Below are 230,686 nucleotides of genomic sequence, written 5' to 3' on the forward strand. Positions count from 1 at the left end.
CCTTCGGCAACCACGACGAGGACTCGACCCCGGACACCGGGATGGACGAGCCGGACATGCTCGCGTTCTACCGCTCCTATGATCACAATCTCAACAAGCCGAGCCCGGCCGACATCACCGGCACCGGCAACATGAACCTGATCATCAAGGGATCGAGCGGGCAGCGGCCGGCGTTCAACCTGTTCCTGCTGGACAGCGGTCGGTATGCGCCGGCCAAGATCGCCGGGCAGGACTTCGAGGGCTACCCGACCTGGGACTGGATCCGGATGAACCAGGTGCAGTGGTACACCGAGACCTCCCGCCGGGTCGAATCGCAGGCCCGCAAGGTGGTGCCGGCGCTGATGTTCATCCACATCCCGCTCTGGGAGTACCGGTTCATGTGGTTCGCCAGCGTGGACAGCCGGACGGCCGCCGATCATGGCCGGGCCGTGGCCAAGCACAAGATCGTCGGCGAACGGAACGAGGACGAGTGCCCCGGCCCGGTCAACAGCGGCATGTTCTCGGCGATCTTGGACCGCGGCGACGTCAGGGGCGTGTTCTGTGGTCATGATCACGTCAACACCTACGTCGGCGACTACTACGGCGTCCTGCTCGGCTATGCCGGCAACACCGGCTTCGGCACCTACGGGCTGTCGGGCGCCGAGCGCAACCGGCTCCGCGGAGCCCGGGTGTTCACCCTGACCGAGGACGGCGACGACGTGCAGGTCGACACCGAGATGGTCTGGGCCAAGGACTTCGGCATCGACCTGACCGCCAACGACCAGCCGATCCCGCCCGCCCCGCTGGAGCGGTCCCAGCGGGGCTGAACCGGTCGGGTCGTTATGGGCGTGTGGCCCAGCGGTGTTCGTTCCCTGAGCCTGTCGAAGGGCAAGCCTGATGCCCTCTTGGTTGGGCCTGTGGGCCGGAAAGGCACCTGGCTTTGCCCTTCGACAGGCTCAGGGAACGGACGTGTCGGGCTTGCCCTTCGACAGGCTCAGGGAACGAGCGTCAGACCGCCGCGGCGAGCAGCTGCAGGGCCGCCTCGGACGGCGAACCGGGTGCGGCGGTGTAGAGCAGCAGCCGCTGACCCGGATCGTCGGGCAGGTCCAGCGACTCCTCGTCCACCGTCATCACGCCGACCTGGGAATGCCGCAGGTCCAGGGTGGCGTGAGCGCAGCTCTGCACCCGGTGCCGCGACCACAGGGCCGCGAACTCGTCGCTGCGCAGGGACAGCTCGCCGATCAGCTCGGTCAGCTCCGGATCGTCGCCGTGCCGACCGGCCAGAAAGCGCAGGCAGGCCACGGTCTCCCGGGCCTGCCGCGGCCAGTCGACGAAGAGGTCGCGGACCGGCGGATCGAGGAAGGTGATCCGGGCCAGATTCGGCAAGGCGCCCGGTCCGGCCGCGAAGGTCGAGTCGAACAAGGCCTGGCCGGCCCGGTTCCACGCCAGCACGTCCATCCGGCGGCCGATCACCAGGGCCGGCACGTTCAGCGTGGAGACCAGCTGCACCAGCCCGGGCCGGAGCCGTTCGGGCCGAGCCCGACGGCGGACCGGGGGAGTGGGCCGCGCCAGCGCGTGCAGGTGCGCCCGTTCATGATCATCGAGCCGCAGCGCTCGGGCGAGGGCATCCAGCACGACATCGGACGCGTTCCGGCTCTGCCCCTGCTCCAGCCGGGTGTAGTAGGCCGGGCTGACTCCGGCGAGCTGGGCCAACTCCTCCCGTCGCAGGCCGGGGACGCGGCGGCGGCCGTACTCACCGAGGCCGACGTCCGCCGGCCGCAACTGCGCGCGCCGCGACCGGAGGAAATCGCCGAGCCCGATGCTGTTCTGCATCGGTCCAGTATTGCCAAGGATTCGGCCGCGACCCTGACCCTGCCAGGCCTACGTTCAGCAGACGCTGGTTGCCCGGCCGCCGGCCGGGCAGCCTGGGCGGCATGGATCTCCAGCTCAGCGGACAGACCGCCCTGATCACCGGATCGACCGCGGGCATCGGCTTCGCCGTCGCGACCGGCCTCGCCCGCGAGGGCGTCACGATCGTCCTCAACGGCCGCGACCAGACCCGCCTGACCGGCGCCCGGGACCGGCTGCTCGCCGCCGTGCCCGGCGCGGAGGTACGCACCGTCGCCGCGGACGTCACCACCGCGGCGGGCGGCCGCCGGCTGCTGGACGCCGAGCCCGACGTCGACATCTTGATCAACAATGTGGCGATCTCCGACTTCGCGACGTTCGCTGAGGTCGCCGACGAGGAGTGGCTGCGCTACTTCGAGACCAACGTGCTCAGTTCGATCCGGCTGTCCCGGCACCACCTGCCCCGGATGCTGGCCCGCGGCACCGGCCGGATGATCTTCGTCTCCGCCGACTCCGCGGTCACCGGTGATGCGGACATGCTGCCGTACGCGATGACCAAGAGTGCCCTGCTCACCGTCGCCCGCGGCCTCGCCGAACTCACCCGCGGCACCGCCGTCACGGTCAACTCCGTGCTGGCCGGGCCGGTCGCGACCGAGGGCGCGATCGACTTCATCGCCAAGGCCGCGGCGGAGCAGGGCCGGTCGGCCGCCGAGGTCGAGGCCGCCTACTTCGCCGAGTATCGCCCGACCTCGCTGCTCCGCCGGCCGGCGACACCGGAGGAGTTGGCCAGCCAGGTGGTCTACCTGAGCAGCCCGCTCGCGGTCTCCACCAACGGCGCCGCCGTCCGCGCCGAGGGCGGCACCATCCGGACCATCGGCTGAGTCATTTCAGTCCGCTGTGCGCCAGGGCGGCGATGAAGTTCCGTTGGAAGATCAGGAACACGACCATGATCGGCAGCACCGACGAGACCGACGCCGCCATCGCCAGCCCCGCGGAGAGGCCGCCGTCGGAGTCGACGAACTGGGTCAGGCCGAGCGGCACGGTGTAGCTGGTCTTGTCCGACAGCATGATCAACGGGGTCTCGTAGTCGTTCCAGGAACCGACGAAGCTGATGATGCCGAGCGCGGCCAGCACCGGCCGGGCCAGCGGTAGGTAGATCCGCCAGAACACCTGCCACTCGTTCGCCCCGTCGATCCGTGCCGCCTCGCCCAGCTCGGGCGGCGCGGCGACGAAGAACTGGCGGATCAGGAAGGTGCCGAAGACGGTGAAGATGCCCGGCAGGATCAAGGCCCACAAGGTGTTGTAGAGGCCGAGCTGCTGGAAGTACATGAACCGCGGGATCAGCAGCAGCTGGGTCGGCACGATCGCCGTCGCCAGGTAGAGCAGAAAGATCTTGTCCCGGCCGACGAAGGAGAGCCGGGCGAACGCGTACCCGGCCATCGAGGAGGTGAACAGATCACCGGCGACGCCGACCAGCGAGACCAGCAGCGAGTTGGCGAAGTAGCGGGCGATCGAGGCGTCGCCGAGCCAGACGTCGGCGTAGTTGGCCCACTGCACCGGGTCGGGGATCCAGCGCACCGGGATGGAGAAGACGTCGAGGTTGCGCTTGAGCGAGGACGAGATCATCCAGACGAACGGAAGCAGGAAGCCGATCGCCAGCGTCCAGAGCACGATCGCCTTGACGTAGCGGCGGAGCCGGGCGGCCGGCCGGTTGCGGGCCGGGGTCCGACGCTGCGGTGTCCGCTCGAGCGGACGGGACAGGGTGCTCGTCGCGGTCATGTGTACAACCCCTGGTTCCGTTGCAGCCGCCAGAAGAAGACGCTGAGCAGCAGCACGCCGAGGAAGCTGGTGACGCCGATCGCCGCCGCGTAGCCGAACCGGTAGTACTGGAACCCGTTCTGATACATCAGGTACGACATCGTCGTGGTCGACTCGCCCGGCCCGCCCTGGGTCAGGAACGCGATCAGCCCGAAGCCCTGCGACTGGCTGATCATGGAGGTGATCAACAGGAACGTGGTGGTCGGCATCAACGACCGCCAGGTCACGGTGGCGAACCGGCGCAGCGGCCCTGCTCCGTCGATCGCCGCGGCCTCGTGTAGATCCGCCGGCATGCTCTGCAGCGCCGACAGGTAGATCACCGCGTGGAAGCCGACCCCGGACCAGACCGCGATCATGATCAGCGACGGCAGGCTCCACTCCTGCGACACCAGCCAGGTCGGCGGTTCGGCGATGCCGATCGTCCGCAGCCCGAGATTGATCAGGCCGCTGGACGGATTGAGCAGCAGCAGCCAGACGAAGCCGATCGCGATCGAGGAGACGATGTGCGGGATGAAGAAGATCACCCGCAGCGCGGCCCGGCCGGGCACCTCGCCGTTCAGGGCCAGGGCGAGCGCCATTCCGCCCGCCATGGTCAGCGGGACGCCGAACCCGGCGTAGGTGATCGTCCGTCGCACCGCGTCCCAGAACGCCGGGTCGGCCGCCAGCTCGGTGAAGTTGGCCAGGCCGACGAAGCTGAGCCCCTCCAGCCCGGACACCACATCCCAGTCGGTGAAGGCGATCGCCAGACCGGACAGCAGCGGGATCACGGTGAAGGTGGCGAAGCCGAGCAGATTCGGCAGGATGAACAGCCAGCCCACCCGGGTCGACATGCCGCCCGGGCCGCGGGCGGTGCGACGGCGGCTCAGCGGGAGGGACGGCTCGATCCGCGCCCCGCCGATCGTCGTGAGGTCGGTCATCGGACCGCTCTCAGGGTGCCGTCGCGATCGCGGCGTCGGACTGTTTGACCGCCTCGGCCACCCAACTCTCGACGGTCCGGTCGCCGAGCAGCACCTCGTCGGTGAGCTTGAGCAGGATCTGTTGGATCTGGGTCGCGCCGGCGAACTTCGTGTCCACGGCGACCTGGAACTGGTCGGAGAACAGGAACCGCTCGAACGAGGCCGGATCATAGATGGTGTCGCGGTCGGGCCCGAGCAGCTGCGCGATCATGTCGGCCGGCTTCGCGTCGCCGACCAGCGATGGCAGTCGGCCGCCCTTGATCATGTACTTCCCGGCGTTGCGGACCCAGAAGGCGAGGAAGGTCCAGGCGGCGTCGGGATTCTTCGACTTCGCACTGATCGACATCAGGTCGCCGATCTGGCCCTCGTTCCAGTACGGCTTGCCCTTGACCGGTGCCGGCGGCGGCAGGCAGATGGTCCTGAAGTCGTGCGGATACTCCTTGGTGTCGCCGATGTAGCGGACCAGGTGACCGGCCTGGATCACCATCGCCACCCGGCCGGCCAGGAACGGGGTGTGCGGGAAGGTCTGCAGCTTCTCAGCCAGGATCTGCGACCGCGGCATCGCGGTGCCCTCCCGCTGCAGCTCGAGCGCGAGTTCCAGTTGCTGGGCGAACAGCGGGTGGGCGAAGTTGGCCTTGCCGTCGGCGGTGTAGCTCGAGTTGGGGCCGAGCGTGGCCCGGGCCAGGGTTGGAGCGGTGAGCGTACCGAAGGCCTTGTCCTTGACCGTCAGCTTGCGGGCGATCTCGCAGTACTCGTCGACGTCCCAGTCCTCCGGCAGCGTGATGCCGGCCTCGTTGATCATGGTCTCGTTGACGTAGGTGTTCAGCGGCGCCAGCGCCGCCGGGACGGCGAACAGCTTGCCCTCGAACGGATAGTTGTTCACCGGATCCGCATCGACGGTGAACTTCGCGAAGTCGGCTTCGCCGTTGATCCGGTCGGTCAGCTCCAGCGCCAGGGTGCTGCGCTTCTTCAGGTTGGCCGGGCTGTAGGAGAAGAAGATGTCGATCGGTACGCCGCCCTGCAGCGAGGTGTCGAGCTTCAGGTTGCCGGGCTCGTCGTTGACGTAGCGGGTGTATTCGACCTTGATCTCCGGGTGTTCCTCGCCGAAGGCCTTGATCAGATCGTCCGGCCCGGACTCCGCCGGCACCCCGCCCCAGACGCGGAGCACGCCTCCGCCGCCTCCGCCGCCACCGGCACCACCGCCGCAGCCGGCCAGGGCACCGGTGGCGGCGACTCCGGCCAGTCCGGACAGGATTGTTCGCCGTGGCAGGGCGCGCGGGATCGCGGCGCCGGACATCGTCTTGGTCATGATCATCTCCCCGTTGAGGTGTGTGGTTGATGCGGGTCAGGTCAGAGTGGCCTCGACCCGTCGTCGGGCGTCGTGCAGCCAGAGCCGCAGCGTGGCGTGGTCGACCTTGTCGTTCGATCCGGTGATGGCCAGGGCCACCGGCAGGTTCTCGCCCGTCTGCAACGGGATCGCGCCGCCGAGGCCGCCGACGTCGTACCACTCGTCCAAGATCAGCACGTCGTGCTCGAGCAGCTTCCGGGCGGCGCGCAACGCCGCCGTGGCGGTGGCCGGGACGCGGTCGGTCGGTTGCTCCCAGCCCAGCCGCTTCTTGGAGGCGGCCAGAATGGCGAGGGCCTGCCGCTGCGGCAGTTCGAGCAGCAGCCGGAGTGCGGGGGAGGAGACGTGCAGCGGGAAGGCCGGCCCCCAGAAGGTGATGGTCTCGTTGCCCATCGCGGTGCGCAGCAGATAGATCATCTCGGTCCGCCAGAGCAGGCACAGGTGGACGGTGAAGCCGGGGTGCTCCGCGGCGATCTGTTCGATGGTGGCCCGCGGCTTGACCACCAGCGGGAACTGCGCGATCGCCGGGGCGAAGGTGAGGATGCCGTAGTCCGGGACGAACCGGCCGTTGGCGGCCTTGCGGACGTAGCCGAGATCGGTCAGGGTCGCCAGCACCCGGGAGATCGAGCTCTGATGCAGGCCGAACCGGCGGGCGATCTCGGTGCCGGTGAGCGGCGCGCCCTCGTCGATCAGAGTCCGCAGGATCTGCAACCCGCGGGCCAGCGACTGTACTCCGCCCGATGGGGCTTGGATGTCGGTCATGGTGGGCATTGTGTCGAACGATCAATCCGGGACCGGGGACCGCTGGATCCGCGGGTCGGGGTCGGCGTAGCAGCGGACGGAGAAGATCGCGGCCGGGGCGTTGCCGTGGCCGGCCAGCACCTCGACGCTGAGCCGGTCGGTGGTCACCGGCGGATCCATGATCAACTCGCGCCGGGACTGGTGGTTGTCGGTGATCTCTGCCAGCACCTCGGACCCGGCCAGCACCCGGAAGTCGCGGACGCAGAACGGCATCTCCGACTCCGGATGGCCGTAGAGGGCCGACTCCATCGGATGATCGAAATCGGTGTCGAAGGACAGCTCCACCCGGCCGATCGGCTGCGCCTCGGGCCAGGACAGCTCGAGCCGCGGCGCCGGGTCGTCGACCGCCGCGACCCAGGCGTTGCTGCCGCTGGTCGGCCGGTCGGCGCCGACGCCCACGTTGGTCGCCGGGTACGCGGGCGGTGCCGGGTCGAGCCGGAGCGCGAGATTGCGTCCCGTCGGTCGCCGCTCGGGGGTCCAGAACTCGATCCGCGGCCGGCCGATCGCGGCGTCCTCCTCCTGGGTCGCCTTGTGCCGCAGGCCGACGGTGCCGGTGATCAGTTGATCACTGACGTGGACGGCGACGCCGTCGCTGGCGAGCAGGCTCAGCTGGACGTAGCCCGGCTCGGCCAGCTCGGCGTCGAAGTCGATCTTCACCGGCTGGTCCGATCCCGGTCGCAGCTCGAGGTCGGCGGCGGCCAGCACGATGTCGCAGGTGTAGTCGTCCGGACGCAACCCGACCCGCAGCTCGGCTCGGACCGTGGCCGGGTGATCGGCGTCGAAGATCAGGCCGAACTGCGGCACCGGCCCGGCCGCCAGCGGCAACAGTTGGCCCCGCGACCGGTCCAGCGGGACGGCCTGGCCGCTGTCCGGCAGCTCGGTGAGACGGGCCTCGGACGACGCGGTGATCATGGCCGTCCGGGTCAGATCGTCCGGGTCGTCGAGCAGCACGCCCGGCAGGTGCTGGCCGCGGCGCAGCAGCTCGCGGCGCAGCCCGCCGGTCCGCTCCGGGGTGGCCAGCTCGGCCGGGCTGAGCCGGTCCCGCAGGCACAACGCGGCCGCGACGCCGACGGCTTGGCCCATGTGCGCTCCGGTGCCCATCACCCGGGTGGAGCCGAACGCGACGTGGCTGGCGCTGATCAACCGGCCGGCGAGGAACAGGTTGGCGACGTCGGCGCTGACCAGACAGCGGTACGGGATCTGGTAGGTGCCCCGGGCATGCAGATGGTTGCTGCCCGGATGCTCGGAGAAGACGCCGTCGGCCGGATGCAGGTCGATCGACCAGCCGCCGAAGGCGACGCCGTCGTGATGCAGCCGCTGCTCCAGGATGTCGCTCTGCCGCAGCATGTAGAGCCCCTCGAAGCGGCGGGACTCGCGCTTGCCGGGGACGTGGCCGACCCATTCCAGGGTCAGGTTCTCGGCGTCGGGGAACTCACCGGAGTTCTTCAGGTGGTTCCAGACGCCGTAGATCACCTTCCACAGCTCCCACTTGATCAACTCGGTGTCGTGCACCGTGTCCAGCCGGCCGCCCCACTCGATCCACCAGAGCCGGCAGCCGTCCTCCTTCGTGTTGAAGCTCCGGGCCCGCGGAATGGTGGACAGGTCGTCCAGCGCGTACGACGGCGGCACGAACCGGACCGGATGGCCCACATCCTTGCTGTAGAAGTACATCGAGTGGCCGAGCAGCGGCCCGTACTCCTCGGTCGGCGCGAACGGTTCGCCGAACTCGGCCGACGCCTCCGCTCCCATCCGGAACGCCGCGCCGGCGGAGAAGGCCAGGGCGCCATCTCCGGTCGAATCCAGGAACAGGGGAGCGGTGAGCTCGTACCGGGTGGAGTTCTGGCTGCAGAACGCCGACACCGAGCGGATCGTGCCGTCGGCGACGTCGGCGCCGACCATCGCCGTGTTCAGCAGCAGCGTGATCAACGGCTCCTGGGTCACCTTCTCCAACAGGATCGTGTCGAAGATGATCGAGTTGCCGTCCCGGTTGCGGTACGTGTTCTCGACGATGATCTCGTCGACCACGCCACCCTCGCGGGCCCAGCGGTTGTTGTTGCCCATGTGCGCGGTGGCACCGAGCACCCAGAGCCGCACCTCACTGGAGGCGTTGCCGCCCAGCACTGGCCGGTCCTGGACCAAGATCACCCGGACCCCGGCCCGGGCCGCGGTGATCGCGGCGCAGGTGCCCGCCATGCCGCCGCCGACCACCACCAGGTCGGCCTCGAGCGAATCGGTCCGGAAGTCCCGCCGGGCCTCGGCGGGAGCGACATGGAGCTGACCGGTTCGGGTGCTGGACGACGTCGGCGGCGTATGCATGACCCCACCTTAGGTATGCGAATAGCGCATGCACAGAGCTCGGGTATGAGGATCTCAGATGTCGACGGAACTGAACCGGTGATCGCCGTCCGCGACGGTGAACCGGGCCAACGTGCGGACCTCGTCCCGGACGCTGACCCGGTCGGAGCCGCGGACCTCGATGATCATCCGGTCGGCGTCGAGATCACAGATCCCGTAGCCGCAGTGCAGGTCGGCCCAGGCCAGCAGCGGATTCATGGTGCGTCGGATCTGCGCCCGTTCGTTGGCCTCCGGGTCGAAGTCGAGCGCGCTCGTCACCGACGGGCTGGTCACCTCGACCCCGATCGTCGGGCCCTCCGGGTCGAGCGTGTCGCGCGGCACGTTGGACGCGTAGCACCGGTGCACGTCGCCGCCGAGCGCGACGAAGTTGCGCATCCGGCCGCTGTCGAGGGCGTCACCGACGCAGGAGAAGACGCGCTGCTGGGTGGCCTGATAGCCGTCCCAAGTGCCGCCCGAGAACTGGGTCGGCCGGTCCGGACCGGACGCCGTGTTGAGCCTGGCCAGCAGCAGTTGCTGCGGCACCAGGTTCCAGCGCACCGGCCGGGCGCCGAGCCCGTCCAGCAGCCATTGCTCCTGCTCCGCGCCGAGCATCTTCAACCCGGGGTTGCGTCGGTCGCCCTCGTCGGGGACCGTTGCGCCGACCATCGGGTCGCGGTACTGCCGGGTGTCCAGCACGTCGAGCTGGGCCATCGTCCCGTAGTGCAGCCGGCGATACATCCGGGCGTCGGAGCCGCGCGGCTGCTGCGGCCGGCGCAGCGGCATGTTCTCCCAGAACGCCCGGTAGGCGGCCGCCCGACGATCGAGATCGAGCGGGCCGGACTCGTAGTCGTTGGCGAGTTCATGATCATCCCAGGTGGAGATGAACGGCGTGTTCCGGCTGACGGCCTGCAGGTCGTCCTCACTGCGATAGAGGCCGTAGCGGAACCGGTAGTCGGCGAGATCGGTCGCCGTGACCTGAGCTTCGGACGGGATGCCGCTGACCGGCCGGCCGCCGTTGATCTGGACGATGCCGTACTCGTAGATGAAGTCGCCGAGGAAGAGCATGGCGTCGAGGTCGGCCACGGCGGCGTCGCGCATCGCGTTGAAGTAGCCGGCCCGATAGTTCTGACAGGAGGCGAAGCCGAACCGCAGCGGCCGGGACTCGTTCGGCGCGGGTGCGGTCAGCGTGCTGGCCGGTTCGGAGACGTGATCACCGATCCGGAAGCGATACCAGTAGCGCCGGGACGGCTGGAGCCCGCCCGCCTCGACGTGGACGGCGTAGCTGTTCTCGGCGAAGGCGGTGACCGTCCCGCTGCGGGCGATCTTGCGGAATCCCTCGTCGGCGGCCACCTGCCAGTCCAGCCGGTAGCGGGCGGTGGTGGGCATGCCGCCGGTGTAGTCGAGCGGGTCGGTGATCAGTCGGGTCCAGAGCACCACCGAGTCGGGCCGCGGGTCGCCGGAGGCCACCCCGGCCCGGAACGGATAGGAGTTGATCTTGGTGGTCGTCGCGGCCCGGGCCGGGTCCGGCCGGCGCAGGGCGAACGCGAGGCCGGCGGCGCCGCCACCGGCGAGAGCAAGGAAGCGCCGGCGACTTTCGCTGTCGAGCCGGCGGAACGAGGTGCGAGCGGTGAACTTCGGTGATTCCCCCATGGCGGAGAAGGTAAGCCCGGCACACAGGCCTTGGCAATGCGTGATGCGCATGATGGACTGAACACATGCGTAACAGCCGACGGTTCTTCGACTGCGATGAGGAGATCAAGGGCTACACTGGTAGTTAGCTAACTACCAGGAGGTCGCGATGAGCACTATGTCGTCCCAGGAGTTCAATCGGAACCCCACCTCGGCCAAGCGTCAGGCTGATGAGGGGCCGGTATATGTCACCGAGCACGGAAAGCCCGCCTATGTCGTCATCAACATCGACGAGTACCGGAGACTGAAAGGCGAGCTGAAGGCTGATCTGGTCACACGTCTGCAGATGGACGAGTACCACGATGTTGAGCTTCCTCCGGTTGAGATGGACATCAAAGGCGCCACGTTCTGATGTTTGTGCTCGACACCAACATCATCTCTGAGATCCGGAAGAAGGATGCTGCCAACCCCGCGGTCATCGAGTGGATGAGAAGTCAGGATGACGAGATTCTGTACACGACCTCACTGACGATCTATGAGCTCAAACTTGGCATCTTGAATCTACCGAGACAGGATCCAAGGCAGGTCGCAGCCTTCGACCAGTGGTTCGACGAGGTCGTGAGTGAATTCCGCGACAAGGTGCTCCCTCTGGACCTCAGGTCTGCGATCGGCGCCGCCGAAGCCAACAAGCGAACCAACATCGAGATGAAGGACTGCATGATCGGCGCCATCGCCGATCATCACAAGATGACCGTCGTGACCCGGAACGAGAAACACCTGGCCCGGGTCACGCGGCGGGTGATCAATCCCTGGGAGTCATAGGCTCAACTGCAACGCGCCGTCGATCAGATCTGGCCGGACTCGATCAAGCCCGGCAGGTCGGCCGCCACCTGATCCGGGGACGGCCTCGCGGCGATCTCGGCCACCAGCACCGTCGCGTCGGCGGTGGCCAGCCCATCGACCGCCTGCCGTAGGACCTCGACCGAACCCATCGCGATGCCCAGGCTGGAGAAGAGAATCCGCACCTGATGATGGTGTCACTCGGTCGCGTGGAGGACCCCGGGGCTATTGGTGCTGGTCCGGGTTGTCCCAGAAGTAGCATTCCGGGTCGTAGACAGCCGGGGTCGGATGGATCCAGGTGTTGACGAAGCCGCCGAGGGTCAGGTTCTCCTTGCGGGGCACGTTGCGGAGATCGGTCTTGATCACCGTGATCTGCGGGAAGTTGGCCACGCAGCCCATGAAGAACGGGCCGTCGGAGATGTGGAGCTTGATCATCTCCCAGACCAGTTGGTGCCGCTTCAACTCGTCCGGCTCGACCTTGCTGGCGTTGTAGAGCTCCCAGATCTTCTGGATCGGGCCCTCCCGGTCCGGCTCCAACCGCGGCGGGTGCCGCTCCCACGGATCGAGCTCCAGCTCCGTGCCGGCCGTCTTGGTGCCCAGCTGCTGATACCACTGGCCTTCCAGCGGAGCCCAGCGGGACGGCTCGATCGGCACCAGCCAGGTGGGGTTGACCAGCAGGTTGGGCCCGTCGCTCGCCTCCCAGTTGCTGCGCGACATCAGTTTGCCGGTCTTCCACTGATCATCGAAGCTCTGCGGCGGGATCGGGTTGATCTTCATCGCCAGCCCGACGGCCTTCAGGTCGGACACCAGCTGGTTGTCCTTGGTGGAGTGCTCGGGCGAGGAATCGGCCTGGCTGTCGATCCGCAGGGACAGCTTCTTGCCACCGGGGAGCTCGCGTACGCCGTCGCCGTCGGAGTCGATCACGCCGAGCTCGTCCAGGAGTTGCTCGGCGCGCTTCGGGTCGTAGCTGACGTAGGAGTCGCGCCAGTCGGCGTAGGTCTGCTTGCCGGTGTCGTTGACGAGATACTCGATCGCCTTGGGGCTCAGGGTTCCGGTGGTCGGTTCACCGGTGTTGAAGTAGACCGACTTGCGGACCGCCTCGCGGTTGAACGCGTGCGAGATCGCCTGCCGGAACTTCGGGTTCCGGATCAGTTCGCGGACCTCATCGTCGATGTAGTCGTAGTTGAAGAAGAAGATCGAGCCGGTGCCGGAGCCGCTGTCCCACAGGATGATCTCGGTGCCGGATTTGGCGGCGTTGTCCTTCAGGCCCTGCACGTCGTTGAGTGAGACCCGGTTGAACGGGCCGTGGCAGTAGTCGACGGTTCCCTGCTGGAGCTGGAGTTTGCCGACCTGGTCGTCGGTGACGACGCTGATCTGGATCTCGTCGATGTAGGGAAGTTGATCACCGTTCGGCATCACGCACCAGTAGTACGGGTTGCGCTCCAGCACCACTCCCTTGGCGTTGTCGAAGGACTTGCACCGGTAGCCGGTCAGGGTCGGACACTCGGGATTGCGGTGCCAGTCGGAGCGGGTCACCATCAGCCCACCGACCGCGTCCCAGTCGTCCCCGACCTCCTTGTTGTACTTGGGATGGAACTGCTTCAGGTACCGGCTCGGCATGGACCAGAACGGGCCGACGCGGGGGCCGTTCACCCACATCGCGATCCGGTCCGGCGTCAACGGGGCCGGCGCGTCGAAGGCGATCATCAGCGTGGTCTCGTCGACGGCGGTGAACGTGGCGAGCGTGCCCTTGCCGGACCGGGCCTCGTCCGGCGGGGTGATCGCCATCTTCTGCTCCAGGACGAACTCCTCCCACCAGAACATCACGTCCGCCGTCGTCCACGGCGCGCCGTCGGACCACTTCAGCCCCTTGCGGAAGTGGAAGGTCCACTCCGAGGCATCGTCGTTGGCCTCCCAGGTCTCGATCAGTCCGGGCCCGACATCCTTGCCGTCGTTGAGATAGCGCAGCGGCGAGTTGCCGTAGAAGAACTCGAAGTCGGAGACCGCGCCGGCCGCGCCGGTGGTGGTGAAGACGTTCATGTTGAGCCTGCCGCCGTACTTGCCGGGCGTCACCCAGCGGTGCGGGATCACGTACGGGACCTCGGGCAGCCGCTCCTCGACAGGTGGCAGGTCCTGGCCGTCCAGTGCCGGCGCCTGCTGGTATGTGCCCGGCGGCGTCAACGGTTCGGACGCCGACCCCTGGGCCTCGGAGCGGGGACCGTCCGGGTTGTCGCCGTCCGGGGTGTCGCCGCCGGAGCAGCCGGCCAGCGCGGCGGCACCGGCGACCAGGGCGGAGCCGTACAGGAAACTGCGGCGGGAAAGCTGGGAAGCGTGCATCGGGGCCCCTTCCAACATCACTGTTGTCCGCGCCGGCGGGCGTGCGGCAGTCGCTCGTCCCGACCCCCGAGGCACAGGAACGAAACACGCCGTCAGGCGCTATCTAAGCGCTTAACCTAGGCGAGTTCCGGGCACCACCGACAGCCCCCGCGCCGGATGGTGAGACCCGGTGCGGGGGCGGCGAACGGGTTCAGAGCCGGGCGAACGCCGCCTCGGCCACGTCCAGCGTCTCGGCGACCTGGGCCTCGGTGTGGGCGGTGGAGAGGAACCACAGGCCGCGCGGCACGATGTTGACGCCGCCGGCGTAGAGCAGCTCGTGCAGCCGGGCCATCGCGGACCGGTCGCAGCCGGCGAAGTCGCGGTAGTCGCGAACCTCGGACCGATCGGTGATGTAGGTCTGGAAGACCGGGCCGGGGCCGTCGACGAGCAGCGGAACGCCGTGCCGACCGGCAATCTGCCGCAGCCCGTCCATCAGCGATCGGCCGGTCTGCCGCAGCGCCGGATAGAGCCGGTCGGCCTGATCATGAAGCTCGGTCAGGACGGCGTTCGCGGCCGCCATCGCCACCGGGTGGGAGTTGAAGGTGCCCGCGTGGGCGACGGTCCCGTTGCTGATCGTGTCCATCACATCGCGGCGGCCGACCAGCGCCGACACCTGCATCCCGCCGGCCATCGCCTTGCCGAAGGTGGCCAGGTCGGGCGTCACGCCGATCACCTCCTGGCCGCCGCCGGGGGCGACCCGGAAGCCGGTGATGATCTCGTCGAAGATCAACAGCGCGCCGTGCTCGGTGGTCAGACTGCGGGCGCCGGCGGCGAACTCGGGATCCGGCGTGATGCAGCCGGTGTTGCAGAGGATCGGTTCCATGATCACCGCGGCGATGGTGTCGCCCCGGTCGGCGAAGATTTCGGCCAGGGCGTCCAGATCGTTGTACGGCAGCACGATCAGGTCGGCCGCGCCGTTCGGCGGCAGTCCGGCCGAGCCGCCGACCGCGGCCGGATGCCGGGCGTCGCCGGCCGCGGCGAGATCCGGATGCACGCTGTAGAGCACCGGGTCGAGCCAACCGTGGTAGTTGCCCTCGAACTTGATGATCACGGTCCGGCCGGTGTGCCCGCGGGCCAGCCGGATCGCGCCGTGCACCGCCTCGGAGCCGACGCTGTTGAAGCGCACCAGTTCGGCGCACGGCACCATCGCGCAGAGTCGTTCGGCGACCTCGGCCTCGAGCTCGTGCTGGGCCGCGTACGCCACCCCGCGGCGGGCCTGGGCCGCGACCGCGTCGGCGACGAGCGGGGAGGCGTGGCCGAGCAGGCCCGGACCCTGGCCCAGGACGTAATCGAGGAAGCGGCGGCCATCCACGTCCCACAACTCGGCCCCGGCGGCATGATCGACGAACAGTGGCACCCCGGCGCTGCGCCGGGCGTCGCTGGACACGCCGCCGGCGATCACCTTCCGGGCGCGTTCGTACGCCTCGGCGGCTTTCGGTCCGGACGTCGGGTGGTCCATGATCACTCCAATTTCTCGGTCAGCAGACGGAACAACTGGCGGGGCCGGCCACCGCCGGCCGAGGGAGCCGAGGGCAGCGGCCAGGCCAGGCCGGCCGACACCAGGTCCTTGAGCATTCGGCGCCCGGTCCGCGGCGTCACGGCCATCGCCGCCGCCACCGCCTCCACGTCGGCGATCACCGGCTGGTCGGCGTCGGCGTGTTCGACCAGCCGGACCATGATCGTCCGCAGCCGCTCGTCCATCGTCGCCTCGTCGTCCGACGCCGCCTCGATCCTCAGCGTCTCCGGCGACCCGGGCGGCAACTCGATCGTGTCGCCGCCGGAATCGCGGTAGACGGCGAAGGATCCCTTGCCGGCCAGGGATTCCTCGACCGCGCCGAGGGCGTTCGCCTCGGCGCCGCGGGCGGTCGGTCCGACCCCGATGCCGACCGCCACCGGCACCCCCAGCGACGCCGTGATCATGGTCATGAACGGCGCGGTTTGGAGCCGTTCGGTGAGCAGGTCCAGCCCCTCGTGGGTGGTGGTGACCAGGAACAGCGTGTCCGAGCGCCGGGTCACGGTGGCCCCGGCCCGCCGGCCGTGGGTGAGCAGCCGCTGCTGCGCGGCGAGGGCCAGTTCCTGTTGCCAGTAGTCGGTGTCCTGGGTCGACGAACGCGGCGCGGTGATCAACCGGACCGCGATCATGGCGATCCGGTTGGCGCCGAGCCGGCTGCCCTGGCCGAGCAGCACGGCGGTCTCGATCGCGTCCCGGACCGTGGCCCGGGTGGGGGAGAGACGCAGGGTCGGCAGCCCGGCCGCGCGCAGCTCGCGTTCCACCGACAGGATCGTGGTCAGCGCCAGGCTGGACTCGCCCGAGCGCAGCGACTTGGCGTGGAACTCGGCGAAGGCACCGACCGATTCCGGTCCGGTGTAGGCCAGGCAACGGACCCGGTCGGCCGGCAGGCCCAGCTCGTCGTAGGCCTCGACGACGTCGGAGCGCCGCAGCGAGTCGATGGTCAACCGGGTCAGGTCCACCGCCGGATCGGCCAGCCGGGCCCGGAGCAGCGCGGAATAGAGCGCCGATCCGCTGAGCGCGACGTGGGTGGCCGGGACGGTGAGCCAGCCGGTGCGCCGGATCCGGTCGTACTGCCACGGTCCGGGGAACACGGCGGCGTCGATCCGGTCGGCGATCCGGGCGATCGCCTCCTCCTCGGCGCCGTCGTCGGTCGGCGCAGTGACGAAGCGGAGCCGCTGCGGAGCGTACCGCTCGGTCAGCTGTTGGGCGCAGGCCTGCATCTCGCGCAGCAGCCGGCGCTGGCCGACGAGGCCGACCGAGACGTCCGGCCCGTTGGCGCGGGTCTGGGCACGCGGTTCGGTGGTTTCGTCCTCGATCATCGGACTCCTCCCGCAGTCGTCGGCCGAGAGGTTTCGGTCGGGTTCGGCAGCTGCCGCCATTGGAACACCTGCCGGGCCGAGCCGCCGAGCACGGCCCCCTTCGCGTCGGCCGAGAGCCCCGCTCCGAGCACACGGCCGAGCGACAGCCGGTGATCGATGAACGGGAAGTCCGAGCCGAACAGCACCCGGTCCGGCCCCAGGGCCTCGACCATGTCCATGATCAACTCGCCGACCAGCAGGGATCCGCACAGTTCCAGGTACGTCCGCGGATGCCGCCGGGCCAGCGTGATCGCCTCGTCGATGCCGGCCGGCGTGATCCCGGAGTGGCCCAGGATGATCTTGGCATCGGGATGCTCGGCGCAGATCGGGTCGAACAGCCGCGGCGCGTCCCACGGTGAGCCCTGGGCGGTGTGGCTGAGCACCGGGCAGCCGGTCCGCTGGGCGAACTCCCAGACGGCGGCATAGCGCGGCCCGGTCACCGGATAGTTGTGCAGGCTGGGATGCAGCTTGATCCCGACGAACCGCGGATCCTGCTCGACCCGGGCCAGCTGGTCGGCCGGATCCTGCCACGGGTTGATCACCGCGTAGCCGGCCAGCCGGTCCGGATGGGCGTCGACCGCGGCCAGGGTCGCGTCGTTACCGCGCTCGGCGTCGAGCTGGATGGCCAGGTTGGACGAGAGCACGGTCACCGCCGTGCCGACCCGGTCCATCACCGCGACCATGGTGTCCGCGTCGGGCTCCGGAATGAAGAACCGCGAGTACGGCCCCAAGTGCGCATGCGCGTCCACCACATCGATCGGCTCACCGTCGGTCGACGTCTCGGCGATCGTTCCCTGAGCCTGTCGAAGGGCAGGCCAGAGTCCCTCTGCGTTGCCGCGACCGACCGCCGTGATCATCGCCGGGTCGAGACCAGATCCGTGCAGCCGAAAGATTGCCTCCGCCGGATCCCGCACCCCGAAGCCGCTGCCGAAGATCAACCGCTCGGCGTAGCCGTAGCGCTGCAACCACTCCAGCCCCTGATGCGTGGCCAGGTTGACCAGATCGAGGTGCAGGCCCGGATGCCGGTCCAGCAACGGGATGACGTAGCGCAGCTCCCGGTAGCCGACCTGGCTGATCACCGCGATGAGCTCGGGATGGCGGCCGAGCAGGGAGTCGATCATGGACCAGCCGGCTTCGGCCAGATCGAGCCACAGCGGCAGGCCGTGCCGGATCAGGGCGGCGAAGAAGCCGTCCAGCCCGGGATCGGTCGGCGCGAACCGGTGGGTGTCGGGAAACAGCCGGAAGGCGGCGACCCCCTCGGCCGCCGCACGATCGACCAGACCCGCGGGATCGGCCAGCTCGCCGGGCGTCGCGGGCACGGCCGTCCAGCAGGGCCGGGCGCCGAGGTCGGCCAGTTCGGCGGCGACCGCGCTCGCCTCGGCGTTGCCGGTCAACGGATCGTGCAGCCACGACGCCGTCGCGCCGACCAGCGCGCCGTTGAATCCGTAGCGGGTCAGGTGCGCCCGGATCGCAGCGGCGTCACCCCGGCCCAACGGCAGCTCCGGGTGCCGGCCCGTCCGGACGTGGGCGTCGAACCAGCCGGTCGCGCGGGGCAGCTCGGGCGTGGTCATCAGAGTGCCAGGCCGGTGATCGTCCAGCGGCCGGCCATCGGCAACCCGACCATGATCACGTCGTCCTCCGACTCGGCCGCGATCGGGATGTCGTTCAGCCGGAGCTCGGGCTCGGCGCGCAGCCCGTTGAGCCGGAGGTCCGCCCGGCCGTTGCTGACGATGTCGATGATCACCCCATCGTTCCCTGAGCTTGTCGAAGGGCAGACCACATCACCTTGGCCCCCTTCGACAGGCTCAGGACGACGCTTCGACAGGCTCAGGGAGCGAACGGCCTGGATCGTGGACAGCGTCGCTGCGTGCGGATCGCGTTGTTGGACAGCGAACTCGGGCACGACCAGGTCAGTGCCGTTCCACGCGGTCGCCCAATGCAGGGCGCCGTCGGAGCCGCGGCGGATCCAGCTGGACGGGCCGACGGTGTCGATCACTCCGGCGGTCCGCACCACGATCCCGTCCGGCCCTTGGGCGGCGGCCAGGTCGAGCGCGGCGGCGTCAGGGCCGGTCCTGATCACAGTCGTGAACCGGCCGTGGGCGCGCTCCAGGGTGAGCCCGTACAGCGGGGCGTGTTCGGCGGTCCGGGTGGCCGGGTCCGGCCGCCGGGCCAGGTCCTCGGACAGCTGCTCCGGTTGATCACCGGGCTCGGCCAGGACGGTCAGCAGCAGGCCGGGCTCGCCGGCGGAACCGGACCGGAAGGCCGCATCGACCGGTTGCCAGGGCTCGACCGCGTGCCAATGACAGCTGAAGCGATGCGTCGCCTCGTCGTCCTCGGCTCGGTCCCGGACCATGATCACGGTCGGCTCCTGCCGCGTCATGATCACGTCGCGCTGCTGGACCGGCCCGTAGCCGCAGTGCTCGGCGCTCAGCGCCACCACCGGGCCGGCGTCCCAGCTGCCGATCAGCCGGGCGCCGCGGTCGACGCCGAGCTCGAGGTCGTCGACGGTGACCGTGTTGTGCCCCCGGCCGGCCTGATACCAGGTGAGGTAGTCCGGCACGTCATAGCTCGTCGGCCCGCCGGCCTCCGACAGCAGCGGCCGGCTCCGCCCGTCGAGCACCAGGTCGAGGACGGCCCGGTGCGAGTGCGACTCCAGTTCGTGCTCGATGTGCGGCCCGACATTGACCACGATCCGTTGATCATCCGCGCCGCGGAGGACGACGTAGCCCGAATCGGGCAGCACCTCCACCGGCGGCCGGCCGGACCCGTGGGGATCGTCGGCGGCGGCAGCCAGGTCGGGCGCCGCGAGCAGTTCGGCGCCCCGGCGCAGCAGGTCGGCCGGCCAGATCACGCCGCTGTCCTGCAGGTGGGGGATCCAGCCGCCGGAGCCGGTCAGGGTGACCAGCCAGTCGTGCATCGCCCGGACCCGCGGCTGCCGAGCGAGCTCACCGTCGCCGTAGAGGAGGTCGACGGTGGCCGCGAGCTGGACCGCCTCCAGACACATCACGTGGTAGCCGGGCGAGCGTTCGTAGTGGCCGCCGTCGGGGTAGACGTCCAGCTCCAGGTGCTCCAGCAGCCGGTCCCGGCCGCGCCGAGCCCAGCTCGGCGCCTCGACCAGGTCCGGCAGCACCGCGGCGAGCTGGATCAGTTGGGTGGCCGAGACCAGCTGCCAGTTGCCGTGCCGAAAACGATCATGCTCGTCGTACGCCCAGCGCGCCCCGCCGATCAGGGTCGCGACCAGTTCCCGCCAGGCCCGGTCGGAGAGCTCGGTCGGGGTCAGCGCCTCCAGCGCCGGCAGCAGGTTGTGGCAGCGGGCCCAGGTGCCGAGGGAATACCAGATCACGTCCAGGCCGGGCCATTCGCCGATGACCGAATCCCGGGTCTCGGCCCAACGCACCAGGTGCCGCTCGACGGCCCGGAGTCGATCTTGGTCGCCGGTCAGCAGCCAGGCCTTGATCCCGCCGGACAGCCAGCCGAGATAGTGCCAGCCGTAGCGCTGGGACCGGCCCAGCTCCGCACCGGTGACGTCGAAGTCGTCCTCGAGCAACGCGTCGGCCGCGCCGATGATCGCCTCCGCCGCCGTGGTTCCGCGGACCGACTCGGCCCACTCCGGCAGCGGCCGGGCGACCCGGCGCTGCCGACCGGCCAGCCACGCCCGGAGCGCGGCCACGTCGCCGACGCCGTCCGGCCGGCCGAACGCGGCGATCAGGTCGTCGTCGGACAACCGGGTGATCCGGTCGTCGATGTGCCGGGGCTTCTCCGGCCCGGTCGTGATCACGGTCATCGGCTCGGCTCCGTCCGCGCCGGCAGGTCGACCGGCTGCCGGGTCCGCAGCGATTCGTGGGCCGCGGCGAGCACGGCGGTCACGTCCCGGCTGCTCTCCAAAGTGATCAACGGCTCGGCCCCGGTCCGGCAGCAGTCGATCCAGTGCACGATCGCGTCCCGGTACGCCCCGGCCGGCACCCCGTGGGTGACCCGCTGCAGCAGCGTCCGGGGATAGGTCAGGCCTTCGGGCCGGGACACCACCAGATTCTCGGCCTGCCGGTCGAGCTGGATCACCCCGCCGTCGGCGACGATCCCGATGTAGGAGTCGACCATGGTCGGAAAGCTCGCGGGCGAGATCCAGGCGGACTCGAAGGTGGCGACCGTGCCGCGCTCGTACTCGGCCTGGATCTGGATCGCATCCGGGGTGTCGATCCCGCGGCCTTGCAGCACCCCCCAACGCGCAGTCGCGTAGACCCGGACCACCCGGTCGCGGATCAGCCAGGACACCAGATCGATGTCGTGGCTGGACAGGAACCAGGCACAGGTCGTGTCCGCGGCCCAGTTGATCAGGTCGGTGGAGACGGTGATCGTGTCGTTCTTCCTGGCGTACGCGACCGCGGCGTCGCCCATGCTGGCCAGCTCGGTGAAGGCCTGGGCATAGGCCGGCACCCAGCGGTGGTTGAACAGGCACATCCCGATCACGCCGGCGGCCCGGACCGCGGCCAGGGCCCGGTCGGCGTCGGCGACCGAGGTGGCGAACGGCTTCTCCACCAGGACATGCCGGCCGGCCTCGGCGGCGGCCACGACCAGGTCGGCGTGCTGGTGATCGGGCGTGGTGATCACCACGGCGTCCACCGCGCCGTCGGCCAGCAACTCGGCCGGATGATCATGCACCCGCGGCCGGGTGCCGCCGTGCTCGGTGACGACGTCGGCCAGCTTCTCGGCACTGGACCGGGTCCGGGACACGCAGGCGGTGATCGACACCGCCGACTCGCGGGACAGGGCGACGGCGTTGCCGTGGCCCATAATCCCGGCGCCGATGATGCCGATCCGCAGCCCTTCGACAGGCTCAGGGGACGAAGGACTCACCGGGGCTTGGCCAGTTCCGTGTTCCAGGACTTCTCGGCGTCGGCCAGGGCCTGGTCGGCGGGCTTCTTCCCGGTCAAGAAGGCGACGATCTCGTTGTCGAAGATCAGCCGCAGCTGCTCGTCGTTGCCGGAGCCGAGCGAGGCGTCGGTGCTGTTCGGGAAGGTCTTGATCAAGGTCGCGATCGCGGCATCGGCCGGCGTCCTGGCGTCGGCCGTCTTGGCGGTGAAGAACGGATCTTCCAGGGCCGCGGGGGCCGACGGATAGATCGCCACCAGCTTGCAGAAGGCGACCTGGTTGGCCGCCGAGGTGACGAACTTCAGCCACTCCGCCCCGGCCGCCGGATTGTCGGCGGCCTTGGGGATGCCGAAGATCTGCTGCCCGGGCATCATGAACTTCCCGGACGGCCCGGTGACCGGCGGAGTGACGGCGATCTTCTCGTACACCTGCGGGGCGTTCTTCTGGATGTTGAGCAGGTTCGACGAGACCGTGATCGGGGAGATCGCGATCAGCCGGTTCTCCAGGTTCTGGGGCAGGTTCCGGACGTCGGAGCTGATCGCTCCCGGCGCGATCGCGCCGGAGTCGAACAACGGCTTGAACTTCGAGATGAACTCGCGGGTTTCGTCGGTGTTGAACGCCGCGGTCTTCTTGTCCTCGCTGAGCAGCGGAAGATCATTCTGCTGGATGACGGCGCTGGTCGGGATCAGGTTCATCGCCGACTTGCCGGTCGCCTGGTGGTAGGCGACGGCGAGCGCGAGCGCGTCCTCGAAGGTCTTCGGCGGCTGCGCCGGGTCGAAGTCGGTCGGTTCCAGCAGTTCGGTGTTGTAGAAGGCGAGCGAGGTGCCGCCGTTGTACCAGGGGATCGCGATCTGCTGGCCGTCGGCGTTCTTCAGCGTCTCGGTCAGGCCGGGCGCGTAGACGGCCAGCTCCTCGGCGCTGAAGAACTCGCCGAGATCACGCATCTGGCCGCCGAACAGGCCGGTGGTGGCCGAGGTGAAGTTGACCGCGTCGGGCACCCTGCCGGAGGCGATCGAGGCCAGCAGCTTGGTGGTGATGTCCTGGCCGGGCACGTCGACCCAGTTGATCTTCACGTCACCGTGCTCGCCGGTGTAGCTGTTGATCATGCCGGTCAGGTAGTCGGAGTAGTTCTTCTGCAGGTTGATCGTCCACCACTCGACCTCGCCGGAGAACTTGTCGCCGGCCGGGGCCTGCGGTTGGCCGGCCGGGTTGCCGGAGATGCAGCCGGCCGCACCGAGCAGCGGCAGCAGAGCGGCGGCGCCGAGGGTGAACCGGCGACGGGAAAAAGCGGTGGGCGCGGTCACGGCGTCCCTCCTGACGAGTAGTGTCCTGAAGGCAGGTTACGGACATCAGTTTCGGATCGCTGTCCGGAAGAAGTCAAGAGGAAGTCGGGCGTAAATGTTGAGGTATTGACATGAAACGCCGACGTTCCCTAGTTTCAGTGTGATTCCCGAACCGTATGTTTCGGGCAGATTACGAAGTGGAGGGTCCGCCATGGCGATGCCTGCCGCCGGGCTGGCCCGGCGCGGTTCCGGCGGGCCCGGTCGGGTGGTCGGGCAGCGCTGGTGGACGCCGTACCTGTTCCTGTCCATCGGGCTGGTGCTGTACGCGGCGATGTTCGCCTGGCCGGCGGTGATCGCGATCCAACTCGCCTTCTCCCGCTACACCATCGTCAGCCCGATCAGCTTCGTCGGCCTGGCCAACTTCCAGACCATGTCGGTCGATCCGCGGTTCTGGCACGCGCTGACCAACTCGCTGCTGTTCCTGATCATGTTCCTGCCGCTGTCGGTGGTCGTCCCGCTGTTCCTGGCGCTGTTGGTCAACATCCCGTTGCGTGGCATCCAGGGCTTCCGGATGGCCTACTACCTGCCGGTGATCACCTCGATGGTCGCGGTCGCCGTCGGCTGGCGCTACGTCTTCAACCGCGAGGGCGTGATCAACTGGCTGCTCAGCCTGGTCGGCATCGGACCGATCGACTTCCTGCTGAACACCTCGTGGGCGTTGCCGACGGTGGTGCTGCTGGAGGCGTGGAAGAGTGCCGGGCTGTTCATGATGATCTATCTGGCCGGGCTGCAGGCGGTGCCCAAGGAACTGACCGAGGCGGCCCGGGTGGACGGGGCGTCGGCGATCCGCCGGCTCTGGCACGTGATCATTCCCGGGCTGCTGCCGACCTTCGCGGTGACGCTGACGCTGAGCATGCTGGAGGGGATGCGGGCGTTCGAGTCGGTGTACGTGCTGACCCGCGGCGGGCCGCTCGACTCGACCCTGACCCTCGGCTACTACATCTGGTCCAAGGCCTTCCAGGACTACGACATGGGCTACGCCAGCGCGATCGGCCTGGTGCTCTGGGCGATCATGATCGTGTTCGCGGTGGCCAACCTGTTCGTCACCCGGAGGCGGGACCGATGAGCGCGCCCACGATGAAGCGCGGCGACGGGCCCCGCCGACTCTCGCCGCGGGCCCGGGATGCCGGCTGGTACGTCCGCCGGGTGCTGCTCTATCTGGCGCTGATCGTGCTGGCCGCCGTGTTCATCGGGCCGTTCCTGATCCTGCTCTCGGCGGCGACCAAGCCCGGCACCCAGGATGTGTTCTCGTTCCCGCCCGACCTGATCCCGAGACCGCCGGTGGGGGACTACTTCGTCGAGGCCTGGACGACGATCCCGTACGGCCAGTTCCTGCTCAACTCGGTGCTCTACGTGATCATCATCGTCCCGCTCTATCTGGTGGTGAGCGCGCTGGTCGCCTATCCGCTGGCCCGGATCGCCTTCCGGGGCAGGGGATTCTTCTTCCTGCTGTTCCTGTCGATCATGTTCCTGCCCGGCGAGCTGATGTTGATCCCGCGATTCCTGGTGATGAGCCAGCTCGGCCTGACCGACAGCTACACCGCGGTGATCCTGCCCGCGCTGCTGTCCTCGCTCGGCATCTTCCTGCTCCGGCAGGCGTTCCTGCAGATCCCCGACGAGGTGATCGAGGCGGCCCGGGTGGACGGCGCGAACGAGCTGATGATCTTCGCCCGGATCGCGGTGCCGATCGTCGCGCCGACCCTGGCGGTGCTGGCCATCCTCGGCTTCATCTCGGTCTGGAACAGCTTCATCTGGCCGCTGGTCGTGCTGACCAGCCAGTCGAAGTTCCCGATCGCGCTCGGCATCGCCTACCTGACCGGCGTCAGCGGCACCGATGTCCGCGGGCTGGCCGCCGGCACGGTGATCTCGCTGGTCCCGGTGATCATCGTCTTCCTGATCTTGCAACGGCACATCCTCTCCAGCATGGGTGGCGCCGTGAAGGGATAGTCCCGCAACCCCCCCCGAAAGGACAACATCATCATGAACAGCGAGCCACGGCCGATCGGCCGGCGGGCGGTGCTGGCCGGAGCGGCCGGCCTGACCGTTGCCGCCGGACTCCCGTACGGGACCGCAGTTGCCGCCCCGGAATCCGGCTATGACCAGCCTCCCGCCTTCGCCCAGGCGCAGCAGGCCTATCTGGCGATCGGCTTCGAACACAACGAGGCCGGCGGCTACGCCTGGGGCGAGTCGTACTTCCTGCTCGGTCTGCTCCGGATGTATCAGGCCTACGGCGATCCGGCCTACCTGGACACCTTCGTCGACCGGGCCGAGCACCTGGCCGCGACCACCGACCGGGCCCGCGGGGTGACCGACTACCGCGGCCGTTCCGGCCCGGTCTGGCGGACCTCCAACGCCTACACGGCCGCGCACGGTGTGATCACCGACGGCACCGGGGCGGCGGCGATCCAGGTGCGCTGGGCCGGCGCGCGGGCCGCCGAGTCGACCGCGGAGATCTCGGAGGTCGCCGCGGACACCTTCACGCTGACCCTGCGCAACCCGGCGAGCGCGACGGTGATCACCCGGACCGGCGTCTCACTCGATCCGGCCTCGCCGAACTACGCCGTCACGGTGATCAACGCCGGCTACGGCCCGGGCCTGCGCTGGACCGCGATCGACCTCCGTGATCAACCGGCCGTCGCGCCCGCCCCGGCCGCCGGCACGATCACCTTCACGTCCCAGTTCTACGTCTACGCCGTGCACACCGGCATGGTCGCCTACCCGCTGGCGCTGTTCGCCCGGATCGTCGCCGAGACCCCGAAACTGCGGCACCGCTACGGCGGCGCGGCCAAGCGGGCCGGTGCCGCCGCGGCGGCCGCGATCGCCTTCCACGACGAGGAATTCCGGATCGTCGACGGGGTGGGCGACTACGTCTGGCCGAAGGGGGCGCCGATCCCGTTCGACGGCCTGATCCAGCCGTACAACCAGAGCCACGGACCGGGCCAGGCGATGGCCGAGCTGTATCGGCTGACCCGCGCGAAGTCGTACCGGCAGAAGATTACGGCGATGCTGGAAGGCTTCGCCCGCGGCGTCACCAGCACCGCCGACGGCGCCTACGTCTGGAACTACTGGCCGCCGCACAGCGAGCTGTACAACGGTTATGCGGCCGCCGATCAGCTGTCCACCTACACGCCGTTCTACTCGGCGGTCCGCTCGATCGAGGACATCAGCCACGCGGCGATCACGATCGAGTTCCTGGCCGCGGCCCACGCCGCCGGGATCCGGCACGATGATCTTGACCTGCCGGCTGTGGCCAAGACCTTCGTCGACAACGTGATCAGGTCCGAGACCGAGGTCTGGTTCCGGATCGACGGGTCGGCCGACGCGGTGCCGGGCAACGCCGTCCAGGCGGCGCGCTGGATGCTCTATGCCCGCTACGACACCGAGATCTACGCCCAGTGCCTGCGGGTCTACGACGCCGCCGCGCTGGTGCCGAGCCAGGGCTCCCATGCCCTCGGCATCGGCTACCTCAACTGGGCCCGGAAGGAGGCTTGGCGGCGGGCCTAGGCCGATCGGTCAGGGTCGCGGAGTCGGCGTCCTGGTAAGCTGACGGTAACACAGACATTTCACCGTCAGCATCGGAGATGATCAACCCGTGGCCACGCAGTCCGCCGACGAGGAGTCGCTGCCGTTGCTGGGGGAGGCGTTCGCGGTCGAGCTGGCCAACAGCCGGTATCGGAGCGACCGAGATGATCTTGACTTCCTGGACGATCCGACGGCCGTTCGGAGGTGGTTCGACGCGGCGCCGGACGCGGCCGGCCTCGAGGTGCCGGCCGGGCTCGGCACGGTGGCGGCGGGGCGGCTGCGCGAGGTCCGCGACGCCGCCCGAACGCTGCTGACCGAGCTGGCCGACCGGAGTCCGGAGCTGTCCGCGGTGGCGGTCGAGCGGCTCCACGCCGCGTCGCGACAGGCACCGGCGCACCTGGCGCTCACCGCGCCGGCCGGTGAACCACCGGGCTGGGAGCTGCACTACGACGGCCCGCCGGAGGCCGTCTTCCTCGCCTCGGTCGCCGCCCACTGCATCCTCTTCGTCGCCGGCGACGACGCCGGGCGGGTGCGGCACTGCGCCCGGCCGGCCTGTCCGATGATCTTCGTCCAGCAGCACAGCGCCCGCCGGTTCTGCCACGAGAGCTGCGCCCACAGCGTCCGCCAGGCCCGCTACTACCGGACGACCAAGCACGCCCGCCGGGGCGCGGAGTCGTGACGCCCCCGACCGCCGGCCCGTTCCGGACCCGGGCCGAGCTGACCGGCGACCTGCTCCGGCTCGGCCTGGGACCCGGCGACGCGGTGCTGGCCCATGGCGCCCTGAGCCGGGTCGGCCGGATGATCAACGGTCCGGACACCCTGATCGGGGCGCTGCTGGACGTCGTCTCACCCGGTGGCACCGTCCTCGGCTACACCGACTGGGCCGCCGATTACGACGAGCTGCTGACGCCCGACGGGCGGGTCCCGGACCAGTGGCGGGCGCAGCTCGCACCGTTCGATCCCGAGCGCTCGCGCGCGGCCCGCGCCAACGGCGCGCTGCCCGAGTGGCTGCGCTGCTGGCCCGGAGCCCGCCGCAGCGGCAATCCGGGCGCCTCGGTGGCGGCGATCGGCGCCGGGGCCGACTGGTTCACCGCCGATCATCCGCTCGACTACGGGTACGGTCCCGGATCGCCGCTGGCCCGGCTGGTCGAGTCCGGCGGCAAGGTGGCCATGATCGGCGCGCCGTGGGACACGATGACCCTGCTGCACCACGCCGAACACCTGGCCGACCTGCCGGCCAAGCGGGTGATCAACTACGAGGTCCCGTTGATCATCGACGGCAAGCTCAACTGGCGGTTGGTGCGGGAGTACGACACCAGCGACCCGGTGGTGGCCGGCCTGCCCGATGACTACTTCGGCACCATCGTCGGCGAGTTCGTGGCCGCCGGGCACGGGATCCGGGGCAGCGTCGGTGCCGCCGACACACTCGTGGTCGACGCGGCCGCGGCCTGCGCCTTCGCCGTGCGCTGGCTGGAGCGCACCTGCGGCCACCGGCCGAATCCCGCGGCCTGACCGTGCTGGAGCATTCGGCACCGAGCAGCGCCGCGAGGTAGACCACGCCACTAGGTCACGCGGGTGGCGGTCAGGGCGTACGGAGCCGGATCTGGTCCCGGAGCTCGCCGCGGGAGGCGATGCCGAGCTTCGTATAGACGTGCCGGAGGTGATACTCCACCGTCTTCGGGCTGAGGAACAGGGCGGCGGCCGCCTCCCGGGTGGTCCGCCCGTCGGCCAGCAGCAGGGCGATCTGCAACTCGCGGGCGGTCAGCTCCAGCACCGGGCCGAGGTCGCGGCGATGGACGGTGACGCCGGTGGCGTTGAGTTCGGCGAGGGCGACGTCGGCCCACAGCGGCGCGCCCAGCCGTTCGAACGTCTGCAGCGCGACCCGCAGTTGATCACGGGCCGCGGCCCGGCGGCGGTTCCGGCGCAGCAGCTGGCCGACGACGAGTCGGGTCCGCGCCTCCTCGTACCGGTCCAGGGTGCGGCCGTGCAGCTCCAGGGCGCGCGCCAGCAGGCCGGTCAGCTCGGCCGGCGCGGCGAGCAGGGCCCGGACCCGGACGGCGCGGGCCAGCGACCAGGGCTGGCCCTTCCGCTCGGCACCGGCCAGGTAGTCCGGGGCGATCGCCGCGGCCTCCGCCGGCCGGCCGGTCCGGCACAACGCCTCGACCAGCTCCGGAACGGGGGACAGGTCGACGTCCAGCACGCCGCGCTCCCGGAGCCAGGAGTCGAGGGCCCGGAAGGAGGCGATCGCGGTCTCGGTCCGGCCCTGGGACAGCTCGAGCTCGGCCCGGCCGAACCGGGTCCAGGCGGTCGCCATGTGCAGGTCGTGGGTCGCGGCCAGCTGCCGGGCCTCCGCGCCGTGCCGGTCGCTCTCCTCGCTCCGGCCCATCCGCGCGGCGAGCCAGCTGAGGCCGGCCAGCGCGGCCCCGAGTTCGGTCGCCTGACCGAACTCGCGGGCCAGGGCGACCGCCTCGCCGTAGCCGGCCTCGGCCCGGGTCCAGCGGTCGGTGGTCGCGTCGTCGCGGGCCAGATGCCAGAGCAGGTGCGGCAGCGCGCCGATCGCCGAGGCCCGCCGGCGCCGGTCGACCGCGTGCGCGACGAGGTCCCGGCCGGCGTCGCTCTCCCGCAGGAACAGCGGGCCGAGCACGTCCCAGGCCAGCAGCGCGTCGTTCGCGTCGCCGAGCGCGGCCAGTCGGTCCACCCCGGACCTGAGCATCGCGGCGCCGGGCCGGCCGGCCACGATCCGGGCCATCCCGAGGGCGATCCAGGCCACCGCCGCCGCCCGCTCGGCGACCAGGTCTTGGTCCGCCTGCTGGTCCGGGCCGCCGTCCCGGGCGGCCAGCAGCCGTTCGATCCGGTCGGCCGCGGCTCCGGCCCCGGCGATGTCCAGCAGCATGAACGACACTTCGACCGCGTCGGCGTACAGCACCAGGGCCTCATCGGGAGCCCGGTCCCGGGCGGCGTCCGCGGCGCCGACCAGCAGAGCGTGGGCCGCGCGCAGCGAGCCGCCGCGCGCGGTCGCCAGCCCGGCCAGGCCCTCGGCCCAGGCGACCAGGGAGGCCGATCGGTCGTGCCGGACCGCCCGCCCGGCCAGCTCCACCGTCAGCCGGTCGTCGCCGGCCGACCAGGCCGCTTCCGCCCCGCGCAGATAGCGCTCACCCCGGTCCTGATGTCCCGGCGACAGGGACGCGGCCCGGGCGTAGGCACCGGCGGCGACGGCGTACGCCCCTCGGTCCGCGGCCCGGCGCCCGACGGCGGCCATCGCCCGGGCCACCGGCTCCGCGGTGCCCAGGGTCGACGCGCTCAGCTGCCAGGCCCGAAGATCATGATCGCCGGCGGGCAGTGCCGCGGCGACCAGTCGGTGGGTTCGGCGCCGTTCGGCACCGGTGGCCGCGGCGTAGACCGCCGATCGCATCAGGGAGTGCTGGAAGACGATCCGGGTCCCGGTGGTGCTGACCAGGCCGGCTGCCTCCGCGCGTTCGATCGCGCCCAGGTCCTGGCCCGTACCGGCGCAGACCCGGGCAATCAGGTCCAGGTCGCCGTCGGTGACGGCGGCCAGCAGCAGCACCGAACGGTCGTCCGGCGAGAGGTCGGACAGTCGGCGGCCGAAGGTCTCGGCGATCACGGCCGGCACCGGCAGTGGCAGCGGGAAGTCGCCCGGCTGGTCGTCGATCCCGGCCGGGTCCCGGGCCAACTCCCGGATCGCCAGCGGATTGCCGCCGGCGATCCTGATCACCCGGTCCCGCCGGGCCCCGGTCAACGGTGCCGGTGCCGTCGCCTCGGCCAGGTCCGCCGCGGCCGCGGCGTCGAGCCCGGACAGCGGCAGCCGCGGCAGGTCGTCGGGCGACCAAGGAGGCTGGTCCTCGGTCCGGCTCGCCGCCAGGACGAAGACCGGATCGGCGAGCAGCCGTCGCCCGGTGAAGGCGACCGCCTCGGCGGAGGCCCGGTCGACCAGGTGCAGGTCGTCGACGACGAGACCGATCGGGCCCTCCTCGGCTGCCTGGGTGACCAGGGTCAGCACGCCCGCGCAGACGGCGAACCGGTCGATGCTGCCGCCCCGGCGCAGCGCCAGCGCGATGCCGAGAGCCTCCGCCTGCGGCTCCGGCAGCCGGTCGAGGCGATCAAGGACCGGCCGCAGCAGCCCGGCCAGCCCGGCGAAGGGGAGGTCCCGTTCGAGCTCGGTGCCGGTCACCCGGAGCAGCCGGAAGGCGGTCGCCCGCTCCGTCGCGTACTCCAGCAATCGGGTCTTGCCGATGCCCGCCTCACCGGTCAGCAGCAGCGCGCCGCCGCGACTCACCGTCGCGTCCGCGAGCAGCGTGTCGACCGCTCGCTGTTCGGCCCCCCGACCTATCAGCATGTACGTCGAGTGTAGGGAGCGCCGCTGCCCGGCGGAGCAAGATCGAGATTCCCGTCGAGCAAGATCGAGATTCCTAGGGGGCCGCCCTGATGCGCGTCGGGCCCGGGGCGGCGGATTCTCGAGCAGGGCCCGGACGATCCGGGTGCCGCCTTCACAGGAGAAGATGATCATGACAGCAACCACCGACAAGCCCGCGCTCGACGAGCAGAAGCTGATGGGCTTCGTCTTCCGGGCCGTCGACGAGGTGGGCGCCACGCTGAACTGCGCCCTCGTCGTGATGGGTGATCGCCTCGGTTACTACCGGGCGCTTGCCGATCACGGCCCGCTGGCCGCGCCCGACCTGGCCCGGCTGACCGGGACCGGCGAGAAGTACGCCCGGGAGTGGCTGAACGCCCAGGCCGCCGGCGGCTTCGTCAGCTACGATCCCGCGGCCGGCCGCTACACGCTGCCGCCCGAGCACGCGGTCGCCCTCACCGACGAATCCTCGCCGGCGTTCCTGCCCGGCTTCTTCCAGATCGCCTTCGGCACCGTCCGGGACGCCGACCGCATCTTCGAGCTCGCCCGGGACGGCGACGGGCTCGGCTGGGGTGACCACAACGGCGACGTCCACGACGGCTGCGAGCGGTTCTTCCGGCCCGGCTACGCCGCCAACCTGATCAACGGCTGGCTGCCCGCCCTGGACGGGGTGACGGCCAAGCTGGAGGCCGGCGCCAAGGTGGCCGACCTCGGCTGCGGCCACGGGTCCTCGACGATCTTGATGGCGCAGGCCTATCCGCGCTCGACGTTCGTCGGGATCGACGCGCACGCCGGCTCCATCGCCACCGCCCGCCGCCGCGCGGAGGACGCCGGGGTGGCCGACCGGATCACCTTCGAAGCCGCGTCGGCGACCGGCTTCACCGGCTCCGGCTACGACCTGGTGACGACCTTCGACGCCCTGCACGACATGGGCGATCCGGTCGGCGCCGCCCGCCAGGTGGCCGCCGCGCTCGCCGCGGACGGGACCTGGATGGTGGTCGAACCGGCCGCCGGTGATCGGGTCGAGGACAACTTCAACCCGGTCGGCCGGGCCTACTACGGCTTCTCCACCCTGCTCTGCACGCCGGCCTCGCTGGCCCAGGAGGTCGGTCTCGCGATCGGCACCCAGGCCGGCCCGGCCAAGATCAACGACATCGTGTCCGCCGCCGGCTTCGGCCGGTTCCGGATCGCGGCACAGACGCCGTTCAACAACGTGCTGGAGATCCGCCGGTAGGCGTCCGGAGAACGACCAGGTGTGAATTCCGGCCGGCTGCTCTCGGCCGGAATTCACACCGTGAGCTGGTGCGGCGGGGAGGTCAGACCCAGATCGCCGCGGCGGGACCAGGATCGAACTGCTCGGGCACTGGCGGATAGGAGACAGCCAGGTTCGCGGCGAACCGAGCGGCGGTCCAGGACGCGGCCGCGGCGTCGAGCACATCGTCGACGGCGGCCGATGCTCCGGCGAGCCCCAGCTCCGAGGGAAGGTCGATCCCGACGTCCGCGAGAAGGCGTCGGCGCTCCTCGGCACCCGCCCAGGTCGACTTCGCGAAGTCCAGCGGACGTCCGGCCATCGTGGCGAAACAGACCTCTGGATGCACTTCGATCACAACCCGGTCCATGGTCCTGATCCAGGCGTCGACCTCGAGGATCTTGGCCCCGAGCGCGTAGGCCTGCCGGCTGAGCCCTTTGCCCGTGGCCGATCGGTTGAGGGCCGTCGCTTCCGCGTGAGTGGCCGCGAGGAGTGCCGCCCGGACCGGCGTGACGAAGACGGAGGAGGCGCGCTTGCCGACCCGGCCGCGAGCGAGCACATCCGCCTGTCGTGCACCGGTGAGCGGCAAGCCGATGGGGATGTCGATCGCGACGACCTCGATCGGCCCCTCTGCCTCGGCCGTCGCCACGAGTCGGTCGATCGTTTCGCCGAAATATCCTCGCGGGTCGTTGCTGACACCCACCCAGCCCTTCTTGCAGGCGTCGACTCCGATCACGCGCGGCACGGGTTCACGCTACCCGTAGGGGCTCTGGAGGGAACGCGCTGCGCGTCGCGAGCGGTCGGTTATTCGCCGGGTCGGCCGCCGTAGTCCCAGCGGTGGACCTCGAGCTCGGCGTACCGGCCGGGGGTGAGGACGAGGCGGGCTGCTTCGGCGTCGGGTGCTTCGGTCAGCGCGATGGTCCCGAGCTGGGTGGTGCCGTCGTCGGCCAGGAGGGGACCGTGGGCGATCAGGGCGTCGCGGCGATCCGGCGGGATGGGCTCCGACTCGGGGTCCGGGCCGAGGCCGAGGACGAGATAGCGGTTGTGGTCGGTGTAGCCGGCGGGGAATTCCCACATGGTGCGGCCCAGAGTGTTGTGCCAGCGGCGCAGCATGACGTCGCGATAGACGCCGGCTCGGTAGTTGGGTTCGTCGAAGACGAAGTCGCGGGCGGTGGCCGGGTCGGGCAGATCGAGGAGGTGCACGCTGCCGATGGCGGTCTCGTTGTCGTCGGCCAGGACCGGGCCGCGGGCGATCATGGCGGCGGAGTAGCGATCCAGGTAGGACCAGTGATCCTCCAGGAGTTGAGCGCGCAGGACGGCCGAACCGGCCCGGTCCCGGTGGTAGCAGAAGAATTCCATGGACCCTCCAGTCGAGCATGTTGATCTGATCCTAAACTATATGCCGTATAGGTCAGGTCAAGGAATGCAGGGAGGTGCCATCGGCCCGACAACTACCGGGGTTGGGCGGCCACGGAGCGGATGCCGCCGATGATCAGGTCGATCCCGAGCCGGTAGTACTCGTCGACGTCCTGTGGGGTGGTCAGTGGTTCGAGGGCGCCGTAGACATTCGGGAAGCGGTCGGGGTCGACCGCTGTCCGGAATGCCGCCAGGTGATCGCCGGCGTCGGCGGTCGCGGCGGGGTCGTGCCGGGGTTCGTACTCGGCCAGGACCGCGACGGCCTGCACGGCCTGTTGGGCCAGGTACGCACTGAGCCGGAGGTCGAGGCCGGCCAGTCGGCCGCAGTCGAGCATGATCTCGAGCGCCGCGAGATAGTTGGGCAACGGCACGATCCGTTCGATCACCATGCGGCCCATCCACGGATGGGCCCGGAGCAGCCGCACCAGTGCGGTCAGGGCGCCCCGGTAGCGCTCCTCCCAGGCCTGGCCGGGAGAGTCGGCGAATTCGGCCTCGACCACCACCTGCTCGGCCATCGCCTCGAGCAGTTGATCTTTGTCGTCGAAGTGCCAGTACAGGGCCATCGGCGTCACCGACAGCTCCCGGGCGAGCCGGCGCATCGACACCGCGTCGATCCCTTCCCGATCGGCGATGATCACCGCGCGGGAGAGGATTTCCCGCGCGGACAAACCGGGCCGGGTCGCCGCTCGCGGGGAGGACTTCTTCACGCTCGCACCGTACGACAGTTGGCGGCGTGAATCCCCTGGAACACGACGTGGGCGCCGATGGTGAACGCAGGAAAGGCCTCCCGCGAGGGGAGGCCTTCCGGTGGAGCTGTGTCCGAGAGGGGACTTGAACCCCTACGCCCCGTTGGGGGCACTAGCACCTCAAGCTAGCGCGTCTACCAATTCCGCCACCCGGACCGGGTCGCCTTGAACAGCGCCTGAACTATAGCAACGAGGGGGCGTCGAACGACAATCCGATACTCCGCCGGGCCTGTCGGTGAGCCAGGCCAACCTTTCTGGAATCGTTCAAGAAAAGCCGTTACGGTGCTGCCATGACCGATTCCAGCGCAACCGAGGCGGTCCCGCAGCACGAGGAGCCGCACGGCGAAGGCCTGCAGCAGAAGCTCAACTGGCTCCGCGCCGGCGTCCTCGGCGCGAATGACGGCATCGTGTCGACGGCCGGCATCGTGGTCGGCGTCGCCGCCGCGACGGCCGATCGCGGCGCGATCGGGCTGGCCGGGGCGGCCGGCCTGGTCGCGGGCGCGGTCTCGATGGCCGCCGGTGAGTACGTGTCGGTCAGCACCCAACGCGACTCCGAGCGGGCGCTGATCGCCAAGGAGCGGCAGGAACTCCGCGAGATGCCGGAGGAGGAGCTGGCCGAACTGACCCAGCTCTACCGGGACAAGGGTCTGCCGGACGAGCTGGCCCACGAGGTCGCCACCGAGTTGACCAAGAAGGATGCCCTCAAGGCCCACCTCGACGTCGAGCTCAACCTCGACGCCGACGACCTGACCAACCCGTGGACCGCCGCCTTCGCCTCGGCGATCTCGTTCACCGTCGGCGCCCTGCTCCCGCTGCTGGCCATCCTGCTGCTGCCGGAGGCGATCCGGGTCCCGCTGACCTTCGCCGCCGTGATCCTAGCCCTGGCGCTGACCGGCATGATCAGCTCCCGCCTCGGCGGCTCACCCACCCTCCGCGCCGTCCTCCGCAACATCATCGGCGGCGCCCTGGCCATGATCATCACCTACGTCGTCGGCCACCTCATCGGCGGCACCTTCTGACCCCGCCCCAATCCCGCCGACGGCAGAATTTCGGCGAGCCGTCAGATCCGCGGGCGTTGTTGCGGCGTGTCGGAGCGGATCTGACGGGTCGATCGGGCGGCGAGCGGGGATGGGAGGATGGCCGGCATGAGCTACCGGGCGGATGAGGAGGTCGTGGGGATCTGCCGCGACCTGATCAGGATCGATTCGACCAACTTCGGTCCGCAACCGGGGCCGGGGGAGCGGGCGGCCGCCGAGCATGTCGCGGCGCTGCTGGACGAGGTCGGCATCTCCTCGGAGATCTACGAATCCGAGCCGAAGCGGGCCTCGCTGATCGCCGACTGGGCGCCCGAAGGGGTCGACCCGTCGGCGCCGCCGCTGCTGATCCACGGCCACCTGGACGTCGTACCGGCGAATGCCGACGACTGGACCTACGACCCGTTCGCCGGCGAGATCGCCGATGGCTGCGTCTGGGGCCGCGGAGCGGTCGACATGAAGGACTTCGACGCGATGCTGCTCAGCGTCGTCCGGGCCCGGGCCCGGGCCGGGGTGGCGCCGCGGCGGCCGATCAAGCTGGTGTTCACCGCCGACGAGGAGGCCGGCGGGATCTACGGGGCGCACTGGCTGGTTGATCATCACCGGGACTTCTTCGAGGGCTGCACCGAGGCGATCGGCGAGGTCGGCGGCTTCTCGCTGACCATCCGCGATGATCTTCGGCTGTACCTGATCCAGACCGCCGAGAAGGGGATCGCCTGGCTCAGGTTGATCGCCGAAGGCCGGGCCGGCCACGGCTCGATGCGCAACGACGACAACGCGGTCACCGAGCTCGCGGCGGCCGTCGCCCGGATCGGCCAGTACGACTGGCCGCACAAGATCACCGACGCGCAGCGGGCGTTCCTGGACGCGGTGTCCGAGGCGTTCGGGATCGAGCTGGATCCGGACCGGGCCGAGGAGACGCTGGCCAAGCTGGGCAGCATCTCCCGGATGATCGGCGCCACGATGTCCAACACGGCCAACCCGACGATGCTGACCGCCGGCTACAAGCACAACGTGATCCCGGGCAGCGCCGAGGCGTCGATCGACGGCCGGTTCGTGCCGGGCGGCAAGGACGAGTTCCTGGCCACCATCGACGAGCTGGTCGGGGACAAGATCCGGATCGAGATGGACACGCTGCAACCGTCGGTGGAGACCGAGTTCTCCGGCGCCCTGGTCGAGGCGATGCAGCAGTGCCTGCTGGCCGAGGATCCGGGGGCGCGGGCGGTGCCGTTCCTGATGAGCGGCGGTACGGACGCCAAGGCCTGGGACCGGCTCGGGATCCGCTGCTTCGGCTTCGCCCCGCTCCGGCTGCCCCCGGATCTGGACTTCGTCGGCATGTTCCACGGCGTCGACGAGCGGGTGCCGACCGAGTCGCTGGAGTTCGGTGCCCGGGTGCTGGACCGGTTCCTGGCCACCGCTTGAGCCCTGGCCGGGGTCGCGGTCGGGTGTCCGTACCGCGAGCCGGTTGATCATTTTGTCGTCACCGGCGATTAGCCTGGTTGTCGATGAGTGAGCGACGGGTGGAGTATCAGGAACAGCGGGTGCGGCTGGACCGGACGGTGTCCCGCAACGCGGTCCGCAGGCTGCTCACCGACCAGGCCGAGTACGGCGGCTGGGAGCTGACCCGGCTGCGCCGCTACTGGGACGGCAGCCGGGAGATCTGGATCCGGCGCAAGATCATCCGGGCCATCCCGACCCTTGATCCCGACCCGGTGCGACTGATCTGAACCGTCCTAGCTGACGGCGGCCGGCTCGGCCCGGGAGGACATCGGGCCGCCCGACACGTCGTCCAACGCCGCCGCGATCTGCCGCGGCAGCTGATGATCTTCGATCCGCAGGGCCGGCGTGAGCTGGCCGGAGGTACGGGCGCCGAGCAGGGGAGCGGTCACCCCGGGCGCGTCGCGGACCCAGAGCAGCGCCACCTGCAGCGGGGTCAGGCCGAGGCCGTCCGCGGCCCGGGCGACCGCCTCGACGACGGCCCGGGATCGCTGCTCCAGATACGGTTCGACGAACCAGGAGAAATGATCACTGGCCGCCCGCGAACCGCGCGGCGTGCTGCTGCGGTACTGGCCGGTGAGCACGCCGCGGCCGAGCGGTGACCAGGGGAAGAAGCCGATCCCGAGTGCCCGGACCGCGGGCAGCACCTCGACCTCGGCCCGCCGGGCCAGCAGCGAATACTCCACCTGGGCGCTGGCGATCGGGGTCCGGCCGGGCAGGGCCCGCTGCCAGGTCGCGGCCTGCGCGGTCTGCCAGCCGACGAAGTTGGACACCCCGACGTAGCGCACCTTGCCCTGCAGCACGGCCTGGTCCAGCGCCGACAGGGACTCCTCCAGCGGCGCGTCACCCCAGGTGTGCAGCTGCCACAGGTCGACGTAATCGGTGCCGAGCCGGCGCAGCGATCCCTCCAGATCGCGCAGCAGTGCGCCCCGGGAGGTGTCGACGACCCGCTGCCCGGACCGGATCGCGAACCCGGCCTTGGTCGCGATGACCAGATCCTCCCGCCGGACCACCTGCTCACCGATCAGCTTGCCGATCAGCCGTTCGGTCTCGCCCGACCCGTAGGCGGCCGCGGTGTCCAGCAGGTTGCCGCCCGCCTCGCAGTAGGTCTCCAGCAGCGATCGGGCCTGTTCGGCCGTCGTGTCCCGCCCCCAGGTCAGCGTGCCGAGACCCAGCCGCGACACCCGCAGTCCGGTGCTGCCGACCTGGCGCGTCTCCATAGCGGGTCACTCTAATGGCGGCCCCACCACCGACAGCGGCAACCCGAGCGGCGCGGATCCATTACGGTGACCGGCATGCGCCTTGGCCTGAATCTGGGATACCTCGTCGGCTCGGACGATCCGGGCGACCAGTTGCGGCTGGTCCAGCATGCCGAGCAGTTGGGGTTCGACGCGGTCTGGGCGGCCGAGGCGTACGGTTCGGACGCCGTGTCCGTGCTGGCCTGGCTGGCGGGCCGGACCGAGAAGATCGCGATCGGGTCGGCGGTGCTGCAGATCCCGGGCCGGACTCCGGCGATGACCGCGATGACCGCCGCGTCACTGGATCTGCTGACCGCGGGCCGGTTCCGGCTCGGGTTGGGGGTCTCCGGACCGCAGGTGTCGGAGGGCTGGCACGGGGTCCGATTCGATCATCCGCTGGCCCGGACCCGGGAGTACGTGGCGATCGTCCGGTCGGCGCTGGCCCGGGAGACGGTCAGCTTCGACGGTGATCATTACCGGCTGCCGCTGCCGGATGGTCCGGGCAAGGCGCTGAAGCTGACCATCGTCCCGCCGAGCGAGCGGATCCCGATCTTGGTCGCCGCGGTCGGGCCGCGCAATCTGGAGCTGGCCGGCGAGATCGCGGACGGCTGGCTGGCGGTCTTCTACTCGCCGGAGTTCGCCGCCGAGCCGTTGGCGGCGATCCGGCGCGGCCGGGAGCGGGCCGGGCTCGACCTGGACGGATTCGCCGTGGTGCCGACGATCCCGGTGGTGATCGGTGACGATCCGCGCCGCTGCGCCGACGCGATCCGCCCCTACGCCGCGCTGTACGTCGGCGGGATGGGCAGCCGGAAGCAGAACTTCTACAACGCCCTGGCCGTGCGGATGGGCTTCGCCGACGCGGCCGCCGAGGTGCAGGAGTTGTTCCTGGCCGGCCGCCCGCGCGATGCCGCGGCGGCGCTCCCGTACGAGTTCATCGACGCGACCTCCCTGCTCGGCCCGCCGCAGCGGATCGCCGAACGGCTGGCCGCCTTCGCCGAGTCCGGCGTGACCGACGCCGCCCTGCTCCCCTTCGGCCGCACCGTCGACGACAAGATCACCATTCTGTCCGCCGTCGCCGCCGCCTACACCCCTGCCTGAAGCCGGGGAATCAGACGGGTTGGAGGATGCCGGCGGCGAGGAGGACGGCGAGGACGGCGGCCAGGGCGAGGCGATAGACCACGAAGCCCTTGAAGTCGTGGGTGCTGATGTATTTGAGCAGCCAGTGGATCACGGCCAGCCCGACGCCGAACGCGATCACCGTGGCCAGCATGATCGGGCCGATGTCGTCCGGGACGCCCTCGTCCTTGATCAATCCGAACAGCTTGTAGAGGCCCGAGCCCAGCACCGCGGGAATGGCCAGCAGGAACGCATACCGGGCCGCGGCCTCGCGCTTGTAGCCCATGGCCAGGCCGGCGGTGATCGTCGCGCCGGAGCGGGAGACTCCGGGGATCAGCGCCAGCGACTGGGCCAGGCCGAACAGGATGCCGTGCTTCCAGGTGATCGACTCCAGCGGTCGTGCGTTCTTGGCGAAGTGATCGACCACGCCGATGATCAAGCCGAACCCGGCCAGCATGGCCACGGTCACCCACAGGTTGCGGAACACCGACTCGATCTGATCTTCGAACAACAGCCCGAGGAGCACGATCGGGATCGAGCCGATGATCACCAGCCAACCCATCCGCACGTCGGGATCGTCCTTGGGGTGGCGGCCGACCAAGGCGAGGCACCAGCGCGAGATGATCCGGCCGATGTCCTTGGCGAAATACAAGATCACCGCGAGCTCGGTGCCGATCTGGGTGATCGCGGTGAACGCCGCGCCCGGATCATTGCCGCTGATCAGCCGGCCGACGATCGAAATATGCGCACTGGAGGAGATCGGCAGGAACTCGGTCAGTCCCTGCACCAGGCCCAAGATCAGCGCTTCTAGCCATCCCACGTTGCTCGTCGTCTCCCGTTCGTTTCGTCGGTCCCGCCTCCGGGCCCCGCAAGACACTAGACCCCCGGTCCCCGAGCCCTCGTCCACCCCCAGTCCCACCCACCCCCACCCGCCGCCCAACCTCCGGCCCCCGCCTCCGCCCCGACCCGGACACAAACGCGGCAGTTCCTGCAATCCGCGGCCGTTGCAACGGCCGCGGATGCGTGCAACTGCCGCGTTTGTGTCCGGTACAACTGGACCGTGACCATCCACTCCGAGCACCCCTTCCTGCCGCCGGAAGGCGAGCGCTCGCCGGTGCGCCGGTTCCGCGGCCGGCTGCCGGCCCCGGTGACGGTCTGGACCAGCGGCACCGGCGACGCGAAGCCGGCCGGCCTCACCGTCTCCTCGCTGCTGATCTCCGACGGCGACCCGTCCGAGCTGATCGGCCTGATCGACCCCGACTCCGACCTCGCCGACGCCATCGCCCGGCACGGCACCATCGCCGTCAGCCTGCTCAACCGCTCCGACCACGCCCTGGCCGAAGCCTTCGCGGGCACCGCCCCGGCCCCGGGCGGCCCCTTCCGCCTCGCCTCCTGGACCGCGACCGACTGGGGCCCCGTACTCACCGCCACCTCCGCCTGGCTCGGCGCGCGCGTGCAGGACCAACCCGCACCGGCAGGCTGGGCCCTCCTGGTGCGAGCCGTCATCGAGCGGGTGGAGCTCTCACAACCGAGCGAGGATCCCTTGGCTCATCTGCGCGGCCGGTACGGGTCAGTCAGCTAACCCGCCCCTTCAGCCGAGTTGTCAGAACTGAGTTGTGCCATGACACAACTCAGTTCTGACAACTCGGGAGGGGTTGTTACGGTGGTGGAGAAATGACCACCCTTTTGCTCATCCGGCATGGCCGGACCTCGGCCAACACGACCGGCATCCTGGCCGGGCGATCCCCGGGCGTCGAACTGGACGAGGTCGGCCGCCAACAGGCCGCTGCCGTGGGCGAACGGCTCGCCGGGGTTCCGCTGGCGGCGATGATCACCTCCCCGCTGCGCCGCTGCCGGCAGACCGCTCAGGCGATCCTCGCCGTCCGGGACGGGCAGCAGGCGACGGTCGAGAATGGGCTGACCGAGTGCGGGTACGGGGACTGGACCGGGAAGCCGCTGCGGGAGCTGGCGAAGGACAAGCTGTGGTCGACGGTGCAGCAGCAGCCGTCGGCGGTGCGGTTCCCGAACGGTGAGTCGATGACCGAGATGGCGGCCCGGGCGGTCGGCACGGTTCGCGACTGGGACGCGCGGCTGACCGCGGAGCGGGGCGATGCGGTGTGGGCGGCGGTGTCGCACGGCGACGTGATCAAGGCGATCCTGGCCGACGCGCTCGGCCTGCACCTGGACCAGTTCCAGCGGTTGCTGGTGGATCCGGCATCGGTGTCGATCATCCGCTACACGCCGACGAGGCCGTACCTGGTCACCATGAACTCGACCACCACCGACTTCGGGGCGATGCTGAATCCGCCGCCGGCGAAGAAGAAGCGCGCCCGCCGGTCCGCCCCCGACGCACCCGTCGGCGGCGGTCTCGGGTCCGCCGACTGAACGCTCTCGAACACACACCACTAGGCTGGAACGCATGGCGATATTGGTACACCGCTACGACTCGCCGGACAGGTTCGTCGCCGGTACGGTCGGACAACCGGGGGAGCGGACCTTCTTCCTGCAGGCGCGAGAAGGCAACCGGATCACCAGCGTGGTCTGCGAGAAGCAACAGGTCTCCGTCCTGGCCGAGCATCTGGACAAGATCCTCAACGAGGTGGTCCGGCGCAGCGAGGGCGACGCTCCCGTGCCGCCGGCCGCGGCCGGCCCGCAGGACACCCAACCGCTGGACGCGCCGATCACCGAGGAGTTCCGGGTCGGCACGATGACGATCGCCTGGGATCCCAACATCGACCGGATCGTGATCGAGATGTTCTCCAACGTCGAGACGACGGAGGAGGAGGCCGAGGCCCCGGAGCCCGAACCGGAGCAGGAGGTCTCGCCCGAGGACGAGGCGGACGAGGTGTTCGTGGTCCGGATCACCGCCGCGTACGCCCGGGAGTTCGTCGCCCGGTCCCAGGCACTGATCGCCGCCGGTCGGCCGGCGTGCCCGTTCTGTTTGCAGCCGATCGATCCGGAGGGTCACATCTGTCCCCGGGCCAACGGCTACCGTCGCCCGCTGTTCACCTGACGGCGTTGCACCCGGCGCTGGACGCCCGCCTGGATTCGGGCGAGCTGGAGATCACCGGACGCCTGCTCCAGGCTTCCAACGTCACGCTGCTGACCACCCTGACCGCGCCCGGCGCGGAGCAGGGGATCGAGTGTGTCTACAAGCCGATCAAGGGGGAGCGGCCGCTCTGGGACTTCCCGGACGGCACGCTGGCGCTGCGTGAGGTCGCGGCCTACGAGGTGTCCCGGGCGGGTGGGTTCGACCTGGTCCCGGTCACCGTGCTGGTCGACGGCCCGGTCGGCCCCGGCTCGCTGCAGGCCTGGGTCGATGTCGACGAGGACGAGGACGCGTTGATCGATCTGGTGCCGCTCGAGTCGCTGCCGCGGGACGGCTGGTTCACCTGCGTCGAGGGGTACGGGATGGACGAGACCCCGGTCGCGGTGATCCATGCCGATCATGATCAACTCCGGCTGATGGCCGTCCTCGACGTCCTGCTCAACAACGCCGATCGGAAGGGTGGCCACATCCTGGCCAGTCGGGGCGGGGTGTTCGGGGTCGATCACGGCATCTGCTTCCACACCGAGCCGAAGCTGCGCACCCTGCTCTGGGGCTGGGCCGGTGCCGAGCTGCGGCCGGCCGAGCTGGCCTGCGTCGAACGCGCCGCCGCCGAGGCCCCGCCGGTCCTGCGCAAGCTCCTCGCCGAGGACGAGGTCGAGGCCTTCCTCGACCGCGCCGCTCGGCTCATCCGCAACCGCCGCTTCCCGCACCCCCGCTCCGACGACCACCGCACCGTCCCCTGGCCCCCCTTCTGACCCGGCCCGACCTCGAGGGGGTCAGGCCCAGGAACTGGGCTTGGGTCGTTTCTCTACCTGTGGCGAGAAATGCGGCCGGATCGGCCCGAGCAACGCACATTTCTCGCCACAGGTAGAGAAACGAACGGTCCAGCGGGCACGGCGGTCAGGTGAAGAGGGATTCGCCGAGGTAGGAGGACTCGGCCGCGGCGCCGGGCGGCACGGCGAACAGGGCCGAGCCGGTGTGCTGGAGGTATTCCATCAGGCCGTCCTGAGCGGAGAGCCGGGTCTGCATCGGGATGTAGTGGCTGCGCGGGTCGCGGACGAAGGCGATGAAGAACAGCCCGGCGTCGAGCCGGCCCAGGCCGGTGGTGCCGTCGACGAAGTTGAAGCCGCGGCGCAGCATCCGTACCCCGTCGTTCTGATCGGGATGGGCCAGCCGGACGTGGGCGTCGGTGCCGATCAGGGGCACGCCGCCGCGACCGGACAGGCCGAAGTCGGGCTGGCTGAACTCCGTGCCACCGGACAGCGGCGCCCCGGCGTCCTTGGTCCGGCCGATCAGATTCTCCTGCTCCCGCAGGGAAGTACGGTCCCAGGGTTCGATCGCCATGCTGATCCGGCGGGTGATCAGATACGTCCCGCCGGCCAGCCAGCCGGCCGCCCGGTCGGCGCCCGGCGGCACCCAGACATGATCATCGAGCAGCGCCGGATCCTCGGCCTTGAGGTTCGCGGTGCCGTCCTTGAAGCCGAACAGGTTGCGCGGTGTCGCCTGCCCGGTCGAGGTCGACGAGGTCCGGCCGAAGCCCAGCTCGGACCAGCGGATCGCCGCGGTGCCGAACGCGATCCGGGCCAGGTTGCGGATCGCGTGCACGGCGACCTGCGGATCGTCGGCGCAGGCCTGGACGCAGAGATCACCGTCGCTCCGGGCGGGGTCGAGCTTGTCGGCCGGGAAGTGCGGCAGCCGGCGCAGCGCGGCCGGTTGCCGGTCGGCCAGCCCGAACCGGTCCCGGCGATGATCATCACGGAACAGGGTCGGCCCGAAGCCGAAGGTCAGGGTCAGTCCGGACGGCGGCAGCCCGACCGCCTCGCCGGTGTCGTCCGGCGGCGCGTCGTACGGGCCCGAGGTGGGGCCGAATTCCCCGGCGCCGAGGCCCTGGGTCAGCCGGGCCGCGGCGGCGGTCCACTTCCGCAGCAGGTCGATCAGCGCGGCCCGGTCCTCGGTCGTGACGTCGAACGCGGCGAAGTGCAGTCGATCTTGGACCGGTGTCGCGATGCCGGCCTGATGCGTGCCGTGGAAGGGATAACGGCGTTCGGCCGGCGGGGCGGCGCCCACCCCCGCGGCCGACGGACCGGCGAGCCAGCGGTCGCCGGCGACCCCGGCCGCGATGCCGGCGCCGAGCACCGCCGCCCCGGCCCCGGCCGCCCCGAACAACCCGCGCCGGGACAGCCCGGTCCGCCCCGACCCTGCCGATGCCCGGTCGGCATCCGACTCGGACCCGGCCGGCTCCCGAGGGGAGTCGGCCTCCGGCGGCTGGTCCGCTCCGGCCATGATCAGACGACCGCGGCGGTCATCTTGGACAACGGCTCGGACAGGGCGTTGACCGCGTCGGACAGCTGCTTGATCTGATCAGTGGTCAGCTCGTCGTAGAGCACGAATCCCTCGCCGTCGCGGTGTTGATCAAGCAGCTTCTGCAGCTCGGTGAACCGCTGTCCGATCTGCTGCTCCAGCTCCGGATTCCGCTTCTGCAGCAGGGGTTTCAGCCCCTCGTAGCCGATCCTGGCGCCGTCGACGTTGGCCTGGAAATCCCACAGGTCGGTGCGCGACCAGTACTCCTCCTCACCGGTCACCTTCCCGGTCGCGACCTCGTCCAACAGTCCCTTGGCGCCGTTGCCGATCTGGTCGGCGGTGAAGGTCAGATCCCGGGTCCGGTCGTACAGTTCCTGCGTATTGGCGACAAGATCATCGGCGTACTTCTTCCGGCCGGCGGCGTCGAGCGCCTGGTAACCCTTGGCCCGGGCCGGCCACAGATCCTTCTCGATCCGGTGCCAGCCGGTCCATTCGTCGCCCTCGGCCAGGTCGGCCTCGCGCAGGTCCATCTTCGGATCAAGATCACCGAACGACTCGGCGACGGTCTCGATCCGTTCCCAGTGCTCCCGGGCCTCGGGATAGAGCGCCCGCGCCTCCTCGTCGGAGCCGCCGGTGTACAGGTCGGCGAACTTCTGCGTCGCTGCGAGCAACTGCTCGGTCTGATCCTTGACGTAGGCCCGGTAGAGCTGGTTGGCCTGCTCGACCAGTGCCGCCTCGTCACCGGACGGCGAAAGGTCGGCGCCGGAGTCGGTCACGGTGAACGCTGCCCGGATCCCGTCGCCGACCATGCCCGGCTTGCAGGCGGTGAAGTAACCGCCGGGTGGCGCGGTCAGCACCAGGTCGCGGGACAGCCCGGGCCCGATGTTCTCCACCTCGCCGATGATCCGCAGCCCATCGGCGCCGAGCAGATAGAACTCGGTCACCTGGCTGCCGCCGTTGGTCACGGTGAAGGTGAGATTGCCCGACGGTGCCTCGGCGGCCGAGACGGCGCACGCGGAGTCGCTGGCCTGGACGGTCAGCGCCTTCGGGTCGCCGGACGGGCCGGCCGCGCCGGGAGTCGCGTTGTCGGTGCAGCCGGTGAGCGCGAGCAGCAGCGCGGCCGGCACCAGGGCGGCGGGCAGGGCCCGGGTGGTGCGGATCATGACGTTCCTTCGGTACGGGCCGCGACGCCGACGATCGTCCGCTGCCGGCTGCGGCGTTGAATCAGGGTGAGGAAGATGATCAAGGTCGGGACGGCGTAGCCGAGCCAGGCGACCAGCTCCAGCCAGGTGGTCGCGGGGGAGAAGTTGAACACGCCCTTGAGCAGGGTGCCGTACCAGGAGGTCGGCGGGATCGCCGCGGAGACGTCGAACGCGAGATCGTTCAAGCCGGGCAGGAATCTGGCCTCCTGCAGGTCGTGCACGCCATAGGACAGCACGCCGGCGGCGACGATGATCAGGAAGGCGCCGGTCCAGGTGAAGAACCGGGTCAGATTGATCTTGATCGCGCCGCGATAGAACAGATAGCCGAGCAGCACCGCGACCAGGATCCCGAGCAGCGCACCGGTCAGCGGCACGACAGTGCTCGACCCGGCCCGCAGCGCCGTCTGGGTCGCGGCCCAGAGGAACAATGCGGTCTCCAAACCCTCCCGGCCGACGGCCAGCAGCGCGACAACGACCAGCGACCACGGCCGCGCCTCCACCGCGGAGTCGATCTTGGTCCGCAGTTGACCGGACAGGCCCTTCGCCGCCCTGGCCATCCAGAAGATCATCCAGGTGACGAAGCCGACCGCGATGATCGACAACGACCCGCCGATCAGCTCCTGCGCCTCGAAGGTCAGCCCCTTCGGGCCGAAGGTCAGCAGCGCCCCGAACAGCAGCGACACCACGATCGCCAGGCCCACCCCGAGCCGGATCCGCGGCAGCAGCTGCCGTCGGTCGGACTTGACCAGATAGGCGACCAGGATGCTGACCACCAGCGCGGCCTCGAGGCCCTCGCGCAGGCCGATCAGGAAGTTCGCGACCATCGTGTCCCCTCCAACTGCCCCGACGCTCGACCTGACACCGGCGTGAATGAGGCTTGCCTAAGCTAACGCCGCAGTCCCACCCTGGCAAGCCTCCGAGTTGTCAGAACTGAGTTGTGCCCCGACACAACTCAGTTCTGACAACTCGGCGTACCGCGGCTTGGACCGGGCGAGGGGCGCGAGCGGCGCTGGTTAGGGTTGGTCCATGCAGGCATGGCGCGTACCGGACATGTCCCGCCTGGCGGGATCGGGGGGCACGGTTTCGGTGCACGACACGGCCGGCGGTGCCGTCGTTGCGGTCGGCCCGCCCAGCGGGACGGCGCGGATGTACGTCTGCGGCATCACGCCCTACGACGCGACGCACATCGGCCACGCCAACACCTATGTGGCGTTCGACCTGCTCAATCGCGCCTGGCGGGACGCCGGGCTTGCCGTCGACTACGTGCAGAACGTGACCGACGTCGACGACCCGCTGCTGGAGCGGGCGACGGAGACCGGGGTCGACTGGCGCGACCTGGCCAAGGACCAGATCGAGCTGTTCCGGGCCGACATGGCCACGCTGAACGTGCTGCCGCCCGACCACCTGGTCGGTGCGGTCGAGTCGATGGACCTGGTGACCGCGCTGATCGAGCGGCTGCGCGGAGTCGACGGCGCGATCTATCCGGTCGATGACCATGATCATCCCGACCTCTATTTCGCCCGCGCCGCCGACGGCCGGTTCGGCACCCTGTCCAAGCTCGGCGCCGAGGCGGTGGAGATTTTCGCCGACCGCGGTGGTGATCCGGATCGGGCCGGCAAGAAGGATCCGCTGGACTGTCTGGTCTGGCGGCTGGAACGAGACGGCGAGCCGAGCTGGCCGTCGCCGTTCGGCCCGGGCCGGCCGGGCTGGCACATCGAGTGCACCGCGATCGCGCTGGAGCTGCTCGGCCCCGAGTTCGACGTGCAGGGCGGCGGCAGCGATCTGATCTTCCCGCACCACGAGATGTGCGCGGCCGAGGGCCGGGTGGCGACCGGGCGCGAGTTCGCCCAGGCATACGTGCACAGCGGCATGGTCGCCCTGGACGGGGAGAAGATGTCGAAGTCCAAGGGCAACCTCGAACTGGTCTCCCGGCTCCGGGCCCAGGGCGCCGATCCGATGGCGATCAGGCTGGCCCTACTCTTCCAGCACTATCGCGACGACTGGTCCTGGACCCCCGACCTGCTCACCGACGCCGAGGCGCGACTCGACCGCTGGCGCGAGGCCGTCCGGCGCGACGCGGGCGTCGGCTCGGCCGAGACGCTGGCCGAGGTCCGCGCGGCCCTCCGGAATGATCTTGACGCCCCGGCCGCGCTGGCCGCGATCGACGCCTGGGCCGGCGCCACCCTGACCATCGACAGCGACGACACCGAGGCCCCGACCCTGATCGCGGCCGCCGCGGACGCCCTGCTCGGCGTCCGGCTCCAGGACGACGACCGGTCCTGATCCCGCCGGCGCCCACCGGCCGAGCAGGCGTGGAATCCAAGATCACCACTGAGTCTTGACGCGGCCGGTCGGCGCCGCGACACTCAAGCCAATCGAATCTGCGTGGTTCGCGTGCTCCCGGTGCGCTCCCGACGACTCGGGCTGTCGTTCTCACCGCTGAGAGCAAGGTGCTTCCTGACCTCGAAAGGTCCCTCAGATGAGCCGTCGCGCGTTCCGCCGTCCGCCCCGGACGTCTCGATCACTGATCATCGGCCTCTCCGTGACGCTGCTGGCCGGCTTCGGCGTGACCCCGGCGCTGGCCGAGACCGGTGACCGCCCGGCGGTGCCGGCGGACGACCCGGCCGCCGCGTCCCGGCCGGCCGCCGTTCCGGAACCGGTCCGGGACCCGGCGCCGCCCGTCGCCACCGAGCCGGCCGCACCGGGACTGAACGGCGACCCGCGGGACGTCGGCGACCAGCTCAGCCTGACCTATTTCGGCTGCAAGGACAGCACGCCGCAGACGTACCAGGTCCCGAAGAACACCCACAGCGTCTACGTCGAGGTCGTCGGCGGCGAAGGCATGACCCCGGATCCGTCGCGGACCGGCTGGGGCGGCAGCGCGGGTCAGCTGACCGGCGTGCTGCGGGTCAATCCCGGCGATCTGCTGACGGTCGCCGTCGGTTGCAAGGGCAGCGCCGACGGTGGCAAGTCTCCGTACGCGAAGGGCGGCGCCCGCGGCGAGGGTCACGACCGGGTCGCCTTCGGCATCGACTCCTACGGGATCAGCGGCGGTGGCGGCGGCGGCGCGTCCGCAGTGCTGCGCAAGGACGGCGACGAGACCACCACGATGGCGGTGGCCGGCGGCGGTGGTGGGGCGGCCGGCGGCGGCGTCGACTGCACGAAGTACGCGATCGAGGCCGAGGTCGGCGAGCACGGCAAAGAGGGCGACGCCTTCTGGTATTCCTGCTATCCGCCGGTGCAATCACCGGGCGGTGACGGCGGCGACGGCGGCCTCGAGCCGGGCGCCGGCACGGTCGGTAAGTTCAACGAGGAAGAAGCAGCGCCGGGCGGCGACGAGTGCGAGGAGGCCGACCGCGCCGGGTTGCCGGGCGGCGACTTCGACGAGCTCGGCGGCGGTGGGGGCGGCGGCGGAGGCGGCGGTGGCTACCACGGAGGTTGCGGCGGCAGCGCGGCACAGGAGTCCGCGATTCCGGAACCGCCGCCGGGCTCGGTGACCGGCATCGGCGGCAACGGCGGCGGTGGTGGCAGCTCCTACGCCAACCAGGACGTGTTGAGTCAGGCCCGGTTCGCCGCGGCCGACAACGCCGGCGACGGCTACGTGCTGTTCCTGACCGGCGCCGACGACCTGCGGACGACCAACTTCGGCCTCACCAAGAAGGTCGAGGAGCTGTGCGTTCCGGCCGGCACCGACGAGATCTTCGTCAACGCCGTCGGCGGCGCCGGCGCGGGCGCCGGCCCGAACTTCCCGGGTGTCGGCACGGGTGGCAGCGCCGGAGTGGTGCAGGCGGTGGTCCCGGTGACCCCGGGCAAGAAGGTGCTGGTCGCGGTCGGTGAGCGCGGCCGGGGCAGCGGCGGCTGGGGCGACGGCCAGGGCGGATCGGCCGGCACCGGCGGGGTGTCGGACAACCTCAAGGACGGTGGCCCGGGCGGCGGCTCGTCGGCGGTGCAGAGCACCACCACCGACTGCAAGGCCGCCGGCGCGGCGGGCAAGACCTACCTCGTGGTCGCGGCCGGCGGCGGAGGTGGTGGCGGCGACGCGAATCTCTACGACGGCGGCGACGGCGGCGACGGGGGCCTGCCGCCCAAGGCCGGCAAGGCCGGCGACAGCTTCGACTCCGGTCCCGGCGGCGCCGGCGGCGACAACCCCGCCCAGGGCAACGGGTCCCGCGACGGCGGCGACGGCACCGGGGCCGGCGACGGCGGCGGGGGCGGCGGTGGTGGCGGCGGCTACTGGGGCGGCGGCAAGGGCCACGGCCCGTCCGGCGGCCAGACCGGGGCCGGCGGTGGTGGCGGCGGCGGGCGGTCGTACGCCAAGGCGGTCAACCCGAAGCAGGTCCGCTTCGCGACCGGCGCCAAGGGCGACAAGGAATTCGACGGCTCGGTCCAACTGGTCGTGCCGTTCCCGTCCCGACGGGCCGAGGTCGACGTGACCGGCGGCAGCCAGCAGTCGGCGACCAGCGGCCAGCGGTACGCGGAGCCGCTGACCGGCCAGGCCCTCGACGACGACGGCTTCCCGATCGCCGGCGCCAAGGTGACCTTCACCGCCCCGGCCGGCTACGTCACGTTCCCCAACGGCTCCCAGACCAGCTACCGGGTCACGGCCGACGGGGCCGGGAAGGTCTCGGTCCCGGTGCAGGCGTTGCAGCCGCCGTGGACCACCGGCGCCTTCACCGTCACGGCCAGCATCGACGACCAGCCGACCTACAAGGCCGGCAGTTTCGGCCTGTTCAACAGCGGCGTCGCCACCGACGTCGTGGTGTCGTCGGCCACCCAGGACACGGTGATCAACGCCGACGCGCCGGTGGCCCTGACTGCGACCGTCACCAAGAAGGCGCCCCGGCCGAGCCCGGATCCGTACGGCGTGCCGATCGGTCGGCTGCAGTTCCTCGTCGACGGCGTCGCGGCCGGCGAGCCGGTGACGTTGGACGCGAACGGCGTCGCCCGCACGTCGGTGTCCGGGCTGAGCCAGGGCACCCGGCAGTTCGCCGCGCGCTATCTCGGCGACGACGCCGAGGTGTTCTCACCGGCGGAGGGCCGGACGGTGCAGGCGGTCGAGGTCGACTTCGCCACCCTGGCGTTGCAGGTCACGCCGGGCGCGGAGGCGCCGGCCGGTGAGCCGGTGACGTTCTCGCTGGCGGTGACGGCCCCGGAAGGGGTCACGGTCGAGCCGACCGGCACGGTCCGCTACTCGGTGGACGGCGTCGAGGTGGGCAGCGCGGCGGTGACCGACGGCCGGGCGACCTCCGCTCCGATCAAGGATCTAGCGCCGGGCGAGCACTACGTCGTCGCCCAGTATTCCGGCGACAACGGCTTCCTGCCCGACCGGGCGACCACCTTCGTCTACGTCCAGCAGGCGACGAAACTGACCCTGACCCCGTCGCGGCTCTCGGTCGGCCCGGGGCAGACGCTGACCCTGAGCGCGACCGTCGCCGCCGTCGCGGCGGCCGGCCGGGCCGGAGGGTCGCGCGTCGCGGCCGCCGATCCACCGCGGGGCACGGTCGAGTTCCGCTCCGACGGCGAGACCCTGGTGTCCATACCGCTGCGGGACGGTAAGGCAGCGACACCGCCGCTGACGCTCGGCCGCGGCACTCATTGGGTCACCGCGACCTATTCGGGTGAGGACCGGTTCGCCAGCAGCACCGCCGGCGCCTACGTCTACGACGGCCGGCAGCAGCTCACCGGACCGGGGGCGGAGCCGCCGATCGTGAAGACCTTCAGCTGCGCCGGCAGCAACAGCCAGCCGTTCGAGATCCCGCAGGACCATGCGGGCTACTGGATGGACATCGTCGCCGCGGGCGCGGCCGGCGCGAACCTGACGTACTCCTCGGGAGGCCGCGGCGGGACCGCCGCGGGCCGGATCGACGTCCAGCGCGGGCAGAAGTTCCTGATCGATGTCGGCTGCAACTCGACCGGCCAGGAGCCGGGCCGATCCGGTTACGCTCCCGGCGGCCGCGGCGGCGACCCGCATGAGGTGCTCAACCTGCTCGCCGAACCCGGCGGGGGCGGCGGCGGTGCCTCCGCGGTCCGGCTCGGCAACCAGACCCTGCTGGTCGCGGCCGGCGGTGGCGGCGCCAGTGGCGCCGGACACCTGCACGGTGCAGCGTCGGCCAAGAACGGCGGCAACGGCGGAGCCCCGGCCCAGCCGGGTCAGTCCTGCGGACCGAAGGACGGCAAGGGCAAGTGCGTCGGCGGTACGGCCGGCTCCGGCGGCACGGTCCATCCGGGCCGTGGCGCGAACGGCGCCAAGCTGCCGTGCCTCAACCACGACGAGGGCCAGGGCGGCTCCGGCGCCGGCGGTGGCGGCTACACCGGTGGCGGCGGCGGGACCTGGCGCGGCTGCGACGCGAAGGACTACGCGGCCGGCGGCGGCGGTGGGCTCTCCTACCTCGCCCCCGGAGTCGACCAGCCGCACTTCGGGACCAGCACCTCGCGCGGCGCCGGCTCGGTGACGGTGACGCTGACCCCGTTCCCGGCCGTACGGCTGGACGTCAGCAGTGCACCGGTGGCGCCGAAGCTCGGCGACCGGCTCGAGTTCGGCGCTCAGTTGCTGCGCACGGCCGCGGACACCCCGAGGCCGACCGGCAAGATGACCTTCTTCAGCGGCGCCACCCCATTGGGCACGGCCACGCTCGACCAGGGTGGATACGCGGCCAGCACGCCGACCGATCGGCTCCCGGCCGGCCCGTTCCCGGTCACCATCAGCTACTCCGGCGATCAGCACTACGACGCGCTGCAGGAGACCGTGGTGATCAACGTCGTGCCCGGATCGACGGCCGGGACACTGGCCGCCGATCCCGGGCAACAGGCCGAGGGCGATCCGGTGGTCGGCACGATCACCCTGCCGCCGGCCTTCGATTCGGGCCCGGTGCCGACCGGCACCGTGCAGTTCCTGCTCGATGGCACGCCGCTCGACGTACCGGTGCTGGTGGACCGGGACGGGATCGCCAGCAGCGCCCGGAGCGAGCCGTTGGACTTCGGCCCGGGAGTCCTCTCGGCCGTCTATTCCGGCGACGCCAACTACGAGGCGAGCACGATCACCACGAACGTGTTCGGCCGCGGGTCGGTCTTGATCACCGGGAGCGCCACCCCGGACCCGATTCCGAACGGACGGGGTGGCCCGCCGGTCACCCTGGGCGCCGCGCTGGAGCCAGTCGGCGACGCGACCGGAACCCCCGGCGGGACGGTCCGGTTCACGATCGACGGAGCCGCCGTGATCGGCCCGGACGGCTCGGAGATCGGGGCCGTGCCCGTGGTCGACGGTCGGGCCACCACTCCGCCGATCGACGTCAGTGGACTGGCGCCGGGACCACACCAACTCACGGTCAGCTACTCCGGCGACACGGCCTTCCAGCCGGCGACGCGGACCCAATCGGTGCAAGTGGCCGGATCGGTGACCGAACCCGGCCCCGGTCCGGCTCCGGGCGAGCCGCCGACCGTTGTGCCGACGCCGCCAGGTGTCGAAGATCCGAGCCCGGCGCCGCCCGGTCCGGACGAACTCCCCGGCACCGGGGCGCCGGCGGCACCGTTCGCCTTGCTCGGTCCCCTGATGCTGCTGGCCGGGGCGCTCGTCCTGGCCGCCGGTCATCGGCGACGGAGGTCGAACCTGAAGGAGTGACAGAAGCGCGCGGACTCTGCCGACGCTGCGCGCCATGGTGACGACGGTGCTAGCATTGCTGTCAGTGACAGCGACAGATCCGGGGTGATCAGCATGACGACCATGACCATTCGCGGTCTCGATGAGGAAACTCGACGTCGTCTTCGGGTCCGTGCGTCCAGCAAGGGCCGCTCGATGGAGGCGGAGGTTCGCGCGATTCTGCGCCAGGCCGTGCAGGCCGAGGGGAGCGGGCCCGGCCTCGGATCTCGCATCCACGCGATGTTCGCCGACGTGGACACCAGCGAGTTCGAGGTGCCGGAGCGGAAGGACGAGGCTCGGGCCGTCGACTTCGACGCATGATCGTGCTCGACACGAATGTGCTGTCCGAGTTGATCAAGCCGCAGCCGTCAGCCGCGGTGCTCGCGTGGGTCGATCGGCAGGACCCGGCCGAGCTGTGGATCACCGTCATCACCGTGGCCGAGTTGCTGGCCGGTGTCGCGCGAATGCCCGGCGGTCGACGGCAGGACCTGCTACGGGTCGCTGTATCGCAGCTGATCGACGATGAGTTCGGAGAGCGGATCTGCGACTTCGATCGGGCCGCGGCTGTTGAGTACGCCTACGTCGTTTCCGCCCGCAAGGCCGCCGGTCGCCCGATCGGCCTGGCGGATGCGCAGATCGCCGCCACCTGCCGAGCGCGGTCCGCCGTTCTGTCGACCAGGAACACACCGGACTTCATCGGCACGGGAATCGAGCTGTTCGACCCGTGGTCGAAGGACTGACGTCGTCCCGCGTGACGAAACCGCACGGCGGACCGCGGATCGGGCTCGGGAATAGCGGTGCGACAATGGCGGTTGACGAGTTCGAACAAGCTCGCGCGTGTTCCGGGGTCGGTGTAATTCCGAGCCGGCGGTGATAGTCCGCGACCCGGCCGAAAGGCCGGTTGATGTGGTGAAACTCCACGACCGACGGTGAAAGTCCGGATGGGAGGAACCGCGAGGGACGACGTACGTCCGCGTTCGCCCGGCTCCGGGTGAGCGATCAGGCGACGCCGTACCTCCACACCCCGGTGCCCGCACATCGGAGGAGTGGAGAGGTTCGTGGATTTCTCGGCATTGCTGCTCGGCTTTCTGAACGCCAAGCTCGACATCGGCCCCGGCATCCTGTGGCGCGAGATCATCGGCAACGGGTTCGGGCTGGCCAGCGCCGTCCTCGGGATGAACCGCCGGGTCTCGGCCTGGCCGATCGGCATCATCGGCAACATCCTGCTGTTCACTGTCTTCCTCGGCGGGGTGTTCCACACGCCGCAGGACCTGGACCTGTGGGGCCAGGCGGGCCGGCAGATCTTCTTCTTCGCGGTCAGCGTGTACGGCTGGATCCGCTGGTACCAGTTCCGCAAGGCGAGCGTCGACGGCAAGGCCGGCGTGCAACCGCGCTGGGCAGGCTGGCGCGGCCGGTTGCAACTGATCATCGGCGCGGTGATCTTGTGGACGGTCTTCTACTTCGTGCTCAGCGCGCTCGGCTCCTGGGGCCCGGCGGCCGACGCGTGGATCCTCACCGGCTCGATCCTCGCGACCTACGGGATGGCCCGCGGCTGGGTCGAGTTCTGGCTGATCTGGATCGCCGTCGACGCGGTCGGGGTGCCGCTGCTGCTGACCGCCGGTTACTACCCGTCGGCGATCATGTATCTGATCTACGGCGGCTTCTGCCTGGCCGGCTTCCTCACCTGGTGGCGGCTGGAGCGCCTCGGCCAGGTGGCCGTCGAGCCGCAACCGGCCGCACCGGCTCCGGCGACGGCCGACCAGATCCAACGGCATTAGACCAATCCGCCAGATCCGACGTGGCCGGCCGGGTCGCGTGACGGCCGGTTGGTCCGGGAATTCCACCGTAGTCAAGGATCTCCGGTCGACAGCCGTCGAGGCGGGCCGATCGGCCGAGATCGGCGAATGCGTGCAGCAGGTCTAATCGTCCTCGATTTCGGCGGCTCCTCGGCCGCTCCGGCGCGGCTAGCGTCAGCGCATCGACTGATGATCAGCATCAGCCCGATCGGTCGAGGAGAAAGCCATGTCCGGATCGGTCCCGCGTCGTCTGTCCCGGCGCACCGTGCTCGGTGGTTCGATGGTGGCCCTGATGGGCGCCGGCGGTTGTGCGATGGGTGGTGGCGCCGGCAGCGGTGCTCCGGTCAGCCCGCGCCCGACCACCGCCGACAACCCGTTCGGCGTCGTCGTCGACCAGCCGGTCGAGTTCTTCAACTTCGAGGGCGGCTACGGCCACGACTGGTTCGACGTGCCGGTCAGGCTCTACAACGAGCGGTTCCCGAACTCGAAGCTGGCCTACAAGAGCAGCCAGGATCTCCCCAAGGAGTTGCAACCCCGCTTCGTCGACGGGACGCCGCCGGACCTGATCGGCAACGTCGGGCTGGACACCGCCGGCCTGGTCAAGCAGGGCCGGCTGGTCGATCTTGGCCCGGTGCTGGACGCGCCGGCGTACGACACCGAGGGCAAGACCGTGGCCGAGACCCTGCTGCCGGGTGTCGCCGGGGTGGGCGTCTACGACGGCAAGCGCTACTCGGTGCCGTCGGGCTACGGCCTGAACGGCGTCTGGTACTCCAACAAGCTGATGACCGAGCACGGCTGGACCTATCCGGAGACCTTCGACGCGATGCTCGCGTTGTGCGCGGAGATCAAGCAGGCCGGGCTGGCGCCGTGGACGTACCAGGGCAAGTATCCGGGCTACATGTGGGGCCCGATCATGGGCACCGCGGAGAAGGCGGCCGGACCGCAGCTCGGCGTCGCGGTCGACAACCTGGAGCCGGGCGCCTGGCAGCAGGAGGCGCTGGTCGAGTCGGCGGCCAAGTACGGCGAGTTGTTCGCCCGCGGCTACATCCTGGACGGGACGGCAGGACTGACCCACACCCAGGCGCAGACGTACTGGGCGCAGGGCAAGGCCGTCTTCATCCCGTGCGGCGCCTGGCTGGAGAACGAGCTCGGCGACATCGCCCCGAAGGATCTTCAGATGTCGGCCAAGCCGGCCCCCGGCCTGGGCGCCGGCGACGCGCTGCCGTTCGCCGCCTGCAACGGCGGGCCCGGCGGTGATCTGCTGGTCGCCGCCGATGCGCCCAATCCGGGCGGCGGGATGGAACTGTTGCGGGCGATGCTGTCGGTCGAGGCCTCGCGTCGCCGGATCGAGGTGACCCGATCGCTCGGCATCGTCAAGGGCGCCGGCGACGGGGCCGACGTGTCGTACGCGATGACGTCGATGAACGACATGATCGCCGCCGCCGGGGACGACGTCGGCAGCTACTGGATGTTCGGCACCTGGTATCAGGCGCTGCAGAAGGAGGTCGACAACGCCACCGGCGCGCTGCTCACGGGCTCCGTCGACGCGGCGGGCTGGGCGGCCCGGATCCAGAAGAAGGCGGACGCGATCGCGGCGGACTCGTCGGTGACCAAATATCGCCGAGAGGCCAAGTGATCACCGGGCCTCGCGAAGTGACCTGAGATGCATCACCACAAGTGGAGATTCATCCTCTCCGCCTTGATCATCCCGGTGGCGCTCTACTTCGTCTTCGTGATCTCACCGTACGGCCAGGCGGTGTGGATCGCGATGACCGACTGGGGCGGCTATTCGGCCGACTGGAACTTCGTCGGCCTGGACAACTTCGTCCGGGTGTTCCGCGACACCGACTTCCTGCGTGCCCTGGGGCACAACGTGATCTTGCTGGTGGTCTGCCCGGCGCTGATCATCCTGCTCGGCCTGTTCCTGGCCACCATGATCACCTTCGGCGGGTCCGGCCAGCGCGGCAGCCGGGCGGTGACCGGCGTCCGCGGCGCCGGGTTCTATCGGATCGTTTACTTCTTCCCCAGCGTGCTCTCGATCGCGGTGATCGCGGTGATGTGGCAGGCGGTCTTCGAGCCGCGGAACGGCCTGCTGAACGGGTTCCTGACGGCGGTCGGGCTGGACGGGCTGCGGCAGGTCTGGCTGGGTGATCCGCGCACGTCGCTGGCCAGCGTGATCGCGGTGATGGTCTGGGTCTCGGCCGGCTTCTACGTCGTGCTGTTCACCGCGGCGATGGCGTCGATCCCGACCGAGATCATCGAGGCGGCCCTGATCGACGGTGCCAACCGGTGGGCGACCTTCTGGCGGATCGTGCTGCCGCTGGTCTGGTCGCCGGTGCAGACCGCGATCATCTTCTTGATCATCGGCGCGCTGGACGCCTTCGCGGTGGTGCAGATCCTGACCAACGGGGGACCGGACAACTCGAGCACGGTGATGGCCCTCTACATGTACGAGACCGCGTTCAAGTCCAGCAACTTCGGCTACGCCTCGGCGATCGGCGTCACCCTGCTGGTGATCACGCTGGTCCTGACCACCGTCACCCTGCGGATCACCAGGAGGGAGGTCTGATGAGCCGGACCGGAACCCTGGACCGGGTCGCCCCGCCCGCCCCGGCCGCCGCGCCGAGCGGGCTCGGGCCGCTGACCCGGCTCGGCCGGGTGGTGCTCGGCACACCCGCCCAACTGGTGCTGATCTGCTGGGCGATCATCGTCTGCGTACCGATGCTGTGGTCGTTCGTCAGCTCGTTCAAGTCCGACGCGGAGATCTTCGAGAGCCCGTGGTCGCTGCCGGAGGTCTGGCACTGGGACAACTTCGTCCGCGCCTGGAACCAGTCCAACATCGGCTCGTACTTCCTCAACACGATCATCGTGGTCTCGCTCGGGTTGATCTTGACCCTGGTGCTCTCGTCGGTGGTCGCCTACGTGTTGGCCCAGTTCCGGTTCTTCGGCCGCACCTTCCTCTACTACCTGTTCGTCGGCGGCATGGCCTTCCCAGGCTTCCTGGCGCTGGTGCCGTTGTTCTTCGTGGTCAAGAACCTCGGGCTGCTGAACAGCTACGGCGGGCTGATCATCGTCTATGCGACCCAGTCGCTGTCCTTCTCGGTGTTCTTCCTGACCGCCTTCTTCCGGTCGCTGCCGATGGAGCTGGCCGAGGCCGCGCTGCTCGACGGCGCCGGGCACTGGCGGGTCTTCTGGTCGGTGATGCTGCCGCTGGCCCGGCCGGGCCTGATCAGCATCGGCATCTTCGACTTCCTCGGCATGTGGAACCAGTACGTGCTGCCGATCGTGCTGATCACCGACCCGTCGAAGTTCGTGATCGGCCAGGGCCTGGCCAACCTGGCCGTCAACCAGGGCTATGCCAGCGACTTCTCCGGGCTGTTCGCCGGCCTGACCATCGCCACCGTCCCGGTGTTGCTCGTCTATCTGATCTTCCAGCGCAAGATCACCGCGGGCATGACCGTCGGCGCCCTGCGCTGACCCGGCCCCGCGCCGCCCACCTCCCGAAGCCGGGTTCGGTGTCGTCGCGGGTCACCGGACGGGCGGCGGCATCGGCTCCAGGATCTCCTCCCGCCGCCGGGCCGCGCCGATCACCGCCCAGAGTCCGGTCAGCAGCAAGCCGGTGCCGAGCAGGTCCGAACCGACCAGGGCGAAGCGTTCCAGATCGACCGCGAAGGTCACGGCGAGCTGATCGAACGCCGTGATCACCATCGCGATGGTGAAGTAGCCGACCAGCGCCAGCGCCCGGGCCGGCCGGGGAAACCGGGGCGAGTCCTGGTTGGCCTCGGCGCCGCCGGTGAGCAGACCCCAGACCAGACCGATGATCATCAACGCCCCGCCGGTGCTGCCGAGCAGCCAGCCGAGCGGGTCGGCGACCAGCTCCCGGAGGGCGACCGCGAGCCCGAGCACCAGGGCCAGCGCCACCGCCTCCTGCCGGACCGGGGTGAGCCGCCGCCGCACCGCCCAGCCGATGGTCGCGACCACGGTGACCACGACCACCACCGCGGCCAGGTCGTCCAGCGAGACGGCCACGAACGGGACCTCGAGCAGGGTCAGCAGCCGGACCAGGCAGAGCAGGGTGGCGACGATCGCCAGCTCGGCCAGGCCGCGCCGGCGTCGGCGTACCGCCACCGCGGTGATCACCAGCCCGGCCGCGACGGTCACCGCGAAACCGGCGGTCAGCGGGTCGACCGACCAGCCGAGGCGTTCGGTCAGGGCGCCCGGCCGGTAGTTCACGCCGACGGCGCGGAACACCGGCCAGAGGCCCCACTCGGTCCGGCTCCAGACCCAGTTGATCATGAACGGCGCGACCAGGGCTACGCCGAGCCCCAGGCTGAGGGCGCGGAACGGCAAGGGCAGCTGCGCCAGCCGGGTGTCGCCGGCGACGCGGCCGATCGCCCGCTCCCGGCGATCGATCAACGAGTCCACGACGAGCCAGCCGAACCAGGTCAGGCCGACCACCGCCCCGCCGAGCGACAGCCCGATCAGCTTCGGCAGCGGCGGCACGATCGACGTCCACCACCGGGCCCCGATGATCAGCAACGACAGCGGTGCGAGCAGGCCGACCAGCACGGCCAGGGCCCGCAGTGAGATCCGCCGGCTGATCAACTCCACCAGCCAGCTCGCGCTGGACAGCGCCACCTCGGCCAGGGCGGCCCCGGACACGACGGTGAACGGCAGCGCGAAGACGCCGACCGCCATCAGCGCGACCACCGTCTCCAGGCTGACGTCGAGGGAGCCGCGGTTCAGCGCAGGCCGGACCACCAGCCAGAGCAGGCCGAGCGTCCCGGCGCCGTGCAGCACCAGCAGCGCGGGGAATTCCCACCAGGCATAGCGTCGGGTCCAGCGCCAGCCGGAGAAGCCGATCATGGCGAGCAGGGCCACGGCCGGCCAGATCAACGGCTCCGGTCGATCGGCGAACCGGGCGAAGCCGAGGAAGAAGACGGTGGGGGCGAGCAGCCCGACCACCCGCAGATACCACGGCCCGTGCAGTGCGGCGGCGCCGATCAGCGCCAGCAGCACCAGCGTCACCATGATCATGATCGGGAACAGCTGCGGCGAGATGCCGAACGCCGCGTCGCCCGGTGGCAGCGCCCGCCGGACCGGAACCGCGACCAGGGCCAGCACCACGGCGAGGAGATAGACGCCGAGCCCGATGCCGATCGCCGGCCGGAGCCCGTTCGGCCAACCGCGGGCCCGCAACCGGCCGGACCGGACCGGAGCCACCAGGACCCGGACGAACAGCTCGCGGATCACCTGAAAGCTGACGACAACGGGGGAGGGGCGCCGGTACGCGCCGGCCGGTTGATCACCGTACGCGCCGCTCATCGGTATTCCCACCAGACGTCGCCGCCGGGGCCGCGCTGGACGGCGACCAGGCCGGACGGCGTGACCACCAGGGCGGGGTCGGGTTCGGCGAACCCGTCCGGGTACGGCCACCGGGTGCTGGAGCCGTTCGGCCGGCGGACCTCGATCCCGTCCGGCATCGTCAGCGCGACGGCCGGGCCGACCCGCCGGGCGGACGAGGCGGCGCCGGTCGTCCACCGTTCCCGGCCGGTCAGGTCGAGCGCCCGGGTGCTCTCCTCGCCGAAGATCAGGATCTCGTCGACCCCGCCGGCGAGCAGCGCACCGGCGGCGACCTCGCTGGTCCAGACGGTCCGGCCGTCGGCGGCGGACCGGGCGATCAGCCAGTTGCCGACCTTGATCACCACCAGGTCGTCGGCCAGGGCCAGCTCGGCCGAGTCCTCGTCCACCGCGGCGGTCCAGGATTCTCGGCCGGATCCGGCGTCGAGCACGTGCACGGTGTCGCCGTCCAGGTACGCGATCGTCCGCCCCGCCGGGCCGACCACCGGGGACCAGGGCAGGTCGCCCCCGTCGACGGTCCACCGCACGGCACCGGTCCGGCCGTCGAGCAGTCGCAGTTCGCCGGAGGCGTCGGTGGTCAGCACCCGGTCACCGACGGCGGCGACGTCGACGACCGCGTCCTCGAGCGACCGCTGCCACAGTCGCCAGCCGTCGCTCGCGTACCCGCTGACCGTGCGGGCCGTGGTGCCGACCACCGTGACGTCGCCGATCGTGGCCAGACCGCGGACGGAGCCGCCCGGCCGGACCCGCCAGCGCAGGCCGTAGTAGGACTCCTCGGCGGTGGCGTCGCCGGTCGGCGTCCAGCCGCTGACGGTGCCGTCGACATCGGCGACGACCAGCGTCGAACCGGCGCTGGCCAGCCGCGACGCCGTCCGCGCCGGCTGCTCCTGCCAGCGTCCGGCGAGCCGGCCGAGGAGCCGGACCCGCGCGAACCGGGCCGCGTCGAGCCGGGGTGGCTTGGCCGGGTCGAGGGTGAGCTCGGGCCGGTGCTCCGGCGCCGCGCCCGGCGACCGCTCCAGGGCATGGCTGGGCGCCAGCGCGCCGGCCCACCCGGCGTCGGCGCCGGTGCACCAGGTCGCGCCGAGCATCGCGGGCGTCCGGTCCAGGGTCAGCTCGGCCGACACGGTGAGGCAGGAAGGCAGCGTCTCGCTCGGCCGGGCGCTGATCACCGCTGCCGCCGGTCGCGGTGCCGGATCGTCGGCCGAGCCGGCTCCGGTTGCCGACCTGGCGGTCACGGTGCCGTCCCAGCGCAGCGTCCCGCCGTCGATCAGCTCGGCGGAGAGCAGCGGCAGGCCCGGCCTGAACACGGCCCAGCCGGCAGAGTCCTCGGCGGCGCGCAGCACGATCCGGTCGGTGAGCTGATAGCCGAGCCGGAGCACCCGGCCGTCCTGGTCGGGCCGGATCGCGTCGACCATCAGCCAGGAGCCGTCGGCCTCGGTCGTCGTCCCGATCGCGCGGCGCAGTGGTGCCGACAGCTCGGCCGCTCCGGCCAGCGGCTCGCGCAGTCCCTGGTTCGCCTGCCAGGGCCGACCGTCGCTGGTGTCGATCATGATCGACACCGGGTCACCGGCGGGCAGGTAGCGAGCGATCCCGGGATCGGGCTCGGGCAATCGAGCCGCCGGCAGGGTTGCGGCCAGCACCACGACCAGCAGGACCAACGGCACCAGCAACCGGACCACCCCGCCCGCCGCCGACCGGCGGGGCGGTGGGCCTGGCGGCTGCGGTGACCCGGGTGGCTGCGGCGGTCCGGGCCAAGGGCCGGGCGGCTGCGGTCCCGGCGGTTGCCAGCCGGGTGGCGGGGGTGGGCCGGGAACCGGCCCGGATCCGGGCGTCGGGGCGTACGGGTTCGGCTCGTCGGGCGGCGGTCCGGGGATCGGCGAATACCAGGCCACGGTCAGCGACCCGCGGCGCGGCCGGCCGCACCGATCGGGGGGACGCCGCAGGCCATGGCCGGGATTATGGCAGATCCTGCTCCGCGAAACCGGGGCTTCGACCACTACGCTGGCGCAGTGATCACGCCCGGAGCGAACCCACCGAAGACCTTCGAGTCGCTGTTCGCCGAGCTCAGCGCGAAGGCGGCGACCCAGGACCCGGCCTCCGGCACGGTGGCCCGGCTGAACGCCGGCGTGCACGAGATCGGCAAGAAGATCGTCGAGGAGGCGGCCGAGGTGTGGATGGCGGCCGAACACGAATCCCGCGAGGCGGCCGCCGAGGAGATCAGCCAACTGCTGTATCACCTGCAGGTGCTGATGCTGGCGCTCGACCTCGATCTCGAGGACGTATATACCCATCTGTAGGTCGGAGCGACCCGACTACGATGAGCGCCGTGACTGACCCACGCCCGACCGAGCCCCGCAACGGCACGCTGCGGATCGCCGTCCCCAACAAGGGCGCGCTGTCCGCGGCCGCGGCCGAGATGCTCCGGGAGGCCGGGTACGCGCAGCGTCATGACAGCAAGGACCTGGTGCTGTACGACGAGGCCAACGGCGTCGAGTTCTTCTATCTGCGACCGAAGGACGTGGCCGTCTACGTCGGCGAGGGTGTGCTCGACCTCGGCATCACCGGCCGGGACATCATGCTCGAATCGGGCGCCGCGGCGACCGAGGTGATGCAACTGGGGTTCGGCGCCAGCCGGTTCCGGTTCGCCGGTCCGGCCGGCAGCGGCCTCGATGTGGCCGGGCTGGACGGGCTGCGGCTGGCGACGTCGTACCCGGGGCTGGTCGGCCGCTATCTGGCCGAACGCAACGTGACCGCCCGGCTGATCGAGCTGGACGGCGCGGTGGAGTCGTCGATCCGGCTCGGCGTGGCCGACGCGATCGCCGACGTGGTGGAGACCGGGACCACCTTGCGGCAGGCCGGTCTGGAGCTGTTCGGCGATCCGATCCTCACCTCCGAGGCGGTGTTGATCACCCGGGCCGACAACCCGGCCCCGCTCGGTCTTGATCAACTCAAGCGCCGCCTGAACGGCGTGCTGGTCGCGCGCAACTACGTGATGATGGATTACGACGTTTCCGGCGAGGGCCTGGACAAGGCCTGCGCGATCACCCCCGGCCTCGAGTCGCCGACGGTGTCACCGCTGGCCCGGGAGAACTGGTTCGCGGTCCGCTCGATGGTGCCGCGCCGCGACGCCCAGCGGCTGATGGACGAGCTGTGGGAGGTCGGCGCCCGCGCCATCCTCGTCACCGACATCGCCGCCTGCCGGCTGTAGCGGGATGGAGACAACCGACCGGGTCGTGCTGCGACCCTTCTGGCTGCGAATCATCGGCTGGGCGCTGGCCGCCGCCTTCGTGATCTTCGTCGTGGTCGGCTGGTTCGCCTTCCCGGCCTCGATCCGGGCGCTCGTGACACCGTTCCAGCTCGGCACCTTGATCACGATCCTGGCGGCCTTGATCGTGATGATCATTCTGGCCACGATCTGCTCGGTGACGGCCGACGGCGAGGGGCTGCGGATCCGCAACGGCGTCCGGGTGCACAACGTCGGCTGGGACCGGGTGCACAAGATCATCCTGCGTCGGGGTGACCCATGGGCGATGGCCCTGCTCCGGCCGGTCGACGGCAGCCCGTTCGATGATGATCTCGATGCCGAGCGGGTCCAGCTGATGGGGGTCCAGGGCCACGACGGTGACCGGGCCCGGCAGGCCGTGACCGAGCTCCGCCGGCTGCAGGCCGTCCACCAGAACGTTTCCTGAGCCGGCCCGAGAGCGTACCGCTCGTTATTCGATGCCGCGCTTCTTCAACAGGGCTTCGATCTCGGCCATGTCGTCATCCACCGGTGCCGCTGCCTGCTTCGGCTGCTGCTTGGGCTGAGCGGCCGGCTTCCCGGCGGTGACGGCGGCGGTCCGGCTCTGACCGGCGACCTGCTTCGGCGCGGCCGGTTCGGCCGACTTCTCCTTGCCCCCCGTGCGCTTGGCGACGATGCCGCCGACCACCCAGAGCACCAGGCAGACGCCGAGCATCGTGATGCCGAGCCAGACCAGCGGCGTGAAGACGATCCGGGCGGCCCAGCCGACCACGGCGACGACCGCGTTCCAGACCAGGGTCAGCAAGCCGGCGAAGTAGAGCGCGATCGGGGCGAGCACCACACCGATGCCCTGGACCACCCGGCCCTTGTTTCCGCGGCGCCAGGCCACGGCGGTGACGATCACGCCGAGCAGCGCGATTCCGGCGCAGAGTGGAAGGAGTACGGCATCGGCAGCAGGCATGGCTCAACCCTGCCACAGCGGACCCAGGGCCGGGGATGGGTGACGGCCCGCAATGTGCCCCCATCCGCCCGTACGTCCCGGGGACTACGCCATCCTCCGAGGTCCGTAGGGTGTGGCGATGCACCACGGCCCCGACGATCACGAGCGACGGCTGGCTCCGTCGCCCTTCCCCGGCGACGACGGCCGGGCCACCCCGGAGACCCGGGCCGCGCTGGCCGCCGTGGACGGGGGAGACCCGGTGACGTACCTGCGCGCGGTCGCGGTGCTGTGCGGCGACCGGATCCTGGTGCCGGTGGTGGCCACGGCGACCTCGACCGGCACCGGCGCGACCGGCCTGGTCTCGGACAAGGAGGCCGAGATGTCGGTGGTGCTGCTCCAGGCGGCCGATGGGCGGCGGGCGATGCTCGGCTTCACCGGCACGGATGCGCTGACTGCCTGGGATCCGGCGGCCCGGCCGGTGCCGATCACCCTGGACCAGGCGGCCGAGGCCGCCGTCGCCGATCACGCCGACGCGTTGCTGATCGACCACGCCGGCCCGGCGCCGTTCGTGATCGACGGTGAGGTGCTGCGGCAGTTGGCCGGCGGACACCGTTTGGTGGACCTCGGCGACGGCGAGTTCGGCTGGGCCACGGCCGTCGGCGGTTGACCGCCGCAGCTCATGGTAAAGTGGCGCCCGACCGGTTCAGCATGCCCGTTGAACCCGCAAGCGGAGACCTGATCTCCCACCCGTACGAGAGCTTCAGTCGTCGGGTCGGTCCGCGAATCGGCCTAGGCCGGATCGCCCGATCAGGGTCTTCGTTTGATGCGAGGGCCCTTTTTGTTTGGGTCGTCGGATCGGGCGGAACGACGGGCCCACCGGACCGGTCGGAACAGTATCCACTGAGGGAGGACCCACATCAGCACTGAACCGCGAATCAACGATCGCATTCGCGTTCCGGAGGTCCGGCTGGTCGGACCGGCCGGGGAGCAGGCCGGCATCGTCAAGATCGACGATGCGCTGCGATTGGCCCGGGACGCCGAGCTCGACCTCGTCGAGGTCGCGCCGATGGCGCGCCCGCCCGTGGTCAAGATGATGGACTACGGCAAGTACAAGTACGAGAACGCGCAGAAGGCTCGCGAGAACCGGCGCAACCAGACCAACACCGTGATCAAGGAAATGAAGCTCCGGCCGAAGATCGACAACCACGACTACGAGACCAAGAAGGGTCACGTGGTCCGGTTTCTCAAGGCCGGCGACAAGGTCAAGATCACGATCATGTTCCGCGGTCGGGAGCAGTCCCGGCCGGAGCTCGGCTTCAACCTGTTGAAGCGGCTGGCCAGCGACGTCGACGAGTTCGGCTTCGTCGAGTCCTCGCCGAAGCAGGACGGGCGCAACATGTTGATGGTGTTGGGCCCGCACAAGAAGAAGACCGAGGCGAAGGCCGACGTCCAGGCCGAGCGGGATCGCCGGGCTGCCGAGCGGCAGGCCGACGCGGAGGCCGAGCAGGCCGCCCTGGCCGATCGACGCGCCGAGGCGGCGGCGGAGCCGCAGCACAAGAAGAAGCGTGGTCCGGCCGACAACCTCGACCCGGACATCGACCTCGGCTGACGACGCCGCAGCCGGCTAGACCCCAGTTCGACTGACGAATGAGATGAGGAGCGGCACGACCATGCCGAAAATGAAGACGCACACCGGTGCCAAGAGGCGGTTCAGGGTTACCGGTACGGGCAAGGTGGTCCGCCGCCAGGCCGGCAAGGCGCACCTGAACGAGCACAAGCCGACCAAGCAGAAGCGGCGTCTCACGGGCATGGTGGTCATGCCGAAGTCCGACGCGTCCAAGATCAAGAAGCTGCTCGGCAAGTAGGCCGCGGCCCCAACGAACGTCAAGGAGTACTGGAATGGCACGCGTCAAGCGTTCCGTGAACGCACAGAAGAAGCGCCGCGAGGTCCTGGAGCAGGCGTCCGGCTACCGGGGTCAGCGGTCGCGCCTCTACCGCAAGGCGAAGGAGCAGATCACCCACTCGCTCGTCTACGCCTACCGCGATCGCCGCGCCCGCAAGGGTGACTTCCGCAAGCTGTGGATCCAGCGGATCAACGCCGCGGCCCGGGCGGAGGGCGTGACCTACAACCGCTTCATCTCCGGGCTGAAGTCCGCGGGCGTCGAGGTGGACCGCAAGATCCTGGCCGAGCTGGCCGTCTCCGACCCGAAGGCCTTCGTGGCCCTGGTCGAGGTCTCCAAGGCCGCGCGGGTCACCGAGTCCGCTGCCTGAATCGCGCCGACCCGGCCTGAGTTCGAACGAGCCGATCGGGACGGTCCCCACCTTGCCGCAGGAGGCATCGCGGGGCCGGATCCGGTCGGCTCTTCGGCTGCTCCGGCGCAAGGAGCGCTATGCGGCCGGGGCGTTCCTGGCCGAAGGTCCCCAGGCCGTACGCGAAGCCCTGGCCGAGCCGGGCCGGGTCACCGAGCTGTTCCTCACCACCGCCGCGGCCGAGCGGCATCCCGACCTGGCCGCGGCGCGTCCGGAGCCGTTGTTGATCTCCGATGATGATCTTCGTTCGCTGACCGACGCCGTCACCCCGCAGGGTGTGGTCGCGGTCTGCCGGATGATGCACCGGCCGCTGCCGGAGTTGATCACCGACCGGGCCCGGCTGCTGGTCTGTTGTGCCCGGGTCGGCGATCCGGGCAACGCCGGCACGGTGATCCGCTGCGCCGACGCCTTCGGCGCCGACGGTGTCGTGTTGTCGGCGGAGTCGGTCGATCCGTACAACCCGAAGACCGTACGGGCGACCGTCGGCAGCCTGTTTCACCTGCCGATCAGCATCGGCGCCGAGGTGCCCGAGGTGGTCGCCGCCGCCCATGCCGCCGGGTTCCAGGTGCTCGCCGCCGACGGCGCCGGCGAAAACCTGACCCGCCTCGCCGCCGCCGGCGAACTGGCCCGGCCCACCCTCTGGCTGTTCGGCAACGAGGCCCACGGCCTCCCGGCCGACCTCACCGCCCTGGCCGACCGCACCGTAGCCGTCCCGATCCTCGGCGCCGCCGAAAGCCTCAACCTCTCCACCGCCGCCGCCGTCTGCCTCTACACCAGCTCCACCACCCTGCAGTAACGCCGACCCGTCAGAAATGCACGCTTTTTTGCGGCGTGTCGGGGCACAAGTGACGTCTCGGCGCAGAGCGTTGCGGCGGCAGCATCGAGGGCCGAAGCCCGTCAGCGGTCCCGGCGGGGTGCTCCGGCACACCGGCGGACCCAGCGACTGACCGGCTACTGCGCCCGACCGCGGAGCAGCCAACGGTCGACGGTCACCTCGAGCAGCACCCGCGGCCCGTACGGCGGAATCTCGACGGTCGAGTCCCAGCCGTCGTACTTGGCCGTGATGTCGCGCAGCACGTCCGCCCGCAGCCGGTCGCGATGAACGACGACCCGGCCCTCCGCGACGTACGGCGCGTCGCCGTCCTCCAGCGCCAGGCTGACCCGCGGATCGGCCACGACGTTGCGCACCTTCACGTTCCGCTCGCCGCTGCTGATCCAGAACCGGTCGTCGCGATGGACGAACCAGACCGGTGTCAGGTGCGGCGAGCCGTTGGCGCGCAGCGTGCACAACCAGGCGGTACGGTCTCGCCGCAGCCGGTCGGTCAGCTCAGGGTCGATCGCGTCCATGAAAGCGAAGCCTGCCCGACCCGGCCGGGTCGATCGACCGGAGTCCCCCATCCGGGGAGTGCGAAAGTCGACACAGGTAGAGAAATGCCGCCGTCCGGTGCGGGCGGGGCACGAAGAAGTCGACACAGGTAGAGAAACGCGCGTTCGGCCGGGCCGGGCAGTGGAGCGGTCGATCCCCGAGCCGGTCGCTCCAACCGTCCGGTCAGGCCGGCACGGTCCAGCGCAGCGCGGGCACGGTGAGCAGCCCCGAGGACACCCCGTCCAGCGCGAGCTCGAGATCCTGTTGATGGAACCGGATGCCGTACAGCCGTCGACTCTCCTCGATGATTCCGACCGCCTCCGGATCGGTTGCCGCGGCCCCGGCGGCGGTGTTGTAGACCTCGATCCGGAGCGTGTTGTCACCTTCGCGCAGCCGACCGGTCAGGTCCAACCGGTACGGCGCGTCCCACAGCACCCCGACCTGCTCGCCGTTCAGTGACACCACGGCGACCTCGCGGACCGGCGGCTCGAGCCGGGCCCGATAGGAGTTGCCGCGGATCTCGGTCACGCCGTCGTCCGGGTCCTCGATCGACTCGGCCGGACCGAAGTCCAGCGCGATCTCGGCGCCGGGGTCGAGCCAGGCGGGCAGCGCGGGCAGCTCCAGTTCATACCAGGCGGCGCCGGAATAACCGGGCCGGGCGTCCTCCCACCGATGCGGCAGCAGCACCTCCGCGGTCCCGGCCGAGTCGGCGAACCCGGTCCGCCACGGGCCGAGCAGCGCCAGCTCGGCGCCGGTCCCCGAGTTGGCCACGCTGTCCGGCACCTCGCCGTCGTCGTCGGTCGCGACCACGACCGTCGCCTGGTACGGATGCAGCGTCAGCGTCACCGTGTTCGTGCCGGCCAGCGATTCGGCCGCGCCGGTCGCCGGATCCCACTGCTCGAACCGCGACCGACCGGTCCGCGGCGTCAGCTCGAAGGTCCGCACCGAGCTGCCGGTGTTCGCCACGAAATAGACGTCGGTGCTGCCGCAACCGCGATGCACGACGCCGATCTCGTCGCTCGAGCCGGAGAACCAGACATCGGGCGGCAACACCCGGAGCAGCACCGACTCGAAGGAGTCCCGGGTCGCCGGCACGCCACCGGCATAGCCGGGCGAATCGACCGCGATGACGGAGCCGCCGGCCCGCCGGACCGCGTCCAGCCAGGCCCGGGTCGCGGCCGGCAGGGTCCGTACCGAAGGCAGCACGACGACCGGCACCGACGCCGGATCCGTGACCTCCAGCGCGTCGTCGTCGATCAGGTCGTAGTCGTAACCGGCGCAACGGATCGCCCGGGTCAGCTCGGGCCCGATGTGCCGGCGGGTCTCCTTCCACAGATCCAGCCCGTCGCCGAGCTTCGGATAGACGTCGCCGGCCGGCAGATACAGCTTCACGTCGGCCACCGGCTTTCCCTGCCGGAGCAGCCAGCTCAGCCGGGTCAGGTACGCGCTCAGCCGTGGCATCGCCGGCCACCACGGGTTGCGGTCGTCCAGCGCGCCGGAGGCGTAGAAATACCAGCCGAGCCCGGGCGCATCCGGCGCCGAGTACGGCCAGCCGTGCCCGACGAACTGGTTGATGCCGAGCAGGAAATGCTCGTGCGCCTCGCCCTTCAGATCGAGCGGCGTGGCCCGGAACGACGGTGAGTGGACCCAGGTCCAGATCTCCGAGGAGATGACGTCGCGGCCGTGCAGATGACCGGCCGAAGACGCCCATCGGGTCTGGGTCAGCTCGGTCCAGCCCCAACCCTCACCCTCGATCAGGTCGGCGTGCCGGTTGCTGCTGACCGTCACCGGTGGCACCCCGTACCCCTGGATCCGGAACGGCACGCCGTGGCCGGCCGCCCAGTCGCGGCAGACCGCGACGAAGTTCTCTTCGGCCAACTCGGTCAGCGTCCGGTAGAAGTCGGTCCGGAACTCGGCCGATCCGGGCTCGTCCACGGTCAGACGGTGTAGTTGAGGGAGAGGGTCGTAGCCGCGGCGCCGCTCGAACTCGGCCGGCAGCTCGGGGGTCCAGTCGGCCGCGTACACCTCGAGGCTGTCGCAGAAGACCGACCCGATCAGTTCGGCCGGTACGGCGCCGAGCAGCCGGTCGCCGACCGCCGCCAAGTGCCGCCGGGTCGCCTCGGCCGAGTAGTGATCGAGCACCGGCCCCTCGGCACCGGCGGCGGCCCGCTTGACGTTCTGCCCGGTCGGTTGCGACCAGGCCAGCAGCACGGTCCGCGGCCCCCGACCATCCGGTACGGCGATCGCGGCCTCGACCACCGGCAGCGACGACCAACCGGTCGGCGCATCCCGCGGCGAGCCGTCGGCGAGAAAGGCGGCGATCAGTTCCTCGCCGGGCCAGGGCGCCACCACCGGCAGGTCGAAGCCGACGGCCGAGATCTCGCGGCGCTCCCAGTGGATCCGGCGGGAGGCGTGCTCGGGCCCGACGTGCGGTCCGCCGTACGACCAGCCGCTGCCGATCGTCAGGTCGAACCGCAGCCCGAGCGAGCGGGCGAACTCGGCGGCGTGCCGGAGCCGGCCGAGGAACTCGTCGGAGCCGAAGTCGTGGCTGACCTGGCGCAGCGGATAGACGAACGCGACCTCGACCCCGCCGAGGCCGGCGTCGGCCATCGCGGTCAGCTCCCGTTCCAGTTCGACATTTTCGACGTCGGGGCCGAACCACCACCACCGCATCATCGGTCGCGCGGCCGGATCCGGCTCGGCGAATCCCTGCCGCAACCGTGCGACCGTGTTGGGTGCTCCACCCGCCTCGGGTTCCTCGGTGCGTGCCTGGGCGTCGTCGCTGGACATGTCGCTCGCTTCCTCGGCTGCCGATCGGGCCGGAGATGGGGGTGAAACGATTTTACTGATCCGGGCGGATGGGCGCGATCCTGGGGGCGGGTGAGGCGATTGGCAGCCGTACGGGCGCGGTTCCTAGACTGTCCGGGCACTCACCGCCCCAACGCCAGAAATCCGAGGAGCCCAAGAGATGACCGGGCCAACACAGACCGACGCCGCAACCGCCCTGGAAGCCGGGCAGATCGATGCCCTGGTGACCGCGGCCGTCGAGGCCTTCGCCGCGGCCGCGACCGTCGCCGAGCTGAAGCAGGCGCGGCTGGCGCACACCGGCGACCGGTCACCGTTGGCCCTGGCCAACCGGCAGATCGGCGGGCTGCCGCCGGAGCAGCGGAAGGAGTTCGGCGGCCGGGTCGGGCAGGCGCGCGGCCGGGTCAAGCAGGCGCTGGAGGCTCGCGATGCCGAGATCTCGGCGGCCGAGCTGGACCGGCGGCTGGTCGAGGAGCGGATCGACGTGACGTTGCCGGTCGCGCTGGCTCCGGCCGGCGCCCCGCACCCGGTGACCGCGCTGATGGATCAAATGAGCGACGTGTTCCTGGCGATGGGCTGGGAGATCGCCGAGGGGCCCGAGCTCGAGGCCGAGTGGCTCAACTTCGACGCGCTCAACTTCATCCCCGACCATCCGGCCCGGACGATGCAGGACACCCTGTTCATCGCGCCGCCGGAGCACAACCTGCTGCTGCGGACGCACACCTCGCCGGTGCAGGTGCGCAGCCTGCTCGATCGTGAGCTGCCGGTGTATGTGGTCTGCCCGGGCAAGGTGTACCGCGCCGACGAGTACGACGCGACCCACCTGCCGGTGTTCCACCAGATCGAGGGGCTGGCGGTCGACAAGGGGATCAGCTTCGGTCATCTCAAGGGCACCCTGGAGCACTTCGCGAAGGCGATGTTCGGCCCGGACACCCGGTTCCGCTGGCGGCCGTCCTACTTTCCGTTCACCGAGCCGTCGGCCGAGGTCGACCTGCTCTGCTTCGTCTGCCAGGGCAGCTCGGTCGGTGATCTTGAAAATCCTTGCCGGACCTGCCGCAGCGAGGGCTGGATCGAGTGGGGCGGCTGCGGGGTGGTGAATCCGCGGGTGCTGGAGGCCGCCGGGGTCGACTCCTCGGAATACTCCGGTTTCGCCTTCGGGATGGGCATCGACCGGACGCTGATGTTCCGCAATTCGGCGGAGGACATGCGGGACATGATCGAGGGCGACGTGCGGTTCAGCCGTTCGCTGGTGGGAGGAGCACGATGAGGGCGCCCTTGTCCTGGCTGCGGGAGTACGCGCCGTTGCCGGCAGGCACGACCGGCCGTGACGTCTCGGAGGCGTTGATCAAGATCGGCTTCGAGGTCGAATCCGTCGACCGGTCCGGCGGCGACATCACCGGTCCGCTGGTGATCGGCCGGGTGCTCGAGTTCACCGAGCAGGAGCAGAAGAACGGCAAGATCATCCGCTGGTGCCGGGTCGATGTCGGCGAGCACAACAACGGTTCCTGGGCCAAGGATTCGGGCGGCGACGACACGACCTCGCGCGGGATCATCTGCGGCGCCCGCAACTTCGCCGTCGATGATCTGGTCGTGGTCGCGCTGCCCGGGGCCGTGCTGCCCGGCGGTTTCGAGATCGCGGCCCGGAAGACGTACGGGCACATCTCCGACGGCATGATCTGCGCCGCCGACGAGCTGGAGCTCGGCGATGATCACTCCGGGATCATGGTGCTGACCGGCGATGATCTTGTCCTCGGCGCCGATGCCCGGCCGGTCCTCGGCCTCGGCGAAGAGGTGCTGGACATCGCCGTGACGCCGGACCGCGGCTACGCCTGGTCGGTCCGCGGCCTGGCCCGGGAGACGGCGCACGCCTTCGCCGTCGGCTACACCGATCCGGTCGATCGGCCGGTGCCGGCCAGCGCCGCCGACGGCTATCCGGTGCGGCTGGAGAGCCCGGCCTGTCCGCTGTTCGTGGCGATCACGGTGACCGGGGTCGACCCGGCCGCGCCGAGCCCGCGCTGGCTGAAGCAACGGCTGCAACAGGCCGGGATGCGGCCGATCTCGCTGGCCGTCGACGTGACCAACTACGTGATGTTGGAGACCGGTCAGCCGCTGCACGCCTACGACGCCGACTTGCTGGCCGGGCCGATCGTGGTCCGGCAGGCCAGGGCGGGCGAGTCGATCAAGACGCTGGACGACGTCGACCGGTTGCTTGATCAGGACGATCTGGTGATCACCGACGACTCGGGCCCGATCGGCATCGCCGGGGTGATGGGCGGCGAGACGACCGAGGTCGGGCCGGAGACGGCGACCCTGGTGATCGAGGCGGCGCACTTCGAGGCGATCTCGATCGCCCGCACCTCGCGCCGGCACAAGCTGTCCTCCGAGGCGTCGCGCCGGTTCGAGCGCGGCGTCGATCCGGGCGCGAGCTATGCCGCCGCCCAGCGGGTCGCCGCTCTGCTGGTCGAGCACGGCGGCGGTCAGGTGTCGGCGGCGGAGACGATCGCCGGCGCCGTGCCGGAGGTGCCGACTCTGCGGCTGGATCCGGCGCTGCCCGGCAAGATCATGGGCGACGCGATCGACGTCGAGACGGTGCTCGATCACCTGCGCCAGGTCGGCGTGGCCGTCACCGCCGGTGATCAACTCGAGGTCACGCCGCCCACCTGGCGGCCGGACCTGCGCGATCCGTACGACTTCGTCGAGGAGGTCGGCCGGCTGTACGGCTACGACCGGGTGCCGTCGGTGTTGCCGCCGGCCCCGAGCGGCCGCGGGCTGACCCGCTCCCAGCGCTCCCGCCGGTTGATCAACGCGGCGCTGGCCCAGGCCGGTTACGTCGAGGTGTTGTCGTTCCCGTTCCTCGGTGCCGGTGATCTTGACCTGCTGGAGCTCGGCGCCGACGACGAGCGGCGCCGGACCATGGAGATCGCGAACCCGCTGTCGGAGACCCAGCCGCTGCTGCGCACCACGATCCTGCCCGGGTTGATCGCCGCCGCGCACCGCAACACCAGCCGCGGTCTCGATGATCTTGCCCTCTACGAGACCGGCTCGGTCTTCTTCGCCCCCGAACAGCCGACCGCCGCCCCGCGGCCCGCCGTCGAGGGCCGACCGTCGGTGGCAGACCTGGCCGCGATGGACGCCGCGATCGGGCATCAGCCCCGGCACGCGGCCGCCCTGATCGCCGGCAACTGGCGCCCGGCCGGCTGGTCCGGCCCGGCCGAACCGGCCGACTGGCGGCACGCGGTCGCCTTCGCCGAAACCGCGGCCCGGGCCGTCGGCGCCACGATCACCGTCAAGGCCGCAGCCCGGACGCCGTGGCATCCCGGCCGCTGCGCCGAGCTCAGCGTCGCCGGCCGAGTGATCGGCCACGCCGGTGAACTGCACCCGAGGGTGGTCGAAGCCGCCGGCCTGCCGGCCCGCGCCTGCGCCGTCGAGTTCGACTGCGACGCCCTGATCACGGCTGCTCCGGATCGCGGCACGGTGGCGCCGATCTCGGCCCACCCCGTCGCCAAGGAAGACGTAGCCCTGATCGTCGACGCGGAGGTCGCGGCCGCCGACGTCGAGGCCGCTCTGGTCACCGGCGCCGGCGCCCTGCTGGAGTCGGTCCGCCTGTTCGACATCTACACCGGCCCCCAGATCGGCGAAGGCAAGAAGTCCCTCGCCTACGCCCTCCGCTTCCGCGCCCCAGACCGTACCCTCACCGACGCCGAATCCGCCCAAGCCCGCGACGCCGCCGTAACCCAAGCCGCCACCACCCTCAACGCCCACCAACGCACCCTCTAAAAACCGCCGACCCGCCAGAAGTGCACGCGTTTCTGCGGCGTGTCGGTGCACAAGTGGCGTCTCGGCATGCCGGGTGATCCGGCGGCCTGTGGATAACTCTGCGGACCGTCGGGGAGTTGTCGGACACTCTCGGCATGAACGTTCCCGAGATCGTGCCGATCATCGCCGATCGTCGCTTGCCGACCGATCGCCCCTTCACCCGTCATCGGGCCGCCCAGGCCGGGGTGGGCCGGCGGGTGCTCGATCGGCTGGTAGCCGAAGGCGCGCTGCGAAAGTTGCTTCGCGGTGTCTATCTCGACGCCTCGGCCCGCGAGACCGTGGCGATCAGGGCCGAGGCCGTGGCCCTGGTCGTTCATCCGGAGGCGGTGATCACCGACCGGACAGCGGCCTGGCTGCACGGCGCCAGCATCAACCCGGCCGGCGACTACCTGCCGCCGGTGTCGGTGTTCCAGTTGCCCGACAACTCCCGGATCAGGGCTGCGGCGACCACCAGCGGGACCCGGACCCTGGAGCCCGACGACATCGAGATCGTCAACGGCATCCGGGTCACCACGCCGCTGCGCACCGCCCTGGACCTCGGCCGACTGCTCAAGCGGGACGCGGCGTTGGCCGCCCTCGACGGCCTGCTCCGCCTCGGTCGGTTTCACCAGGCTGACCTGCGGTCGGAGACCCGCCGGTTCCGCGGATACCGAGGGGTCGTGCAACTCCGGTGCCTGATCCCACTCAGCGACGCCCGATCCGAGTCACCTCAGGAATCGGTCCTGCGCCTGCGTTGGCTCGACGCGATGCTTCCCGAACCGCATCCGCAGTACGTCGTCGTCGATGACAACGGCTTCCCGATCTATCGGCTCGATCTTGCGGATCCGACGGTGCGCTTTGCTGCCGAGTACGACGGGCAGGACCATCACTTCACCGCCGAACAGCGCGAGCGTGACGACCGCCGTCGGGCTTGGCTGCGACGTCGGGGATGGCTCATCGACGTCTTCGATCGAAAGGCCCTGGCCTCCCGCACCGTTCGATCTCGGTTGGTGGACGGGCATCGGCGAGCCATGACGCGCCACCACGCTGCGGCCTGAGTCCGGATCCACCGATCAGCGCCAAAGCGAGCGGCGCGGAGGGTGCGCCGGCAAGGCGTCGACGCGGATGGCGGTCTGCTTGGCCGTTGAGCGAACGAGCTCGCGGCAAGCGTGCACCGCTGGGTCCGCGCAGTAGGCGCCCTCAGTGGATCCAAGCTGATCCGTCGGGTCCGGCCGAGCCGCGGCCCGTCGACTCCACCAGGAACCTGATCTGATTCCGGGCCCATCCGCGCCTCGTCTCCGGCCCGACCCTCAGCCGAAACGTCACTTGTGCACCGACACGCCGCAGAAACGCGTGCACTACTGGCGGGTCGGCGGGTTTTGGGGTTGGCATTGCTATTCGTTGTTTGGCATAGTTATGCCTATGGTGAGAGTGGCGGTGGCTGGGGCTACCGGGTACGCGGGCGGGGAGTTGCTTCGGTTGCTGCTCGGGCATCCGGACGTTGAGATCGGGGCGGTGACGGCTGGGGGGAGTGCTGGGTCGCGGCTGGGGGATCATCAGCCGCATCTGGTGCCGCTCGCCGATCGGGTGGTCGGGGCGACCGATGCCGAGACGTTGGCCGGGCATGACGTGGTCTTCCTGGCGTTGCCGCACGGCACATCGGCGGCGATCGCTGCGCAGCTCGGCGCGGACACCGTGGTGATCGACTGCGGCGCCGACTTCCGGCTCACCGACCCGGCGGACTGGCAGCAGTTCTACGGCAGCGCGCATGCGGGGAGCTGGCCGTACGGGTTGCCGGAGCTGCCCGGTCAGCGGGGCAAGCTCGCCAGGGCGCAGCGGATCGCCGTGCCCGGCTGCTATCCGACGACGGGCACACTGGCGCTGCTGCCGGCGATCACCCACCAGTTGATCACCGCCCGGGACGTGGTGATCGTCGCGGCCAGTGGGCCGTCCGGCGCGGGCCGGTCGCTGAAGCCGCACCTGCTCGGCTCGGAGTTGATCGGCTCGGCCAGCGCGTACGGGGTCGGCGGCGGGCACCGGCACACCCCCGAGTTGCTGCAGAACTTCACGGCCTGCGGAGCCGAGGATCCGACCGTCTCCTTCACCCCGGTGCTGGTGCCGATGTCCCGGGGCATCCTGGCCACCTGCACCGCGCCGCTGGCCGATCCCAAGATCAACTCGGCTCGGGCCCATGCCGCCTACGCCGAGACGTACGCCGACGAACCGTTCGTCCACCTGCTGCCGGAGGGGCAGTGGCCGCAGACCCAGGCCGTGCTCGGCAGCAACGCGGCCCACGTGCAGGTCACCGTCGATCAAGCCGCCGGCCGGCTGGTTGCGGTCGCGGCCATCGACAACCTGACCAAGGGCACCGCCGGTGGCGCGATCCAGTCGATGAACCTCGCTCTCGGCCTGGCCGAGACCACCGGCCTCAGCACCGTAGGAGTTGCACCGTAATGAGCGTGACCACGCCCAAGGGATTCGTCGCGGCCGGGGCCGCGGCCGGGCTCAAGGTCTCCGGCAAGCCCGACCTGGCGCTGGTGATCAACAACGGCCCCGAGTACGCGGCCGCCGGCGTCTTCACCAGCAACCGGGTGAAGGCCGCTCCGGTGGTCTGGTCGCAACAGGTGCTCGCCGACGGCAAGCTCCGGGCGGTGATCCTGAACTCCGGCGGCGCCAACGCCTGCACCGGTCCGGAAGGCTTCGGCGACACCCACCGGACGGCGGAGCACACCGCCTCGGCGCTCGGGGTCGGCGCGATCGACGTCGCCGTCTGCTCCACAGGCCTGATCGGCGTCCGGCTCGAGCTGGACAAGATCATCGAGACGCTGCCGAGCCTGGTCGAGCAGGCCTCGGCCGAGGGGGGCCGGGCGGCGGCCGAGGCGATCATGACCACCGACACGGTGTCCAAGCAGGCCGAGCACCGGGGGAGCGGGTGGAGCATCGGCGGGATGGCCAAGGGCGCCGGGATGTTGGCGCCCGGGCTGGCCACGATGCTGGTGGTGATCACCACCGATGCCGTCGTACCGCCGGCCCAGCTCCATGATCAGCTCGCCGACGCCTGCCGGATTACCTTCGACCGGGCGGACAGCGACGGCTGCATGTCGACCAACGACACGGTGATCGTCATGGCCAACGGCGCCTCCGGCACGACTCCGGACCCGACCGAGTTCGGCGCCGCGCTGACCGCGGTCTGCGCCGACCTGGCCCAGCAGCTGATCGCCGATGCCGAGGGTGCGGCTCACGAGATCGAGATCGTCGTGGCCGGCGCCGCGACCGAGGCCGAGGCGGTCGACGTCGGCCGTACGGTGGCCCGGAGCAACCTGTTCAAGTGCGCGATCTTCGGCAACGATCCCAACTGGGGCCGGGTGCTGGCCGCGATCGGCACCACCACCGCCACCTTCGAGCCGGACCAGCTCGACGTCGCGTTCAACCAGATCCAGGTCTGCCGGGCCGGCGGCATCGGCGAGCCGCGTGAGCTGGTCGATCTGTCCGCCCGCAAGGTCCGGGTCGACATCGACCTGCACGCCGGCACCGAGACCGCCACCATCCTGACCAACGACCTCACGTACGACTACGTGAAAGAGAACGCGGAGTACTCCTCATGACGGCCACTCCGGATGAGCACCGGCTGACCTTGATCGAGAAGGCGTCGATCCTGACCGAGGCTCTGCCCTGGTTGGAGACCTACGCCGGCAAGACCGTCGTGATCAAATACGGCGGCAACGCCATGATCGACGAGGACCTGAAGCGGGCGTTCGCCTCCGACATCGTGTTCATGAAGCGGTGCGGCGTGCATCCGGTCGTCGTGCACGGCGGCGGTCCGCAGATCTCCGGCATGCTGAAGCGGCTGGGGATCGCCAGCGAATTCAAGAACGGTCTCCGGGTGACCAGTCCGGAGGTGATGGAGGTCGTCCGGATGGTGCTGGTCGGGCAGGTCGGCCGGGACCTGGTCGGCTTGATCAACCAGCAGAGCACCCTCGCGGTCGGCATGTCCGGCGAGGACGGCGGCCTGTTCACCGCCGAGCGTAAGAGCCTCACGGTCGACGGCGAGGAGATCGATCTCGGCCTGGTCGGGGACGTCACCGCCGTGCACACCGAGGCGATCGAGGGCCTGATCGGCGCCGGCCGGATCCCGGTCGTCGCCAGCATCGCGCCCGACGTGAACGGGGTCGTGCACAACGTCAACGCCGACACGGCCGCCGCGGCGCTGGCCGTTGCGCTCAAGGCCGACCGGCTGGTTGTGCTCACCGATGTCGAGGGCCTCTACGCCGACTGGCCGAACAGCACCGAGGTCGTCACCAACATCTCCGCCTCGCAGTTGCGGCAGCTGATGCCGTCGCTGGAGTCGGGCATGGTGCCGAAGATGGAGGCCTGCCTGCGCGCGGTCGAGGGCGGGTTGACCCGGGCCACGGTCACCGACGGCCGGGTGCCGCACTCGCTGCTGCTGGAGATCTTCACCAACGAGGGCCTCGGCACCATGATCATCCAGGACGGTCTGGTCCGCCTCGGCAGCCGGGTCTTCCCGGCCGGTGAGCCGATCCCGGACCACGAACTGCACAAGGGCGAATTCATGATCACCAAGGGGACCACGGCATGAGCAACGAGCTCGAGGTGGGTCAGGATCTGACCAGGCTGCAGGGCAACGGCCGGACCAGCGCCGACGTCCTGGCCGGTTACGGCTCGGCGATCATGCCGACGTTCGGCACCCCGAAGCGGGTCTTCGTCCGCGGCGAGGGCTGCTACGTCTGGGACGCGGAGGGCCGGCGGCACCTCGACCTGCTGGGCGGGCTCGCGGTCAATGCACTGGGCCACGCGCACCCGACCGTGCTGGCGGCGATCACCAGCCAGCTGTCGACGCTCGGCCACGTGTCCAACTTCTTCGCCACCCCGGCCCAGGTCGCGCTCGCCGAACGGCTGACCGCGCTGGTCGGCGGCGCCGACGTCGACGCCCGGGTCTTCTTCGCCAACTCCGGCACGGAGGCCAACGAGGCCGCGTTCAAGATCACCCGGCAGACCGGCCGGACCAAGATCATCTCCACCGAGGGCGCGTTCCACGGCCGGTCCCTCGGCTCGCTGGCTCTGACCCACAGCCCGAAATATCGGGAGCCGTTCGAGCCGCTGCCGGGGGACGTCACCTTCGTCCCGTACGGCGACGCCGCTGCCCTGGCCGAGGTGCTGGACGAGACCGTGGCCGCCGTGGTGCTGGAGCCGATCCAGGGCGAGAACGGCGTGGTGGTGCCGCCGCCGGGCTACCTGGCCAAGGCCCGGGAGCTGTGCGACGCCGCCGGCGCCCTGCTCTGGATCGACGAGATCCAGACCGGGATGGGCCGGACCGGTTCGTGGCTGGTGCACACCGACCAGGGGGTCCGGGCCGACATCGTGACGCTGGCCAAGGGGCTCGGCAACGGCTTCCCGATCGGCGCCTGCCTGGCCACCGGCCGGGCCGCGACGCTGCTCGGCCCGGGCAGCCACGGCACGACGTTCGGCGGCAATCCGGTCGCCGCGATCGCCGGTCTCGCCGTGATGGCGGTGATCGAGCGGGACGGGCTGCTGGCCAACGCCACCGCGATGGGTGAGCGACTCGCCTCGATGATCCACCTGGTCGGCAACTGGCACATCGCCGGCGTGCGCGGCCGCGGCCTGCTGCAGGCGATCGTGCTGAACAAGCCGATCGCCGCGGCCGCCGTCGATCTTGCCCTCGATGCCGGGTTCGTGATCAACGCGCCGCGGCCGGACGTGATCCGGATCGCCCCGCCGTTGATCATCACCGGCGAGCAGCTCGACAGCTTCGTCCACGCCCTGCCCGGCATCCTCGACGCCGCCGCAGAGGTGCCGGCATGAACGCCACCAGCCCCGCGATCCGGCACTTCCTGGCCGACGACGACCTGAGTCCGGCCGATCAGGCCACGGTGCTCGAGTTGGCCGCCCGGCTGAAGTCCGAGCCGTACGCCGAGCGTCCGCTGGCCGGCCCGCGGAGCGTCGCGGTGCTGTTCGACAAGCCGACCCTGCGCACCCAGTCCTCGTTCAGCGCGGGCATCGCCGAGCTCGGCGGCCATTCCATGATCGTGGACGGCCGGCTGGCCGGGATCGGCACCCGGGAGTCGGTCGCCGACGTGGCCCGGGTGCTGGGCCGGCAGTGCGCGGCGATCGTCTGGCGCACCTTCGCCCAGGACGATCTGGCCGCGATGGCCGAATACGCCGGCGTCCCGGTGATCAACGCGCTCACCGACGACTACCACCCGTGTCAGATCCTGGCCGACCTGCAGACGATCATGGAGCACCGGGGGACCCTGGCCGGCCGATCGCTGGCCTACCTGGGCGACGGCGCCAACAACATGGCCCACTCCTACGCCCTCGGCGGCGCGACCGCCGGGCTCAAGATCACGATCGCCGCCCCGGAGGGCTTCCAGCCCCGGCCCGACATCATCGAGCGGGCCCAAGGCATCGCGGCCGGCACCGGCGGCGAGGTGATCATCACCGACGACCCGGCGGCCGCGGTGGCCGGGGCCGACGTGATCGCCACCGACACCTGGGTCTCGATGGGGCAGGAGAACGACGGCCACGACCGGTCGGCGATCTTCAGCCCGTACCGGGTGACCGCCGACCTGCTCGGCAAGGCCGCCCCGGACGCGATCGTGCTGCATTGCCTGCCGGCCTACCGGGGCAAGGAGATCGACGCCGACGTGATCGACGGGCCGCAGTCGGTGGTCTGGGATCAGGCGGAGAACCGGCGGCACGCTCAGAAGGCCCTGCTGGCCTTCCTGCTCGATCCCGACCGGCACCGGGCCGGATCATGATCTCCGCCCCACCGAGCAAGGCGGCCCGGCAGGCCAAGATCATCGAGCTGCTGGGCCAACACCAGGTCCGCTCCCAGACCGAGCTGGCCGAGCTGCTGGCCAATGACAACGTCAGCGTCACCCAGGGCACGCTGTCCAAGGACCTGGTCGAGGTCGGCGCGCTGCGGATCCGCGGCGAGGGCGGCCACCTGATCTACGCGGTCCCGTCCGACGGCGGCGACCGCACCCCGCATGCCGGCGAATACGCCACCTTCGAGGTCCGGCTGGCCCGGCTCTGCAACGAGGTGTTGACCACGGCGGAGGCGTCGGCCAACCTGGCCGTGTTGCGCACCCCGCCGGGAGCGGCGCAGTATTTCGCTTCGGCGATCGACCGCGTCGGCTGGCCGGCGATCCTCGGCACCATCGCGGGCGACGACACCGTCGTGGTGATCACCCGCGACCCGACCGGCGGCGCCGCGATCGCCGAACAGTTCTTGATCATGGCCCGGACCGGCAAGCCGATCGGCCCAGCAGATTCTGACGAAGGAGCATCCATCCCGTGAGCAAGGTCCTGACCTCCCTCCCCAAGGGCGAGCGCATCGGCATCGCCTTCTCCGGCGGCCTCGACACCTCCGTGGCGGTCGCCTGGATGCGCGACAAGGGCGGGATCCCGTGCACCTACACCGCCGATCTCGGACAGTACGACGAGACGGACATCTCCGGCGTCCCCACGCGCGCGAAGGAGTACGGCGCCGAGATCGCCCGCGTGGTCGACATCAAGCCGCAGCTGGTCCAGGAGGGCCTGGCGGCGCTGGCCTGCGGAGCGTTCCACATCCGGTCCGGCGGCCGGACGTATTTCAACACCACGCCACTCGGTCGGGCGGTGACCGGCACGCTGCTGGTGCGCACGATGCATTCCGACGACGTCAACATCTGGGGCGACGGCTCGACCTTCAAGGGCAACGACATCGAGCGGTTCTACCGCTACGGGCTGCTGGCCAACCCCGAGCTGCGGATCTACAAGCCGTGGCTCGACGCCGACTTCGTGCACGAGCTGGGCGGGCGGGAGGAGATGAGCAAGTGGCTCACCGCGCACGGGCTGCCCTACCGGGACGCGGCCGAGAAGGCGTACTCCACCGACGCCAACATCTGGGGTGCGACCCACGAGGCGAAGACGCTGGAGCACCTCGACGTGTCGCTGGAGACCATCGATCCGATCATGGGGGTGAAGTTCTGGGATCCGTCGGTCGCGATCGAGGCCGAGGACGTCACGATCACCTTCGAGGCCGGCTTTCCGGTGGCGATCAACGGCGAACGGTTCGCCGACCAGGTCGCCCTGGTGATGGCGGCCAACAAGATCGGCGGCCGGCACGGCCTGGGCATGTCCGACCAGATCGAGAACCGGATCATCGAGGCCAAGTCACGCGGCATCTACGAAGCGCCCGGGATGGCGTTGCTGTTCGCCGCCTACGAGCGGTTGATCAACGCGATCCACAACGAGGACACCGTCGCCAACTACCACGCCGAGGGCCGCAAGCTCGGCCGGCTGCTGTACGAGGGCCGCTGGCTCGATCCGCAGGCGCTGATGATCCGCGAGTCGATCCAGCGCTGGATCGCCTCCCTGGTCACCGGCACCGTCACGCTCCGGCTGCGGCGCGGCGACGACTACACGATCATCGACACCCAGGGCAGCGGCTTCTCCTACCATCCGGACCGGCTGTCGATGGAGCGGGTGGAGAACGCCGCGTTCGGGCCCACCGACCGGATCGGCCAGCTCACCATGCGCAACCTCGACATCGCCGACTCGCGGGCCAAGCTGGAGGCCTACGCCGAGCAGCCGCTGCAGCAGGGGACGCTGCTGGTCGAGCACGGCACCCTCTTCGGGGAGTTGCCGTCCGGCGGGTTCGACCGGATCGCGGCGGCGAACGGGTCCGGCGAAGGCGATCTCGGCGACGCCCTCGACGAGGCCGCGCTGGAAGCGGGCACCGACTGATGACCGGCACCCAGGCACCCGCCGCCGGTTCGGGCCAGCTGTGGGGCGGCCGGTTCACCGGCGGTGCCGCGGCGGCCATGTTCGCGCTGAGCAAGTCGACCCAGTTCGACTGGCGACTGGCCCGGTACGACCTCGCCGGGTCCCGCGCGCACGCCGCGGCACTGCGCGCGGCCGGGCTGTTGACCGACGACGAGCACGCCGGCCTCACCGACGCCCTGGATCGACTCGACCAACAGGTCGCGGCCGGCGAGTTCCTGCCGGCGCCGTCCGACGAGGACGTGCACGGCGCGCTGGAACGCGGCCTGATCGAGCTCGCCGGACCCGAGCTGGGCGGCCGGCTCCGGGCCGGCCGGTCCCGCAACGATCAGATCGCCACCCTGCTCCGGCTGTATCTGCGCGACGCGATGCGCGAGGTCGCGGCGGCGATCCAGCAACTGGTCGAGGCGCTGCACGATCAGGCCCGGACCCACCTCGGCGCGATCATGCCCGGCCGGACCCATCTGCAGTCGGCCCAGCCGGTGCTGCTCTCGCACCATCTGTTGGCCCATGCCTGGCCGCTGCTCCGCGACGCCGACCGGATCCGGGACCTGGACCGGCGGCTCGACGTCAGCCCGTACGGCTCCGCCGCCCTGGCCGGCACCTCGCTCGGCCTCGACCCGGAGGCGGTGGCCCACGACCTCGGCTTCGGCTCCTCGGTGCCGAATTCGATCGACGGCACCGCGGCGCGTGATCTTGCCGCGGAGGCGGCCTACGTCTGTGCCCAGCTCGGGGTCGATCTGTCCCGGCTGAGTGAGGACGTGATCATCTGGTGCACCCACGAGTTCGGCTTCGCGATCTTGGACGACGCCTGGTCCACCGGTTCGTCGATCATGCCGCAGAAGAAGAATCCGGACGTCGCGGAACTGGCCCGAGGCAAGGCCGGCCGGCTGATCGGCAACCTGTCCGGCCTGTTGGCCACCTGCAAGGGATTGCCGCTGGCGTACAACCGGGACCTGCAGGAGGACAAGGAGCCGATCTTCGACTCGATCGACCAGTTGTTGATCTTGCTCCCGGCGATGGCCGGGCTGGTCGGCACGCTGCGCTTCGACACCGAGCGGATGGCCGCGCTGGCCCCCAAGGGCTTCTCCCTGGCGACCGACGTGGCCGACTGGCTGGTCCGGCAGCGGGTGCCGTTCGCCGAGGCGCACGAGATCTCCGGCGCCGCCGTCCGGTTCTGCGAGCAGCAGGGGATCGAGCTGTCCGACCTGACCCCGGACCAGCTGACCGAGATCTCACCCCGGCTTACCCCTGAGGTGCTGGAGGTGCTCACCGCCGAGGGTTCGGTGAACAGCCGGAACGGCCGCGGCGGTACGGCAACGGAGCAGGTCCGAAGCCAACTGACCGAGGTGCTCGACTCCTTCGACGCGATCAGTCGATTCGTCACCCGGTGACCGAACAGGATTCGAGCGCCCGTAACGAGGTCATGACACCCTGAGTGGATGGATCACGGCTACGACTACGATCTCGCGGTCATCGGCTCCGGGCCAGGGGGCCAGAAGGCCGCCATCATGGCCGCCAAGCTCGGCCGCCGGGTCTGTGTGATCGACCGGCCGCAGATGGTCGGCGGCGTCTGCGTCAACACCGGCACGATCCCGTCCAAGACGTTGCGGGAGGCGGTCGTCTACCTGACCGGGATGCAGCTGCGGGATCTGTACGGCGCCAGTTACCGGGTCAAGAGCGACATCACCATCGGCGACCTGCTGGCCCGGTTGCAGCACGTCGTCGGTCGGGAGACCGAGGTCGTCCGGTCGCAGCTGCTGCGCAACCACATCGAGCTGATCGGCGGCACGGCGTCGTTCGTCGATCCGCACACCCTGTCGATCGAGGGCGAGGGGACGGCGCAGCACCTGACCGTGACGGCGGCCAAGATCGTGATCGCCACCGGCACCACGCCGGCCCGCCCGCCACAGATCCAGTTCGACGGCGCCCGCATCCTCGACTCCGACCAGATCCTCACCCTGGAAGAGGTCCCGGACTCCCTGGTCGTCGTCGGCGCCGGGGTGATCGGCGTCGAGTACGCCTCGATCTTCGCCGCCCTGGGCACCCGGGTGACCCTGGTCGAGAAGAGGCCGCGGATGCTCGAGTTCTGCGACCCGGAGCTGATCGAGTCGCTCAAGTTCCATCTCCGCGACCAGTCGATGTCGTTCCGGTTCGGCGAGGAGGTGTCGTCGGTGGAGAGCTCCGGCCGCGGCACCATCACCACGCTCGCCTCGGGCAAGAAGATCGCCGCCGAGGTGGTGATGTATTCGGCCGGCCGACAGGGCGCCACCGGTCGGCTCCGGCTCGATCAGGCCGGCCTGACCGCCGACCCGCGTGGCAGGCTGGTGGTTGACGAGAACTACCGGACCGAGGTCGATCACCTGTATGCCGTCGGCGACGTGATCGGCTTCCCGGCGCTGGCCGCGACCTCGATGGATCAGGGCCGGCTGGCCGCCGCGCACGCGTTCGACGAGCCGGCGCACGAGCTGCGCGAGTTGCAGCCGATCGGCATCTACACCATTCCCGAACTCTCCTACTGCGGCCGGACGGAGGAGGAGCTGACGGCGGAGGCGGTGCCGTTCGAGGTCGGCATCTCCCGCTACCGCGAGTTGGCCCGCGGCCAGATCGTCGGCGATCCGTACGGGATGCTGAAGCTGATCGTGCACAGCGAGACCCGACACATCCTCGGCGTCCACGTCTTCGGCACCTCGGCGACCGAACTGGTGCACATCGGCCAGGCGATCATGGGCTGCGGCGGCACCGTCGACTACCTGGTGGACACGGTGCTCAACTATCCGACCCTGTCCGAGGCGTACAAGGTGGCGGCTCTGGACGTGACCAACAAGATGCGCGCCGTCGACCGCCTGATGAATGCCATGCAGCAGAGCGAATCCCGGCCAGCTCCCGGATGAGAGTCCGAGTGGTGCGCTGGGGCGGGACGTCGTTCGCCGGTTCGCTAGATTCACCAGCGTGACCGACATCCTCGACGAACTCAGCTGGCGTGGCCTGGTGGCCGAATCGACCGACCGGGACGCGCTGCGCGAGCACCTCGCGGCCGGGCCCATCACCTTCTACGTGGGCTTCGACCCGACGGCGCCTAGCCTGCACTTCGGCAACCTGGTGCAGCTGATCGTCGCCGGCCATCTGCAACGGGCTGGGCATCGGCCGCTGATCCTGGTCGGCGGTTCGACCGGCCTGATCGGCGACCCCAAGGACTCCGGCGAGCGGACGCTGAACTCGAAGGAGGTCGTCGCCGGCTGGGTGGGCCGGATCCGTGACCAGGTGTCGAAGTACGTCGACTTCACCGGGCCGGCCGCGGCCACGGTGGTCAACAACCTGGACTGGACCGGGACGGTGCCGGTGCTGGACTTCCTCCGCGACATCGGCAAGCACTTCCCGGTGAACCGGATGCTGGCCCGGGATGTGGTGCGGAACCGGCTGGAGGCGGGGATCTCGTACACGGAGTTCTCCTACGTCCTGCTGCAGTCCTTCGACTACCTCGAGTTGTACCGCCGGCACGGCTGCACGCTGCAGTTCGGCGGCTCCGATCAGTGGGGCAACATCACCGCCGGCGTCGAGCTGGTCCGGCGGTCGGCGGGGGAACGGGTGCATGCGCTGGCGACACCGCTGCTGACCAAGGCGGACGGGACCAAGTTCGGTAAGACCGAGTCCGGCACGGTCTGGCTCGATCCGCAGATGACCAGCCCGTACGCATTCCACCAGTTCTTCCTCAACGCCGAGGACGCCAAGGTGATCGAATACCTGAAGGTGTTCTCGGCCCGCTCGGCCGAGGAGATCGCGGAGCTGGAGCGGGCCACCGAGGAGCGGCCGCACGAACGCCGGGCCCAACGCGCGCTGGCCGACGACGTCACCGACTTCGTCCATTCCCGGTCGGCCCGGGAGGGCGCCGAGGCTGCCGCCGCGGCGCTGTTCGGCCGGGCGGATCTGGCGGACCTGGACGAGGACACCCTGGCCGGCGTGGTGGCCGAGGTCGGTGGTGCCGAGGTGACGACCTCCGACGGAGGGCTGCCGTCGGTGGTCGCGGTGTTGGAGGCCAGTGGGGTGGTGGCCAGCAAGTCGGCGGCCCGGCGCACGATCGCCGAGGGCGGCGCCTACCTGAACAACGAGAAGGTGACCGATCCGGACGCCCGGGTGGCCGACACCGCTCTGCTGCACGGTCGCTTCGTGATCACGCGCCGGGGTCGGAAGACGGTCGGCGCCGTTACCATCCGACGCTGATCCGCGGCCACTCCACGTGGGCGTGTCACGCTGTGAGGACTGCCACGGCCGCTCGATTTGACCCTGTCCGGACGAGCCTCGTAATGTTCTACCTGTCGAGCCGGGGGGGCGGAACGCAGAGGGAAACCGAAGCGAGCCACCGGCCGAACTCCACCGAGATGAAGATCCGGTTGATGTGCGCCCTTGAGCGGGTCCATCGCGAAGACCGGGTCAGGAACCCTCGGAGGAGCGGGATGCCAGACACGCTTGACTCGCAAGAGTCGGACGAGTAAAGTAGCCCAAGCCTCCAGCAGGAGGCACACCAACCCACGATGATCCAACCGGGATCGTTGCGCGCTCGATCAGAGCAGCAAGGAGTCCGGAGCAGCAACGTGGGCGAAGACAAATCAATAGTGGGGAATCGGGACCGGATTTGACACCCGAAACCGAGAATCACTAAGGTTGGTCGGGTTGCCTCAAAGAAGATCGAGGCAACACAAGACACCGAAGTGGAGCTCAGAAAGCGGATTTGACACCGCAAACTGAGAATCACTAAGGTTAGTCGGGTTTGCCTCAGCGAAACGAAAGTGACCTGAGGAAGCCAAACACACCACAGTGAATCTCGGAAACACGGATTTGACACCGGAAACCGAACCTCACTAAAGTAAGTCGAGTTGCCCCAAACGGAAACGAAAGTGACCGAGCGGTGTGCACCCGAAGCTTGAGAACTCAACAGCGTGCTAAAAGTCAATGCCAAATATGCACAACAACCCCGTGCTCTTGACATTGAAGAAGACTGGGCCTCTAACGATGCTCATGCTTCGACAATATCATGAGTTCGGAATTCCTTTGATTGATTGATGAACCCAGCAATGGGTCTTGTCAGCGATCGAATTTGAGTTGAACGGAACCGGCCTAATAAAGCCGCAACCGATAGATTTCAACGGAGAGTTTGATCCTGGCTCAGGACGAACGCTGGCGGCGTGCTTAACACATGCAAGTCGAACGGTAAGGCCCCTTCGGGGGTACACGAGTGGCGAACGGGTGAGTAACACGTGAGCAACCTACCCTTGACATCGGAATAAGCCCGAGAAATCGGGTCTAATACCGAATGATCACTCTTGTGGACATCCACGAGAGTGCAAAGCTCCGGCGGTCAGGGATGGGCTCGCGGCCTATCAGCTAGTTGGTGAGGTAACGGCTCACCAAGGCTTCTACGGGTAGCCGGCCTGAGAGGGCGACCGGCCACACTGGGACTGAGATACGGCCCAGACTCCTACGGGAGGCAGCAGTGGGGAATATTGCACAATGGACGAAAGTCTGATGCAGCAACGCCGCGTGCGGGATGACGGCCTTCGGGTTGTAAACCGCTTTCAGTACCGACGAAGCGAAAGTGACGGTAGGTGCAGAAGAAGGACCGGCCAACTACGTGCCAGCAGCCGCGGTGATACGTAGGGTCCGAGCGTTGTCCGGAATTATTGGGCGTAAAGGGCTTGTAGGCGGTCTGCTGCGTCGGGAGTGAAAACTCAGGGCTTAACCCTGAGCCTGCTTCCGATACGGGCAGACTAGAGGAATGCAGGGGAGAATGGAATACCTGGTGGAGCGGTGGAATGCGCAGATATCAGGTGGAACACCAGTGGCGAAGGCGGTTCTCTGGGCATTTCCTGACGCTGAGAAGCGAAAGCGTGGGGAGCAAACAGGCTTAGATACCCTGGTAGTCCACGCCGTAAACGGTGGGCACTAGGTGTGGGACTCATTCCACGAGTTCCGTGCCGTAGCTAACGCATTAAGTGCCCCGCCTGGGGAGTACGGCCGCAAGGCTAAAACTCAAAGGAATTGACGGGGGCCCGCACAAGCGGCGGAGCATGCGGATTAATTCGATGCAACGCGAAGAACCTTACCTGGGTTTGACATATACCGGAAAGCTGCAGAGATGTAGCCCCCGCAAGGTCGGTATACAGGTGGTGCATGGCTGTCGTCAGCTCGTGTCGTGAGATGTTGGGTTAAGTCCCGCAACGAGCGCAACCCTCGTCCTATGTTGCCAGCGGATAATGCCGGGGACTCATAGGAGACTGCCGGGGTCAACTCGGAGGAAGGTGGGGATGACGTCAAGTCATCATGCCCCTTATGTCCAGGGCTTCACGCATGCTACAATGGCTGGTACAAAGAGCTGCGAGACCGCAAGGTTAAGCGAATCTCAAAAAGCCAGTCTCAGTTCGGATTGGGGTCTGCAACTCGACCCCATGAAGTCGGAGTCGCTAGTAATCGCAGATCAGCAACGCTGCGGTGAATACGTTCCCGGGCCTTGTACACACCGCCCGTCAAGTCATGAAAGTCGGTAACACCCGAAGCCGGTGGCCCAACCCTTGTGGAGGGAGCCGTCGAAGGTGGGACCGGCGATTAGGACTAAGTCGTAACAAGGTAGCCGTACCGGAAGGTGCGGCTGGATCACCTCCTTTCTAAGGAGCCATATGGCGGACTCGTCCGTCCATGCACTCAGATCTGAGTCGTTCGTACCCAGCTGAGTAGGCACCGGAATGTGGAACATTGACCATTAAGCCGTAGCCGGCGAGCAACGTCAGTACAACCTACGCAAGTAGGAGTGGAAACTCGAAGCTCATCGGATACGGCCTGAGGCACGCTGTTGAGCCCTGAGGTTTCGGTTGCATCTGCAACCACCTCCAGCGGACATCGATCCCTCTCGACCAAAATCGAGAGGGACTATGTTTCCGCCCGTATGTTGAGAACTTCACAGTGGACGCGAGCATCTTTGTAGTAACAACAAGCTACTAAGGGCAATCGGTGGATGCCTAGGCACCAAGAGCCGATGAAGGACGTTGTAACCTGCGATAAGCCCCGGGGAGCTGGTAAACGAGCTTCGATCCGGGGATCTCCGAATAGGGAAACCTCGAAAGAAACCGGAGTAATGTCCGGCGACCTCTGCCTGAACACATAGGGCAGTTGGAGGGAACGTGGGGAAGTGAATCATCTCAGTACCCACAGGAAGAGAAAACAACAGTGATTCCGTAAGTAGACGTGAGCGAAAGCGGAAGAGGCCAAACCACAGATGTGTGATAGCTGACAGGCGTTGCATCTGCGGTGTTGTGGGGCCATTCAGACCGGGCTGTCATCCGGTCAGAGAGTCACAAATGATCAATGAAGTCGAAGTGCGCTGGGAAGGCACGGCACAGAAGGTAATACCCCTGTAGACGTAAGTTGATCACTCTCGAGTGTCACCCCAAGTAGGACGGAGGTCCTGAATCCTCCGTGCGAATCTGGCAGGACCACCTGCTAAGCCTAAATACTCCTTGGTGACCGATAGCGGACCAGTACCGTGAGGGAAAGGTGAAAAGTACCCCGGGAGGGGAGTGAAAGAGTACCTGAAACCGATTGCCTACAATCCGTCGGAGCTGATCTTCGGATCTGTGACGGCGTGCCTTTTGAAGAATGAGCCTGCGAGTTAGTGGTACGTGGCGAGGTTAACCCGTGTGGGGTAGCCGTAGCGAAAGCGAGTCTGAATAGGGCGATTCAGTCGCGTGCTCTAGACCCGAAGCGGAGTGATCTATCCATGGCCAGGGTGAAGCGACGGTAAGACGTCGTGGAGGCCCGAACCCACCAGGGTTACAAACCTGGGGGATGAGCTGTGGATAGGGGTGAAAGGCCAATCAAACTCCGTAATAGCTGGTTCTCCCCGAAATGCATATAGGTGCAGCGTCGCGTGTTTCTTACCGGAGGTAGAGCACTGGATAGTCTAGGGGGCCCACAAGCTTACCGAAATTAGCCAAACTCCGAATGCCGGTAAGTGAGAGCGCGGCAGTGAGACTGCGGGCGATAAGGTTCGTAGTCGAGAGGGAAACAGCCCAGAACACCAGCTAAGGCCCCTAAGCGATTGCTAAGTGGAAAAGGATGTGGAGTTGCGGAGACAACCAGGAGGTTGGCTTGGAAGCAGCCACCCTTGAAAGAGTGCGTAATAGCTCACTGGTCAAGTGATTCTGCGCCGACAATTTAGCGGGGCTCAAGCAATCCGCCGAAGCTGTGTCATTCACGCAAGTGCCCGGCTTGAACTCTTCGGAGTCCAGGTCCAAGCGCGTGGATGGGTAGGGGAGCGTCGTGTGTGCAGAGAAGCGGCAGGGTGACCTAGCCGTGGAGCGCACACGAGTGAGAATGCAGGCATGAGTAGCGAAAGACGGGTGAGAAACCCGTCCGCCGAATGACCAAGGGTTCCAGGGTCAAGCTAATCTGCCCTGGGTAAGTCGGGACCTAAGGCGAGGCCGACAGGCGTAGTCGATGGACAACGGGTTGATATTCCCGTACCGGCGTATGAACGCCCCTGCCGAGGCGAATAATGCTAAGCACGCGAGCGCTGAGGACGTCTTCGGACTGATTCAGCATGAGTCTGCGACCCAAGTTCGTATTAGGCAAGCTGAGGAGTGACGCAGGAAGGTAGCCCATCCCGGGCGATGGTAGTCCCGGGCTAAATGCGTAGGGCGAGATGTAGGCAAATCCGCATCTCATGTGCCTGAGACATGACGGCTCTATCGATTTCGATCGAATGAGTGGGTGATCCTATGCTGCCTAGAAAACCTTCGTAGCGAGTTCATAAGCCGCCCGTACCCTAAACCGACTCTGGTGGTCAGGTAGAGAATACTAAGGCGATCGAGATAACCGTGGTTAAGGAACTCGGCAAAATACCCCCGTAACTTAGGGATAAGGGGGGCCGACTCTGTCTATGGATTTACTCCAGACGGCGGAGAAGGCCGCAGAGACCAGGCCCGAGCGACTGTTTATTAAAAACACAGGTCCGTGCTAAGTCGTAAGACGATGTATACGGACTGACGCCTGCCCGGTGCTGGAACGTTAAGGGGAGGTGTTAGCCGCAAGGCGAAGCACTGAACTTAAGCGCCAGTAAACGGCGGTGGTAACTATAACCATCCTAAGGTAGCGAAATTCCTTGTCGGGTAAGTTCCGACCTGCACGAATGGCGTAACGACTTGGGCGCTGTCTCGACCACGGACTCGGCGAAATTGCACTACGAGTAAAGATGCTCGTTACGCGCAGCAGGACGGAAAGACCCCGGGACCTTTACTATAGTTTGGTATTGGTGATCGGTACAATTTGTGTAGGATAGGTGGGAGACTTTGAAGCAGTCACGCCAGTGGTTGTGGAGTCAATGTTGAAATACCACTCTGGTTGTTCTGGTTATCTAACCTAGGTCCGTTATCCGGATCAGGGACAGTGCCTGATGGGTAGTTTGACTGGGGCGGTCGCCTCCTAAAAGGTAACGGAGGCGCCCAAAGGTTCCCTCAGCCTGGTTGGCAATCAGGTTTCGAGTGTAAGTGCACAAGGGAGCTTGACTGTGAGAGAGGCATCTCGAGCAGGGACGAAAGTCGGGACTAGTGATCTGACGGTGGCACGTGGAAGCGCCGTCACTCAACGGCTAAAAGGTACCCCGGGGATAACAGGCTGATCTTGCCCGAGCGTCCATAGCGACGGCATGGTTTGGCACCTCGATGTCGGCTCGTCGCATCCTGGGGCTGTAGTCGGTCCCAAGGGTTGGGCTGTTCGCCCATTAAAGCGGCACGCGAGCTGGGTTTAGAACGTCGTGAGACAGTTCGGTCCCTATCCGCTGCGCGCGTAGGAGTCTTGAGGAGAGCTGTCCTTAGTACGAGAGGACCGGGATGGACGAACCTCTGGTGTGCCAGTTGTCCTGCCAAGGGCACGGCTGGTTGGCTACGTTCGGATGTGATAACCGCTGAAAGCATCTAAGCGGGAAGCACACTCCAAGATGATGGCTCCCACAGGGTAACCTGGTAAGGCCCCCAGCAGAACACTGGGTGATAGGTCGGATGTGGAAGCACAGTAATGTGTGGAGCTGACCGATACTAATAGGCCGAGGGCTTGTTCCTACAAAGATGCTACGCGTCCACTGTGCAGTTCCCGAGATACGGTCGGCTCCCCATTAAATTGGGTGAGACGCTGACATCTCCATAGAGTTTCGGTGATCATAGCAAGAGGGAAACACCCGGTCCCATTCCGAACCCGGAAGTTAAGCCTCTTAGCGCCGATGGTACTGCACGGGGAGCCGTGTGGGAGACTAGGACGTCGCCGGACATTTTACTTCAAGGTCGATCTCTTCGGAGATCGGCCTTGAAGTGTTTATAGGCATTATCGTTCCCTGAGCCTGTCGAAGGGCAAGTCACATGGTTGTGGCATTGCCCTTCGACAAGCTCAGGGAACGTTTTATTTCAGGAAGCAGTTTGCGGGAAGTGCTGATGCAGCAGCTCGACGTAACGATCGTTGAGGTCGCGCGCGGCCGTGGTCTCGGATCCGTTCGGTTCGTGCTGACCGAGCACCGGCACCTGCCAGTCGGGAAGCTCTCCCGTAAGAGCCCAGGCGGCCTGCCGGGCAGCCCCGACGGCAACACTCTCGAACGGCTCGGTGAAGGCGATCGGCAGTCCGAACACCGCCGGCGCGATCGCCCGCACGGCCGCGGACTGGGCCGCGCCGCCGGTCAGCGTGATCCGCCCGATCCCGCCGGTCTCCTGCCGGAGCACGCCCACACCGTAGGCGAGGCTCCACAGCACCCCCTCGATGGTGGCCCGGGCGACGTTGGCCGGGGTGAGGTTCTTCAGGGTCAGGCCGAGCAGCTGTCCGGTCGCATCGGGCAGCGCGGGGGTGCGTTCTCCCTCCAGATACGGCAGATAGCTGACGCCCTCGCTTCCCGGCGGGGCGCTCTGGGCCAGCCGGTCGAACTCGGCCAGGTCGACCCCCAGCAGCTCCGCGGTCGCGACCAGGTTGCGGGCCCCGTTGAGCGTGCAGACCAGGGGCAGGAACGCCCCGGTGGCGTCGGCGAACCCGGCCACCGTGCCGGTCGACTCGTGGGTCTGCCGATCGGAGCGCACGTAGGCGGTGCCGCTGGTGCCCAGCGAAACGACCGCCTCGCCCGGCCGCAGCCCCATCCCGAGCGCTGCCGCCATGTTGTCCCCGGTGCCCGGGGCGATCGCGGCTCCCCACGGGGTCTCACCGACGACCTCGTTCGGTGCGGCCACCCGAGGCAGGTCCAGGTCACGACCGATCGCCAGCCGGACCAGTTCTTGGCGGTACTCGTTGGCGGTCGCGTCGAAGTAGAGGGTGCCGGAGGCGTCGCCCCGATCGGTCACCGGCGCGAAGGACCGCTCCCCGAGTTGCCAGGTGAGCCAGTCGTGCGGCAGCACCACGGTGCGGGTACGGCTCGCGTTGTCCGGTTCGGCCCGGGCCAGCCAGCGGATCTTGGCCACGGTCATCGAGGCCACCGGAACCGACCCGGTCGCGTCAGCCCAGGCCTTCGCCCCGCCGAGCTCGTCGATCAGATCCACGGCGTCCTGGCCGGACCGGTTGTCGTTCCAGAGCAGGGCGTCGCGGACCAGTTCGCCGTCCTCGTCCAGGGTGACCATGCCGTGCTGCTGCCCGCCGACGGCGATGGCGTCGACGCCCTCGAGCAGCGCCGGGTCGGCCGTGGCGTCGCGGTAGGCGTCCAGCCAGGCCTGGGCCGACACTTCGGTGCCGTCAGGATGGGGAGCGCGGGCGGTCCGGACCACGGCGCCGGTGTCGGCATCGCAGACCACGAGCTTGACCGACTGGGTGGACGAGTCGACGCCGGCGACGAGCGGCATGGTGATCTCCCCTTGAAGGTGGACAGTTTGCGGGCTCGCGATCGAAGGTGATCGTTCGTTCCCTGAGCCTGTCGAAGGGCTGGCCGGGCCAGCTTTCAAACCTTGATCGGATTTGCCCTTCGACAGGCTCAGGGAACGAACAGTCCGGACCGCTCAGGCTCCGACGATAGCGTCCGGATCCGGGGCAGCGGCGGCCCGGTCTCGGCCGATGAGCTCGAGATCGGCGTCGCGATAGGGGCGCAGCAGTTCGTCGGGCACATCCTCGGTCACCGCCAACCGGTCCACCTGGTCCAGCGTGCCGAAGCGGACCAAGGCGGTGCTGCCGAGCGCGGCCGCGGTGGCCAGTGCGATGAGGGTTGCCCCGGCGGCGACCTCGGCTTCGGACACCGCCGCGGCGGCCGGCGTGTGTTGGGTCAGGCCGTGCTCGCGGCTGACCCCGGCGGGGCAGACCACGCTGACGTCGGTGTGCAGCCGGCGCAGCTCGGTGAGTGCCCAGTCACCCTCCTGCGCCCGGGTCCGGGCCGAGACCGTACCGCCGATGTTGTAGACGGACAGACCGGGAGCCCGGGACAGCACGATCGCCACGTCCAGCGAGTTGGTGACGATGGTCAGCCCGGTCAGGTCGGCCGGCTCGGTGACGATCAAGGTGGCCAGGGTCAGCGTCGGCTCGCCGGCGCCGAACAGGATCGTGCCGGAGCGCGGCAGCAGGTCCCAGACGGCGTGCGCCCAGCCGTGATCACCGGGCTCCACGGCGGCCGGCTGACCGAGAGCCAGGATCGGATCCTGGTCGGTGCCGACGGCGCCGCCGTGCACCCGTCGCAGCAGACCGGCCCGCTCCATCGCCCGAAGATCACGACGAATCGTCTCCGGGGCGACGTCGAGCCGGTCGGCCGCGGTGATCACATCGATCCGGCCCTCGGCGGCCAACCACTCGGCCAGCGTCGCCTGGCGGATCTCGGCGGTCATCAGAGTAGGGCGGTCGATCGATCCAGCCCGGGCCGCAACTGCAGCTTGCGGCCGGTGCCGGCCCGGAACTGTTCGATCGCCCGGCCGTAGTCGGTGAGCGGGAACGCGTGGCTCACCATCGGCGCGGCGTTCAGCACGCCGGCGGCGAACAGCTCCACGGCCCGCTCATAGGAGTTCAGCACGGCCATCGAGCCGACCACGGTCACTTCGTCGTTGTAGATCCGAAACGGTGAGAACGCCGCCCGGGCGTCGGTCGGCGCGACCCCGAACTGCTGGAAGGTGCCTCCCCGGCGGACCCGGCCGAGCCCGTCCTCGATCGCGCCGACCGCGCCCGTACAGTCGATCACCACGTCCCAGCCACCCGGCCGGTTGTGATCATCGGCCGACTCGGCCACCAGGTCGATGCCCACCTCCCGGGCCGCCCGCAGCCGGTCCGGATTGCGGTCGACGACCGTGACCGAGGCGGCGCCGGCCCGCGGGGCCAGCTGGGCCATCATCAGGCCCATCGTGCCGGCGCCGTAGATCAGGTAGTGCTCGCCGAGCCGCCGGGGAAGCAGGTCGTAGCCGTGGATGGCACAGGAGAGCGGCTCGATCAGCGCCGCCAGCTCGAGGTCGACGCCGTCCGGCAGCCGGTAGACGTTGCGCACCGGCGCCAGCATCAGCTCGGCCGCGGAGCCATTGGTGCGGGCCACCCCGGACCCGTCCCAGCGTTCGCACAGGTTGGGCCGGCCGGCGCGACAGAACGTGCACTCGCCGCAGGTCAGCGTCGGATCGACCGATACCCGGTCCCCGGGCGTGAACTCGGAGACCTCCGCGCCGACCGCTTCGACGATCCCGGAGGTCTCGTGCCCGGGAGTGATCGGGAAGACGGTCGGCTCGAACTCGCCGTCCAGCACGTGCACGTCGGTGCCGCAGATCCCGACCGCCACGACCCGCACCACGACCTCACGCGGCCCGGGCTTCGGATCCGGTACGTCAGCGAGCTCGAACCGGCCGGGCCCGGTGAAGACGATCGCCCGCATTACTTGACCGCTCCCATCGCCAGGCCACGGACCAGCCGCTTCTGCGCGATCCAGCCGGCGATGATCACCGGCAGCACCGCGATCGTCGCCGCCGCCGACAGCACCGCGAGGAACTGGCCGCGGCCGTCGACGAAGCTGCCCAGGAACGGCGGCGTCGTGCGCGCCACCACCGCGGTCAGCAGGTTGGCCAGGAAGTATTCGTTCCACGCGAAGATGAAGCAGATCAGGGCGGCGGCCGCGGCGCCGGGGGCGACGATCGGCAGCGAGATCCGCCACAGTTCACGCGAGTACGAGGCGCCGTCGACCTGCGCGGCCTCGACCACCGCCCGCGGCACCTCGGCGAAGAACGAGCGCATCATCCAGATTGCCAGCGGCAGGTTGATGCCGAGATAGAGCGCGCCCAGCCACCACAGGTTGTCCAGGCCGCGGACCACTTGCAGCAGCAGGAAGACCGGGATGATCGACGCCGCGACCGGCATGAACCGGGTCGAGATGAAGAAGAACAGCGCGTCCTGCCACTTCCCGATCGGCCGCACCGACAGCGCGTACGCGGCCGGGATGGCCAGGGCCATCACCACCAGCGTCGAGAGGATCGACACCGCAGCCGAGTTGGCCAGGTAGAGCCCCATGCCGCGCTCGAAGACCTGGCCATACCGGTCGAAGCTGAAGTCGGCGACGACCTTGGGCGGGAACGCGGCGGCGCCGGCCTCGGACTTGAAGCTGTTGAGCAGCATCCACAGCACCGGGAAGAAGAACAGGAACACCAGCACCCAGGTGATCCCGGTGACGATCACGCCGCCGACCTTGCGCTTGGTGAACCGGCTGCCGCCGCGGGCCACGGCCGGGCGGGCCGGGGCGGTGCGGGCCGGCATCGTCGTGGTGGTCATGCTCGTGCCTCCTCGGTGAAGACGCGGAACAGCGTGCGCAGGGCGATCGTGGTGACGATGATCGTCAGGATCACGGTGATCACGCCGTACGCGGCCGCCTCGCCGATCTCCTGACCGATGAAGGCGCGCTCGTACAGCAGGTAGGGCAGGGTCTTGGTGCCGCCGGTGCCCTTGGTCATGATGTTGACCGGGTCGAACACCTGGATCATCATCACCGTGCCGAGCAGCGTGGCCAGCTCCGCGTAGGTGCGCAGGTGCGGCAGCGTCATGTAGCGGAACGTCTGGATCGGTCCGGCGCCGTCGACGTCGGCCGCCTCGAGCACTTCGCCCGACTGCGACTGCAGGCCGGCCAACAGGATCAACATCATGAACGGCGTGTACTGCCAGGTCAGGGTGAAGATGATCGTGAGCATCGGAAAGTTGGTGTTCCAGGCGACCGGATCGACGCCGAAGAAGGACAGCCCGTAGTTGATCATGCCGGTGCCGACATCCAGCATCGAGTACTTCCAGATCAGCGCGGCCGCGGCCGGCATCACCAGGAACGGGGTGATCAACAGCGTCCGGGCCAGAGCCTGACCCTTGAACTTGCGGTCCAGCAGGATCGCGAACAGCAGGCCCAGCACCAGGGACAACAGCACCGAGCCGCCGACGATCAGGACCGTGGCCAGCGCCGAGGGCAGGAACACGCCGTTGGTGACGACCGCGGCGTAGTTGTCGAACCCGGCGAAGCCGCGCTGCTCCGGCCGAGCCAGATTCCAGTCGGCGAAGGAGTAGACGATCGTCGCGATGAACGGGACCTGGGTGATCACGATCGCGACCACCAGGGCCGGCAGGACCAGCTTTCGGGCGAAGATCCGCTCGGCCAGCTCCTGGCCGACGAGCTTGACCTTGATCTTCTTCGGCCTGGTCGGCTGCGGATCGGTAGCCGACCGAGCCGGGGCGGTTGCTGTGCTCATCCCCATGCCCTCACTCACTGTTGCTTCTGCTTGTCGCCGGCGCGCTGGGCGATCGCCTGCGCGTCGTTCAGAGCCCCGTCGAGATCACGGCGGCCCGCGATCACGTCCGCGACCAGCTGCGAGGTCTGATTGCCGACGTCCTGGAACTCGGGGATGGTGACGTACTGGATCCCGATCCAGGGTTGCGGCGCGATCCCGGGTTGCTTCGGGTCGACCTCCTGGATGATCTCCGCCGTCAGCGGGGCGAAGGCCTCACCGGAGGCCTGGTAGTCGGGGATCTCGAAGGTCGATTCGCGGGTGCCGGACGGGACGCGGGCCCAACCCATCCGCTCGCCGGCCAGCTGCACGTATTCCTTCGAGGTGGCCCACTTGACGAACTCCCAGGCCGCGGCCTTCTTCGCCGGATCGGCGTTGACGCTGGCATTGATGCCGAGGTTCCAGGACCACAGCCAGCCCGACTCGTCGGTCTGGTCGACCGGAGCCCGGACGTAGCCGAAGTTGCCCTTGTTGGGCCCGGACTCCAGTGAGCCTGCCGCCGAGGTCGCGTCGTACCACATCGCCGCGCCGCCGCCGGTGACCAGGTTGAGGCACTCGGTGAAGCCGTACGAGACCGGGTCGGGCTCGCCGCTCTCCTCGAGCGTGTTCAGGTAGAACTCGACCGCGCGGTGGAAGCCGGGGGCGTTGACCTGGGCGTTCCAGTTCTCGTCGTACCACTGCCCGCCATAGGTGTTGACGATCGTGCTCAGCGGCGCGAACATCTCGCCCCAGCCGGGCTTGCCGCGCAGACAGATCCCCGCCCGATCCGGCGTCTTGAGCTGCTTGGCGAAGTCGGCGACCTGCTGCCAGGTCGGTCGCTCCGGCATCTCGATCCCGGCAGCCTCGAACAGATCCTTGCGATACATCAGGAATGAGGACTCGCCGTAGAACGGCATCGCGTAATACCGGTCGTCGTAGGAGACGCCGTCCAGCACCGGCTCGAAGATGTCCTCGGCGTCGTAGGAGGGATCCTCGCCGGCCAGATCGGTCAGGTCGACCAGCCAGTCGTTCTGGCCCCAGATCGGCACCTCGTAGAGGCCGACGGTCATCACGTCGTACTGTCCGCCCGCGGTCGCGACGTCCTTGGTCGCGGCGTTGCGCAGATCGTTCTCCTCCATCATCAAGGTGTTGATCTTGATGTCCGGATGAGCCCGTTCGAACTCGGGAATGAGCTGGGCCAGGTCCTGCATCTGCGGGTTGTTGACGCTGGCGAAGGTCACCGTCGTCACGCCCGGTTGGTTGCCGAGACTGCCGAAGCCGGCACAGCCGGGGAGGACCAGGGTCATCCCGGCCAGCAGCACGACCGGTGCCAGCCGGGCTCTGGTGCGCGTAGTTGTGGTCATCGAAGGTCGGCCTCCTCGCCGCTGATCGCCGAGGGCAGCCGCCGCGCCGTTGCCGCATGCTCCGGGCTGCCCGTTTGTGACCATAACTCATTGAAACGTGCCCGGTCCAGACCGAATCTGGTCTGAAATCAGGATTTCAATGCCCGAGTATGGGTTGATTGTGGCCGATCGTGTTTGAATGGTCGCGTGGCGACCGCCGAGAGCTTGCCGATGTTTCCGCCGCAGCGGCAGCGGGCGATCGCGGAGTTCCTGTTGACGGTGCCGGGCCGGGATGTGAGCGTGGCCGAGATCGGGCGGCGGCTCGGGGTCGCCGCCGAGACCGTACGGCGTGATCTGGAGGTGTTGGCCCGGCGCGGCACCGTGCGCCGGGTGCGGGGCGGGGCGCGGCTGGTCGACGCGACCCCGTTCGAGCAGGCGCTGGCTGCGCGCCATGCCGAGCAGCGGGCGGAGAAGCTGGCGATCGCCGACCGGGTCGCGGCGGAGCTGCCCGCCGACGGGGTGATCGCGTTGGACTCGGGCTCGCTGACCTTCAACTGCGCTCAGGCGATGATCAAGGACTCCGGCGTGGCGGTGGTGACCAACAACCTGCCGGCCGCGCAGTTTCTGGCCCAGTCGTCGACGCTGACCGTGATCACGCTGCCCGGGCTGATCCGCGGCCTGACCTCGGCCGCGGTCGATGCCGCCACCAGCGGGCGGCTGGGCAGTCTCGCGGTCGACGTCGCGATCATCGGAGTGAACGGGCTGACGTCGAATCGCGGCCTGACCACGACCAACCCGGAGGAGGCCGCGGTCAAGCGCGCGATGTTGCTGGCCGCCCGGCGGCGGATCGTGCCGGTGATCTCCGGCAAGGTCGGCCGGGATTCCTTCTGTGCCTTCGGATCCTTGAGCGACGTCGATCTGATCATCACCGATTCGGGCGCGGATCCCGAGTTGCTGGCCGAGCTGACCGCGGCCGGCCCCGAGGTGATCGTCGTCGAGCCGGCTGCGGCCGGATGATCACCTCGGGTAGTCGGGCAGTTCGATGTCGTTGGCGAACTGGTCGGTCATCTTCATCATCATGCCGAGCAGGAAACGGTTGGCGAACGTGAGATTGCGCAGGCCGATCCGAAGCTTGGACGGGGGAGCGAGGAACGGCCCGGCGTTGCCCGACCGGGCGATCTTGGCGTAGCGGTGCATGACCGTGGTGTAGCGCTCGAAGGCGACCCGATGATCACCTTCGGCCACGGCCAGCTCGCCGGCCAGGACGTGGGCGCCGACCAGGGCCAGCCCGGTGCCGAATCCGCCCAGGGTGTTGCCGTACGCGGCGTCGCCGACCAGGGCGAACCGGCCCTTGGTATAGCGCTCGACGTGCACCCGGCTGATCGAGTCCAGGTAGAAGTCGGTCTGCTCGGGCAGCCTCGCCAGCAACTGCGGCACCCGCCAGCCGACCCCGGCGAACGCCTTGGTCACGAGCCGCTTCTGCTCCTCGACGTCGCGCCGGTCGTAATCCAGTTTCGGCGAGGCGAACACGTACAACTGCGGTGCCTTCGGGCCGCCGTCGGTGATCATCCGTCCCGGCGTGTTGTACATCGTGCCGACCGCCCGACCGTGCTCCGGGCCCGAGTTGGCGCCGTGCTGGGTCGGCGATCCGCCGACGACGGCGTAGTAGAAGCCCAGGTGTCGGACATAGTCGTCCTCGGGGCCGAAGGCGAGCCGGCGCACGCCGGAGTGCACTCCGTCGGTGCCGACCACCAGGTCGAACGTTTCGGGATCGCCGTTGGCGAAGGTCGCCTCGACCCCGGAGCCGCTCTCGACCAGGGCGGTCAGATGATCATCGAAGAGGTAGCGGCAGGAGTCGACGGTGCGCTGGTACAGCAGCGTGGCCAGATCGCCGCGCAGAATCTCGACGTCACCGCCGGAGAACTCGCCCGGGATGACGGCCTTGACCCGATCTTGATCATCGACGATGTGCAGATCGGTGCGCCCGGTCTGAAGATCATTGATGGCCTCCCACAGGTCCATCCGATCCAGCACCGTCCGGTGGGTCACGCCCTTGAAGTCCACGGCCTGACCGCCACCACGCAGCTCCGGTGCGCGCTCGACGACCGTGACCTCGTAGCCGTACCGGTTCAACCAGTAGGCGAGAGCCGGTCCGGCGACACTGGCACCGGAGATGAGGACCTTGCGAGTGGACATCCGAACCCCCTGAAGATTAATTGTGTCCGGTGGACACAGTTAAAGTGTATGGTAGACACAGTTTTCTCGTCAAGCCGTTGTCGGAAGGACGCCATGGACCACGCCGAGACCGTCGCGTTGCTGTGGCCGGACCCGCAGCCGCCGAAGCGCGGGCCCAAGCCGCGGATCACTCTGGAGCAGATCGTGCAGACCGGGATCGAGCTCGCCGATGCCGACGGGCTGGACAGCGTCTCGATGCAGCGGATCGCCGACCGGCTCGGCGTGACCAAGATGTCCCTCTACCGGTACGCACCGGGGAAGGGCGCGCTACTGGCCCTGATGCTCGACCGCGCCCTCGATGCGCCGCCGGAGGACCTGGCCGCCGCGTCCGACTGGCGCGCCGGCCTCCGTTCCTGGGCCTTCGCCATGCACGGCGCCCTCGCGGCCCATCCCTGGGCGATCGCCCTGGCCGTCGGTATCAGGCCCTTCGGCCCGAACGAGCTGCGCTGGACCGAGGTCGGTCTCCGGGTGCTCGGTCAGACCGACCTGGCCCGCGCCGACCGACTCGATGCCTTGGCGCTGGTTGCCATCCACGTCCGCGGCATGGTCCAGGAATCCGGCGGCGACGACGCCGTCGAGCGAGGCATCGGCGAGATCATGACCGCCGTCCTCGAAGCCCGGGTCGTCAGCTTCCCCGAAGTGTCCGCCGCCTTCAGTGAGGCCGCTGCCGCCGGCGGTCAGGACGAAGCCCTGGGCTTCGGCCTGGAACGGATCCTCGACGGTCTGGAACGCTTCATGGCCGAACCGAAGTGACCGCGGCGCCCTGTTCGTTCCCTCAGCCCGGATCCACCGATGATCTTGGATTCGCGGTGTCGCGATACCCGCTCGGGCTGGGCGTCTGTTCGTTCCCTGAGTCTGTTGACGAGGAGGCCAGTTGGCTGCTCCCTTCGGTTTCGGCCTGGCGGCCGGAAAGACGCGCCAAGGACGGGCGGGTCATGGCGGCCCGTTGAGACTTGCGGCCGGGCGTCGGTGACGCGCGGAAAGTCGTTGGGTGGGCATCGACTGTGACGTTTCCCGGCCGTTTCGTGCCGGTTGAGCCGGGAAACCTCACAGTCGATGATCCCAACCGCTGCACAACCGGTGCCCGGCCGGAATTCCCCAGGAACGCTCTAACCCGCCCGCCCTTGGCGCGTCTTTGATCTTCAGCGCGCCCGAGCTGACTTGCCCGAGCGACCGAAGCCTGCCGTCCGGCCCACTCGATGGATATTGCTGGTCGGGGTGTCGCGAAAGCTCTTCGTGCGGGAGGGTTCCACGTGGCAATGGCGGTTTTCGTCCCGCACGAAGAGCTTTCGTGACACCCCGACAGACTGAGCCTGTCGAAGCATGTCCTGAGCCTGTCGAAGGGGGCAGGCCCGATGGCAGCGGGGCTACCCGGCCTTGCTCAGCGCGAGTGCCAGGCCGAGATCGTCGAAGCGGATCCAGTCGGGGGCGGGCTCGGATTCGGTGACCTCGAGGGCGAGGACCTCGTCGGCGACGAGAGCGCCGTGATCGCGGAGGGCGGCGGCCATCTCGGGGGCGGCGGACCAGCTGAGGTGGATCCGGTCGGTGACCTCCAGGCCGGAGTCCTTGCGGGTCTCCTGGATCAGCCGGATCGCCTCGCGGGCGAGACCGGCGCTGATCAACTCTGGCGTGAGTTCGAGGTCGAGGGCGATGGTTTCGCCCTGATCGTTGAGGACCGACCAGCCTTCCTTGGGGCGCTCGGAGATGATCACCTCGTCGCTGGTCACCGCGGTGCCACCGTCGTGGTCGACGGTCGCGGAGCCCTTGCTGGACAGGGATTCCGCCAGGGTTGCCGCGTCGGCGGCGGCGATCGCGGCGGCGACCTGCGGGGTCTGCTTGCCGAATCGCTTGCCGAGGGCGCGGAAATTGCCCTTGGCGGTGTATTCGACCAGGTCGCCGGCGCCGGTGAAGGACTCGACCGTGCCGAGGTTGAGCTCGGCGGCGATCTCCGCCAGCAGTTCGGGGCCGAGGCGGTCATGGCTGACGGTCGGGATCAGGGCGCGGCCGAGGGGCTGCCGGATCTTGATCTTGGCCTCGGACCGAGCGGAGCGGCCCAGCTCGACCAGGCGCTGGGCCAGCTGCATGCCGGCGTCGAGCTCCTCGTCGCGCGACGCCGTGTCCGGCTCGGGCCACGAGGCCAGGTGGACCGAGTCCGGTCCGTTCGGATCCGTGCCGGTGAATAGGTCCTGCCACACCCGCTCGGTGAGGAACGGCGCCACCGGCGCCATCAGCCGGGTCACCGCGTCGAGCGTGTCGTGCAGGGTCCCCAACGCGCCCGCGTCACCCTTCCAGAACCGGCGGCGCGAGCGGCGCACGTACCAGTTGGACAGGTCGTCGACGAAGGAGGTGATCAACTGGCCGACCCGTTGCAGGTCGAAGTTCTCGTACGCGTCGGTGACCTCGGTGACCAGCCGGCCGGTGATCGACTTCAGCCAGCGGTCGAGGACATGGTCGGACTTCACGGCGGCGGCCGGGGTCCAGCCGTTGACGGTGGCGTAGAGGGCCTGGAAGGCGACGACGTTCCAGTAGGTCAACAGCACCTTGCGGACGGTCTCGGTGATCGTCGCGTGGCCGACCCGGCGCGACGCCCAGGGTGAGCCGCCGGCGGCCATGAACCAGCGGACCGCGTCGGCGCCGTGGGCATCCATCAACTCGATCGGGTCGAGCACGTTGCCGAGGTGCTTGGACATCTTGCGGCCGTCCTCGGCCAGGATGTGGCCGAGCACCACGACGTTCCGATACGAGGTCTCGTCGAAGACCAGGGTGCCGATCGTCATCAAGGTGTAGAACCAGCCGCGGGTCTGATCGATCGCCTCGCAGATGAAGTCGGCCGGATAGGCCCGCTCGAACTGTTCGGTCGAGCCGTCCAGATGCGGGAATCCCCACTGGGCAAAGGGCATCGAGCCCGAGTCGAACCAGGCGTCGATCACCTCCGGCACCCGCCGATAGGTGCCCTCCTCGCCCGGCCGGGTGAAGGTGACGTCGTCGACGAACGGCCGGTGCGGATCGAGGGTGGACAGCTCGCCCCCGGTCAGTTCGGACAGTTCGGCCAGCGACCCGACACAGATGATCTTGCTCGGGTCGGCGTCGTTGCGCCAGATCGGCAACGGCGTGCCCCAGTAACGCGCCCGGGACAGCGCCCAGTCGACGTTGTTGTTGAGCCAGTCGCCGTAGCGGCCCCACTTGATCGTGTCCGGAAACCAGGTGGTGCGCTCGTTCTCCCGCAGCAGCGCGTCCTTGATCTTGGTGGTCCGGATGTACCAGGACGGCAGCGCGTAATACATCAGTGCGCTGTGGCAGCGCCAGCAGTGCGGGTAGGAGTGCTCGAAGTCGATCCGGCGGAACAACCGGCCGCGCTGAGCCAGGTCTTCCATCAGGGCCTCGTTGGCGTCGCGGAAGTAGACCCCGCCGACCAACTCCAGGTCGGCGTCGAACCGGCCCTGGGTGTTGATCGGGTTGATCAGCTCGACCCCGTTGCGGCGCACCGATTCGAAGTCGTCGGCGCCGAAAACCGTGGCCTGGTGGACCAAACCGGTGCCGTCGGTCGTGGTGACGTAGTCCTCGTTCACCACGAAGTGGCCGCGACCCGGCCAGTCGACGATCGTGAACGGGCGGTCGTACGTCCAGCCGACCATCTCCGCGCCGGTGAACGTCGAGGTGACCCGCCAACCCTCGCCGAGGGCCGACTCCAGCAGCGACTCGGCCACCACCACCGGCCGTTCCTGATCATGGACGGCGACCGCGTACGTCACGTCGTCCTTGACCGCGACCAGCGCGTTGGACGGCAGGGTCCACGGGGTCGTGGTCCAGATCAGCAGATCCGCCTCGCCGGCGTGCGGGCCGGAGGTCAGCGGCAGCCGGACGTAGACCGACGGATCGACGATGTTCTCGTAGCCCTGTGCCAGCTCATGATCGGAGAGCCCGGTGCCGCAGCGCGGGCAGTACGGCGCGACCCGGAAGTCCTCGGTCAGCAGCCCGGCGTCGAAGATCTTCTTCAGCGCCCACCAGACCGACTCGACGTAACTCGGGCTCATCGTCTCGTACGCCTGGTCGAGATTGACCCAGTAGCCCATCCGCTCGGTCAGCTCGACGAACGCGTCGACATGCCGGCGCACCGACTCGCGGCACTTCGCGTTGAACGCCTCGACCCCGTAGCGCTCGATGTCCGGCTTGCCGTTCAGCCCCAGCTCGGACTCCACGGCGAGCTCGACCGGGAGCCCGTGGCAGTCCCAGCCGGCCTTCCGGTCCACCCGATAGCCGCGCATGGTGCGGAACCGCGGGAACACGTCCTTGAACACCCGGGTCTCGATGTGATGGGTGCCCGGCTTGCCGTTGGCGGTCGGCGGACCCTCGTAGAACGTCCACGGCTCGCCGTCGGCGGTCTGCTCCAGCGAGCGGTCGAAGGTCCGGCTCCGCTGCCACAGATCCAGGATCTGGTGCTCCATCGCCGGCAGGTCGATCTGCGGCGGGACGCTGTTGTAGCCGGTGGCGGGTCGGGAATCAGGGGTGTGCTGCTCAGTCATGGCGCGACGATGATATCCACCGCGCCCCTCCCACGGATCCAGCCTGAGGGTGGATGGGGCCGGAATGCGGTGAGTGGTGCAGGATTGTCGGGTGAATCAGGACCGTGGCAAGAGCGTTGGCCGGCAGGGCCCGCAGCGCCGTACCGAGGATCGGCGTGGCCGGGGACGGCGCGACGAACCGGGTGGGCGGGAGCGATCCGACCGGACCGGTGCGCCGCGGCCGAGCGCTGACGGCGCCCGTTCCGACCGGCCGAAGTCGGACCGGACGAAGCCCGACCGGGAGAAGTTCGACCGGACCGGGCCGGATCGGACGAGGTCGGACCGCCCCGGAGCCGACCGGGCCAAGGGAGACCGCCCGACGGGCGACCGCCGGCGGGACGATCGGAGCAAGGACGACCGATCGAAGGGTGATCGCTGGCAGGATCGTTCGCGGGAGAATCGGTCCAAGGAGGATCGCTGGCAGGGCGACCGATCGAAGGGTGATCGCCCTCAGGGTGATCGGTGGCAGGGCGACCGCTCCCGGGACGACCGCTCCCGGGACCGTTCCAAGGATGATCGCTCGAAGAGCGATCGGTCGCGCGATGATCGTCCGCGCGGTGACCGGTCGAAGGATGATCGTTGGAAGAGTGATCGCCCGGCGGGCGAACGCAGCGGCCGGGACCGGGCCGGATCCGACCGCGCGGGCTATGACCGCTCGAGGTCGGATCGCTCGGGATCGGATCGCTCGGGATCGGACCGTGGGAGATCGGATCGCTCGGGATCGGACCGTGGGAGATCGGATCGCTCGGGATCGGACCGTGGGAGATCGGATCGCTCGGGATCGGACCGTGGGAGATCGGATCGCTCGGGATCGGACCGTGGGAGATCGGATCGCTCGGGATCGGACCGTGGGAGATCGGATCGCTCGGGATCGGACCGTGGGAGATCGGACCGTACGGGAACGGATCGCGGGAGATCGGACCGTACGGGGTCGGACCGTTCCAGACCAGGCCGCGCGGGAGCTGATCGCGGCAGATTCGACCGCGCCGGGGACCGTGGCCGCGGAGACCGCCCGGGCGAGGACCGTCAGGCACCGCCTGGGCTGCGGCGCCCCGCCGACGAGCCGCGGCTGCCGCCCGATCTCGACCAGGGCGAGTTGCCGCGCCCGGTCCGGGCCGAGCTGCGGGGCCTGCCCAAGGAGTTGGCCGAGCAGGTCGGCGGCTATCTGATCATGGCCGGCCGGCTGATCGAGGACGACCCGGAGCAGGCGTACGCATTCGCCGAGGCGGCCCGCCGGCGGGCGGCTCGGCTGCCGATCGTCCGCGAGGCCGCCGCCGAGACCGCCTATGCCGCGGGCAAGTTCGAGGTCGCGCTGGCCGAGTTCCGGGCGATCCGCCGGATGACCGGCAACCACGACGTGCTGCCGGCGATGGCCGACTGCGAGCGGGCACTGGGCAAGCCGCAGGCCGCCCTGAAGCTGAGCAAGGAGGCCAAGGAGCTTCCGCTCGACCCGGCCCAGAAGATCGAAATGATCATCGTCGAGGCCGGTGCCCGGCGTGATCTCGGGCAGCACCCGGAGGCCGCGCGCCTGCTCAAGGCGGCCCTGGACAGCCTGCGGCCGGCCGAGCGGACCCGGACGGCTCTCGCCCGGCTGCGCTACGCCTACGCCGATGTGCTCGCCGATCGCGGTGACGAGGCCGCCGCCCGGCAGGAGTTCGCCACCGCGGCCGAGCTTGATCAGGAACAGCTCACCGACGCGGCCGAACGGCGCGACGCGCTCGACGGCGTGGTGATCGACTTCGACACCGACGAGGACGAAGAGGACGTCGAGCACTCGGAGCCGCCGCGCGACGAGGTCGAAGCGATCGACCCGGCCGACGCGATCGACCCGGCCGACGTGATCGACCCGGCCGACGTGACCGAGGTGCCCGAGACGTCCGACCCGGTCGAGGTCGACGACTCGACCGCCGGCCCGGACGAGCCGCGCTCCGACGAGAGTTGATCATGTCCGCGATCATCGACTCCTACGACGCTGCGCTGTTCGATCTCGACGGCGTGGTCTATCTGGGCCCGGAGCCGGTGCCGGGCGCCGCGGACGGGCTGAAGCGGCTCCGTGATCATGGGACCAAGATCGGCTTCGTCACCAACAACGCCGCCCGGCCGCCGGAGACCGTGGCCGAGCACCTCCGCGAGCTGGGCATCGAGGCCGACACCGACGACGTCGTCACGTCGGCACAGGCCGGCGCCCGGCTGCTGGCCGAGCGGTTCGGGACCGGCGCCCGCATCCTGGTGGTCGGCGGCACCGGCGTCACCGCCGCGCTGGCCGAGGCCGGCCTGGTCGGCGTGCGTTCCGCGGACGACGACCCGGTCGCGGTGATCCAGGGCTACGGCACCGACCTCACCTGGGAGCAGTTGAACGAGGCCGCGATCGCGATCCAACGCGGCGCGTACTGGCTCGCCACCAACACCGACCCGACCCGGCCGACCGACCGTGGCATCGTGCCCGGCAACGGCGCCGCCGTGGCCGCGGTCCGGATCGCCGTCGGCGTCGATCCCGAGGTCGCCGGCAAGCCGTACCCGCCGTTGATCACCGAGACCCTGCGCCGGACCGGCGCCGAGCACGCGATCTTCGTCGGCGACCGGTTCGACACCGACATCGCGGGTGCCGCGGCGGTCGGCCTGGACAGCCTGTTCGTGCTCAGCGGCTCGTGCGGCGTCACCGACCTGCTGGCGGCCGGGCCGGGAGAGCGACCGACGCATCTCGGTCTCGATCTCCGGGCACTGCTGGACCCGCCGCGCGTCGTCCGCCGGGACGGCGATCAGGCGAGCTGTGGCCGGTTCACGGCCCGGCTCGAAGACGGCTCGATCTCCTTCGACAGCGGGCCGAACGACGTGGAGGAAGCGCTCGATGCCCTCGCCGCGCTGGCCGATCTGGCCTGGTCCGCGGCCGATCGGGGCGCCACAGTGGAAACCGCTGCGGCGATCGCCGCGCTGGGCAGCCTGCACTCGAAGTGAGTACGGTAGGACGACCAACTACCTCGGGGGATCGACCGATGGAGGGGAACCGTGGTCGTCGAGGCAGTACACAATTATCTGAACACGGTCGGCGGAATAGGCCGCACCACGAAGGCCAGGGCGAGGGCCGCGGCGCGATCGCTGCAGCACTCGATCACCGCCGAGGTGGAGAAGACCTCGGGCCGGCTTGGCCTGGTCCGCGCGGACGAGCTGGCGGAGATCCGGTCTGAGCTGACCGAGCTCAAGACCGAGTTGGCCGACGCCAGGACCGGTCTGGCCGACACCCGGGCGGAGCTGGCGGAGTTGCGTGGTCGTACGGACGACGCCACCTCGAACGGGGCCACCAAGGCCGCCGCGCCGGCCCGGCAGACGACGGCGAAGAAGGCGGTCCGCAAGGCCGCCGCGAAGCCGACCGTCGCCAAGAAGGCGGCCGCCAAGAAGCCCGCGGCGAAGAAGCCGGCCACGAAGGCGCCGGCGAAGACAGCGGCCCGGAAGACCCCGGCCAGGACAGCAGAGAAGGCGAACGAGTGACCCAACCCGATGGACCGGACGACCGACCGCGCACCGGCGTCGATCAGATCGACGACGCGCTGACCGAACTGGACGGCATCGCCGAGCAGCCGGTGGCGGATCATCACGACCGGTTGTCCCGGGTGCACGAGTCATTGCACACCGCGCTGCACCAGCCGGCCGACCTGCCGGACGACCCGGCCCTCGGCACCCCCTGACGCCGACTTGTCAGAACTGAGTTGTGCTATGACACAACTCAGTTCTGACAAGTCGGCGTAAGCGGGGAGTTGTGGGGGCGCCCACCTATGCTGATGTCTCGTGAGCCAGGCCGAGCAGGGGCGCCGTCGTGTTGCCGTACTGACCCATCCGCAGCGGGACGAAGCGATCACGGCCGCCACTCGGCTGGTGACCGGGCTGAGCCGGTCCGGGGTGGTCGCGGTGCTGCCCGACGATGACGCCGCGGTCCGGTCCGGGCGACTGCCCACCGACATCGAGGTGGTGTCGACCGGGACCGCCGACTCGATCCGGGATTGCGAGTTGCTGATCGTGCTCGGCGGCGACGGCACCATCCTGCGTGGCGGTGAATGGGTGGTCGACGCCGATATCCCGTTGCTCGGCGTGAATCTGGGGCATGTCGGGTTTCTGGCCGAGGCTGAATCGTCGGAGATCGACAACATCGTCGATCACATCGTCAACCGGTCGTACACCGTGGAGGAGCGATCGACGATCGACGTCCAGGTGCACACCGCCGGCGAGGCCTGGAGCTCATTCGCGATCAACGAGGTGACGGTCGAGAAGGCGGCCCGGGAGCGGATGCTGGAGATCATGGTCGAGATCGACGGCCGGCCGCTGTCGCGCTGGGCCTGCGACGGTCTGGTCGTGTCGACCCCGACCGGGTCGACCGCCTACGCCTTCTCGGCCGGCGGCCCGGTGATCTGGCCGGAGGTCGAGGCTCTGCTGCTGGTGCCGCTCAGTGCGCATGCGTTGTTCGCCCGGCCGCTGGTGCTCGGTCCGTCGTCTCGGGTCGTGGTGCAGGTGCTGGACGGATCCCAGACGCACGCGGTTGTCTGGTGCGACGGGCATCGCACCACCGACGTACGGTCGGCGACCCGGATCGAGATCAGCCAGGGCCGGCACCGGCTCCGGCTGGCCCGGCTGTCACAGTCGCCGTTCACGGACCGGCTGGTGAACAAGTTCGGATTGCGGGTCGAGGGCTGGAGAGGTACGGCGGCCGAACGGAGGTCATCACCATGATCAGTGAGCTGCGGATCACCAATCTCGGAGTGATCAACTCGGCCACCATCGAGCTCGATCCCGGGCTGACCGTGGTCACCGGCGAGACCGGTGCCGGCAAGACCATGATCGTCACCGGGATGGGGCTGTTGCTCGGCGCCAGGTCCGATCCCAAGGCGGTGCGGCTGGGAGCCGACCAGGCCCGGGTCGAGGGCGTCTTCGCCGGTCCGGAGCGCGGGACCAAGGCCCGGGTCGACGAGCTGGGCGGCGAGTTGGACGGCGACGAGTTGTTGGTCGCGCGGCAGGTGACCGCGGCCGGGCGCTCCCGGACCTGGGTCGGCGGCGCGCAGGTGCCGGTCGGTGCCGGCAGCGCGGTGGTCGAGGAGTTGATCACCATCCACGGCCAGTCCGAGCAGCTGCGGCTGACCAGTCCGGACCGGCAGCGGGAACTGCTCGACGCCTACGCCGGCGACGCCGTCGGCCCGGCGTTGATCGACTACCGGGAACGGTACGCCGAGCGCCAGCGGGCCCGGTCCGAACTGGCCGAGTTGACCGAACAGGCGCAGAGCCGGGCCCGCGAGATCGACCTGCTGCGGTTCGGTCTGACCGAGATCGAGAAGGTCGATCCGCAGCCGAGCGAGGACGCCGAGCTCGCCGCCGAGGCGACCCGGTTGCAGCGCAGCGACGATCTGCGGCAGGCCGCCGCTCAGGCGATGCTCGCGCTGGCCGGAGCCGAGGACGAAGCGGGCGGGGCGATGAGTGCCGTCGCCGAGGCCCGCAAGGAGATCGACATCCTCGCGGCCACCGATCCGGGCGCGGAGAAGCTCCGGGTCCGGATCCATGATCTCGGCTACGCCCTGACCGAGCTGACCTCCGAGGCGGCGGACTACCTGGGCGGGCTGGAAGCCGATCCGGCGCGGTTGGAGCAGATCGCCGAACGCCGGGCCGATCTGGCGACGCTGACCCGCAAGTACGGCAATGACTGCGATCAGGTGCTCGCCTGGGCGGCCGAGGCAGCCAACCGGCTGACCGGGCTCGAGTCCGGCGACGAACGGATCGACGAACTGACAGCCCGGCTGGCCGTGCTGGACGGCGAGCTGACCGAACTGGCCGGCACCATCGGCGCGGCCCGGCGGACGGCGGCGGAACAGTTCGGCACCCTGGTCGAGTCCGAGCTGGCGGCGCTCGCGATGCCGCACGCCCGGCTCACCTTCGCCGTCACCGAAACCGATCTCGGCCCGCACGGCGCCGACGCGGTCGAGCTGTTGTTCAGCGCCAACCCGGGCAGTGAGCCGCGCGGCCTGGGCAAGGTCGCCTCCGGCGGCGAGTTGTCCCGGGTCCGGCTGGCGATCGAGGTGATCCTGGCCGCCGAGTCCGGCAACCGCGGCACCTTCGTCTTCGACGAGGTCGACGCCGGTGTCGGCGGCAAGGTCGCCGTCGAGATCGGCCGCCGGCTGGCCGGATTGGCCCGGCACGCCCAGGTCGTCGTCGTCACCCACCTGGCCCAGGTCGCCGCCTTCGCCGACCGGCATTACGTCGTGATCAAGGCCGACGACGGCCAGGTCACCACCAGCGGCATCCAACCGGTCGCCGATGATCAACGCGCCGCCGAACTGGCCCGGATGATGGCCGGCCTCGACACCACCGACTCGGCCCTCGCCCACGCCCGGGAACTGATCGAGACCGCGCACCAGGCCAAGGCGGCGAAAGCCCCGCGCTCCCGGAAGAAGCGCGCCGCCGCCAAGTGACGCTGCGGTCCGCTGGCTGAGGAGGCTCAACGTGGACGGGCACGATTTCTACGGCCGGGCGGGTGCGCTGATCGACCGACTGACGGGGCGTCTGCCGCAGGCCGACGTGGGCTCGAGGTTGCTGGTCGAGCGGCGAGTGGACCGGTTGGCCACCAGAATCGGTCGATTCGGTGGCCAAGGAGTCCACTCGATTCGCCGTATCGGTCGGATCTGTGGGAAACGAGGCGAGGGAACGGGCAGAGTTGTCCACAGATGTGGCCGCATGCCGTGTGGGTCGGCCCGGACCGCGTCAGGATCACCCGATGGATGATCACGGGCGGGCGCGGTTGGTGCTGGCGTCGCGGGAACGGGCGGCCGGTCGGCGGACTCGCGGCCGGCGGCTGCAGAGGTTGTTGCGAGGCGTCTATCTGCGGGCGGACCAGGAGCCGGAGTTAACTCACCTCTGCGCGGCCGCGGTCGTCATGGCTCCGGCCGACGCGGTCGTCGTCGGGGTGACGGCGTTGTGGCTGCATGGGGTCGAGGTGGGGTCGGCAAAGCCGGTCCGGTTGGCGACCGCGACGTCGTTGCGGCGGCGGACTGCCGGGATTCGGCTGTCCCGGGTCGGTCGGCTGCCGCGCGCGAGGAATCGCGTCGCGGTGCCGGCGGAGGCGTGGGTCTCGGCGTGCGGCGAGCTGGCCCTGGTCGACGCGGTGGTCGCCGCCGATTGGTTGCTCTGGTCAAGCCGGATCACACCTGCCGAGTTGGCCGAGAGCGCGGCATCGGCGTCCGGCCGCGGCGCTCGGATCGCGCGCCGGGCGGCCGGGTTGGCCCGCCGCAATGTGGCTTCGCCGAAGGAGACCGAGCTCCGGTTGCTGCTGGTGCTGGCCGGACTGCCCGAACCGCGCTGCAACGTTGCCGTGGGTGATGCCGGTCGACGGATCGCGGAGGTGGATCTCTACTACGAGGCGTACCGCGTGGTCGTGGAGTACGAGGGTGATCATCATCGGACCGACGGCTGGCAGTGGAGCGTCGATATCGAGCGTTACGAGGCGCTCATCGCGGCCGGCTATGTGGTGGTCCGGGTGACCGCTGCGCGAATGTCTCAACCCCGCGCCCTGTTGTGCGCCGTCCTGGCGCGGCTCCGCGATCGCGGCTACGACGGCCCGCCGCCTACCTTCACTGCCGAGTGGAGGGATCTCTTCGAAGGTTGATCATTGAGTGGACCGGTTGGCCACCCGATCGGCTCTGACCCCTGGCCAACCGGTCCACTCACGCGGCGGGATCAAGCCGGGCGGTAGCGCATCAGGCGGGTGGAGCGTGCGATGAAGTAGAGGTCGCCGTTGCGGTCCATGGCGAGATGGCGGGCGGAGGGGGACTCGCCGTGAGCGCCGGGGTAGATCACGTGGGGGCGCCGGGTGCGGCGGTCGAAGCGGAAGAGGCGGCCGGCGGTGACACCGAAGAGTTCCCCGTCGCGCAGCAGTAGGACATGATCATTGCCGTAGCGGCTGCCGTCGGCGTCGGCGAACAGCCGCGTCCGGTGGCGGACGACGCGGCGGGCCGGGTCGAACTCGAAGATCACGCTGTCCGCCAGACCCCAGAGGTGGCCCTGCTCATCCATGATCAATCCGGCGACCGTGGTGGCTCCGGGCACGGGAACGGTCTCGAAGATCACCTGGTGTGACTGCGGATCCCAGGCGAAGAGCTTGCCTTCCGGGGTGACCGGATCGATGCCGTAGCCGCCGTTGATCGAGGTCCCGCCGAAGATCAGGCCGTCGTGCCCGACGAGCGAGACCGGGGTCTGGTCCTTGATCACGCCGGCGAACACGTCGATCTCATTCGTCATCGGATTCCACAGGGTGATCGCGCCGCCGTGCTTGCCGGTGATCGGGACGCTGGCCACGGCGACCCGATCATCGGTCAGCTGGATCAGGCACTGCGGGCGATTCTGCGCGTACGGTTCAAGATCGACAGCCGCCCCGGATTGGTGCCCATCGACCACGGGCGGTCGAGATCGTAGCGATAGAGCCGGCCCTGCGGATAGCGGCCGAGGACAAGATCATCATTGAACGTGCCGATGCCCTCGAGCTGGCTGGTCCCGGCGAGCAGTTCGAACGCCTCCCGGTCCGGATCCCAGCGGCCCATCCCGGGCGGGCTGAGATAGGCACCGCAGTAGATGTTGCCGTCGGGGCCCGAGTTGATCGACACCAGTTGGGTGCCGGCACCCAACAGCTCCGGCTGCAGGTAATAACTGGTCCGCGACTCCGGGTTGAAGGCGTAGATCCGGCCGTTGTTCCAGTACGTGAAGGCGATCGACAGTCCGGGTGCCGCCGGGTCGGCGAGATCGATCCAGGCCCAGGTCTCCGGCGTCGCGTTGGGCGCCCAGCCGACGGCGGTCAGCGCGCGGGTCTCGGTGTCGTAGGTCTTGATCACGTTGCCGGAGCGGACGTAGACCACGGTCGCGGCGTGCGGGTCGAACGGCGAGACGCCGTAGCCGCTCACGTCGGGGATGGTGTCGACCCACGTCCCGGCTTCGGTGTCGCGGACGTAGGCCCGGCCGCCGGTGATCACGAACAGCAGCGTGCCGCGCAGGTTCAGGTCGAGGATGTCGGCCGCCACCGGACCCTCCGGCAGTTCCACCTCGGTGAACGTCGCGGTGCCCGGGTCGAAGGTCGCCAGCCTTCCGTTGGGCTGGGTGCCGCAATAGATCAGGTCGCCGACCGGTTGGATCGCAGAGATGTACTGCTCGCCCGGCAACGCCTGGCCGTGGTCGGTGGTCTTGCCGGTGGCCGGATCGTAGGAGAGCAGCAGCCCGCCGGGATAGGTGCCGATCCACAGGGTGCCGTCGTCGTCGGCGCGCAGCGCCCAGATCCGCTCCTCGGTGCTGATCGCGCCGAGGTGTTCGACGTCGTCGGCTCCGGGCACGTAGCGATACAGCTCGGCTCCGTCCGAGGTGCCGAAATAGACGTCGCCCGTGGTGGGGGAGATGCTCAGGTTGCGGCCGATCGACGCGCCCGCCGCGATCCGGACGTCGAGGATCGTCACCCGGGCGCGCAGGTCGACCACGGCGAACTCGCCCGGCGTGGACGGATTGCCCTCACCGCACAGGTACGCCAGCGGCCGCCCGTCGGGCCCGGCGGCGATGGCCGAGCTCTGGGTCTGGGTCTTGTGCACCGGTTCGCCCAGATCGGTGATCATGCTCGACCCGGATCCGGGCTCGGCCGCGGCGACCCCCGGGATCGAGCCGATCGCGAAGGCGGCCAGCCCGACTCCGCCGGCCTGGAGCAGGGTGCGCCGCGTGGTGCTGTCGTCCATCTGGACCCTCCGAAGACGTCGCGGACCACCCGGCGGCGTCATCGCCGCGGTGGCTCCGGCCGAGGCAAACCCGACTCAACGAAGCTATTACAGCTACGCAAGAGCGGCAATAGGTGCCGTCCGTAATTGGACCCGCTCAGCCGGAGGGGCGGCCGAGCTTGATCAACTCGGCGCGCGAGCTGATCTTGAGCTTCTGGAAGACCTTGCGCAGGTGGTAGTCGACGGTCCGCGGGCTGAGGAACAGATTGGCCGCGATCTCGCGGTTGGTCAGGCCTTCGCCCACGCCGAGGGCGATCCGTAGTTCCTGGGGTGACAGACCGTCCAGCGCCGAGGTCGTACCGTCGACCTCAGGGTCAGCCGGTACGACAGCCTGCCGGGCCGGGCGGTCCGACGTGGCGCCACCGGCCGCACGGAGCTCGGTCGCGGCGCGCTCGGCCCAGCCGTGGGTGCCGAGTCGACGAAAGATCTCCACCGCGGCCCGCAACTCCGCGCGGGCGTCCAGCAGCCGTCGGTCGCGACGCAGTTGCTCGCCGTGCAGCAGCCGGCTCCGGGCCTCTTCGAACGGCTGGCCGGCGACGACCTGCAGCTCCACCGCCTCCCGGTACGCCGCGTCGGCCGGTTCGCCGCTGGCCAGCAGCGCCCGGCAGCGCGCGTCCAGCCCGCGGAGTTGCGGCCCGACCCCGGAGCGGATCCAGTCGGCATAACGCCGATAGGCGGCGCGGGCTCGGTCCGGCTGGTCGGCGCGGACCGCCGACTCGACCAGATCGGCCACGTTGTAGAGCCGAATGCCGGGATGGCCGTCCTCGCCGCGGTCCAGCGCGGCCAGGTGCCGCAGCGCCTCGGTCGGCCGGCCCGCCGCCAGGTGCTGCAGGGCGAGGGCGCGGCGGGCGACCGCGGCGGCACCGGCGATCCGGTGCCGTTCGGCGACGGCCAGGGCCGACTCGGCCAGCTCGGCCGCCTCGGCCCGGCCGCGGAGCGAGGCGAGCAGGGCCAGCCAGGCCAGGTGCCGACCCGCGGTCGTGGGCTGTCCGGTCTCCTCGGCGAACCGTCGGCCCTCCTCGGCGTAGGCCTCGGCGAGGTCGTACCGGCTGTCGGTGATCTCGTCACCGACCACGTAGTCGAGCACCCAGGCGAGCGCGCCGGCCGCGCCGAGGGTCCGAGCCCGCCGCATCGCCGCCTGCCGCAGCCGCCGGCCGCCGCTCGGGTCGCCGAGTCCCCAGAGCAGACCGCCGGCCCAGCACAGGGCATACGGGTCGGCCAGCGCCGACGCCGCCGCCAGGTCGTCGGGCCGCAGGCCCGGGTCGGCGCCGGTCCGGGCCCGGCAGCTGCCCCGGAGCATCCGCAGCAGGACGCCGGCCGACCCGGCAAGATCGTCAAGCGGCAACTGCTCCAGTTCGGCGGCCAGCCGGGCGTACGGCTCCGCCCGATTGGCCTGGAACGCCGCCTCGCCGTAGCTCATCACCAGCGACGCGACCCCGTCCGGGTCGCGCGCCAAGGCGGCGGCGGTGAGGGCCTCGCCGAGCGCCGGATCGAGCAGGTCGAGCGCGTCGGCCGGTTGACCGCGGCGGAGTTCGAGCACACCGCGGAGCCGGGCCAGCTCGACCGGATCCGGCCCGCCGGTCCGGTCGAGCTGCGAACCGCCACTGGTCTGCCCGGCCGAGCCGGTTGAGTCGGGATGCCGGGTCGGGTCGGGATGTCGGGCGGTGTTGGCTGCGTCCGCCGTCGGCGGGGCCTTGCCGGTCGGGTCGGTCCGACCGGCGGTGCCATTCCCTTGCGACCCACCCCCGCCGGTCGGTCCGGCAGCGTCGGTTGGCTCGGCAGTATCGGTCGGTCCGGCAGTATCGGTCGGTCCGGCAGTATCGGTCGGTCCGGCAGTATCGGTCGGTCCGGCAGTATCGGTCGGTCCGGCAGTATCGGTTGGCTCGGCAGTATCGGTTGGCTCGGCAGTATCGCTTGGGACGGTCGGCCTGGCGGTAGCGGTCGGCCCGGCCATACCGCTCGGCTCGAGCCGAGCGACCGACGGGCCCGGCTGTCGCTGTGCCAGCCGGGCCAGCAACGCGGCCGATCGGTCATGATCACCGGCCTGGACGGCCGCGTCGGCCGCGGCCAATCGGCGCCGATCCCGGGCCGCGCCGTCCTCGCTGAGCTCGGCGGCCCGGGACAACAGGGCCAGGGCGGTTCCCGGTCCGGATCGGTGCAGCGCGGCGCGGCCTGCTCTTTCGAGCTCCGCCGCGATCGTCTCGCTGACCCCGTCGACGGCCCGGCCGAGATGCCAGGCCCGGCGATCGGGCGAGTCGGACCAGGCCTCGGCCAGGGCCGCATGGACGGAGCGCAGTTGAACCGGGTCGGCGTCGCCGTAGCAGGCGGCCCGGATCAGCGGATGCCGGAACGAGCGCTCGCCGACGTCGGATCGGATCAGGTCGTCCAGCCGATCGAGCCGCCCAAGCGGTTCGGTGATCCCGAGCTGCTCGGCCGCCGCGGTCACAATCGCGACCGGCGGCGACCCGGCCGCGGCGACGACGAGCAGCAGAGTCCGCTCCACTTCGTCGTGGCGGATCAGCCGGTCGAGGAAGGCGCGACGCAACTCCTCGCTCAACGGGACCGGCTCGCCGGCCGCGGGTCCCGGGTGCTCCGACCCGACGCTCAGAATGTCGGCGTGGCTCGGGTCCTCGGGCCCGAGTCCGTCGGTCCCATCGGCGCTGGATCCGGCTCGCTCGGTCGCCGGGGAGTCGGAGATCGCCGACACGGCGTCGGGTCTACCGGGTGCCAGGGTGGCGCCCGGGTCCGGCGGAGCGCCGATCGGCGCACCCGCGAACGGCAACTCGATCAGGGCGAGCGGGTTGCCGCCGGTGGCTCGGATCGCCGCCTCGCGTGCGGCGCCGCTCCACTGCGCGGTCGCCCGGCGATCCAGCAGCAGCCCGGCCGCGGCCCGGTCCAGTCCGGCCAGCGGGAGTTCCGGCAGCCCGGACAATCCGCCGGCCCGCGTGTCACCGCGGCCGGCGAACAGCAGGGCGATCGGTTCGGACTCGATCCGGCGGGCCACGAAACCCAGGGCGGCCAAGGTCGCGTCGTCGAGCCAGTGGGCGTCGTCCACCACACCGAGCACCGGTCCGTGACCGGTGTAGTCGGTCGCCGCCTCGGACAACAGGCTGAGCACCCCGAGCCCGACCAGGAACCGGTCCGGGGCCGGGCCGTCCTGCCGACCGAGCACGATCCGCAGCGCGTCGGCCTGGGGCGACGGCAGCAGCGGGATCAGGTCCAGCACTGGTCGCAGCAGCCGGTCCAGAGCGGCGTAACCGAGGTCGGCCTCCGGGGCGCTGCCGGCCACCCGCAGCGTCCGCCGCCCGGCCGCGCGGTCGATCGCGTACGTCAGCAGCGCGGTCTTGCCGATGCCGGGCTCGCCGTGCAGCACCAGCGCTCCACCGTGCCCGGCCCTGGCCCGGTCGAGCAGCCCGTCGATCGCGGCACACTCCCGACTTCGGCCATAGAGCACGGGGCCAGCCTAATGATCACTGTGGCCTTCGACCGGCCCGGCCCGGAATCGTCGAGGAGCTGTGACGGTGCGCCCTCTTCGGGCTGGGAAGGCAGGGGAGTGCCGTCGGTTCCCTGAGTCCACCGATGATCTTGCTCGGGCCAGCGGAAGGGCGTCCGTCGGGCGGGGCCTTCCTTCCCCTGAGCCTGTCAGGCGGGCCGGTCGGCGCCCGCTCCCGGATCGGCCTGACGACCGGAGGCGCAGAAGGGCGGGTGAGTCATCGCGGTTGCCGGCCGTTCGACCCGGGGGTGAGGTGCGGAAGTCGGCACAAGTAGAGAAATGCTGCGGTCGGCGGCCGTGAGGTCGTGAGAAGTCGGCACAGGTAGAGAACGCGGCGTCGAGGCACCGGCCGGCGCACCGTTCGAAGATTCAGGGCAAGGGGCGCCGATCGGATCCGACGTGGTTGCGGCTCGGACCAGTCGCCGGAAGGACGCGTCGAGGACGGTGCGTCGGGCGGTCTGAGTCGTCCGTGGCCGGCTGCCCGTGACCGGAATCCAGCAACCGTTTCGGAGAACCGGCCGGAACAGGACCGATCTGCGAACTGTCGCTGGATTGCGGTCACCGCGGTCCGGCCTGCATCCGGCCGCGGACGCTGGCGGGCCGGAAGAACCCGCCCGCTCTTCGGCGCGGCTACCGGCCGCCGGGTCGAGATGCGACTAGTGGGCTCCCAGGTGGTCTGCCCTTCGACGAGCTCAGGGAACAGACACCCGCCGGCGTCCAAGATCATCGGTGGATCACCGCCGAGCGATCGAACGGGCTCAGGGCGTCGCCAGCCGCTCGACCAGGACCCGGGTGATCATGGACTGACCGGCCAGATTGACGTGCACCCCGTCCGGCCCCTGCAGTGCGGGGTCGGCCGGCACGCCGAACACCTCGGTCAGGTCGACCAGCGGGTCGGGCAGGTCGCGCATCGCCCGGGCGAAGGCGACCAGGTCGTCGTTGCGCCAGGTCGATTCGCCGAACCGGAAGGGCGGATAGGCGGCCACCCGATCTTCGTCGACCGGCACGGGCGTCAGCCACACCCAGCCGGCCGAGGTCCGGGCGGCGGCGATCCGGCGCAGTTCGCGCAGGTTGGCCAGCGACTCGTCCAGCCCGACCTGGGTCTTGACCGGATCCGGCCCGACCCGGGTGACGTCGTTGCCGCCGAGCAGGCAGAGGATCCAGTCCGGCTTGGTGGCGGCGAGGGTGGCCGGCCAGCGGCGCAAGATCATCGAGGTGGTGTGCGCGGACAGGCCGCCGTTGATCAGCTTCACGTCGGGCTTGCGCCGGTCCAGCAGCCCGCGCAGGATCTCCGCCCAGGACTGGCTGTCGTCGGTCTGGCTGTCGCCGACCGCGAGCACGGTCTGCCCCGGCCGGAAGGGGAGGGCGTCGACCTGGGCGGCGAACGCCGCGTCGTCGAGCAACTGCTCGGCCGCACCGTCCGCGGCGGCGGCGAAGTCGTTCATGATCTTGCCGTACTCGTCCGGTTCGAGCCCGAAGATCGCGGGCTGGGCCGCGGCCAGGCCGGGCAGATAGCCGTACAGCTTGGCCAGGTGGGTGTGCTGCAGCCACTGGGCGGCCGGGGTCGTCGTTTCCATGATCATTCCTTCGCTGCGGTACGGGAGTAGGGGGTCATGCCGGCGACCAGGCCGCCGTCGATCGGCAGGGTGACGCCCGTGATGAAGCGGGCCTGGTCGGAGCCGAGCCAGACGACGGCGTCGGCCACCTCGCCGGGGTCGCCGAGCCGCTGCACCGGCAGCCGGGCCGCGACCATCCGCCGGGCCTGTTCGCCGGCACGGTCCAGTTGCTCGGTGTGGATCGGGCCCGGCGCCAGGGCGTTCACCCGGACACCGGCGGCGGCGTAGTCGAGGGCCGCGGTCCGGGTCAGCCCGATCAGTCCGGCCTTGGCCGACACGTAGCCGGCCAGGCCGCCAACCGGCTGCAGCGCCGCCGTCGAGGTCATGTTGATGATCGATCCGCCGCCGGCTTCGATCATGGCCGGGATCTCGTACTTCATGGCGAGGAAGACGCCGCGCAGGCTGACCGTGAGCGCCGCGTCGAAGGCCTCGATCGGCAGGTCGGCCAGCGGGATCGGCCGGTGGTCGCCGGCCGCCGCGTTGTTGACCGCGACGTCGAGCCGGCCGAACGCGCCCACGGTCTGCTCGACCAGCCGGAGCACCGAGGCCGGGTCGCCGACATCGGTCGGCACCGCCAGCGCCCGGCCGCCGTCGGCCGTGAGTTCCTCCGCCAGACTCGCCAGGGCGTCCTCGGTCCGGGCGGCCAGGGCGACCGCGGCGCCGGCCCGGGCCAGCGCTCGGGCGGTGGCGGCGCCGATGCCGCGGCTGGCGCCGATGACCAGGGCCACCCGGCCGTCCAGCGGGCGGTTCACCGGCCGGCCTGCTCGGGCCGGCCGGCGGGGGCGCCCGGGATCGGCGGGGTGCCCGGCGTGCCGGCGATGAAGCTGTGCTGGATCCCGGCCAGCCGCTGCCCGTGCTCGCCGCGGACCAGCAGCAGGGTGACCCGGGTGGCCGACGGCACCGGATGGCCGCGGTAGGCGCCGTCGCCATCCTGCCGGGCGACGACGACTGTGACGTCGCCGTACCCCCGGGTGTCGGTCTCGGTCAGGCCGAACGAGTCGTACGTCAGCACGCCGGACGCGTGCCGATCCAGCCAGTCCTGCCGGGTCAGGCTGAAGCCGAGCGGCCCGATGGCCAGGAAGTCGTCGGCCAGGTAGCGGTCCAGGGCGGCGACGTCGCCGGCCTGTTCGGCGGCGCACCAGGCGTCCAGGAAGGCGGTGGTCTCGTCGTGGTTCATGGTGTCTCCTCGGGGGGTTGTCGTCGTGGTTCGACGCTACGAAGCGACCGACCCGCCGCGGTATCCGTGAAATCGCCAGTCCCGGTCGGACTGGTCGCCACGAATGTGTCGCGTCGTTCGTCGAAAGCGGTCCGGGCGAGATAGTGTGAAAGCCCGTGGGACATCGCGCGCCAATCACGAAGCATCTGTTCGTCACCGGTGGTGTCGCCTCCTCATTGGGTAAGGGACTGACCGCCTCATCGCTGGGCAACCTGATGGTTGCTCGAGGGCTGCGGGTCACGATGCAGAAGCTGGACCCCTACCTCAATGTGGATCCGGGCACCATGAACCCCTTCCAGCACGGTGAGGTCTTCGTCACCGAGGACGGGGCCGAGACCGACCTGGACATCGGGCACTACGAACGTTTCCTCGACGTCAACCTGTCCGGCGAGGCCAACGTCACGACCGGCAAGGTCTATTCGTCGGTGATCGCCAAGGAACGCCGCGGCGACTATCTGGGCGACACCGTCCAGGTGATCCCGCACATCACCAACGAGATCAAGGAATCGATGGTGGCGATGGGCGGCCCCGGGGTCGACCTCGTCATCCACGAGGTCGGCGGCACGGTCGGTGACATCGAGTCGCTGCCGTTCCTGGAGGCGGCCCGGCAGGTCCGGCACGACGTCGGCCGGGACAACGTGTTCTTCCTGCACGTTTCGCTGCTGCCCTACATCGGCCCGAGCGGGGAGCTGAAGACCAAGCCCACCCAGCACTCGGTCGCGGCGCTGCGCCAGGTCGGCATCCAGCCCGACGCGATCGTCTGCCGCTGCGACCGGGAGATCCCGGATTCGGTGAAGCGGAAGATCTCCCTGATGTGCGACGTCGACGACTCGGCGGTGATCTCCAATCTCGACGTGCCGAGCATCTATGATCTGCCGGCGATGCTGCACGAGCAGGGTTTGGACGAGTACGTGGTGCGCCGGCTCGGGCTGGAGCAGCGCGAGGTCGACTGGACCCGCTGGAACGACCTGCTGGACCGGGTGCACAACCCGACCGAGGAGGTGACGATCGGGCTGGTCGGCAAATACATCGACCTGCCCGACGCGTACCTGTCGGTGGTGGAGGCGCTGCGCGCCGGCGGGTTCGCCAACCGGGCTTCGGTGAAGGTGGTCTGGGTGCCGTCCGACGACTGCGCCGAGGCCGAGGGGGCGGCCAAGGTGTTGGCCGACCTGGACGGGATCTGTGTCCCCGGCGGCTTCGGGATCCGTGGTGTGGAAGGGAAAGTCGGTGCCATCCGCTATGCCCGGGAGAACCAGATCCCGATCTTGGGGCTGTGCCTGGGGCTGCAGTGCATGGTGATCGAGGTCGCTCGTGATCTTGCCGGGCTGGAGGGTGCGGATTCCTCGGAGTTCAACCCGGGCACCGAGCACCCGGTGATCGCCACCATGGCCGAACAGGTGGCGATCGTCTCCGGCGACGGTGATCTCGGCGGCTCGATGCGGCTCGGCTCGTACCCGGCGAACCTGATCGCGGGATCGCTGGTGGCGAAGCGGTACGGCAGCACCGAGGTGGCCGAGCGGCACCGGCACCGCTACGAGGTGAACAACGCCTATCGGGACAAGCTGGAGGCGGCCGGCCTGGTGATCAGCGGCACGTCGCCCGACGGCCGGCTGGTCGAGTTCGTCGAGCTGTCCGCGGAGCTGCATCCGTACTTCGTCGCCACCCAGGCCCATCCGGAGCTGAAGTCGCGGCCGACCGATCCGCACCCGCTGTTCTCCGGACTGATCGAGGCAGCGCTGGAACGCAAGCTGTCCAGCCGGCTGCCGATGGAGTCCGGCGCGTGATCGGTGATGATCATGATGCCGCGGCCGGGATCGAGGTGCTGGACGACCTCGCCCTGATCGACGACCCCCAGGCCTGGTCCGTCGTCGCCACCGACGAGCTCGCCACCGGGCGCAAGACCGCCTATCGCTCCGATCAGGTGCGCACCCCGGACGGGGAGTTGATCAACCGGGAATACCTGCAGCACCCGGGCGCCGTCGGCGTGATCGCGCTCGATGATCATGACCGGATCGTGCTGGTCCGGCAGTATCGGCACCCGGTGCGGCACCGGTTGATCGAGCCGCCGGCCGGCCTGCTGGACAACGGCGACGAGGACTATCTGGTCGGTGCTCAGCGCGAGCTGGCCGAAGAGGTCGGGCTGGCGGCCCGGGACTGGCGGGTGCTGGTCGACCTGTTCACCTCGCCCGGGATCAGCAGCGAGTCGCTCCGGGTCTATCTGGCCCGCGACCTGACCGACGCGCCGCTGCCGGACGGCTTCGTACCGCATGCCGAGGAAGCGCACATGGACGTCGTCCGCGCCACCCTGGATGACGTGGTGCAGGCCGTGCTGGAAGGCCGGTTGCACAACCCGACCCTGGTCGCCGGCGTCCTCGCCGCCTGGGCCGCCCGGACCCGCGACGGCTTCGACGATCTCCGCCCCGCCGCCGCCCCCTGGCCCGCCCGCGAGGCCTCCCGCCCCTGACCCAACCCCGACTTGTCAGAAGCAGAGCACGCTATAGCGTGCCCTAGTTCTGACAAGTCGGGGGTTTCAGGGGGTGACGACGGTCCAGAGTTGCTCGCAGGGTAGGGGATCGAGGTCGTCGGTGACCTCGGCGTCGACGGTGACCTTGAGCCCACCGAACCGCCGGGCGATCGCCTGGGCGTAGCCCTCGGCCGCCGTCACCTCGGCTCGGTAGTCGCGCAGCAGGTGCGGCCCGAACCAGACCCGGACCCGACGCTGCTCCGCCGGTGGTTCGGTCATTCGCCGGCACCTTCCGCCGCGGCGGACAGGGCCGCGCCGGTGATGGCCGGGACCCTGGCTTCGAACAGGAAGCCGGGTGGGCAGGCCAGGGCCGTCTCGATGGCCCGAGCGGTCCGGCTCGAGCAGGTGTCGCGGTGTCCCCGGACGAGGAAGGTCGCCGTCCCCGGCAGGATCCCGGCCCTCTTGGCCAGGGCGTAACCGGTCTTGATCTTGTAGAACGTCAGGTAGTCCTGCAGGGCTTCACGGGAGCGCAGTCTCACCATGGCCTCCATCTGTTGTGAGTCGCAGTTCTCCCATCTAAGCAACGGAGTTGTGAGTCGTCAACGATTTACGACCACGCTATTTCGGCCGGATCGGGTCGACCTCTGCACATGTGCCGTTATGGCGACAGCATCCGCGTGGCGGCGCTGTAGCTTGTGCCTATGACCTGCCCAGAGTCGGCCCGCCGGGTGTCCGCAGCCGCGTGGTGGTGCGAGTGAGTGCGCTGTCCGATCGACTGGCGGCAGCCAAGGGTGAGCGGAGCATCGACGACATCGTCGCCCGGGCCGGCGCGTCGGGTCACCGGATCGACCGGTCCGTCGTCGCGCGCTATCTGAACGGCGAACACGGCCCGCGGCCGCGGCAGGAGACTCTGTCGGCGCTGGCGGCGGGGTTCGACCTGGATGCGCGGGAGTTGCGGGGGCTGGCCGGGCGGCCGCCCGGCGAGCTCGGTCCGTACGTGCCTACCTCGGAGTCGGCCTCCCTGACCTCCGAGCAGCGCCAGGCTCTGGATCAGCTGATCAAGGCCATCACCCGCGGGGCGAGCGGCCGGGATCGTCGCGCCGAGGCGGACGGGACGGCACTGTCAGAGCGGCATGGTTTGCTGGACTCCGAACGGCGGGTCGCGAATCGGCGGTCGGTGCGCCCCGGCAACGAGGAAGCGGACGAGGAGTAGGGGCCGATGGACGCACACCCGTGGCGGGCGCTACGGAGCATGCCGGGTGTGCGGATCGAGTGGTCGAAGGACGACACCCTGCTCCAGGGCGCCGATGCCTGGTGGTATCCCGATCATGATCTGATCTTGATGGACGCCAGGACGAAGCAGGTGGTCAAGCGCTCAGCCTTGGCCCACGAACTGGCGCACCGCGAGCGCGGCGACCGGGCCTGTGAGGGCCGCCCCGCGCGGCGGCAGGAGTTGGCCGCCGACCAGTGGGCGGCCCGCTGGCTGATCGGGATCGAGCCACTGGCCGAGGCGCTGCGCTGGACCTCGTGCGAGGTCGAGGCCGCGGCCGAGCTCTGGGTCACCCTGCAGTTGCTACGCGTCCGGCTGGCGCACCTACAACCGGGCGAGCGATCCCTGCTCCGCCGGCGCCTGGATCGGGCCTGATCAGCGGCCGGTCAGCTCTCGCCGGACCTGGCCGAACAGGTCGCGGCCGTGCCGCTCGTAGTCGGGATCTCCGTGCCGGCGGGACCAGACCACGGTGCCGAGGGCCTGGTATGCGCCACGGCAGTTGATCAACGCCCGCTCGTCGGCCGACAGCGTCCGGCCGTAGCCGTCGAAGAAGGCCGCGGACAGGTCCGGGCGATCCCGCCACTCGGCAAACACCATCCGCTCGAAGTCGCGGACGTACAGGTCGATCTGGGCCCGGCCGAAGTCGATCATGCCCAGGGTGCCGTCGTCGGCGATGATCCAGTTGCGCGGCTGGTTGTCGTTGTGGATCGACCCGATCCGCGGCGCCGGCAGCCCGCTGATCGCGCCGATCGTCGCGTTGATGAAGTCGACGTCCTCGGATCCGAAGGCGTCCGGCTGCTCGGTCAGCCAGGCCCTGGCCTCGCCGGCCAACCGCTCGGCATGATCACTCTCCACCCCGGCCGGGGCGAGCTCGTGCAGCGCCCGCGTCAGTGCGCCCGCCTGCCGGTAGGCGTCGGGGCAGTCGGCCGTCCCCGCGGTGCCGGGCAGCCGGTCGGTGATCATGATCATGGCGTCGTCGTCGGCGAATCGCAGCCTTGGGGCTCGGCCGGGCCCGAGTTGCGGCGCCCAGTCACGCAGTGCCGTCACCTCGCGGTCGTGCACCGCCCGGTGCCGGTTCCACTTGCCGATCCAGCCGATGCCGCCCGCGTCCGCGAACTCGATCACCACCGACTCACCGTTCGACCACGAGTGATCCGCGACCTGCCGCGCCCCGGGCAACTCCCGCTCCGCGATCCGCCGCAACTCCCGCCGGGCCAACTCGGTGTCATCGAGCCGATTCATGATCAGCGATGCTACGCCGAGGTCGTACGGAACCGGTCCGGGAGTCACCAAGATCACCCGTGGAGCTTTCCGCGGCGGGGAAGCGACGACGCGCCCTGATCCCGCGGGCCCGCTTCGCCTCACCTAATCGGGCTTCGCGGCCCCAGCAGCGGTCGCGAAGCCGCAGCAGGTGGGGCGACGGTGGGCTCAGGGAACGGATGACGGGCTCAGGGGAAGCTCGTGAAGGGATCATCGGCACTGGTGATGAGGGTGACTGTCGAGGGCGCCGATCGGGATCGAGACTCGAGGCATGACGACTCTGACTCAGTCCTCCGCGCCCGCCCTGACGGTGAGCCGGAGCTACTTCCATTCGCTCCGTGACGGCCGTCCCCGTTGGTGGAAGCCGGTGGTGATCGTCGCGGCCGGGGTGCTGACCTACCTGGTGCTGACCGTCGTGCTGACCTTGATCGCCTATGGCATCGAGGCCGCCCTCCGTGGCATCTCGCTGGTGCAACTGTTCGAGGGTGAGGTCGGCTTCACACCACTGCTGTTCGGCTCGGCGTTGCTCTCCCTGGCCGCCCTGCTGCCGATCAGCCTGGTGCTCTACCGGCTGCTCTACCGGACCCAGCCCCTCGGCACGCTGTTCTCGGTCGAGGGCCGATTCCGCTGGCGCTGGGCCGGGCAGGCGACCCTGATCTCGATGGTCGTGATCGGTGCCGTCAGCGCCGCTTCGCTCGCGATCGAGCCTCGCAACCTGCTCACCGAATCCGGCCCGCCCGCCAACCCGCTGCCCTGGGTCCTCGTCGCGGTGTTGATCATGCCAGTGCAAGGCGCGGCCGAAGAGGTCGCGTTCCGCGGCCTGCTGGGCCGAAGCGTCGGCGGCCTGGTCGCCCGCGCCGGCGTCGGCACCATGATCGCGCTGGTCGTCTCCTCCATCGCCTTCGGATCCGCCCATCTCGCGGGCGACCCCTGGCTGATCGTCTACTACCTGGGCTTCGGCGCAGTGATGGGAGTCGTCGCCTGGCGTACCGGCGGAATCGAGGCCGCCGTCGCGCTGCATGTCGTCAACAACGTCCTGATGGGCATTCTCGGCTCCGCCCTGGACCGCTCGATCGAGAGTGGCATCGACCGCAGCGCCGGTGCCGGTGGACCGTTCATCCTGATCCACCTCGGCACGCTGGTGATCACCGGAACGATCTTGATCGTGGCCGCCCGCCGACTGGGCGTGGTGACCAGCGGCACCGGCCGCCCGGCCCGCGGCTGAGTCAGGCGCGCTCGGTGTCGAAGGCCTGTCGCAGGTCGTCGAGCAGGACGTCCTCACCCTCCAGCCCGATCGACATCCGGAGGGTGCCGGGCTGGATCCCGGCGGCCAGCCGTTCGTCGTCGGTCATGTTGAAGTGGGAGGAGTTGAAGGGCGTGCTGACGAGAGTCTCGACCCCTCCGAGACTGGTCGCCTCGACGCCGACGCGGAGCCGGCGCAGCACCTCACCGGCCCGTTGATCACCGCCGTGCAGGACGACGGTCAGCATGGCTCCGGAGGCGTCCGGCATCACCCGGCGGACCACCTCGGCGTCGGGATGATCATCACGACCGGGATAGACGACGTCGCGCACGGCCGGTTCCTTGGCCAGCAGGTCGGCCAGCGCGGCGGCGGTCCGGCAACTCTCGGCCAGCCGGACCCGGAAGGTCCGCATGCCCCGCCAGAGCAGGAAAGCCGCGTGCGGGTCGGCGCAGCCGCCGAAGGTGATCAACCGGCGCTGCAGCTCCTCGTGCAGGGCCCGGTCGGTGGTGGTCGCGGCGCCGGCCACGACGTCGGAATGCCCGGCCAGGAACTTGGTGGCCGACTCCACGACCACGTCGGCGCCGAGTTCCAGCGGCCGGGTGCAGAACGGAGTGGCGAAGGTGTTGTCCACCACGAAGCGGGCCCCGACCGCGTGCGCCGCTTCGGCCACGGCCGGCAGATCGAGCAAGCGTAGTTGGGGATTGGACAGGGTCTCGCCGTAGACGACCGCCGGCCGGTGCTCGGTGATCATCTGTCGCCACGCGTCGGTGTCGTGGGCATCCACCCGGATCACCGTCACGCCGAGGGCCGGCAGATCGCGGCGCAACAGATCGTCGGTGTCGCCGTACGTCTGCCGGGAGGCGACCACCGTGTCGCCCGCTCGCAGCAGGGTGACCAGGGTGGTGGCGATCGCCGCCATCCCGCTGGCGAAGATCAACGACTGACCGGATCGGGTTCCGTCGGCACCGCCCGGACCGACCCCGTGCAGCCGCGCCACCTCGGCCGCGGCCGCGTCGACCGTGGGGTTGTTGAACCGGGAGTACCAGGTCTCGTGCAGCCCGCCGGCGCCCTGGATGTCGGCATAGGCCTGGTCATCCAGTTCGAACGTCGTCGTCTGATAGATCGGAGGAATCACCGGGTAGGTCCGTGACGTGTGGGCCCGCCCGGGGCGGTACTGCTGCTGCTGATCCATCCCCGCACGGTAGCGCGGCCCGGCCGAAAACCCCGCGTCGTCAGACTTCCTGCGCGGGCCCTTCGGCGAGGTCTATGCTCGCCCCGTACTGTCCGGTTGCGGGTGTGTGATCAGTCTGGAGGACGGATGAGAGTCGGTGTGCCGACTGAGGTGAAGAACAACGAATACCGCGTGGCCATCACGCCGTCCGGGGTGCAGGAGTTCATCACCCACGGGCATCGGGTTGCGGTCCAGTCCGGGGCGGGTCTCGGCTCGTCGATCACCGACGAGGAGTATGTAGCGGCCGGCGCCGAGATCGTCGATGATCAGAAGCGGTTGTGGGCCGAGTCGGAATTGATCTTGAAGGTCAAGGAGCCGGTGCCGGACGAGTACGAGCTGATGCACCCGGACCTGTTGCTCTTCACCTACCTGCATCTGGCGGCGAGCCGCGAGTGCACCCAGGCCTTGCTTGATCATCGGGTGACCGGGATCGCCTACGAGACCGTACAACTGCCGGACCTGTCGCTGCCGCTGCTGGCGCCGATGAGCGAGGTCGCCGGGCGGCTCGCCACCCAGGTCGGCGCCTACCACCTGATGCGCACCGGCGGCGGCCGCGGCGTGCTGATGGGCGGCGTGTCCGGGGTCTATGCGGCCAAGGTGGTGGTGATCGGCGCCGGCGTCTCCGGCATGAACGCGGCGGCGATCGCCCTCGGCATGCAGGCCGAGGTCCTGTTGCTGGACAAGAACATCGAGAAGCTGCGCCAGGCGGACCGGATCTATCAGGGTCACCTGCAGACGATCGCGTCCAACAGCTTCGAGGTGGAGCGCGCAGTGCTCGACGCCGACCTGGTGATCGGCGCGGTGCTGGTCCCCGGAGCCAAGGCGCCGACCTTGATCAGCAACGAGCTGGTGTCGCGGATGCTGCCGGGGAGTGTGCTGGTCGACGTCGCGATCGATCAGGGCGGCTGCTTCGAGGATTCGCGGCCGACCACCCACGCCGAGCCGACCTATCAGGTCCACGGCTCGGTGTTCTACTGCGTGGCCAACATGCCCGGAGCGGTGCCGAACACGTCGACCTACGCGCTGACCAACGTCACGCTGCCGTACGCGATCAGCTTGGCCGATCACGGCTGGCGGGACGCGGCCCGCGCCGATCCGGCGCTGGCGCTCGGAATCAACACCCATGCCGGCGAGTTGATCTACGCGCCGGTGGCCCAGTCGCACCAGCTCTCGTACCGGCCCTTGGCCGAGCTGCTGGCCTGAGCATCGGGTCGGGGGTGGCGATGAGGATCAAGGGACTGGTCTCCGGTTACCTTGATCATCTGTTGGTCGAGCGCGGGCTGTCGGCCAACACCGTCGCGGCCTACCGTCGTGATCTTGACCGCTACGCCGATCAACTGGCCGATGCCGGGGTGATCGAGCTGGACGCCGTCACCCCGGCCATGATCAGCGAGTACGCCAGCGCGCTCGCCGAAGGTGTCCGGGACGACCGCGATCCCGAGCACTGGCGGCATCGTCCGCTGGCCCGGGCCAGCGTGGCGCGGGCCGTCGTGGCCGTACGCAATCTGCACAAGTTCGCCGTCGAGGAACGGCACACGGAGCGGAATCCGGCGGCCGAGGTGCAGCCGCCGGCGCCGGCCCGGCGACTGCCCAAGGCCCTGCCGCTGGATGCCGTGCAGCGGCTGTTGGAGGCGCCGCCGATCGACACCCCGCTGGGACTGCGGGACCGGGCGCTGTTGGAACTGTTGTACGGAACGGGAACCCGGATCAGTGAGCTGGTCGGTCTCGACGTCGACGACCTGCGTCGGGCACTCGATCTTCCCGACGAGGAGACCCCGGCGATTCGCGTTCTGGGTAAGGGCAGCAAGGAACGCTTCGTCCCGCTCGGCAGCTATGCCCGGGCCGCCGTCTCCGCCTATCTGGTGCGCGGCCGGCCGGAACTGGCGCGGCGCGGCCGCGGCACTCCGGCCCTGCTGCTCAACGCCCGCGGCGGCCGGCTGTCGAGGCAGAGCGCGTGGACGATCCTGCGGGCGACGGCCGAGCAGGCGGGGATCACGGTCGAGATCTCGCCGCACACCCTGCGGCACTCCTTCGCCACCCATCTGTTGGACGGAGGCGCGGATGTCCGCGTGGTGCAGGAGTTGCTCGGCCACGCCTCGGTGACGACGACGCAGATCTACACGCTGGTCACGGTGGACCACCTGCGCGAGGTGTATCTGACCGCGCATCCGCGGGCGCTGTAATCCCTTCTGGCCAAGGTCGGACATCTTTGTCGCGACCCGCCCCGTATGCTGCGTCCTTTGGCGGTGCCGAGGGATGACACTGGTCTTGTCGGGGACGGTGTGACACGACTCGGGTGTATCCGCAGCCTCCTATAGCCTGTGTCGATGGCCGAACTCCGACACGGACACTAAGCTTCGGCGAAGCGCGCGGTCCAGGGGTCGCGTGTCGAGGCAGATCCGAACACCGGGGCCGGAAGGATGAACGTGGACGATTCCACCGAAATCGGTGGCCGCCAGCGGCCGTCGGTCGATCTCTACGAACCCAGCGAATCATCCGCCGACGAGTTGTTCGTCGTCCCCGATGCCGATCCGGACGACTCGGACGAGCGGGCCTCGACGAACGGCGACGGCGAGACGAACAAGTCCACCGTGCCGCCGATCAAGGCGTTCGACGCGCAGCGCAAGGCCGCGGTCGACGGCAAGGGCAACGCCGTCGGCGGCGGGAAGCCCGGCCTGACCGGTCGGCCGTTCCCGGAGTTGCCGCCGATCACGGACTGGCCCCGGACCCGGCCGGCGATGATCATCGCGATGTGCAACCAGAAGGGCGGCGTCGGCAAGACCACGACGACGATCAACCTCGGCGCGGCCTTGGCCGAGGGCGGGATCAAGGTGCTGTTGGTCGACTTCGACCCGCAGGGGTCGCTCTCGGTCGGCCTCGGCGTCAACCCGCACACCCTCGAGCTGAGCGTCTACAACCTCCTGCTCGGCAAGGACACCGAGCCGGACGAGGTGATCTCGGAGACCAACGTGGAGGGTCTCGATGTGCTGCCCAGCAACATCGATCTCTCCGCCGCCGAGGTCCAGCTGGTCTCGGAGGTGGCCCGGGAGCAGACCTTGCTGCGGGTGCTGGAGAAGGTCCGCGACGACTACGACGTGATCTTGATCGACTGCGCGCCGTCGCTCGGACTGTTGACCGTCAACGCGCTCACCGCGGCCGACAAGGTCATCATGCCGCTGGAGTGCGAGTTCTTCGCGCTGCGCGGGATCGCGCTGCTCACCGACACCATCGCCAAGGTGCAGGACCGGCTCAACCCGCGGCTGGAGATCCTCGGCATCCTCGGCACCATGTTCGATCCGCGGACGCTGCACAGCCGCGAGGTGCTGGAGCGGGTGGTGCAGGCGTTCGGTGAGACCGTCTTCCACACCGTGATCCGGCGCACCGTGAAGTTCCCGGAGACGACCGTCGCCGGTGAGCCGATCACGACCTATGCCACGACCTCGCCCGGCGCGGCCGCGTATCGATCGCTGGCCAGGGAGGTGCTGGCTCGATGCCACGTCGGGTGAGCCTGCCCGGGGCGTCGGAACTGTTCCGGCCGACCCGGACGGACCAGCCCGCTCAGCCGGCGACCCGGGATCAGCCGGCCGAGACCAAGATCTCCGAGCTGCGGGAGCCGGCCGTGCGCACCGATCAGGTGACGGCCGTGCATCCGCGGCGGGCGGCGGAGGAGGCCGTGCCGGCCTCCCGTCCGGCGCGCGGATCGGGCCGGGTCCGGCACGAGGAGAAGATCACGGTGTACGTCAGCTCGGAGGAGTTGCTGGCGCTCGAGCAGGCCCGGCTGAACCTACGCGCCCGGCACGGGATGGCGGTGGACCGCGGCCGGATCGTGCGGGAGGCGATCGCCGGCGCGCTGGCCGACTTGGAGCAGCACGGCGACGACTCGGAGCTGATCCGGAGGCTCAGTCGGTGACGCCAGCCCGGGACGAGCTGCTGGAATCCGGGTCGGACACCGAAGGAGCGGAGCGGGCGTCCTTCAGCGTCCACCTGGACAACTTCGAGGGTCCCTTCGATCTACTGCTGCAGCTGATCTCGAAGCACAAGATGGACATCACCGAGGTGTCCCTGTCCAAGGTCACCGTCGAGTTCATCGCCCACATCAAGGCGGCCGGCGACACCTGGGACCTGGAGCAGACGAGCTCGTTCCTGGTGGTGGCCGCGACCCTGCTCGATCTGAAAGCGGCCCGGCTGCTGCCCTCCGGTGAGATCGACGACCCGGAGGATCTGGCACTGCTGGAGGCGCGCGATCTGCTCTTCGCCCGGCTGCTGCAGTACCGCGCGTTCAAGATCGTTTCCGGCTGGATCGCCGAGGTGCTGGTGGAGCAGGGCCGGCGCTATCCGCGCCAGGTCGGGATGGAGCAGCACTTCACCCAGCTGATGCCCGAGGTGACGATCGGCGTCTCGCCGGAACGGTTCGCCGAGCTCGCGGCGAAGGCGATGACGCCCAAGCAGGCCGACGTGCTGTCCCTGGCCCATCTGCACGCGCCCGCGGTGAACGTCCGCGACGAGGCGGTGGTGGTGGTCGACCGGCTGCGGCGGTCCGGCGCGATGACGTTCCGCTCGCTGACCGACGACGCCGCCGACCGGCTGACCGTGGTCTGTCGGTTCCTGGCGCTGCTGGAGCTGTTTCGTGAGGCGGCGGTGGCGTTCGAGCAGCTCACGCCGCTGGGGGAGTTGACCGTACGCTGGACCGGTTCGGCCGACGGCGATCTGACCATCTCCGACGAGTTCGACGTACCGCAGCCGCCGGAGGAGGACGGCCCCGACGGTGAATCCGGAGCGGACGAGCCGGACGATCCGGAGGCCGGCGAACCGGACGGGGAGCCGGGCGGCGAGGACGATCCGCGGGACGACGACGAAGATCAGGAAGGCGATCGTGACTGATCCGAAACTGGATGCCACTCGGCCCCCCGCGGACGGAGAGGCGATCGCCGATCAGCGTGCCACCGAGGAGTGGGACGCGGATGGCGGACCGGACTCGGCCGAGCAGGAGCAGGGCGAGCCACAGGAGCCGGCCGATCAGCAGGACTCCCTGATCGAGGTCCCCAAGACCGAGGACATCCCGGGTGCGCTGGAGGCCCTGCTGTTGTTGGCCGAGGAACCGCTGAGCGAGACGGTGCTGGCCCAGGCCGTGGGCGCGCCGGTGCATGTGGTCGCCGAGACGCTGGCCGAGTTGGTCGCCTTCTACGACGAGACCGGCCGCGGCTTCGAGCTGCGTCAGCTCGGCGGCGGCTGGCGTTACTACACGCGGGCCGAGCACGCCGACCTGATCGCCGGTCATGTCCTGGACGGCGCCCAGTCCCGGCTCTCCCAGGCCGCCCTGGAGACGTTGTCCGTGATCGCGTACCTGCAGCCGCTGTCCCGGTCCCGGGTGTCGGCGATCCGCGGGGTCAACGTCGACGGCGTGATCCGGACCCTGCTGGCCCGCGGTCTGATCGTCGAGGCCGGGGCCGACTCGGAGTCCGGCGCCGTTGTGTTCGCGACCACCGACTACTTCCTGGAGCGGATGGGCCTGTCGTCCCTTGATCAACTGCCCGAGCTGGCGCCGCACCTGCCCGAGGCCAGTGATCTCGAGGCCGAGCTGGCCCAGTTCGCCACGATCAGCCAGGCCGAGGCCGAGCCGGAGCCGGCGCGTGAGCAGGCGGAGCCGGGACTGATCGACTCCGCCGCCGAGGGGTCGGCGGCCGACGATGATCAGCCGGCCGAGTCCGAGTCGGCCGGTTCGCCGATGACCCCGGTGTCCGGCGAATCGCCGGCGACGCCGACCTCGGCCGCGTCGCCCGACTCGGCCGACTCGGCCGATTCCGCGGATTCGCCCGATTCTCCGGATTCGCCCGATTCTCCGGGGTCGGCCGATTCTCCGGGGTCGCCCGCGTCGCCCAGTTCGCCGGACCATCCGGAATCGGATGATCCGGAATCGGAATCCGAGCGGGAAACCGACTCCGGGCAGCACCCGACCGAGGAGCCGACGATGGAACCCGCCGATCTACCGGCAACCGAACCGCGGCGGTCGGTTGACCCCGCCACTGGGCAGGATGCGCGCGATGACTGAGGACGGCGTACGACTCCAGAAGGTGATCGCCGCCGCCGGGATCGCGTCCCGGCGGGCGAGCGAGAACCTGATCCACGAAGGCCGGGTCGAGGTGAACGGCCGGGTGGTGACCGAACAGGGCACTCGGGTCGACCCGGAGAAGGACGTGGTCCGGGTCGACGGCTCCCGAATCCCGCCGCCCCGCCATCACGCGTACGTCGTGATCAACAAGCCGCGCGGTGTCGTCTCGACCATGGACGACCCGGAGGATCGGCGCACCCTGACCGACTACCTGACCGGTCGGCGGGAGCGGCTGTTCCACGTCGGCCGGCTGGACACCGACACCGAAGGGCTGTTGATCCTCACCAACGACGGCGACTTCGCGCACAAGCTGGCGCACCCGTCGTATCAGGTGCCGAAGACCTATCTGGCCGAGGTCGCCGGCGTCGTCAGCCGCGAGACGATCCAGGCGCTGCGGAAGGGAGTGACCCTCGAGGACGGCCCGGTCCGGCCCGATTCGGTCAAGCTCGTTTCCACCGCCGCCGACCGAAGTCTGGTCCGTTTGACGTTGCATGAAGGCAGAAACCGGATCGTCCGCCGTACCATGGAACATGTCGGACATCCGGTCCGCCGGCTCAGCCGGATCGCGATCGGTCCCGTACGACTGGGCCAACTGAAGGTCGGTGAACTACGTGACCTGACAACGGGTGAGCTGGGGGACCTGCTCGACTTGATCAGCAGGGCAGACTGAACTGCAAGCCCGGTGAAGGAGTGCGGATGGATCGCAGGATCTTCGGTCTCGAAACCGAGTACGGCGTGGCATGCACCTCCGGCGGGACCCGGCGACTGACCCCGGACGAGGTGGCCCGCTATCTGTTTCGCCGGGTGGTCACCTGGGGCCGGTCCAGCAATGTCTTTCTCCGCAACGGATCACGGATCTATCTCGATGTCGGCTCGCATCCCGAGTATGCGACGGCGGAGTGCGACGACCTGATCCAGTTGATCGATCATGATTCGGCCGGGATGCGGATCTTGGAGGATCTGATCATCGACGCCGAGCAGCGACTGCTCAGCGAAGGCATCTCCGGCGACATCTATCTGTTCAAGAACAACACCGACAGTCACGGCAATTCGTACGGGTGCCACGAGAACTATTTGATCTCCCGGATCGGTGACTTCTCCAAGATCACCGACGTGCTGGTCCCGTTCCTGGTCTCCCGGCAGTTGATCTGTGGCGCCGGCAAGGTGCTCTACACCGCGCGCGGCGCCGAGTACAGCGTCAGCCAGCGGGCCGAGCACATCTGGGAGAGCGTCTCCTCGGCGACCACCCGGAGCCGGCCGATCATCAACACCCGCGACGAGCCGCACGCCGACCCGGAACGCTACCGCCGGCTGCACGTGATCGTCGGCGACTCCAACATGAGCGAGACCACGACCCTGCTCAAGGTCGGCAGCACCGAGCTGGTGCTGCGACTGATCGAGGCCGGCATCGGGATGCGCGACTTCACCCTGGAGAACCCGATCCGGGCGATCCGCGACATCGCTCGGGACCGGACCGGCCGGACCAAGGTGATGTGCGCCAACGGCCGGTTGATCTCCGCCCTGGAGCTGCAGAGCGAATACTTCGAGAAGGTGTCCGAGTTCGTCCAACGGGACGGGCTGGCGACACCGGCGATCGATCGGGTGCTCGACCTGTGGGAGCGGGCGCTGCGCGCGGTGGCGGAGGACAAGCTGGCCCTGATCGACACCGAGATCGACTGGGCGATCAAGTATCAGCTGCTGGATCGCTACTCGGCCAAGCACAACTTGGATCTGGCCGATCCTCGGATCGCCCAGCTCGACCTCGCGTACCACGACATCCGCCGGGAGCGCGGCATCTTCTCCCTGATGGAACGCCGCGGCACGGTCGCCCGGGTGACCACCGACCCCCGGATCTTCCGGGCCAAGTCGGTGCCGCCACAGACCACCCGGGCCCGGCTGCGCGGTGATTTCATCGCCGCCGCCCAGCAATCCCGCAGCGACTACACCGTCGACTGGGTGCACCTGAAACTCAACGACCAGGCCCAGCGAACCGTCCTCTGCAAGGACCCGTTCGTCTCCGTCGACGAACGCGTCGACCGCCTGATCGCCTCCATGCGCCGCCCCTGACCCCCGTCCACACCGACTTGTAGCGGCTGGGCGCTGTGTGGTCCAGGTCCGATACCGCTCGGCCGGTACAAGTCGGCTCCAGGTGGCGGGTGAGGCACAGTGAGTACGGGTAGGGTTTGCGGGTGCGTTTCTCCCTCAAGTCTGTGCTCGCCGCTGCGGCCGCGGTTTCCGTTCTCGCTCTCGGTGCCTGTGGCACCCCGGATCCGGGTGCGAGCGCGTCCCCGTCCAGCAACCCGAGCGCGGTGCCGAGCAGTTCCGGCACCCCGACCCCGACACCGCAGAAGGTGACGCCGTCGAAGGATCTGTCGGCGGTGAAGGCGTCCGGGGCGTACGGCAAGCAGCCCAAGGTCGACTTCAAGGCGCCGTGGGGGATCGACGAGACCAAGACCCAGGTGATGACCGAGGGCAAGGGCGCGAAGGTGCCCGAGGCCGGCCCGGTCGAGGTGAACTACTACGGTGTCAACGGCCGCACCGGCAAGGTGTTCGACGAGTCGTTCAGCAAGGGCCAGCCGATCGCGTTCGACGTGGACCAGGTGATCGCCGGCTTCAAGAAGGGCCTGGTCGGGCAGAAGCAGGGCAGTCGCGTGGTGATCGCGATGCCGGGCAAGGACGGGTACGACCAGTCCGGTGGCACCCAGGACGGCAGCATCCAGGTCGGTGACACGCTGATCTTCGTGGTCGACATCGTCGCCATCCCGTTGACCGGTCCGCAGGGTGAGGCGGTCAAGCCCGCGGCCGGCCTGCCCACGGTCGCCGACAAGGGCGGCAAGCCGGAGATCACCATCCCCAAGTCCGATCCGCCGAAGGACCTGAAGGCGCAGACGCTGATCAAGGGCACCGGCAAGAAGGTCGCCGAGACCGATCAGGTGACGATCAACTACCGCTGGGTGGCCTGGAAGGACGGCCGGCTGCTGGAGGAGACGTACGGCGCCAAGCCGGCGACCACCGCGCTGTCCGGCCTGCTGCCCGGCATGGTCAAGGGGCTGGCCGGCCAGACCGTCGGCAGCCGGGTGCTGCTGGTCATCCCGCCGTCGCAGGGCTACCCGGACGGCAACGAGAAGCCCAAGGTCGAGAAGGGCGAGACGCTGGTCCTGGTCGTGGATCTGCTGTTCAGCCAGGCCGGCCAGTAATCACCCACGGTTCGCGGGGCAGCCGGGCGACGTCGAACCGGGCCGACAGGTCCATGATCGTCACCGGTTCGCCGGGCTCGGCCAGGGCGAGCGACGCGGCGATCATGGTCAGCGCGGCCGCCGCGTCGACGCCCCGCTCGGCCAGTCGGCTCAGCGTCACCGCCCCGTCCCGCTTGGCCAGTCGTACGCCCTCGGCGTTGACCGCCAGCGGGACGTGGGCATAGGTCGGCACCGGAGCGCCGAGCAGCCGGGTGAGCCGGGCCTGGGCCGGGGTCGCGTCCAGCAGGTCGTCGCCTCGGACCACCTGATCAACCTCCGAATGCGCGTCGTCGACCACGACCGCCAGGTTGTAGGCCGCGCCGCCGTCGTTGCGCCGCAGCACGACGTCGTCGACCATGCCCACCAGTTCGCCGTGCAGCAGGTCGACCGCCGTCTCGGTGGCGCCGCCGCGGAGCCGGATGGCCGGTGACCGGGTCTTCCGCCGCTCCGCCCGCTCCGCCTCGGTCAGCTCCCGGCAGGTGCCCGGATAGCGGCCCGGCGTCCGGTGTGGCGCCGACGCGGCCTCGGCGATCTCGCGTCGGGTGCAGAAGCACTCGAACGTGTCGGCGGTCAGGCCGGCCAACGCCTCGTCGTAGCGGTCGCGTCGCGTCGACTGGACCAGCGGCTCGCCGTCGAACGTGATCCCCAACGCGGCCAGATCCCCGGCCTGCTGCTCGGCGTACCCGGGCCGGACCCGGCTCTGATCGAGATCCTCGATCCGGAGCAGGAAGTCTCGCCCGCTCGACCGCGCGAACAGCCACGCCAGCACCGCCGTCCGCAGGTTGCCCAGATGCAACTCACCGGTCGGGCTGGGGGCATAACGGCCGGCGGACACGGCGACGACTCTAGATCAGCGAGCGGCACTGTCGCGAAATCTCTTGGTGCGGGGACCTGGCCGCCATTTTCACGTTGTAACCTTCGGAACGCAGTGATTCCGCGACAACCTCTCCTCAACCGCCTCGGCCTAGCGGCGGGAACCCAGGCCGAGGTCATCCGGGAGCGTCACGGTCATTCGGTCCTGCGGTTGCGGTCGGACGGCGAGTCCTTCGTGCTCAAGCTCTGGCCGAACGCTGAGTCGGCCGGCGAGATCGCGGCCTATCGGCTGCTGGGGCAGCTCGGAGTGCCGACGATCCGGGTGCTCGGGACGACCGAATCGGCGCTGCTGCTGGAGGATCTCGCCACCAGTCCTCGCTGGCGGCTGGCCGTCGACGACGATCTTGACCGGCCGGGGGCGGTCGAGGGCCTCGCGGACTGGTACCGGCGGCTGCACGCAGCCGGGGCGACACCGGAGGCCGGCCTGGCCGACCTGCCGGGGGAGTACGACGGCCTCTCGGTCGAGGCGCTGCGCCGGACCGGCGCATTCCTCGACCTCGGCCGGGAGTCGGCCTGGGCCCGGGCGACGGCGGAGCTCGGGCGGTTGCTGGACGCGAACCGCCGGCTGCCGCAAACCCTGATCTACCACGACTTCCACGTCAGCAACGTGGCGGTGGCCCGGACCGGCCCACCGGCCGCGGTCATGATCGACTTCCATCTGCTGCGGTCCGGCACCCGCGCCGGCGACCTGCGCAACGTGACCAGCCAGCTCGGTCCGGCGGCTCGTCGGATCTTCCGCGAGCGCTACGGACCGATCACCAGGTCGGAGACGATCATCGACGCGCCGCTGGCCACGATCGGTGCCCTGTGCGGCGTCGATCCGAGCCTGCCGCGGCTGCCGCGCTGGGCCCGGGCGCTGCGGGACGAGGTGCTGGACGGAACTCTTGATCACCAGCTCGACTCGGCCTAGTGGTGTGGTCAGGAAGTTGTGTGGCGTTTGCCGGTGTTCAGGTGCGTGCATCGCCAGGCCGACGAGGAAGACATATCGGGTCATAGATCGACTGAGGAGAACGCAGCGAGGTGCGTGCCTGGGCGCCGGCAAACGTCACACAACTTCCTGACCACGCCACTAGCACTGCGCTGAGCCGCGGCGCCCGGCGGTGATCAGTCCGGCTCGGCCGGGCCGGTGCTGCTGCGCACCCGGAGGGTCATCGGCAGCCGCACTCCCTGGCGCAGCTCGGTGAACCGCTGCGGCGTCGGCCCGAGGATGTAATCGAGGGTCTGCTCGGCGATCGCGCCGAGCGGTGACGCCAGGGTGGTGACCGGCGGGACGAAGCGTGCCGCCTCGGGGATGTCGTCGAAGCCGACCACGCTCAGCTGGTCGGGGATCCGCAGCCCGGCCCCCAGTGCGGCGGCCAGCAGTCGGGTGGCCAGGTCGTCGTGCGAGGCGACGATCGCGGTCGGCGGGTCGGGGCGATCCAGCAACCGGCGCAGGGCCGCAGCCGCGCCCGCGGCGGACGAGTCGCAGCGCTCCACCGGCCCGGCGGCCAGCCCCGCCGCTGCCAGTTGATCATGGAAGCCGAGCTCCCGCTCCACGCCGGCCAGGGCGCTGATCGAGTTGATGAAGGCCAACCGCCGGTGACCCAGCGTGATCAGGTGGTCGGTCGCGGTGCGTGCCGCGGCTCGGTGATCGGCGGTGATCCAGGGTGTGTCGGACTGCGGCAGATGGGCCGGATCGATCAGCAGATACGGCAGCGCGTTCTCCTCCAGCCAAGCCGTCTCACGGTCGGCCAGATCGATCACGGCGAGCACCACCCCGCGGGACTGCCGGCGGGAGATCAGCGCCAGCCAGTTCGCGCCGGCATCGCGGTTGGTCAACACGATCGACACCGACCGCTGCGCCGCGGCCTCGTCCAGCGCCCGGAACAGCGCGGCCAGATAGGGCGACTTGAAGTTCGGCACCACCAGATCGACCAGTTGCGGCGTGCGCCGGTCGACGAGCTTGATCTCGTACCCGGCCGCCTCCAGCAGCGGCTGCACCCGCTGCCGGGCCTCCGGCGACACGTTGGCGCGGGCGTTCAGCACCCGGGAGACCGTCGAGACCGACACCCCGGCCCGCCGCGCGATGGTCTCCAGCTTGGCGGCGGCCGACTTCGCCGAGACCGGTTGCCGTCGCCTCGTCATCGGACCTCCACGCCCCCAGCGTACGGGCTGCACCGTGGAATTTGCATGATCTTGACCCGTCCCCGAAACCCTTTGTAGAAATCGGTTACCGAGGCCGACGGCGGCCCGGAGCGATGAGAGAGGAACGGGTCGATGACGACTGACGCGGCAATGATGGGGCTGTCCCGACGTTCCTTGCTTCGGCTGACCGCGGGGGCCGGCCTGGTGGCGCTGGCCGGCACCGGCTGCAACCGGTTCGGCGGCGGCAGTCCGGAGGCATCCCAGGGCGAGATCAACTTCGTCTGGTGGGGCGACGCGGCCCGGGCGAAATCGACCGAGGCGCTGCTCGACCTGTTCAAGCAGCAGCACGCCGGCGTGACCCTGCGCACCGAATACCAGGACAGCGGCCCGTACGCGGACAAGCTGGCCACCCGGTTCGCCGCGGGCGACGTGCCGGACCTGTTCGCCCAGCGCCGCGACTCGCTGCGCGAGTACGCCGATCGCGGCGCGCTGCTCAACCTGCGCGACCACCTGGACGTGCTCAAGCTCGACGGCGTGCCCGAGACGATCCAGCAGATCGGTGTCGTCGGGGATGCGATGTACGGCATCCCGGCGGGACTGAACGCCGTCGGCTTCGTGATCAACAAGACGTTGACCGACAAGTACGAGGTGGAGATCCCCGACGGCGACACCTGGTCCTGGGACGACTACTTCGCGATGGCGGCGAAGATCACCAAGGCGAGCGACAAGAAGGTGTACGGCGGCGACGTCGACTTCGGCACGCTGCAGAACGTCGTGGTCTTCGTCCGGCAGACCGGCGAGGAGCTCTACAACCCCGACGACACCCTCGGCGTCTCGACCGAGACCATGCGGGCCTGGTTCACCCTGTCGGTCGAACAGCGCAAGACCGGGGCCCTGCCACCCGCCGGCTTCATCGAATCCCTCGGCGGCGGCGCCGAGCAGTCCCCGCTGGCCAAGGGAACCGTTGCGTCGCAGGTGATCCCGACCAACAACATGAAGGCCAACAACCGGGCAGCCGGCGGTAACCTGCAGCTCAATCGGATCCCGGGCGAGGTGCAGGGCAAGCGGCGCGGCATGTCGATCGACACCGCCATGTACTGGTCGGTCGGCACCAAGTCCAAGAACATCGACGGCGGGCTCGCCCTGCTCGACTTCATCACCAACAGCGTCGACGGTAATAAGGCGGTGGGACCGACGCGGGGCGTGCCGGCCAGCGCCACCGTGGCCGAGGCGATCCTGGACTCGTTGGACCCGGACGACCGGACCTCGGTCGACTACATCACCGGACTGAGCAAGGAGCAGCTGCCCGAGTCCCGACCGGACCCGGTGGGCGGCTCGGAGATCGCCGACGTGATCGCCAACCTGGCGACCGAGGTGATGTTCGAGCGGGTCTCTCCGGCGGATGCCGCCCAGCAGTTCACCAGCCAGGCCGCGAAGATCCTGAAGGACAAGAACCAGTGAGGCGTGGCCCGCGCCGGGACTGGTCGGGGTACGTGTTCCTGCTGCCCTGGTTCGTCGGGATGCTGTTCACCGTGATCCCGTTCGGGGCCTCGCTCTATCTGTCGTTCACCGACTACAACCTGCTCAACGCACCGCGCTGGGTCGGCCTGGACAACGTCGTCGCGATGATCAACGACGAGCGGTTGCGGTCCTCGCTGGTGGTGACGTTCGTCTACACCTTCGTCAGCGTCCCGTTGTCGCTGCTGGCGGCGCTGGTCGTCGCACTGCTGCTGAACAAGGGGATCCGTGGGCTGCCCGTCTATCGCGCGGTCTTCTATCTGCCGTCCCTGCTCGGCGGCAGCGTGGCGATCGTGATGCTCTGGCGGCAGGTCTTCGGCACCGACGGAATCGTCAACGGTGTCCTCGGCCTGGCCGGGATCGAAGGCCCGAGCTGGGTGTCGGACCCGAACACCGCCCTGTCGGTCCTGATCATGCTCAACATCTGGACTTTCGGGGCGCCGATGGTGATCTTCCTGGCCGGGCTGCGCCAGGTGCCGCTGATGTACTACGAGGCGGCGGCGGTCGACGGGGCGTCGCGCTGGCACCAGTTCCGGTCGATCACGCTGCCGTTGATCAGCCCGATCATCTTCTTCAACCTGGTGCTGTCCATGATCGGCTCGCTGCAGACCTTCACCCAGGGGTACGTGATGAGTAACGGATCCGGCGGGCCGGCGAACTCGACCCTGTTCTACAACCTGTATCTCTACATCCAGGGCTTCAACCAGTTCAACATGGGCTACGCCTCGGCGATGGCCTGGCTGCTGTTGATCATCGTCGCCGTCTTCACCGGCATCAACTTCCTGGCCCAGCGCTACTGGGTCTTCTACGAGAGCTGAGCTGCCATGTCCACGATCATGATCAAGGAGCCGCGGGCGCAGACCCGCCGGCCGGACACCGACCTGGCTCACGTCGAGCGGTTGGGCAGCACCCGGGGCACTCGGTTCTTCCGGCACGTGCTGCTCTGTGCCATCGGTGCGGTGATGATGTATCCGCTGCTCTGGATGCTGTCCAGCTCGTTCAAGCCGGACACGGAGATCTTCACCAACCTCGGGCTGTGGTCCACCGACTGGCGGCTGGACAACTATCTGGCCGGCTGGAACGCGCTGCAGTATCCGTTCGATCTCTATCTGGTGAACTCGTTGATCATCGCGGCACTGACCATCGTCGGCAATCTGCTGTCCTGTGCGATGGCGGCGTACGCGTTCTCCCGGCTCGACTTCCCGGGTCGCAAGTTCTTCTTCGCCCTGATGCTCGGCACGCTGATGCTGCCCGGGCACGTGCTGCTGATCCCGCAGTACATCCTGTTCTCCCAGTTGGGCTGGCTGAACACCTACCTGCCGCTGGTGGTGCCCAACTTCCTGGCCAGCAACGCGTTCTTCATCTTCCTGATGGTGCAGTTCATGCGGGCGCTGCCGCGGGAGCTCGACGACGCGGCGCGGCTGGACGGCTGCGGCTCGTTCCGTACCTTCTGGCGGATCATCGTGCCGCTGTGCACCCCGGCGTTCGCGACCACCGCGATCTTCACCTTCATCTCCAGCTGGAACGAGTTCTTCTCCCCGCTGCTCTACCTGACCGACTCCGAGCTGTACACGGTGCCGCTGGCACTGCGCCAGTTCATCGACTCTGAGGGGCAGAGCTCCTGGGGCCAGATGTTCGCCATGTCGGTGGTGTCGCTGGCGCCGATCATCGGCTTCTTCATCGCCGGCCAGAAGTATCTGGTGAAGGGCATCGCGACGACGGGACTCAAGTGAGCGGATCGGCGACGAGCTCGTTGATCATCGACGGTGCGACGGTGGCCGACTACCGGCCGGGCGACGACCTGCCCGAGGTCCTGTCGCCGCGCCCGTCCCTGCATCCGGTCCGCACCCGGTCGGGGCTGGTGCTGACCGGTGAACAGCCGGCCGACCACCGGCACCACCTGGGTCTCTCGCTGGCCGTGGCCGATGTCGACGGGACCGACTTCTGGGGCGGCCGGACCTACGTCCGGGGCCGCGGATCGGTGCCGCTGGACAACCACGGCCGCCAGCGTCGCCGGATGATCACGGCCGGGCCGGACCGGATCGAGGAGGAGCTGGCCTGGACCGATCCGGCCGGCGCGGAGTTGATCACCGAACAGCGGACGATCAGCGCCCGGCCGCTTGATCACGACGGCTGGGTGTTGCACTGGGCCAGCGAACTGCGGGCGCGGCGGGCGCTGCGGATCGCCTCACCCGCGGTCAACGGCCGACCCGGCGCCGGTTACGGCGGCATCTTCTGGCGCTTCCCGGCCGACGGGCGGACCGAGGTGAGCAGCCCGCTGGGCGATGGCGCCGACGTGATCCACGGCCACCGGGCCACCTGGCTGGTGGTCCGGCACGCCGGCCCGGACGGCCGGTCCGGCACGGTGGTGCTGAGCGAGCCGGGCAGTCGCGATCCGTGGTTCGTCCGGGACAGCGGCTATGTGGGCTGCGGGCCGGCTCCCGCGACCGAAGCGCCGCTGCGACTGCGGATCGACGAACGCCTCCACTGCCGATTGACCTGCGTGATCATCGACGGCTGGCACACCGACCCCGAGTTCCTGATCAGGTCGGTCGTCCGGGCGGGCGAAGCATGATCAACTATCACAACCCGATCCTGGACGCCGACTGGCCCGACCCGGACGTGATCAGGGTCGGCGACACCTTCTATCTGGTGGCATCGAGCTTCAACCGGGCGCCGGGCCTGCCGTTGCTCACCTCGACCGATCTGGTGCACTGGCGGCCGATCGGGCACGCCCTGCCCGCCGTGCCGCCGTACGATCACTACCGGCTGCCGCGGCACGGGTCCGGCGTCTGGGCCCCGGCGCTGCGGCACCACGCCGGCCGGTTCTGGATCTTCTATCCCGACCCCGATCACGGGATCTTCATGATCAACGCCGAGCGGGCCGAGGGTCCCTGGTCGGCTCCGCACCTGGTCTATCCCGGCCGGGGTCTGATCGATCCGTGCCCGCTGTGGGACGACGACGGCCGGGCCTATCTGGTGCACGGCTGGGCCAAGAGCCGGGCCGGGATCAACAACCGGCTGTCGGTGTGTCCGCTGGCCCCGGACGGGACGACGGTGCTCGGCCCGAGCCGGACGGTGATCGACGGTGATCAACTTCCCGGTTACCGGACACTGGAGGGACCGAAGTTCTACCGCCGCGACGGCTGGTACTGGATCTTCGCTCCGGCCGGTGGGGTGGCGGACGGCTGGCAGTCGGTGTTCCGGTCCCGGTCGGTCTGGGGTCCGTATCAAGATCGAATCGTGCTGGCCCGGGGCAGCACCGACATCAACGGCCCGCACCAGGGCGCCTGGGTCGACACCCCGGCGGGCGAGGACTGGTTCGTGCACTTCTCCGACCGGGGCCCGTACGGCCGGGTGGTGCATCTGCAACCGTTGCGCTGGGCTGCCGACGGCTGGCCCGAGCTGGGCCGGCCGACCGGGTCCGGACCGGGCGAGCCGGTCCGGCAGCATCCGATGCCGCGCCCATCGGCGGCCGGCAGCGACGAGCCGAGCCGGACCGACGATTTCACCGGCACCACGCTGGGCCCGCAGTGGCACTGGCAGGCCAACCCGGCCGACGACTGGGCCGAGCTGCGCGGCGACGGCCTGCTCTTGCTGCCCGTGCTGGGCGACGACCCCGGCAACCTGCGCGACCTGCCCCGAGTGCTCGGCCAGACCCTGCCCGGCCGGCCCAGCAGCACCACGGTCGAGCTGCACCTCGACCCGGATCAGCCGGGCGCCCGGGCCGGGCTGGTCGTGCTGGGGGAGCGCTACGCGTGGATCGGCCTGGAGATCGGCCCGGACGGACCACGTCTGGTCTGCCGGCAAGGCGGGCCGAGCCCGATCGAGGAGCCGCTGGCCGCGCCGGAGCCGCTCCCCGGCGATCGCGTCTCGATCCGGGTCGACTGCGCCGAGGACGCCACGTGCCGCTTCGCCTGGCGCCCCGGAGCCGAGCCGTGGCGCCGGTCGGACATAACCTTCACCGCCACCGCCGGCCGCTGGATCGGCGCCGAACTCGGCCTCTTCGCCACGGCCCCGTTCGGCTCCGGCCGCTCCGGGACCGCACACTTCGGCCAATTCACGGTGACCTTGTCCAGTTGAGGCGGTGGGACGCTGGAATGTTCGTTCCCTGAGCCTGTCGAAGGGCGGACGCGATCGCGCCGATTTCATCGTGACGTCAAAGGGATCACCGGGCCTGCCCTTCGGCGGGCTCAGGGAACGAACATTCGAGCGTTGCGTGCCGTGCGAGGCCCGTGACCGATCGCCGAATCATTCGCCGGTGTCGACCCGATTCCGGTCAGGAACTCTGGTAGCGTTCCAGTCCCGTCAATCGCACGGGTATTCGAACTAAGGTGACGCGATACCCCCATGACCACCCGCAAGACCGAGCGCATCCTCAACCTCACCATCTGCCTGCTGGTGTCCGGCCGGTTCGTCTCCAAGGGCCAGATCCGGGAGGCCGTCGAGGCGTACCACGGGTTGAGTGACGCGGCGTTCGAGCGGACGTTCGAGCGGGACAAGGACGAGTTGCGGGCACTGGGGGTGCCGATCGAGGTCGGCAGCTTCGAGGCGTTGTTCGACGACGAGCCGGGCTACCGGATCCGGCCGTCGGAGTTCGAACTGCCGCCGATCGACCTGACCGCCGAGGAGGCCGCTGTGGTCGGGGTCGCGGCCCGGGTCTGGCAGCACGCCTCGGTGGCGGAGTCGACGATGAGCGCGATCGCGAAGCTGCGCGCCGCCGGGATCGAGCCGGACACGTCGCAGTTGGCGTCGCTGGAGCCGTCGGTGCAGGCGCAGGAGCCTGCGTTCGAGCCGCTCTGGAACGCTGTCCTGCAACGGATCCGGATGTCGTTCACCTATCGCAACGGGGCGAAGCGGACGCTCGAACCGTGGGGACTGACGTCGACCAAGGGCCGTTGGTACGTGATCGGCCGGGACATCGACCGGAACGGCACCCGGATGTTCAAGCTGTCCCGGATCAGTGATCTGCCGAAGCGGGTCTCCAAGCCCGGCGCCTACCAGGTGCCGGATGATCTTGACCTCCGTTCGCTGGCCCGGTCGCTGGCTCCCGCCGAACCGACCGCGTCCGCGGTGGTGGCGATCCGCTCCGGCAAGGCGCCGGCCCTGGCGCGGCGGGCCGAGCCGATCGAAGCGGCCGCGGCCGGGGTCGAGCTGCCGGGCGGGTTCGCGGTGTTCCGGGTCGGCTACACCGAGGTCGGCAGCTTGGCCGAGGAGATCGCCCGGTACGCGGCGGACGTCGTGGTGGTGCAGCCGATCGAGTTGCGGCAGGCCGTGATCGACCAGTTGACCGCGGTCGTCGGCACGGTGCGCGAGGCGGAGGTCGTCCGATGACCACCAACACGTCGCAGAATCAGGTCCGCCGGCTGCTCAGCCTGGTGCCGTACCTGCGGGAACACGACGGGGTGTCGCTGACCGAGGTCGCGGCGGCGTTCAATGTCAGCGAGGCGACGCTGCGCGGCGACCTGAACGTGCTCTGGATGTGCGGCATGCCGGGCCTGATGCCCGGCGACCTGATCGAGATCGACATGGACGCGGTGGACGGCGAGGGCGTGATCCACCTGTCCAACGCCGACTACCTGACCCGGCCGCTGCGGCTGACCGCCGACGAGGCGCTGGCGCTGGTGCTGGCGTTGCGGACGCTGCGCGAGGTGGTGGCCGGCCGCGACCGGCGGGCGATCGACAGCGCGCTGGTGAAGCTCGAGGCGGCGTCCGGCAGTGTCACCCCGTCGGAGCGGGCCAGCGTCACGGTCACCGCCGCCCGGGAGGAGATCCAGGACCGGATCGGCGAGGCGCTGCGGGAGCACAAACGGCTCGATCTGACCTACGACGTGGCCTCCCGGGCCGAGACGACGCGCCGGATGGTCGATCCGCTGCGGGTGTTCGTGCTCGAGGGGTACGGCTATCTGGACGCCTGGTGCCATTCGGCGGGGGGCTTGCGGACGTTCCGGCTGGACCGGATCGCGGCGGTCGAGGTGACCGAGGTCGACGCCGATGATCATCCCGGGGCGGTGCTCAAGGATCTCTCCGTCGGCTGGTTCGACGCGCTCAAGGACGCGCCGATGGTCACCCTGGAGCTGAAGCCGTGGGCGACCTGGATCGCCGAGTACTACCCGACCGAGTCGGTGGTGCCGCGGGACGGCGGCGGTGCGACCGTGACCCTCCGCGTCACCGATCCGGCCTGGTTGCGTGGTCTGCTGCTCCGGCTGGGCGGCGGCGCCCGGGTGGTGGCGCCCCGGGATGCCGGTCATTCGGCGGCCGAGGCGGCGCAGGAAGCGTTGGCCCAGTACGAAGCTCTGTTCGCCTGATCCCAACCCGAGATAGCGGTCAATTCGGCCGCGACTACCCGGCCAAACTGACCGCCATGATGCCCTTCGGCGGTGCCGTGATGTCGGTCACACGGCGTTTGGAACCGGTGGCCGGTGTCGGAGGCGAACGCCGAAACGCCGACTGGGCGGACCCCCTCCCAACGCCGGCGGTCGTGGATTAGGGTTGGCGCGTGCCGTGGCCGTGGATCTTCATCGGAATAGCCGTCGGGGGCCTGGTCATGCTGGTTTGCTTCGCCGTCTGGCTGGCGCACAAGGCCTCGGACGTGTTCGCCGAACTCAGGGTGCTGGGGGAGCGGGCGGGTCAGGGTGCCGAGCTGCTCAGCCGGATTCAGGTCCCGGACGGTCGCGACAGCGTCCTCTCCGGCGAGCTGATCCTGCCTGATCACGATCCAGACCTGGTTCCGCGCCGTCGGGTGCCGACGACGTAAGATGACGATCAGAGGCGTGGCAGGCGTCACAGACAACGTGAAGCATCCACGGACGGAAAGAGGAAATCATGACCCCACTGGCATTTCCCCTCGGGCCCACCGAGTTGATCATCATTCTGGTCATCGTGGTCCTGCTCTTCGGGGGTTCGCGGCTGGCCGGGCTCGGTAAGAGCACCGGACGCGCGCTCAAGGAGTTCAAGGAGGAGACTTCGGGGCTGCGCGGCAAGTCCGATGAGGAGAAGGGCGAGGAGAAGCCCGGCACGGACGCGCGTGCAGCCGCTGAGTTGGAGGCCGATCGGGCTCAGAAGCCGATGGCCGAGCCGACCAACAGCGAACTCCGCAAAGACGCCTGATCAAGCGCTGCTGACGTGGCGTTGTCCATCAAGTGGCGGCCGAGCCAGTTCAATCTGAACTGGCTCAAGCCGCCCAAACCAGCGGCGGCCGACGGGTCGATGACGCTGTTCGAGCACTTGGCCGAACTGCGTTATCGGCTCGTCATCTGTGTCATCGCGATTCTTGCAGCCTCGATCATCTGCTTCGTCTTCAACGGTTGGCTGTTCAATCTGCTGACGCACCCGTATTACGAGGCGATGGAACTGGCCAAGGTGACTCGGCCGGACATCAAGAACGAACTCGTGCTGAGCGGCGCCACTGCACCCTTCACCATCTCCCTGGCCATCGCCGGCTTGGCCGGCCTGGTTGTGTCGTCGCCGGTCTGGCTCTATCAGGTGTGGGCGTTCATCGTGCCTGGGCTGTTGGCCAAGGAGAAGAAGTGGAGCCTGATCGTCGTCGGCGCGGCAGTCCCGCTGTTCTTCCTCGGCATCAGCATGGCGTACGTGATCCTTCCCCGCGCGATTTCGATCTTGGTCACCTTCACGCCGGCCGAGGCGCAACTCACCAACCTGCAGTCGTTGCAGGACTTCCTCGGCTTCATGGTCCGGTTGATGGTGATCTTCGGCCTTGCGTTCGAAGTGCCGTTGTTCATTGTGATGTTGAACGTGGTCGGAGTGCTGCCGGCGAAGATGATCTCGAAGTACCGGTCGTACATCATCTTCGCGATGTTCGTCTTCGCCGCGATCGCCACGCCGACGCCGGACGCGTTCACGATGCTGCTGCTGGCGCTGCCGATGACCGCGCTGGTGATCTTGTCCGAGGTGCTTGCCTACGCGCTCGACCGGCGTAAGGGGCGATTGAACAAGGACAGCGACGGGGTCGACCACAGCGTGGATGACGATGCCGCGCTTCAAGCTCTCGAAGCCGAGGTCGACGCCGAACTCGATGGTCCCGATGGCGACACCAAGAAGAAGTGAATCGCGGCGTTGACCGGGCGCCGCGTCACGCTGGTCGTCAATCCGTCCTCCGGTAAGGGGCGGGCCCAAGAACTGCTGCCGCAGGTTGCCGGCTGTCTGCGCGACGGCGGGCTCGAGCTGCGGATCCTGCTCAGCCGGGATTACGCCGAGGCCCGCTCCATGATCGAATCCGCCGCCGCCGACGGCGGCATCGTCGCCGTGATGGGTGGCGACGGGATGCTCCACCTGGGACTCAACGCGGTGGCCGAACGCTACGCCGCCGGTGACTCCTCGATCAGCCTGGCCATGATCCCCGCCGGCACCGGCAACGACCTGTGCCGCGGCCTGGGGCTGGCGGCCAACGACGCGATCGGCGCCGCCCGGCTGATCGTCGCCGGCAAACGCGACCTGGTCGACGTGATCGAGGTGGCCGGTCGCCGGATCGGCACCGTGCTCGCCACCGGCTTCGACGCCATGGTCAACCGGCGGGCCAACGCGCTGGCCTTCCCCAAGGGCGCGGCCCGCTATCCGCTGGCCACGCTGGCCGAGCTCCGGGTCTTCTCCCCGCTGCGCTACCAGTTGACCATCGACGGTGAGCAGCGTGATCTTGACGCGATGCTGGTCGCCGTCGGCAACACCTGCTGCTACGGCGGCGGGATCCGGATCTGCCCGGACGCCGATCCGCGGGACGGCCTGCTGGATCTGACGATCATCCATCCCGTGAGCCGATTCCGGTTGCTCCGGCTGTTGCCCAAGCTCTACACCGGCGAGTTCGTCTCCGACCCGTGCGTGGAACGGCTGCACGCCCGCGAGATCGAGGTCGACGGCCCCGGCCTGGTGGCCTTCGGCGACGGCGAACTCCTCGGCGCCACCCCACTGACCGCCCGCATCCAACCCGCGGCCCTGCCGGTCTTCGCCCCTTGAAACCGACTTGTCAGAACTGAGTTGTGTCATAGGGCAACTCACTTCTGACAACTCGGCTGGAGTTGGGCTACCCGGCGCGGAGGGCGAGGAGGCGGGCGGGGTTGGTGGCGGTGCTGAGACCGCCGTCGGTGGCGCGTTGCTCGAAGTGCAGGTGGCAGCCGTCGGGGGCGCCGAGGTCGCCGGTCTCGGCGATCACCTCGCCGCGCCGGACCCGGTCGCCCGGACGGACCTTGACCGAGCGCGCGTGCGCGATCAGCACGTCGACCCGTCCGTCGTCCGTCGCGACCCTGAGTCGAAACGCCTTCGAGCCGTACGCGGCGCCGGGGGAACCGGGCCGGCTCGGGTCGATCACGGTCCCGGCGACGCCGGCTCGGATCGGGGTGCCGCAGGGCAGCGCGACATCGATGCCGTGGTGGAAGCCGCGATCATCGTCGCAGCGGTCGTCGGCCGAATAGTACGGCGCCGCGGTGCAGCCGAACGGGATCATGATCCGGTGCGCGCCGTCGAACCAGGCCGAGCGATAGCGGGTCTTGTCCTTGCTGAAGAAGCGCCACCGCGGATCAGCCGGCCCGGGCTCCGGTGATCCCGATGCCGACGGGCTGGGGCGGGGCGACGGGTCGGACGGTGTGACCGAGCCCGACGGCGGAGGCGGGGTCGACGGCGGGGGCGGGCTCGACGGTGGGGATGGGGCCGACGGCCGGGCGGACGCGGAGGGTGCGGCCGTCGTCGGCGGTGCGCCGCGGCCCGATGGAGTCGCGCCGCCGGACGGCGCCGGCGCGCAACCGGCCAGGCCACCGGCGATCAGCGACATGATCATGATCGTCGCGGTGACCCGGCCGCGGCCGATCGTCAAGGCGCCCACAGCGGGGAGCGTAGTCGATCGGGCCGGGCGCGGGTCCGGGTCGGTGCGCCGCCGGCTCAGTCCCCGGTCGGGGTGGGGAAGTGGGCCATCAGCTCGGCCACCTCGCGGCGGACGGCGATGATCGTTTCCTCGTCCCCGGCCCGGGCCGCGGTGATCACCCGGTCGATCCACTCCGCGACCGTGGCCATCTCGGCGACGCCGAGACCGCGGCTGGTGATCGCCGGGGTGCCGATCCGCAGCCCCGAGGGATCGAACGGCTTCCGCGGATCGAACGGGACCGTGTTGTAGTTGGCGACGATGCCGGCCCGGTCCAGCGCCTTCGCCGCCGGCTTGCCGCCGAGCTCGGTGTTGGTCAGGTCGATCAAGATCAGATGGGTGTCGGTGCCGCCGGAGACCAGGTCGTAGCCGCGGGCCAGCAGCTGCTCGGCCAGCGCCTTGGCGTTGTCGACCACGGCCCGGGCATAGCGGGCGAAGTCGGGCTGGGCCGCCTCCTGCAGGGCGACCGCGATGGCCGCCGTGGTGTGGTTGTGCGGGCCGCCCTGCAGGCCGGGGAAGACGGCGCGGTCGATGGTCTTGGCGTGCTCGGCGTCGCAGAGCAGCATCGCGCCGCGGGGCCCGCGCAGGGTCTTGTGCGTGGTCGTCATCACGACCGGCGCGTGGCCGGCCGGCGACGGATGGACCCCGCCGACGACCAGGCCGGCGAAGTGCGAGATGTCGGCCGCGAGCACGGCGCCGCACTCGGCGGCGATCTCGGCGAAGCCGGCGAAGTCGATGATCCGCGGGATCGCCGTACCGCCGCAGAAGATGATCTTGGGCCGCTCGGCCAGCGCCAGGCTGCGGACCTGATCAAGATCGATTCGCCCGTCCCGGCCGACCCCGTACCCGACGCCGCGGAACCAGCGGCCGGTCGCCGAGACGTTCCAGCCGTGGGTGAGATGGCCGCCCATCGGCAGGCTCATCCCGAGCACGGTGTCGCCCGGCTCGGCGAAGGCCAGGTAGATCGCGAGGTTGGCCGGCGAGCCGGAGTACGGCTGGACGTTCGCGTGGTCCATCCCGAACAGCGAGGTCGCCCGGGTGATCGCCAGCCGTTCGACCTGATCGATCACCTGCTGGCCCTCGTAGTAGCGACGGCCCGGGTAGCCCTCGCTGTACTTGTTCTGCAGCACGGTGCCGGTCGCCGCGAGCACGGCGCCGGAGACGTAGTTCTCGCTGGCGATCAGCCGCAGCGTGCTGGCTTGCAGCTGTTCCTCGGCGGTGATCAGGTTCGCGAGCTCGGGATCGGTCGCGGCCAACGGCGTGACGGTGGGCTGGGTGATCGTCATGGGCGGTGTCCTTCCGGGTCGAATGATCTCGATCCGGATGCCCAGGCGGACGGCATCGGGTGCACTGCCTCGCGCGGCTTCCCTCGGGTGGACTCCCGGGTGCGCCAGTCACCGCGCCTCCCGAGCGTAGCTCAGAACGTGGTGATGCCGTAGTCGGTGATCGGCGGACTGTAGCTCGCCTTGCCGGTGCTCCGCGGCGGCTGCGGCCGCGGTTCGGGCTCGGGAAACTCGAAGCCGGTCAGCTGCTGCCAGGCGTGGCGCACGTCGGCCGCGCCGGACCACTCGCCCAGGGCCCGGCTGGTCTGTGAGCTCCAGCCGACCTCGACGTACGGATCCCCGGCCCGGACCCGCTCGAACGCGGCGTTCAGCTGGTCGAAGCTCAACTCGACCTCGCCGTCGACCTGGTGATCACACGGGTCGAGCGCGTCGATGGCCAGGTCCATGATCGAGGCCTGCCGGCCCAGCGACGGGTCCTGGCAGAAGTGCCGGTGGAAGCGCCAGACCGGCGCCCCGTGCACGGCCGCGATCATCGCCATCCGGCGCAACGCGGCCGCCGCCCGCTCCTGGTGCTCGTACTGCGACCGGTGCCGCTCCGACAGCCGTTCGCTCAGGTCGCCGGCCGCCTCGGCGAAGCGGCGGCAGGCGTCCCAGCGGGCCGCCATCCGCGGATTGGCGCCGCGCCACCGGCGAGACCGCCAGTCGATCCGGGCCAGATCCTGCACCAGCCGGGACGACGCCGTACGCCAGCGCCCGATGTCGGCCATCGAGGCCTCGAGCCGGTGGTCGTCGAAGCCGGAGTGTTCCCGCGGGCTGAGCGCGTAATAGAGGGTGCTCAGGTGCAGCGCATCGGCGTCGTGCGGCAGCTCCACCGGCTGCGCCGGCCAGAAGGTGGGCAGCAGGGTCACCTGCCGGCAGTAGACGAACTCGGTCATGGCGCCACCTCCGCTTCCACCCTAAGCCGGGTGACCCTCGCCCGACGCGCCGAAGCCGTACCGTGTCACGACTCGGCACGAGCCTCGGGTCCGGTTGGTAGCGTGGGCGACGACATGGAGCAGGCGAGTTCAGACCCGGCCGCGGCGTACGCGAGGTTTCGGCAGCGGCAACTCAGTCCGCTGGTCACGGAATTCGCCGACGGATACGGCTTCGAGTTCGACGACTACCAGCGGGACGCCTGCGCGCACGTGGAGGCGGGTTCGGGCGTGCTGGTGGCGGCGCCGACCGGCGCCGGCAAGACGATCGTCGGCGAGTTCGCGGTCTTCCTGGCCCTGCAGCAGGGCCGCAAGTGCTTCTACACCACGCCGATCAAGGCCCTGTCGAACCAGAAGTACGCCGACCTGGTGCGCCGCTACGGTGCCACCTCGGTGGGCCTGCTGACCGGCGACACGTCGATCAACTCCGAGGCGCCGGTGGTGGTGATGACCACCGAGGTGCTGCGGAACATGATCTACGCCCGCTCGGCCACGCTGGACAATCTCGGCTACGTGGTGATGGACGAGGTGCACTACCTGGCCGACCGGTTCCGCGGCGCGGTCTGGGAGGAAGTGATCATCGGGCTCGCCGAGTCGATCCAGGTGATCGCCCTGTCGGCGACGGTGAGCAACGCCGAGGAGTTCGGCGAGTGGCTGGCCGAGGTCCGCGGCGACGTCGAGGTGGTGGTGTCGGAGCGTCGTCCGGTGCCGCTGTTCCAGCACGTGATGGTCGGCAAACGGATCCATGATCTTTTCGCCGACGTCGCGCCGACCGCGCAGGCCACACCACAGCCGGGCAAGGCCGAGGTCAACCCGGACCTGATCAAGATCGCCCGGGACGAGACCCGGCGGGTCCGCGACGACTCGCGCCGGCCGCGCGGTCGCAGCGGCAAGGGCAAGAAGACCGTCGGGTACGGCAGCGGCCGCTACGGCGGAGCGGCGCACCAGCGGTTCACCGGTCAGGATCAGGGCCGGCGCGGCGGCCGATCAGGCAGCTCGCCCAGCCGGCCTGACCTGGTCGAACGGCTGGACGCCGAGGCGCTGCTGCCGGCGATCGTCTTCATCTTCTCCCGGGTCGGCTGCGACGCGGCGGTCGGCCAGCTGCTGGCGTCGGGGATCAAGCTGACCAACACCGAGGAGCGTCGGGAGATCGCCGCGATCGTGGAGCGGCACGTCTCCGGCCTCAGCGGGGCCGACCTGCGCGCTCTTGATCATGGCCGGTTCGCCGAGGCGCTGGAGCGCGGTGTCGCCGCCCACCATGCCGGGATGCTGCCCGCCTACAAGGAATGTGTCGAGGAGGCGTTCGTCCGCGGCCTGATCAAGGTCGTCTTCGCCACCGAGACCCTGGCGCTCGGGATCAACATGCCGGCCCGCAGCGTGGTGCTGGAGAAGCTGGTCAAATACAACGGCGAATCGCACGCCGACATCACGCCCGGCGAATACACCCAGCTGACCGGACGGGCCGGCCGGCGCGGCATCGACATCGAGGGCCACGCCGTCGTGCTGTGGCAGGCCGGGCTCGATCCGCGGGCCCTGGCCGGTCTGGCGTCGCGCCGCACCTATCCGCTCAAGTCGTCCTTCGCGCCGACGTACAACATGGCGGTGAACCTGGTCGGCGCGGTCGGCCGCGATCGGGCCAGAACCCTGCTGGAGCAGTCGTTCGCGCAGTTCCAGTCCGACCGGTCGGTCGTCGGCTGGGCCCGAAACCTGGCCAAGAACACCGAGGCGGTGACCGGCTACTGGCAGGCGGCCGTGTGTGATCGCGGCGACTTCGCCGAATACGCTCGGCTGCGGGAGGAGGTGTCGGCGACCGAGGCGGCGCTGGCCCGCAACCGCAAGGCCGATCGGCGGGCCGAGGCCCTGGAGTCGCTGTTGATCTTGCAGCCCGGAGACGTGGTCCGGGTGCCGCACGGCCGGTCCCAGGGCTGGGCGTTGATCATCGATCCGGGCACCCGGGACCGTGGCGGGTCGACCGATCCGCGGCCGCTGGTGCTGACCGAGGACCGGCAGCTGCGCCGGCTCAGCCTGGTCGACTTCCCGACCCCGGTCCGGGCCGCGGGGCGGATGAAGATCAGCAAGAAGTTCAATCCGCGCGAGCCGGCCTCCCGGCGCAACCTCGCCGCGGCGTTGCGGAGCAAGCTGGCCACGATCGATCTTGATCCGCAGCGGCACCGGGCGCCGGCCGATCCCGACCTGACCGCCAAGATCACCGAGCTGCGGGAGGAGCTGCGCCACCACCCGTGCCACAGTTGCCCGGACCGCGAGGCGCACGCCCGCTGGTCGGAGCGCGCGATCCGGCTGGAGCGTGAGGTCGCGCAGACCGAGCGGCGGATGGCGTCGCGGACCAACACGATCGCCAACCGCTTCGACCGGATCTGTTCGGTGCTGCAGTCGCTCGGCTACCTGTCCGCTGACGACAACGTCGAGGTCACCGACGAGGGCCGGATGCTGGCCCGGATCTACAGCGAGCTCGACCTGGTGGCCGCCGAGTGCATCCGCGCCGGGGTGTTCGACGGGTTGAGCCATCCGCAGTTGGCGGCCGTGCTGGCCTCGCTGGTGTTCGAGGCGCGGCGCAGTGACGACGGGGTGCGCCGGCCGCGGATGCCGGACAGCCGGACCGAGGCCGCGATGACCCAGCTGCGCCGGATCTGGCGCGAGGTGTCGCTGACCGAGCGGGACGCCCGGCTGGAGCCGGGACCGGAGCCGGACATCGGGTTCAGCCAGGCCGCGTTCGCCTGGGCCGCCGGCCGGCCGCTGGCGGAGGTGCTGGCCGACTCCGGGCTGACCGCCGGCGACTTCGTCCGCTGGGTCCGGCAGGTGATCGACTTCGCCGACCAGGTCGGCCACGCCGCCGGCCCGGGCGAGCTCCGCAACACGGCTCGGCGGATCGTGTCCTCGATGCGGCGGGGCGTCGTCGATTTCGTACCGGATGATTCGGACGAGCCGGACGGCGCTCCGTAGCCGATTAGGCTGACCTGCGTGACGCAGGATCGGGGGACCGGCGATCTGATCGATGATCGTTTCCGGTTGATGGAGCGGCTCGGCTCCGGGGCGATGGGTGCCGTCTGGCGGGCGCTGGACGAGGTGCTGCAGCGTGAGGTCGCGCTGAAACAGGTCCGGCCGGCCGATCCCGGGCTGGCCACCGATCCGGACTACGCGGAGATGCTGCGGACCCGGGTGCTGCGGGAGGCCCGGGCGCTGGCCCGGATCGATCATCCGCACGTGGTCACCATCCACCATGTCGTCGTTGTGCCGGGGGAGCCTTTCCCCTGGCTGGTCATGGAATTGGTCCGGGGCGGCACCCTGGAAGATCGGCTGGCCGCCGGTCCGATGCGGCCGGCCGAGGTGGCGGAGCTGGGGCGCGGGCTGCTCGGCGGCCTGCGTGCGGCGCACGCCGCCGGGATCTGCCATCGCGACGTCAAGCCGGCCAACGTGCTGTTGCGGCCGGACGGCAGCCCGGTGCTCACCGACTTCGGCATCGCCGACCTCGCCGACACCTCGCGGCTGACCGCGACCGGCGGGCTGACCGGCTCGCCGGCCTACATCGCTCCCGAGCGGTTGTACGGCAGCGAAGGCAACCCGGCCTCCGATCTGTGGTCGCTCGGGATGCTGCTCTACGTCGCGGTGGAGGGGCGGCATCCGCTGCGCCAGACGACCGCGGCGGCGACCCTGGCCGCCGTGATGTCCGGGGTCGTGCCGGTGGCCACCCGGGCCGGCCGGCTGGACCCGGCCCTGCGCGCCGTCCTGGTCGCCGATCCGGCCGGCCGGGCCGGCGCGGAACAGCTGGACGCGCTGCTGATCCAGGCGCTCGATCCGGGCCCGCCGGGGATCCACCTCGGAGCTTCGGCGGCCTCCGCGACGTCCGCTCCGTGGCCGACGTACGACGGCTCGGAGGCGGTGGATCACGGTTCGGAGGCGGCCCCGAGTTCGCCGCCGACGTACAGCCCGCTGGCCCGGTCGCCCCAGCCGCGGTCGGCGGACCGCTCCTATCAGCCACCGCCGGGGGAGGGCTCGGCCACGGTGGAGCGGCGGCCCGGACCGCCGGCCCGCGGGACGGCCCGGAAGCGCGTCCTGGCCGGCTCCCTGATCGGCGGGCTGACCCTGCTGCTGGTGGCCGCGATCGCCGGCGTGGGGCTGCTCCTGGTGCCGTGGATCCAGGACCAGGCGAGGCTCGCTTCGCAGTTCCCGCCGGTCAACGGGCCGTCGTCCGGCGCCCCGTCGGCGGGCGACCCGTCCACCGCGTCGAAGCCGAGCGGTCCGGCGTCGTCGGACCCGACCGACAAGTCCGGTCCGGAACCGGAGCAGCTCGCCTCGCTGCACACCGAGAAGGGCATGGACCAGGCGATCAAGGCGCTCAAGAAGGCGACCGGCACGACCAAATACCTCAAGCTGATCGCCTACCCGAACTACGCGATCGTCGATGTCCCGGTCAAGGGCCGGAAGGGGGCCTACGACCGGTACATGTACGACCAGCAGGGCCAGGTCAAACTCTGGAGTTCGGGCTCCGACCAGACCGCCGACACCGCTACCGACGTCGACAAGATCGACTGGGACCTGCTGCCGCGACTGATGAAGCGGGCCGACGAGACCCTCAACCTGCCCAAGCCGGAGAGCCGCTACGTGATCGTCGACCCGGGCGGCGTCGCCACCGACGGCGAACCGTCGATCTCGATCTACCTCAGCGACAAGTACGCCAGCGGCTACCTCACCGCCGACTTCGACGGCAACATCCTCGACACCCGCCCCGCCCCGTAAAACCCCGACTTGTCAGACGTAGACCACGCTATGACGTGGTGTGCGTCTGACAAGTCGGGGTCTTAGGGGAGTCGCGAGCGGTTATCGGGGCAGTGTTCCAGCCGACCGTACGGCGACGAGCAGCGCGATCGCGACTAGGGCGGCGGCGGTCCAGGCCGGGCCACCGAGGCCGAGGCCCGTGCCGAGCGTGCCGGCGGCGATCGCCGGGCCGACGGTCGCGCCGACGTTGAGGGCCGCGGTCGCGTAGGCGCCGGCCATCGTGGGGGCCGCCGACGCCGCGTACAGCACCCGGGTGATCAACGTGCTGCCGACCCCGAACGACAGCATCCCGAGCAGCAGCGCGAGCCCGAGCAGGGCGGCCGGCTGCGCGGCCGTGACCGCGAGGGCGGCCCAACCGGCGAGCAGCGCCGGCCCACCGATCATGATCACCGATCGGGGACGCCGGTCGGCCAACCTCCCGGCCACAGTGACGCCGAGCAACGACCCGACGCCGAAGATCAACAACGTCACCGGCACCCAGAGCGGCGGCAGTCCGGCGACCTCGGTGACCAGCGGCGCGAGGAAGGTGAACGCGCCGAACGTCGCGGCGTTGACCAGGGCGCCGAGCACCATCGCCAGGATCAGCCGCGGCCGGCGCAGCTCGGCCAGCTCACGACCGAGCTCGATCCGGCCGCCGTCACGGTCGGGTAGCCGACCGACCAGGACGCCGATCAGGGCCGGCAGACAGAGCGCGGCGATCGCCCAGAAGGTGGCCCGCCAGTCGAGCACCGAGCCGAGCAGCGCGCCGCCGGGCACGCCGGCGATCGTCGCCACCGTGGTGCCGGCGAGCAAGATCGACAACGCCCGGCCCTTCCGGTCCGCCGGGACCAGGGCCACCGCCGTGCTCAGCGCGACCGCGAGGAACCCGGCGTTGGTCAACGCGGCGATCACCCGGGTCGCGAACAGGACCGGGAAACTGTCGGTGATGGCACCGGCGATGTGGGCCAGCAGGAAGCTCACCAGAAACCCGGCCAGCGCCGCCCGGCGCGGCCAGTTGCGAGCGACCACCGCCATCAGCGGCGCGCCGACGACCATGCCGAGCGCGAACGCCGAGGTCAGCAGCCCGGCCGTGCCGACCGTGACGCCGAGATCACCGGCGAGCTCGGGCAACAGCCCGGCGAGCATGAATTCCGAGGTGCCCATGGCGAACACGGCCAGGGCGAGCAGATAGAGCGGGAGAGGCATCGAAGAACTCCGAGGTGAGACGAGACGGGGAAACGTCTGGTCGCCACGGCCAGCGGAGGATCAGGTGATCACGGGGCTGACGGATGACCGGCAGCCCCGGACTTGTCTGCTTCCGGACTCGACACGCTGGACACGGTAGCGGTCGAACCGGCCGCGTCAAACCCGATTTCGTCCGGCCGGGCCCGCGTGCGGCAGCAGGTGCTTCAGGACAGCGATCAGGAAGTGGCCCGGCTCCTCGAACATCGGCAGGTGGGCGGAGTCCTCGAACCACTCGATGATCACGGCCGGCGCCTGGAGGGTGTCCAGCCAGGTGATCACCGGTCCGGTCGGGGTCATCCCGTCGTGCCGGCCGAGGAACTGGATGATCGGGATCGGGAAACTCTTCACCTGGGTGAGATCCAGCTCGTTCAGCGTCGGCAGCAGGTGCCTGGCATGGAACTCGTTGCCGGCCAGGCTGGAGTCGCGGTCGTCATCGTCGTAGTCGGGGGAGAGCAGATCGCCGTCGGTGAAGTAGTCACCGTCCGCCCGGCCCGCCGCGAAACCGCCGAACCGCTGCACCCAGGTGCGTTCGGTGATCACCTTCCCAAGATCCAGCGGGCCGGTGCCGGGATAGGGCAGCAGCGCGTCGAGCTCCGCCTGAGCGGTCGGATCGCCACGTCGTTCGGCCTCGGCACGCACCCAGTCCCAGCTGGCCCGTTCGCCGGCCGCGACGGAGACCACCTGACCGATGCCCAGATAGGCGGAGAACAACTCGGGCCGGGCCAGCACGGCCTCGACCGCCACCGCGGTGCCCCAGCTGTGACCGGCCACGGTGACCTGGTCGGCCCCGAACTCGCTCCGGACCACCTCGGCCAGCTCCACCGTGTCCCGGGCGTAGCGGGCGAGGTGCAGGTCGTCGTGCAGGCGGTCCGGATCGCTGAGCCGGAAGCTCCGGCCGGCGCCGCGCTGGTCGTACTGGACGACGGTGAAATATTCCTCGAGCGGGCGCTGCCACATCCATGACGTCCCGCTGAGCGGGGTGCCCGGCCCGCCGTGGACGATGATCATGATCGGGTTGCGCCGGTCCCGGCCGCGGACGGAGACCACCTGCGGCACGCCGCCGAGCTCGATCACCCGCCGCTCGTCGATCGCGCCGGGCGTGGTCAGCCGGCCCAACTCCCTGATCACCGCGACCAGGTCGGCGGTGCTGGTGGGCCGCTCGTCCTCCGGCCGGTCCTGGTCCGCTCCCGGGTCGGTCATCGGGCCACAAGTTCGATCTCGAAGCCGTCGCTGTTGCTCAGATAGGCGGCGTAGTGTTCCGGGCCGCCGGCGTACGGATGCCGGTCGGGGAACAGCAGCGTCCAGCCGTGTTGATCACCGACCCGGGCGATCCGGTCGGCGGTCGCCCGGTCGGTCGCCAGGGCCAGGTGGTTCATCCCGGCCGCGGTCCGGCGGTGCGGACCGGGCTCGACAGCGGGGGACTGCTCGACGACGACGTACGCCCCGTCGGCCGCTCGCCAGGACCGACCGCCCGCCCAGCTCTGGAAGACCTCCCAGCCGAGCTCACCGAACAACCATCCCCACTCCGGCTCCGCCCGCGCCAACTCCGCCACCCACAACTCCACATGGTGCACCGACGCCGACTTGTCAGAACTCAGTTGTGTCATAGGGCTACTCAGTTCTGACAACTCGGTGGGGAAGGGGTCAGCGGGCTTGGCTGACGGTGGACATGTTGAAGTCCTTGATCCGGACCGGGGGCATGATCGTCCGGGTGAACCAGTCGTTCCACTCCCGGCACAGGGTCTTCTCCGCCCGGCCGGTCTCGGTGATCCGGCCGAGCAGGTCGATCGGGGACTCGTTGAACCGGAAGTTGTTCACGGCGGCGGTGATCTTGCCGTTCTCGATCAGGTAGACGCCGTCCCGGGTCAGGCCGGTGAGCAGCAGGGTCTCCGGGTCGACCTCACGGATGTACCAGAGGCAGGTGAGCAGCAGCCCGCGCTCGGTGCCCGCGATCATCTCCTCGATCGTCGCGGTGCCGCCGGCGTCCATGATCAGGTTGTCGATCGCCGCGACCGGCTCGGCGTCGGAGCGGGCGGCCCAGGCCCGGGTCCGGACCAGCTCGTTCAGCGTGCCTTTACTGATCCATTCGGTCCGGGGCAACGGCATCCCATTGTCGAACACCGAGCTGGTCTCGCCGGAGCTGGTGGTGATCACGAACGGGTCGCACTCGATCCCCGGCGCAGCCGGGTCGGAGGCGAGGGTGATCGGCAGATCGCTCAGCCGCTCACCGATCCGGGTGCCGCCCTCCTTGGTGGAGAAGACGCTCCGGCCCTCCTCGGCCGGCCGGGCGCCGGCGGTCCAGTAGGCGTAGATCAACAGGTCGGCGATCGCGCCGGGCGGCATGATCGTCTCGTACCGGCCGGGCGGCAGGTCGACGGTCCGGGCGTGCCAGCCGAGCCGCTTGGTCGACTCCGCGACCAGGGCGGTCACGTCGACGTCGGTGAAATCGGCGGTCGCCGCCCCGACCCAGGCCGACGCGGTCAGATCGGCGGTCTTGGCGTTCAACTCGAACCGGCCGGTGCGCTGCACCGAACGCCGGCGCAGACCGGTGCTGGCGGCGAGATAACTGGTGCTGACGATGTGCTCGGCGAAGCCGAACAGCAGCCGGTCGTCGGCTGCCGCGGCCCGGAACGCCTCGCCCAGCGCCGGCGCGACGGCCGCGAACACCTCGATGTCGGTGCCGGCCGGCGGGGCGTCGAAGTCGGCGTCCGGGGCGCCTGCCGCGACCGGTTCGGCGGCGTCCTCCGCGGCGGCCGAAGCCCGGGCCACCCGCTCGGCCTCGGTCACCTGCGCCGCGACATCATGATCATCGCCGGCCTGCCGGGTGATCACGGCCGCGGCCGTCCCTCCGTCCACCGGTGCGGTGCTGATCACGGTCAGCTCGCGACCGTGCATCTGGCCGTTGGTGGTCAGATGGTTGTTGGCCCAGCGGAGGTTGGCCTGATACGTCTCCTTGACGATCACGGTGACCGGCAGCGTGGCCGCCGCCAGCACGTCGGTGATCAACTGCTGGGCCGAGATCTTGGTCCCCACCCCGGAACTCGTCGCCGGCATCACTGGCCTCCCTCGGTCACGGTGTTCAGGATGTTGACCTGGCGGAACAGGGCCGACGGGCAGCCGTGCGACACCGGCGCCGACTGGCCGGGCTGGCCCTTGCCGCAGTTGAACGCGCCGCCCAGGTAGTAGGTCTGCGGACCGCCGACCGCCTCCATCGACCGCCAGAAGTCGGTCGTCGTCGCCTGGTAGGCGACGTCGCGGAGCTGGTGGCTGATCTTGCCGCCCTCGATCGCGTAGAACCGCTGCCCGGTGAACTGGAAGTTGTAGCGCTGCATGTCGATCGACCAGGACTTGTCGCCGACGACGTAGATCCCATGATCGACCCGGCCGATCAACTCGTCGGTGCTCGGCCCGTTGGGGCTCGGTTGCAGCGACACGTTCGGCATCCGTTGCATCGGGATGTGACCCGGCGAATCGGCGTAGGAGCAGCCGTTGGAGCGATCCAGCCCGCGGGCCGCGGCCATCTGCCGGTTCAGCTGATAGCCGACCAGGGTGCCGTCGGTGATGATCGGGAACGTCTGCCCGGCCACGCCCTCGTCGTCGTACCCGATGGTGGCCAGGCCATGATCGACTTCCCGGTCGCCGGTGACGTTCATGACCTCGCTGCCGTAGTGCAGGCTGCCGAGCTGATCAACGGTTGCGAAGGACGTGCCGGCGTAGGCCGCCTCATAGCCCAGCGCCCGGTCCAGCTCGGTGGCGTGGCCGATCGACTCGTGAATGGTCAGGAACAGGTTGGTCGGGTCGATCACCAGGTCGTAGCGGCCCGCCTCGACCGACGGCGCCTTCGCGTGCGCGGCCAGCAACTCGGGCAGCTCGGCCACCTCGGTGTCGAAGTCCCAGCCGGTGCCGGTCAGGTATTCCCAGCCGCGACCGGCCGGTGCGGCCAGCGTGCGCATCGAGGCGAAACCATGATCACCGACGCTGATCGCGGTGAACTCCGGCTGCACCCGGACCCGCTGCTGGGTGGTCGTGGTCCCGTTGAGATCGGCGTAGAACTTGTTCTCCTGGACGTACCAGAGCAGCGCCTGACTGTGATTGACCCCGTCGGCGGCGAGCAGTCGGTCGCTGAGTTCGATCATCCGGCCGTCCTTCTCCGGATCGGCCACCTCGAACGGATTGAGCTGGTACGACGACACCCAGGTGGCATCGGGATAGCCGCCCTCCGGCGCGAGCTCGACCCGCTCGGTGCTCAGCGGCCGGGACACCTCCGCCGTCCGGATCGCCTGCTCGGCCAGGCCGCGGGCGGCATCCGGGCCGAGGACGATCCCGGCCGCGAATCCCCAGGCACCCTGGTGCACGACCCGGACCGCGATCCCGAGCGTCTCGTCGTCGACCGCGGTCTCGATCTTGCTGTCCCGATAACTGCGGTAGCTCTGCTTGATCCGTTCGATCCGGACGTCGGCATGATCGGCGCCGAGCTCACGGGCCCGGGTCAGCGCGGCATCGGCGACGGAACGTAGCGGCAAGGCGATGAAGGTCTGGTCCAGCTCCGGCATGGCGCTCAGCCTAACCGCGGCCGGAGCCGCCCGCCGCCGGTATTCCGCATCGGTCGGATCGATGGCGCCCTGGCCCGCGGATCGGCGAGGATGGGCCGATGGGAGAGGTGTTCGCGGGCCGGTACGAGCTCGTCGACCTGCTCGCCGAAGGCGGCATGGGCACCGTCTGGCGGGTCTGGGACTCCCGGGACGACGCCTTCCGGGCGGCGAAGGTGCTCAAGCAGTCCGACAGCGCCTCGCTGCTCCGCTTCGTCCGCGAGACATCCTGGCGGATCGATCACGATCATGTCGTCACGCCGATCGGCTGGGCCGGCGAGGACGACCGGGTGCTGTTCACCATGCCGTTGGTTCGTGGCGGCACCGTGGCGATGTTGATCAAGGACTACGGAGCGCTGCCGCCGCGCTGGGTGATCACCCTGCTGGACCAGCTGCTGCAGGCGCTGACCGCCGTGCATCAGGTCGGCCTGGTGCACCGCGACGTGAAGCCGGGCAACCTGCTGCTGGACGCGACCGGGACCGGCCGACCGCACCTGCGGCTGACCGACTTCGGCATCGCGGCAGCGATCGACGACCCGCGGCTGACCCGGGTCGGCGAGGTGATCGGAACCCCGCGCTATCTGGCGCCGGAGGCCACGGCCGGTGCGGATCCGGATCCGCGGCAGGACCTGTACGCCGCCGGACTGGTGGCCCTGGAGTTGATCACCGGCGGCAGCCCGTCGGCGCCGCGGCCGGAACTGCCCGACGCGGTCCGGCACGGCCCGCTCGGTGGACTGATCACAGCCCTGCTGGCCCCGGACCCGGCCGGCCGGATCGGATCGGCCGACCAGGCCCGGGCGGTGCTGGCGAAGATCATTCCGTGGGGCGGGCCCGGCGCGGAGGTCGAGGTCTTCGATCAGCTGCCGCCGCTCCCGCCGGGTTGGGGCCCGGACGGCCCGGCCACCCGGGTCCGCCCGCAGCCGTCGACCGGCGTCCTGTCGCCGACCGGAGTCGTCGCGTCGACCGGCACCGGGTCGGCCTCCCTGGCTGGCCGCGACTCGGCCACGATCCCCGCGGCGGCACCGGATCGAGCCGTCCCGGTGCTGCCTCCGGCGTCCGGCCGGGGGCGCCGGCCGGTCCTGCGCGCGGTCGCGTTCGGGCTGGTGGCCGGCGGGGCGATCTGCCTGGTGGCGGCGATCCTGCTGCTCCTCTGAGCCGACTTCACGACGGCTAACCGTCCGCCGGGAGGATCCGGTTTCCGCGCCTGAGTCGTATGCTGGTCGCGTTCACTGCTGCAAATCGGAGGCGAGTGATGGCATCACCGGAGGACGTCGGCCGGGTCCGCGAGGAGCAGGTCGCGCTGTACGGCGAGACGTTGCAACAGCTGGCCGGGCGCTATTGCGCCGTCCTCGGGTTGAGCCAGAGCCGGCTCGCCGGGCTGCTCGGCATCTCCGCCCCGATGCTGTCCCAGTTGATCAACGGTCACCGGACCAAGCTGGCCAATCCGGCCAGCGGCGAGCGGTTGCGGCTGCTGCACGAGGCCGTGGCCGACGTCGAACTCGGCCGGCTGACCCCGGACGAGGCGGTCGCCCAGGTCACGACCGACCACCGCGGCGACGTGCTGACCACCCGGTCCCGGCCGGAGCCGCGGACCGCGGTCCGGCAGATCCAGGAGGTGTTCCGGCTCGCCGCCTCGGCCGACGAGTACGCCGCGGCCGCGGCGCAGGTCCGCGCCCGGTATCCCGAGGTCGCCGACCTGCTCGAGGCCTACGGCGTGGCGCGGACCGACGACGCGGTCCGCCACTTCTCCCGGATCACCACGGCCCGCTGACCGGGCCGGCCCCGCACCGGGTCAGGGACGTCGCCGCAGCCAGACCAGCAGTCCGGTGCCGCCCCCGACCAGCAGCACGGCCGCCCCGATCAGGACCGCGATCAGGCCCGCCTGCGGTTGGTCACCGGCGGCGTCGTCCCGCGGCGGATCGCCGGCACCGGGGGAGCCCTGGGGCGATTCGGGATCGGTGGGATCGGTGGAGGCGGAGCTCGACGGGGGCGGGGTCGTGGCCGGGGCGCTGCTCGACGGAGTGCTGGGCGGTGTCCCCGCGTCGACGTACGGGGGTGCCGGCTGAGCCTCGCCGAGCACGGCCACGGTCAGCGTCATCGGCAGCCCGAAGGCCGGTTCGTCGGCCTTGTTGCGGTCCAGCCGGACGGTGACGTAGTAGTCGCCGGCGCGGGCGGTCGAATGGTCGTCGTCACCGGAGCCGTCGCGGTTGGCCCACCGGATCTCCTTGGTCGTCGTACCGACTTCGTTGCCGTCGACACTGACCGAGCTCTGCGCGCTCGGCCCGCCCTTGGCGAAGGTCGCCCCGGCCGAGCCTCCGTACGGGGAGAGCAGGTCGACGCCGTAGCCACGGACTCCGGCGGCGACCCATTGGTCAGCCTTGGCGAGCTTCCCTACCTGGGTCAGCACCTGGATCCGTTGTCCCCAGCCGGCGGAGACCTTGAAGGTCTGGATCTCGCCGGGCATCACGTCGATCTGGTACGTGCCCGCGGTGATCGTGGGCGCATCGGCGAAGGAGGTGCCGGACTCGACCGGCTTGGCCTTCGTCGGCGCCATCGACTTCCAGGTCGGGTCGTCGGCCGTGTCCGGCAAGCCGGTCGCCGACGACAGCGGCGGCTCTTCGTCGACGCGGAGCTGGTAGCGCTCCTTCGCGATGTTCTCGGAGAAATCCGTGAAGCCGACCTGGAGCAGCAACTCGGTGGCGTCGTTGCACAACTTGGCGTCGGAATGGCTGCTCAGCATCCCGGTCAACAGCCGGCGGGACAGCTGGGCACCGACCACGGAGGGATAGGCATAGCCGCAGGTCCGGTCCAGGTCGTCGGGGAGCACCAGCTTCAGCGCGAGCTGGGCGGTGAACTCCTGGGTCAGCAGGCTGGTCCCGACCCAGAAGGTCGAGCCCGGCTGGCTCCGCCGCAGCCGGTAGTACTTCACCGCCTCGGCCTCCCCGGGCAGCGTGTCCAGCCAGGATCCGGCGCCGAGCTCGGCGGCCTCGCCCGGTTCGGCCGCGCCCGTGACCGGAGTGCCGCTCAGCGCGAAGGGTCGGAAGGCGCGGGAGGTCAGCCGGCTGAGGCTGCGTTCGAGGTCTTCGGTGTCGTCGGCGTCGTAGTAGTCGCCGTTGCCCTTGTCGGCGATGCAGCGGAGTTGCTTCTCGGCCTTGCCGGAGACGCGGAGCCCGACCACGTCGATCTTCAGGTCGATTCCGGCGGCGGCGATCTTTTCCGCGATCGGGCACGGATCGGGGACGCAGGTCTCCTCGCCGTCGGAGACCAGCAGGATGGTCCGTTGCCCCTCGGTGCCGACGTCCTTGGCCGCCTGCTCCAGTGAGTAGGCGATCGGCGTCTCGCCGTACGGCTTGTATTTCGCGATCTGCGCCTTCAGCTTGGCCTGGTTGCCGGTGCCGATCGGCACCACCAGCTGAGTGTCCTCGCACGCGCCCTCGTCCTTGCGGTCGAAGACGGTCGCGCCATAGACCCGCATCCCGACCTGGGCCTCGGACGGCAGCGCGTCAACGACGCGGTTGAGTGCGGCCCGGGCGGCTTCGATCTTGGTCTTGCCGTCGCCGGCCTTCTCCTTCATCGACCCGGACGAATCGAGAACCAGCAGCAGCTTCCCGTTCCCGCCGTCGGCGGCGGCCGGCACCGTACCGGCGCCGAGGACCAGACCGACCATGATCAGCCCGCCGAGCGCGGCGGCCGTGAACCGCCGGATCCGTGACCTTCGTCCGCTCATCCCCTCGCCCTTCCACCCGACCTCGTTTACTACTGCAAACTGCGTTTACTATCGCAAACATCGGGGTCATTGCGCAAGGAGTACTGCGGGTGTCCTGGTCTCCTCGCCGGCGTCGGCTGGTAGGAAGTGGCGAGTGACGAGTACGGAGCGGCTGCGGGACCGGCCCGGCTTCGTCCGGTTCTGGACGGCCGAGACGGTGTCGGCCTTCGGCAGCGGGATCACCGCGCTGGCGATCCAGGTGCTGGTGGTCGAGCAGCTCGCCGCCGGAGCGACCGGGGTCGGCCTGGTCAACGCGGCCCGCTGGCTGCCGTACCTGCTGCTGGGGATCATCGTCGGGGTGCTGGTCGACCGGGCCCGGCGGCGGCCGGTGCTGGTCGGCACCGACCTGCTCCGCGGCCTGTTGTTGATCATGATCCCGGTGCTCGCGCTGACCGGTCTGCTCGACCTGGTCGCGCTGGTGATCATCATGATCGGGTTCGGCACCCTGTCGATCATCAACGACGCCGCGTCGCAGTCGATCCTGCCCCGGCTGGTGCCGCCGGCGTTGATCACCAGGGCCAACGCCCGGCTCGACTCCAGCGGAGCGGTGGCGCAGACCACCGGACCGGCCGTCGCCGGGGGACTGGTGTCGCTGTTGACCGCGCCGATCGCGATCCTGATCGACGCGGCGACCTTCCTGGCCTCGGCGGTGCTGACCTGGTTCGTCCGGGTCGAGGAGCCGCCGCCGGCCCGGTTGTCGCTCCGCGGCGTTGGCCGGGAGGCGATGGAGGGACTGCGCTGGGCGTACGGGCACCGGACTCTGGCGCCGCTGGCCCTGACGACGCACGGCTGGTTCATCTGCAACGCGGTCGGCGGTGCGGTGCTGCCCGCGTACGCCCTGACCACACTCGGTCTCGACCCGTTCGGCTTCGGCGTGCTGATCGCGCTCTGCGGCATCGGCGCCCTGCTCGGCAGCCTGGTCGCGACGCGGCTGGGCGAGCGATTCGGGGTCGGGCCGGTGGTGATCGGCTGCCGGATCGTCGACGCGGTCGCCTGGGCGACCTTCGCGCTGGCCGCGGCCGGTTGGGCCGGCTTGATCGTCTTCGGCGTCGGCCAACTGTTGTTCGGACTGGGGCTGGGTGCCTCGAACGCCAACGAGATGGGCTACCGGCAGACCGTCACCCCGGACCGGCTGCAGGGCCGGGTGAACGCCTCGCTGCGGTCGCTCAACCGGGCGATGGTGGTGATCGGAGCGCCGCTGGGCGGCATCCTCGGCGACGCGCTCGGCTTCCGCCCGATCCTCTGGGCGGTGGCCGTCGGCTTCCTGATCGTCGCGGTGGCCATGCTCTTCACTCCGGCTCGCACCGCCCGGATCAGCCACGGCGACCCGGCGGATGACCCTCAGTGACGACGGCGCAACCCCAGCACGACCGCCGCACCGCCGAGCAGCACCAGGACGCCGACGATGGCGCCGATGATCAAGGCCCAGGGTGGATTGGGGCTCGAGGCGACGGCCGGACCGGGAGTGATCGGCGCCGACGAGGGCGGCGGCGCTGAGGTCGGCGCTGAGGTCGGCGTCGGGGTCGGCGGGGTCGCGGCTTGGTAGGGCGGCGGATCCTGCGCCGTCCCGACCAGGCCGACGGTCAGCGTCAGCGGGACCGCGAACGGCGCGTCGCCGTCCTTACCGTCCAGTCGCACCGTGAGGTAGTAGTCGCCGGCCAGCGCGGTGCCGCGATCGGCGTCCTGCGCACCCTCCCGATTGAGCCAGCGGAGCTCCTTGCTCGCCGCCACCACGGTGCTGCCGTCCGCGCCGATCGGAGTGCTGCTCAGAGCCGGCGCTCCCCGTAGGCCGAACGTCTGAGCGGTGCCGCCGTACGGCGACAGCAGCTCCAGTTGGACGTGCCGGCCGAGGCCGACCAGCGCCCGGTCGGCTCGGCTCAACCGCCCGGTCGTGGCCTGCACCTGGATCCGCTGACCCCAGCCGGCGTGGATCCGGTATGTCTGCAGCTCGCCCGGCGCGATGTCCGCGGCATGGCTGCCCGGTCGCAGGGTCGGGGCGTCGGCGAAGGACGTACCGCCGATCGCCGGCGCCGGCCGGCCCGGCTTGACCGGACGCCAGGTCGGCTCGCCCGCAACCGGCGGCAGGGCCGATCGATCGACCAGGGGCGGCTCCTCGCCGACCCTCAGTTCCACCGGGTCGCCGTCGACGCCGGGGGACAGGCCGCCGGCGCCGACCTCCAGCAGCAGTTCGGGTGATCGGGTGCATTCCTCGTCGCCGGAGCTGCTGACCACGAAGCCGGACAGCAGCCGGCGACCGCCGGTCCAGTTGGTGAGGTTCGGCACCGCCTTGGCGCAGGCCGAGTCGAGATCGTCCGGCGCGTAGAGCCGCAGCGACAGTCGGCTCAGCAGTCCCGGCGGCGCGAGCAGGCTTGCGCCGATCCAGAACGTCGAGCCGGGCCGGGTCCGGTGCAGCCGGTAGAACCGCGTCGAATCGCCGCCGGGCATCCGGTCCAGCCAGGTGCCCGGCGCCAGCCTCGGCGCGGCCGCGGGCCGGTCGGCGCCGGTGATCGCTCGGCCGCTGAACCGGAACGGCCGGAAGGCCCGGGTGGTCAGCCCGCTGAGGCTGCGCTCCAGATCTTCGGCGTCCTCGGCGTCGTGGTAGTCGCCGTTGCCCCGGTCGGCGATGCAGCGGAGTTGCTTGCGGGCCTTGCCGGTGACCCGGAACCCGATCACGTCGATCTTGAGCTCGACCCCGGCGGCGGCGAGCTTCGCGGCGACCGGACAGGGATCGGGCAGGCAGGTCTCCTCGCCGTCGGACACCAGCACGATGGTGCGCCGGCCTTCGCGGCCGAGGTCCTCGGCGGCTCGTTCCAGGGAGTAGCCGATCGGCGTTTCGCCGTACGGCTTGTACTTCGCGATCGCCGCCTCGAGCCGGTCCCTGGTGCCGACGCCGATCGGCACCACGAGCTGGGTGTCGGTGCAGGCGCCCTCGTCCGCCCGGTCGAACACCGTCGCCCCGTACACCCGCAGGCCGACCTCGGCCCGGGCCGGCAACGCGCGAACGATCTTGGTCAGCGCCGACCGGGCGGCCGTGATCTTGGTCCGGCCGCCGCCGATCTTCTCCTTCATCGAGCCGGAGGAGTCGAGCAGCAACAGCAGCTTTCCGGCCGGGTCGTCGGCCGCGGCGACGGTCGGCCGAGCCCCGGCGACCAACCCGCTCATGATCAGGCCGACGATCAGCGCCGCAGTGACGCCCCGCAACAATTTCTCCCGCACGTCCATCGAGAACCCCCGCCTCGGTCAGTCCCGATCACGTTTCAGGACCGGGTCGATCGCCAGTGTCGGCCGAGAACGCGACGGGCGCCAGGCGAAGGGCCCAAACCTGTGGATAACCGGACCTCGCCGGTCTGAACTTCGACGAGCCGGCACCGCCGGGCGGCATAAGGTAGGCGCGTGAGCTTCACCCCACGACGTTCTTCTCCTCCGCTTCGCTCCCCCGAACAACGCCGCGGGGGCCCCGAATGACGGTAGCGGTGCGTGTGATTCCCTGCCTCGACGTCCACGGCGGACGCGTGGTGAAGGGTGTGAATTTCGTCGACCTGCGCGACGCCGGCGACCCGGTCGAGCTCGGCGCCGCGTACGACGCGGAGGGAGCCGACGAACTCACCTTCCTCGACATCTCCGCTTCGGTCGAGGGGCGCGAAACCACCCTCGACGTCGTACGGCGGACGGCCGAGACCGTGTTCATCCCGCTCACCGTCGGCGGCGGGGTCAGCTCGGTCAACGACGTCGACGTGCTGCTCCGGGCCGGGGCCGACAAGGTCGCGATCAACACCGGCGCGATCCACCGGCCGGAGGTGATCGGTGAGATCACCCGGCGGTTCGGCAACCAGGTGCTGGTGCTGTCGGTCGACGCCCGCCGCGCGCCGGACCAGCCGTCCGGCTACGAGGTGACCACCCACGGCGGCCGGAAGAGCGCCGGACTGGACGCGATCGAGTGGGCCCGTCGCGGGGTCGACCTCGGGGTGGGGGAGATCCTGCTCAACTCGATGGACGCCGACGGCACCACCTCCGGCTTCGATCTGGAGATGATCGCCGCGGTTCGCGCGGTGGTCGACGTGCCGCTGATCGCCTCCGGCGGCGCCGGCCGGGCCGAGGATTTCCCGCCGGCGATCGACGCCGGTGCGGATGCCGTGCTGGCGGCCAGTGTGTTCCACTTCGGTACGCTGCGGATCGCCGACGTGAAGGCGGCCCTCGCCGCTGCCGGTTACCCGGTCCGCACAGCCGTCGGCGCCGGAGGTGTTCCCGCATGAGGCGTGTCTGGCTGCCCTTCGCCGACCTGGCCGAGGCCGAGCGCCGGCTCGGCGGCATCCCGGACGGGATCGAGGTCGACTGCTTCCCCGGCGACGGTGAATGGCCGGATTCGATCGGTGAAGTGGAGTTCTACGTGCTCTCCAAGCCGCCGAAGGTCGCCTTCAGCCGGGCGGCGGAGATGCCGAAGCTGAAGGTCGCGCAGATCCTCTATGCCGGCTACGAGGGCGTGCTGCCGCACGTGCCGGACGGGGTCACGCTGTGCAACGGCGGCGGCATCCACGACACCGCGACGTCCGAGCTGGCGATCGCCCTGGCCCTGGCCAGCGGGCGCCGGCTGGACGAGTTCGCGCGCAACCAGCCGGACGGTGTCTGGCAGCCCCGGGGCGGCGTCGGCCTGGCCGACCAGCGCGTGTTGATCATCGGCTACGGCCGGATCGGCGCCGCGATCGAGCGCCGGCTGGCCGGCTTCGAGGTGGCCTCGGTGACCCGGGTCGCTCGCCGGGCCCGGACCGAACCCGAGGTCCATCCGGTCGACCGGCTGCCGGAGCTGCTGCCCGAGGCCGACGTGGTCTTCGTGATCGCGCCGCTGACGCCGCAGACCGAGGGACTGATCGACGCGACAGCGCTGAAGCTGCTGCCGGACGACGCGCTGGTGGTCAACGTGGCCCGGGGCAAGATCATCGACACCGACGCCCTGGTCGCGGAGACCAGCACCGGCCGGATCCGGGCGGCGCTGGACGTCACCGATCCCGAGCCGCTGCCGGCCGACCATCCGCTGTGGCGCTCGCCCGGCGTCTTCATCGTGCCGCACGTCGGCGGTGCCAGCACGGCCTACCAGCCGCGCGCGGATCGGTTCCTGGCCGAGCAACTGCGCCGATTCGCCGCCGGCGAGGAACTGGAGAACGTGATCGATGTCCTCCCCTGACTGCGTCTTCTGCAAGATCATCGCCGGCGAGATCCCGTCCCGCCGGATCTATGAAGATGATCATGCGATCGCCTTCCTCGACCAGCAGCCGTGGCATCGCGGACACACCCTGGTGGTGCCCCGTGATCATGTCGAGAGCCTGATCGAGGGAGCGCCGGTGCTGGCCGACCTGGGCCCGGCGGTCGACGCGTGCGCCCGGCTGCTGGTGCAGCGGCTCAGTGCCGACGGACTCAACCTGTCGTCCTCGGCCGGGGCCGTGGCCGGCCAGGAGGTGTTCCACCTGCACCTGCATCTGATCCCGCGCTACGCCGACGCTCCCGGCCTGCGCAACCTGATCAACCCGCAGCCGACCGAGCCGGAAGAGCTGGACGCCGTGCTGGCCCAGATCAACGGAGCCGCATGACCTTGACCACGCACCCGGAGTCGACGACAGCACCGCGCAGCCCGGGCCGCAGGATCGGCCGGCTGGTGGTGGAACTGCTGCCGCCGTTCGTCGTCGCGTTGATCATCTTGCCGTTCGTGATCTCCTTCGACGGCAGCTATTTCCCGTGGGACCCGCAGACCATCGATCTCCAGGTGTACGTCTACGCCGTCCGGGATCTGCTGGTCGGCAAGGACATCTTCGCGACGACGACGCCCGGCTGGGGCCTCTACTTCATCTATCCGCCGATCGCGGCGATCCTGATGATCCCGCTGGCCATCGGCCCGTACGCGCTGTGGCAGGTGCTCTGGACCCTGGCCCTGGTCGCCGCGCAGCAGGCCGTGCTGCGCCGCTGCGGCGTGCCGCGGGGCTGGAAGCTCGCCCTGATCGGGATCGTGGTGGTGCTGGCGGTCGAGCCGATCCGGACCACCCTCGGCTACGGCCAGGTGAACACCCTGCTGATGGCGTTGGTGATCATGGACCTGCTGCCGGACCGGCCGGGGGAGCGGCGGTTCCTGCCGCGCGGCACCTTGATCGGGCTGGCGGCGGCGATCAAGCTCACCCCGGCCCTGTTCGTGATCTTCGCGTTCCTGATCGGCAAACGGAAGCTGGCGATCACCGGCATCATCTCGTTCGGGGTGCTGACCGGGATCGGCGCGATCTTCCTCTGGCCGCAGACGGTCTCCTTCTTCGGCGGGCTGCTCGCCGGCGACACCAGGACTGCCTCGCCGCTCTATGTCGGCAACCAGGCGCTGTCCGGCGTCTTCTTCCGGTTGATCGGAGACTCTCGCGGGGTCACCCTGGTCGGCCTGGCGATCGGCGGACTGATCGCGCTGATCGGCACCGTGGTCGCGGTCCAATGGTGGCGCCGTCGGCAGTACGCGTTCGCCGTCGGGTTGGTCGGCCTGTGCACCTGTCTGGCTTCGCCGCTTTCGTGGACCCACCACTACGTCTGGATCCTGCCGCTCGCGGTCGCCGTCGCGCTGCAGGTGCGGTCCCGGCCGGGGGCGGCCAGGGGTCCGGTGCCACTGGTGCCGCTGCCGTTGTGGACCAAGATCATCGCCGGGGCCTGGGTGGTCTGGGTCTGTGCCTGCCCGCCGCTGGCGCTGCTGCCGTACGGTCAGGGCAAGGAGCTCGGCTACTCGGCACTGCAGGACTTCGTCGGGATCGTCGGGCCGGTGCTCGGCGCCGGCTTGATCATCGCCCTGGCCTTCGCCGAGGTCCGCCGATCCGCGGCCCGGACCAGCGGGCGGCACGAGGTGACCGGGGCGTAGATTACGGCCCTATGACCACCGACACGACCCCCGCTCCCGACATCAAGCCGCGGTCCCGGGCGGTGACCGACGGCCTCGAGGCCACGGCCGCCCGCGGCATGCTCCGCGCGGTCGGGATGGGCGACGAGGACTTCGCCAAGCCGCAGATCGGCGTCGCCTCGAGCTGGAACGAGATCACCCCGTGCAACCTCTCGCTTGATCGACTGGCGAAGGCGGTCAAGGACGGCGTGCACGCCGCCGGCGGGTATCCGCTGGAGTTCGGCACCATCTCGGTGTCGGACGGGATCTCGATGGGTCACGTCGGGATGCATTACTCGCTGGTCAGCCGGGAGATCATCGCGGACTCGGTGGAGACCGTGATGGAGGCCGAGCGGATGGACGGCTCGGTGCTACTGGCGGGCTGCGACAAGTCGCTGCCGGGGATGCTGATGGCGGCCGCGCGGCTCGACCTCTCCTCGGTGTTCCTCTACGCCGGATCGATCATGCCGGGCCGGGTCGGCGACAAGGACGTGACAATCATCGACGCCTTCGAGGCGGTCGGTGCCTGCGTCCGCGGCCTGATCACCCGCGAAGAGGTGACCGAGATCGAGAAGGCGATCTGCCCGGGCGAGGGCGCCTGCGGCGGCATGTACACCGCCAACACCATGGCCAGCGCGGCCGAGGCGCTCGGCATGTCCCTGCCCGGGTCGGCCTCCCCGCCGGCGGTGGCCCGGCGTCGGGACACGTACGCCCGGCAGAGCGGCGAAGCCGTCGTCGAACTGCTGCGGCGCGGCATCACCGCCCGGCAGATCATGACCAAGGAGGCGTTCGAGAACGCGATCGCGGTGGTGATGGCGTTCGGCGGCTCGACCAACGCGGTGCTGCATCTGCTGGCGATCGCCAACGAGGCCGAGGTCGAGCTGACCCTGGACGACTTCGTCCGGGTCGGCCAGAAGGTGCCGCACCTGGGCGACCTGAAGCCGTTCGGTCGCTACGTGATGAACGACGTCGACCGGGTCGGCGGCGTGCCGGTGGTGATGCGAGCCCTGCTCGACGCCGGCCTGCTGCACGGCGACTGCCTGACCGTGACCGGCAAGACGATGGCGGAGAACCTGGCCGACATCAACCCGCCGGACATCGACGGCACCATCGTCCGCGCGCTGTCCGAGCCGCTGCACCCGACCGGCGGGATCACCATCCTGTCCGGCTCGCTGGCCCCGGAGGGCGCGGTCGTGAAGAGCGCCGGCTTCGACACCGAGGTGATCACCGGCACCGCCCGCGTCTTCGACGGCGAGCGGGCCGCGATGGACGCGCTGGAGGACGGCACGATCACCGCCGGCGACGTCGTGGTGATCAGATACGAGGGTCCGAAGGGCGGTCCGGGCATGCGGGAGATGCTGGCGATCACCGGCGCGATCAAGGGCGCCGGCCTCGGCAAGAACGTCATGTTGATCACCGACGGCCGCTTCTCCGGCGGAACCACCGGACTCTGCGTCGGCCACATCGCCCCGGAGGCCACCGAGGGCGGCCCGATCGCCCTGGTCGAGAACGGCGACAAGATCACCCTCGACGTCGCCCACGGCACCCTCGACCTCGACGTCTCGGCCGACGAACTGCAACGCCGCCGCGAAACCTGGACCCCCCTCGACCGCCCCGCCCCCCGCGGCGTCCTCGCCAAATACGCCAAGCTCGTCCAGTCCGCCAACGTCGGCGCCATCTGCACCTGAACACCCCGACTTGTCAGAACTAGGGAACGCTATAGCGTGCTCTAGTTCTGACAACTCGGGGTTTGGAGGGTGTTGAGCGTGGGCGTTGTGGTGACCGGTGGTGGGCAGGGGATCGGGCGGGCGATCGTGGAGCGGCTGCTCGGTGACGGGCAGCGGGTCGTGGTGGTCGAGTTGGCTGAGGCCAGTACGGGTTGGGTCGGTGATCATCCGGCCCGGGACCGGCTGGCGGTGGTGATCGGGAGCGCGGCCGAGTCGGCGGTGACCGAGGAGGCGGCCGATCGGGCCGGCGAGCTGACCGGGTGGGTCAACAACGCCGCCGTGTTCCGGGACGCCTCCGTGCATGCGGATCCGCCGGAAATGATCTTGGACGCGATCCAACTGAATCTGGCACCGGTGGTGGTCGGCTGCACGACTGCCGTGCGTAGGTTCCGCGACACCGGAAGTCACGGGGCGATCGTCAACGTCTCCTCGCACCAGGCCCGGCAGGCGGTGCCCGGCGCGACGCCGTACGCGACCGCGAAGGCGGCGATCGAGGGCCTGACCCGAGCCCTGGCCGTGGAGTACGGCCGGGACGGGATCCGGGTCAACTGCGCCGCACTCGGCTCGATCACCACGGCCCGCTACGAGCAGTATCTGGCCGATCTCGGCCCGGACGGCGCCGCCGCCACCGAGCGGGAGATGGCCGCCATCCATCCGCTGGGCCGGGTCGGCCGTCCGGACGAGGTCGCCGCCACGGTCGCCTTCCTGCTCTCCGACGAATCCAGCTTCATCACCGGCGCGGTGATCCCGGTCGACGGCGGGCGCACGGTCCTGGCCCGCGACCCCGAGGCCCGCTGATCCCGGCGGGCAGAGCGGTCGGGGCGGTCAGGGCGGTCAGGGCGGTCAGGGCGAGATCGTCAGCAGCGTCTTGTTCGAGGAGCTGCGGACCTCGATCGCGGCGATCTCGTTGATCGAATGCGAGGTCGCGGCCTGGAATCTCGCATCCTTGCCCGGGAAGACCTTCCAGGTGCTGATCGTTTCGGCCACGCCCTGCTTGGTCACCACCACCAGCAGGTAGACGCCGCTCCGGGTCGATCCGGGGCGCTGCTCGTACATGCAGTGCATGTCGATCTTGGTGCCCCAGTCGACCTCCTTCAGGCCGATCGAGGCCCACACCGGAGCGTTGCTGACCGGGCTCATCGTGGCCGACGGGATGGCCGCCGGTTGATCACCGACCAACGGCCGGAAGACGATCATGAAGACCAGGACCAGACAGGCGGCAGCGGCCAGCGTCGCCGTGCCGATCGTGATCACCCGGCGCCGGAGCCGCTCGGCCCGCACCCGGTTGAGCAGCTTGGGCAGCAGGTCCGCGGGCGGGTCGGGCAGTTCCTCCTCGGTGGGCAACAGCGACGGCGGCACCCGGGACAGCAGGCCGGGCATGCCGGCCAGTTCTCGGACCGCGGTCGCGCAGTCGGGACATTCCCGCAGATGCTGCTCGTACTCCTGCCGGTCCTTGGGCGACAGGGCACCGAGCACGTAGGCGGCATCGTAGGACGCAAACCTGTCCTGGGCCATTACTCCGTCACCCCCATCTCCTCCAGTGCCAACCGCAGGGCCCGTAACGCGTAGTGCAACCTCGACTTCACCGTGCCCTCCGGGATGCCGATGTGTCGCGCCGCCTCGGCGACCGAGTGTCCACGGTAATGACACTCCAGGACGACCTCGCGGTGTTGCGACGACAACCGCTCCAGCGCCTCGGCCAGGCTGAAGACGAGCATGGCCTGCTCGGCCTCGTCGTGGTCGGGCGCATAGCGGCCGGCCGGCGGCAACTCCGCGACCGGCACCTCGCTGCGCGCCCGGACGGTCCGCCACTCGTCGATCACGATCCGCCGCGCCACCGTGAACAACCAGGACCGCGCCGACTCGGCGTCCAGCACCTGAGGATTGCGCCAGGCCCGCAGCATCGTCTCCTGCACCACGTCCTCGGCCCGGGCCCGGTCGCCGCCGGTGAGCCGGAGCGCGTGCCACCACAGCGCGGTCGCATGATCATCATGCAGCCTGCGCATCAGTTCCGCCTGGCTGTCCGGCACTCCTCACCTCACGTCGGCGCCGACTCTCCCCGTGCCCTCCGTGATCGTAACTGGGCGGCGAGCAGCACCACACCACCGAGCGCGGCGACGATCTCCGCGACCGCGGCCAGCACGGCCTGCGGATCCCAGGTCTGCTCCCGGACGCCGAACAGACCAACCGTCCGCGAGATCAGGTACGCGGCGAAGGTCGCCGCCCCGAATCCCGCGGCCAGGAAGGTCAGGAACCAGTGCCGCACGATCAGCATCCCGACGCCGATCAGCAGCCCGGCGACCACGTTGACCAGGAACAGCGGCCCGATCACCGGGATGTCGGCGAAGCTGTCCAGCCACAGCACCAGATGGATGTCGGCGGACAGCAGCACGGCCGCGGCCACGATGCCGCGGAGCACCCGCGGCCCCTCGTCCCGTTCCACCGCTGTGGTCAGTGCGCCCTCCGACCGCTGATGGGTCGCCAACGACCGACTCATCTCTACCTCCTGTCGACGTACGCGCCCTGAGGCTCTCGACGGGCACCCCGCGCACGTCCTGACCATGCATACGGAGCCGACCGGCCATCAGTTCACCTTGATCCGAACCAATCCGCCGACGATCCGGTCCAGCGAGCCGTTCCCGACAGAATCCGAGCTCATCGTGCGTGGTCGGTGCCGGGCGACCGGTGGATCATGCAGGCATGGAGAACACACACTTCGACCTGCTGGTGATCGGGTTCGGGAAGGGTGGAAAGACGCTGGCGGCGAGCCTGGGTCGGCTGGGCCGGCGGGTGGCGATGGTGGAGCAGTCGGCGGCGATGTACGGCGGGACCTGCATCAACATCGGTTGCGTGCCGACCAAGGCGCTGGTGCATCACGCGGAGCGGCGGCCGGGCCGGGGCGATCCGGGGGAGTGGCATCGTACGGCGGTCGAGGAGACGCGGGAACTGACGACAATGCTGCGGGCCAATAACCTTGCCATGCTCGACACCCTCGATTCGGTCGTGGTGATCACCGGCCGGGCGACGTTCCTGGACTCCCAGACGGTGCGGGTCACAGCCGGGGTGGATGTGCTCGACCTCACGGCCGACACGATCGTGATCAACACCGGTGCGGTGCCGGTGATCCCGGACGTGCCGGGTCTTCGGACCAGTGATCACGTGCTGACCAGCACCGAGCTGATCGAGATCGATCATCTGCCCGAAAGGTTGGTGATCATGGGCGGAGGCTACGTCGGGACGGAGTTCGCGTCGATCTACGCCCAGTTCGGCAGTGCGGTCACCGTGCTCGACCCCGCCCCACGGATCATGCCGCACGAGGACGAGGACGTCACCGCGGCCGTCACCGCCATCCTGCGCGGCGCGGGCGTCGAGTTCGTGGCCGGCGCCCGGGCCACCGGGGTGCGCGATCTCGACAACGCGGTGGAGATCAGCTACGAGGCCGGCGGGGCGACGCACACCATCGCCGCCGACGACGTGCTGGTCGCGACCGGCCGGCGGCCCGCCACCGAGGGCCTCGGTCTTGATCAAGCCGGCGTCCGCACCACCCCCAGGGGCGCGGTCCAGGTGGACGAGTTCCTGCGCACCAGTCAGCCGCACATCTACGCGATCGGCGACGTCAACGGCGGCCCACAGTTCACCTACATCTCCCTCGACGACTTCAGGATCGTCGCCGGTCAGCTCACCGGCCGAGGCGAGCGATCGACTGCGGACCGGCGGTTCGTGCCGTACACGGTGTTCACCAGCCCGGCGCTCTCCCGAGTCGGCCTCACCGAGCGGGATGCCCGCGACGGCGGTCTGGCGATCGACGTGTACGAGAAGGCGGTCGCCGACATCGCGGCCATGCCACGGGCCAAGATCGTCGGCGAGACCCGAGGACTGATGAAGTTCGTCGTCGACCGCGAGACCGACCTGCTGCTCGGCGCGACCCTGCTCAGCGTGGACTCGCAGGAGCTGATCAACACGGTCGCGCTGGCGATGCGGCACGGGGTGACCGCGAGCGAGTTGTGCGACTCGATCTACACCCACCCCTCCTCCACGGAGGCGTTCAACGAGGTGCTGGCGTCTTCCCCCGTCCGCTGATCACCCACGGCGCCCCTGAACTCGGCGCCGCCGACCGCGGTGAACGGTCGCTAAGGTACTGGCGAAGGTTCCGGTGAGGGGAGGGCGATGGTCACGCGAGCCGAGCGCAACGCGACCGATCCCGATCTCGGCGTGCTGGCGGGCCGGCTGCTCTTCGCCGTGCAGCGGGAACTGTTCCGCACCCTGGCCGAGCAAGGGTTCGACGACCTGACCCACCGGCACGGCGCCGTGCTCGCCTACCTCGATGCCGAAGGCGTCCGGGCGACCGAGCTGTCCCGGCTCTCCGGTCAGCACAAGCAGATCATCGGCACCTTGATCGACGAGCTCGAAGTGCTCGGGTACGTCGAGCGGCGGCCGGACCCGAGTGATCGCCGCGCGAAGTTGGTCTGCCCCACCGAGCGCGGCCTGGCTCAGATGACGGCAGCCGATTCGATCATGGCCGCCATCCAGCGGCGACACTCCGACCGGCTCGGCGAACGGGCCTACCGGCAGTTCAAGCGGCGGTTGATCGACGTCACCGAACACCAACGCCAGCACCTCGGCCCCGACGGCGACGGTTGAACGGCGGCTGCACGTCGTAGCGCTCGGCCAGCACCTCGTTCACCGGCACCGGTGGTAGGTCGACCGTCGTGCTGCCGGGCCGACGCCACGCCTCGTCGAACACCGCTTCGTGATCTTGTGGCCGATCATCGGCGGCCCGGGCCGGCCATGATCTGCTCGATCCAGGCGGTGACGGTCGGCCAGACCGAGTGTGCCGGCTGGGCGACGTCGAAGTGGGTGCCGCCGTCGACCTCGACGTAGCGCGCATCGCCGCCCGCCGCTTTGATCTTGTCCACATAGCGCCTGCTCCATTCGGCCGGTACGGCCTCGTCGGCGGTGCCGTGGACAGCGAGCACCGGCACTCCGGGCCCGGGAACCTCGAGCGGCGACGCCCACCCGTACCGCTGCGGCTGCTCGGCGAACCGTCCGCCGAGCAGGAGGTTGAGGATCCCGTCGCCGACCGCCGCGGACACCGCGGGCCAGGCGTCCGGCCGCGCCGGTTCCGGTGCGTCCTTCGGTGGCTCGGCATCCGGATCGGCCAGGACGACACCGAAGCCGGCCGCGTCGGCGGCCACCAGATCGAGCGGGCTGCCGAGTGACACCAGGCCGACCGGAATGATCTTGGGATCGGCGCCGGGCGCTTCGGCCGGCAGCGATCCGCGGTGCGCGGCCCAGGCGGCCAGGTGCCCGCCGGCCGAGTGGCCGAGCAGCACGACCCGGCTCAGGTCGAGGGCCGGATCCAGTCCGGCCAGGGCGTCGATCGCGGCGGCGAGGTCGCTGAACGTGCCGGGCCAGCCGCCGCCGGGCTCGCCGACCCGGCGGTATTCGACGTTCCACACCGCATAGCCGCGGCCGACCAGGTCGTCGACGACGTCGGTGATCTGGCGCCGGTCCCACATGGCCGTCCAGTAGCCGCCGTGCACGACGACCACGACCGGGAACGGCCCGGCCCCGTCGGGCAGATACAGCTCGCCGACCTGCGACGGCTCGGTGCCGTAGGCGATCGTACGGACTCGGCGCCCGGCCTCCTCGGCGTCGTCGTACCGGACCCCGCGCCGGGCGTCGACCAGCCCGTCGATGGTGCCGAAGAAGGCCGCGATCCCCGGGGTGTTCGCGCCCTTGAGCTTCGACTCGTCCCAGGCGGCGTCGTCGGTCCACTCGACGACATCGAGCCAAGTCGTCTCGTCCAGCCGGACCAGCCGGGCGGACAGGAAGCCGCGCCGGTCGGCCCGGAAGTCGGCGACCATGCCGGCCCGGGCGTCGAGCATCCCCCGAGTCCGCTCGGGGGACACGGTGAAGGTGGTCAGTTCGATCACGGCCATCGCTGGATTTCCTTTGCTACTTGGACTCGTCAGGATCGGGTTGAGACCGGCGTGATCGCCTGGATCTCGAGGGTCAGGTCGGTCGCATCGCTGATCAACAACGGTCCGCCCGTTTGGCCACGTTGCCGATCACTCCGAACGCCTGCCGGGACACCCGGGTGGAGAACATGATCGTGGAGTGCACCGGGTCGATCTCGTAGCGGCCGGGCATGATGTCGAAGCTCACGTCGTCAGATCCTCGGCGTGGTAGGGAATTGGTCGGGTCGGGCCCGTCGCGGAGTCGGGTCCCAGCCTTTCGGTGGGTCAGGTGGGTGTCCAGGCGGGAGCGGCTCACATTCGGCCGAGATCGGCTCAGGGTCGGCGGATATGGTCAGGGTTTATGATAGTCACGATTAGTGACGATCAAAGGAGCATTGTGCGCGACGAGCTGAGATTCGGTGTGTCCCTGGTGCCGACGACCGACGTGACCGCCAACCGGGCCTTCGCGGCGGCCGCCGACGACGGCGGGCTGGACCTGATCGGTATCCAAGATCATCCGTACGTGTCGGACTACCTGGACACGTTCGTCGTCGCCGGCGACGTGCTCGCCCGAACCCGCCGGATCAGCGTCTTCCCGGACGTCGCCAACCTCCCGCTGCGGCCGCCGGCCGTGCTGGCCAAGACGGCCGCAGCCCTCGACCTCAGCTCCGGCGGTCGGTTCGAGCTGGCGTTGGGCGCCGGCGGCTACTGGGATGCGATCACCCGGATGGGGGTGCCACGCCGCACGCCGGGGCAGGCCAACGCGGCGCTCGGTGAGGCGATCGCCCTGATCCGCGCCTTATGGGCGGAGGACTCGCGCCCGGTCCGCCTTGCCGGTGATCACTACTCCGTGGCCGGCCTCACCCCGGGGCCGGCGCCGGCCCACCCGATCGAGATCTGGACCGGTGCCCAGGGGCCGAAGGCGCTGGCCCTCACCGGTGCCGTCGCCGACGGTTGGGCGGCGCCGATCCCCAGCTATCTGCCGTACGAGAAGTGGGGCGAGGCCAACCGGCTGATCGACGAGGCGGCGACGGCGGCCGGTCGCGACCTCGGCTCGGTGCGCCGGATCGCCCAGGTGGTCGGCACGATCACCGCCGCACCGGGCTGGCCGAGCCTCGACCGGGGCGCCGAGCCCGTCCGCGGAACAGTCACCCAGTGGGCCGACGCGCTGACCCGGCTGGCCACCGACCACCAGTTCACCGGCTTCGTGTTCTGGCCGGAGCGGCAATCGGTCGACCAGGTGACCGCCTTCGCCGCCGAGGTGGTGCCCGAGGTCCGGCGCCGGCTGGGTGAGATCGCGCGCTGATGGATCAGCTGAGCAAGATCATCCGGCTGGCCCGGCTCGAGGGTGTCGTCGACGTACGCTGCCTGCTGGCCGGGAGCTTCGAGTCGCACCATCCGGCGGCCGTCTCGGGAGAGGTGCCGTTCCATCTCGTGCTGGAGGGGCGCTGCCGGATTACCACCGGCGGCCGGACCGTGGACCTGGCGCCCGGGGACCTGGTGCTGCTCCCGCACGGCGAAGCCCACCGGGTGACGGCTGCCGGCGATCTCGGACGGCCGATGACCGAGCGGGCCGGCGAGAGCTTCGCGACCAGGCGTTCGGTTGGGGCGGGCCCGGAGCTCGACCTGTTCTGCGGCCACTATCGCCACCAGGGAGCTGCGGGTGCGCTGATGTTTCGGCTGCTGCCGCCGTTGCTGCACGTGTCGCTGGACCGGGCCGCGCTGACGCTGGCCGAGGTGCTGCGCGACGAGGCTCAGCGGGACGGTCCCGGCACCGGAGCCATCGTGGCCGGCGTGCTCGATGCCGTGCTGGCGATGGCGCTGCGCAGCCGGCCCGAGCAGCGGCTCGGCACCCCGGCGCTGTGGACCGCGATGGGGGACGACGTCCTGGGCCGGGTCATCGCCGGGGTGGTCGAGCGCCCGGCCGAGCCGTGGACCACCGTCCGACTGGCCGCCGCGGCTGCGATGTCCCGCGCCACCTTCAACCGGCGCTTCACCGCGCGGACCGGCACCACCGTTGCGACCCTCTTGACCGCGATCCGGATGATGAACTCGGCCGACCTGCTGACCAGCACCGACCTCTCGGTCGACCGGGTGGCCAACGAGGTGGGCTACCGCTCCGGGTCGGCGTTCGGCCAGGCCTTCAAGGCGGCACTAGGCACGTCACCGGCCCGGTACCGCCGGGTGATGTCGCAAATGTGACGCTCGTTGAGCCTTCCACCGTTGGAAAGGGCTGTTCGGCCCAACGAGTGTCACATCTGCGACACCTAGACTCGGTGAATGAGGCGGACCTGGCTCGCCGCGGGGTTGCTGCTCGTCGGCTGCACTGCTCCCGCTGCGCTGCCGACGACGTCGCCGCCGACCACCCCGGCCGGCACCGGCCCGGCGACGTCGTCGGCCGGAACTCCGAGCCGGTCGCCGACGCCGAGCTCCACTCCGCCGAAGCATCGGATGCCGGTGGCGCTGGCCGTACACGCCACCCATCCGGTGCTCGACGTGACGGCCGCGGCGGCCCGGGCGATAGTGGCGGACGCGACCGGGCCGGTGATCATCGAGGGCATGCGGTTCACCGCGGTCGGTGCTGATCTTGATCGGGTCCGAGGCAGCCGGTCGGTGATCGCGGCGGTGCCGGCCGGCGAGGTCGACGAGACGGTACGGGTGCTCACCGTTGACGGCCGGCATCCGTTACGCGACGTCGAAAGCTACCCGCTGACCGCCGATTCTGACCGTCCGGTCGGGGAGGTCACGACGATCACCATCGCCGGCGACATCATGCTGACCCGGCGGGTCGGGCAGGCCCACCGGGACGACCCGGCCGCGCCGCTGCGACCGTACGCGAAACGGTTGGCGGCGGCCGAGATCACCGTGGGCAATCTCGAATCGACGCTGTCCACCGACGGCGAACCGACCCAGGGCGGCGACTCCTTCGGTGCCGATCCGGAGATCCTCGCCGGGCTGGAGGTGGCCGGCTTCGACCTGGTTTCGCTGGCCAACAACCACGTCGGCGATTACGGTCGTGCCGCGATGTTGCAGACGTTCGCGGAGCTCGACGACTCCGACGTCGGCTGGTTCGGGGCCGGGCCGGACCTCGAACGGGCCCGGCAGCCCGCGGTGATCACCGACGGCAAGATCAAGATCGGGTTCGTCGGCACCGAGTCGATCGGCGAGACCCCGGCCGCCACCGGAAGCCGGCCGGGCACCAACCGGTTGAACATGCCGCCCCGCACCGGGCCGCTGGACCGGGCCGCGCTGGACCGGATCAGCGGCGACCTCCGGCGGCTGGCCGAGCAGGTCGACCTGGTGATCGTCGTCCCGCACTGGGGCACCCAATACACGCACGTGCCGGAGCAGAGCCAGCGCCAGGCAGCCCGGGCGTTCGCCGAGGCCGGCGCCGACCTGGTGATCGGCGGCCATCCACACTGGGTGCAGGGCTGGGAGAGGTTCGGCGACACCACGGTGGTGCATTCGCTCGGCAACTTCGTCTTCGACATGGACTTCCAGACCAAGACGCGGGACGGGATCCTGGTCGAGATCGTCGCCTGGGACGGCGAAGTGAAGGCGGTGGAGCCTGTGCCGTACCGGATCGATGACGCGTTCACGCCCCGCCCGGCGAGTCAGAGCCGGGCCGCGTCGATCCTGGCCGACATCGCCGAGCACAGCCGCGGGCCCTTCGCCCTACCATGATCAACTTCTGAGCCGGCCGAGCCAGGACCACATCAGCCGGCCGACCCGATCGAGCTGCCCCCGATTCACGACCGACGGCACGTCGTCGCGGGAGTGGTAGCCGGCGTATGCGATGCTGCCCAGCCGCGCCGCCGGGATCTCGACCTTCTCGTACGACCAGTGATCGCTGGACCGGTTCTCGCAGGAGCGTGTGGTGATCCTCACGGCGCGCGCCGCCGCCCGGAGTTGATCTTGGAGGTCGCGGCCGTACGACCCGCCGCGGCAGACCGGCACGTAGTCGGCCCGCACGCCGACCCGGTCCAACGACACCATCGCGCGGACTGCGCGGCGCTCGGCACCGGACAGGTCGGCGACGAACTGCTGCGAGCCGAAATGGTGCAACGCGTCGCCGTCGCCGCGCGGCTCCTCGGCTCCGAAGGCGATGAACCTGACCGGCACCTCCGGCCGCTCGGTGGCGGCCAGCCGGGCCAACTCCAGCATCACCGCGATCCCGGACGCGTTGTCCTCGGCCCCGGGTGCGACCGGGACGGTGTCCAGGTGGGCTCCGATCACCACATGATCACGCTCGGGGTCGAGGCCGGGGGAGTCGGCGATCACGTTGGCCGAGGTCCCGGCCCGGACCCGGGTGCCCCAGCTGTTGCCGGCCGGCACCTCGACCTCGGTCCGGCTGGTCCGGTAGCCGAGGTCGTCGAACCGGGTCTCGACCAGCTCGGCCGCCGCATAGAACGCCTTCGATGTCGCCTCCCGCGGCCCGATGTCACCGGCCAGGCGTTCGATGTCGGCCAGGATCCGCCCCGCCGACACCTCGGCCGGGGGTGGCGTCGGAGTGGGGGTGGGGCTCGCCGTCGACGGGCTGGGCCGCGGAGTCGGTGCTGTGCTCGGCGGACCACTCGCCGGCGTCTCGGACCGGGTCGGTCCCGGCTCGACCGGCCCGGCCTCGGGCGTGCAGCCGGTCAGCAGGGCGACCATGATCATCCCCAGCGAAGCAAGCGCACCGCGCATTCCCGGAGCGTACGCCCAGCCCTCAACCGCAACCCCCTTTCCGAGTTGTCAGAACTGAGTTGTGCCATAGGGCAACCCAGTTCTAACAACTCGGGGATGGGGTGGGTGGGCCGGCGACGGCACGAGAGTGGAGGCGAGCGGACCTGCCCTTCGACAGGCTCAGGGAACGAACACTCCCTGGCCTGCGGCGGACTCACCTGCGTGAGGCGGGCACCCGGCTGGGGTCCGTTCCCTGAGCCTGTCGAAGGGCAGGTCCGATCACCGCACCTTGCCCGAGCGAGCCAGCCGTCATTCGGCCCCGGGGGCTGCCCTTGGCGTCGACTTGGTGACCAGGTGTTCCGGTCCACGGGCACCCGGGAGGCGAGCCAGGCGCGTCTCCTGTGAGGATCGGACGTCTCGACCTACACACACCGGGAGCAGCCGATGACCTCGCCCGACTGGACCATGATCACCCGCGCCCCCGGCGCGGTCCGGAGCCGTTCGATCAACGCCGAGAATCCGACGGGTGCGCCGGGCCGGGCGGCGATGGAGGCGTCGGCGCTGGGACCGTCGCGGAAGGGGCGGCCGGCGATCGGGATCGACGCGGGCGAGACGGCGACGCTGGCGGAGATCGAGGGCCCCGGGGCGATCCGGCACGTGTGGCTGACCGTCCCGGACCGGACCTCGGCCGGACCGTGGGTGCTGCGCGATCTGGTGCTGCGGATCTGGTGGGACGACGCCGTCGACCCGGCGGTCGAGGTCCCGCTGGGCGACTTCTTCTGCAACGGCTTCGGTCAACGCGCCCTGATCACGTCGGTGCCGATCGTGGTCGCGCCGACCGGCGGGATGAACTGCTACTTCCCGATGCCGTTTCGCCGCCGAGCGCGGATCGAGCTGACCAACGAGCACCCGGGCCGGGTCGACGGGATCTACTACCAGATCGACTACACCGTCGGCGACGAGCTGGGCGAGGACACCGCGACGTTCCACGCGCAGTGGCGGCGGAGCAACGGCACCGGCACGCTCGGCCAGGACCACGTCCTGCTGGACGGGGTGACCGGCGCCGGATCCTTTGTCGGCAGCTATATCGGGCTGACCGCGCTGGAGCGCTACTGGTGGGGTGAGGGCGAGCTGAAGTTCTATCTCGACGACGACCAGGAGTATCCGACCCAGTGCAGCACCGGCCTGGAGGACTATGCCGGCGGAGCCTGGGCGTTCCAGGACGCGCTGCGCCGCGACCCGGTGCCGAACCCGATCACCTTCAGCGCGCCGTACTGCGGCTATCCGTTCTATTCGGCCGAGGACACGACGCAGGCCTCACCGTTCGCGACCCCGACAGCACAGTCGCACGGGATGTACCGCTGGCAGCTTCCCGATCCGGTGATCTTCACCAGCCGGCTCCGGGTCACGCTGCAGCAGATCGGCGCCTGGGATCACGGCCACTTCGAACGCAACGACGACATCTCCACCGTCGCCTACTGGTATCAGGCCGGCCCGGCCGACCAGAACGTACGGCATCCACTCCCGCCCCGCGACCAGCGCCGCCCACGCTGACCCGTCACTTGTGCACCGACACGCCGCAAAAACGCGTGCATAAGTGACGGGTCGGCGGGGTTTACCAGGAGCGGGCCCAGGTGACGACCTTGCGGACGGTGTCGTCCGGGTCGTCGGCCAGGGCGTCGAGCACGTCGAGGGGGCAGACGCGGTTGGCGGCGACCCAGCCGCGGACCTGGGCCGAGGGATCCCCGGCCAGCCGTCGCAGCACCTCCGGCGCGACGCCGTCGTTGCGGGCGACGCTGCTCCGGACGAGCAGGTCGGTGTCGCGGCCGAGTGCCTCGAGGGTCTCCGGCGGGGTCTGGCGCTTGCTCGCGGCGGCGGCCCGGATCTGCGGGTCGGGGCTCGCTGCCATCAGCCGGATCCGGTGCAGGGTGCCGGCGGTCACCGGCGGCATCGGATGGGCCGCGCGGATCTCGTCCGGGCTCAGCTCGCAGGTGACCTGACCCAGCGTGGCTCGCTGTTCGGGGGAGAGGAAGCTGATGCACGACACCCTCGCGACTTTACGCAACGTCTCCCGGCGATCGACGCCGGACCACGCCGTGACCACCGAGAATGTAGGGCGTCCGAGGGTCCATCCGGATGCCAAGACGGGCCCGGAGCGCGATTGACACGATGATCGGCCGGGGTAGGGTGTGGGCATGCGCGCCAGCCTTGTCGTACTTCCAAAGCGTGTCGATTGAGTCGCACTCAACCGACACGCTCCCTCGTCTGCCTACCGGCGGCGGGGGTTTTTTCTTGGGTACGCACGGATACGGACGCAGAAACGATCATGAATCGTCTGAACTGCAAGGCAAGGAGTTGTGATGGCTGAGAATGAGGCTGAGGGCACTCAGCTGACCGGAGCGCAGTCACTGGTGCGGTCGCTCGAAGACGTAGGCGCGGACACCGTTTTCGGCATTCCGGGTGGCGCCATCCTTCCGGCGTACGACCCGCTCTACGACTCCAAGTTCGTCCGGCACATCCTGGTCCGGCACGAGCAGGGCGCCGGGCACGCGGCCGAGGGCTACGCCATGGTGACCGGCAAGGCCGGCGTCTGCATGGCCACCTCGGGTCCGGGCGCGACCAACCTGGTCACCCCGATCGCCGACGCGCACATGGACTCGGTGCCGATGGTGGCGATCACCGGCCAGGTCGCCGGCCCGGCGATCGGCACGGATGCCTTCCAGGAAGCCGATATCACCGGCATCACGATGCCGATCACCAAGCACAACTTCCTGGTCCGGAAGCCCTCCGACATCCCCGGCGCGATCGCCTCGGCGTTCCATCTCGCGACGACCGGCCGGCCCGGCCCGGTGCTGGTGGACATCACCAAGGACGCGCTGCAGAGCAAGTCCGAGTACCACATGCCGACCGAGCTCAACCTGCCCGGCTACCGGCCGGTGACCAAGCCGCACGGCAAGCAGGTCAAGGAAGCCGCCAAGTTGATCATGGAGGCCCGGCGCCCGGTGCTCTACGTCGGCGGCGGCACGCTCAAGGCGGGCGCGGCCAAGGAGCTGGCCGCCCTGGTCGAGCTCACCGGGATGCCCGTGGTGACCACGCTGATGGCCCGGGGCATGGTCCCCGACAGTCATCCGCTGAACATGGGCATGCCGGGCATGCACGGCACGGTCGCGGCCGTGGGCGCCTTGCAGCGCAGCGATCTGCTGATCTCGCTCGGTGCCCGGTTCGACGACCGGGTGACGGGGCACCTGCCCTCGTTCGCTCCCGGTGCCAAGATCATCCACGCCGACATCGACCCGGCCGAGATCTCCAAGAACCGGATCGCCGACGTGCCGATCGTCGGCGACTGCAAGGAGGTCATCGCCGAGCTGACCGCGCTGCTGGCCGCGACCGGGGATCCGCTGCGGATCGACGACTGGGTGTCCTGGCTGATCGACATCAAGAAGCGCTATCCCACCGGCTACGACGAGCCGGAGGACGGCAGCCTGTCACCGCAGCACGTGATCCAGCGGATCGGTCAGATCGCCGGTCCGGATGCGTACTACGTGGCCGGCGTCGGCCAGCACCAGATGTGGGCCGCGCACTACCTGCCGTTCGAGAAGCCGGGCCACTGGCTGAACTCCGGTGGTCTCGGCACGATGGGCTACTGCGTGCCGGCGGCGATGGGGGCGAAGGCCGGGCTGCCGGATGCGGTGGTCTGGGGGATCGACGGCGATGGCTGCTTCCAGATGACCAACCAGGAGCTGGTGACCTGTGCCCTGGAAGGGATTCCGGTCAAGATCGCGGTGATCAACAACCAGAGCCTGGGCATGGTGCGGCAGTGGCAGACGCTGTTCTACAACTCGCGCTACTCCAACACCGACCTGAAGACCAACCGGGTGCCGGACTTCCAGAAGCTGGCCGAGGCGATGGGCTGTGTCGGGTTGCGGGCCGAGCAGGCCGGTGACGTCGACGCGGTGATCGACAAGGCGATGTCGATCAACGACGCGCCGGTGGTGGTGGAGTTCGTCGTGCACAAGGACGCCATGGTGTGGCCGATGGTCGCCGCCGGCACCAGCAACGACGACATCAAGGTGGCCCGTGACATGGCCCCGAACTGGGAGGGCGAGGACCTGTGAACACCCACACGCTGAGCGTGCTGGTCGAGAACAAGCCGGGTGTCCTGGCCCGGATCTCCAGCCTGATCTCCCGCCGCGGGTTCAACATCGACTCGCTCGCGGTCGGGCCCACGGAGTTTCCGGAGATGTCGCGGATCACGGTCGTCGTCACCGTCGACGACATGATCCTGGAGCAGCTGACGAAACAGCTCAACAAGCTGATCGAGGTGCTCAAGATCGTCGAGCTGGACGATGCCGTACGCCGCGAGTTGATCTTGGTCAAGGTGAAGGCGCACGCCGACACCCGCGGCCAGATGATCGAGATCGTCGGCCTGTTCGGCGCCAAGGTGGTCGACATCACCGCCGACGCGATGACGATCGAGGCGACCGGCAGCCCGGAGAAGCTGGACGCGCTGCTGAAACTCCTGGAGCCGTACGGGATCCGGGAGCTGGTCCAGTCCGGGCTGGTCGCCGTCGGCCGGGGCAGCCGGTCGATCACCGACCGCACCATCCGGTCCGAGCGGACCAAACCCATACGAGTAGTGTCTTAGCCGATTCCTGGGCACTACGCCCGAACACCTGAGGAGATTGAACAACGTGGCAGCAGAGATGTTTTACGACGACAACGCCGACCTGTCGGTGATCCAGGGACGCAACGTCGCCGTCCTCGGGTTCGGCAGCCAGGGTCATGCGCATGCGTTGTCGCTGCGTGACTCCGGGGTCGACGTCCGCGTCGGCCTGCAGGAGGGCAGCAAGAGCCGGGCCAAGGCCGAGGCGCAGGGCCTCCGGGTCGTCACCCCGTACGAGGCCTGCGAAGAGGCCGATCTGATCATGGTCCTGACCCCGGATCCCTCGCAGCGCAAGGTCTACGCGGAGGCGATCGCGCCCAATCTGGTGCCGGGCGACGCGCTGTTCTTCAGCCACGGCTTCAACATCCGCTACGAGTACATCAAGCCCCCCGAGGGCGTCGACGTGGCCATGGTCGCGCCGAAGGGCCCGGGCCACCTGGTCCGCCGCGAGTACGCCGAGGGCCGGGGCGTCCCGGTCCTGGTCGCGGTCGAGCAGGACGCGACCGGCAAGGCGTGGGACCTCGCGCTCTCGTACGCCAAGGGCATCGGCGGCCTCCGCGCCGGCGGCATCAAGACCACCTTCACCGAGGAGACCGAGACCGACCTGTTCGGTGAGCAGGCCGTCCTCTGTGGTGGCGCCAGCGCGCTGGTCCAGGCCGGCTACGAGACGCTGATCGAGGCCGGCTACCAGCCGGAGGTCGCCTACTTCGAGTGCCTGCACGAGCTGAAGCTGATCGTCGACCTGATGTATGAGGGCGGCATCGCCAAGCAGCGTTGGAGTGTCTCCGACACCGCTGAGTACGGCGACTACGTCTCCGGCCCGCGGGTGATCGACGCCCGGGTCAAGGAGAACATGAAGGCCGTCCTCACCGACGTGCAGAACGGCGCCTTCGCGAAGCGCTTCATCGACGATCAGGATGCCGGCGGCCCCGAGTTCGCCAAGCTGCGCAAGCAGGGCGAGACCCACCCGATCGAAGAGGTCGGGCACAAGCTGCGTGACCTGATGTCCTGGGTGAAGAGCCACGACGACGACTACGTCGAGGGCACGGCCGCGCGCTGATCCACCCGTTCGACCCGCACCGACCCGGGAGACGCCAGGCGACTGGCCGTCTCCCGGGTCGTCTGCGTGACGGCCGGTGGCGGTCCTGGGCCGAGGTGGGGAAAACCCGAGGTCGGAGTCGGTGGGTGGCCTGATTCCGCAGACTGTTGATCTTGCCTAGGTTCTTCGGTATGAACCGCAAACGTGTCGTCATCGTCGTCGTGGCCCTGCTCGCGATCGTCGGGATCAGTGCGGGCTGGTCCACCATCCGGGGGCAGGTCCCGGATCAGAAGAACTTCGATTTCACCGGTCCCGAGTTGACCGTGATCACCAACGACGGCGACGTCGAGGTCGTGCCGGTCGATCGCCAGCAGCGCCAGGTCTCGGTGACCCGCTGGTTCAAGACCAACAAACTGTTCGGCGACGCCGGGCTGGACTGGCGGATGGAGTCGGACCGGACGCTCCGGCTGACCTCACGCTGCCACGGCATGTTCGTCAACTGCGATCTCCGGTATCGGCTGGAGGTCCCGTCCGACACCAAGCTCCGGGTCCGGGCCGAGGACGGCACGGTTCGGGCGACCGGCTACGCCGCCGAGCTGGCCATCGAGACCCGGGACGGCGACATCGAGATCGACGACGCCCGGGGCGTGTTGAGCCTGGCCACCGACGACGGATCGGTCCGGGCGACCGGGCTGAGCTCGCCCCGGGTGACCGCCCGGTCCGAGGACGGTGACGTCGAGCTCGACTTCGGGACCGCGCCGCAGACCGTGGTCGCGCACACCGATGACGGCAAGATCGAGGTGGCCGCGCCGGACGGGCCGTACAAGATCACCACGAAGGTCGACGACGGCTCGGTGGACAGCACCTTGAAGAACGATCCGGCCGCCACCCGGACCATCGATGCCACCGCCGGCGACGGCGACATCGGTCTGCACGTGCGGTGATTCCCGCGGCAACAGCGCTAATCTTTGCGCACGTTCGTAACGGCGCGAGAAGGGTGCATCATGAGGATTGCCGTGTGGATCGTGTCCGGGCTGCTCGCCCTCTACTTCCTGATGGTCGGGTTCGGCAAGGCCCTGCCTCCGATGGAGGCGCTGGAGGCGATGACGAACGGCATTCCGGTGATGGCGCTCAAGATCGCCGGCATCGCCGAGATCATCGGCGCAGTCGGGCTGATCGTGCCGGCGGCGACCAGGATCCTGCCGATCCTGACACCGATCGCCGCCGCGCTGCTCTCGCTGACCATGCTCGCCGCGACGATCGCCAACTTCGCCACCGGCACTCCGGCGATCACCTGGCAGACGATCCTCGCCTGCCTCGGCTCCGCCTTCGTCGCCTGGGCCCGGTACGCCGGCCCGGCCCAGATCACCCCGCGCGCGTCGTCAGCCGGCGCGGCGACCAGCTGATCGGGCCGCTGGGTCTCGACTGTCGGTACGGCAGCGGAGGCCCCGGCGCTGCGTTGAGATGATCATGGTGTGACCGCCACGGAACCGTCATCGATCCGCCTCCGCGCCGCCCGCCCGGAGGATGCCGGACGGGTCGCGGAACTGCACGCCGACAGCTGGCGCCGGCACTACCGCGGCGCGTACGCGGATGCCTATCTGGACGGCGACATCCTGTCCGAGCGGACCGCGGTCTGGACCGAACGGTTCGCGGCACCGGAAGGTACGGCGACGATCCTGGCCGAGGACGGCGGCGAGTTGGCCGGCTTCACCCACACGTTTCTTGATCATGATCCACAGTGGGGCAGCCTGATCGACAACCTGCACGTCCGACATACCCAGCAGCGCTCGGGGATCGGCCGGATCCTCGTCGCCGAGGCCTGCGGGATCATCGCCGAGCGCGCCAGCCGCCCGGCCATGTATCTCTGGGTGCTGGAGCAGAACTCCCGGGCACAGGGCTTCTACCGCGCCATCGGCGGCACCGCCGTCGAACGCGCCCTGGTGCCGCCACCGGGCGGCATTCCCGAGCGACTGAACGGCAACCCCGGCTGCATCAGGTTCTCCTGGCCCGACGGCGTCGTGGCGGACGCACCGCCTCAGGTTTGATCGGCCGGCGAGAGCCGCCAGTTCTTGCCCGGTCCGACCGCGAGCACCTGATTGTCCGGCCGAAGCAGGATCCACTGCTCCGTGCCATCGACCTGAGGGTCGGTGTAGATCTCGAAGGTGATCAACCGGGCATCACCGAAAGTGAAGGTCGTGGACAGGGATGGCTGCTCGAAGATCACCGCGGTCAGGGCACGACCGTCGAGGCTTCCGACAGCGGCGTCGATTCTGTCGTCGGAGTCCTCCTCTCCGGCGCCGAGCTCATCGCCGAACTCGATACGCCAGGAACACCGACAAAGCCGTAGCTGGTACTCACCCCGGTCCGGGGCGTCAGTGGCGGGCGTGCCGAACTCCAGCACGATGCCTTCGCCGGTCCGTCGCGCGCCCCAGACCTCGCGCCCGATCAGGCTGTCGATCGCCGCTTCAGGAGTCGTCGGATCAGTCATTTCACATCTCATCATCGGGCTCAGGGCTGATCTTGCGGTGACACGCGCCAGGACGCGCCGGGGCCGACACTGACGACCTGACGGTCCGGACGAAACAGCATCCACTGCTCGGGATCGTCTGTTGAGGCATCGGTGTAGGTCTCGAAGGTGATCAGACGCGATTCACCGAACTCGAAGGTCGTTGACAGAGACGGCCGAGCGATCTTGATCGCGGTCACAGGGCTTCCGTTCAGCCGAGCGAGGGCTGCCGCGATGCGTTCAGCAGAGTCCTCCGATCCGGCGCCCAGTTCTGAACCGTGTTCAATGCGCCACATACACTGATAGATCCAGAGGTGGTAGGCACCCCGCTCAGGATCGTCGGGTCGGGCTTCGCCGAACTGGAGGTCCAGAAAACTCCCGTGGCCCTGTTCCGCGCCCCAGGTCCTCAATCCGATGATGCCGGCGGCGGCGGACTCCGGAGTTCCGTGGTCGTTCATCTAGTTCCCTCCCCATCCCCATCGGTTCTGATCATCCGAACTCCGAGAGGATCAAGTCGATGATCTCGTCTCTGGTGTATCCCTGCTTGGAGATCATTCGGTGCACCCGTTGCTTCTCGTCCTTGTCGAGTCGGCGTCCGAGCTCGCGCTCGGCAGATTTGATCGCGCTGTCGGCCTGCTTGTTCTGGGCCTGATTATTGCGTGGTGGTTCACCCTTCCGGCCTCCGCCACTGCTGTGCCCGCCCCGCTGCGACGCCGCCATCAGGGCAATGCCACTGAGTCCGAGAATCGCGGCGATCTTGAGGATGCCGGCAACCGCGGCACCGGAGGCCACGGTGCCGCCGCCAGCGACCGCGAGGACCGCGCCGCCGGGCGGGAACATGATGAACAGCCCGGCCAGCGCCATCAGGATGGCGACGACCAGCAGCGCCTCGCCCAACGCTTCGAGGATGTGGAAGGTGTAGATCGCACGGCCGTGCCCGGGAGTGCCAGTCAGGGCGCGCACCACTGCCCCGGACCCGCCGAGCAGGGCGGCGGCGCCGATCGAGATCCGTAGGCCGGTGCGCAGGACGTCTTCGCCCCAACCGCCATGATCACGTTGCCGCAGGCTGATCATCAGCCGCCCCAGTTGCCAGCCGCCGTAGCCGATCGCGAGCACCGTCAGCGTGACCAGGGCGACGAAGATCACCGGTGACCCGAGCAGGTCCTGGACGCCGCTCGTAGCCGGGGTGGCGCCGAGGACGAAGTAGAGGAACAGGGGCACGCCGAGGATCAGCCAGACGATCACCCGCCAGTTGGTGATCAGTTTGGCCAGGTCGATCGTCGGCCGCAGGTCCTTGATCTGCTGGCTGTGCCAGGCCTGCCGGGAGAAAGAGGCGTCGATCAGGGCCGCGATCTCGACCACGGTCGCTTGCAGCGGCGGTGGATCGTCGGGCCGGGCGGCGAGGGCGTAGCGGACCGAACGGCGGGCCAGCGCGAACCGGATTGCGGCCAGTGCCGACAAGGGCGGAGCAAGCGTCGCGTAGCGGAACAGCACCAGGGCCCCGGCCTTGCTGTTCCGCTCCGCTGTGGTGATCAACTGCAGGTTGGCTCGGCGTACGTCCCGGAGAAGGAACAGGTCGATTCCGACTGCGAGCACAAGGCCGACCAGGACCAGGAATGGCAGCACATTCCGCAGCGCTTCGGCGACCGACAGCAGCCACTCCACGAAGCCGTCCTGGACGCTAACGATCGCGTAGTTGTTCACGGCATGGTCGATGCACGCGTACAGCAGCGGCAGGAGTCCAAGCAGCCGCCAGGGACCGCGCATCCGGACCACCAGGCCGAGCCCGAGACCCGCCAACGCCGTCCAGGCCAGATGCAGGTTTACCGATGCTCCGGCCAGGCCGAGGATGTCGGCGGTCCGGACCGGCGGTGGCAGCCAGGTCAACAGAGTCGGGCCGATCCCGGCGAACTGCGGCGGCGAAAGGCTGAGTAGCAGGAACCCACCGGCGTTGTCGCTTATCGCCCGGCTCGCGTCTCCGGCGAACCGCAGCATCGCTTCCATCCAGGCGAAACCGGTGCCGATCGCTGCCCCGACGAGCAGGTAGTCGGTGACGCCCCACTGTTGACGCAACTGGCGGGCCAACCAGGCGATCAAGATCAACGGCAGAACCTTGACCAGTTCCTCGATGAACGGGTCGACGGTGTGTGACGCAGTCCGGATCACGTCGTAGAGCTGATCGCCGGTGATCATCGCGACCATCCGGGTGTAACCGATCTCGCCGATCAGCGCGAGCATGCCGCAGCCGTACGCGCCGGCCATCGCGGCCAGCAGCAGGGTGGTGACCCGGATCGATCGGGTGACCGACCCCAAGGCCGCCAGCTGCAGCACGCCATAGCAGGCGGCGATGATCATCAGCACGACCATGACGCGTACGAGCCTCCGCAACTCGGACCTGAAGGTGCTCCGAGCCTAAACCCGGCCGGTGCCGCCGGGTATTGTCACGACCGTGATCACCGGGACCGAGTCGCCCGCGGAGGCCGAGTATCACCGGCTGCGGCCGCGGTTGTTCGGCATCGCCTACCGGATCCTGGGCAGCGTGGCCGAGGCCGAGGACGTCGTGCAGGACGTCTGGCTGCGCTGGCAGGACTATCCGCACGAGACGGTCGACAATCCCGAGGCGTTCCTGGTCACGATCGCCACCCGGCTCGCGCTCAACGTCGCCGAATCGGCCCGGAAACGGCGCGAGACCTATCCGGGGCCGTGGCTGCCGGAGCCGGTCGACACGAGCTCGGATCCGGCGCTCGGGGCCGAGCGGGCGGCGGTGCTCGAGTCCGCAGTGTTGATGCTGCTGGAGCGGCTGACCCCGGTGGAGCGGGCCGCCTATGTGCTGCGCGAGGCGTTCGACTATCCGTACGACCAGATCGGGTCGATGCTGCAGCAGACGCCGGCCGCGGTCCGCCAGCTGGTCAGCCGGGCCCGCAAGCACCTGGCCGGCCGGTCCCGGGCCCACGTCGTCGGCGCCGAGCAGCGGCGGCTGCTGGACGCGTTCCTGACCGCCGCCCAGGCCGGCGACTTCGACGCCCTGGAGACGATGCTGACCGAGGACGCCAGGTCCTACTCCGATGGCGGCGGCCGGGTGCGCGCGGCCCGCTATCCGCTGGCCGGCGGCGCGCGGATCGCGCGGGTCGTCTGCGCCTTCTCCGACCGGTTCTGGGCCGGGGCGACGATCGAACGGCGATCGTTCAACGGCCAGGACTCCGCGGTCTTGATCAGGGACGGCGTCGTGTACGGGATCCTGACCGTGTCCGGTGGCCCGGACGGGATCGACGAGGTGTGCTGGCAGCTGAACCCCGACAAGTTGTCACAGTTCGACGGGCTGCCCGGTCTGGGGGAGTGACCGGCGAGGATCCTGGCCGGCGAGACGCGCGAGAGGGCAGCAATGGCGAAGATCGTGATCATCGGCGGGACCGGTCTGGTCGGCTCGAAGGTGGTGACCCGGCTCGGCGCGGACGGTCACGAGGCGGTCGCCGCCTCGCCCGGCACCGGGGTCAACACGCTCACCGGAGAGGGCGTGGACGCCGCCCTGGCCGATGCCCAGGTGGTCGTGGACGTGACGAACTCGCCCCCATTCGAGGACCAGGCGGTGCTCGACTTCTTCACCACCTCCACCACCCGGCTGATCGACGCCGCGACCCGGGCCGGGGTCGGTCACTATGTCGCGCTGTCCGTCGTCGGCACCCAGCGACTCACCGACAGCGGCTACTTCCGGGCCAAGATCGAGCAGGAGAAGTTGATCACCGGATCGGGGCTGCCGTACTCGATCGTGCACGCCACCCAGTTCTTCGAGTTCGTCCGCGGCATCGCCGACCGCGGCACGGTCGACCAGACCGTGCGGCTGTCCGGCGCGCTGATCCAGCCGATCGCCGCCGCCGACGTCTCGACCGCCGTCGCGGTGACTGCCGCCGGCGACCCGGTCGACGGCATCCGCGAGGTGGCCGGACCGGAGACGTTCGGCCTTGATCAACTGATCGGCCTGGCGCTGACCGCCGACCGCGATCCGCGCCGGGTGGTGACCGATCCGACCGCACCGTACTTCGACGCTGTACTCGGTGAACGGACGTTGCTGCCCGGGGACGATGCGACGATCTTCGACACGCGGTTCGAGGACTGGCTGGTGGCGAATCCCCGCTAGGGCGCCGACGGTCAGCGCGACTTGGCGCTGATCGTGATCACGCGGATGCCGTCCTTACGGACTCCGGTGCCGACGCTGAAGAGCCGGGTTTGGTTGCGCTCGTCCTTGCCGCCGTACACATCGTCGTTGGTCATCGCGCACAACTGGGTCAGGCCTTCGGTGTCGAGCGGTGAGACGTGGTCGCGGCACGGCCCGAAGGAGCCGTTCAGCGCCTTGAGCGCGGCGGCCGCCGAGGCCTTCGGCACGTGGACCGTGACCTCGAGGTCGTAGTCGTGGGTCGCCGTGTACGTACCCTCGACCACCGTGCTGTCGTCGGGGAGGTCGACCTCGCCGTAGAACTCGACGTCGGCCAGCGACACCTCTTTGCAGGTGTAGCCGCTGAAGTTGTTGGTGCAGACCGAGTCGTTCTCGGAGCGGAAGGAAAACATCGGCACGCCCCAGTAGCCGGCGTAGCGAGTGACCACGTACAGACAGATCATCACGAACGCCGCCATCAACAGGACCCCGCCGATGATTCGTACGACCTTCGGCAACCGCTCGCCCTCAGCCACCCGCACAGCATGCCTGACGGATGGGTGACTTCCAATTCCGGAACGGTCACAAAGTCCGGTCGGGACCGGTCAGCGACGGACCGCGATCAGCACCGAGGTGTCCTCGGCGACCATCACGTCGGCGCAGGCGAACCGCTCGTCGGAGAGCCATTCCTGGCGCAGCGTGTCGATCCGTCCCCCCACGACCGGCGGCCAGGAACTGGTCGGCACGAAGTCGTCCAGCACGATCATGCCGCCCTCACCGAGCAGGTCGATGATCTGTTCCCGCGAGGTGCTCCGGGCACTGCCCGCGTCGATGAAGATCAACGAGAACGGGGCGTGGTCGGCCAGCGAGGTCCAGTCGGCGTGGAAGACGTCGATGTCGTCGTGCTCGAACATCTCCATCACCCCGTGCGCGAGCTCGGGATCGAGCTCGGCGGTGATCACCCGGGTGGCCTTCGGCGCACCGCTGCGCAACCAGGCGGCGCCGACTCCGCAGCCGGTGCCGCATTCGGCCATCGCGCCGGTCCGGGTCGCGGCCAGCGTGGCCAGCAGCCGGCCGGTCTCACTGCGCGACGTCTGCACATAGCCGCGCTCCAAGGACATGCGGAGAGCCCGAATCACCAGCTCGGGCATTTCCGGGGGAGCGCTCATGCCGAACAGTGTGGCATCTTCCGGCGTTCCCCAAGGGGAGTCCAGATTCTGAGAAGCAGGTATCGCATCCTGACGAATAATTAGTCGGGCGTCCTACTATTTTCTGAAACTGCGAGGACAGAGTGAGGTTGTTGATCATGTACGAGATGTACCCGGACGACTGGTCGGCCACGGCACGCACCGGCCGGCGGGTCCTCGGCGAAGGCGACTCCGACGGGCCGCCCCGCCGGCGCCCGCGCAAGGAGCACTCGGTCACCCCGCCGGTGATCCGGCGGCAGCAGCGGCGGGACCAGCAGTCGGTCGATCCTGCCGCCTAGAGTGCATTTTCCGTTCCCTGAGCCTGTCGAACGGCAAGCCTGATACCCCTGTCGGTTCGGCCTATCGGCCGGAAGACGCACCAATGGGCCGACTCCTGGCTTCGCTCCCATTTCTGTGGCTTCGCCCCACCTACAACGGCCGCGAAGCACGAGTAAAGGGCGCGAAGTCGAGTGATCTTGGCGCGTCCGTATGCCGAAAGCCCTGGGAGTGGGCACTTCCTGGTTTGCCCTTCGACAGGCTCAGGGAACGGACATGCACCACCGATCCAAGATCATCGGTGGATCCAGGGAACGAACAAGGTCAAACGGCGGCGGCGATCGCGTCGCCGATCTCCGTCGTGGAGCGCGGCGCGGTCCGGCCCGCGATGTCGGCGATAGCAGCCTTTTCCACCCGTGCGGCCTCCTCGGTCAGGCCGAGATGATCGAGCAGCAACGACACCGAGAGGATCGCGGCGGTCGGGTCGGCGAGGCCCTTACCGGCGATGTCCGGCGCCGAACCGTGCACCGGCTCGAACATCGACGGGAACGCCCCGGACGGATTGATGTTGCCGCTGGCGGCCAGCCCGATGCCACCGGTCACGGCCGCGGCCAGGTCGGTGATGATGTCGCCGAACAGGTTGTCGGTGACGATCACGTCGAACCGGGCCGGATCCTGGACCAGGAAGATCGTTGCGGCGTCGACGTGCAGATAGTCGGTGCTCACCTGCGGATACTCGGCGGCGACCGCCTCGAAGACCCGGCGCCACAGCCCGCCCGCGTTGACCAGCACGTTGTGCTTGTGCACCAGCGTCAGCTTGTTGCGGCGGCGGGTCGCGCGCTCGAACGCGTCCCGAACCACCCGCTCCACCCCGTAGGCGGTGTTGACGCTGACCTCGGTGGCGATCTCCTGCGGCGTGCCGGTGCGGACCACGCCACCGTTGCCGCAGTACAGACCCTCGGTGCCCTCGCGGACGACCACGAAGTCGATCTCCCGGCCGGCGGTGACCGAGTCGGCCAGCGGGGTCGGCACGCCGGGGAACAGCCGGGACGGCCGCAGGTTGACGTAATGATCAAAGGCGAACCGCAGCTTGAGCAGCAGCCCGCGCTCGAGCAGCCCGCTCGGGATGTCCTTGGCGTCGGTCGCGGCGCCGACGGCGCCGAGCAGGATCGCGTCGGCCTGGGCGAGCTCGGCCAGCACCGAGTCCGGCAGCACCTCGCCGGTCCGCTGCCAGGCCGTGGCGCCGAGATCGTACGGCTGCAGGTCGAAGCTGCCCGGCGCGGTGACCGCCTGGAGCACCTTCACCGCCTCCGCGGTGACCTCCGGTCCGATGAAGTCGCCGCCGATGACGGCGATGGTCCTGCTCGATGTCGCGTTCTGGTTCACCGCGGCATCGTAGCGAGATCGGTCCTGGCTGCGGCGACGCATCTCGCAGGGCAGTAACCTCAGATCGACAAGGAGCCTCGGATCGACGAAGGAGACCGCGCACCGATGAGCCTGAGCTTTCCCGTTACCCCGAACCCGACCCCGCGGACCGATGCCGAGCGCGCAACGATCCTGGAGAATCCGGGTTTCGGCACGAACTTCACCGATCACATGGCGGTCGCCACCTGGACCGCCGATCAGGGTTGGGGTGACGCCGGCGTGGTGCCGTACGGGCCGTTCAGCATCGATCCGGCCTCGGCCGTGCTGCACTACGCGCAGGAGATCTTCGAGGGTCTGAAGGCCTATCACCACGCCGACGGTTCGGTCTGGCTGTTCCGGCCCGACCGCAACGCCGCGCGGTTCGCCCGGTCCGCGCACCGGTTGGCGCTGCCCGAGCTGCCGGCCGCGGACTTCATCGGCAGCATCGAGGCGCTGGTCGCCGCCGACCGGCCCTGGGTGCCGACGCGGGAGGAGCAGAGCCTCTACCTGCGCCCGTTCATGTTCGCCTCCGAGGTGTTCCTCGGAGTGCGCCCGTCGGCCAAGGTCACCTATGCCTGCATCGCCAGCCCGGCCGGCGCCTACTTCAGTTCGGGGGTGAAGCCGGTCAAGATCTGGATCACCACCAGCTACAGCCGGTCGGCCCCCGGCGGGACCGGCGCGGCCAAGTGTGGCGGCAACTACGCGGCCAGCCTGATCGCGCAGGCCGAGGCGGCCGAGAACGGCTGCGACCAGGTGCTGTTCGCCGACGCGGCCGAGCACACCTGGCTGGAAGAGCTGGGCGGGATGAACGTCTATCTGGTCACCGCCGATGATCAACTGCTCACTCCGGAGCTGTCCGGCACGATCCTCGAGGGCGTCACCCGGGACTCGATCCTGGTGCTGGCCAAGGAGCACGGGCTGACCCCGGTGGAACGCAAGATCAGCATCGCCGAGGTGCTGGAGGGGGTGCAGTCCGGTGCCGTCCGCGAGGTGTTCGCCTGCGGTACGGCCGCGGTGATGACGCCGATCGCCGAGCTGAAGAACGCCGAGCGGGCTCACCGGGTCGGCAACGGCGAAGCCGGCGAGGTGACCACGGCACTGCGCTCGGCCCTGCTGGACATCCAGTACGGGCGGGTCGAGGACAGCCACGGCTGGCTGCACCGGGTCTCCTGACCCGTGCGTCCCATCATGATCAACTGTTCATGATCAATCCGCGGCAGTTGGCCGTCCGGGCCGCGGCCCGGGCCTGGAAACAGGTCCGCGGCCGGGCTCAGTGGCGGCTGCTGTGGCTGCGTCATCCGACCTTCATGATCGGTGTCACCGGGGCGGTCTTCGACGACGACGGGCGGGTGTTGCTGCTGCGGCACCGGTTCTGGGCCGGCTGCCAGTGGGGTCCGCCGTCCGGTTACATGGTCCGCGGCGAGACGTTCGAGCAGGCCCTGGCCCGGGAGACGGCCGAGGAGACCGGGCAGCAGCTGACCGATATCCGGGTCCGCTTTGTCCGGTCCGGGTTCCGGCTTCGGATCGAGGCCTACCTGTCCGCCCGGCTGGTCCCGTCCGGGCCGTTACGCCTCGAGGAGGCCGAGATCCTCGAGGCCCGCTTCTTCGAAGTCGATGAACTTCCCGCCGCCTTGCGCCGGATCCACCGCGAACTGATCGAGCAGGTCCACGCTGAGCACTTATCCCGAGGTCGTTGAGTCCGGGACCAGGGTGTCCACTCCAACAGCGGCGCTTGGGAAAGTGGCGCTACCGGGCGAAGTCTGGGGTCTTGCGATTCGCGACGTGATCGCGCCAGGTCGTCGTCGCCTTGGTGATGTCGTTATCGGTGTCCAGTCGCTGCACCGCTACGGGACCGCCTACGACCTGATAGCCGTGCTTCCCGCGGCCTGCCGCTAGCACGTACGTCTGCCCGGGGGTCAACGGTTCCTGATCTTCCATAACCCAGGTCACTTTGCCACTTGTACCGCCGTACTGGAGAAATGTTTCAGACGGCTCGGCCTTCCCCAAGATCACTTCCACGACGGTTACTTGGAACTTCGTGGCGATAATGGGGTCGCTCACTGTATCGTGCGCGGCCTCCACACGGCCAATGACTACGACATCCGCGTAGCCGGCGACCAATTGCGGATCGGTCACATCGAAACTGTAGGAGCCACTGAGGGTTTCGGTGCGATGAGGGCTCAATAGGTTGACCCCAACGACGATTGCGACGACGAGCATGGTCGCTACACCAAATGGCAATCACGATGAGTCTCGGTTTTGAGGATTTCTTGGTCATGTCCGTGGTCCCAGACTAGGAAATGGGCTTGCGCTGTTATGCATGACATTGCGATTAGGATAATCGCAGCCAGCAATATTCCGAGTGGTCTGAACATCCCCAAAACCTGATCCGCGATGCCCAGGCCGAGTACGTACGCTGAGCGGGTCGGGTCAGCCGGCGGGCCAGCCCGAGGTCAGTTCGTCGAGCACGGATTCGTAACCCTGGAAGCCGTACGAGCCGACCGAGGACTGCGAGTTGATCTTGACCACCCGGCCCGCGCGGACCGCCGCCAGCTGCTGCCAGGTCGGGGCCGCCTCGAGCTCGGCCAGCGCCGCCTCACCGGCCGGCCCCGAGTTGTGCATCACCACGATCGTGTCGCCGGTCAGGATGTCCAGCCGCTCCGGACTGATCAACATGAACGTCTTGTCCTCGCTCGCCTCGGCGCCCTCGGCCGCCGGCACCACGGCTGCGCCCCGCTCGCTCAGCCACCGGGCGACCGACGATCCGGTCGAACTGTAGGCGCGGAACTGCTGGTCGCCGATGCCGAGCACGATCGACACCGAGCCGAGGTCGCCGAGCCGGCCCAGCTGCTCGTCGCAGCGGTGATCGAACTCCTGCACCACCCGCTCCGCCTCGGCTTCGCGCCCGACGGCCGCGGCGATCGCGCGCAGGCTCACCGCGGCGTCGGTGAAGTCCACGTCCACGGCGACGGTCGGGGCGATCTGGGACAGCCCCGGATACACCTCTTCAATGCCGCCGGTGTAGCCGACGATGACGTCGGGATGCAGCGCGGTCACCGGTTCCAGCGCGGGCTCGTCCGCTCCGCTCGCCACCGGCAGCACCGTGACGTCGGCGGCCTGCTCGGCCACCAGCGCGGGGAAGTCGGTCCCGATGATGCTCTTGTGCGTCAGCGCGCCGACCGGCGTGATGCCGAGGGCCAGCAGATGTGGCAGGGCTCCGCGGCGATCGAGGGCCACGACCCGGGCGGGGTTCACCGGGACGTCGGCCGTGCCGAGCGGGTGGGTGACGGTCCGGGTGGCCTCGGCCGGCCCGGCCGCTCCCGGGGTTGAGCAGCCGGCGACGGCGAAGGTCGTGAGGCCGACCAGGGCGAGGAGGCTGCGACGGGACAGCGGCGGCATGGGTCGGGCCGCGAGGTCTGCGGACGGCGACGGAATGATCATGGCAATAGATTAGGGTAGCCAAACCTCAGTTGTGATCGCGGATCGGATTCCGAGCGTTCTCCGTCGACGCGGGGTCGCCCGCCTCGATGCCTTCCGGCAGTCCGGCGCCTCGGCGTCGGGCCGCATTCACCCGTTGCAGCCGTACGACAGCGACGACCATCGCGACCTCCAGGAGAATCGCGACGATCGCCAGCCAGCCGATCCCGAACGTCAGCCCGACGCCGATCAGGACCGCGTTCAGGACCAGCGGCGGCCCCAGGATCAGCGCCGCGCGGTTGCGGCTGAAGTGCTCGCGCGAGGGATCGAGCATGCTCTCCTCGATGGCCTGGCGCGGCCGCAGCAGGATCTGCAGCGGCCACAGGACCACGACGTAGCAGGCCAGTGCCAGCAGCACCCCGGCGACGTAGCCGAGCAGGCCGAACAACACCGACGGCGCCGCCGGACCGTCGGCCGGGAACCAGTAGTGCCACTTGTCCGCAGCCTGGGCTGCCGCCAGGGCGCCGGACGCCCGGGTGACGAGCTCGGCGACGCCCATCGCGAGGACGGCCCCCACCGCGCCGAAGAACGGGAACAGCAGCCAGCGGCGCTGCACCTTCGCCAGCGAGAGGTCGTGCTCGCGATCCCAGGCCAGTTCCAGCGTCGGGAACGCGCCGGCGATCGCCGGGCCGAGGAACATGAGCCAGCTGAGCGGGTTCTCGCCCTCCTGGTCGCCGACGGCCAGGACGAACCCGGCCGCGCTGCCCAGGACACCGAGCACCGTGACGATCACGGCCGGCACCGTGTAGTTCTGCACGACCCAGGTGCGGACGCGGCTGCGGTTCGCCATCCGGCGACCCTATGGGGTGCCGGGGGCCCGCCGCGCTTGACCTTCAGGTTGGTCGAATCAGCACGATGGTGCCGTGAACTCCGCAGACCTGCTCACCATCGGCGTCTTCGGCCGGCTGGTCGGGCTGACCCCGAGCGCGTTGCGGTTCTACGACGATTGCGGGCTGCTCCGGCCGCGCGAGATCGATCCGCAGACCGGCTACCGCTATTACGGCCGGGATCAGCACCAGGCGGCCATCCTGCTGCGGCGGACCAGGGAGCTCGAGCTGCCGCTGGCCCAGGCCGCGGAGGTGCTGGCGGGCCCACCGGCGCGAGCGGCCGAGATCCTGCGCGGCCACGCGGCCGGTCTGGGCGCCCGGGCGGAGCGGATGGCACGGGTGGCGGCCGAGCTGATCGCGTCGTTGGACGGTGCGGACCGGGTGGGGTCCGACGGACGGCCCGGGCCGGAGGCCGGAACCGCGGTCGAGGTCGTCGGCCCCGAGTTGGCGGCGGCGATCCGCCAGGTGGGTACGGCAGCGGGACGGCCCGAGTCACCGGGCGGCCGCGGGGTGTTGCTCGAACTCGACGAGGCCGGATCCGAGCTCAGCGTCGTGGCCGGCGGCGACGCCTGGCTGGCGGTGCGGACGCTGACCGCGCGGGTCTCCGGCACCGGCTCGGCCCGGCGGCTGGCGATCGGGCCGACGGAGCTCGGCCCGGTCGTCGGGCTGGCCCGGCGGGCGGACCTGGTCGTGGTCCGGTTCGGCTCGCCGCGGTGGCCGACCGCGGAACCCGTCCCGGCGGCCGGGGTCGTCCGCGCGGCCGGAGCCGACCTGACCGCCGGGTCCGAGGGCCTGCGGCTGACCCGGGTGCCCGACCTGCATCCCAGTCATCGCGTGGTGTTCGCCGAGCTGGCTCCCTGGCGATCCCGGGTGATCATGGATCGGCGGGCGGCGGACGAGGCGCTGCGATCGGTGCGGGGGAGCGCCCGGCTGGTCATCGACCATGATCAGGTCGAGTTCCATCCGGCCGAGTTCGGCGCCGCTGCTCCGGCCCGGGTGCCGGCCGTCTGTCGGGGAGCGTCGATGACGATCGCCTTCGCCGTCGACGTGCTGGGACCGGCGCTCGAATCCGGGATCGGCCCCGACGTGTTGCTGGAGCTGGCCGGCCCCGATCGTCCGGCCCTGATCCGCAGCGCCGACCAGGGCAGCTTCACGGTGTTGATCATGCCGCAGCTGCCTGTCTCGTGACGATGAGAGTCGCCGACCGGGTCCGGTCGCGGTCCGCCGGCCGGGCGTTGTGGATCGGCGGCAGTACCGTCGTCGGCACGGCCGACGTGATGCTCTTCTTCGTCATCGCCTGGATCGCGTCCGGGCTCGGAGCGACCGCCAGCACCTTGATCAACTTGTTGATAGCGGTACCGCGGACGGTACTGCTGGTGTTCGGCGGGACGCTCAGCGACCGGTTCGGCGCCCGTCGAATGTTGATCATCACCGATTCGTGCCGGGTCCTCACGGTGCTCGTCGCGACGGTCGCGATCATGGTCGTTCCACCCGGTCTGGCCTGGCTCGCGGTGTTCACCCTCGTCCTCGGGGTGATCAGCGCCTTCTCGATGCCGGCGGCGAGCACGATGCCACGGCTGTTCGCGACGATCGACGAGCTGCCCAAGCTCTGGGCCAAGGTGAGCGGACTGGCCCAGGTCGGTCGGATGATCGGACCGCCGCTCGGCGGCGTCGCGCTGGTCGCCGTCGGCGCGGCGGGCGTGTTCGTGATCGATCTGGCGGCGGCGATGATCATGATCGGGGTGCTGATCCTGGTCCGGCCGCCCTACCGGCTGCCGGCCGAACCGTCGTCGGAGTCGGTGCTGCGGCAGTCCTGGGCGGGACTGCGCGCGGCGGCCCGGACCCCCGGCATCCCGTCGATGTACGGCGCGACGGCGCTGGTGGCCTCCGGCGTCCTGCCGATCGTGTTCTTGTGTCTGCCGCTGCTCGCCCGGGAGCGAGGGTGGACGGCCGCCGCGACCGGCGTCGTCGAGGCCGGCTGGATCGCCGGCTCGCTCGTGATCACCCTCGGGATCGCTCGGTGGGGCATTCTGCACCGGATCGGGCCGGCCATGATCACCGGACCGCTGCTGGCCGCCGTCGGGGCCGGCCTGCTAGCGGCGGCACCCGCCTATGCGGCGGCGCTGGTCGGTTTCGTCCTGATGGGCATCGGCACCGTCGTCTACACCAGTCACCTCGGGCCGCTGCTGCTGGACTGGACTCCGGCGGGCATGGTGTCCCGGTTCCAGGCTTTGTTCGTGCTGGTCCAATCGGCGCCGCAGGTGGTCACCATCGCCGCGTTCGGCGCGGTCGCCGAACTGGTCGGACCGGCGTCGGCCACTGGTGCCGCGGCGGTGATCTGTGCGGCCGCGGGCCTGGTCGTGGCTCTGAGTCCCCGACTGCGCACGGCCACCCGACCTGTCTCAGATTCTGGGACAAGTGATCCGGATTCTGTCGCGGCGGGGTAAGACTTAGCCCATGCGGTCGTACTCGATCATTATCAGCTAGCGCGTCGAACAGCAGTTCGGCGCGCCAACCTCTCGTACTCCCACGAGAGGTTTTTTGTTTGTGCCGCGCGCCCTCCAGCCACCCGCCACCCGACCTCAAGGACCAAGCTCATGCGAACCCAGCCGGACGAGTTCCACGTCTTCGACACCACGCTGCGCGACGGCGCGCAGCAGGAGGGACTGCGGCTGTCGGTGCCGGACAAGCTGGCGATCGCGGGGCTGCTGGACGAGTTCGGCGTGCACTACATCGAGGGTGGCTGGCCCGGCGCGAACCCGAACGACACCGCGTTCTTCCAGGCGATGGCCGACGGCGAGGTGCCGCTGAAGAACGCGACGCTGGTGGCCTTCGGCTTCACCCGCCGGGTCGGTGGCAAGGCGGCCGATGACCCGTTGACGGCGGCGCTGCGGGACTCGCGGGCTCCGGTCGCCTGCATCGTCGCCAAGAGTCATGATCGCCACGTCGAGCACGCGCTGCGGACCACGCTGGACGAGAACCTGGCCATGATCACCGACACGGTCAGCCACCTGCGGGCCGAGGGGCAGCGGGTCTTCGTCGACTGCGAGCACTTCTTCGACGGCTACCGGGAGAACCCGGCCTATGCGCTGGAGGTTGTCCGGACCGCGTCCGAGGCCGGGGCCGAGGTCGTCGTGCTGTGCGACACCAACGGGGGCATGCTGCCGCCGATGCTGGGGGACGTCGTCGGCGCGGCCCGGCAGACCGGCGCCCAGCTCGGCGTCCACTGCCACAACGACACCGGCTGCGCGGTGGCCAATACCCTGGCCGCCGTCGACGCCGGCGTGATGCACGTCCAGGGCACCTTCAACGGGTACGGCGAACGGACCGGCAACGCCGATCTGGTGGCGATCGTCGCGAACCTGGAACTCAAGTACGGCTGGCAACTGCTGCCGGCCGACTCCCTGACCGAGGCGACGCGGATATCCCATGCGATCGCCGAGGTGACGAATGTTCCACCGAGCAATCGTCAACCCTATGTTGGCTTGTCGTCGTTCGCCCACAAGGCGGGCCTGCATGCCAGCGCCATCAAGGTCGACCCGAATCTCTACCAGCACATCGATCCGGCGCTGGTCGGCAATGACATGCGGATGCTCGTGTCCGACATGGCCGGCCGGGCGAACATCCAGATCAAGGGCTCCGAGCTCGGGTTCGACCTGTCCGACCGCGAGGTGGCAGCGAAGATCACCGACAAGGTGAAAGAGGCCGAAGCGGACGGATACACCTACGAGGCGGCGGATGCGAGCTTCGAGCTGCTGCTGCGTCGTGAGCTGGGTCAGTTGCCGGAATACTTCTCGGTGCTGTCCTGGCGGGTGTTCACCCAGTCCACCCATGATCAGGAGACCGACACCGAGTGCACGGTGCGGATCACGGCGAAGGGCGAGAGCCATCGCGTGGTCGGCGAGGGCAACGGTCCGGTGAACGCTCTTGATCATGCTGTCCGGAAGGCGCTGCTGCCCGCCTATCCGGTGGTGGAGCGGTTCGAGTTGATCGACTACCGGGTGCGGATCCTTGATCAGGGTCACGGCACCGACGCGACCGTGCGGGTGCTGATCCAGACCAGCAACGGCCGCCGGGCCTGGACCACCGTCGGTGTCGGGCAGAACGTGATCGAGGCGTCCTGGGAGGCCTTGTACGAGGCGTACCTGTACGGCTTGATCCACACCGAAGAGGCCGCTCTCTGAGCCTGGATCGGCCAGGTGCGTGGGCAAGCCTTGCGTCGAGAGTGACCTTATCCACCTGAAATCTGCGGATCCGGGTGGAAAAGGTCACACTCGGCGGCTGCTGGACCGGAAGTCGGTTGCCGCTACTCGACCAACGCCGAATCCTGCCCCCGCTACTGCCGCGGCTGAAGCCCATCCGGAACGGCACCTCGGCCGCGGCGGCCGCGAAACTCGCCTCTCGCGCGCCGGGTTGGGGTCCGGATCCACCGCCGACCTCGGCCGGGCTCAAAGGAGGATCGAGATCACCGACCTCACCCGCCGACATGCGTCGAGTGGACCGTTCGACCAGCTTCCAGACGCAGATCCGCGGCCAAAGCGTCCACTCGGCGAGCGCAATCGAAACCCAGCGCACAACCGGTCGTCGGCCGCGACACCCGGCCGACCGCTCCATCCCGCCCGTCCTTGGCGCGTCTTGTCCGGACGGCCGAAACCGCAGGCGAGGGCAACTCTCGGCCTGCCCCCTTCGACAAGCTCAGGACATGCTTCGACGGGCTCAGGGAACGAAACCAACGACCGCCTTCCCCAACCCTGGACACGGCCACCGGCTCCAAGATCATCGGTGGATTCGGGCTGAACCTGCGGGCCGGTCGTTCCCTGGGCCTGCCGAAGGGCCGGCCCGATGATCTTCTTCGTTCCCTGAGCCCGTCGAAGCATGTCCTGAGCTTGTCGAAGGGGGCCGGCCAGACGGTGCCCTCGTCGGGTTCGGCCTGACGGTGGACCGATGTCGCAGATCTGACAATGGTTCGCGAAATCGGGCCGAAATAGGGCAATCCGGCCAACGGTTGTCAGATCTGCGACATGAGTGCACCGATACCCCGGGCCGGCCGCCCCCTGGAGAGGCGCAGGGACCTGGCTGGCCCTTCGACAGGCTCAGGGAACGAAACCAGCGACCGCCTTGCCCAACCCTGGACACGGCCACGGCTCCAAGACCATCGGTGGATCCAGGCTGAGCTAACGGGCCAGGACTCGGGCCACTTCGGTGGCGAGGGTGTACGGGTCTCCGGTCGGGGTGAGCGGATAGTCCTTCGTCTCCCGGGCCCAGCCGTCCTCGAACCGGAACCAGTCGATCGGCTCGGCCGGCGTGCCGGTCGCCAGGGCCGTCTCGAGGCCGTCGAGATACCTGGTCCAGCGGACGGCATAGAAGTCGGAGACGAGCCCGGCGAGCTCGCGGTTCGCGTAGTCGTGCAGGTCGCTCTCGCTGGCGGCGCGCGGGCCCCAGACGGTGATCAACGACCGGACGTCGTGCTCCAGGCCCGCCGCCTTGGCACCCTGCAGCCACGGGCCGAGCAGGAACCGCTCGTCGCTCGCCAGCAACCGGTCCAGCAGGTCGAGGTCGGACTTCCATTCGGCGGCCAACCGGCGGAATCCGGGCTGATCCTGGCGGTCGTAGGCGGATTTGATCATCGGCAACAGGGTGCGGCTGCGGTTGGCCAGTGCCTGCCGTGCGGTGGTGATCAGGTCGTAGCGGTAGGCGTCGGTGCCGCGCAGTGCCGGATCGACGGCCAGCAGTTCCGTCAGGGCCCGTTCGACGGTCCCGGGGTCGTACCGGACGGACTTCGGCGACGGGCCGGCCGCGCTGGTCGCGGTCAGGCTCGGACGGGCGGTGAACAGGCTGTCCTGCGGCTCGCTCCAGGTGCCGGACCTCATCGAGTACGGACCCCGGCGCAGCTCCGCCCAGGCGGCGATCGCGTGCGGATCGCTGCCGCCGTAGCGGCGGGCGGCATAGTCGGCGAACCACTGCTGCTGATCCACCGGACCGGCGCGCCAGGCCAGCTCGGTGAACAGCTCGAACGCGGTCGGATCGGTCCCGGTGCCCTCCGGCAGATAGGCGATCCCGCGCAGCGCGCTGCCCGGTTTGCTCCGCCACTGGTCGAAGCGGGTAGCCCAGACCGCCGTGTTGGCGCCGATCGTGGTGTGGCCGCCGAAGTTGGGGATGGTGCCGAACGCGTACGGGGTGCCGAGCCAGGAGCGTTCCCGATCAAGATCATCGAGCCGGTCGGACAGTCCGTCCACGATGAACAACCGGCTCCGGTCGACCGCGGTCAGGATCTCCGGCAGCGGGTTCCGCTTCCAGCCGAGCAGCACCCAGGTCGCGCCCGGCCGGGCCGCGTCCAGCGCGGCGAAGACGGCCCGGGCGGCGTCGGCCACCGGCACGTCACCGGCGTCACCACCCTCGTGCAGCAGGTCCATCTTGATCATGGTGCTGCGGCCGAGCAGCCGCTCCTGCTGCCGGTAGAACGCTTCGGCGACGCGGTCGAAGACGGGAGTGCGCGGATCGAGCCAGTCCGGCCGGCTGAAGCCGCCCCAGGTGCCCTGCGGGATCACCCGCCCGCTGGGATTGCGGGTCGGGAAGTCCGGCGGCACGGTGCCGAAGTAGCCGGGCAGCACCGCGGTCATGCCCAGCTCGGTGAGCCGGGTGACGAGCTGCCGGCCGAGCGCCGCCCGGGCCGCGAGCTGTTGCTCCGACAGTGGCCCGCCGAAGCCGGACAGGTTCTGCAACAGCCACCACGGCTGGTGCGCCGGGCCGGGGATCCAGTCCCGCAGCTCGGCCGCCGAGTAGCCGAACTCCTGGAACGCCGCGTGATAGACCGCGTCCGTCCCGACCGAGACGAACACCTCGTTGACACCGTGCAGCGCCAGCAGGTCGATCTGCCGCTGATAGGCCGGCCAATCGCGGTAGGCACCGGAATACCCGTCGTCGGTGTCGTTCAGGGCAAACCGGTGCGGCACGGTCGCCGCCTGCCGGATGACCTGACCGGGTGCCGGCAGCGTCTGCGGCAGCCGGTCCAGGCTGTCGCCGGGCCAGGAGAGATCGACCCGGGCCACGTGCTTGAGATACCAGCCGACCCCGGTCAGCAGGGTCGCCGGGGAGGTCCCGTCGACCCGGATCCGCCCGCTGTCGCCGGACAGCGCGAAGAAGTCGCCGGCCGCCGGCCGGGCGACCGGCACCAAGGTGAACTGCGTGGCGTGCCCGGGCAGCAGCCGGTTCAGCGCCGCGACCGCCGGCGCCGGATCGAACGCCGCCGGCTGGAACCGGGACGCCGACAGCGAGAGCAGCGAAACGATCACCAACCCGACGAGTACGCCGACGACCCGGATTCGCATGTTCCTCCTCCACCTGGAAGCTCACCGTCACAAATCGGGGGCGCAACACCCTGCCAGGGCCGAAAATCGGGGGTGGGACCGGGTTGCGCCCCCGATTTGTGACGGTGGGCCGGGCCGAGCGGTGCCGGCCGATCCGGAAGGCAACGGTCTCCGGATCGACGGCGTCAGCCGATCCGGTCGATGATCACCGGACGCTCCGCGGCCTCCGCGCCGATGCCGAATGCGTCGGCCAGCGCCTCCTTGGCCCGGTCGAAGCGTTCCGGGGTGTCGGTGTGCAGGGTGATCAACGGCTGCCCGGCCCGGACCGGGTCGCCCGGCTTGGCGTGCAGTTGGACCCCGGCGGCGGCCTGCACCGGGTCCTCCTTGCGGGCTCGGCCGGCGCCGAGTCGCCAGGCTGCGACGCCGACCGCGTACGCGTCCAGGGTGGTCAGCACGCCGTCGCTCGGCGCGGTGATCACCTCGGTCTCCTTGGCCACCGGCAGGTCGGCGTCCGGGTCTCCGCCTTGAGCGATGATCATGGACCGCCAGGCGTCCATCGCCCGGCCCGAGGCCAGCACCTCGGCCGGATCATGATCATCCCGACCGGCCGCCGTGAGCATCTCCCGGGCCAGGGCCACGGTCAGTTCGATCACGTCGGCCGGGCCGCCACCGGCCAGCACCTCGACCGACTCGGCGACCTCGAGGCCGTTGCCAGCGGTCAATCCGAGCGGGGTGGCCATGTCGGTGACCAGCGCGACCGTGCGTACGCCCGCGGCGGTGCCGAGCTCGACCATCGTCCGGGCCAGGGTGCGGGCGTCGTCGGGCTGCTTCATGAACGCGCCGGAGCCGACCTTGACGTCGAGCACCAGCGCACCGGTGCCCTCGGCGATCTTCTTGCTCATGATCGATGATGCGATCAACGGGATCGACTCGACGGTGCCGGTCACGTCGCGCAGTGCGTACAGCTTGGCGTCGGCCGGAGCCAGGCCGGAGCCCGCCGCGCAGATCACCGCGCCCACGTCCTCGAGCTGGCGCAGCATCTCCTCGTTGCTCAGCTTCGCCCGCCAACCGGGGATGGCCTCCAGCTTGTCCAGCGTGCCGCCGGTGTGCCCGAGCCCACGCCCGGACAGCTGCGGCACCGCCACCCCGCAGGCGGCGACCAGCGGGGCCAGCGGCAACGTGATCTTGTCACCGACGCCACCGGTGGAATGCTTGTCCGCCGTCGGACGAGACAGCGACGAGAAGTCGAGCCGTTCGCCGGTGCCGATCATGGCCGCGGTCCACCGGCTGAGCTCCGGAGCCGAGAGGCCGCGGAAGAAGATCGCCATCGCCAGCGCCGACATCTGCTCCTCGGCGATGGCGCCTCGGGTGTAGGCCTCGATCAGCCAGTCGACCTCGGCGTCGGCGAACGTGCCGCCGTCCCGCTTGGTCCGGATCAGATCGACGGTGTCGAAGGGCTCGGTCATGTCCCGGAGTATGCCTGAGCAGCCGGTGTTCGGCTGTAGCCGGCCGGAATCCCGCCGATGCGGGCCGCTACTGTGACCCCATGCGCATCGCCCGTTTCTCCGCCGGCTCCGACCCTCAGTACGGCATCGTCGAACTGGCCGAGGACCAGGGGCAGCACCCGGGGACGATCGCGGTGCTGAACGGCGATCCGCTGGCCACGCCGGTGCAGCTGACCGGGGAGCGGATCGAGCTCGACGCGGCCCGGCTGCTGGCACCGGTGATCCCGCGGAGCAAGATCGTCGCGGTCGGTCGCAACTACGCCGCGCATGCCGCCGAGCTGGGCAACGAGGTGCCGAGCACGCCGCTCACCTTCTTCAAGCCGAACACCTCGGTGATCGGACCGGGGGAGTTGATCATCCACCCCGACACCAGCAACCAGGTCAGCTTCGAGGGCGAGCTCGCGGTGGTGATCGGCCGGATCGCCAAGGAGGTGCCGGCGAGCCGGGCGCAGGAGGTGATCTTCGGTTACACCGTCGCCAACGACGTCACCGCGCGCGACCTGCAGAAGTCCGACGGGCAGTGGGCCCGGGCGAAGGGCTACGACACGTTCTGCCCGCTGGGCCCGTGGATGACGACGCACCAGAGCATCGAGGAGATCAGCGACGTCAGCATCCGGACCACCCTGGACGGGGTCGAGCAGCAACACGGCTCGACCAGCCAGATGATCCTCGGGATCCCGGAGCTGATCGAGTTCATCTCCTCCTACACGACCCTGTTGCCGGGCGACGTGATCCTCACCGGCACCCCGGAGGGCGTGGCCGCCATGAAGCCGGGGCAAGAGGTCAGCATCGAGATCGACGGCATCGGTATCCTGACCAACCTGGTCACCGGCAGTTCCGGGTCCAGTGCCACCACCGATGCCTGAATCCGAAGGAACCCCGATGACGATCGACCCGGTGCTGGGTGACCTGGCGCCCGAGCAGGTCCGCGTCCGCTTCCCGCCGTCCCCGACCGGCAACCTGCACATCGGCAACGTCCGGAGTGCCTTGTACAACTGGGTTTTCGCCCGGCATCACGGCGGCACCTTCGTGCTCCGGATCGAGGACACCGATGCCGAGCGCAACCTGGCCGAGTCCTACCGCAACATCTACGACTCGCTGAGCTGGCTCGGCCTGGAGTGGGACGAGGGCCCGGAGAAGGGCGGCGACTACGGGCCGTACCTGCAGTCGGAACGCAGCGAGCTCCACGCCGACGTTGCGGCGAAGCTGCTGGCCGCCGGGCTGGCGTACAAGTGCTTCGACACCCCGGCCGAGCTGGAGGCCCGGCAGCAGGATCTGCCGAAGGGCACGCCGCGGGGCTACGACGGCATCCACCGCAACCTGACGGCCGAGCAGGTGGCCGAGTTCGAGGCCCAGGGCAAGCCGTACGTGATCCGGCTGAAGATGCCGGAGTCGGGCGCGATCGCGTTCAACGATCTGGTCCGCGGCGAGGTCAGCTTCGACGCCGCCCATCAGCAGGACTACGTGATCGTGCGGGCCAACGGCAAGCCGCTCTACACGCTGGTCAATCCGGTCGACGACGTGCTGATGGGGATCACCCACGTGCTCCGCGGGGAGGATCTGCTGCCCTCGACGCCCCGTCAGATCGTGCTGTACCAGGCGCTGGCGGAGATCGGCGTCGGTTCCGGCCGGATCCCGATCTTCGGCCACCTGCCGACCGTTTTGGGCGAGGGCAACAAGCGGCTGTCCAAGCGGGACCAGGGCGGCGGCCTCGCCGAATACCAGGACCAGGGCTATCTGCCCGAGGGGCTGCTCAACTACCTGGCGCTGCTCGGTTGGGGGATCGCCGACGATCGCGACGTGTTCACGATCAAGGAAATGGTGCAGGCGTTCGACATCCGCAAGGTGAACGCCAGCCCGGCCCGCTTCGACCCGAAGAAGTGTGCGGCGATCAACGCCGAGCACATCCGGATGCTGACGGTGGTCGACCTGTCGGAGCGGCTGGTCGCCTTCCTCGGTGCCGCCGGGGTGATCGGGGCGCCGGCGACGCCGGCCGAACGCGAGCTGATCGCCCGGGTCACGCCCCTGGTGCACGAACGGATCAACACGCTGTCCGACGCGGTGCCCATGATCGACTTCCTGTTCACCGCCGACGACAAGATCATCATCGCCGACGACGCCGGGCTGAAGCCGGATTCGGTGCCGGTGCTCGACGCCACCATCGAGGCGCTGACCGGGCTGGCCGACTTTGATCATGCCTCGATCGAGGCGGCCCTGCGCGCCGCCCTGATCGACGGCCTCGGGCTGAAGCCCCGGCACGCGTTCGGTCCGGTCCGCGCCGCGATCACCGGCAAGCGGATCTCGCCGCCGCTGTTCGAGTCGCTGGAGCTGCTCGGCCAGGATTCGGCGCTGGCCCGGCTGACCGCCGCCCGCTCCGGACTCGGTGAGGTGTGATGAACGAGAAGCGCCGGCAGCGCTCCGGCAATCCGGCGGTCCGCGGCGGGGCGACCGAGCCGCCGGCCAAGCCGGCCAAGCCGCCGAGGCCGGTCAAGGCACCCAAGCCGGCCAAGCCCGCACCGCCGCAGACCGCCCGGCCGAGCGAGCCCCGGTCCTTCGGATCCTCGCCCCGGTTGGCGAAACGGCCGGCGCCGGTGGCCGGGGGATTCGACGACGCGTTGTCGGTGCCGACCGCCGGGCTGACGTACCCACAGCTGTTGCGGGTGCCCGGGTCGGCCTGGTGGCGAGCCCTGCTCGGCGTCGCGCTCGGCCTGTTGCTGTTCATGATCTTGACCAGCGTGATCAATCAGGCGATCGTCTTCGGTTTCTGGGCCATCGGCTCGCCGCAGACGCCGTACGCGGAGTTCGTGGATGCGGCCACCAAGTTCTTGAATCCGGTCGGCATGCTCGGCGCGAACCTCGGCCTGGCCACGTTGATCGTGATCTGCGCGGTGCTGCTGCCGATCGTGCACCGGGTCAATCCACGCTGGCTGATCTCGGTGGAGTCCCACGTCCGGTGGCGCTACTTCGGCATCTGCCTGGCCCTCGGGGTCGTCGCGCCGGTGCTGATCCAGGGCCTGGCCACCGTGGTCGAGGGCGCGCCGGTCTTCCGGCTGAACGAGAACTTCTGGCTGTTCCTGATCGTGATCATCCTGACCTCGCCGCTGCAGGCGGCGGCCGAGGAGGTCTTCTTCCGCGGCTACCTGCTGCAGGCGCTGGGCAGCGTGACTGCCAACCCGTGGTTCGGGATCGTGGTCTCTTCGGTGATCTTCGCGCTGTTCCACGGCGTGCAGAATCCGGCGTTGTTCGTCGACCGGCTCGCCTTCGGCCTGCTGGCGGCGATCCTGGTCTGGCGGACCGGCGGACTGGAGGCCGGGATCGGCGCCCACATCGCCAACAACGTGCTCGCCTACCTGCTGGCCGGGCTGACCGGAACGATCGCGGCGACCCGCGGGATCCGGGAGATCGGCTGGGAGAACGCGGTCTTCGACGTCGTCGGCTTCGCCCTGTTTGCCGTGCTCGCCCTGCTGGTCGCGAGGAAGCTGAAGATCCACCGAACGACGCCCCCCGCTCCCTGACCAACTCTGCGAACGACGACGAATGTAGGGTAGCCTAACCTTCTGAGCTCAGGGGGTTACTGTGGCACGAACGAATCTGACGGCTCGCCGGATCAAGCCGGAGTCGGTCGAGTTGATCACGGCGCGGGTGCTGCGCCGGGAACGGATCTCGGAGCACTTCATCCGGGTCACGGTCGGCGGTGACGAGCTGGCCGGCTTCGTCCCGCTCGGCTTCGACCAGTGGTTCCGGCTGTTCCTGCCGGTGCCGGGCGGTTCGCTGGAGCGGGTGCCGAGTCGACTGACCACGCTGTCGTACGCGCGCTTCCTGACCGTGGCCAAGCTGGAACGCCCGGTGCTGCGGAACTACACCGTCCGCGCCTTCCGGGCCGACGGACCGGCGGGCCCGGAGCTGGACATCGACTTCGTCCGGCACGGTTCGCCCGATGACGGCACGGCCGGCCCGGCCACGATCTGGGCCGAGTCCTGCCGCCCCGGCGATCCGGCGGCGATCCTGGACGAGGGCGTCGGATTCAACCCGCCCGACGACGCCGATCAGTTGATCTTGGTGGCCGACGAGACCGGCCTGCCCGCGGTCGCCGGCATCCTGGCCTCGCTGCCGGCCGCGACCCGCGGCACGGCCCTGATCGAGATTCCCGCCGCCGATGATCGGCAGGACTTGATCAAGCCCGACGGGCTGGAGGTGCGGTGGGTGATCCGCGATGATCACGACGCCGTGCCGGGGCGTGCGGCGCTCGCCGCGGCGGCGGAGCTCGCATCGCCCGCCGGCTCCGGCTACGGCTGGGTGGTGGGGGAGCAGGCCCTGGCCACCGGCCTGCGCCGGCACTGGGTCCGGGCCGGCGTGGCCAAGGATCGGATCATGTTCTGCGGCTACTGGCGCGCCGGCTGATCAAGCTGTGCGGTGGTGCTCGAGCACGTCGCTCAGCCAGGAGACCATGTGGGGGTCGGCGAGGCGAAGGGTGGGAATGGCCTCGATCGGATACCAGGAGAGGGCATCGTGTTCGTCGGGGGCGCAGTTGGCCGGCTCACCCTGCCAGCCGGTGACGACGAAGCCGTGGGGCTCGAGGGTGGGGTCGGACACCTCGAGGCGGCGGCGGTGAAGCTCGGTGAGGGTCACGCCGATCTCTTCCTGGCACTCGCGGCGGACCGCCTGCTCCGGTGTCTCGCCGGGCTCGATGTGGCCGCCGACCAGATCCCAGCAATCGGGATACCAGCGTCGGTCGGGGTGCCGGTGGACCAGCAGGACGTGGTTCTGTCGAATCAGTGCCGCCAGGGCGATGCGGATCGGCATCTCTCTCCTTGATCACCGGACCGGTGGACCGAAATCCGTTCCGCACTCTGCCACACACCGTCCCGACGTGCGGAACGAACCCGGCGGGACGTCGCCCTGCCCGTCACGGTCCGCCTACGGTTGGTCCAAGATCGAATCTGACCGCCAGGAAGGGATCATGATCATGAGGTTCACCGACAAGGTCGTCGTCGTCAGCGGGGGAGCGGCCGGGATCGGCCGAGCGGTCAGCGAGTTGGTCGCCGCGGAGGGTGCCTCGGTGGTGGTCGCGGATCGTGACGAGGCACTGGCACGCGAGACCGCGGCCGCGCTGCCCTCGCTCGGCGCGCCACGCGCGGTGCCGGTGCGGGTCGATGTCGCTGTGGAGGAGGACATCCGGGCCCTGGCCGAGGTCTGCCGGGCCGAGTTCGGCCGGGTCGATGCCTTGATCAACAACGCGGCGGCCCGGCTCTGGGGTCCGGTCACCGAGGCCACCCTCGAGTCGTGGCACCAGATCATCGCCGCCAACCTGATCAGCGTCGGCCTCACCGGTAAGCATCTGATCCCCCTGATGCCGGACGGCGGCTCGATCGTCAACGTGTCCTCGGCCAACGGGATCGTCGGGCGCAAGGGCATGGCGCAGTACGACGCGACGAAGGCCGGGGTGCTCGGGCTGACCCGGTCGATGGCCTGTGATCACGCCGAAGCCGGAATCCGGGTCAACGCGGTGCTGCCCGGCCCGACGCTGACCGACTTCCACAAGAATCGGGCCCAGGCCGAAGGCCGCGAGATCGACCTGGCGGTGACCCGGCCCCATCCGGGCGGGCCCGGCATCCTGCGCCGGCAGGGCCTGCCGATCGAGATCGCCAAGCCGATCGTGTTCCTGGCCAGCGACGACGCCTCGTACATGACCGGGACCCTGCTGTCGCCGGACGGTGGCCTGTCGGCGGTGTCGGGTCACATCGGTTGACCCGGCCTCACGGGATCTGTTGCTGGCAAGGGTTTCCGGCGATGAGCGACGGCCGTAGAGTGTGACGATGGAGCCCAGACTCACCTCGCGCCGGACGCTGCTGTTCGCCGCGGGAGGATTCGCGATCACTGCGGGCATGGGTACGGAAGCACACGCGGTCGGGCACCGCGGGGCTTCCGGCACTCTCCGATCCACGGACCACCGAGCCCACGGCTGGCCGGAGACGGTCGCGCTGCCGGACGGATTCCGGCCCGAGGGCATCGCGTCCGGGCCGGGCACTCGCGGCTATGTCGGATCTCTCGCCGACGGGGCGGTGGTCGCCGGCGACCTGAGGTCCGGTCGGCTGCGGACGCTGTGGCCCGGCGCGACCGGGCGAGCGGTGCGCGGGATGATGTTCGATCCGCGGACCGGGTTGCTCTGGGTCGCGGGCCAGGTCGGCCCCGCCGGCTTCGTCTGGGCGATCAGGGCCTGGCGGGGAACCGTGGCCCACACCGCCGCCGTGCCCGGCGCGGCGTTCCTGAACGATCTGGTGATCACCCGGAACGCCGTGTGGGTCACCGATTCACGGCTGGCGCCCGACCGGCTGACCAAGATCGAACTGCGGCGCGGCGGCTGGCCGTCCGACGCCCAGCCGTCCTTCCGGTCGCTCGGCGGCGACTGGCCACCCGGCGACGGCGCCGGAGTGAACGCCAACGGCATCCGGCAATTGCCCGACGGCACCCTGCTGCTGAACAACTCCGCGGTCGGCGGTCTCTGGCAGGTCAGCCCGAAGACGGGCGCGGCCCGGTCGGTGCCGGTGATCGGCGGGCCCGGGATCACCGCCGGTGACGGGCTGCTGATCGAGGGTCGGACGATCTACGTGGTCCGCGGCTCCGGCCCGGCCGAGGTCTCGGTGCTGACCCTGGACCGGACCAGATCCGGCTGGTCCGCCCGCTGGCGCGGCGCCCGTACCGACGAAACCCTGGACGTCCCCTCCACCGCCACCCTGGCTGGCGGCGCCCTCTGGGCCGTCAACGCCCGCTTCGGCGTCGCCGATCCCGGCACCGCCGAATACTGGATCACCCGCCTCCGCCGCTGACCGGTCGCTCAGTCGGTCCCCTGGATCCACCGAATGGCACCCGGGGTCAGCCGTGGCTGAGTTGATCGTGGAGTTCGACGGGGAGCCGGGGACGATTTCCTGAGCCGCTTGAAAGACGAAAGACGCGCCAAGGACGGGCGGGTTGGTTCGGGGCTCGAGCCCGAGGCCGGCAGTCGGATGGTTGCCGTCCTCGTGTTCGGTGCCGGCTCGCTCGGTGAGTGGACGCTTTGGCCAGGCTCGAGACACAAACCCGCGGCCATACAGTCCACTCGCGCATCCCGGCACCCGCATCGACCGGAAGCCGGCCGCATCGGCCGCCGCCCGACCCCGGCCGCCCGTCCTCGGCGCGTATTTTCGCCCCACGACCAAACCGACGCCCGCGCGGAGAGCCAACACCAACGTTCCCTGAGTGATGGGCGCCGAGAGTGACCTTATCCACGTCGAAACGACGATTCTGCGTGGATAAGGTCACTCTCGGGGCGGCGGTTGTCGGGTGAGTTTCTTCGGGGCGACGAGGCGGTAGGCGGTCTCGAGCATGGCGGTGAGTTCGCTCCAATCGTCCGGGGCGGGTGGTGGTTCGAGGCGGACGCCGATCCAGCCGAACCGGCTGTGCCAGGCCGGGCGGAAGAACCGCTCCGGGTCGGCCTCGATCAGTTCCTCCTGGACGCCCGGCGGCGCCTTGCACCAGACCGACGGCCGGGGATCGCTGAACCAGTCCGGCCAGAAGACGGCGAAGCCCCGACCGTGGACGCTGAACGCGATCGTGTCGTCGCCCCGTTCGGTGACCTCGGGCAGCGAATGGCAGATCCGCCGCACCCGGGCCAGCAGATCCATGATCAACTCAGTCGTCGACGGCGCGGAGTCCGACATCGTCGAGTTGCAGGATGGCGTCGCCGCCGTCCGCTCCGTACCCGAGCACCACGGTGATCGTGTCCACGTCGTCCGGGACGTCGATCACCGTCGACTGCTTGGTGTAGACGTCGGGCGCGGTCGGGGCGATTTCCTTGATCGTTTCGCCGCCGTCCCAGCGGGCGCCGATCATGGTCCGCTGCACCACCGAGGAGGTACGGAACCAGCCGGACAGCTCGAGCCGGCTGCCGGGCCGGACGCTGATCCGCTGCGTGACGTACTGCGGCCCGAGCGTCTCCGAGGTCCGCACCCAGGCGTTCCGATCACCGGAGTGGGAGAGGTTGCCGCCGCTGTCGAACCCGTGCCCGGCAGACCCGTCGAAGCCCCAGACCGGGCCGTAGTCGCTGGTCTGCTCGAAGCCGCCGTCGATCAACTGCAGCCCGTGGAAGGCCGATAGTCCGGCCAGCGAGGTGAACCGCTCGTCGCCGCCGGCCGACCCGATCACCCGGACCCCGGTGCCGGCTGTGGTCGGAAACCGCACCGTGTACGCCTTCCGGGCGCCGCCCCGGCCGGGCACGAACTTCGGCGTGATCACCTGACCCTTGACGTCCACCCAACGGCCGTCCACCCGGACCTGCACGGTCGGCTTGGCGACGAACCAGCCACCGGTCCGTCCCGGCCGGCCGACGGTGAACTCGACCCGGTTGAGCTCGACCTGAGCGGGCCAGGTGTAACCCCACCAGCCCTGATCCTTGACCTCACCATCCCGGTCGTCGACCTGGGTCGAGACGTCGCCGTCCCGCAGTGCCTCCAGGTCGGGCTGCCGGGCCGACTTCGACACCGGCACGGTGTCGTCGCGCCCGGCCAGGTCGGTCGCGGCCACCGGGTTGGCGGGGGCGGCGGGATCGAGCGGCGTGATCGTCACCCGGCGCAGCGAGTAGTGATAGGACGGGCTGTCGTCCGGGTCGCTGCAGCACACGTTGGCCTGGAGCAGCATCGAGCGGCCGTCCGCGGACAGGAACTTGGACGGCAGCGTCGTGCCGTAGCCGCCGAACACGTCCGGCTCCAGGTTCAGCGAGGTGTAGTCCTTGTCCGCCATCCGCCGCCACGGACCCCACGGCTGCGGCGCCTCGTAGAGATGGTGCGCATACTCCGACCAGCTGGAGTAGAGATAGCGATCGAGCGGCTTGTCGTAGAGCACGTGCCCCTGCGACAGCACCGACAGGTTGTCCCGCAGGTCCGGATTGAACAGCTTGCCGTAGACGCGCCGCTCGTCGGTCAGCACCGGCTTCCGATCATCCAGCTCGGCCGACCAGGCGGGGGAGTCCGGGCTACCGGAGAAGAACTCCCAGGCGTCCCGGTCGTCCACCCGATCGGCGGGGACCCGGGCCAGGAAGAGGTCGGTCGGGTCCGGCACCGTGTCCCGGTACGAGTCCCGCCAGTTGCCGTCCAGACCGTAGGCGTAGACGTAGTCGTCCGGCGCCCAGGATCCACCGCGACCGTAGTCGGCGAACCAGATCGTGGTGAACTCATGATCATCGAACATCGGCCCGGACTCGTCCCAGCTCCAGGTCTTGCCGTGATCATCGGACCGGGCGATCGTCGCGGCCGGAGCATGATCGAAATCGCCGGACAGGTCCTGCACCGCGAGATAGAGGGTGTCGCCGACGCAGACCATCCCGGTCGGCTTCCGGGTGCCGCTGCCGGTCCAGAGCTCACCGACCTCGTCGCCGACGGCCAGATTCTCGCCCTGCAAGGCATCCGCGGGTCCGGTGATCCTGGCGACGCCGATGTCGACGAAGTTGCTGCTCAGGTCGAAGCCCTTGCCGTCGCCCCAGGCCGAATACAGGTTGTCGTCGTCGGCCCAGCAGGACGGCCAGAGATCACCGTCGGCCAAGCTGTCGTACCGCTCGGCGGACTCGATCTCGGCCGTGCCGATCCACTCACTCGGCGCGGCCAGCTCAGCCTTGGCCGGTTTGGCCACCGCGGCCGTCGTCCCGATCATGGTCAGGGCAACCGCCGCGATCATCATTCCCGTCAGTCGACACCGCATCGTGCCTCACTCTCCGTGTCCCGCGATTGGAGTCGGTTCACAACCTACCGGTTGCCTCCGGGGCTACGGGTGCCGCCGCGTCCTCGGTCTCAGCCTCGACGTCGGACAGGGCGATCCGGTCCTTCCAGCGCCGGTTCGGGTCGGGGATCGGCACCGAGGCCAGCAGTCGCGCCGTGTACGGGTGATCGGGCTGGGTCATCACCCGGTTGACCGGGCCGCGCTCCACGATCTGGCCGTGGTGGATCACCATCACGTCGCCGCCGAGGTAGTGCACGGTGGACAGGTCGTGGGTGATGAACAGCGTGGTCATCTGATAGGTCTGTTGGAAGTCGAGCAGGATGTCCAGGAACGCCTTGCGCACCTGGGCATCCAGCATCGAGACCGGCTCGTCGGCGATCACGAAGGCCGGCCGCAGCATGTGGATCCGGGCGAGCATGATCCGCTGCCGCTGACCGCCGGAGAGCTGGTGCGGATAGCGGCCGAGCACCTGGTCCGGGTCCAGCCGGACGGCCTCCAACGACTCCCTGATCAACTCCAGTCCGGCCGCGGCATTGCTGGCCAGCTTGAACTTCTTGACCGCGGTCTGCAGCACCCGATCAACCCGGTAGAACGGGTTGAAGATCGCGTACGGATCCTGGAACACCGGCTGGACGTTGCGCCGGAAATCGTCGGACTCGGACCGGTTCAGGTGGTAGATGTCCCGGCCGTTGTAGCTGATCAGACCCGAGGTCGGCTTCTGCAGCCCGAGGATGTTGCGGGCGATGGTGCTCTTCCCGCTGCCGCTCTGGCCGACCAGGCTGACCACCCGGGGCGGGTCGGAGCTCAGGTCGAAGCTGACGTCGTCGACCGCGGTCAGATAGCCGCCCTCGGCGCCGCGGGCGTGGAACCGCTGCTCGACCTGCTGCAGCTCGATGATCTTGGTCTCTGGTCGGGTCGCACTGGTCATCGGGCCGGCCCTTCTGCTGGGGTCGTCGGGTCGAGCAGATCCATCCGCGGGATGGAGGCGATCAGCCCCCGGGTGTAGTCGTCCCGAGGCGAGTCGAACACCTGGTGCACGTCACCCACCTCGACGATCTTGCCGGCGTGCATCACCGCGACCCGGTCGACCAGTTGGGCGTGCACCCCCATGTCGTGCGAGATCACCACCAGAGACACGCCGAACTGATCACGGAGATCGGCCAGGCTCTGCAGGATCACCCGCTGGATCGTCACGTCCAGGGCGGTGGTCGGCTCGTCGGCGATGATCAGATCCGGTTCCAGCGCGACACAGATCGCCATCAGCACCCGTTGCTTCATCCCGCCGGACAGCTCGTGCGGATACATCTGGGCGACCCGGGTCTCCAGCCCGACCTGCCGGAGCAGGCGCGGGATCATCTCGCGGACCGAACCCTTGCGCTCGGGGGCGTGCTCGATGATCACGTCAGCGAACTGGTCCCGGATCCGCATCACCGGATTCAGCGAGTTCATCGACCCCTGCGGCAGGTAGGAGAGATGACGCCAGCGCAGGGCGCGGAGCCGTCGGCCCTGCATCGCGAGCAGGTCCACCGGCGGCACGCCGTCGCCGCGGAACGTGATCGAACCGGCCGCGATCCGGCCCGGCGGCTTGAGCAGCCGGAGCAGGGCCAGCGCCAGCGTGCTCTTGCCGCTGCCGGATTCGCCGGCGATGCCGAGGATCTCGCCGCGCCGGACGGCGAGGTCGGCGCCGTCGACCGCGACGAACGCGCCGCGGTTGGTGGCGTACTCGACGCGGAGGTCGGAGATCTCCAGGATCGTGTCGCCGTCGGAGGTCGTCGCCGAGGCGGTG

200 protein-coding genes, 1 tRNA gene, 3 rRNA genes, 1 pseudogene and 2 riboswitches (2 of these 207 cut by a window edge) are annotated in these 230,686 nt (G+C 69.7%); of the genes and pseudogenes, 122 read left to right on the top strand and 83 right to left on the bottom strand.

The window, feature by feature from the left end; all coding sequences use genetic code 11:
• Positions 1-806 carry the 3' portion of a metallophosphoesterase family protein gene (locus FNH24_RS23880; RefSeq protein ID WP_217428465.1) on the top strand. It extends 403 nt beyond the left edge of the window, so the window shows 806 of its 1,209 coding nt (coding positions 404-1,209); its start codon lies beyond the left edge, outside the window; it ends in the stop codon at positions 804-806.
• Positions 807-987: 181 nt separating this feature from the next.
• Here FNH24_RS23880 and FNH24_RS23885 read toward each other — a convergent pair whose 3' ends face one another.
• Positions 988-1,812 (bottom strand): helix-turn-helix transcriptional regulator, encoded by an 825-nt coding sequence (locus tag FNH24_RS23885; protein WP_152364738.1) that lies wholly within the window; start codon positions 1,810-1,812, stop codon positions 988-990.
• Positions 1,813-1,913: 101 nt separating this feature from the next.
• Here FNH24_RS23885 and FNH24_RS23890 point away from each other — a divergent pair, with 101 nt between their 5' ends.
• Positions 1,914-2,708: an SDR family NAD(P)-dependent oxidoreductase gene (locus tag FNH24_RS23890; protein WP_152364739.1), complete on the top strand. Its 795-nt coding sequence runs from the start codon at positions 1,914-1,916 to the stop codon at positions 2,706-2,708.
• 1 nt (position 2,709) lies between these two features.
• Here the strand turns inward: FNH24_RS23890 and FNH24_RS23895 are convergent, their stop codons facing one another.
• From FNH24_RS23895 to FNH24_RS23920, 6 genes are read right to left on the bottom strand one after another with little or no spacing between them, the layout of a single operon-like run.
• Complete coding sequence (locus FNH24_RS23895) at positions 2,710-3,606, bottom strand: carbohydrate ABC transporter permease (protein WP_152364740.1); 897 nt, start codon at positions 3,604-3,606, stop codon at positions 2,710-2,712.
• Positions 3,603-4,562: a carbohydrate ABC transporter permease gene (locus FNH24_RS23900; protein WP_152364741.1), complete on the bottom strand. Its 960-nt coding sequence runs from the start codon at positions 4,560-4,562 to the stop codon at positions 3,603-3,605. The genes FNH24_RS23895 and FNH24_RS23900 overlap by 4 nt, the downstream gene beginning before the upstream one ends.
• A gap of 10 nt (positions 4,563-4,572) precedes the next feature.
• Positions 4,573-5,910, bottom strand: a complete 1,338-nt coding sequence (locus FNH24_RS23905) for an extracellular solute-binding protein (protein ID WP_152364742.1) — start codon at positions 5,908-5,910, stop codon at positions 4,573-4,575.
• Positions 5,911-5,946: 36 nt separating this feature from the next.
• Positions 5,947-6,708 carry a helix-turn-helix domain-containing protein gene (locus FNH24_RS23910; RefSeq protein ID WP_161606288.1) on the bottom strand — a complete coding sequence of 254 codons (762 nt, stop codon included), beginning with the start codon at positions 6,706-6,708 and terminating at the stop codon, positions 5,947-5,949.
• Between the two features lie 21 nt (positions 6,709-6,729).
• The gene (locus tag FNH24_RS23915; RefSeq protein ID WP_152364744.1) at positions 6,730-9,063 is read right to left on the bottom strand and encodes an FAD-dependent oxidoreductase; all 2,334 of its coding nucleotides are present in this window, start codon (positions 9,061-9,063) and stop codon (positions 6,730-6,732) included.
• Between the two features lie 54 nt (positions 9,064-9,117).
• Positions 9,118-10,731, bottom strand: a complete 1,614-nt coding sequence (locus tag FNH24_RS23920) for an alkaline phosphatase D family protein (RefSeq protein ID WP_161606289.1) — start codon at positions 10,729-10,731, stop codon at positions 9,118-9,120.
• A gap of 148 nt (positions 10,732-10,879) precedes the next feature.
• Here FNH24_RS23920 and FNH24_RS23925 point away from each other — a divergent pair, with 148 nt between their 5' ends.
• Together FNH24_RS23925 and FNH24_RS23930 are read left to right on the top strand one after the other, a co-directional pair.
• Complete coding sequence (locus FNH24_RS23925; RefSeq protein ID WP_152364746.1) at positions 10,880-11,122, top strand: type II toxin-antitoxin system Phd/YefM family antitoxin; 243 nt, start codon at positions 10,880-10,882, stop codon at positions 11,120-11,122.
• Positions 11,122-11,532 (top strand): type II toxin-antitoxin system VapC family toxin, encoded by a 411-nt coding sequence (locus tag FNH24_RS23930; RefSeq protein WP_152364747.1) that lies wholly within the window; start codon positions 11,122-11,124, stop codon positions 11,530-11,532. Before FNH24_RS23925 ends, FNH24_RS23930 begins: the two co-directional genes overlap by 1 nt.
• A gap of 23 nt (positions 11,533-11,555) precedes the next feature.
• Here FNH24_RS23930 and FNH24_RS23935 read toward each other — a convergent pair whose 3' ends face one another.
• The 8 genes from FNH24_RS23935 to FNH24_RS23970 all read right to left on the bottom strand — a co-directional run bounded on the left by FNH24_RS23935 (position 11,556) and on the right by FNH24_RS23970 (position 22,970).
• A complete protein-coding gene (locus tag FNH24_RS23935) occupies positions 11,556-11,735 on the bottom strand; it encodes a hypothetical protein (protein ID WP_152364748.1) in 180 nt (59 codons plus the stop codon).
• Positions 11,736-11,775: 40 nt separating this feature from the next.
• On the bottom strand, positions 11,776-13,887 hold the full coding sequence (locus FNH24_RS23940) for an ABC transporter substrate-binding protein (RefSeq protein ID WP_152364749.1): 2,112 nt from the start codon (positions 13,885-13,887) through the stop codon (positions 11,776-11,778).
• A 190-nt stretch (positions 13,888-14,077) separates the two neighbouring features.
• Positions 14,078-15,385, bottom strand: a complete 1,308-nt coding sequence (locus FNH24_RS23945) for an aspartate aminotransferase family protein (protein WP_152364750.1) — start codon at positions 15,383-15,385, stop codon at positions 14,078-14,080.
• Positions 15,386-15,387: 2 nt separating this feature from the next.
• Entirely contained in the window at positions 15,388-16,758 is a 1,371-nt protein-coding gene (locus tag FNH24_RS23950) for a hypothetical protein (protein ID WP_152364751.1), read from the bottom strand.
• Positions 16,755-18,368: an amidohydrolase family protein gene (locus FNH24_RS32025; protein WP_217428467.1), complete on the bottom strand. Its 1,614-nt coding sequence runs from the start codon at positions 18,366-18,368 to the stop codon at positions 16,755-16,757. Before FNH24_RS32025 ends, FNH24_RS23950 begins: the two co-directional genes overlap by 4 nt.
• Positions 18,368-20,581, bottom strand: a complete 2,214-nt coding sequence (locus FNH24_RS23960; RefSeq protein WP_152364752.1) for a heparinase II/III domain-containing protein — start codon at positions 20,579-20,581, stop codon at positions 18,368-18,370. The genes FNH24_RS32025 and FNH24_RS23960 overlap by 1 nt, the downstream gene beginning before the upstream one ends.
• A complete protein-coding gene (locus FNH24_RS23965; protein WP_246187042.1) occupies positions 20,578-21,651 on the bottom strand; it encodes a Gfo/Idh/MocA family protein in 1,074 nt (357 codons plus the stop codon). Before FNH24_RS23965 ends, FNH24_RS23960 begins: the two co-directional genes overlap by 4 nt.
• Entirely contained in the window at positions 21,648-22,970 is a 1,323-nt protein-coding gene (locus tag FNH24_RS23970; protein WP_152364753.1) for an ABC transporter substrate-binding protein, read from the bottom strand. The genes FNH24_RS23965 and FNH24_RS23970 overlap by 4 nt, the downstream gene beginning before the upstream one ends.
• A 190-nt stretch (positions 22,971-23,160) precedes the next feature.
• Between FNH24_RS23970 and FNH24_RS23975 the strand changes: the two genes are divergently transcribed.
• The 5 genes from FNH24_RS23975 to aac(3) all read left to right on the top strand — a co-directional run bounded on the left by FNH24_RS23975 (position 23,161) and on the right by aac(3) (position 28,043).
• Positions 23,161-24,075, top strand: a complete 915-nt coding sequence (locus FNH24_RS23975; protein WP_217428468.1) for a carbohydrate ABC transporter permease — start codon at positions 23,161-23,163, stop codon at positions 24,073-24,075.
• On the top strand, positions 24,072-24,956 hold the full coding sequence (locus FNH24_RS23980) for a carbohydrate ABC transporter permease (protein ID WP_217428470.1): 885 nt from the start codon (positions 24,072-24,074) through the stop codon (positions 24,954-24,956). Before FNH24_RS23975 ends, FNH24_RS23980 begins: the two co-directional genes overlap by 4 nt.
• 33 nt (positions 24,957-24,989) lie before the next feature.
• Positions 24,990-26,513: a hypothetical protein gene (locus tag FNH24_RS23985; RefSeq protein ID WP_152364754.1), complete on the top strand. Its 1,524-nt coding sequence runs from the start codon at positions 24,990-24,992 to the stop codon at positions 26,511-26,513.
• A gap of 88 nt (positions 26,514-26,601) precedes the next feature.
• Entirely contained in the window at positions 26,602-27,210 is a 609-nt protein-coding gene (locus FNH24_RS23990) for an ABATE domain-containing protein (protein WP_152364755.1), read from the top strand.
• A complete protein-coding gene (aac(3), locus tag FNH24_RS23995) occupies positions 27,207-28,043 on the top strand; it encodes an aminoglycoside 3-N-acetyltransferase (protein ID WP_152364756.1) in 837 nt (278 codons plus the stop codon). Before FNH24_RS23990 ends, aac(3) begins: the two co-directional genes overlap by 4 nt.
• A 70-nt stretch (positions 28,044-28,113) precedes the next feature.
• On the opposite strand, the gene FNH24_RS24000 is transcribed toward aac(3), so the two are convergent.
• On the bottom strand, positions 28,114-30,885 hold the full coding sequence (locus FNH24_RS24000) for a helix-turn-helix transcriptional regulator (RefSeq protein WP_161606290.1): 2,772 nt from the start codon (positions 30,883-30,885) through the stop codon (positions 28,114-28,116).
• Positions 30,886-31,054: 169 nt separating this feature from the next.
• On the opposite strand from FNH24_RS24000, the gene FNH24_RS24005 reads away from it, so the two are divergent.
• Entirely contained in the window at positions 31,055-32,134 is a 1,080-nt protein-coding gene (locus FNH24_RS24005; RefSeq protein WP_152364758.1) for a class I SAM-dependent methyltransferase, read from the top strand.
• An 82-nt stretch (positions 32,135-32,216) separates the two neighbouring features.
• On the opposite strand, the gene FNH24_RS24010 is transcribed toward FNH24_RS24005, so the two are convergent.
• From FNH24_RS24010 to FNH24_RS24025, 4 genes are all read right to left on the bottom strand, one after another.
• The gene (locus tag FNH24_RS24010; RefSeq protein ID WP_152364759.1) at positions 32,217-32,894 is read right to left on the bottom strand and encodes a DUF429 domain-containing protein; all 678 of its coding nucleotides are present in this window, start codon (positions 32,892-32,894) and stop codon (positions 32,217-32,219) included.
• Between the two features lie 59 nt (positions 32,895-32,953).
• Entirely contained in the window at positions 32,954-33,508 is a 555-nt protein-coding gene (locus tag FNH24_RS24015) for a YciI family protein (RefSeq protein WP_152364760.1), read from the bottom strand.
• 92 nt (positions 33,509-33,600) lie between these two features.
• Positions 33,601-34,272: a TetR/AcrR family transcriptional regulator gene (locus FNH24_RS24020; RefSeq protein ID WP_152364761.1), complete on the bottom strand. Its 672-nt coding sequence runs from the start codon at positions 34,270-34,272 to the stop codon at positions 33,601-33,603.
• A 109-nt stretch (positions 34,273-34,381) separates the two neighbouring features.
• Positions 34,382-34,467, bottom strand: a tRNA-Leu gene (locus tag FNH24_RS24025).
• A 134-nt stretch (positions 34,468-34,601) separates the two neighbouring features.
• On the opposite strand from FNH24_RS24025, the gene FNH24_RS24030 reads away from it, so the two are divergent.
• The 3 genes from FNH24_RS24030 (at position 34,602) to FNH24_RS24040 (ending at position 37,072) form a co-directional block, all read left to right on the top strand.
• Positions 34,602-35,330: a VIT1/CCC1 transporter family protein gene (locus FNH24_RS24030; protein ID WP_152364762.1), complete on the top strand. Its 729-nt coding sequence runs from the start codon at positions 34,602-34,604 to the stop codon at positions 35,328-35,330.
• A gap of 126 nt (positions 35,331-35,456) precedes the next feature.
• Positions 35,457-36,767 carry a M20/M25/M40 family metallo-hydrolase gene (locus tag FNH24_RS24035; protein WP_246187043.1) on the top strand — a complete coding sequence of 437 codons (1,311 nt, stop codon included), beginning with the start codon at positions 35,457-35,459 and terminating at the stop codon, positions 36,765-36,767.
• A gap of 83 nt (positions 36,768-36,850) precedes the next feature.
• A complete protein-coding gene (locus FNH24_RS24040; protein ID WP_152364764.1) occupies positions 36,851-37,072 on the top strand; it encodes a DUF5703 family protein in 222 nt (73 codons plus the stop codon).
• Positions 37,073-37,078: 6 nt separating this feature from the next.
• On the opposite strand, the gene FNH24_RS24045 is transcribed toward FNH24_RS24040, so the two are convergent.
• The gene (locus FNH24_RS24045) at positions 37,079-38,062 is read right to left on the bottom strand and encodes an aldo/keto reductase (protein ID WP_152364765.1); all 984 of its coding nucleotides are present in this window, start codon (positions 38,060-38,062) and stop codon (positions 37,079-37,081) included.
• Between the two features lie 75 nt (positions 38,063-38,137).
• Here FNH24_RS24045 and FNH24_RS24050 point away from each other — a divergent pair, with 75 nt between their 5' ends.
• Positions 38,138-39,178, top strand: coding sequence for an LLM class F420-dependent oxidoreductase (locus tag FNH24_RS24050; RefSeq protein ID WP_152364766.1), 1,041 nt, complete (start codon positions 38,138-38,140; stop codon positions 39,176-39,178).
• Between the two features lie 10 nt (positions 39,179-39,188).
• On the opposite strand, the gene FNH24_RS24055 is transcribed toward FNH24_RS24050, so the two are convergent.
• Positions 39,189-40,016 (bottom strand): undecaprenyl-diphosphate phosphatase, encoded by an 828-nt coding sequence (locus FNH24_RS24055; RefSeq protein ID WP_152364767.1) that lies wholly within the window; start codon positions 40,014-40,016, stop codon positions 39,189-39,191.
• A 240-nt stretch (positions 40,017-40,256) separates the two neighbouring features.
• Here FNH24_RS24055 and FNH24_RS24060 point away from each other — a divergent pair, with 240 nt between their 5' ends.
• From FNH24_RS24060 to FNH24_RS24075, 4 genes are all read left to right on the top strand, one after another.
• Positions 40,257-40,778 carry a flavin reductase family protein gene (locus tag FNH24_RS24060; RefSeq protein ID WP_152364768.1) on the top strand — a complete coding sequence of 174 codons (522 nt, stop codon included), beginning with the start codon at positions 40,257-40,259 and terminating at the stop codon, positions 40,776-40,778.
• Between the two features lie 92 nt (positions 40,779-40,870).
• Complete coding sequence (locus tag FNH24_RS24065) at positions 40,871-41,581, top strand: histidine phosphatase family protein (RefSeq protein ID WP_152364769.1); 711 nt, start codon at positions 40,871-40,873, stop codon at positions 41,579-41,581.
• 34 nt (positions 41,582-41,615) lie between these two features.
• Entirely contained in the window at positions 41,616-42,209 is a 594-nt protein-coding gene (locus FNH24_RS24070) for a DUF3090 family protein (RefSeq protein ID WP_152364770.1), read from the top strand.
• A 5-nt stretch (positions 42,210-42,214) separates the two neighbouring features.
• The gene (locus tag FNH24_RS24075; RefSeq protein WP_246187044.1) at positions 42,215-43,000 is read left to right on the top strand and encodes an SCO1664 family protein; all 786 of its coding nucleotides are present in this window, start codon (positions 42,215-42,217) and stop codon (positions 42,998-43,000) included.
• Positions 43,001-43,145: 145 nt separating this feature from the next.
• Here FNH24_RS24075 and efeB read toward each other — a convergent pair whose 3' ends face one another.
• From efeB to efeU, 3 genes are read right to left on the bottom strand one after another with little or no spacing between them, the layout of a single operon-like run.
• The gene (gene efeB / locus FNH24_RS24080) at positions 43,146-44,528 is read right to left on the bottom strand and encodes an iron uptake transporter deferrochelatase/peroxidase subunit (protein ID WP_152364771.1); all 1,383 of its coding nucleotides are present in this window, start codon (positions 44,526-44,528) and stop codon (positions 43,146-43,148) included.
• Positions 44,529-44,530: 2 nt separating this feature from the next.
• Positions 44,531-45,709: an iron uptake system protein EfeO gene (efeO, locus tag FNH24_RS24085; RefSeq protein ID WP_152364772.1), complete on the bottom strand. Its 1,179-nt coding sequence runs from the start codon at positions 45,707-45,709 to the stop codon at positions 44,531-44,533.
• Complete coding sequence (gene efeU / locus FNH24_RS24090; protein ID WP_152364773.1) at positions 45,706-46,572, bottom strand: iron uptake transporter permease EfeU; 867 nt, start codon at positions 46,570-46,572, stop codon at positions 45,706-45,708. The genes efeO and efeU overlap by 4 nt, the downstream gene beginning before the upstream one ends.
• 202 nt (positions 46,573-46,774) lie before the next feature.
• On the opposite strand from efeU, the gene mshC reads away from it, so the two are divergent.
• The 8 genes from mshC (at position 46,775) to FNH24_RS24130 (ending at position 58,657) form a co-directional block, all read left to right on the top strand.
• A complete protein-coding gene (mshC, locus tag FNH24_RS24095; RefSeq protein WP_152364774.1) occupies positions 46,775-48,031 on the top strand; it encodes a cysteine--1-D-myo-inosityl 2-amino-2-deoxy-alpha-D-glucopyranoside ligase in 1,257 nt (418 codons plus the stop codon).
• A 196-nt stretch (positions 48,032-48,227) separates the two neighbouring features.
• Positions 48,228-53,366 (top strand): Ig-like domain repeat protein, encoded by a 5,139-nt coding sequence (locus FNH24_RS32490; protein WP_152364775.1) that lies wholly within the window; start codon positions 48,228-48,230, stop codon positions 53,364-53,366.
• A gap of 93 nt (positions 53,367-53,459) precedes the next feature.
• Positions 53,460-53,705 (top strand): FitA-like ribbon-helix-helix domain-containing protein, encoded by a 246-nt coding sequence (locus tag FNH24_RS24105; RefSeq protein ID WP_152364776.1) that lies wholly within the window; start codon positions 53,460-53,462, stop codon positions 53,703-53,705.
• Positions 53,702-54,124 carry a type II toxin-antitoxin system VapC family toxin gene (locus tag FNH24_RS24110; protein ID WP_152364777.1) on the top strand — a complete coding sequence of 141 codons (423 nt, stop codon included), beginning with the start codon at positions 53,702-53,704 and terminating at the stop codon, positions 54,122-54,124. Before FNH24_RS24105 ends, FNH24_RS24110 begins: the two co-directional genes overlap by 4 nt.
• Positions 54,125-54,217: 93 nt before the next feature.
• A riboswitch (FMN riboswitch) is annotated at positions 54,218-54,341 on the top strand.
• Between the two features lie 101 nt (positions 54,342-54,442).
• Positions 54,443-55,162 (top strand): nicotinamide riboside transporter PnuC, encoded by a 720-nt coding sequence (gene pnuC, locus FNH24_RS24115; protein ID WP_246187045.1) that lies wholly within the window; start codon positions 54,443-54,445, stop codon positions 55,160-55,162.
• A 244-nt stretch (positions 55,163-55,406) separates the two neighbouring features.
• Complete coding sequence (gene ngcE, locus FNH24_RS24120; protein WP_152364778.1) at positions 55,407-56,816, top strand: N-acetylglucosamine/diacetylchitobiose ABC transporter substrate-binding protein; 1,410 nt, start codon at positions 55,407-55,409, stop codon at positions 56,814-56,816.
• A 27-nt stretch (positions 56,817-56,843) separates the two neighbouring features.
• Complete coding sequence (locus tag FNH24_RS24125; protein ID WP_152364779.1) at positions 56,844-57,749, top strand: carbohydrate ABC transporter permease; 906 nt, start codon at positions 56,844-56,846, stop codon at positions 57,747-57,749.
• The gene (locus FNH24_RS24130) at positions 57,749-58,657 is read left to right on the top strand and encodes a carbohydrate ABC transporter permease (RefSeq protein ID WP_152364780.1); all 909 of its coding nucleotides are present in this window, start codon (positions 57,749-57,751) and stop codon (positions 58,655-58,657) included. Before FNH24_RS24125 ends, FNH24_RS24130 begins: the two co-directional genes overlap by 1 nt.
• Before the next feature lie 51 nt (positions 58,658-58,708).
• Here the strand turns inward: FNH24_RS24130 and FNH24_RS24135 are convergent, their stop codons facing one another.
• Both FNH24_RS24135 and FNH24_RS24140 read right to left on the bottom strand, forming a co-directional pair.
• On the bottom strand, positions 58,709-60,505 hold the full coding sequence (locus tag FNH24_RS24135) for a hypothetical protein (protein WP_152364781.1): 1,797 nt from the start codon (positions 60,503-60,505) through the stop codon (positions 58,709-58,711).
• Positions 60,502-62,220: an outer membrane protein assembly factor BamB family protein gene (locus FNH24_RS24140; RefSeq protein ID WP_161606291.1), complete on the bottom strand. Its 1,719-nt coding sequence runs from the start codon at positions 62,218-62,220 to the stop codon at positions 60,502-60,504. The genes FNH24_RS24135 and FNH24_RS24140 overlap by 4 nt, the downstream gene beginning before the upstream one ends.
• Positions 62,221-62,553: 333 nt before the next feature.
• Between FNH24_RS24140 and FNH24_RS24145 the strand changes: the two genes are divergently transcribed.
• The 3 genes from FNH24_RS24145 (at position 62,554) to FNH24_RS24155 (ending at position 64,230) form a co-directional block, all read left to right on the top strand.
• Positions 62,554-62,838 (top strand): phosphoribosyl-ATP diphosphatase, encoded by a 285-nt coding sequence (locus tag FNH24_RS24145; RefSeq protein ID WP_246187064.1) that lies wholly within the window; start codon positions 62,554-62,556, stop codon positions 62,836-62,838.
• Between the two features lie 68 nt (positions 62,839-62,906).
• The gene (hisG, locus tag FNH24_RS24150) at positions 62,907-63,749 is read left to right on the top strand and encodes an ATP phosphoribosyltransferase (protein WP_281351082.1); all 843 of its coding nucleotides are present in this window, start codon (positions 62,907-62,909) and stop codon (positions 63,747-63,749) included.
• 4 nt (positions 63,750-63,753) lie between these two features.
• Entirely contained in the window at positions 63,754-64,230 is a 477-nt protein-coding gene (locus FNH24_RS24155) for a PH domain-containing protein (RefSeq protein ID WP_152364785.1), read from the top strand.
• A gap of 24 nt (positions 64,231-64,254) precedes the next feature.
• On the opposite strand, the gene FNH24_RS24160 is transcribed toward FNH24_RS24155, so the two are convergent.
• The gene (locus FNH24_RS24160; protein ID WP_152364786.1) at positions 64,255-64,743 is read right to left on the bottom strand and encodes a hypothetical protein; all 489 of its coding nucleotides are present in this window, start codon (positions 64,741-64,743) and stop codon (positions 64,255-64,257) included.
• Between the two features lie 118 nt (positions 64,744-64,861).
• Between FNH24_RS24160 and FNH24_RS24165 the strand changes: the two genes are divergently transcribed.
• From FNH24_RS24165 to FNH24_RS24185, 5 genes are all read left to right on the top strand, one after another.
• A complete protein-coding gene (locus tag FNH24_RS24165; protein WP_152364787.1) occupies positions 64,862-65,389 on the top strand; it encodes an SseB family protein in 528 nt (175 codons plus the stop codon).
• 300 nt (positions 65,390-65,689) lie between these two features.
• Entirely contained in the window at positions 65,690-66,331 is a 642-nt protein-coding gene (infC, locus tag FNH24_RS24170) for a translation initiation factor IF-3 (RefSeq protein WP_246187066.1), read from the top strand.
• A gap of 61 nt (positions 66,332-66,392) precedes the next feature.
• A complete protein-coding gene (gene rpmI / locus FNH24_RS24175) occupies positions 66,393-66,587 on the top strand; it encodes a 50S ribosomal protein L35 (protein WP_152364789.1) in 195 nt (64 codons plus the stop codon).
• A gap of 34 nt (positions 66,588-66,621) precedes the next feature.
• Positions 66,622-66,993: a 50S ribosomal protein L20 gene (rplT, locus tag FNH24_RS24180; RefSeq protein WP_152364790.1), complete on the top strand. Its 372-nt coding sequence runs from the start codon at positions 66,622-66,624 to the stop codon at positions 66,991-66,993.
• 52 nt (positions 66,994-67,045) lie between these two features.
• Positions 67,046-67,828, top strand: coding sequence for a TrmH family RNA methyltransferase (locus FNH24_RS24185; protein ID WP_246187046.1), 783 nt, complete (start codon positions 67,046-67,048; stop codon positions 67,826-67,828).
• A gap of 155 nt (positions 67,829-67,983) precedes the next feature.
• Here the strand turns inward: FNH24_RS24185 and FNH24_RS24190 are convergent, their stop codons facing one another.
• Together FNH24_RS24190 and FNH24_RS24195 are read right to left on the bottom strand one after the other, a co-directional pair.
• A complete protein-coding gene (locus tag FNH24_RS24190; RefSeq protein ID WP_152364792.1) occupies positions 67,984-68,379 on the bottom strand; it encodes a pyridoxamine 5'-phosphate oxidase family protein in 396 nt (131 codons plus the stop codon).
• A 202-nt stretch (positions 68,380-68,581) separates the two neighbouring features.
• Positions 68,582-71,188 carry a glycosyl hydrolase gene (locus tag FNH24_RS24195; protein ID WP_152364793.1) on the bottom strand — a complete coding sequence of 869 codons (2,607 nt, stop codon included), beginning with the start codon at positions 71,186-71,188 and terminating at the stop codon, positions 68,582-68,584.
• A gap of 178 nt (positions 71,189-71,366) precedes the next feature.
• Between FNH24_RS24195 and pheS the strand changes: the two genes are divergently transcribed.
• From pheS to rrf, 16 genes are all read left to right on the top strand, one after another.
• Positions 71,367-72,470 (top strand): phenylalanine--tRNA ligase subunit alpha, encoded by a 1,104-nt coding sequence (gene pheS / locus FNH24_RS24200; protein ID WP_152364794.1) that lies wholly within the window; start codon positions 71,367-71,369, stop codon positions 72,468-72,470.
• A complete protein-coding gene (gene pheT, locus FNH24_RS24205; RefSeq protein WP_152364795.1) occupies positions 72,467-74,980 on the top strand; it encodes a phenylalanine--tRNA ligase subunit beta in 2,514 nt (837 codons plus the stop codon). Before pheS ends, pheT begins: the two co-directional genes overlap by 4 nt.
• A 134-nt stretch (positions 74,981-75,114) precedes the next feature.
• Entirely contained in the window at positions 75,115-76,056 is a 942-nt protein-coding gene (locus FNH24_RS24210; protein WP_152364796.1) for a type IV toxin-antitoxin system AbiEi family antitoxin domain-containing protein, read from the top strand.
• 358 nt (positions 76,057-76,414) lie between these two features.
• On the top strand, positions 76,415-77,452 hold the full coding sequence (gene argC / locus FNH24_RS24215) for an N-acetyl-gamma-glutamyl-phosphate reductase (protein ID WP_152364797.1): 1,038 nt from the start codon (positions 76,415-76,417) through the stop codon (positions 77,450-77,452).
• On the top strand, positions 77,452-78,603 hold the full coding sequence (gene argJ, locus FNH24_RS24220) for a bifunctional glutamate N-acetyltransferase/amino-acid acetyltransferase ArgJ (protein WP_152364798.1): 1,152 nt from the start codon (positions 77,452-77,454) through the stop codon (positions 78,601-78,603). The genes argC and argJ overlap by 1 nt, the downstream gene beginning before the upstream one ends.
• Complete coding sequence (argB, locus tag FNH24_RS24225) at positions 78,600-79,595, top strand: acetylglutamate kinase (RefSeq protein ID WP_152364799.1); 996 nt, start codon at positions 78,600-78,602, stop codon at positions 79,593-79,595. The genes argJ and argB overlap by 4 nt, the downstream gene beginning before the upstream one ends.
• Positions 79,592-80,839, top strand: coding sequence for an acetylornithine transaminase (locus FNH24_RS24230; RefSeq protein ID WP_152364800.1), 1,248 nt, complete (start codon positions 79,592-79,594; stop codon positions 80,837-80,839). Before argB ends, FNH24_RS24230 begins: the two co-directional genes overlap by 4 nt.
• The gene (gene argF / locus FNH24_RS24235) at positions 80,836-81,795 is read left to right on the top strand and encodes an ornithine carbamoyltransferase (protein ID WP_152364801.1); all 960 of its coding nucleotides are present in this window, start codon (positions 80,836-80,838) and stop codon (positions 81,793-81,795) included. Before FNH24_RS24230 ends, argF begins: the two co-directional genes overlap by 4 nt.
• Positions 81,792-82,337 carry an arginine repressor gene (locus tag FNH24_RS24240; RefSeq protein WP_152364802.1) on the top strand — a complete coding sequence of 182 codons (546 nt, stop codon included), beginning with the start codon at positions 81,792-81,794 and terminating at the stop codon, positions 82,335-82,337. The genes argF and FNH24_RS24240 overlap by 4 nt, the downstream gene beginning before the upstream one ends.
• Positions 82,334-83,767, top strand: a complete 1,434-nt coding sequence (argG, locus tag FNH24_RS24245; protein WP_152364803.1) for an argininosuccinate synthase — start codon at positions 82,334-82,336, stop codon at positions 83,765-83,767. The genes FNH24_RS24240 and argG overlap by 4 nt, the downstream gene beginning before the upstream one ends.
• The gene (gene argH / locus FNH24_RS24250) at positions 83,767-85,197 is read left to right on the top strand and encodes an argininosuccinate lyase (RefSeq protein WP_152364804.1); all 1,431 of its coding nucleotides are present in this window, start codon (positions 83,767-83,769) and stop codon (positions 85,195-85,197) included. Before argG ends, argH begins: the two co-directional genes overlap by 1 nt.
• 48 nt (positions 85,198-85,245) lie before the next feature.
• On the top strand, positions 85,246-86,697 hold the full coding sequence (gene sthA, locus FNH24_RS24255) for a Si-specific NAD(P)(+) transhydrogenase (protein ID WP_152364805.1): 1,452 nt from the start codon (positions 85,246-85,248) through the stop codon (positions 86,695-86,697).
• Positions 86,698-86,755: 58 nt separating this feature from the next.
• Positions 86,756-88,024 carry a tyrosine--tRNA ligase gene (gene tyrS, locus FNH24_RS24260; protein WP_152364806.1) on the top strand — a complete coding sequence of 423 codons (1,269 nt, stop codon included), beginning with the start codon at positions 86,756-86,758 and terminating at the stop codon, positions 88,022-88,024.
• Between the two features lie 919 nt (positions 88,025-88,943).
• A 16S ribosomal RNA gene (locus FNH24_RS24265) occupies positions 88,944-90,462 on the top strand.
• 320 nt (positions 90,463-90,782) lie between these two features.
• Positions 90,783-93,909 (top strand): 23S ribosomal RNA (locus FNH24_RS24270).
• Between the two features lie 88 nt (positions 93,910-93,997).
• Positions 93,998-94,114, top strand: a 5S ribosomal RNA gene (gene rrf / locus FNH24_RS24275).
• The 16S, 23S and 5S rRNA genes sit together here, the layout of an rRNA operon.
• 134 nt (positions 94,115-94,248) lie before the next feature.
• Here rrf and xylB read toward each other — a convergent pair.
• From xylB to FNH24_RS24305, 6 genes are all read right to left on the bottom strand, one after another.
• Positions 94,249-95,655, bottom strand: a complete 1,407-nt coding sequence (gene xylB / locus FNH24_RS24280) for a xylulokinase (RefSeq protein ID WP_152364807.1) — start codon at positions 95,653-95,655, stop codon at positions 94,249-94,251.
• 153 nt (positions 95,656-95,808) lie between these two features.
• Positions 95,809-96,621, bottom strand: coding sequence for a DeoR/GlpR family DNA-binding transcription regulator (locus FNH24_RS24285; RefSeq protein ID WP_152364808.1), 813 nt, complete (start codon positions 96,619-96,621; stop codon positions 95,809-95,811).
• Positions 96,621-97,643 carry a zinc-dependent alcohol dehydrogenase family protein gene (locus FNH24_RS24290; RefSeq protein ID WP_152364809.1) on the bottom strand — a complete coding sequence of 341 codons (1,023 nt, stop codon included), beginning with the start codon at positions 97,641-97,643 and terminating at the stop codon, positions 96,621-96,623. The genes FNH24_RS24285 and FNH24_RS24290 overlap by 1 nt, the downstream gene beginning before the upstream one ends.
• Positions 97,643-98,530, bottom strand: coding sequence for a carbohydrate ABC transporter permease (locus FNH24_RS24295; protein ID WP_152364810.1), 888 nt, complete (start codon positions 98,528-98,530; stop codon positions 97,643-97,645). Before FNH24_RS24295 ends, FNH24_RS24290 begins: the two co-directional genes overlap by 1 nt.
• The gene (locus FNH24_RS24300) at positions 98,527-99,486 is read right to left on the bottom strand and encodes a carbohydrate ABC transporter permease (RefSeq protein WP_152364811.1); all 960 of its coding nucleotides are present in this window, start codon (positions 99,484-99,486) and stop codon (positions 98,527-98,529) included. The genes FNH24_RS24295 and FNH24_RS24300 overlap by 4 nt, the downstream gene beginning before the upstream one ends.
• A gap of 14 nt (positions 99,487-99,500) precedes the next feature.
• Positions 99,501-100,865, bottom strand: a complete 1,365-nt coding sequence (locus tag FNH24_RS24305; RefSeq protein WP_152364812.1) for an ABC transporter substrate-binding protein — start codon at positions 100,863-100,865, stop codon at positions 99,501-99,503.
• A 186-nt stretch (positions 100,866-101,051) separates the two neighbouring features.
• Here FNH24_RS24305 and FNH24_RS24310 point away from each other — a divergent pair, with 186 nt between their 5' ends.
• Complete coding sequence (locus FNH24_RS24310; RefSeq protein ID WP_152364813.1) at positions 101,052-101,861, top strand: DeoR/GlpR family DNA-binding transcription regulator; 810 nt, start codon at positions 101,052-101,054, stop codon at positions 101,859-101,861.
• Here the strand turns inward: FNH24_RS24310 and FNH24_RS24315 are convergent, their stop codons facing one another.
• The gene (locus FNH24_RS24315) at positions 101,862-103,040 is read right to left on the bottom strand and encodes an FAD-dependent monooxygenase (protein ID WP_152364814.1); all 1,179 of its coding nucleotides are present in this window, start codon (positions 103,038-103,040) and stop codon (positions 101,862-101,864) included.
• 93 nt (positions 103,041-103,133) lie between these two features.
• Here FNH24_RS24315 and FNH24_RS24320 point away from each other — a divergent pair, with 93 nt between their 5' ends.
• On the top strand, positions 103,134-103,832 hold the full coding sequence (locus tag FNH24_RS24320; protein WP_152364815.1) for a TetR/AcrR family transcriptional regulator: 699 nt from the start codon (positions 103,134-103,136) through the stop codon (positions 103,830-103,832).
• A gap of 614 nt (positions 103,833-104,446) precedes the next feature.
• Here FNH24_RS24320 and ileS read toward each other — a convergent pair.
• Positions 104,447-107,602 carry an isoleucine--tRNA ligase gene (gene ileS, locus FNH24_RS24325; RefSeq protein ID WP_152364816.1) on the bottom strand — a complete coding sequence of 1,052 codons (3,156 nt, stop codon included), beginning with the start codon at positions 107,600-107,602 and terminating at the stop codon, positions 104,447-104,449.
• A gap of 1,135 nt (positions 107,603-108,737) precedes the next feature.
• Between ileS and FNH24_RS24330 the strand changes: the two genes are divergently transcribed.
• The 7 genes from FNH24_RS24330 to FNH24_RS24360 all read left to right on the top strand — a co-directional run bounded on the left by FNH24_RS24330 (position 108,738) and on the right by FNH24_RS24360 (position 115,277).
• On the top strand, positions 108,738-109,583 hold the full coding sequence (locus FNH24_RS24330; protein ID WP_152364817.1) for a hypothetical protein: 846 nt from the start codon (positions 108,738-108,740) through the stop codon (positions 109,581-109,583).
• Positions 109,583-110,596, top strand: a complete 1,014-nt coding sequence (locus tag FNH24_RS24335) for an HAD-IIA family hydrolase (protein ID WP_425486908.1) — start codon at positions 109,583-109,585, stop codon at positions 110,594-110,596. The genes FNH24_RS24330 and FNH24_RS24335 overlap by 1 nt, the downstream gene beginning before the upstream one ends.
• Before the next feature lie 51 nt (positions 110,597-110,647).
• Positions 110,648-111,127 carry a hypothetical protein gene (locus FNH24_RS31825; protein WP_175047913.1) on the top strand — a complete coding sequence of 160 codons (480 nt, stop codon included), beginning with the start codon at positions 110,648-110,650 and terminating at the stop codon, positions 111,125-111,127.
• A complete protein-coding gene (locus FNH24_RS24345) occupies positions 111,124-111,324 on the top strand; it encodes a hypothetical protein (protein ID WP_152364819.1) in 201 nt (66 codons plus the stop codon). The genes FNH24_RS31825 and FNH24_RS24345 overlap by 4 nt, the downstream gene beginning before the upstream one ends.
• A 100-nt stretch (positions 111,325-111,424) precedes the next feature.
• On the top strand, positions 111,425-112,360 hold the full coding sequence (locus FNH24_RS24350) for an NAD kinase (protein ID WP_152364820.1): 936 nt from the start codon (positions 111,425-111,427) through the stop codon (positions 112,358-112,360).
• Positions 112,357-114,087: a DNA repair protein RecN gene (gene recN, locus FNH24_RS24355; protein ID WP_152364821.1), complete on the top strand. Its 1,731-nt coding sequence runs from the start codon at positions 112,357-112,359 to the stop codon at positions 114,085-114,087. The genes FNH24_RS24350 and recN overlap by 4 nt, the downstream gene beginning before the upstream one ends.
• 302 nt (positions 114,088-114,389) lie before the next feature.
• Positions 114,390-115,277 (top strand): hypothetical protein, encoded by an 888-nt coding sequence (locus FNH24_RS24360; protein ID WP_152364822.1) that lies wholly within the window; start codon positions 114,390-114,392, stop codon positions 115,275-115,277.
• A 71-nt stretch (positions 115,278-115,348) separates the two neighbouring features.
• Here the strand turns inward: FNH24_RS24360 and FNH24_RS24365 are convergent, their stop codons facing one another.
• The 6 genes from FNH24_RS24365 to FNH24_RS24390 form a co-directional block, all read right to left on the bottom strand.
• Positions 115,349-116,065, bottom strand: a complete 717-nt coding sequence (locus tag FNH24_RS24365) for an NHL repeat-containing protein (protein WP_152364823.1) — start codon at positions 116,063-116,065, stop codon at positions 115,349-115,351.
• A complete protein-coding gene (locus tag FNH24_RS24370) occupies positions 115,993-117,378 on the bottom strand; it encodes a two-component regulator propeller domain-containing protein (protein ID WP_161606293.1) in 1,386 nt (461 codons plus the stop codon). The genes FNH24_RS24365 and FNH24_RS24370 overlap by 73 nt, the downstream gene beginning before the upstream one ends.
• Positions 117,379-117,514: 136 nt before the next feature.
• Entirely contained in the window at positions 117,515-120,871 is a 3,357-nt protein-coding gene (locus tag FNH24_RS24375) for a helix-turn-helix transcriptional regulator (protein WP_152364825.1), read from the bottom strand.
• A 797-nt stretch (positions 120,872-121,668) separates the two neighbouring features.
• Entirely contained in the window at positions 121,669-122,487 is an 819-nt protein-coding gene (locus FNH24_RS24380; RefSeq protein WP_161606294.1) for an SGNH/GDSL hydrolase family protein, read from the bottom strand.
• A 2-nt stretch (positions 122,488-122,489) separates the two neighbouring features.
• Complete coding sequence (locus tag FNH24_RS24385) at positions 122,490-123,278, bottom strand: SDR family NAD(P)-dependent oxidoreductase (protein ID WP_152364827.1); 789 nt, start codon at positions 123,276-123,278, stop codon at positions 122,490-122,492.
• The gene (locus FNH24_RS24390) at positions 123,275-123,703 is read right to left on the bottom strand and encodes a nuclear transport factor 2 family protein (RefSeq protein WP_152364828.1); all 429 of its coding nucleotides are present in this window, start codon (positions 123,701-123,703) and stop codon (positions 123,275-123,277) included. The genes FNH24_RS24385 and FNH24_RS24390 overlap by 4 nt, the downstream gene beginning before the upstream one ends.
• A gap of 155 nt (positions 123,704-123,858) precedes the next feature.
• Between FNH24_RS24390 and pyrG the strand changes: the two genes are divergently transcribed.
• Complete coding sequence (pyrG, locus tag FNH24_RS24395; protein ID WP_281351075.1) at positions 123,859-125,526, top strand: CTP synthase; 1,668 nt, start codon at positions 123,859-123,861, stop codon at positions 125,524-125,526.
• Positions 125,526-126,206 carry an NUDIX domain-containing protein gene (locus FNH24_RS24400; RefSeq protein WP_425486909.1) on the top strand — a complete coding sequence of 227 codons (681 nt, stop codon included), beginning with the start codon at positions 125,526-125,528 and terminating at the stop codon, positions 126,204-126,206. Before pyrG ends, FNH24_RS24400 begins: the two co-directional genes overlap by 1 nt.
• Before the next feature lie 66 nt (positions 126,207-126,272).
• Here FNH24_RS24400 and FNH24_RS24405 read toward each other — a convergent pair whose 3' ends face one another.
• Positions 126,273-126,485, bottom strand: coding sequence for a hypothetical protein (locus tag FNH24_RS24405; protein WP_152364829.1), 213 nt, complete (start codon positions 126,483-126,485; stop codon positions 126,273-126,275).
• Positions 126,482-126,748: a hypothetical protein gene (locus FNH24_RS24410; protein ID WP_152364830.1), complete on the bottom strand. Its 267-nt coding sequence runs from the start codon at positions 126,746-126,748 to the stop codon at positions 126,482-126,484. The genes FNH24_RS24405 and FNH24_RS24410 overlap by 4 nt, the downstream gene beginning before the upstream one ends.
• A 212-nt stretch (positions 126,749-126,960) precedes the next feature.
• On the opposite strand from FNH24_RS24410, the gene FNH24_RS24415 reads away from it, so the two are divergent.
• Together FNH24_RS24415 and FNH24_RS24420 are read left to right on the top strand one after the other, a co-directional pair.
• Positions 126,961-127,419 carry a hypothetical protein gene (locus tag FNH24_RS24415; RefSeq protein WP_152364831.1) on the top strand — a complete coding sequence of 153 codons (459 nt, stop codon included), beginning with the start codon at positions 126,961-126,963 and terminating at the stop codon, positions 127,417-127,419.
• A 6-nt stretch (positions 127,420-127,425) separates the two neighbouring features.
• Positions 127,426-127,851 carry an ImmA/IrrE family metallo-endopeptidase gene (locus FNH24_RS24420; RefSeq protein ID WP_152364832.1) on the top strand — a complete coding sequence of 142 codons (426 nt, stop codon included), beginning with the start codon at positions 127,426-127,428 and terminating at the stop codon, positions 127,849-127,851.
• Here FNH24_RS24420 and FNH24_RS24425 read toward each other — a convergent pair whose 3' ends face one another.
• Complete coding sequence (locus FNH24_RS24425) at positions 127,852-128,718, bottom strand: phosphotransferase (RefSeq protein ID WP_152364833.1); 867 nt, start codon at positions 128,716-128,718, stop codon at positions 127,852-127,854.
• A 289-nt stretch (positions 128,719-129,007) separates the two neighbouring features.
• Here FNH24_RS24425 and FNH24_RS24430 point away from each other — a divergent pair, with 289 nt between their 5' ends.
• Entirely contained in the window at positions 129,008-129,961 is a 954-nt protein-coding gene (locus FNH24_RS24430) for a CPBP family intramembrane glutamic endopeptidase (RefSeq protein ID WP_152364834.1), read from the top strand.
• Position 129,962: 1 nt separating this feature from the next.
• Here FNH24_RS24430 and FNH24_RS24435 read toward each other — a convergent pair whose 3' ends face one another.
• Positions 129,963-131,171 carry a trans-sulfuration enzyme family protein gene (locus FNH24_RS24435; RefSeq protein ID WP_152364835.1) on the bottom strand — a complete coding sequence of 403 codons (1,209 nt, stop codon included), beginning with the start codon at positions 131,169-131,171 and terminating at the stop codon, positions 129,963-129,965.
• Between the two features lie 126 nt (positions 131,172-131,297).
• Between FNH24_RS24435 and ald the strand changes: the two genes are divergently transcribed.
• The 9 genes and pseudogenes from ald to FNH24_RS24480 all read left to right on the top strand — a co-directional run bounded on the left by ald (position 131,298) and on the right by FNH24_RS24480 (position 140,516).
• A complete protein-coding gene (gene ald / locus FNH24_RS24440) occupies positions 131,298-132,413 on the top strand; it encodes an alanine dehydrogenase (RefSeq protein ID WP_152364836.1) in 1,116 nt (371 codons plus the stop codon).
• 14 nt (positions 132,414-132,427) lie between these two features.
• The gene (gene xerD / locus FNH24_RS24445) at positions 132,428-133,393 is read left to right on the top strand and encodes a site-specific tyrosine recombinase XerD (RefSeq protein ID WP_484502522.1); all 966 of its coding nucleotides are present in this window, start codon (positions 132,428-132,430) and stop codon (positions 133,391-133,393) included.
• Between the two features lie 489 nt (positions 133,394-133,882).
• Positions 133,883-134,716, top strand: a pseudogene (locus tag FNH24_RS24450) (ParA family protein); the annotation flags it as partial.
• Positions 134,701-135,120, top strand: a complete 420-nt coding sequence (locus FNH24_RS24455; protein ID WP_152364838.1) for a cobyrinic acid a,c-diamide synthase — start codon at positions 134,701-134,703, stop codon at positions 135,118-135,120. The pseudogene FNH24_RS24450 and the gene FNH24_RS24455, both read left to right, overlap by 16 nt.
• Positions 135,117-136,091 carry a segregation and condensation protein A gene (locus FNH24_RS24460; RefSeq protein ID WP_425486905.1) on the top strand — a complete coding sequence of 325 codons (975 nt, stop codon included), beginning with the start codon at positions 135,117-135,119 and terminating at the stop codon, positions 136,089-136,091. The genes FNH24_RS24455 and FNH24_RS24460 overlap by 4 nt, the downstream gene beginning before the upstream one ends.
• On the top strand, positions 136,084-137,259 hold the full coding sequence (gene scpB, locus FNH24_RS32595; protein WP_343031906.1) for an SMC-Scp complex subunit ScpB: 1,176 nt from the start codon (positions 136,084-136,086) through the stop codon (positions 137,257-137,259). Before FNH24_RS24460 ends, scpB begins: the two co-directional genes overlap by 8 nt.
• The gene (locus FNH24_RS24470) at positions 137,243-137,989 is read left to right on the top strand and encodes a pseudouridine synthase (RefSeq protein ID WP_425486906.1); all 747 of its coding nucleotides are present in this window, start codon (positions 137,243-137,245) and stop codon (positions 137,987-137,989) included. Before scpB ends, FNH24_RS24470 begins: the two co-directional genes overlap by 17 nt.
• Before the next feature lie 26 nt (positions 137,990-138,015).
• Entirely contained in the window at positions 138,016-139,386 is a 1,371-nt protein-coding gene (gene pafA / locus FNH24_RS24475) for a Pup--protein ligase (protein ID WP_152364840.1), read from the top strand.
• A 122-nt stretch (positions 139,387-139,508) separates the two neighbouring features.
• Positions 139,509-140,516: an FKBP-type peptidyl-prolyl cis-trans isomerase gene (locus FNH24_RS24480; RefSeq protein ID WP_246187047.1), complete on the top strand. Its 1,008-nt coding sequence runs from the start codon at positions 139,509-139,511 to the stop codon at positions 140,514-140,516.
• Here FNH24_RS24480 and gluQRS read toward each other — a convergent pair.
• A complete protein-coding gene (gluQRS, locus tag FNH24_RS24485) occupies positions 140,497-141,390 on the bottom strand; it encodes a tRNA glutamyl-Q(34) synthetase GluQRS (protein WP_152364841.1) in 894 nt (297 codons plus the stop codon). The genes FNH24_RS24480 and gluQRS overlap by 20 nt on opposite strands.
• Positions 141,391-141,579: 189 nt before the next feature.
• Between gluQRS and FNH24_RS24490 the strand changes: the two genes are divergently transcribed.
• On the top strand, positions 141,580-142,338 hold the full coding sequence (locus FNH24_RS24490) for a phosphotransferase family protein (RefSeq protein ID WP_161606295.1): 759 nt from the start codon (positions 141,580-141,582) through the stop codon (positions 142,336-142,338).
• A 194-nt stretch (positions 142,339-142,532) separates the two neighbouring features.
• Here the strand turns inward: FNH24_RS24490 and FNH24_RS24495 are convergent, their stop codons facing one another.
• A complete protein-coding gene (locus FNH24_RS24495; protein ID WP_152364843.1) occupies positions 142,533-143,552 on the bottom strand; it encodes a LacI family DNA-binding transcriptional regulator in 1,020 nt (339 codons plus the stop codon).
• Positions 143,553-143,684: 132 nt separating this feature from the next.
• On the opposite strand from FNH24_RS24495, the gene FNH24_RS24500 reads away from it, so the two are divergent.
• The 11 genes from FNH24_RS24500 to FNH24_RS24550 all read left to right on the top strand — a co-directional run bounded on the left by FNH24_RS24500 (position 143,685) and on the right by FNH24_RS24550 (position 154,040).
• Positions 143,685-145,013, top strand: a complete 1,329-nt coding sequence (locus tag FNH24_RS24500; protein ID WP_152364844.1) for an ABC transporter substrate-binding protein — start codon at positions 143,685-143,687, stop codon at positions 145,011-145,013.
• Positions 145,010-145,888, top strand: a complete 879-nt coding sequence (locus FNH24_RS24505) for a carbohydrate ABC transporter permease (protein ID WP_246187048.1) — start codon at positions 145,010-145,012, stop codon at positions 145,886-145,888. Before FNH24_RS24500 ends, FNH24_RS24505 begins: the two co-directional genes overlap by 4 nt.
• A 6-nt stretch (positions 145,889-145,894) precedes the next feature.
• The gene (locus FNH24_RS24510; RefSeq protein ID WP_246187049.1) at positions 145,895-146,803 is read left to right on the top strand and encodes a carbohydrate ABC transporter permease; all 909 of its coding nucleotides are present in this window, start codon (positions 145,895-145,897) and stop codon (positions 146,801-146,803) included.
• On the top strand, positions 146,800-147,645 hold the full coding sequence (locus FNH24_RS24515; RefSeq protein ID WP_161606296.1) for a DUF6807 domain-containing protein: 846 nt from the start codon (positions 146,800-146,802) through the stop codon (positions 147,643-147,645). Before FNH24_RS24510 ends, FNH24_RS24515 begins: the two co-directional genes overlap by 4 nt.
• Complete coding sequence (locus tag FNH24_RS24520; RefSeq protein ID WP_152364846.1) at positions 147,642-149,153, top strand: glycoside hydrolase family 43 protein; 1,512 nt, start codon at positions 147,642-147,644, stop codon at positions 149,151-149,153. Before FNH24_RS24515 ends, FNH24_RS24520 begins: the two co-directional genes overlap by 4 nt.
• Positions 149,154-149,420: 267 nt before the next feature.
• Positions 149,421-150,404 (top strand): helix-turn-helix transcriptional regulator, encoded by a 984-nt coding sequence (locus FNH24_RS24525; protein ID WP_152364847.1) that lies wholly within the window; start codon positions 149,421-149,423, stop codon positions 150,402-150,404.
• The gene (locus FNH24_RS24530) at positions 150,401-151,378 is read left to right on the top strand and encodes a helix-turn-helix transcriptional regulator (RefSeq protein WP_152364848.1); all 978 of its coding nucleotides are present in this window, start codon (positions 150,401-150,403) and stop codon (positions 151,376-151,378) included. Before FNH24_RS24525 ends, FNH24_RS24530 begins: the two co-directional genes overlap by 4 nt.
• Before the next feature lie 191 nt (positions 151,379-151,569).
• Complete coding sequence (locus FNH24_RS24535; RefSeq protein ID WP_152364849.1) at positions 151,570-151,827, top strand: hypothetical protein; 258 nt, start codon at positions 151,570-151,572, stop codon at positions 151,825-151,827.
• Positions 151,828-151,895: 68 nt separating this feature from the next.
• Positions 151,896-152,180: a twin-arginine translocase TatA/TatE family subunit gene (gene tatA, locus FNH24_RS24540; protein ID WP_152364850.1), complete on the top strand. Its 285-nt coding sequence runs from the start codon at positions 151,896-151,898 to the stop codon at positions 152,178-152,180.
• Between the two features lie 15 nt (positions 152,181-152,195).
• Complete coding sequence (gene tatC, locus FNH24_RS24545; RefSeq protein WP_152364851.1) at positions 152,196-153,137, top strand: twin-arginine translocase subunit TatC; 942 nt, start codon at positions 152,196-152,198, stop codon at positions 153,135-153,137.
• A gap of 9 nt (positions 153,138-153,146) precedes the next feature.
• Positions 153,147-154,040, top strand: coding sequence for a diacylglycerol/lipid kinase family protein (locus tag FNH24_RS24550; protein ID WP_246187050.1), 894 nt, complete (start codon positions 153,147-153,149; stop codon positions 154,038-154,040).
• Between the two features lie 67 nt (positions 154,041-154,107).
• On the opposite strand, the gene FNH24_RS31590 is transcribed toward FNH24_RS24550, so the two are convergent.
• The 3 genes from FNH24_RS31590 to FNH24_RS24570 all read right to left on the bottom strand — a co-directional run bounded on the left by FNH24_RS31590 (position 154,108) and on the right by FNH24_RS24570 (position 157,156).
• Complete coding sequence (locus FNH24_RS31590) at positions 154,108-154,902, bottom strand: M23 family metallopeptidase (RefSeq protein WP_161606297.1); 795 nt, start codon at positions 154,900-154,902, stop codon at positions 154,108-154,110.
• Between the two features lie 56 nt (positions 154,903-154,958).
• Entirely contained in the window at positions 154,959-156,224 is a 1,266-nt protein-coding gene (locus FNH24_RS24565) for a serine hydroxymethyltransferase (protein WP_152364855.1), read from the bottom strand.
• A gap of 32 nt (positions 156,225-156,256) precedes the next feature.
• Positions 156,257-156,346: riboswitch (ZMP/ZTP riboswitch) on the bottom strand.
• Between the two features lie 9 nt (positions 156,347-156,355).
• Positions 156,356-157,156 carry a hypothetical protein gene (locus FNH24_RS24570; protein WP_152364856.1) on the bottom strand — a complete coding sequence of 267 codons (801 nt, stop codon included), beginning with the start codon at positions 157,154-157,156 and terminating at the stop codon, positions 156,356-156,358.
• A gap of 114 nt (positions 157,157-157,270) precedes the next feature.
• On the opposite strand from FNH24_RS24570, the gene FNH24_RS24575 reads away from it, so the two are divergent.
• Both FNH24_RS24575 and FNH24_RS24580 read left to right on the top strand, forming a co-directional pair.
• Positions 157,271-160,153 (top strand): DEAD/DEAH box helicase, encoded by a 2,883-nt coding sequence (locus FNH24_RS24575; RefSeq protein ID WP_152365067.1) that lies wholly within the window; start codon positions 157,271-157,273, stop codon positions 160,151-160,153.
• An 18-nt stretch (positions 160,154-160,171) separates the two neighbouring features.
• On the top strand, positions 160,172-161,947 hold the full coding sequence (locus tag FNH24_RS24580) for a serine/threonine-protein kinase (RefSeq protein ID WP_217428481.1): 1,776 nt from the start codon (positions 160,172-160,174) through the stop codon (positions 161,945-161,947).
• Positions 161,948-162,028: 81 nt separating this feature from the next.
• Here FNH24_RS24580 and FNH24_RS24585 read toward each other — a convergent pair whose 3' ends face one another.
• The 5 genes from FNH24_RS24585 to FNH24_RS24605 all read right to left on the bottom strand — a co-directional run bounded on the left by FNH24_RS24585 (position 162,029) and on the right by FNH24_RS24605 (position 167,763).
• Complete coding sequence (locus tag FNH24_RS24585; protein WP_152364857.1) at positions 162,029-163,171, bottom strand: Cmx/CmrA family chloramphenicol efflux MFS transporter; 1,143 nt, start codon at positions 163,169-163,171, stop codon at positions 162,029-162,031.
• 156 nt (positions 163,172-163,327) lie between these two features.
• A complete protein-coding gene (locus FNH24_RS24590) occupies positions 163,328-164,410 on the bottom strand; it encodes an alpha/beta fold hydrolase (RefSeq protein WP_152364858.1) in 1,083 nt (360 codons plus the stop codon).
• Positions 164,407-164,817, bottom strand: coding sequence for a VOC family protein (locus FNH24_RS24595; RefSeq protein WP_152364859.1), 411 nt, complete (start codon positions 164,815-164,817; stop codon positions 164,407-164,409). Before FNH24_RS24595 ends, FNH24_RS24590 begins: the two co-directional genes overlap by 4 nt.
• A 37-nt stretch (positions 164,818-164,854) precedes the next feature.
• Entirely contained in the window at positions 164,855-166,264 is a 1,410-nt protein-coding gene (locus tag FNH24_RS24600) for a metallopeptidase TldD-related protein (RefSeq protein ID WP_152364860.1), read from the bottom strand.
• Entirely contained in the window at positions 166,264-167,763 is a 1,500-nt protein-coding gene (locus FNH24_RS24605; RefSeq protein ID WP_152364861.1) for a TldD/PmbA family protein, read from the bottom strand. The genes FNH24_RS24600 and FNH24_RS24605 overlap by 1 nt, the downstream gene beginning before the upstream one ends.
• Before the next feature lie 98 nt (positions 167,764-167,861).
• Here FNH24_RS24605 and FNH24_RS24610 point away from each other — a divergent pair, with 98 nt between their 5' ends.
• Both FNH24_RS24610 and FNH24_RS24615 read left to right on the top strand, forming a co-directional pair.
• Complete coding sequence (locus FNH24_RS24610) at positions 167,862-168,953, top strand: serine/threonine-protein kinase (RefSeq protein WP_152364862.1); 1,092 nt, start codon at positions 167,862-167,864, stop codon at positions 168,951-168,953.
• A 98-nt stretch (positions 168,954-169,051) separates the two neighbouring features.
• On the top strand, positions 169,052-169,570 hold the full coding sequence (locus FNH24_RS24615) for a DNA-binding protein (RefSeq protein WP_152364863.1): 519 nt from the start codon (positions 169,052-169,054) through the stop codon (positions 169,568-169,570).
• 21 nt (positions 169,571-169,591) lie between these two features.
• Here the strand turns inward: FNH24_RS24615 and FNH24_RS24620 are convergent, their stop codons facing one another.
• On the bottom strand, positions 169,592-171,526 hold the full coding sequence (locus FNH24_RS24620; protein ID WP_152364864.1) for a vWA domain-containing protein: 1,935 nt from the start codon (positions 171,524-171,526) through the stop codon (positions 169,592-169,594).
• Between the two features lie 133 nt (positions 171,527-171,659).
• Here FNH24_RS24620 and FNH24_RS24625 point away from each other — a divergent pair, with 133 nt between their 5' ends.
• Positions 171,660-172,913 (top strand): MFS transporter, encoded by a 1,254-nt coding sequence (locus tag FNH24_RS24625; protein WP_217428483.1) that lies wholly within the window; start codon positions 171,660-171,662, stop codon positions 172,911-172,913.
• On the opposite strand, the gene FNH24_RS24630 is transcribed toward FNH24_RS24625, so the two are convergent.
• Positions 172,907-174,787 (bottom strand): vWA domain-containing protein, encoded by a 1,881-nt coding sequence (locus FNH24_RS24630; RefSeq protein WP_152364866.1) that lies wholly within the window; start codon positions 174,785-174,787, stop codon positions 172,907-172,909. The genes FNH24_RS24625 and FNH24_RS24630 overlap by 7 nt on opposite strands.
• Positions 174,788-175,026: 239 nt before the next feature.
• Between FNH24_RS24630 and hisF the strand changes: the two genes are divergently transcribed.
• The 6 genes from hisF (at position 175,027) to FNH24_RS24660 (ending at position 180,982) form a co-directional block, all read left to right on the top strand.
• Positions 175,027-175,818, top strand: coding sequence for an imidazole glycerol phosphate synthase subunit HisF (gene hisF, locus FNH24_RS24635; RefSeq protein ID WP_152364867.1), 792 nt, complete (start codon positions 175,027-175,029; stop codon positions 175,816-175,818).
• Positions 175,815-176,744, top strand: a complete 930-nt coding sequence (locus tag FNH24_RS24640) for a 2-hydroxyacid dehydrogenase (protein ID WP_152364868.1) — start codon at positions 175,815-175,817, stop codon at positions 176,742-176,744. Before hisF ends, FNH24_RS24640 begins: the two co-directional genes overlap by 4 nt.
• The gene (locus FNH24_RS24645; RefSeq protein ID WP_152364869.1) at positions 176,731-177,147 is read left to right on the top strand and encodes an HIT family protein; all 417 of its coding nucleotides are present in this window, start codon (positions 176,731-176,733) and stop codon (positions 177,145-177,147) included. The genes FNH24_RS24640 and FNH24_RS24645 overlap by 14 nt, the downstream gene beginning before the upstream one ends.
• Positions 177,144-178,439, top strand: a complete 1,296-nt coding sequence (locus FNH24_RS24650; RefSeq protein ID WP_152364870.1) for a glycosyltransferase 87 family protein — start codon at positions 177,144-177,146, stop codon at positions 178,437-178,439. The genes FNH24_RS24645 and FNH24_RS24650 overlap by 4 nt, the downstream gene beginning before the upstream one ends.
• Before the next feature lie 11 nt (positions 178,440-178,450).
• On the top strand, positions 178,451-180,145 hold the full coding sequence (gene ilvD / locus FNH24_RS24655) for a dihydroxy-acid dehydratase (RefSeq protein ID WP_152364871.1): 1,695 nt from the start codon (positions 178,451-178,453) through the stop codon (positions 180,143-180,145).
• A gap of 78 nt (positions 180,146-180,223) precedes the next feature.
• On the top strand, positions 180,224-180,982 hold the full coding sequence (locus FNH24_RS24660; protein WP_217428485.1) for an SDR family NAD(P)-dependent oxidoreductase: 759 nt from the start codon (positions 180,224-180,226) through the stop codon (positions 180,980-180,982).
• Positions 180,983-181,027: 45 nt separating this feature from the next.
• On the opposite strand, the gene FNH24_RS24665 is transcribed toward FNH24_RS24660, so the two are convergent.
• Genes FNH24_RS24665 through FNH24_RS24675 form a run of 3 tightly spaced genes read right to left on the bottom strand, consistent with a single transcriptional unit; the run spans position 181,028 to position 182,681 of the window.
• Complete coding sequence (locus FNH24_RS24665) at positions 181,028-181,699, bottom strand: anti-sigma factor family protein (protein ID WP_152364872.1); 672 nt, start codon at positions 181,697-181,699, stop codon at positions 181,028-181,030.
• Positions 181,699-182,190 (bottom strand): sigma-70 family RNA polymerase sigma factor, encoded by a 492-nt coding sequence (locus FNH24_RS24670; protein WP_246187051.1) that lies wholly within the window; start codon positions 182,188-182,190, stop codon positions 181,699-181,701. Before FNH24_RS24670 ends, FNH24_RS24665 begins: the two co-directional genes overlap by 1 nt.
• 32 nt (positions 182,191-182,222) lie before the next feature.
• Positions 182,223-182,681: a hypothetical protein gene (locus tag FNH24_RS24675; protein ID WP_152364874.1), complete on the bottom strand. Its 459-nt coding sequence runs from the start codon at positions 182,679-182,681 to the stop codon at positions 182,223-182,225.
• A 203-nt stretch (positions 182,682-182,884) separates the two neighbouring features.
• Between FNH24_RS24675 and FNH24_RS24680 the strand changes: the two genes are divergently transcribed.
• Positions 182,885-184,264, top strand: a complete 1,380-nt coding sequence (locus tag FNH24_RS24680; RefSeq protein WP_152364875.1) for an FAD-dependent oxidoreductase — start codon at positions 182,885-182,887, stop codon at positions 184,262-184,264.
• 87 nt (positions 184,265-184,351) lie between these two features.
• A complete protein-coding gene (locus tag FNH24_RS24685) occupies positions 184,352-184,825 on the top strand; it encodes a MarR family winged helix-turn-helix transcriptional regulator (protein WP_152364876.1) in 474 nt (157 codons plus the stop codon).
• 125 nt (positions 184,826-184,950) lie between these two features.
• Here FNH24_RS24685 and FNH24_RS24690 read toward each other — a convergent pair whose 3' ends face one another.
• Both FNH24_RS24690 and FNH24_RS32495 read right to left on the bottom strand, forming a co-directional pair.
• Complete coding sequence (locus tag FNH24_RS24690) at positions 184,951-186,126, bottom strand: alpha/beta hydrolase family protein (protein WP_152364877.1); 1,176 nt, start codon at positions 186,124-186,126, stop codon at positions 184,951-184,953.
• A 94-nt stretch (positions 186,127-186,220) separates the two neighbouring features.
• Complete coding sequence (locus tag FNH24_RS32495) at positions 186,221-186,352, bottom strand: hypothetical protein (RefSeq protein WP_281351078.1); 132 nt, start codon at positions 186,350-186,352, stop codon at positions 186,221-186,223.
• 189 nt (positions 186,353-186,541) lie between these two features.
• On the opposite strand from FNH24_RS32495, the gene FNH24_RS24695 reads away from it, so the two are divergent.
• From FNH24_RS24695 to FNH24_RS24705, 3 genes are all read left to right on the top strand, one after another.
• The gene (locus FNH24_RS24695; RefSeq protein ID WP_217428487.1) at positions 186,542-187,450 is read left to right on the top strand and encodes an LLM class flavin-dependent oxidoreductase; all 909 of its coding nucleotides are present in this window, start codon (positions 186,542-186,544) and stop codon (positions 187,448-187,450) included.
• The gene (locus tag FNH24_RS24700; protein ID WP_152364879.1) at positions 187,450-188,346 is read left to right on the top strand and encodes a cupin domain-containing protein; all 897 of its coding nucleotides are present in this window, start codon (positions 187,450-187,452) and stop codon (positions 188,344-188,346) included. The genes FNH24_RS24695 and FNH24_RS24700 overlap by 1 nt, the downstream gene beginning before the upstream one ends.
• A 78-nt stretch (positions 188,347-188,424) precedes the next feature.
• Entirely contained in the window at positions 188,425-189,828 is a 1,404-nt protein-coding gene (locus FNH24_RS24705) for a CapA family protein (protein ID WP_152364880.1), read from the top strand.
• On the opposite strand, the gene FNH24_RS24710 is transcribed toward FNH24_RS24705, so the two are convergent.
• On the bottom strand, positions 189,829-190,830 hold the full coding sequence (locus tag FNH24_RS24710) for a M28 family metallopeptidase (protein ID WP_246187052.1): 1,002 nt from the start codon (positions 190,828-190,830) through the stop codon (positions 189,829-189,831).
• Positions 190,831-191,253: 423 nt separating this feature from the next.
• Between FNH24_RS24710 and FNH24_RS24715 the strand changes: the two genes are divergently transcribed.
• On the top strand, positions 191,254-192,363 hold the full coding sequence (locus FNH24_RS24715; protein ID WP_152364881.1) for a glycoside hydrolase family 172 protein: 1,110 nt from the start codon (positions 191,254-191,256) through the stop codon (positions 192,361-192,363).
• 61 nt (positions 192,364-192,424) lie between these two features.
• Here the strand turns inward: FNH24_RS24715 and FNH24_RS24720 are convergent, their stop codons facing one another.
• Positions 192,425-192,856, bottom strand: coding sequence for a hypothetical protein (locus tag FNH24_RS24720; protein ID WP_161606298.1), 432 nt, complete (start codon positions 192,854-192,856; stop codon positions 192,425-192,427).
• 313 nt (positions 192,857-193,169) lie between these two features.
• Here FNH24_RS24720 and FNH24_RS24725 point away from each other — a divergent pair, with 313 nt between their 5' ends.
• The 6 genes from FNH24_RS24725 (at position 193,170) to FNH24_RS24750 (ending at position 198,559) form a co-directional block, all read left to right on the top strand.
• On the top strand, positions 193,170-194,924 hold the full coding sequence (locus FNH24_RS24725) for an acetolactate synthase large subunit (protein ID WP_152364883.1): 1,755 nt from the start codon (positions 193,170-193,172) through the stop codon (positions 194,922-194,924).
• A complete protein-coding gene (gene ilvN, locus FNH24_RS24730) occupies positions 194,921-195,454 on the top strand; it encodes an acetolactate synthase small subunit (RefSeq protein ID WP_152364884.1) in 534 nt (177 codons plus the stop codon). The genes FNH24_RS24725 and ilvN overlap by 4 nt, the downstream gene beginning before the upstream one ends.
• 58 nt (positions 195,455-195,512) lie before the next feature.
• The gene (gene ilvC, locus FNH24_RS24735) at positions 195,513-196,532 is read left to right on the top strand and encodes a ketol-acid reductoisomerase (protein ID WP_152365071.1); all 1,020 of its coding nucleotides are present in this window, start codon (positions 195,513-195,515) and stop codon (positions 196,530-196,532) included.
• Positions 196,533-196,702: 170 nt separating this feature from the next.
• Positions 196,703-197,455: a DUF4097 family beta strand repeat-containing protein gene (locus tag FNH24_RS24740; protein WP_152364885.1), complete on the top strand. Its 753-nt coding sequence runs from the start codon at positions 196,703-196,705 to the stop codon at positions 197,453-197,455.
• A gap of 60 nt (positions 197,456-197,515) precedes the next feature.
• Complete coding sequence (locus FNH24_RS24745; protein ID WP_152364886.1) at positions 197,516-197,917, top strand: DoxX family protein; 402 nt, start codon at positions 197,516-197,518, stop codon at positions 197,915-197,917.
• 69 nt (positions 197,918-197,986) lie between these two features.
• Positions 197,987-198,559 carry a GNAT family N-acetyltransferase gene (locus FNH24_RS24750; protein ID WP_217428488.1) on the top strand — a complete coding sequence of 191 codons (573 nt, stop codon included), beginning with the start codon at positions 197,987-197,989 and terminating at the stop codon, positions 198,557-198,559.
• Here FNH24_RS24750 and FNH24_RS24755 read toward each other — a convergent pair.
• The 3 genes from FNH24_RS24755 to FNH24_RS24765 all read right to left on the bottom strand — a co-directional run bounded on the left by FNH24_RS24755 (position 198,550) and on the right by FNH24_RS24765 (position 201,375).
• Positions 198,550-198,915, bottom strand: coding sequence for a hypothetical protein (locus tag FNH24_RS24755; RefSeq protein ID WP_152364887.1), 366 nt, complete (start codon positions 198,913-198,915; stop codon positions 198,550-198,552). The two genes, FNH24_RS24750 and FNH24_RS24755, sit on opposite strands and share 10 nt — an antisense overlap.
• Before the next feature lie 107 nt (positions 198,916-199,022).
• Positions 199,023-199,478 (bottom strand): hypothetical protein, encoded by a 456-nt coding sequence (locus FNH24_RS24760; RefSeq protein WP_152364888.1) that lies wholly within the window; start codon positions 199,476-199,478, stop codon positions 199,023-199,025.
• A 31-nt stretch (positions 199,479-199,509) separates the two neighbouring features.
• On the bottom strand, positions 199,510-201,375 hold the full coding sequence (locus FNH24_RS24765; protein WP_161606299.1) for a PrsW family glutamic-type intramembrane protease: 1,866 nt from the start codon (positions 201,373-201,375) through the stop codon (positions 199,510-199,512).
• Between the two features lie 94 nt (positions 201,376-201,469).
• On the opposite strand from FNH24_RS24765, the gene FNH24_RS24770 reads away from it, so the two are divergent.
• Together FNH24_RS24770 and FNH24_RS24775 are read left to right on the top strand one after the other, a co-directional pair.
• Positions 201,470-202,360, top strand: coding sequence for a sigma-70 family RNA polymerase sigma factor (locus FNH24_RS24770; RefSeq protein WP_217428490.1), 891 nt, complete (start codon positions 201,470-201,472; stop codon positions 202,358-202,360).
• A 42-nt stretch (positions 202,361-202,402) separates the two neighbouring features.
• On the top strand, positions 202,403-203,155 hold the full coding sequence (locus FNH24_RS24775; protein ID WP_152364890.1) for an SDR family oxidoreductase: 753 nt from the start codon (positions 202,403-202,405) through the stop codon (positions 203,153-203,155).
• An 11-nt stretch (positions 203,156-203,166) separates the two neighbouring features.
• Here the strand turns inward: FNH24_RS24775 and FNH24_RS24780 are convergent, their stop codons facing one another.
• Complete coding sequence (locus FNH24_RS24780; RefSeq protein WP_152364891.1) at positions 203,167-203,706, bottom strand: hypothetical protein; 540 nt, start codon at positions 203,704-203,706, stop codon at positions 203,167-203,169.
• A gap of 69 nt (positions 203,707-203,775) precedes the next feature.
• On the bottom strand, positions 203,776-204,339 hold the full coding sequence (locus FNH24_RS24785) for an O-methyltransferase (RefSeq protein ID WP_152364892.1): 564 nt from the start codon (positions 204,337-204,339) through the stop codon (positions 203,776-203,778).
• Between the two features lie 137 nt (positions 204,340-204,476).
• On the opposite strand from FNH24_RS24785, the gene FNH24_RS24790 reads away from it, so the two are divergent.
• Positions 204,477-204,656, top strand: a complete 180-nt coding sequence (locus FNH24_RS24790) for a hypothetical protein (protein WP_152364893.1) — start codon at positions 204,477-204,479, stop codon at positions 204,654-204,656.
• Between the two features lie 301 nt (positions 204,657-204,957).
• Here FNH24_RS24790 and FNH24_RS24795 read toward each other — a convergent pair whose 3' ends face one another.
• Complete coding sequence (locus tag FNH24_RS24795) at positions 204,958-206,019, bottom strand: 3-isopropylmalate dehydrogenase (protein ID WP_246187053.1); 1,062 nt, start codon at positions 206,017-206,019, stop codon at positions 204,958-204,960.
• A 105-nt stretch (positions 206,020-206,124) separates the two neighbouring features.
• Between FNH24_RS24795 and FNH24_RS24800 the strand changes: the two genes are divergently transcribed.
• Complete coding sequence (locus FNH24_RS24800) at positions 206,125-207,210, top strand: branched-chain amino acid aminotransferase (protein WP_152364895.1); 1,086 nt, start codon at positions 206,125-206,127, stop codon at positions 207,208-207,210.
• A gap of 29 nt (positions 207,211-207,239) precedes the next feature.
• On the top strand, positions 207,240-207,734 hold the full coding sequence (locus FNH24_RS24805; protein WP_152364896.1) for an NUDIX domain-containing protein: 495 nt from the start codon (positions 207,240-207,242) through the stop codon (positions 207,732-207,734).
• A gap of 49 nt (positions 207,735-207,783) precedes the next feature.
• Here FNH24_RS24805 and FNH24_RS24810 read toward each other — a convergent pair whose 3' ends face one another.
• From FNH24_RS24810 to FNH24_RS24820, 3 genes are all read right to left on the bottom strand, one after another.
• Entirely contained in the window at positions 207,784-208,257 is a 474-nt protein-coding gene (locus tag FNH24_RS24810; RefSeq protein WP_152364897.1) for a hypothetical protein, read from the bottom strand.
• Positions 208,258-208,467: 210 nt separating this feature from the next.
• Positions 208,468-209,478, bottom strand: a complete 1,011-nt coding sequence (locus FNH24_RS24815) for an ABC transporter substrate-binding protein (protein ID WP_152364898.1) — start codon at positions 209,476-209,478, stop codon at positions 208,468-208,470.
• A 25-nt stretch (positions 209,479-209,503) separates the two neighbouring features.
• Positions 209,504-210,304, bottom strand: a complete 801-nt coding sequence (locus FNH24_RS24820; protein ID WP_152364899.1) for a hypothetical protein — start codon at positions 210,302-210,304, stop codon at positions 209,504-209,506.
• Positions 210,305-210,377: 73 nt separating this feature from the next.
• Here FNH24_RS24820 and FNH24_RS24825 point away from each other — a divergent pair, with 73 nt between their 5' ends.
• From FNH24_RS24825 to cimA, 3 genes are all read left to right on the top strand, one after another.
• Positions 210,378-211,529 carry a MerR family transcriptional regulator gene (locus FNH24_RS24825; RefSeq protein WP_152364900.1) on the top strand — a complete coding sequence of 384 codons (1,152 nt, stop codon included), beginning with the start codon at positions 210,378-210,380 and terminating at the stop codon, positions 211,527-211,529.
• A 2-nt stretch (positions 211,530-211,531) separates the two neighbouring features.
• On the top strand, positions 211,532-212,788 hold the full coding sequence (locus FNH24_RS24830) for an MFS transporter (RefSeq protein ID WP_246187070.1): 1,257 nt from the start codon (positions 211,532-211,534) through the stop codon (positions 212,786-212,788).
• Between the two features lie 150 nt (positions 212,789-212,938).
• On the top strand, positions 212,939-214,525 hold the full coding sequence (gene cimA / locus FNH24_RS24835) for a citramalate synthase (RefSeq protein ID WP_152364902.1): 1,587 nt from the start codon (positions 212,939-212,941) through the stop codon (positions 214,523-214,525).
• Positions 214,526-215,515: 990 nt separating this feature from the next.
• Here cimA and FNH24_RS24840 read toward each other — a convergent pair.
• Both FNH24_RS24840 and FNH24_RS24845 read right to left on the bottom strand, forming a co-directional pair.
• On the bottom strand, positions 215,516-217,669 hold the full coding sequence (locus FNH24_RS24840; protein WP_152364903.1) for an alpha-N-acetylglucosaminidase: 2,154 nt from the start codon (positions 217,667-217,669) through the stop codon (positions 215,516-215,518).
• A 164-nt stretch (positions 217,670-217,833) separates the two neighbouring features.
• Positions 217,834-219,114: a thymidine phosphorylase gene (locus FNH24_RS24845; protein WP_152364904.1), complete on the bottom strand. Its 1,281-nt coding sequence runs from the start codon at positions 219,112-219,114 to the stop codon at positions 217,834-217,836.
• An 80-nt stretch (positions 219,115-219,194) separates the two neighbouring features.
• Between FNH24_RS24845 and FNH24_RS24850 the strand changes: the two genes are divergently transcribed.
• The 4 genes from FNH24_RS24850 to FNH24_RS24865 all read left to right on the top strand — a co-directional run bounded on the left by FNH24_RS24850 (position 219,195) and on the right by FNH24_RS24865 (position 223,554).
• Positions 219,195-220,019: a fumarylacetoacetate hydrolase family protein gene (locus FNH24_RS24850; protein WP_152364905.1), complete on the top strand. Its 825-nt coding sequence runs from the start codon at positions 219,195-219,197 to the stop codon at positions 220,017-220,019.
• A 16-nt stretch (positions 220,020-220,035) separates the two neighbouring features.
• Entirely contained in the window at positions 220,036-221,547 is a 1,512-nt protein-coding gene (gltX, locus tag FNH24_RS24855) for a glutamate--tRNA ligase (RefSeq protein ID WP_152364906.1), read from the top strand.
• Complete coding sequence (locus tag FNH24_RS24860) at positions 221,547-222,668, top strand: CPBP family intramembrane glutamic endopeptidase (protein ID WP_152364907.1); 1,122 nt, start codon at positions 221,547-221,549, stop codon at positions 222,666-222,668. The genes gltX and FNH24_RS24860 overlap by 1 nt, the downstream gene beginning before the upstream one ends.
• A 61-nt stretch (positions 222,669-222,729) precedes the next feature.
• Entirely contained in the window at positions 222,730-223,554 is an 825-nt protein-coding gene (locus tag FNH24_RS24865; protein WP_175047914.1) for a siderophore-interacting protein, read from the top strand.
• Here the strand turns inward: FNH24_RS24865 and FNH24_RS24870 are convergent, their stop codons facing one another.
• On the bottom strand, positions 223,555-223,956 hold the full coding sequence (locus FNH24_RS24870; RefSeq protein WP_152364908.1) for an NUDIX hydrolase: 402 nt from the start codon (positions 223,954-223,956) through the stop codon (positions 223,555-223,557).
• Positions 223,957-224,113: 157 nt separating this feature from the next.
• Here FNH24_RS24870 and FNH24_RS24875 point away from each other — a divergent pair, with 157 nt between their 5' ends.
• Positions 224,114-224,902, top strand: coding sequence for an SDR family NAD(P)-dependent oxidoreductase (locus FNH24_RS24875; protein WP_161606300.1), 789 nt, complete (start codon positions 224,114-224,116; stop codon positions 224,900-224,902).
• 67 nt (positions 224,903-224,969) lie between these two features.
• Positions 224,970-225,980, top strand: a complete 1,011-nt coding sequence (locus FNH24_RS24880) for an NHL repeat-containing protein (RefSeq protein WP_152364910.1) — start codon at positions 224,970-224,972, stop codon at positions 225,978-225,980.
• A 468-nt stretch (positions 225,981-226,448) separates the two neighbouring features.
• Here FNH24_RS24880 and FNH24_RS24885 read toward each other — a convergent pair whose 3' ends face one another.
• The 4 genes in view from FNH24_RS24885 to FNH24_RS24900 are tightly spaced (at most 58 nt apart) and all read right to left on the bottom strand, a layout consistent with a single transcriptional unit that may run on beyond the window.
• The gene (locus tag FNH24_RS24885; RefSeq protein WP_217428492.1) at positions 226,449-226,850 is read right to left on the bottom strand and encodes an MmcQ/YjbR family DNA-binding protein; all 402 of its coding nucleotides are present in this window, start codon (positions 226,848-226,850) and stop codon (positions 226,449-226,451) included.
• Positions 226,822-228,861 (bottom strand): DUF4185 domain-containing protein, encoded by a 2,040-nt coding sequence (locus FNH24_RS24890; RefSeq protein WP_217428495.1) that lies wholly within the window; start codon positions 228,859-228,861, stop codon positions 226,822-226,824. Before FNH24_RS24890 ends, FNH24_RS24885 begins: the two co-directional genes overlap by 29 nt.
• Before the next feature lie 58 nt (positions 228,862-228,919).
• Positions 228,920-229,828, bottom strand: coding sequence for an ABC transporter ATP-binding protein (locus FNH24_RS24895; RefSeq protein ID WP_152364911.1), 909 nt, complete (start codon positions 229,826-229,828; stop codon positions 228,920-228,922).
• Positions 229,825-230,686 carry the 3' portion of an ABC transporter ATP-binding protein gene (locus FNH24_RS24900; protein WP_152364912.1) on the bottom strand. Its footprint extends 29 nt past the window's final position, so only the last 862 of its 891 coding nucleotides appear in the window; its start codon lies off the right edge, out of view; the stop codon is at positions 229,825-229,827. Before FNH24_RS24900 ends, FNH24_RS24895 begins: the two co-directional genes overlap by 4 nt.

Origin of the sequence: Microlunatus speluncae (genome assembly GCF_009299835.1) — a bacterium.
GTDB lineage: Bacteria > Actinomycetota > Actinomycetes > Propionibacteriales > Propionibacteriaceae > Microlunatus > Microlunatus speluncae.

Bases quoted from the DNA above. Each gene is read 5' to 3' on its own strand.
- FNH24_RS23885 (WP_152364738.1), bottom strand. From the start codon at position 1,812: ATGCAGAACAGCATCGGGCTCGGCGATTTCCTCCGGTCGCGGCGCGCG.
- FNH24_RS23890 (WP_152364739.1), top strand. From the start codon at position 1,914: ATGGATCTCCAGCTCAGCGGACAGACCGCCCTGATCACCGGATCGACC.
- FNH24_RS23895 (WP_152364740.1), bottom strand. From the start codon at position 3,606: ATGACCGCGACGAGCACCCTGTCCCGTCCGCTCGAGCGGACACCGCAG.
- FNH24_RS23900 (WP_152364741.1), bottom strand. From the start codon at position 4,562: ATGACCGACCTCACGACGATCGGCGGGGCGCGGATCGAGCCGTCCCTC.
- FNH24_RS23905 (WP_152364742.1), bottom strand. From the start codon at position 5,910: ATGACCAAGACGATGTCCGGCGCCGCGATCCCGCGCGCCCTGCCACGG.
- FNH24_RS23910 (WP_161606288.1), bottom strand. From the start codon at position 6,708: ATGACCGACATCCAAGCCCCATCGGGCGGAGTACAGTCGCTGGCCCGC.
- FNH24_RS23915 (WP_152364744.1), bottom strand. From the start codon at position 9,063: ATGCATACGCCGCCGACGTCGTCCAGCACCCGAACCGGTCAGCTCCAT.
- FNH24_RS23920 (WP_161606289.1), bottom strand. From the start codon at position 10,731: ATGGGGGAATCACCGAAGTTCACCGCTCGCACCTCGTTCCGCCGGCTC.
- FNH24_RS23925 (WP_152364746.1), top strand. From the start codon at position 10,880: ATGAGCACTATGTCGTCCCAGGAGTTCAATCGGAACCCCACCTCGGCC.
- FNH24_RS23930 (WP_152364747.1), top strand. From the start codon at position 11,122: ATGTTTGTGCTCGACACCAACATCATCTCTGAGATCCGGAAGAAGGAT.
- FNH24_RS23940 (WP_152364749.1), bottom strand. From the start codon at position 13,887: ATGCACGCTTCCCAGCTTTCCCGCCGCAGTTTCCTGTACGGCTCCGCC.
- FNH24_RS23945 (WP_152364750.1), bottom strand. From the start codon at position 15,385: ATGGACCACCCGACGTCCGGACCGAAAGCCGCCGAGGCGTACGAACGC.
- FNH24_RS23950 (WP_152364751.1), bottom strand. From the start codon at position 16,758: ATGATCGAGGACGAAACCACCGAACCGCGTGCCCAGACCCGCGCCAAC.
- FNH24_RS32025 (WP_217428467.1), bottom strand. From the start codon at position 18,368: ATGACCACGCCCGAGCTGCCCCGCGCGACCGGCTGGTTCGACGCCCAC.
- FNH24_RS23960 (WP_152364752.1), bottom strand. From the start codon at position 20,581: ATGACCGTGATCACGACCGGGCCGGAGAAGCCCCGGCACATCGACGAC.
- FNH24_RS23975 (WP_217428468.1), top strand. From the start codon at position 23,161: ATGGCGATGCCTGCCGCCGGGCTGGCCCGGCGCGGTTCCGGCGGGCCC.
- FNH24_RS23980 (WP_217428470.1), top strand. From the start codon at position 24,072: ATGAGCGCGCCCACGATGAAGCGCGGCGACGGGCCCCGCCGACTCTCG.
- FNH24_RS23985 (WP_152364754.1), top strand. From the start codon at position 24,990: ATGAACAGCGAGCCACGGCCGATCGGCCGGCGGGCGGTGCTGGCCGGA.
- FNH24_RS24000 (WP_161606290.1), bottom strand. From the start codon at position 30,885: ATGCTGATAGGTCGGGGGGCCGAACAGCGAGCGGTCGACACGCTGCTC.
- FNH24_RS24005 (WP_152364758.1), top strand. From the start codon at position 31,055: ATGACAGCAACCACCGACAAGCCCGCGCTCGACGAGCAGAAGCTGATG.
- FNH24_RS24015 (WP_152364760.1), bottom strand. From the start codon at position 33,508: ATGGAATTCTTCTGCTACCACCGGGACCGGGCCGGTTCGGCCGTCCTG.
- FNH24_RS24030 (WP_152364762.1), top strand. From the start codon at position 34,602: ATGACCGATTCCAGCGCAACCGAGGCGGTCCCGCAGCACGAGGAGCCG.
- FNH24_RS24035 (WP_246187043.1), top strand. From the start codon at position 35,457: ATGAGCTACCGGGCGGATGAGGAGGTCGTGGGGATCTGCCGCGACCTG.
- FNH24_RS24040 (WP_152364764.1), top strand. From the start codon at position 36,851: ATGAGTGAGCGACGGGTGGAGTATCAGGAACAGCGGGTGCGGCTGGAC.
- FNH24_RS24045 (WP_152364765.1), bottom strand. From the start codon at position 38,062: ATGGAGACGCGCCAGGTCGGCAGCACCGGACTGCGGGTGTCGCGGCTG.
- FNH24_RS24050 (WP_152364766.1), top strand. From the start codon at position 38,138: ATGCGCCTTGGCCTGAATCTGGGATACCTCGTCGGCTCGGACGATCCG.
- FNH24_RS24065 (WP_152364769.1), top strand. From the start codon at position 40,871: ATGACCACCCTTTTGCTCATCCGGCATGGCCGGACCTCGGCCAACACG.
- FNH24_RS24070 (WP_152364770.1), top strand. From the start codon at position 41,616: ATGGCGATATTGGTACACCGCTACGACTCGCCGGACAGGTTCGTCGCC.
- efeB (WP_152364771.1), bottom strand. From the start codon at position 44,528: ATGGCCGGAGCGGACCAGCCGCCGGAGGCCGACTCCCCTCGGGAGCCG.
- efeO (WP_152364772.1), bottom strand. From the start codon at position 45,709: ATGATCCGCACCACCCGGGCCCTGCCCGCCGCCCTGGTGCCGGCCGCG.
- efeU (WP_152364773.1), bottom strand. From the start codon at position 46,572: ATGGTCGCGAACTTCCTGATCGGCCTGCGCGAGGGCCTCGAGGCCGCG.
- mshC (WP_152364774.1), top strand. From the start codon at position 46,775: ATGCAGGCATGGCGCGTACCGGACATGTCCCGCCTGGCGGGATCGGGG.
- FNH24_RS32490 (WP_152364775.1), top strand. From the start codon at position 48,228: ATGAGCCGTCGCGCGTTCCGCCGTCCGCCCCGGACGTCTCGATCACTG.
- FNH24_RS24105 (WP_152364776.1), top strand. From the start codon at position 53,460: ATGACGACCATGACCATTCGCGGTCTCGATGAGGAAACTCGACGTCGT.
- FNH24_RS24110 (WP_152364777.1), top strand. From the start codon at position 53,702: ATGATCGTGCTCGACACGAATGTGCTGTCCGAGTTGATCAAGCCGCAG.
- ngcE (WP_152364778.1), top strand. From the start codon at position 55,407: ATGTCCGGATCGGTCCCGCGTCGTCTGTCCCGGCGCACCGTGCTCGGT.
- FNH24_RS24125 (WP_152364779.1), top strand. From the start codon at position 56,844: ATGCATCACCACAAGTGGAGATTCATCCTCTCCGCCTTGATCATCCCG.
- FNH24_RS24130 (WP_152364780.1), top strand. From the start codon at position 57,749: ATGAGCCGGACCGGAACCCTGGACCGGGTCGCCCCGCCCGCCCCGGCC.
- FNH24_RS24135 (WP_152364781.1), bottom strand. From the start codon at position 60,505: ATGAGCGGCGCGTACGGTGATCAACCGGCCGGCGCGTACCGGCGCCCC.
- FNH24_RS24155 (WP_152364785.1), top strand. From the start codon at position 63,754: ATGGAGACAACCGACCGGGTCGTGCTGCGACCCTTCTGGCTGCGAATC.
- FNH24_RS24160 (WP_152364786.1), bottom strand. From the start codon at position 64,743: ATGCCTGCTGCCGATGCCGTACTCCTTCCACTCTGCGCCGGAATCGCG.
- FNH24_RS24165 (WP_152364787.1), top strand. From the start codon at position 64,862: ATGCACCACGGCCCCGACGATCACGAGCGACGGCTGGCTCCGTCGCCC.
- rpmI (WP_152364789.1), top strand. From the start codon at position 66,393: ATGCCGAAAATGAAGACGCACACCGGTGCCAAGAGGCGGTTCAGGGTT.
- rplT (WP_152364790.1), top strand. From the start codon at position 66,622: ATGGCACGCGTCAAGCGTTCCGTGAACGCACAGAAGAAGCGCCGCGAG.
- FNH24_RS24190 (WP_152364792.1), bottom strand. From the start codon at position 68,379: ATGGACGCGATCGACCCTGAGCTGACCGACCGGCTGCGGCGAGACCGT.
- FNH24_RS24195 (WP_152364793.1), bottom strand. From the start codon at position 71,188: ATGTCCAGCGACGACGCCCAGGCACGCACCGAGGAACCCGAGGCGGGT.
- pheS (WP_152364794.1), top strand. From the start codon at position 71,367: ATGACCGGGCCAACACAGACCGACGCCGCAACCGCCCTGGAAGCCGGG.
- pheT (WP_152364795.1), top strand. From the start codon at position 72,467: ATGAGGGCGCCCTTGTCCTGGCTGCGGGAGTACGCGCCGTTGCCGGCA.
- FNH24_RS24210 (WP_152364796.1), top strand. From the start codon at position 75,115: ATGAACGTTCCCGAGATCGTGCCGATCATCGCCGATCGTCGCTTGCCG.
- argC (WP_152364797.1), top strand. From the start codon at position 76,415: ATGCCTATGGTGAGAGTGGCGGTGGCTGGGGCTACCGGGTACGCGGGC.
- argJ (WP_152364798.1), top strand. From the start codon at position 77,452: ATGAGCGTGACCACGCCCAAGGGATTCGTCGCGGCCGGGGCCGCGGCC.
- argB (WP_152364799.1), top strand. From the start codon at position 78,600: ATGACGGCCACTCCGGATGAGCACCGGCTGACCTTGATCGAGAAGGCG.
- FNH24_RS24230 (WP_152364800.1), top strand. From the start codon at position 79,592: ATGAGCAACGAGCTCGAGGTGGGTCAGGATCTGACCAGGCTGCAGGGC.
- argF (WP_152364801.1), top strand. From the start codon at position 80,836: ATGAACGCCACCAGCCCCGCGATCCGGCACTTCCTGGCCGACGACGAC.
- FNH24_RS24240 (WP_152364802.1), top strand. From the start codon at position 81,792: ATGATCTCCGCCCCACCGAGCAAGGCGGCCCGGCAGGCCAAGATCATC.
- argH (WP_152364804.1), top strand. From the start codon at position 83,767: ATGACCGGCACCCAGGCACCCGCCGCCGGTTCGGGCCAGCTGTGGGGC.
- sthA (WP_152364805.1), top strand. From the start codon at position 85,246: ATGGATCACGGCTACGACTACGATCTCGCGGTCATCGGCTCCGGGCCA.
- xylB (WP_152364807.1), bottom strand. From the start codon at position 95,655: ATGCCGCTCGTCGCCGGCGTCGACTCGTCCACCCAGTCGGTCAAGCTC.
- FNH24_RS24285 (WP_152364808.1), bottom strand. From the start codon at position 96,621: ATGACCGCCGAGATCCGCCAGGCGACGCTGGCCGAGTGGTTGGCCGCC.
- FNH24_RS24290 (WP_152364809.1), bottom strand. From the start codon at position 97,643: ATGCGGGCGATCGTCTTCACCGGGCCCGGCCGGTTCGAGCTCGCTGAC.
- FNH24_RS24295 (WP_152364810.1), bottom strand. From the start codon at position 98,530: ATGACCACCACGACGATGCCGGCCCGCACCGCCCCGGCCCGCCCGGCC.
- FNH24_RS24300 (WP_152364811.1), bottom strand. From the start codon at position 99,486: ATGAGCACAGCAACCGCCCCGGCTCGGTCGGCTACCGATCCGCAGCCG.
- FNH24_RS24305 (WP_152364812.1), bottom strand. From the start codon at position 100,865: ATGACCACAACTACGCGCACCAGAGCCCGGCTGGCACCGGTCGTGCTG.
- FNH24_RS24315 (WP_152364814.1), bottom strand. From the start codon at position 103,040: ATGTCCACTCGCAAGGTCCTCATCTCCGGTGCCAGTGTCGCCGGACCG.
- FNH24_RS24320 (WP_152364815.1), top strand. From the start codon at position 103,134: ATGGACCACGCCGAGACCGTCGCGTTGCTGTGGCCGGACCCGCAGCCG.
- ileS (WP_152364816.1), bottom strand. From the start codon at position 107,602: ATGACTGAGCAGCACACCCCTGATTCCCGACCCGCCACCGGCTACAAC.
- recN (WP_152364821.1), top strand. From the start codon at position 112,357: ATGATCAGTGAGCTGCGGATCACCAATCTCGGAGTGATCAACTCGGCC.
- FNH24_RS24360 (WP_152364822.1), top strand. From the start codon at position 114,390: ATGGATGATCACGGGCGGGCGCGGTTGGTGCTGGCGTCGCGGGAACGG.
- FNH24_RS24370 (WP_161606293.1), bottom strand. From the start codon at position 117,378: ATGGACGACAGCACCACGCGGCGCACCCTGCTCCAGGCCGGCGGAGTC.
- FNH24_RS24380 (WP_161606294.1), bottom strand. From the start codon at position 122,487: ATGGAAACGACGACCCCGGCCGCCCAGTGGCTGCAGCACACCCACCTG.
- FNH24_RS24390 (WP_152364828.1), bottom strand. From the start codon at position 123,703: ATGAACCACGACGAGACCACCGCCTTCCTGGACGCCTGGTGCGCCGCC.
- FNH24_RS24405 (WP_152364829.1), bottom strand. From the start codon at position 126,485: ATGACCGAACCACCGGCGGAGCAGCGTCGGGTCCGGGTCTGGTTCGGG.
- FNH24_RS24410 (WP_152364830.1), bottom strand. From the start codon at position 126,748: ATGGTGAGACTGCGCTCCCGTGAAGCCCTGCAGGACTACCTGACGTTC.
- FNH24_RS24420 (WP_152364832.1), top strand. From the start codon at position 127,426: ATGGACGCACACCCGTGGCGGGCGCTACGGAGCATGCCGGGTGTGCGG.
- FNH24_RS24425 (WP_152364833.1), bottom strand. From the start codon at position 128,718: ATGAATCGGCTCGATGACACCGAGTTGGCCCGGCGGGAGTTGCGGCGG.
- FNH24_RS24430 (WP_152364834.1), top strand. From the start codon at position 129,008: ATGACGACTCTGACTCAGTCCTCCGCGCCCGCCCTGACGGTGAGCCGG.
- FNH24_RS24435 (WP_152364835.1), bottom strand. From the start codon at position 131,171: ATGGATCAGCAGCAGCAGTACCGCCCCGGGCGGGCCCACACGTCACGG.
- ald (WP_152364836.1), top strand. From the start codon at position 131,298: ATGAGAGTCGGTGTGCCGACTGAGGTGAAGAACAACGAATACCGCGTG.
- FNH24_RS24455 (WP_152364838.1), top strand. From the start codon at position 134,701: ATGCCACGTCGGGTGAGCCTGCCCGGGGCGTCGGAACTGTTCCGGCCG.
- FNH24_RS24470 (WP_425486906.1), top strand. From the start codon at position 137,243: ATGCGCGCGATGACTGAGGACGGCGTACGACTCCAGAAGGTGATCGCC.
- pafA (WP_152364840.1), top strand. From the start codon at position 138,016: ATGGATCGCAGGATCTTCGGTCTCGAAACCGAGTACGGCGTGGCATGC.
- FNH24_RS24495 (WP_152364843.1), bottom strand. From the start codon at position 143,552: ATGACGAGGCGACGGCAACCGGTCTCGGCGAAGTCGGCCGCCGCCAAG.
- FNH24_RS24500 (WP_152364844.1), top strand. From the start codon at position 143,685: ATGACGACTGACGCGGCAATGATGGGGCTGTCCCGACGTTCCTTGCTT.
- FNH24_RS24510 (WP_246187049.1), top strand. From the start codon at position 145,895: ATGTCCACGATCATGATCAAGGAGCCGCGGGCGCAGACCCGCCGGCCG.
- FNH24_RS24520 (WP_152364846.1), top strand. From the start codon at position 147,642: ATGATCAACTATCACAACCCGATCCTGGACGCCGACTGGCCCGACCCG.
- FNH24_RS24525 (WP_152364847.1), top strand. From the start codon at position 149,421: ATGACCACCCGCAAGACCGAGCGCATCCTCAACCTCACCATCTGCCTG.
- FNH24_RS24530 (WP_152364848.1), top strand. From the start codon at position 150,401: ATGACCACCAACACGTCGCAGAATCAGGTCCGCCGGCTGCTCAGCCTG.
- tatA (WP_152364850.1), top strand. From the start codon at position 151,896: ATGACCCCACTGGCATTTCCCCTCGGGCCCACCGAGTTGATCATCATT.
- FNH24_RS24565 (WP_152364855.1), bottom strand. From the start codon at position 156,224: ATGACGATCACCCAGCCCACCGTCACGCCGTTGGCCGCGACCGATCCC.
- FNH24_RS24570 (WP_152364856.1), bottom strand. From the start codon at position 157,156: ATGACCGAGTTCGTCTACTGCCGGCAGGTGACCCTGCTGCCCACCTTC.
- FNH24_RS24575 (WP_152365067.1), top strand. From the start codon at position 157,271: ATGGAGCAGGCGAGTTCAGACCCGGCCGCGGCGTACGCGAGGTTTCGG.
- FNH24_RS24585 (WP_152364857.1), bottom strand. From the start codon at position 163,171: ATGCCTCTCCCGCTCTATCTGCTCGCCCTGGCCGTGTTCGCCATGGGC.
- FNH24_RS24590 (WP_152364858.1), bottom strand. From the start codon at position 164,410: ATGACCGACCCGGGAGCGGACCAGGACCGGCCGGAGGACGAGCGGCCC.
- FNH24_RS24595 (WP_152364859.1), bottom strand. From the start codon at position 164,817: ATGACACAACTGAGTTCTGACAAGTCGGCGTCGGTGCACCATGTGGAG.
- FNH24_RS24600 (WP_152364860.1), bottom strand. From the start codon at position 166,264: ATGCCGGCGACGAGTTCCGGGGTGGGGACCAAGATCTCGGCCCAGCAG.
- FNH24_RS24605 (WP_152364861.1), bottom strand. From the start codon at position 167,763: ATGCCGGAGCTGGACCAGACCTTCATCGCCTTGCCGCTACGTTCCGTC.
- FNH24_RS24610 (WP_152364862.1), top strand. From the start codon at position 167,862: ATGGGAGAGGTGTTCGCGGGCCGGTACGAGCTCGTCGACCTGCTCGCC.
- FNH24_RS24615 (WP_152364863.1), top strand. From the start codon at position 169,052: ATGGCATCACCGGAGGACGTCGGCCGGGTCCGCGAGGAGCAGGTCGCG.
- FNH24_RS24620 (WP_152364864.1), bottom strand. From the start codon at position 171,526: ATGAGCGGACGAAGGTCACGGATCCGGCGGTTCACGGCCGCCGCGCTC.
- FNH24_RS24630 (WP_152364866.1), bottom strand. From the start codon at position 174,787: ATGGACGTGCGGGAGAAATTGTTGCGGGGCGTCACTGCGGCGCTGATC.
- hisF (WP_152364867.1), top strand. From the start codon at position 175,027: ATGACGGTAGCGGTGCGTGTGATTCCCTGCCTCGACGTCCACGGCGGA.
- FNH24_RS24640 (WP_152364868.1), top strand. From the start codon at position 175,815: ATGAGGCGTGTCTGGCTGCCCTTCGCCGACCTGGCCGAGGCCGAGCGC.
- FNH24_RS24645 (WP_152364869.1), top strand. From the start codon at position 176,731: ATGTCCTCCCCTGACTGCGTCTTCTGCAAGATCATCGCCGGCGAGATC.
- FNH24_RS24650 (WP_152364870.1), top strand. From the start codon at position 177,144: ATGACCTTGACCACGCACCCGGAGTCGACGACAGCACCGCGCAGCCCG.
- ilvD (WP_152364871.1), top strand. From the start codon at position 178,451: ATGACCACCGACACGACCCCCGCTCCCGACATCAAGCCGCGGTCCCGG.
- FNH24_RS24665 (WP_152364872.1), bottom strand. From the start codon at position 181,699: ATGGCCCAGGACAGGTTTGCGTCCTACGATGCCGCCTACGTGCTCGGT.
- FNH24_RS24670 (WP_246187051.1), bottom strand. From the start codon at position 182,190: ATGCGCAGGCTGCATGATGATCATGCGACCGCGCTGTGGTGGCACGCG.
- FNH24_RS24675 (WP_152364874.1), bottom strand. From the start codon at position 182,681: ATGAGTCGGTCGTTGGCGACCCATCAGCGGTCGGAGGGCGCACTGACC.
- FNH24_RS24680 (WP_152364875.1), top strand. From the start codon at position 182,885: ATGGAGAACACACACTTCGACCTGCTGGTGATCGGGTTCGGGAAGGGT.
- FNH24_RS24685 (WP_152364876.1), top strand. From the start codon at position 184,352: ATGGTCACGCGAGCCGAGCGCAACGCGACCGATCCCGATCTCGGCGTG.
- FNH24_RS24690 (WP_152364877.1), bottom strand. From the start codon at position 186,126: ATGGCCGTGATCGAACTGACCACCTTCACCGTGTCCCCCGAGCGGACT.
- FNH24_RS24700 (WP_152364879.1), top strand. From the start codon at position 187,450: ATGGATCAGCTGAGCAAGATCATCCGGCTGGCCCGGCTCGAGGGTGTC.
- FNH24_RS24705 (WP_152364880.1), top strand. From the start codon at position 188,425: ATGAGGCGGACCTGGCTCGCCGCGGGGTTGCTGCTCGTCGGCTGCACT.
- FNH24_RS24710 (WP_246187052.1), bottom strand. From the start codon at position 190,830: ATGCGCGGTGCGCTTGCTTCGCTGGGGATGATCATGGTCGCCCTGCTG.
- FNH24_RS24715 (WP_152364881.1), top strand. From the start codon at position 191,254: ATGACCTCGCCCGACTGGACCATGATCACCCGCGCCCCCGGCGCGGTC.
- FNH24_RS24725 (WP_152364883.1), top strand. From the start codon at position 193,170: ATGGCTGAGAATGAGGCTGAGGGCACTCAGCTGACCGGAGCGCAGTCA.
- ilvC (WP_152365071.1), top strand. From the start codon at position 195,513: ATGTTTTACGACGACAACGCCGACCTGTCGGTGATCCAGGGACGCAAC.
- FNH24_RS24740 (WP_152364885.1), top strand. From the start codon at position 196,703: ATGAACCGCAAACGTGTCGTCATCGTCGTCGTGGCCCTGCTCGCGATC.
- FNH24_RS24745 (WP_152364886.1), top strand. From the start codon at position 197,516: ATGAGGATTGCCGTGTGGATCGTGTCCGGGCTGCTCGCCCTCTACTTC.
- FNH24_RS24760 (WP_152364888.1), bottom strand. From the start codon at position 199,478: ATGAACGACCACGGAACTCCGGAGTCCGCCGCCGCCGGCATCATCGGA.
- FNH24_RS24765 (WP_161606299.1), bottom strand. From the start codon at position 201,375: ATGATCATCGCCGCCTGCTATGGCGTGCTGCAGCTGGCGGCCTTGGGG.
- FNH24_RS24775 (WP_152364890.1), top strand. From the start codon at position 202,403: ATGGCGAAGATCGTGATCATCGGCGGGACCGGTCTGGTCGGCTCGAAG.
- FNH24_RS24785 (WP_152364892.1), bottom strand. From the start codon at position 204,339: ATGAGCGCTCCCCCGGAAATGCCCGAGCTGGTGATTCGGGCTCTCCGC.
- FNH24_RS24790 (WP_152364893.1), top strand. From the start codon at position 204,477: ATGTACGAGATGTACCCGGACGACTGGTCGGCCACGGCACGCACCGGC.
- FNH24_RS24800 (WP_152364895.1), top strand. From the start codon at position 206,125: ATGAGCCTGAGCTTTCCCGTTACCCCGAACCCGACCCCGCGGACCGAT.
- FNH24_RS24805 (WP_152364896.1), top strand. From the start codon at position 207,240: ATGATCAATCCGCGGCAGTTGGCCGTCCGGGCCGCGGCCCGGGCCTGG.
- FNH24_RS24810 (WP_152364897.1), bottom strand. From the start codon at position 208,257: ATGCTCGTCGTCGCAATCGTCGTTGGGGTCAACCTATTGAGCCCTCAT.
- FNH24_RS24815 (WP_152364898.1), bottom strand. From the start codon at position 209,478: ATGATCATTCCGTCGCCGTCCGCAGACCTCGCGGCCCGACCCATGCCG.
- FNH24_RS24820 (WP_152364899.1), bottom strand. From the start codon at position 210,304: ATGGCGAACCGCAGCCGCGTCCGCACCTGGGTCGTGCAGAACTACACG.
- FNH24_RS24830 (WP_246187070.1), top strand. From the start codon at position 211,532: ATGAGAGTCGCCGACCGGGTCCGGTCGCGGTCCGCCGGCCGGGCGTTG.
- cimA (WP_152364902.1), top strand. From the start codon at position 212,939: ATGCGAACCCAGCCGGACGAGTTCCACGTCTTCGACACCACGCTGCGC.
- FNH24_RS24840 (WP_152364903.1), bottom strand. From the start codon at position 217,669: ATGCGAATCCGGGTCGTCGGCGTACTCGTCGGGTTGGTGATCGTTTCG.
- FNH24_RS24845 (WP_152364904.1), bottom strand. From the start codon at position 219,114: ATGACCGAGCCCTTCGACACCGTCGATCTGATCCGGACCAAGCGGGAC.
- FNH24_RS24850 (WP_152364905.1), top strand. From the start codon at position 219,195: ATGCGCATCGCCCGTTTCTCCGCCGGCTCCGACCCTCAGTACGGCATC.
- gltX (WP_152364906.1), top strand. From the start codon at position 220,036: ATGACGATCGACCCGGTGCTGGGTGACCTGGCGCCCGAGCAGGTCCGC.
- FNH24_RS24860 (WP_152364907.1), top strand. From the start codon at position 221,547: ATGAACGAGAAGCGCCGGCAGCGCTCCGGCAATCCGGCGGTCCGCGGC.
- FNH24_RS24870 (WP_152364908.1), bottom strand. From the start codon at position 223,956: ATGCCGATCCGCATCGCCCTGGCGGCACTGATTCGACAGAACCACGTC.
- FNH24_RS24875 (WP_161606300.1), top strand. From the start codon at position 224,114: ATGATCATGAGGTTCACCGACAAGGTCGTCGTCGTCAGCGGGGGAGCG.
- FNH24_RS24880 (WP_152364910.1), top strand. From the start codon at position 224,970: ATGGAGCCCAGACTCACCTCGCGCCGGACGCTGCTGTTCGCCGCGGGA.
- FNH24_RS24885 (WP_217428492.1), bottom strand. From the start codon at position 226,850: ATGTCGGACTCCGCGCCGTCGACGACTGAGTTGATCATGGATCTGCTG.
- FNH24_RS24890 (WP_217428495.1), bottom strand. From the start codon at position 228,861: ATGATGATCGCGGCGGTTGCCCTGACCATGATCGGGACGACGGCCGCG.
- FNH24_RS24895 (WP_152364911.1), bottom strand. From the start codon at position 229,828: ATGACCAGTGCGACCCGACCAGAGACCAAGATCATCGAGCTGCAGCAG.